224 protein-coding genes, 3 pseudogenes and 1 riboswitch (2 of these 228 only partly in view) are annotated in these 224,431 nt (G+C 67.0%); of the genes and pseudogenes, 128 read left to right on the plus strand and 99 right to left on the minus strand.

Annotation, left to right across the window (positions count from 1 at the left end; translation table 11 throughout):
* The 19 genes from KIH07_RS02320 to KIH07_RS02410 form a co-directional block, all read left to right on the plus strand.
* Nucleotides 1-469, plus strand: the final stretch of a protein-coding gene (locus KIH07_RS02320; RefSeq protein WP_226490426.1) for a mannose-1-phosphate guanylyltransferase/mannose-6-phosphate isomerase. The gene continues 980 nt to the left of window position 1, outside the view; only the last 469 of its 1,449 coding nucleotides appear in the window; its start codon lies beyond the left edge, outside the window; the stop codon is at nt 467-469.
* Nucleotides 470-503: 34 nt separating this feature from the next.
* Nucleotides 504-1,496 carry a GDP-L-fucose synthase gene (gene fcl, locus KIH07_RS02325; protein WP_226490427.1) on the plus strand — a complete coding sequence of 331 codons (993 nt, stop codon included), beginning with the start codon at nt 504-506 and terminating at the stop codon, nt 1,494-1,496.
* Nucleotides 1,493-2,641, plus strand: a complete 1,149-nt coding sequence (gene gmd / locus KIH07_RS02330; protein ID WP_226490428.1) for a GDP-mannose 4,6-dehydratase — start codon at nt 1,493-1,495, stop codon at nt 2,639-2,641. The genes fcl and gmd overlap by 4 nt, the downstream gene beginning before the upstream one ends.
* 20 nt (nt 2,642-2,661) lie before the next feature.
* Complete coding sequence (locus KIH07_RS02335; protein ID WP_226490429.1) at nt 2,662-3,984, plus strand: lipopolysaccharide biosynthesis protein; 1,323 nt, start codon at nt 2,662-2,664, stop codon at nt 3,982-3,984.
* Nucleotides 3,981-5,573, plus strand: coding sequence for a GMC oxidoreductase (locus tag KIH07_RS02340; protein ID WP_226490430.1), 1,593 nt, complete (start codon nt 3,981-3,983; stop codon nt 5,571-5,573). Before KIH07_RS02335 ends, KIH07_RS02340 begins: the two co-directional genes overlap by 4 nt.
* Entirely contained in the window at nt 5,570-6,505 is a 936-nt protein-coding gene (locus KIH07_RS02345) for an aldo/keto reductase (RefSeq protein ID WP_226490431.1), read from the plus strand. Before KIH07_RS02340 ends, KIH07_RS02345 begins: the two co-directional genes overlap by 4 nt.
* Nucleotides 6,502-7,788 carry a hypothetical protein gene (locus tag KIH07_RS02350; protein ID WP_226490432.1) on the plus strand — a complete coding sequence of 429 codons (1,287 nt, stop codon included), beginning with the start codon at nt 6,502-6,504 and terminating at the stop codon, nt 7,786-7,788. Before KIH07_RS02345 ends, KIH07_RS02350 begins: the two co-directional genes overlap by 4 nt.
* Nucleotides 7,785-8,924 carry a glycosyltransferase gene (locus KIH07_RS02355; RefSeq protein WP_226490433.1) on the plus strand — a complete coding sequence of 380 codons (1,140 nt, stop codon included), beginning with the start codon at nt 7,785-7,787 and terminating at the stop codon, nt 8,922-8,924. The genes KIH07_RS02350 and KIH07_RS02355 overlap by 4 nt, the downstream gene beginning before the upstream one ends.
* Nucleotides 8,921-10,030 carry an acyltransferase family protein gene (locus KIH07_RS02360; RefSeq protein ID WP_226490434.1) on the plus strand — a complete coding sequence of 370 codons (1,110 nt, stop codon included), beginning with the start codon at nt 8,921-8,923 and terminating at the stop codon, nt 10,028-10,030. Before KIH07_RS02355 ends, KIH07_RS02360 begins: the two co-directional genes overlap by 4 nt.
* Before the next feature lie 22 nt (nt 10,031-10,052).
* Nucleotides 10,053-11,201: a polysaccharide pyruvyl transferase family protein gene (locus tag KIH07_RS02365; protein ID WP_226490435.1), complete on the plus strand. Its 1,149-nt coding sequence runs from the start codon at nt 10,053-10,055 to the stop codon at nt 11,199-11,201.
* Nucleotides 11,202-11,209: 8 nt separating this feature from the next.
* Nucleotides 11,210-11,782, plus strand: a complete 573-nt coding sequence (locus tag KIH07_RS02370; protein ID WP_226490436.1) for a putative colanic acid biosynthesis acetyltransferase — start codon at nt 11,210-11,212, stop codon at nt 11,780-11,782.
* On the plus strand, nt 11,775-12,731 hold the full coding sequence (locus tag KIH07_RS02375; protein WP_226490437.1) for a nitroreductase family protein: 957 nt from the start codon (nt 11,775-11,777) through the stop codon (nt 12,729-12,731). Before KIH07_RS02370 ends, KIH07_RS02375 begins: the two co-directional genes overlap by 8 nt.
* Before the next feature lie 10 nt (nt 12,732-12,741).
* Nucleotides 12,742-13,713 carry a glycosyltransferase family 2 protein gene (locus tag KIH07_RS02380; protein WP_226490438.1) on the plus strand — a complete coding sequence of 324 codons (972 nt, stop codon included), beginning with the start codon at nt 12,742-12,744 and terminating at the stop codon, nt 13,711-13,713.
* 24 nt (nt 13,714-13,737) lie between these two features.
* A complete protein-coding gene (locus KIH07_RS02385) occupies nt 13,738-14,682 on the plus strand; it encodes a hypothetical protein (protein WP_226490439.1) in 945 nt (314 codons plus the stop codon).
* Nucleotides 14,679-15,956 carry a glycosyltransferase WbuB gene (locus KIH07_RS02390; protein ID WP_226490440.1) on the plus strand — a complete coding sequence of 426 codons (1,278 nt, stop codon included), beginning with the start codon at nt 14,679-14,681 and terminating at the stop codon, nt 15,954-15,956. Before KIH07_RS02385 ends, KIH07_RS02390 begins: the two co-directional genes overlap by 4 nt.
* A 400-nt stretch (nt 15,957-16,356) precedes the next feature.
* Nucleotides 16,357-17,172 (plus strand): polysaccharide biosynthesis/export family protein, encoded by an 816-nt coding sequence (locus KIH07_RS02395; RefSeq protein ID WP_226490441.1) that lies wholly within the window; start codon nt 16,357-16,359, stop codon nt 17,170-17,172.
* 16 nt (nt 17,173-17,188) lie between these two features.
* A complete protein-coding gene (locus KIH07_RS02400) occupies nt 17,189-19,606 on the plus strand; it encodes a GumC family protein (RefSeq protein WP_226490442.1) in 2,418 nt (805 codons plus the stop codon).
* A 131-nt stretch (nt 19,607-19,737) separates the two neighbouring features.
* Nucleotides 19,738-20,481, plus strand: coding sequence for a J domain-containing protein (locus tag KIH07_RS02405; RefSeq protein ID WP_226490443.1), 744 nt, complete (start codon nt 19,738-19,740; stop codon nt 20,479-20,481).
* Nucleotides 20,478-21,287, plus strand: coding sequence for a tyrosine-protein phosphatase (locus KIH07_RS02410; RefSeq protein ID WP_226490444.1), 810 nt, complete (start codon nt 20,478-20,480; stop codon nt 21,285-21,287). Before KIH07_RS02405 ends, KIH07_RS02410 begins: the two co-directional genes overlap by 4 nt.
* 36 nt (nt 21,288-21,323) lie before the next feature.
* On the opposite strand, the gene KIH07_RS02415 is transcribed toward KIH07_RS02410, so the two are convergent.
* Nucleotides 21,324-22,589, minus strand: coding sequence for a murein transglycosylase A (locus KIH07_RS02415; protein ID WP_226490445.1), 1,266 nt, complete (start codon nt 22,587-22,589; stop codon nt 21,324-21,326).
* Between KIH07_RS02415 and KIH07_RS02420 the strand changes: the two genes are divergently transcribed.
* Complete coding sequence (locus tag KIH07_RS02420) at nt 22,522-22,668, plus strand: hypothetical protein (protein ID WP_226490446.1); 147 nt, start codon at nt 22,522-22,524, stop codon at nt 22,666-22,668. The genes KIH07_RS02415 and KIH07_RS02420 overlap by 68 nt on opposite strands.
* A gap of 23 nt (nt 22,669-22,691) precedes the next feature.
* Here KIH07_RS02420 and KIH07_RS02425 read toward each other — a convergent pair whose 3' ends face one another.
* From KIH07_RS02425 to KIH07_RS02440, 4 genes are all read right to left on the minus strand, one after another.
* Nucleotides 22,692-23,321: a response regulator transcription factor gene (locus tag KIH07_RS02425; RefSeq protein WP_226490447.1), complete on the minus strand. Its 630-nt coding sequence runs from the start codon at nt 23,319-23,321 to the stop codon at nt 22,692-22,694.
* A 29-nt stretch (nt 23,322-23,350) separates the two neighbouring features.
* Nucleotides 23,351-25,420 (minus strand): two-component system sensor histidine kinase NtrB, encoded by a 2,070-nt coding sequence (locus KIH07_RS02430; protein ID WP_226490448.1) that lies wholly within the window; start codon nt 25,418-25,420, stop codon nt 23,351-23,353.
* Nucleotides 25,421-25,532: 112 nt separating this feature from the next.
* Nucleotides 25,533-26,339, minus strand: coding sequence for a carbon-nitrogen hydrolase family protein (locus tag KIH07_RS02435; protein WP_226490449.1), 807 nt, complete (start codon nt 26,337-26,339; stop codon nt 25,533-25,535).
* Nucleotides 26,340-26,417: 78 nt separating this feature from the next.
* A complete protein-coding gene (locus KIH07_RS02440; RefSeq protein WP_226490450.1) occupies nt 26,418-30,602 on the minus strand; it encodes a YhdP family protein in 4,185 nt (1,394 codons plus the stop codon).
* 143 nt (nt 30,603-30,745) lie between these two features.
* Between KIH07_RS02440 and glnE the strand changes: the two genes are divergently transcribed.
* Both glnE and KIH07_RS02450 read left to right on the plus strand, forming a co-directional pair.
* Nucleotides 30,746-33,691: a bifunctional [glutamate--ammonia ligase]-adenylyl-L-tyrosine phosphorylase/[glutamate--ammonia-ligase] adenylyltransferase gene (glnE, locus tag KIH07_RS02445; protein ID WP_226490451.1), complete on the plus strand. Its 2,946-nt coding sequence runs from the start codon at nt 30,746-30,748 to the stop codon at nt 33,689-33,691.
* The gene (locus KIH07_RS02450; RefSeq protein ID WP_226490452.1) at nt 33,688-34,308 is read left to right on the plus strand and encodes a rhomboid family intramembrane serine protease; all 621 of its coding nucleotides are present in this window, start codon (nt 33,688-33,690) and stop codon (nt 34,306-34,308) included. The genes glnE and KIH07_RS02450 overlap by 4 nt, the downstream gene beginning before the upstream one ends.
* 108 nt (nt 34,309-34,416) lie before the next feature.
* On the opposite strand, the gene KIH07_RS02455 is transcribed toward KIH07_RS02450, so the two are convergent.
* Entirely contained in the window at nt 34,417-35,238 is an 822-nt protein-coding gene (locus KIH07_RS02455; RefSeq protein ID WP_226490453.1) for a ferritin-like domain-containing protein, read from the minus strand.
* Between the two features lie 503 nt (nt 35,239-35,741).
* Between KIH07_RS02455 and KIH07_RS02460 the strand changes: the two genes are divergently transcribed.
* The 8 genes from KIH07_RS02460 to KIH07_RS02495 are packed head-to-tail and all read left to right on the plus strand — an operon-like array spanning nt 35,742 to nt 43,166.
* Nucleotides 35,742-37,181 (plus strand): NAD(P)/FAD-dependent oxidoreductase, encoded by a 1,440-nt coding sequence (locus KIH07_RS02460; protein WP_226490454.1) that lies wholly within the window; start codon nt 35,742-35,744, stop codon nt 37,179-37,181.
* Nucleotides 37,178-37,987, plus strand: a complete 810-nt coding sequence (locus tag KIH07_RS02465; protein ID WP_226490455.1) for a DUF1365 domain-containing protein — start codon at nt 37,178-37,180, stop codon at nt 37,985-37,987. The genes KIH07_RS02460 and KIH07_RS02465 overlap by 4 nt, the downstream gene beginning before the upstream one ends.
* Nucleotides 37,988-38,021: 34 nt before the next feature.
* Complete coding sequence (locus KIH07_RS02470; protein ID WP_226490456.1) at nt 38,022-39,347, plus strand: SAM-dependent methyltransferase; 1,326 nt, start codon at nt 38,022-38,024, stop codon at nt 39,345-39,347.
* A 3-nt stretch (nt 39,348-39,350) separates the two neighbouring features.
* A complete protein-coding gene (locus tag KIH07_RS02475) occupies nt 39,351-39,914 on the plus strand; it encodes a chalcone isomerase family protein (RefSeq protein ID WP_226490457.1) in 564 nt (187 codons plus the stop codon).
* The gene (locus KIH07_RS02480) at nt 39,911-41,269 is read left to right on the plus strand and encodes an MFS transporter (protein WP_226490458.1); all 1,359 of its coding nucleotides are present in this window, start codon (nt 39,911-39,913) and stop codon (nt 41,267-41,269) included. Before KIH07_RS02475 ends, KIH07_RS02480 begins: the two co-directional genes overlap by 4 nt.
* Nucleotides 41,266-41,805 (plus strand): DUF3833 domain-containing protein, encoded by a 540-nt coding sequence (locus KIH07_RS02485; protein WP_226490459.1) that lies wholly within the window; start codon nt 41,266-41,268, stop codon nt 41,803-41,805. Before KIH07_RS02480 ends, KIH07_RS02485 begins: the two co-directional genes overlap by 4 nt.
* Nucleotides 41,806-41,836: 31 nt before the next feature.
* Nucleotides 41,837-42,709: an SDR family NAD(P)-dependent oxidoreductase gene (locus tag KIH07_RS02490; protein ID WP_226490460.1), complete on the plus strand. Its 873-nt coding sequence runs from the start codon at nt 41,837-41,839 to the stop codon at nt 42,707-42,709.
* A 7-nt stretch (nt 42,710-42,716) separates the two neighbouring features.
* Complete coding sequence (locus KIH07_RS02495) at nt 42,717-43,166, plus strand: nuclear transport factor 2 family protein (protein ID WP_226490461.1); 450 nt, start codon at nt 42,717-42,719, stop codon at nt 43,164-43,166.
* A gap of 112 nt (nt 43,167-43,278) precedes the next feature.
* On the opposite strand, the gene KIH07_RS02500 is transcribed toward KIH07_RS02495, so the two are convergent.
* Entirely contained in the window at nt 43,279-43,893 is a 615-nt protein-coding gene (locus KIH07_RS02500) for a glutathione S-transferase C-terminal domain-containing protein (protein WP_226490462.1), read from the minus strand.
* A gap of 204 nt (nt 43,894-44,097) precedes the next feature.
* On the opposite strand from KIH07_RS02500, the gene purB reads away from it, so the two are divergent.
* Complete coding sequence (purB, locus tag KIH07_RS02505) at nt 44,098-45,486, plus strand: adenylosuccinate lyase (protein WP_226490463.1); 1,389 nt, start codon at nt 44,098-44,100, stop codon at nt 45,484-45,486.
* A gap of 187 nt (nt 45,487-45,673) precedes the next feature.
* Nucleotides 45,674-46,450 carry an MBL fold metallo-hydrolase gene (locus tag KIH07_RS02510; RefSeq protein WP_226490464.1) on the plus strand — a complete coding sequence of 259 codons (777 nt, stop codon included), beginning with the start codon at nt 45,674-45,676 and terminating at the stop codon, nt 46,448-46,450.
* On the opposite strand, the gene KIH07_RS02515 is transcribed toward KIH07_RS02510, so the two are convergent.
* On the minus strand, nt 46,447-46,863 hold the full coding sequence (locus KIH07_RS02515; RefSeq protein ID WP_226490465.1) for a DUF3717 domain-containing protein: 417 nt from the start codon (nt 46,861-46,863) through the stop codon (nt 46,447-46,449). The two genes, KIH07_RS02510 and KIH07_RS02515, sit on opposite strands and share 4 nt — an antisense overlap.
* Before the next feature lie 462 nt (nt 46,864-47,325).
* On the opposite strand from KIH07_RS02515, the gene KIH07_RS02520 reads away from it, so the two are divergent.
* Together KIH07_RS02520 and KIH07_RS02525 are read left to right on the plus strand one after the other, a co-directional pair.
* Nucleotides 47,326-48,048, plus strand: a complete 723-nt coding sequence (locus KIH07_RS02520) for a TerC family protein (protein ID WP_226490466.1) — start codon at nt 47,326-47,328, stop codon at nt 48,046-48,048.
* A gap of 75 nt (nt 48,049-48,123) precedes the next feature.
* Entirely contained in the window at nt 48,124-48,474 is a 351-nt protein-coding gene (locus KIH07_RS02525) for a phage holin family protein (protein ID WP_226490467.1), read from the plus strand.
* Here the strand turns inward: KIH07_RS02525 and KIH07_RS02530 are convergent.
* The gene (locus KIH07_RS02530) at nt 48,457-50,157 is read right to left on the minus strand and encodes a M48 family metalloprotease (RefSeq protein WP_226490468.1); all 1,701 of its coding nucleotides are present in this window, start codon (nt 50,155-50,157) and stop codon (nt 48,457-48,459) included. The two genes, KIH07_RS02525 and KIH07_RS02530, sit on opposite strands and share 18 nt — an antisense overlap.
* A gap of 58 nt (nt 50,158-50,215) precedes the next feature.
* On the opposite strand from KIH07_RS02530, the gene moaC reads away from it, so the two are divergent.
* The gene (gene moaC, locus KIH07_RS02535; RefSeq protein WP_226490469.1) at nt 50,216-50,719 is read left to right on the plus strand and encodes a cyclic pyranopterin monophosphate synthase MoaC; all 504 of its coding nucleotides are present in this window, start codon (nt 50,216-50,218) and stop codon (nt 50,717-50,719) included.
* A gap of 23 nt (nt 50,720-50,742) precedes the next feature.
* Here moaC and KIH07_RS02540 read toward each other — a convergent pair whose 3' ends face one another.
* From KIH07_RS02540 to sucC, 17 genes are all read right to left on the minus strand, one after another.
* Nucleotides 50,743-51,426 (minus strand): NTP transferase domain-containing protein, encoded by a 684-nt coding sequence (locus tag KIH07_RS02540; RefSeq protein WP_226490470.1) that lies wholly within the window; start codon nt 51,424-51,426, stop codon nt 50,743-50,745.
* Nucleotides 51,399-52,001 carry an HAD-IB family phosphatase gene (locus tag KIH07_RS02545; RefSeq protein WP_226490471.1) on the minus strand — a complete coding sequence of 201 codons (603 nt, stop codon included), beginning with the start codon at nt 51,999-52,001 and terminating at the stop codon, nt 51,399-51,401. The genes KIH07_RS02540 and KIH07_RS02545 overlap by 28 nt, the downstream gene beginning before the upstream one ends.
* A complete protein-coding gene (locus KIH07_RS02550) occupies nt 51,998-52,840 on the minus strand; it encodes a class I SAM-dependent methyltransferase (protein ID WP_226490472.1) in 843 nt (280 codons plus the stop codon). Before KIH07_RS02550 ends, KIH07_RS02545 begins: the two co-directional genes overlap by 4 nt.
* Nucleotides 52,841-52,881: 41 nt before the next feature.
* A complete protein-coding gene (locus tag KIH07_RS02555; RefSeq protein ID WP_226490473.1) occupies nt 52,882-54,936 on the minus strand; it encodes a sulfatase-like hydrolase/transferase in 2,055 nt (684 codons plus the stop codon).
* Nucleotides 54,933-55,595 carry a YidC/Oxa1 family membrane protein insertase gene (locus KIH07_RS02560; protein ID WP_226490474.1) on the minus strand — a complete coding sequence of 221 codons (663 nt, stop codon included), beginning with the start codon at nt 55,593-55,595 and terminating at the stop codon, nt 54,933-54,935. The genes KIH07_RS02555 and KIH07_RS02560 overlap by 4 nt, the downstream gene beginning before the upstream one ends.
* A complete protein-coding gene (locus KIH07_RS02565) occupies nt 55,595-56,899 on the minus strand; it encodes a CDP-glycerol glycerophosphotransferase family protein (RefSeq protein ID WP_226490475.1) in 1,305 nt (434 codons plus the stop codon). The genes KIH07_RS02560 and KIH07_RS02565 overlap by 1 nt, the downstream gene beginning before the upstream one ends.
* A gap of 154 nt (nt 56,900-57,053) precedes the next feature.
* The gene (locus tag KIH07_RS02570; protein WP_226490476.1) at nt 57,054-58,445 is read right to left on the minus strand and encodes a sulfatase-like hydrolase/transferase; all 1,392 of its coding nucleotides are present in this window, start codon (nt 58,443-58,445) and stop codon (nt 57,054-57,056) included.
* Nucleotides 58,446-58,456: 11 nt separating this feature from the next.
* Nucleotides 58,457-59,221, minus strand: coding sequence for a TfpX/TfpZ family type IV pilin accessory protein (tfpZ, locus tag KIH07_RS02575; protein WP_226490477.1), 765 nt, complete (start codon nt 59,219-59,221; stop codon nt 58,457-58,459).
* Nucleotides 59,222-59,286: 65 nt separating this feature from the next.
* Nucleotides 59,287-59,847 (minus strand): pilin, encoded by a 561-nt coding sequence (locus tag KIH07_RS25445; RefSeq protein WP_319004773.1) that lies wholly within the window; start codon nt 59,845-59,847, stop codon nt 59,287-59,289.
* A 244-nt stretch (nt 59,848-60,091) separates the two neighbouring features.
* The gene (locus KIH07_RS02585; RefSeq protein ID WP_226490478.1) at nt 60,092-60,667 is read right to left on the minus strand and encodes a pilin; all 576 of its coding nucleotides are present in this window, start codon (nt 60,665-60,667) and stop codon (nt 60,092-60,094) included.
* A 185-nt stretch (nt 60,668-60,852) separates the two neighbouring features.
* A complete protein-coding gene (locus tag KIH07_RS02590; protein ID WP_226490479.1) occupies nt 60,853-61,656 on the minus strand; it encodes a 3',5'-cyclic-nucleotide phosphodiesterase in 804 nt (267 codons plus the stop codon).
* A gap of 40 nt (nt 61,657-61,696) precedes the next feature.
* Nucleotides 61,697-63,946 carry a CHASE2 domain-containing protein gene (locus KIH07_RS02595; protein ID WP_226490480.1) on the minus strand — a complete coding sequence of 750 codons (2,250 nt, stop codon included), beginning with the start codon at nt 63,944-63,946 and terminating at the stop codon, nt 61,697-61,699.
* Between the two features lie 68 nt (nt 63,947-64,014).
* Nucleotides 64,015-64,641 carry an FHA domain-containing protein gene (locus KIH07_RS02600; RefSeq protein ID WP_226490481.1) on the minus strand — a complete coding sequence of 209 codons (627 nt, stop codon included), beginning with the start codon at nt 64,639-64,641 and terminating at the stop codon, nt 64,015-64,017.
* Between the two features lie 45 nt (nt 64,642-64,686).
* Nucleotides 64,687-65,472 carry a Stp1/IreP family PP2C-type Ser/Thr phosphatase gene (locus tag KIH07_RS02605; protein ID WP_226490482.1) on the minus strand — a complete coding sequence of 262 codons (786 nt, stop codon included), beginning with the start codon at nt 65,470-65,472 and terminating at the stop codon, nt 64,687-64,689.
* Between the two features lie 11 nt (nt 65,473-65,483).
* The gene (locus tag KIH07_RS02610) at nt 65,484-68,207 is read right to left on the minus strand and encodes a CHASE2 domain-containing serine/threonine-protein kinase (protein WP_226490483.1); all 2,724 of its coding nucleotides are present in this window, start codon (nt 68,205-68,207) and stop codon (nt 65,484-65,486) included.
* A 217-nt stretch (nt 68,208-68,424) separates the two neighbouring features.
* Nucleotides 68,425-69,318, minus strand: coding sequence for a succinate--CoA ligase subunit alpha (gene sucD / locus KIH07_RS02615; RefSeq protein ID WP_226490484.1), 894 nt, complete (start codon nt 69,316-69,318; stop codon nt 68,425-68,427).
* Between the two features lie 23 nt (nt 69,319-69,341).
* Nucleotides 69,342-70,505 carry an ADP-forming succinate--CoA ligase subunit beta gene (gene sucC / locus KIH07_RS02620; protein ID WP_226490485.1) on the minus strand — a complete coding sequence of 388 codons (1,164 nt, stop codon included), beginning with the start codon at nt 70,503-70,505 and terminating at the stop codon, nt 69,342-69,344.
* Between the two features lie 188 nt (nt 70,506-70,693).
* On the opposite strand from sucC, the gene argC reads away from it, so the two are divergent.
* On the plus strand, nt 70,694-71,617 hold the full coding sequence (gene argC, locus KIH07_RS02625; protein ID WP_226490486.1) for an N-acetyl-gamma-glutamyl-phosphate reductase: 924 nt from the start codon (nt 70,694-70,696) through the stop codon (nt 71,615-71,617).
* Nucleotides 71,618-71,620: 3 nt separating this feature from the next.
* Here the strand turns inward: argC and recX are convergent, their stop codons facing one another.
* Both recX and recA read right to left on the minus strand, forming a co-directional pair.
* On the minus strand, nt 71,621-72,067 hold the full coding sequence (recX, locus tag KIH07_RS02630) for a recombination regulator RecX (protein ID WP_226490487.1): 447 nt from the start codon (nt 72,065-72,067) through the stop codon (nt 71,621-71,623).
* 36 nt (nt 72,068-72,103) lie between these two features.
* Complete coding sequence (recA, locus tag KIH07_RS02635; RefSeq protein ID WP_226490488.1) at nt 72,104-73,219, minus strand: recombinase RecA; 1,116 nt, start codon at nt 73,217-73,219, stop codon at nt 72,104-72,106.
* Between the two features lie 143 nt (nt 73,220-73,362).
* Between recA and KIH07_RS02640 the strand changes: the two genes are divergently transcribed.
* From KIH07_RS02640 to KIH07_RS02650, 3 genes are all read left to right on the plus strand, one after another.
* Nucleotides 73,363-73,875 carry a MarR family winged helix-turn-helix transcriptional regulator gene (locus tag KIH07_RS02640; RefSeq protein ID WP_226490489.1) on the plus strand — a complete coding sequence of 171 codons (513 nt, stop codon included), beginning with the start codon at nt 73,363-73,365 and terminating at the stop codon, nt 73,873-73,875.
* Nucleotides 73,876-74,126: 251 nt separating this feature from the next.
* Nucleotides 74,127-74,795 carry a response regulator transcription factor gene (locus tag KIH07_RS02645; RefSeq protein WP_068176542.1) on the plus strand — a complete coding sequence of 223 codons (669 nt, stop codon included), beginning with the start codon at nt 74,127-74,129 and terminating at the stop codon, nt 74,793-74,795.
* 136 nt (nt 74,796-74,931) lie between these two features.
* Complete coding sequence (locus KIH07_RS02650; protein ID WP_226490490.1) at nt 74,932-76,407, plus strand: sensor histidine kinase; 1,476 nt, start codon at nt 74,932-74,934, stop codon at nt 76,405-76,407.
* Between the two features lie 21 nt (nt 76,408-76,428).
* Here the strand turns inward: KIH07_RS02650 and KIH07_RS02655 are convergent, their stop codons facing one another.
* Complete coding sequence (locus tag KIH07_RS02655; protein ID WP_226490491.1) at nt 76,429-79,404, minus strand: DNA topoisomerase III; 2,976 nt, start codon at nt 79,402-79,404, stop codon at nt 76,429-76,431.
* A 98-nt stretch (nt 79,405-79,502) separates the two neighbouring features.
* Here KIH07_RS02655 and KIH07_RS02660 point away from each other — a divergent pair, with 98 nt between their 5' ends.
* The 3 genes from KIH07_RS02660 (at nt 79,503) to KIH07_RS02670 (ending at nt 81,757) form a co-directional block, all read left to right on the plus strand.
* Nucleotides 79,503-80,048 carry an SET domain-containing protein gene (locus KIH07_RS02660; RefSeq protein ID WP_226490492.1) on the plus strand — a complete coding sequence of 182 codons (546 nt, stop codon included), beginning with the start codon at nt 79,503-79,505 and terminating at the stop codon, nt 80,046-80,048.
* A gap of 102 nt (nt 80,049-80,150) precedes the next feature.
* A complete protein-coding gene (locus KIH07_RS02665; RefSeq protein ID WP_226490493.1) occupies nt 80,151-80,954 on the plus strand; it encodes a biotin--[acetyl-CoA-carboxylase] ligase in 804 nt (267 codons plus the stop codon).
* Nucleotides 80,948-81,757 carry an SPOR domain-containing protein gene (locus tag KIH07_RS02670; protein ID WP_226490494.1) on the plus strand — a complete coding sequence of 270 codons (810 nt, stop codon included), beginning with the start codon at nt 80,948-80,950 and terminating at the stop codon, nt 81,755-81,757. Before KIH07_RS02665 ends, KIH07_RS02670 begins: the two co-directional genes overlap by 7 nt.
* Before the next feature lie 11 nt (nt 81,758-81,768).
* Here KIH07_RS02670 and KIH07_RS02675 read toward each other — a convergent pair whose 3' ends face one another.
* The 4 genes from KIH07_RS02675 to tkt all read right to left on the minus strand — a co-directional run bounded on the left by KIH07_RS02675 (nt 81,769) and on the right by tkt (nt 86,572).
* Nucleotides 81,769-82,689, minus strand: coding sequence for an alpha/beta fold hydrolase (locus tag KIH07_RS02675; RefSeq protein WP_226490495.1), 921 nt, complete (start codon nt 82,687-82,689; stop codon nt 81,769-81,771).
* 4 nt (nt 82,690-82,693) lie between these two features.
* On the minus strand, nt 82,694-83,305 hold the full coding sequence (locus tag KIH07_RS02680) for a TetR/AcrR family transcriptional regulator (protein ID WP_226490496.1): 612 nt from the start codon (nt 83,303-83,305) through the stop codon (nt 82,694-82,696).
* 132 nt (nt 83,306-83,437) lie between these two features.
* Nucleotides 83,438-84,436 carry a type I glyceraldehyde-3-phosphate dehydrogenase gene (gap, locus tag KIH07_RS02685; protein WP_226490497.1) on the minus strand — a complete coding sequence of 333 codons (999 nt, stop codon included), beginning with the start codon at nt 84,434-84,436 and terminating at the stop codon, nt 83,438-83,440.
* Between the two features lie 51 nt (nt 84,437-84,487).
* A complete protein-coding gene (tkt, locus tag KIH07_RS02690) occupies nt 84,488-86,572 on the minus strand; it encodes a transketolase (RefSeq protein WP_226490498.1) in 2,085 nt (694 codons plus the stop codon).
* 182 nt (nt 86,573-86,754) lie between these two features.
* Between tkt and KIH07_RS02695 the strand changes: the two genes are divergently transcribed.
* Nucleotides 86,755-87,453, plus strand: coding sequence for a nucleotidyltransferase family protein (locus KIH07_RS02695; protein WP_319004849.1), 699 nt, complete (start codon nt 86,755-86,757; stop codon nt 87,451-87,453).
* 45 nt (nt 87,454-87,498) lie between these two features.
* Here the strand turns inward: KIH07_RS02695 and KIH07_RS02700 are convergent, their stop codons facing one another.
* Nucleotides 87,499-88,725, minus strand: a complete 1,227-nt coding sequence (locus tag KIH07_RS02700) for an FAD-dependent oxidoreductase (protein WP_226490500.1) — start codon at nt 88,723-88,725, stop codon at nt 87,499-87,501.
* On the minus strand, nt 88,722-89,039 hold the full coding sequence (locus KIH07_RS02705) for a DUF2798 domain-containing protein (RefSeq protein ID WP_226490501.1): 318 nt from the start codon (nt 89,037-89,039) through the stop codon (nt 88,722-88,724). Before KIH07_RS02705 ends, KIH07_RS02700 begins: the two co-directional genes overlap by 4 nt.
* A 420-nt stretch (nt 89,040-89,459) precedes the next feature.
* On the opposite strand from KIH07_RS02705, the gene KIH07_RS02710 reads away from it, so the two are divergent.
* The 8 genes from KIH07_RS02710 to KIH07_RS02745 all read left to right on the plus strand — a co-directional run bounded on the left by KIH07_RS02710 (nt 89,460) and on the right by KIH07_RS02745 (nt 97,929).
* Complete coding sequence (locus KIH07_RS02710) at nt 89,460-90,854, plus strand: aminopeptidase P N-terminal domain-containing protein (protein WP_226490502.1); 1,395 nt, start codon at nt 89,460-89,462, stop codon at nt 90,852-90,854.
* Nucleotides 90,855-90,951: 97 nt separating this feature from the next.
* Nucleotides 90,952-92,055, plus strand: coding sequence for an ABC transporter substrate-binding protein (locus tag KIH07_RS02715; protein WP_226490503.1), 1,104 nt, complete (start codon nt 90,952-90,954; stop codon nt 92,053-92,055).
* The gene (locus KIH07_RS02720; RefSeq protein ID WP_226490504.1) at nt 92,056-93,159 is read left to right on the plus strand and encodes an ABC transporter substrate-binding protein; all 1,104 of its coding nucleotides are present in this window, start codon (nt 92,056-92,058) and stop codon (nt 93,157-93,159) included. It begins immediately after the preceding gene.
* A complete protein-coding gene (locus KIH07_RS02725; RefSeq protein ID WP_226490505.1) occupies nt 93,156-94,223 on the plus strand; it encodes a FecCD family ABC transporter permease in 1,068 nt (355 codons plus the stop codon). Before KIH07_RS02720 ends, KIH07_RS02725 begins: the two co-directional genes overlap by 4 nt.
* Entirely contained in the window at nt 94,216-95,004 is a 789-nt protein-coding gene (locus tag KIH07_RS02730) for an ABC transporter ATP-binding protein (RefSeq protein ID WP_226490506.1), read from the plus strand. Before KIH07_RS02725 ends, KIH07_RS02730 begins: the two co-directional genes overlap by 8 nt.
* A 26-nt stretch (nt 95,005-95,030) precedes the next feature.
* Entirely contained in the window at nt 95,031-95,504 is a 474-nt protein-coding gene (locus tag KIH07_RS02735) for a plastocyanin/azurin family copper-binding protein (protein WP_226490507.1), read from the plus strand.
* A 200-nt stretch (nt 95,505-95,704) separates the two neighbouring features.
* Complete coding sequence (locus KIH07_RS02740) at nt 95,705-96,955, plus strand: MFS transporter (protein WP_226490508.1); 1,251 nt, start codon at nt 95,705-95,707, stop codon at nt 96,953-96,955.
* Between the two features lie 14 nt (nt 96,956-96,969).
* A complete protein-coding gene (locus KIH07_RS02745) occupies nt 96,970-97,929 on the plus strand; it encodes a 1-phosphofructokinase family hexose kinase (protein ID WP_226490509.1) in 960 nt (319 codons plus the stop codon).
* An 8-nt stretch (nt 97,930-97,937) separates the two neighbouring features.
* Here the strand turns inward: KIH07_RS02745 and KIH07_RS25450 are convergent, their stop codons facing one another.
* The 3 genes from KIH07_RS25450 to KIH07_RS02760 form a co-directional block, all read right to left on the minus strand.
* Complete coding sequence (locus KIH07_RS25450; RefSeq protein ID WP_226490510.1) at nt 97,938-99,239, minus strand: DUF2325 domain-containing protein; 1,302 nt, start codon at nt 99,237-99,239, stop codon at nt 97,938-97,940.
* Between the two features lie 8 nt (nt 99,240-99,247).
* Nucleotides 99,248-99,739, minus strand: a complete 492-nt coding sequence (locus KIH07_RS02755) for a hypothetical protein (RefSeq protein WP_226490511.1) — start codon at nt 99,737-99,739, stop codon at nt 99,248-99,250.
* A 90-nt stretch (nt 99,740-99,829) separates the two neighbouring features.
* On the minus strand, nt 99,830-100,093 hold the full coding sequence (locus KIH07_RS02760; protein ID WP_226490512.1) for a hypothetical protein: 264 nt from the start codon (nt 100,091-100,093) through the stop codon (nt 99,830-99,832).
* Here KIH07_RS02760 and KIH07_RS02765 point away from each other — a divergent pair.
* From KIH07_RS02765 to KIH07_RS02790, 6 genes are read left to right on the plus strand one after another with little or no spacing between them, the layout of a single operon-like run.
* A complete protein-coding gene (locus tag KIH07_RS02765) occupies nt 100,092-102,260 on the plus strand; it encodes a TonB-dependent siderophore receptor (RefSeq protein ID WP_226490513.1) in 2,169 nt (722 codons plus the stop codon). The genes KIH07_RS02760 and KIH07_RS02765 overlap by 2 nt on opposite strands.
* 56 nt (nt 102,261-102,316) lie before the next feature.
* Nucleotides 102,317-104,533, plus strand: coding sequence for a TonB-dependent siderophore receptor (locus KIH07_RS02770; RefSeq protein ID WP_226490514.1), 2,217 nt, complete (start codon nt 102,317-102,319; stop codon nt 104,531-104,533).
* A 22-nt stretch (nt 104,534-104,555) separates the two neighbouring features.
* Nucleotides 104,556-104,846 carry an iron uptake protein gene (locus KIH07_RS02775; RefSeq protein WP_226490515.1) on the plus strand — a complete coding sequence of 97 codons (291 nt, stop codon included), beginning with the start codon at nt 104,556-104,558 and terminating at the stop codon, nt 104,844-104,846.
* Between the two features lie 13 nt (nt 104,847-104,859).
* A complete protein-coding gene (locus KIH07_RS02780; RefSeq protein WP_226490516.1) occupies nt 104,860-106,569 on the plus strand; it encodes a PepSY-associated TM helix domain-containing protein in 1,710 nt (569 codons plus the stop codon).
* Entirely contained in the window at nt 106,562-106,882 is a 321-nt protein-coding gene (locus KIH07_RS02785) for a DUF3325 domain-containing protein (protein WP_226490517.1), read from the plus strand. The genes KIH07_RS02780 and KIH07_RS02785 overlap by 8 nt, the downstream gene beginning before the upstream one ends.
* A gap of 22 nt (nt 106,883-106,904) precedes the next feature.
* A complete protein-coding gene (locus KIH07_RS02790) occupies nt 106,905-107,168 on the plus strand; it encodes a transcriptional repressor (RefSeq protein ID WP_226490518.1) in 264 nt (87 codons plus the stop codon).
* A gap of 393 nt (nt 107,169-107,561) precedes the next feature.
* Here KIH07_RS02790 and KIH07_RS02795 read toward each other — a convergent pair whose 3' ends face one another.
* Genes KIH07_RS02795 through KIH07_RS02805 form a run of 3 tightly spaced genes read right to left on the minus strand, consistent with a single transcriptional unit; the run spans nt 107,562 to nt 109,341 of the window.
* A complete protein-coding gene (locus tag KIH07_RS02795; protein ID WP_226490519.1) occupies nt 107,562-107,981 on the minus strand; it encodes a Mor transcription activator family protein in 420 nt (139 codons plus the stop codon).
* Complete coding sequence (locus tag KIH07_RS02800) at nt 107,978-108,817, minus strand: hypothetical protein (RefSeq protein WP_226490520.1); 840 nt, start codon at nt 108,815-108,817, stop codon at nt 107,978-107,980. Before KIH07_RS02800 ends, KIH07_RS02795 begins: the two co-directional genes overlap by 4 nt.
* Nucleotides 108,814-109,341, minus strand: a complete 528-nt coding sequence (locus tag KIH07_RS02805) for a regulatory protein GemA (RefSeq protein ID WP_226490521.1) — start codon at nt 109,339-109,341, stop codon at nt 108,814-108,816. The genes KIH07_RS02800 and KIH07_RS02805 overlap by 4 nt, the downstream gene beginning before the upstream one ends.
* 135 nt (nt 109,342-109,476) lie before the next feature.
* On the opposite strand from KIH07_RS02805, the gene KIH07_RS02810 reads away from it, so the two are divergent.
* The gene (locus KIH07_RS02810; protein WP_226490522.1) at nt 109,477-109,665 is read left to right on the plus strand and encodes a hypothetical protein; all 189 of its coding nucleotides are present in this window, start codon (nt 109,477-109,479) and stop codon (nt 109,663-109,665) included.
* A gap of 10 nt (nt 109,666-109,675) precedes the next feature.
* Here KIH07_RS02810 and KIH07_RS02815 read toward each other — a convergent pair whose 3' ends face one another.
* The 17 genes from KIH07_RS02815 to KIH07_RS02895 form a co-directional block, all read right to left on the minus strand.
* Nucleotides 109,676-109,969, minus strand: coding sequence for a hypothetical protein (locus tag KIH07_RS02815; protein WP_226490523.1), 294 nt, complete (start codon nt 109,967-109,969; stop codon nt 109,676-109,678).
* Nucleotides 109,966-110,247: a hypothetical protein gene (locus tag KIH07_RS02820; protein ID WP_226490524.1), complete on the minus strand. Its 282-nt coding sequence runs from the start codon at nt 110,245-110,247 to the stop codon at nt 109,966-109,968. The genes KIH07_RS02815 and KIH07_RS02820 overlap by 4 nt, the downstream gene beginning before the upstream one ends.
* Nucleotides 110,244-110,945, minus strand: coding sequence for a DUF2786 domain-containing protein (locus KIH07_RS02825; protein WP_226490525.1), 702 nt, complete (start codon nt 110,943-110,945; stop codon nt 110,244-110,246). Before KIH07_RS02825 ends, KIH07_RS02820 begins: the two co-directional genes overlap by 4 nt.
* Nucleotides 110,942-111,568 (minus strand): nicotinamide mononucleotide transporter, encoded by a 627-nt coding sequence (locus KIH07_RS02830; protein ID WP_226490526.1) that lies wholly within the window; start codon nt 111,566-111,568, stop codon nt 110,942-110,944. The genes KIH07_RS02825 and KIH07_RS02830 overlap by 4 nt, the downstream gene beginning before the upstream one ends.
* Nucleotides 111,568-111,738, minus strand: a complete 171-nt coding sequence (locus tag KIH07_RS02835; protein WP_226490527.1) for a hypothetical protein — start codon at nt 111,736-111,738, stop codon at nt 111,568-111,570. Before KIH07_RS02835 ends, KIH07_RS02830 begins: the two co-directional genes overlap by 1 nt.
* Before the next feature lie 412 nt (nt 111,739-112,150).
* Nucleotides 112,151-112,768, minus strand: a complete 618-nt coding sequence (locus tag KIH07_RS02840) for a DUF3164 family protein (RefSeq protein WP_226490528.1) — start codon at nt 112,766-112,768, stop codon at nt 112,151-112,153.
* 17 nt (nt 112,769-112,785) lie between these two features.
* Nucleotides 112,786-113,043, minus strand: a complete 258-nt coding sequence (locus KIH07_RS02845) for a hypothetical protein (protein WP_226490529.1) — start codon at nt 113,041-113,043, stop codon at nt 112,786-112,788.
* A complete protein-coding gene (locus KIH07_RS02850; protein WP_226490530.1) occupies nt 113,040-113,276 on the minus strand; it encodes a hypothetical protein in 237 nt (78 codons plus the stop codon). The genes KIH07_RS02845 and KIH07_RS02850 overlap by 4 nt, the downstream gene beginning before the upstream one ends.
* Nucleotides 113,273-113,701 carry a hypothetical protein gene (locus KIH07_RS02855; protein ID WP_226490531.1) on the minus strand — a complete coding sequence of 143 codons (429 nt, stop codon included), beginning with the start codon at nt 113,699-113,701 and terminating at the stop codon, nt 113,273-113,275. Before KIH07_RS02855 ends, KIH07_RS02850 begins: the two co-directional genes overlap by 4 nt.
* A complete protein-coding gene (locus KIH07_RS02860; protein ID WP_226490532.1) occupies nt 113,694-113,876 on the minus strand; it encodes a hypothetical protein in 183 nt (60 codons plus the stop codon). Before KIH07_RS02860 ends, KIH07_RS02855 begins: the two co-directional genes overlap by 8 nt.
* Complete coding sequence (locus KIH07_RS02865; RefSeq protein WP_226490533.1) at nt 113,876-114,100, minus strand: hypothetical protein; 225 nt, start codon at nt 114,098-114,100, stop codon at nt 113,876-113,878. The genes KIH07_RS02860 and KIH07_RS02865 overlap by 1 nt, the downstream gene beginning before the upstream one ends.
* A complete protein-coding gene (locus tag KIH07_RS02870) occupies nt 114,087-114,548 on the minus strand; it encodes a hypothetical protein (RefSeq protein ID WP_226490534.1) in 462 nt (153 codons plus the stop codon). The genes KIH07_RS02865 and KIH07_RS02870 overlap by 14 nt, the downstream gene beginning before the upstream one ends.
* A complete protein-coding gene (locus KIH07_RS02875) occupies nt 114,545-115,183 on the minus strand; it encodes a hypothetical protein (protein WP_226490535.1) in 639 nt (212 codons plus the stop codon). The genes KIH07_RS02870 and KIH07_RS02875 overlap by 4 nt, the downstream gene beginning before the upstream one ends.
* Nucleotides 115,183-115,944: an AAA family ATPase gene (locus KIH07_RS02880; protein ID WP_226490536.1), complete on the minus strand. Its 762-nt coding sequence runs from the start codon at nt 115,942-115,944 to the stop codon at nt 115,183-115,185. Before KIH07_RS02880 ends, KIH07_RS02875 begins: the two co-directional genes overlap by 1 nt.
* Nucleotides 115,945-116,012: 68 nt before the next feature.
* On the minus strand, nt 116,013-118,226 hold the full coding sequence (locus tag KIH07_RS02885) for a Mu transposase C-terminal domain-containing protein (RefSeq protein WP_226490537.1): 2,214 nt from the start codon (nt 118,224-118,226) through the stop codon (nt 116,013-116,015).
* Nucleotides 118,223-118,480 carry a hypothetical protein gene (locus KIH07_RS02890; protein ID WP_226490538.1) on the minus strand — a complete coding sequence of 86 codons (258 nt, stop codon included), beginning with the start codon at nt 118,478-118,480 and terminating at the stop codon, nt 118,223-118,225. The genes KIH07_RS02885 and KIH07_RS02890 overlap by 4 nt, the downstream gene beginning before the upstream one ends.
* A complete protein-coding gene (locus tag KIH07_RS02895) occupies nt 118,477-118,770 on the minus strand; it encodes a hypothetical protein (protein ID WP_226490539.1) in 294 nt (97 codons plus the stop codon). Before KIH07_RS02895 ends, KIH07_RS02890 begins: the two co-directional genes overlap by 4 nt.
* 29 nt (nt 118,771-118,799) lie before the next feature.
* Here KIH07_RS02895 and KIH07_RS02900 point away from each other — a divergent pair, with 29 nt between their 5' ends.
* The 37 genes from KIH07_RS02900 (at nt 118,800) to KIH07_RS03085 (ending at nt 152,622) form a co-directional block, all read left to right on the plus strand.
* Nucleotides 118,800-119,408 carry a helix-turn-helix domain-containing protein gene (locus KIH07_RS02900; RefSeq protein WP_226490540.1) on the plus strand — a complete coding sequence of 203 codons (609 nt, stop codon included), beginning with the start codon at nt 118,800-118,802 and terminating at the stop codon, nt 119,406-119,408.
* 10 nt (nt 119,409-119,418) lie between these two features.
* Nucleotides 119,419-119,817 (plus strand): hypothetical protein, encoded by a 399-nt coding sequence (locus tag KIH07_RS02905; protein WP_226490541.1) that lies wholly within the window; start codon nt 119,419-119,421, stop codon nt 119,815-119,817.
* Nucleotides 119,805-120,251, plus strand: coding sequence for a thermonuclease family protein (locus KIH07_RS02910; protein ID WP_226490542.1), 447 nt, complete (start codon nt 119,805-119,807; stop codon nt 120,249-120,251). Before KIH07_RS02905 ends, KIH07_RS02910 begins: the two co-directional genes overlap by 13 nt.
* Complete coding sequence (locus tag KIH07_RS02915) at nt 120,248-120,790, plus strand: hypothetical protein (RefSeq protein ID WP_226490543.1); 543 nt, start codon at nt 120,248-120,250, stop codon at nt 120,788-120,790. The genes KIH07_RS02910 and KIH07_RS02915 overlap by 4 nt, the downstream gene beginning before the upstream one ends.
* A gap of 32 nt (nt 120,791-120,822) precedes the next feature.
* Nucleotides 120,823-121,461 (plus strand): hypothetical protein, encoded by a 639-nt coding sequence (locus KIH07_RS02920; RefSeq protein ID WP_226490544.1) that lies wholly within the window; start codon nt 120,823-120,825, stop codon nt 121,459-121,461.
* Nucleotides 121,462-121,578: 117 nt separating this feature from the next.
* Entirely contained in the window at nt 121,579-122,319 is a 741-nt protein-coding gene (locus tag KIH07_RS02925; protein ID WP_226490545.1) for a glycoside hydrolase family protein, read from the plus strand.
* Nucleotides 122,319-122,909, plus strand: coding sequence for a hypothetical protein (locus KIH07_RS02930; protein ID WP_226490546.1), 591 nt, complete (start codon nt 122,319-122,321; stop codon nt 122,907-122,909). The genes KIH07_RS02925 and KIH07_RS02930 overlap by 1 nt, the downstream gene beginning before the upstream one ends.
* 6 nt (nt 122,910-122,915) lie before the next feature.
* Nucleotides 122,916-123,188: a hypothetical protein gene (locus KIH07_RS02935; RefSeq protein WP_226490547.1), complete on the plus strand. Its 273-nt coding sequence runs from the start codon at nt 122,916-122,918 to the stop codon at nt 123,186-123,188.
* On the plus strand, nt 123,188-123,685 hold the full coding sequence (locus KIH07_RS02940) for a DUF1804 family protein (protein WP_226490548.1): 498 nt from the start codon (nt 123,188-123,190) through the stop codon (nt 123,683-123,685). The genes KIH07_RS02935 and KIH07_RS02940 overlap by 1 nt, the downstream gene beginning before the upstream one ends.
* Nucleotides 123,686-123,779: 94 nt before the next feature.
* Entirely contained in the window at nt 123,780-125,447 is a 1,668-nt protein-coding gene (terL, locus tag KIH07_RS02945; protein WP_226490549.1) for a phage terminase large subunit, read from the plus strand.
* A 13-nt stretch (nt 125,448-125,460) separates the two neighbouring features.
* Entirely contained in the window at nt 125,461-125,640 is a 180-nt protein-coding gene (locus KIH07_RS02950) for a hypothetical protein (protein ID WP_226490550.1), read from the plus strand.
* 139 nt (nt 125,641-125,779) lie between these two features.
* Complete coding sequence (locus KIH07_RS02955) at nt 125,780-127,180, plus strand: hypothetical protein (RefSeq protein WP_226490551.1); 1,401 nt, start codon at nt 125,780-125,782, stop codon at nt 127,178-127,180.
* A 59-nt stretch (nt 127,181-127,239) separates the two neighbouring features.
* Nucleotides 127,240-128,112, plus strand: a complete 873-nt coding sequence (locus tag KIH07_RS02960; protein ID WP_226490552.1) for a hypothetical protein — start codon at nt 127,240-127,242, stop codon at nt 128,110-128,112.
* Nucleotides 128,113-128,288: 176 nt separating this feature from the next.
* Complete coding sequence (locus KIH07_RS02965; RefSeq protein ID WP_226490553.1) at nt 128,289-128,594, plus strand: hypothetical protein; 306 nt, start codon at nt 128,289-128,291, stop codon at nt 128,592-128,594.
* 130 nt (nt 128,595-128,724) lie between these two features.
* Nucleotides 128,725-128,967 carry a hypothetical protein gene (locus KIH07_RS02970; protein ID WP_226490554.1) on the plus strand — a complete coding sequence of 81 codons (243 nt, stop codon included), beginning with the start codon at nt 128,725-128,727 and terminating at the stop codon, nt 128,965-128,967.
* Between the two features lie 7 nt (nt 128,968-128,974).
* Nucleotides 128,975-131,347: a hypothetical protein gene (locus KIH07_RS02975; RefSeq protein WP_226490555.1), complete on the plus strand. Its 2,373-nt coding sequence runs from the start codon at nt 128,975-128,977 to the stop codon at nt 131,345-131,347.
* A 157-nt stretch (nt 131,348-131,504) separates the two neighbouring features.
* The gene (locus KIH07_RS02980) at nt 131,505-132,188 is read left to right on the plus strand and encodes a hypothetical protein (RefSeq protein ID WP_226490556.1); all 684 of its coding nucleotides are present in this window, start codon (nt 131,505-131,507) and stop codon (nt 132,186-132,188) included.
* A gap of 2 nt (nt 132,189-132,190) precedes the next feature.
* A complete protein-coding gene (locus KIH07_RS02985) occupies nt 132,191-132,688 on the plus strand; it encodes a hypothetical protein (protein WP_264181786.1) in 498 nt (165 codons plus the stop codon).
* Nucleotides 132,685-133,200 carry a hypothetical protein gene (locus KIH07_RS02990; RefSeq protein ID WP_226490558.1) on the plus strand — a complete coding sequence of 172 codons (516 nt, stop codon included), beginning with the start codon at nt 132,685-132,687 and terminating at the stop codon, nt 133,198-133,200. Before KIH07_RS02985 ends, KIH07_RS02990 begins: the two co-directional genes overlap by 4 nt.
* Nucleotides 133,197-133,400: a hypothetical protein gene (locus KIH07_RS02995; protein ID WP_226490559.1), complete on the plus strand. Its 204-nt coding sequence runs from the start codon at nt 133,197-133,199 to the stop codon at nt 133,398-133,400. Before KIH07_RS02990 ends, KIH07_RS02995 begins: the two co-directional genes overlap by 4 nt.
* A gap of 3 nt (nt 133,401-133,403) precedes the next feature.
* Complete coding sequence (locus tag KIH07_RS03000; protein WP_226490560.1) at nt 133,404-134,408, plus strand: hypothetical protein; 1,005 nt, start codon at nt 133,404-133,406, stop codon at nt 134,406-134,408.
* A 113-nt stretch (nt 134,409-134,521) separates the two neighbouring features.
* A complete protein-coding gene (locus tag KIH07_RS25325) occupies nt 134,522-137,488 on the plus strand; it encodes a tape measure protein (RefSeq protein ID WP_264181787.1) in 2,967 nt (988 codons plus the stop codon).
* Nucleotides 137,489-137,491: 3 nt separating this feature from the next.
* Nucleotides 137,492-137,899: a hypothetical protein gene (locus KIH07_RS03015; RefSeq protein WP_226490561.1), complete on the plus strand. Its 408-nt coding sequence runs from the start codon at nt 137,492-137,494 to the stop codon at nt 137,897-137,899.
* Nucleotides 137,900-137,910: 11 nt separating this feature from the next.
* A complete protein-coding gene (locus KIH07_RS03020; RefSeq protein WP_226490562.1) occupies nt 137,911-138,399 on the plus strand; it encodes a hypothetical protein in 489 nt (162 codons plus the stop codon).
* Complete coding sequence (locus KIH07_RS03025; RefSeq protein WP_226490563.1) at nt 138,396-139,031, plus strand: hypothetical protein; 636 nt, start codon at nt 138,396-138,398, stop codon at nt 139,029-139,031. Before KIH07_RS03020 ends, KIH07_RS03025 begins: the two co-directional genes overlap by 4 nt.
* A gap of 6 nt (nt 139,032-139,037) precedes the next feature.
* A complete protein-coding gene (locus KIH07_RS03030) occupies nt 139,038-140,981 on the plus strand; it encodes a hypothetical protein (RefSeq protein WP_226490564.1) in 1,944 nt (647 codons plus the stop codon).
* Between the two features lie 5 nt (nt 140,982-140,986).
* The gene (locus tag KIH07_RS03035; RefSeq protein ID WP_226490565.1) at nt 140,987-142,513 is read left to right on the plus strand and encodes a hypothetical protein; all 1,527 of its coding nucleotides are present in this window, start codon (nt 140,987-140,989) and stop codon (nt 142,511-142,513) included.
* Nucleotides 142,510-143,646 (plus strand): hypothetical protein, encoded by a 1,137-nt coding sequence (locus KIH07_RS03040; RefSeq protein WP_226490566.1) that lies wholly within the window; start codon nt 142,510-142,512, stop codon nt 143,644-143,646. Before KIH07_RS03035 ends, KIH07_RS03040 begins: the two co-directional genes overlap by 4 nt.
* 68 nt (nt 143,647-143,714) lie before the next feature.
* A complete protein-coding gene (locus KIH07_RS03045; RefSeq protein ID WP_226490567.1) occupies nt 143,715-143,954 on the plus strand; it encodes a hypothetical protein in 240 nt (79 codons plus the stop codon).
* Nucleotides 143,951-144,358, plus strand: a complete 408-nt coding sequence (locus KIH07_RS03050; RefSeq protein ID WP_226490568.1) for a hypothetical protein — start codon at nt 143,951-143,953, stop codon at nt 144,356-144,358. Before KIH07_RS03045 ends, KIH07_RS03050 begins: the two co-directional genes overlap by 4 nt.
* Nucleotides 144,355-146,169: a hypothetical protein gene (locus KIH07_RS03055; RefSeq protein WP_226490569.1), complete on the plus strand. Its 1,815-nt coding sequence runs from the start codon at nt 144,355-144,357 to the stop codon at nt 146,167-146,169. The genes KIH07_RS03050 and KIH07_RS03055 overlap by 4 nt, the downstream gene beginning before the upstream one ends.
* Nucleotides 146,159-146,383 (plus strand): hypothetical protein, encoded by a 225-nt coding sequence (locus tag KIH07_RS03060; protein WP_319004774.1) that lies wholly within the window; start codon nt 146,159-146,161, stop codon nt 146,381-146,383. Before KIH07_RS03055 ends, KIH07_RS03060 begins: the two co-directional genes overlap by 11 nt.
* Before the next feature lie 153 nt (nt 146,384-146,536).
* On the plus strand, nt 146,537-147,310 hold the full coding sequence (locus KIH07_RS03065) for a DNA adenine methylase (RefSeq protein WP_226490570.1): 774 nt from the start codon (nt 146,537-146,539) through the stop codon (nt 147,308-147,310).
* A gap of 193 nt (nt 147,311-147,503) precedes the next feature.
* Nucleotides 147,504-148,694 carry an imelysin family protein gene (locus KIH07_RS03070; RefSeq protein WP_226490571.1) on the plus strand — a complete coding sequence of 397 codons (1,191 nt, stop codon included), beginning with the start codon at nt 147,504-147,506 and terminating at the stop codon, nt 148,692-148,694.
* A gap of 178 nt (nt 148,695-148,872) precedes the next feature.
* Nucleotides 148,873-150,339: a di-heme oxidoredictase family protein gene (locus KIH07_RS03075; RefSeq protein WP_226490572.1), complete on the plus strand. Its 1,467-nt coding sequence runs from the start codon at nt 148,873-148,875 to the stop codon at nt 150,337-150,339.
* On the plus strand, nt 150,339-151,478 hold the full coding sequence (locus tag KIH07_RS03080; RefSeq protein WP_226490573.1) for an imelysin family protein: 1,140 nt from the start codon (nt 150,339-150,341) through the stop codon (nt 151,476-151,478). The genes KIH07_RS03075 and KIH07_RS03080 overlap by 1 nt, the downstream gene beginning before the upstream one ends.
* A gap of 22 nt (nt 151,479-151,500) precedes the next feature.
* The gene (locus KIH07_RS03085) at nt 151,501-152,622 is read left to right on the plus strand and encodes a DUF1513 domain-containing protein (RefSeq protein WP_226490574.1); all 1,122 of its coding nucleotides are present in this window, start codon (nt 151,501-151,503) and stop codon (nt 152,620-152,622) included.
* Between the two features lie 25 nt (nt 152,623-152,647).
* Here the strand turns inward: KIH07_RS03085 and KIH07_RS03090 are convergent.
* A pseudogene (locus KIH07_RS03090) lies at nt 152,648-152,866 on the minus strand (tyrosine-type recombinase/integrase); the annotation flags it as partial.
* Here KIH07_RS03090 and KIH07_RS03095 point away from each other — a divergent pair.
* The 4 genes from KIH07_RS03095 (at nt 152,769) to KIH07_RS03110 (ending at nt 155,014) form a co-directional block, all read left to right on the plus strand.
* Complete coding sequence (locus tag KIH07_RS03095; RefSeq protein WP_226490575.1) at nt 152,769-153,299, plus strand: tyrosine-type recombinase/integrase; 531 nt, start codon at nt 152,769-152,771, stop codon at nt 153,297-153,299. The pseudogene KIH07_RS03090 and the gene KIH07_RS03095 overlap by 98 nt on opposite strands.
* Before the next feature lie 268 nt (nt 153,300-153,567).
* Entirely contained in the window at nt 153,568-153,867 is a 300-nt protein-coding gene (locus KIH07_RS03100; RefSeq protein ID WP_226490576.1) for a hypothetical protein, read from the plus strand.
* A 137-nt stretch (nt 153,868-154,004) separates the two neighbouring features.
* The gene (locus tag KIH07_RS03105; RefSeq protein WP_226490577.1) at nt 154,005-154,400 is read left to right on the plus strand and encodes a hypothetical protein; all 396 of its coding nucleotides are present in this window, start codon (nt 154,005-154,007) and stop codon (nt 154,398-154,400) included.
* A gap of 35 nt (nt 154,401-154,435) precedes the next feature.
* Nucleotides 154,436-155,014: a hypothetical protein gene (locus KIH07_RS03110; RefSeq protein WP_226490578.1), complete on the plus strand. Its 579-nt coding sequence runs from the start codon at nt 154,436-154,438 to the stop codon at nt 155,012-155,014.
* Between the two features lie 497 nt (nt 155,015-155,511).
* On the opposite strand, the gene KIH07_RS03115 is transcribed toward KIH07_RS03110, so the two are convergent.
* Nucleotides 155,512-156,528, minus strand: a complete 1,017-nt coding sequence (locus KIH07_RS03115) for an IS110 family transposase (protein ID WP_226490579.1) — start codon at nt 156,526-156,528, stop codon at nt 155,512-155,514.
* 132 nt (nt 156,529-156,660) lie between these two features.
* On the opposite strand from KIH07_RS03115, the gene KIH07_RS03120 reads away from it, so the two are divergent.
* The 6 genes from KIH07_RS03120 to KIH07_RS03145 all read left to right on the plus strand — a co-directional run bounded on the left by KIH07_RS03120 (nt 156,661) and on the right by KIH07_RS03145 (nt 160,307).
* Entirely contained in the window at nt 156,661-157,086 is a 426-nt protein-coding gene (locus KIH07_RS03120; RefSeq protein WP_226490580.1) for a DUF1851 domain-containing protein, read from the plus strand.
* Nucleotides 157,087-157,179: 93 nt separating this feature from the next.
* Nucleotides 157,180-157,788: a hypothetical protein gene (locus KIH07_RS03125; protein ID WP_226490581.1), complete on the plus strand. Its 609-nt coding sequence runs from the start codon at nt 157,180-157,182 to the stop codon at nt 157,786-157,788.
* A 296-nt stretch (nt 157,789-158,084) separates the two neighbouring features.
* Complete coding sequence (locus KIH07_RS03130) at nt 158,085-158,618, plus strand: hypothetical protein (protein WP_226490582.1); 534 nt, start codon at nt 158,085-158,087, stop codon at nt 158,616-158,618.
* Between the two features lie 116 nt (nt 158,619-158,734).
* The gene (locus tag KIH07_RS03135) at nt 158,735-159,154 is read left to right on the plus strand and encodes a DUF3052 domain-containing protein (protein ID WP_226490583.1); all 420 of its coding nucleotides are present in this window, start codon (nt 158,735-158,737) and stop codon (nt 159,152-159,154) included.
* Nucleotides 159,155-159,187: 33 nt separating this feature from the next.
* Nucleotides 159,188-159,826 carry a DUF2306 domain-containing protein gene (locus tag KIH07_RS03140; RefSeq protein WP_226490584.1) on the plus strand — a complete coding sequence of 213 codons (639 nt, stop codon included), beginning with the start codon at nt 159,188-159,190 and terminating at the stop codon, nt 159,824-159,826.
* A gap of 142 nt (nt 159,827-159,968) precedes the next feature.
* Complete coding sequence (locus tag KIH07_RS03145; protein ID WP_226490585.1) at nt 159,969-160,307, plus strand: hypothetical protein; 339 nt, start codon at nt 159,969-159,971, stop codon at nt 160,305-160,307.
* A gap of 18 nt (nt 160,308-160,325) precedes the next feature.
* Here the strand turns inward: KIH07_RS03145 and KIH07_RS03150 are convergent, their stop codons facing one another.
* Both KIH07_RS03150 and KIH07_RS03155 read right to left on the minus strand, forming a co-directional pair.
* Complete coding sequence (locus tag KIH07_RS03150; protein ID WP_226490586.1) at nt 160,326-160,487, minus strand: hypothetical protein; 162 nt, start codon at nt 160,485-160,487, stop codon at nt 160,326-160,328.
* 191 nt (nt 160,488-160,678) lie between these two features.
* Nucleotides 160,679-161,085 (minus strand): annotated as a pseudogene (locus tag KIH07_RS03155) (IS110 family transposase); the annotation flags it as partial.
* Nucleotides 161,086-161,221: 136 nt separating this feature from the next.
* Here KIH07_RS03155 and KIH07_RS03160 point away from each other — a divergent pair.
* Complete coding sequence (locus KIH07_RS03160; RefSeq protein ID WP_226490587.1) at nt 161,222-161,941, plus strand: endonuclease/exonuclease/phosphatase family protein; 720 nt, start codon at nt 161,222-161,224, stop codon at nt 161,939-161,941.
* Nucleotides 161,942-162,045: 104 nt separating this feature from the next.
* Here KIH07_RS03160 and KIH07_RS03165 read toward each other — a convergent pair whose 3' ends face one another.
* Nucleotides 162,046-162,438 (minus strand): GFA family protein, encoded by a 393-nt coding sequence (locus KIH07_RS03165; protein ID WP_226490588.1) that lies wholly within the window; start codon nt 162,436-162,438, stop codon nt 162,046-162,048.
* 150 nt (nt 162,439-162,588) lie between these two features.
* Between KIH07_RS03165 and KIH07_RS03170 the strand changes: the two genes are divergently transcribed.
* The 7 genes from KIH07_RS03170 (at nt 162,589) to KIH07_RS03200 (ending at nt 165,997) form a co-directional block, all read left to right on the plus strand.
* Nucleotides 162,589-162,981: a hypothetical protein gene (locus KIH07_RS03170; RefSeq protein ID WP_226490589.1), complete on the plus strand. Its 393-nt coding sequence runs from the start codon at nt 162,589-162,591 to the stop codon at nt 162,979-162,981.
* A gap of 29 nt (nt 162,982-163,010) precedes the next feature.
* Nucleotides 163,011-163,535: a DUF1993 family protein gene (locus KIH07_RS03175; RefSeq protein WP_226490590.1), complete on the plus strand. Its 525-nt coding sequence runs from the start codon at nt 163,011-163,013 to the stop codon at nt 163,533-163,535.
* Between the two features lie 76 nt (nt 163,536-163,611).
* Nucleotides 163,612-163,842 carry a hypothetical protein gene (locus KIH07_RS03180; RefSeq protein WP_226490591.1) on the plus strand — a complete coding sequence of 77 codons (231 nt, stop codon included), beginning with the start codon at nt 163,612-163,614 and terminating at the stop codon, nt 163,840-163,842.
* Nucleotides 163,843-163,855: 13 nt separating this feature from the next.
* Complete coding sequence (locus KIH07_RS03185; RefSeq protein WP_226490592.1) at nt 163,856-164,368, plus strand: HXXEE domain-containing protein; 513 nt, start codon at nt 163,856-163,858, stop codon at nt 164,366-164,368.
* Nucleotides 164,369-164,402: 34 nt separating this feature from the next.
* Nucleotides 164,403-164,885 (plus strand): hypothetical protein, encoded by a 483-nt coding sequence (locus KIH07_RS03190; protein WP_226490593.1) that lies wholly within the window; start codon nt 164,403-164,405, stop codon nt 164,883-164,885.
* Between the two features lie 20 nt (nt 164,886-164,905).
* Complete coding sequence (locus KIH07_RS03195) at nt 164,906-165,442, plus strand: GNAT family N-acetyltransferase (RefSeq protein WP_226490594.1); 537 nt, start codon at nt 164,906-164,908, stop codon at nt 165,440-165,442.
* Nucleotides 165,443-165,634: 192 nt separating this feature from the next.
* On the plus strand, nt 165,635-165,997 hold the full coding sequence (locus KIH07_RS03200) for a hypothetical protein (RefSeq protein ID WP_226490595.1): 363 nt from the start codon (nt 165,635-165,637) through the stop codon (nt 165,995-165,997).
* Nucleotides 165,998-166,045: 48 nt separating this feature from the next.
* On the opposite strand, the gene KIH07_RS03205 is transcribed toward KIH07_RS03200, so the two are convergent.
* The 8 genes from KIH07_RS03205 to KIH07_RS03240 all read right to left on the minus strand — a co-directional run bounded on the left by KIH07_RS03205 (nt 166,046) and on the right by KIH07_RS03240 (nt 173,824).
* Nucleotides 166,046-166,516 (minus strand): hypothetical protein, encoded by a 471-nt coding sequence (locus tag KIH07_RS03205; RefSeq protein WP_226490596.1) that lies wholly within the window; start codon nt 166,514-166,516, stop codon nt 166,046-166,048.
* A complete protein-coding gene (locus tag KIH07_RS03210) occupies nt 166,513-167,496 on the minus strand; it encodes a heme ABC transporter ATP-binding protein (RefSeq protein WP_226490597.1) in 984 nt (327 codons plus the stop codon). The genes KIH07_RS03205 and KIH07_RS03210 overlap by 4 nt, the downstream gene beginning before the upstream one ends.
* Nucleotides 167,493-168,599 (minus strand): FecCD family ABC transporter permease, encoded by a 1,107-nt coding sequence (locus tag KIH07_RS03215; RefSeq protein ID WP_413465693.1) that lies wholly within the window; start codon nt 168,597-168,599, stop codon nt 167,493-167,495. The genes KIH07_RS03210 and KIH07_RS03215 overlap by 4 nt, the downstream gene beginning before the upstream one ends.
* The gene (locus KIH07_RS03220) at nt 168,596-169,099 is read right to left on the minus strand and encodes a hypothetical protein (RefSeq protein WP_226490598.1); all 504 of its coding nucleotides are present in this window, start codon (nt 169,097-169,099) and stop codon (nt 168,596-168,598) included. Before KIH07_RS03220 ends, KIH07_RS03215 begins: the two co-directional genes overlap by 4 nt.
* A complete protein-coding gene (locus tag KIH07_RS03225; protein WP_226490599.1) occupies nt 169,096-170,079 on the minus strand; it encodes a heme/hemin ABC transporter substrate-binding protein in 984 nt (327 codons plus the stop codon). The genes KIH07_RS03220 and KIH07_RS03225 overlap by 4 nt, the downstream gene beginning before the upstream one ends.
* Before the next feature lie 15 nt (nt 170,080-170,094).
* Complete coding sequence (locus tag KIH07_RS03230) at nt 170,095-171,177, minus strand: hemin-degrading factor (RefSeq protein WP_226490600.1); 1,083 nt, start codon at nt 171,175-171,177, stop codon at nt 170,095-170,097.
* A 41-nt stretch (nt 171,178-171,218) separates the two neighbouring features.
* Nucleotides 171,219-171,524, minus strand: coding sequence for a hypothetical protein (locus tag KIH07_RS03235; RefSeq protein WP_226490601.1), 306 nt, complete (start codon nt 171,522-171,524; stop codon nt 171,219-171,221).
* Nucleotides 171,525-171,589: 65 nt separating this feature from the next.
* The gene (locus KIH07_RS03240) at nt 171,590-173,824 is read right to left on the minus strand and encodes a TonB-dependent hemoglobin/transferrin/lactoferrin family receptor (RefSeq protein ID WP_226490602.1); all 2,235 of its coding nucleotides are present in this window, start codon (nt 173,822-173,824) and stop codon (nt 171,590-171,592) included.
* A gap of 454 nt (nt 173,825-174,278) precedes the next feature.
* Here KIH07_RS03240 and bfr point away from each other — a divergent pair, with 454 nt between their 5' ends.
* The 5 genes and pseudogenes from bfr to KIH07_RS03265 all read left to right on the plus strand — a co-directional run.
* Nucleotides 174,279-174,755, plus strand: a complete 477-nt coding sequence (gene bfr / locus KIH07_RS03245) for a bacterioferritin (protein WP_226490603.1) — start codon at nt 174,279-174,281, stop codon at nt 174,753-174,755.
* Nucleotides 174,756-174,902: 147 nt separating this feature from the next.
* On the plus strand, nt 174,903-175,142 hold the full coding sequence (locus KIH07_RS03250; protein ID WP_226490604.1) for a bacterioferritin-associated ferredoxin: 240 nt from the start codon (nt 174,903-174,905) through the stop codon (nt 175,140-175,142).
* 294 nt (nt 175,143-175,436) lie between these two features.
* Nucleotides 175,437-177,764, plus strand: a complete 2,328-nt coding sequence (locus tag KIH07_RS03255; RefSeq protein WP_226490605.1) for an NADP-dependent malic enzyme — start codon at nt 175,437-175,439, stop codon at nt 177,762-177,764.
* Between the two features lie 209 nt (nt 177,765-177,973).
* Nucleotides 177,974-178,402, plus strand: a complete 429-nt coding sequence (locus tag KIH07_RS03260; RefSeq protein WP_226490606.1) for a ribonuclease domain-containing protein — start codon at nt 177,974-177,976, stop codon at nt 178,400-178,402.
* Nucleotides 178,403-178,456: 54 nt separating this feature from the next.
* Nucleotides 178,457-178,852: pseudogene (locus KIH07_RS03265) on the plus strand (barstar family protein); the annotation flags it as partial.
* Between the two features lie 270 nt (nt 178,853-179,122).
* Here the strand turns inward: KIH07_RS03265 and rsmA are convergent.
* From rsmA to KIH07_RS03280, 3 genes are read right to left on the minus strand one after another with little or no spacing between them, the layout of a single operon-like run.
* The gene (rsmA, locus tag KIH07_RS03270) at nt 179,123-179,899 is read right to left on the minus strand and encodes a 16S rRNA (adenine(1518)-N(6)/adenine(1519)-N(6))-dimethyltransferase RsmA (protein ID WP_226490607.1); all 777 of its coding nucleotides are present in this window, start codon (nt 179,897-179,899) and stop codon (nt 179,123-179,125) included.
* A gap of 31 nt (nt 179,900-179,930) precedes the next feature.
* Nucleotides 179,931-181,328: a peptidylprolyl isomerase gene (locus tag KIH07_RS03275; protein WP_226490608.1), complete on the minus strand. Its 1,398-nt coding sequence runs from the start codon at nt 181,326-181,328 to the stop codon at nt 179,931-179,933.
* A 3-nt stretch (nt 181,329-181,331) separates the two neighbouring features.
* Nucleotides 181,332-183,704 carry an LPS-assembly protein LptD gene (locus tag KIH07_RS03280; protein ID WP_226490609.1) on the minus strand — a complete coding sequence of 791 codons (2,373 nt, stop codon included), beginning with the start codon at nt 183,702-183,704 and terminating at the stop codon, nt 181,332-181,334.
* 283 nt (nt 183,705-183,987) lie between these two features.
* Here KIH07_RS03280 and KIH07_RS03285 point away from each other — a divergent pair, with 283 nt between their 5' ends.
* Nucleotides 183,988-185,091, plus strand: coding sequence for an aminoglycoside phosphotransferase family protein (locus KIH07_RS03285; RefSeq protein ID WP_226490610.1), 1,104 nt, complete (start codon nt 183,988-183,990; stop codon nt 185,089-185,091).
* An 11-nt stretch (nt 185,092-185,102) separates the two neighbouring features.
* Entirely contained in the window at nt 185,103-185,831 is a 729-nt protein-coding gene (locus KIH07_RS03290; RefSeq protein ID WP_226490611.1) for a 16S rRNA (uracil(1498)-N(3))-methyltransferase, read from the plus strand.
* Here the strand turns inward: KIH07_RS03290 and KIH07_RS03295 are convergent.
* A complete protein-coding gene (locus KIH07_RS03295) occupies nt 185,818-186,831 on the minus strand; it encodes an alpha/beta hydrolase family esterase (protein ID WP_226490612.1) in 1,014 nt (337 codons plus the stop codon). The two genes, KIH07_RS03290 and KIH07_RS03295, sit on opposite strands and share 14 nt — an antisense overlap.
* 122 nt (nt 186,832-186,953) lie before the next feature.
* On the opposite strand from KIH07_RS03295, the gene KIH07_RS03300 reads away from it, so the two are divergent.
* Complete coding sequence (locus tag KIH07_RS03300) at nt 186,954-188,129, plus strand: MFS transporter (RefSeq protein WP_226490613.1); 1,176 nt, start codon at nt 186,954-186,956, stop codon at nt 188,127-188,129.
* Nucleotides 188,130-188,144: 15 nt separating this feature from the next.
* Here the strand turns inward: KIH07_RS03300 and KIH07_RS03305 are convergent, their stop codons facing one another.
* From KIH07_RS03305 to metX, 12 genes are all read right to left on the minus strand, one after another.
* Entirely contained in the window at nt 188,145-189,002 is an 858-nt protein-coding gene (locus KIH07_RS03305; protein ID WP_226490614.1) for an alpha/beta hydrolase, read from the minus strand.
* Between the two features lie 27 nt (nt 189,003-189,029).
* Nucleotides 189,030-190,607 (minus strand): M20/M25/M40 family metallo-hydrolase, encoded by a 1,578-nt coding sequence (locus tag KIH07_RS03310; RefSeq protein ID WP_226490615.1) that lies wholly within the window; start codon nt 190,605-190,607, stop codon nt 189,030-189,032.
* Between the two features lie 254 nt (nt 190,608-190,861).
* Nucleotides 190,862-192,430 carry a methyl-accepting chemotaxis protein gene (locus tag KIH07_RS25455; RefSeq protein ID WP_319004775.1) on the minus strand — a complete coding sequence of 523 codons (1,569 nt, stop codon included), beginning with the start codon at nt 192,428-192,430 and terminating at the stop codon, nt 190,862-190,864.
* Entirely contained in the window at nt 192,427-194,007 is a 1,581-nt protein-coding gene (locus KIH07_RS25460; RefSeq protein ID WP_319004776.1) for a methyl-accepting chemotaxis protein, read from the minus strand. The genes KIH07_RS25455 and KIH07_RS25460 overlap by 4 nt, the downstream gene beginning before the upstream one ends.
* Nucleotides 194,008-194,131: 124 nt before the next feature.
* The gene (locus tag KIH07_RS03335) at nt 194,132-195,724 is read right to left on the minus strand and encodes a methyl-accepting chemotaxis protein (RefSeq protein ID WP_226490616.1); all 1,593 of its coding nucleotides are present in this window, start codon (nt 195,722-195,724) and stop codon (nt 194,132-194,134) included.
* A gap of 33 nt (nt 195,725-195,757) precedes the next feature.
* Nucleotides 195,758-197,308, minus strand: coding sequence for a methyl-accepting chemotaxis protein (locus KIH07_RS25330; RefSeq protein ID WP_264181790.1), 1,551 nt, complete (start codon nt 197,306-197,308; stop codon nt 195,758-195,760).
* 69 nt (nt 197,309-197,377) lie between these two features.
* Entirely contained in the window at nt 197,378-199,522 is a 2,145-nt protein-coding gene (locus KIH07_RS03350) for a methyl-accepting chemotaxis protein (RefSeq protein WP_226490617.1), read from the minus strand.
* A 43-nt stretch (nt 199,523-199,565) separates the two neighbouring features.
* Nucleotides 199,566-200,099: a chemotaxis protein CheW gene (locus tag KIH07_RS03355; RefSeq protein ID WP_226490618.1), complete on the minus strand. Its 534-nt coding sequence runs from the start codon at nt 200,097-200,099 to the stop codon at nt 199,566-199,568.
* A 120-nt stretch (nt 200,100-200,219) separates the two neighbouring features.
* A complete protein-coding gene (locus KIH07_RS03360; RefSeq protein WP_226490618.1) occupies nt 200,220-200,753 on the minus strand; it encodes a chemotaxis protein CheW in 534 nt (177 codons plus the stop codon).
* A gap of 24 nt (nt 200,754-200,777) precedes the next feature.
* The gene (locus KIH07_RS03365) at nt 200,778-202,526 is read right to left on the minus strand and encodes a methyl-accepting chemotaxis protein (protein ID WP_226490619.1); all 1,749 of its coding nucleotides are present in this window, start codon (nt 202,524-202,526) and stop codon (nt 200,778-200,780) included.
* 336 nt (nt 202,527-202,862) lie between these two features.
* Nucleotides 202,863-203,444 (minus strand): methionine biosynthesis protein MetW, encoded by a 582-nt coding sequence (metW, locus tag KIH07_RS03370; protein WP_226490620.1) that lies wholly within the window; start codon nt 203,442-203,444, stop codon nt 202,863-202,865.
* Nucleotides 203,441-204,619 carry a homoserine O-succinyltransferase MetX gene (metX, locus tag KIH07_RS03375; RefSeq protein ID WP_226490621.1) on the minus strand — a complete coding sequence of 393 codons (1,179 nt, stop codon included), beginning with the start codon at nt 204,617-204,619 and terminating at the stop codon, nt 203,441-203,443. The genes metW and metX overlap by 4 nt, the downstream gene beginning before the upstream one ends.
* A gap of 54 nt (nt 204,620-204,673) precedes the next feature.
* Nucleotides 204,674-204,749: riboswitch (SAM riboswitch) on the minus strand.
* A 324-nt stretch (nt 204,750-205,073) separates the two neighbouring features.
* On the opposite strand from metX, the gene KIH07_RS03380 reads away from it, so the two are divergent.
* Nucleotides 205,074-205,481 carry an RNA recognition motif domain-containing protein gene (locus tag KIH07_RS03380; protein ID WP_226490622.1) on the plus strand — a complete coding sequence of 136 codons (408 nt, stop codon included), beginning with the start codon at nt 205,074-205,076 and terminating at the stop codon, nt 205,479-205,481.
* A 72-nt stretch (nt 205,482-205,553) separates the two neighbouring features.
* On the opposite strand, the gene KIH07_RS03385 is transcribed toward KIH07_RS03380, so the two are convergent.
* The 4 genes from KIH07_RS03385 to KIH07_RS03400 all read right to left on the minus strand — a co-directional run bounded on the left by KIH07_RS03385 (nt 205,554) and on the right by KIH07_RS03400 (nt 208,721).
* Nucleotides 205,554-206,387 (minus strand): SDR family oxidoreductase, encoded by an 834-nt coding sequence (locus KIH07_RS03385; RefSeq protein ID WP_226490623.1) that lies wholly within the window; start codon nt 206,385-206,387, stop codon nt 205,554-205,556.
* A 40-nt stretch (nt 206,388-206,427) separates the two neighbouring features.
* Nucleotides 206,428-207,084, minus strand: coding sequence for an LPS export ABC transporter periplasmic protein LptC (gene lptC, locus KIH07_RS03390; protein WP_226490624.1), 657 nt, complete (start codon nt 207,082-207,084; stop codon nt 206,428-206,430).
* Nucleotides 207,081-207,650, minus strand: a complete 570-nt coding sequence (locus tag KIH07_RS03395) for a KdsC family phosphatase (protein ID WP_226490625.1) — start codon at nt 207,648-207,650, stop codon at nt 207,081-207,083. Before KIH07_RS03395 ends, lptC begins: the two co-directional genes overlap by 4 nt.
* A gap of 72 nt (nt 207,651-207,722) precedes the next feature.
* The gene (locus KIH07_RS03400; RefSeq protein ID WP_226490626.1) at nt 207,723-208,721 is read right to left on the minus strand and encodes a KpsF/GutQ family sugar-phosphate isomerase; all 999 of its coding nucleotides are present in this window, start codon (nt 208,719-208,721) and stop codon (nt 207,723-207,725) included.
* 70 nt (nt 208,722-208,791) lie between these two features.
* Here KIH07_RS03400 and KIH07_RS03405 point away from each other — a divergent pair, with 70 nt between their 5' ends.
* Nucleotides 208,792-210,777, plus strand: coding sequence for a cation:proton antiporter (locus KIH07_RS03405; protein ID WP_226490627.1), 1,986 nt, complete (start codon nt 208,792-208,794; stop codon nt 210,775-210,777).
* 70 nt (nt 210,778-210,847) lie between these two features.
* The gene (locus KIH07_RS03410) at nt 210,848-211,393 is read left to right on the plus strand and encodes an adenine phosphoribosyltransferase (protein WP_068170707.1); all 546 of its coding nucleotides are present in this window, start codon (nt 210,848-210,850) and stop codon (nt 211,391-211,393) included.
* 21 nt (nt 211,394-211,414) lie between these two features.
* On the opposite strand, the gene KIH07_RS03415 is transcribed toward KIH07_RS03410, so the two are convergent.
* The 8 genes from KIH07_RS03415 to rpmH all read right to left on the minus strand — a co-directional run bounded on the left by KIH07_RS03415 (nt 211,415) and on the right by rpmH (nt 218,421).
* A complete protein-coding gene (locus KIH07_RS03415; protein WP_226490628.1) occupies nt 211,415-212,086 on the minus strand; it encodes a hypothetical protein in 672 nt (223 codons plus the stop codon).
* A gap of 87 nt (nt 212,087-212,173) precedes the next feature.
* On the minus strand, nt 212,174-212,665 hold the full coding sequence (locus KIH07_RS03420; protein ID WP_226490629.1) for a Crp/Fnr family transcriptional regulator: 492 nt from the start codon (nt 212,663-212,665) through the stop codon (nt 212,174-212,176).
* Between the two features lie 133 nt (nt 212,666-212,798).
* Nucleotides 212,799-214,157, minus strand: a complete 1,359-nt coding sequence (locus KIH07_RS03425) for a YncE family protein (RefSeq protein WP_226490630.1) — start codon at nt 214,155-214,157, stop codon at nt 212,799-212,801.
* 43 nt (nt 214,158-214,200) lie between these two features.
* Nucleotides 214,201-215,622 (minus strand): tRNA uridine-5-carboxymethylaminomethyl(34) synthesis GTPase MnmE, encoded by a 1,422-nt coding sequence (gene mnmE, locus KIH07_RS03430; protein ID WP_226490631.1) that lies wholly within the window; start codon nt 215,620-215,622, stop codon nt 214,201-214,203.
* A gap of 173 nt (nt 215,623-215,795) precedes the next feature.
* Nucleotides 215,796-217,502: a membrane protein insertase YidC gene (yidC, locus tag KIH07_RS03435; RefSeq protein WP_226490632.1), complete on the minus strand. Its 1,707-nt coding sequence runs from the start codon at nt 217,500-217,502 to the stop codon at nt 215,796-215,798.
* Nucleotides 217,499-217,786 carry a membrane protein insertion efficiency factor YidD gene (gene yidD / locus KIH07_RS03440; protein WP_226490633.1) on the minus strand — a complete coding sequence of 96 codons (288 nt, stop codon included), beginning with the start codon at nt 217,784-217,786 and terminating at the stop codon, nt 217,499-217,501. The genes yidC and yidD overlap by 4 nt, the downstream gene beginning before the upstream one ends.
* Complete coding sequence (locus tag KIH07_RS03445; protein WP_413465694.1) at nt 217,776-218,174, minus strand: ribonuclease P protein component; 399 nt, start codon at nt 218,172-218,174, stop codon at nt 217,776-217,778. The genes yidD and KIH07_RS03445 overlap by 11 nt, the downstream gene beginning before the upstream one ends.
* Nucleotides 218,175-218,286: 112 nt before the next feature.
* Nucleotides 218,287-218,421 (minus strand): 50S ribosomal protein L34, encoded by a 135-nt coding sequence (gene rpmH, locus KIH07_RS03450; protein WP_066096666.1) that lies wholly within the window; start codon nt 218,419-218,421, stop codon nt 218,287-218,289.
* Between the two features lie 224 nt (nt 218,422-218,645).
* Here rpmH and dnaA point away from each other — a divergent pair, with 224 nt between their 5' ends.
* The 4 genes from dnaA to KIH07_RS03470 form a co-directional block, all read left to right on the plus strand.
* On the plus strand, nt 218,646-220,052 hold the full coding sequence (gene dnaA, locus KIH07_RS03455; RefSeq protein WP_226490635.1) for a chromosomal replication initiator protein DnaA: 1,407 nt from the start codon (nt 218,646-218,648) through the stop codon (nt 220,050-220,052).
* Nucleotides 220,053-220,244: 192 nt separating this feature from the next.
* The gene (gene dnaN, locus KIH07_RS03460; RefSeq protein ID WP_226490636.1) at nt 220,245-221,351 is read left to right on the plus strand and encodes a DNA polymerase III subunit beta; all 1,107 of its coding nucleotides are present in this window, start codon (nt 220,245-220,247) and stop codon (nt 221,349-221,351) included.
* A gap of 179 nt (nt 221,352-221,530) precedes the next feature.
* Nucleotides 221,531-224,164 (plus strand): DNA topoisomerase (ATP-hydrolyzing) subunit B, encoded by a 2,634-nt coding sequence (gene gyrB / locus KIH07_RS03465; protein WP_226490637.1) that lies wholly within the window; start codon nt 221,531-221,533, stop codon nt 224,162-224,164.
* 24 nt (nt 224,165-224,188) lie between these two features.
* Nucleotides 224,189-224,431 carry the 5' end (the start) of an HNH endonuclease gene (locus tag KIH07_RS03470; RefSeq protein WP_226490638.1) on the plus strand. It continues 735 nt past the right edge of the window, so the window shows 243 of its 978 coding nt (coding positions 1-243); it begins with the start codon at nt 224,189-224,191; the stop codon falls past the right edge of the window.

The following is a 224,431-nucleotide window of genomic DNA, read 5'->3' on the forward strand; positions in this document are numbered from 1 at the left end:
CCTGTTCATCATCGACACGCCCGATGCCCTGCTGGTGGCCCACCGCGACTGCGCCGAACAGGTGAAAGACGTGGTGGCCCAGCTGGAGAGCCTGGAGTGCGCGCAGGCCGTGATCCACCGCAAGGTGGCCCGCCCCTGGGGCTGGTACGACAGCATCGACATCGGCGAGCGCTTCCAGGTCAAGCGCATCGGCGTCAAGCCCGGCGCCGCGCTCAGCCTGCAAAAGCACCACCACCGCGCCGAACACTGGATCGTCGTCAAGGGCACGGCCGAAGTCACCCGCGGCCGCGAGACCTTCCTGCTGTCGGAAAACCAGTCCACCTACATCCCCATCGGCGAGCTGCACCGCCTGCGCAACCCCGGCAAGCTGGAGCTGGAAATGATCGAAGTGCAGTCCGGCAGCTACCTCGGGGAAGACGACATCGTCCGCCTCGAAGACACCTATGGCCGTGTGCCGGCCACCCAGTGACCCCCTCTCTCCCTCCCACTCTGAAAGGTTCGTCATGAGCGCTTATCCCAAAATCTACATTGCCGGGCACCGCGGCCTGGTGGGCTCCGCCATCGTGCGCCAACTCGTGGCCAACGGCCATCCGCTGGACCGCATCGTCGGCCGCACCCGCGACGAGCTCAACCTGACGGACCAGGCGGCCGTGCGCGCCTTCTTTGCCCGCGAGAAGCCCGACCAGGTCTATCTCGCGGCGGCCAAGGTCGGCGGCATCTACGCCAACAACACCTACCCGGCCGAGTTCATCTACGACAACCTCATGGTGCAGGCCAACGTGGTGGACGCCGCGTTCCTCAATGGGGTGCGCAAGCTGCTGTTCCTGGGCTCCAGCTGCATCTACCCCAAGCTCGCGCCGCAGCCCATGGCCGAGGGCGCGCTGATGCAAGGCCCGCTGGAGCCCACCAACGAGCCCTACGCCATGGCCAAGATCGCCGGCATCAAGCTCTGCGAGAGCTACAACCGCCAATACGGCGCCAGTCACGGCGTGGACTACCGCAGCGTGATGCCGACCAACCTGTATGGCCCGGGCGACAACTACCACCCCGAAAACAGCCACGTCATCCCCGCGCTGATCCGCCGCTTCCACGAAGCCAAGGAAGAGGGCGCACCCCAGGTGGTCATCTGGGGCACCGGCACGCCGCGGCGCGAGTTCCTGTACGTGGACGATATGGCCGCCGCCTGCGTGCATGTGATGGAGCTGCCCAAGAGCGCGTACGACGCCTGCACCTCCCCCATGCAAAGCCACATCAACGTCGGCTTCGGTGAGGACGTGACCATCGCCGAGCTGGCCCGCCGCGTGGGCGAAGCCGTGGGCTACGAAGGCGAGATCGTGTTCGACACCAGCAAACCCGACGGCACGCCGCGCAAGCTGCTGGACAGCGACAAGCTGCTCGGCATGGGCTGGACACCGCGCGTGGACCTGCGCAAAGGCCTGGCCCGCGCCTACGCCGACTTCCAGAAACGCCACGTTGCCGTCGCCGTTGCCGCATGACCAAGAACCCAACCCCCCCCCACACGCCCAAAGTCGCCCTCATCACCGGCGTGACCGGGCAGGACGGCTCCTACCTGGCCGAGCTGCTGCTCGAAAAGGGCTACACCGTGCACGGCATCAAGCGCCGCAGCAGCCAGTTCAACACCCAACGCGTGGACCACATCTACCAGGACCCGCACATCGACAACGCGCGCTTCCACCTGCACCACGGCGACCTGAGCGACAGCAGCAACCTGATCCGCATCGTGCAGGAAACCCAGCCCGACGAGATCTACAACCTGGGCGCGCAAAGCCATGTGGCCGTGAGCTTCGACAGCCCCGAATACACCGCCGACGTGGACGCCCTGGGCACGCTGCGCCTGCTCGAAGCCATCCGCATCCTCGGGCTGGAGAAAAAGACCCGCTTCTACCAGGCCAGCACCTCCGAGTTGTATGGCCTGGTGCAGGAGATCCCGCAGACGGAAACCACCCCCTTCTACCCCCGCAGCCCCTACGCCGTGGCCAAGCTCTATGCCTACTGGATCGTGGTGAACTACCGCGAGGCCTACGGCCTGTACGCCTGCAACGGCATCCTGTTCAACCACGAGAGCCCGCGCCGCGGCGAAACCTTCGTCACCCGCAAGATCACGCGCGGCCTGGCCCACATCGCCCAGGGTCTGGAGGACTGCCTGTACATGGGCAACCTCGATTCGCTGCGCGACTGGGGCCACGCCAAAGACTACGTGCGCATGCAATGGATGATGCTGCAGCAGGAGCGGCCGCAGGACTTCGTCATCGCCACCGGTGTGCAGTACAGCGTGCGCCAGTTCATCGACATGGCCGCCCGGGAACTGGGCGTCACCCTGCGCTTTGAGGGCGAAGGCGTGAACGAGCAGGCCATCGTGCAGGCCGTCGAGGGTGACAAGGCCCCGGCGCTCCAACCCGGCGACGTGCTCGTGAAGGTGGACCCGCGCTACTTCCGCCCCACCGAAGTGGAAACCCTGCTGGGTGACCCGTCCAAAGCCAAGACCGAGCTGGGCTGGGTGCCGCAGATCGCACTGCGGGAGATGGTGACGGAGATGGTGGCCGCCGATCTGGCCGACGCCCAGCGCCACGCCCTGCTCAAGACCCATGGCTACGCCACCGCCATGGCCGCCGAACACTGAACCACCGCCCCTCGACCCCGATGTCTGTCCCACACCCCTTGCGCACGCCTGCCGTCGGTCTCTCGTCCATCGCCCGGCGCATCGCCTCGGGCGCGGGCGCGTACGGCTATGCGCAGGCGGTCAGCATCGGCACGCAGCTGGTGTCGCTGCCGCTGTTCCTGCACCACTGGGACATGGCCACCTACGGCGCCTGGCTGGCCCTCACGGCACTGCCCTTCTACCTGTCGCTGGCCGACGCCGGTATCTCCACCGCGTCGAGCAACCAGATGATCGGCCTGATCACACAGGGCCAGAAGGCGCGGGCGGCCGAGGTGTTTCAGAGCGCCGTGGCCTTTCTGACCTCCGTCTCGCTGCTGATCCTGCTGATCGTCGGCGCCACCCTGCTGCTGCTGCCCACCACCGCGCTGGAAGTCCCGCAGTGGAAGGCGGTGCTCATGCTGCTGTCCATCAGCGTGGTGCTCGGCCTGTTCTGCAGCCTGGCCGAAGTGATCTACAAGGCCACCGGCGGTTACGCCGCCGGCACCTACCTGGTCACCACCGGCCGCCTGGTCGAGTGGGCCGGCGGCCTGACCGGTCTGGTGCTCACCCAGAGTTTCATAGGGGTCGCCGCCTCGGCGCTGCTGGCCCGTCTGGGCTACACGCTGCTCTGCCTCTGGCTGAGCCAGCGGCGCACCGACTTTCTGCGCTGGGGCGTGCGGCGCGCCAGCCTGGCCGACATCAAACAGGCCGCGGCGCCAGGCGCGCTGTTCCTCTCGCTCTCGCTGACCAACGCGCTGAGCCTGCAAGGCTTCACCCTGCTGGTGGCGGCCACCCTGGGCCCGGCCGCCACCGCCGTGTTCAACACCTACCGCACCGTCGCGCGGATCGTGGTGCAGGTCACCAACGCCCTGAGCAATCCGCTGTGGCCCGAGCTCACCGCGCTCAAGGGACAGCGGGACGACGGCGCCTTCTGGAAGCTCTACCGCCGGGCCAACCGCCTGGGCCTGGCCATCGCCGCGGCCGGTGCGCTGCTGGTGTACGGGGTCTCGCCCTGGCTGCTGGACCTCTGGACCCATGGCCAGATTCCTTTCACCGCCACCAGCATGGCGCTGTTCCTGGGCTATGCGGCCGTGTGTTCGGCCACCCAGGTCCCGCGCGTCGTGCTCATGTCCATCAACCGCCACGCCGGCCTGGCCGCGCAGAGCCTGCTGGCCGCCGTGGTCTCGCTGGTGGTGGCGTGGCTGGTCTGGGGCAGCGCCGGCATGGCGGGTGTGGTCGGCGCCATGTTGCTGGGCGAAGCCCTGGTCTGGCTCACCGCCATGCGCGCCGTGCGCCGCCTGCGCTCAACGAAAACCGTCTCATGATCGTCGACCTGAACCATGCCTCGCCACCCGACACACCGCACGACGTCGTCATCGTCGGCGGTGGCACGGTGGCCCTGTTGCTGGCCGTGCTGCTGGAGCGCCAGGGCCAGCGCGTGCTGGTGCTGGAGACCGGCGGCGGCGGCTTCGAAGCGCCGGCACAGGCACTCAACGAAGCCTCCGTCACCGGCCGGGCCCACACCGGCATTGCCGTGGCCCGGGGGCGCGCCCTGGGGGGCACCTCCAACCTCTGGGGCGGCCAGCTCACCGGCTTCGTGCCGTCCGACTTCGAGGCCCGCGCGGGCGTGTCCGACGCGCCCTGGCCCATCACCTACCAGGAGCTGCTGCCCTGGTACGAGGCCGTGGCCCAGGAACTGCGGCTGGCCGACGTGCTCGACGAGAGCACGCCCCAGGCGCACAAGCTCTTCGGCGACCGCTACCCCGACATTCCCGGCTTCACCCTGTTCCTGACGCGCTGGCTCAAGGAGCCCGCCATGGCCCGGTACTTCCACGAGCGCCTGCGCAACGCGCCCGGCCTCACCGTCCTGCTGCATGCCCACGCCACCGGGCTGGGCCTGGCGACCGATGGCGAGCGCATCGCCTCGGTCCGCGTGGCGCGGCCCGACGGCACCGCCACCGCGATCCGCGGCCGGCGTTTCGTGCTGGCCAACGGCACCATCGAAATTGCCCGCCTGCTGCTCGCCTGCGCGGCAGAGCAGCCCTTTGCCCCCTGGGCGGGCAACCCGTGGGTGGGCGCGGGCTTTCAGGACCACCTGGAAATGCGCGGTGGCCGGGTGCACCTGCTGGACAAGCCGCGCTTCCTGCGCACCTTTCAGAACATCGTGCTCGGTGGCCACAAATACCAGCCCAAGCTGCGCCTGAACACCGGCATGGGCACCGCCAGCGCCGACCCGGCGCTCAACGTCACGGGCTACTTCGCGTTCGAGTCCAGCATCGCCGAACACCTGCAGCACCTCAAGGTGCTGGTCAGGTCGCTGCTGCGCGGCGGGCTGCCGCAACAGGGGCTGGGTGACATGCTGCGCCATGTCCGGGGCATGGGCAGCGCCTGGGTGCCGATGATCGTGCAGTACCTGCGGCACCACCGCATCTACAACCCGGCCGACCGCGGTGTCTGGCTCGTGATGCACGCCGAACAGCTGCCCCGCGACGACAGCCGCATCACGCTCGACCCCCGGCGCAGGGACCGCTTCGGCATGCCGCTGGCCGCGCTGGACTGGCGCATCGGCGGCCAGCCCGAGGTGCAGGCCATGGCCGCCTTTGTGCGCCGGGCCGGTGAAAGCCTGCAGGCCGCCGGGCTGGCCCGGGTGGAGATCGACGCGCTGCTCGACGCCGAGGACGCCCGCGTGCTGGAGCAGGCCACCGACACCTACCACCAGTGTGGCGGCGCCCGCATGGGCCACCACCCGCGCGACGGCGTGGTCGACAGCGAGCTGCGCGTGTTCGGCACCCCCAACCTGTACGTGGCCGGCGCCGCCGTGTTCCGCACCTCCAGCTACGCCAACCCCACGTTCACCGCCATGGCGCTGACGGCGCGGCTGGCCGACCAGCTCGGCCGGGAGGCCACCCCATGAACCGGCCCGGCACCGATCTGCTGACCCGCCGGCTGGGCCTGGGCTGCGGCCGCCTCAACGGGGGCGGCGACCGGGCCATGTCCGTGCGTCTGATCCACACCGCGCTGGACCTGGGCATCCGCTACTTCGACACCGCGCCGCCGTATGGGCTGGGCGCGTCCGAGTCCGTGCTGGGCGATGCGCTCAAGGGCCGACCGGAAGTGGTGGCCATCGCCACCAAGGCCGGTCTGGCCCGCCCCGCGTCCCCCCGCTTCAAGCAGACGGCCAGGGCGATCGTCAAGCCGCTGGCCCATTGGGTCCCCGGGCTGCGCCATGCCGTTCTCAAGGGCATGGCGCAGCACGCACCCGCCGGCAACTTCGACGTCGGATTCATTGCCCAGTCGTTCGAGACCAGCCTGCGGCAGCTGCGAACCGAACGGGTGGACTGCCTGCTGCTGCACGAAGCACGGCCCCACGACCCGCTGGCGCCCCTGCAGGTCCTGCTCGAGCGGTATGTCGCCCATGGCCTGCTGGGCACCTATGGCAGCTCCACCGGCGAGCCGCTGAGCCAGCTGGTGCGCTTCGGCCCGGTGTCGCAGTACCGCTGCCCGGCGCCGGGTGCCGAAGACGCACCGGTCGGCCCCCGCGACGTCGTGCACGGCGTCATGCGCTTCATCGCGCCGACCCTCGGGCCGGCGATGGCGCGCGACCCTCAGCTCAAGGCCCAGCTGGCCAGCCTGCTGCCCACCGGCACGGACCCGGCCAACGCGACCGGGTCGCTGGCCCTGGCCTATGCCCTGGCCCGGTTCGAGGGCCGGGTGCTCATCTCCACCCACCAGCCGCAACGCCTGACCACCACCCTCGAACAGGTCCGGCACATCACGGCCTCGACCGAGTGGCAACCCGCCATGTCGGCCCTTCACGCCGCGTTCGAGCCGGCGCCCGTGCCATGAACCCGCTCATCCGGCTCGTCTCGCAATGCATGCTCGGCCTGGCCATCTTCATGGGTGGCTGGTACGTGGGGGGCTCGATCTTCCAGGCCGTGCAGCTGGGCGCGGTCGCCCTGTTCATCGCCGCCGGCCTTCTGGCCTTGATGGCGGGCGGCACACGCCGCATTCACCTGTGTGCCGCCGAGACCCTCCTGGGCAGCGCGTTCGTGTTCGCGATGCTGGTGGCCTTCGTGCGCGGGAACGCGCTGTCCACCGAGTTCGGCGCCATGTTCCTGCTGGTGCTGGCCTCGGCCGCCGTTCTGGCGCGACAGCCCTGGGTGGCCAGCATCGACGGGGTGTTCCGCTGCGCCTACATCGCGCTGATCGCCTCCGTGCTGGTGGTCCAGCCCAGCGAGTTCCTGATGTCGGTGGTGGGCACCGTCGAGCGCAGCGTCGGCCTGGTGCGCTTCGCGCCGCTGGGCATGCACCCCAACCTCAGCGGCCTCGTGTATGGCGGTGGCAGCCTGCTGTTCTTTCAGCACTTTCTGGCCACCCCTCGCCTCCATCGGAAGCTGTTCGCGCTCCTGCTGTCCGGGCTGTGCCTGAGCATGGTCCTCGCCGCATCCGCCCGGGCCAGCCTGCTCGCCCTGGGCCTGACGGGGGTGGTCGCCGTGATCCTCATCGCATGGCGCGGCTCGCGCCGGGCCCGGACCGCCTTGACCCTGTCGGCCATCGCGTTGCTGGCCATCGGCGTTTTCAAAGCGGCCGCCATCGCCGACTACCTGACCATCATCCTGGACCTGGACTCGCCCACGCGCGGGGTGGATTCGGGCGCCACGGGCCGGGAAGTCATCTGGCAGGAAGGGGTGGCGTTGGTGTTCTCCGACCCTGTGCTGTTCTTCACCGGCAGGGGCGTTCGCGCCGCCGGCCCCGAGGTGATCGGCTTTCCGGTGGAGAGCTCCTACATCAACCTCGCGCTCGAACATGGCGTGGTGTTCGGCCTGCTGATCGCCTTGACGTTTCTGGTCACCGCATGGCGCACCTTCGGCCGCAGCTTCGAGATGGGGGTGATGAACCCGGCCCTTTTCGTCAGCGGCCTGATGCTGGTGTTCGTCCTGATGCAGTCGATCTTCAACCGCTACCTGATCGCGGTCGGCAACCCCTATTCGCTGTGGATCCTGCTGTTGCTGTTGCGGCTCAACCTGGGCCCTTCCAGGGTCCCTTCGGCCCGGGCTCCCACGTCGCCCGTGCGAGACCGCCCCCCGTTCACCCCCGTCGCCGGCCACAACGCCGCCTCGCAACCATGACCTACGTCTTCTGGCATTCCTATCTGATGTTTCACCAGGCCGCGTACATCCGCGCCCTGGCGGAGCTGCCCGGCAACACCGTGCACTGGTGTGTGGCGCAGGACCTGCCCGCCTACTACCGCGACCGCGGCTACCCGGTGCCCGACACCGGCCAGGTGCTGGTGCACATCGCGCCCACGCCCGCACGGACCGCCGAACTGGCCCGGCTGCCCGGGTCGGTGCAGGTGTTTTTTGGCCTGCGCGGTTTCGCGCTGCCGCTGACCGCCTTCCAGGCCAGCCTGGGCGCCCCGGTGCACCGCTTCCTGATGACGGAAAACCGCTACGAGCCGGGCGCCCGGTTGCTGCCCCGCTGGCTGGTCTACACCTGGGACGCGCTGCGCTACCGGCGCCACCTGAGCGGTGTGTTCTGCATCGGCCATTCGGGCCGTTACGGCGGCGCACGGTTTTTTGCGGCCTGCGGCTACCCCCGGGAGCGCATCGTGCCCTTCGTGCACGTGGTGGGCGGCACGCCGGTGCGGCACGCGCCGCTGCAGCGCGGGCACAAGGAAATCCTCTATGTGGGCCAGCTGATCCCGCGCAAGCGGGTCGATCTGCTGCTGCGGGCCTTCAGCCAGCTCGACCTGCCCACGGCCCGCCTGCGCATCATCGGCAAAGGCGAAGAAGAACCGCACCTGCAGCAGCTCACCCACCGGCTCGGCATCGCCGAGCGGGTGGGCTTCTCACCGGGCATGCCCAACGCCGGGATCGTCGCGGCCATGGCCGCCGCCGACGTGCTGGTGCTGCCCAGCCGCTTTGACGGCTGGGGCGCGGTGGTCAACGAAGCCCTGATGGTGGGCACCCCGGTGATCTGCAGCGACCGCTGCGGCGCCAGCGACGTGATCGAGAACGGGCGCAACGGCCACGTGTTCGAGGCCGGCAACGCCCACGCGCTGCTGGAGTGCCTGCACCGCGTCTGCCACGACTTCCGCGGAGACCGGGCGGCGCTGGCGAGCACGGAGTCCACCCGCCTGGGCGGGCCCGCGGTGGCCGCGCGCTTTCAGCAGAGCGTCCTGCGACTGCTGGCGCCGAGCCCGGCGGCAACGCGGCCCACCGCGCCCATGGACGGCATGCCCCATCGCAGGGAGCAACAGCCATGAACCCCACGGTCTCGGACACCATCCGCCTGGCGCGCATTCTGTGCATCCTGCTGCTGGTGTATGCGCACGCCCAGCCCTACCAGCCCGGGGTGCCCGAGTCCTTGTTCTCACCCATGGGCCTGATCCACACCACACGGCAGCTGCTGGGCCACACCAGCGTGCCCCTGCTGAGTCTGATTTCGGGTTATCTGCTGGCCCGCACGCTGAGTGCCCGGCCCTACGTGGAAGAGCTGGGCAACAAATGCCTTTCCCTGATCGTGCCGCTGGTGCTGTGGAACCTGATCTACATCGCCAAGGAGTACCTGGAGTCGGGCCTCACGACCGCGCCCGCCCTGCACGAATGGCCGAACGCGGTGCTGGCCATCACCGCGCACCCGGCCATGACGCCGCTCTACTTCCTGCGGGACGCCTTTGTCTGCTTCCTGATCTCGCCCGCGCTCATGGTGTTGGCGCGCAAGCTGCCCGGCACCGCGGCGGCCGCCTTGTTGCTCAACGCCTTGCTGAACCTGGACGGTGTGCTGTTCATCAACAGCGCCATTCCGCTCTTCTATTTCGCGGGCTGTGTGTTGTTGGTTCGTAAGGTTCCGATTCCCACCGTTTCGATCCCTCGCGAGCCCGTGTGGGCCGCGGGCCTGGCCCTGGTGTTGCTCTCGGCCGCGCCCTTTTTCCTGCCGCCGGCCTGGGGCGTGTCCGACCCGCAAAGCGTGGCGTACGCCACCGTCGACATTGCCCTTCGTGCGGCCGGCTGTGTGGTCTTCTGGTCCGTCGCTTCGAGGCTGCTGCAAAGCAGGGCAGGCGATGTGCTCCTGAAATTCGAGCCGATGGCGTTCTTCATCTTTTGCGCCCACGGCATGGCGATCGGCCTGTGGTGGATGGCCATCGACCACCTGGGCTACGCCGACCTCACCCCGATCTTTCTGGGCTATTTCGCCCTCTCGCCCTTGCTGGCGCTGGTGGTCTGCGTCGCTGCGGTCTGGGCCATCCGCCGGGTCGCCCCCAGCGGCCTCTCCCTCCTCATGGGCGGGCGCATTCCCAACCACCAACAGATGACATCCATGATCAAACCCCTCGGCCGCAGACCCCTGGCACGGACCACCGGTGCTTGAGCATCTCCAGGAACCCCAAGAGATGAACATCGGCATTCTCACTTTCCATTTCAGCGACAACTACGGTGCCGCGCTGCAGGCCTATGCCTTGCGCCGCTGGTTGACGGAGCAAGGCCACCACGCCCGCTTCATCGACTACCGGCCCGCGCACATCGAACACGGTGGACGGCTCAGCGTGCCCACCTCGCCCGCCAAGCTCAAGGCCAATCTGAAGGTCGTCTACCTGGCGGCGTCTTCGTTCGTCAACCAGCACTTTGGCCACCAGGGCCAGAAGGAGAAGTTCGTCCGTTTCAGGGAGCACTTCCTGGACCTCCCCGGCGGCTCCGCACCGCCCGACAACGACGCATCGCTCGCCGCGGCGCAGTCGTTCGACCTGATCGTGGCGGGCAGCGACCAGATCTGGAGCCCTTCCCAGCATTACGGTTTTGACCCGAACTACTTTCTGGACTTCGCCCAGTCGTTCCCGGCCCGAAAGATCTCGTACGCCGCCAGCTTCGGCCGGGACCGGGTGTCCGCGGCCGAGGCCGCGCAGCTGCCCCGCTTGCTGCGCCACTTCGACGCCATTTCGGTGCGGGAGGCCTCGGGCGTCACGCTGGTGGAGCGGGCCACCGGGCAGAAGCCGGCCAACGTGCCCGACCCGACCTTGCTGCACAGCAACTACGCGGAACTGACCGAGCGCGCGCCGTCCGGGCACGAAGACCCCTACGTCTTCTGCTACGGGCTGCGCTCGCCGGACAACATCCGGCAGACGGCCGATCTGGTCTCGAAGCGGCTGAACTGCCCCATCCTCTCGCCGCACAACCCCCACCGGCGGTGGGTCGAGATCGGCAACACGGTCCATCCCGATCCGGGCGAGTGGGTCTCCCTGGTGAAGAACGCCAGCTTTGTCGTGACCAACTCTTTCCACGGCACCGTCTTCGCCCTGTTGTTCAAGAAGCCCTTCATCGTGGCCGGGCTGACAGGTGACAAAGCCACCGCCAATGCCCGCGCCATCAACCTGTTGCGGGCCGTCGGTCTGGAAAGCCGCTTCACGCCGGGTTTCACGGCGCAGAACGTCCAGACGCTGATGGCCCGCGAGATCGACTGGGCCGAGGTGGACCAGCGGCTGGCGGCGCTGCGACAGGCCGGCAACGACTTTCTGAGCACACAACTGAGGGCGACCGTCCAGTGAGCGATACCTTGAACGAATCCCTGCGCGATTTCCGCGCGCTGCGCTACCGCAACGACTTCACCGCTTCGGCCAAGCTGCGGCGATTCGCGTGGGAGGTGGTCTGGCTGCTGGCCTTCCGGACCACCCCGCGCTGGGCGCTGCATGGGTGGCGGCGCCAATTGCTGCGGTGGTTCGGCGCCCAGGTGGGCGACGGTTGCCGGATCGCGCCTTCGTGCCGCGTCTGGGCGCCCTGGCACCTGGTCATGGGTGCGTTCTCAGCGCTCGGCGATGGCGTGGACTGCTACAGCATGGGCCGCATCACCATCGGCTCGAAAGTCACCGTCAGTCAGCGCAGCTTTCTGTGCGCCGGCTCGCACGACATCGGCTCCTTGTCCAGGCCCCTGGTCACCGGCTCCATCGTGATCCAGGACCACGTGTGGATCGCGGCGGAGAGCTTTGTCCATCCGAACGTGGTGATCCGGGAAGGCGCCGTCATCGGCGCGCGTTCGGTGGTGCTCAAGGACATGCCGGCCTGGTCCATCTGCGCCGGCAATCCCTGTCGAAGGATCAAGGCCCGTGTGCTGAAGGAACACCATGTTTGACAAGCTTGCCAAAGTCGCAGGCATCTTCAGCGAGGCCCTGCGCGACGCCGTGCTGTTCCTGCGGTTCAACTCGTACTCGCCCTTCGTGGACAAGTCCAGGCGCGCGTTCTACAAAATCATCATCGAGGCCCACACGATCGAGAAGGGGCTGTCGCTGCCGAATCCGAAACTGCTGTTCGGCAAGGACAAGATCCGTTTCGTCATGGGCGCGCTGTCGCGCTACGACATCGGACACTCGCCGGTGCCCGCCCACATGTCGCTCGGCGCCCTGGAAGCCTATGTGAACTTCCATGCGAAGGCGGGCGCGTCCGACCCCTTGCTCGACGAGATCGCCGGCTACCTGAAGGCGTGGGAAACCAGGCTGCCCAAGCCCTGGAAGGGCGGCACGCGGGACTACTCGTTCAATGGCCAGCCACCGAGCAACCTGCAGCACCTGATGGCCAGCCGGTCGAGCATCCGCACGCTGCGGCCCACACCGCTCGATCCCGAGCAGATCCTGGAGGCGATCGCGATCGCGCAGCTCGCGCCCTCGCAGTGCAACCGCCAGTCCTCTCGGGTCCATGCCTACCAGGACCCGGCCCGCATCCAGGAACTGCTCGCCTTGCAGGGCGGCTCGCGTGGTTTTGCGGACTCGGTCGGCAACCTGTTCGTGGTGAGCTCGGAGATCTGCGCCTGGGGGGGGCCCGGGCAGCGCAACCAGGCCTATGTGGACGGCGCGCTGTTCGCCATGTGCCTGATGTTTGCCTGCCGCTCAATGGGCTGGGGCGCCTGCCCGCTCAACCTGGCCATCGACCACAAGACCGAGTCCGCGATCCGCCGCGCTGGCGGCATACCAGCGGGCGAACGGCTGATCATGATGATCGCCTTCGGCGAACCCGTCGCCCCGGAAACCCGGGTGGCTTTCTCGCCGCGCAGGCCGGCGGCGGAAATCGCCACCCTGCATGGATGAGGAGATCCCGATGAGCATCACCGCGATCATCCTGACCTACAACGAGTCCCGCCACATCGGGCGGGCCATCCGGTCCATCCAGGCCTTCACCGACCAGATCTGCGTGGTGGACTCCGGCTCCACCGACGGCACCTCCGACATCGCCAAACAGCTGGGAGCCGAGGTCCACACGCACCCCTTCGTCAACCAGGCCAAGCAGTTCCAATGGGCCCTGGACACGCTCGACGTCCGCGGCGCGTGGGTGCTCCGTCTGGACGCCGACGAAATCATCGAACCCGACCTCGCCCGCGAGATCGCCGAGCAGCTGCCCCGGCTGCCGGCCGACGTGGTGGGCGTCAACCTCAAGCGCAAGCACATCTTCATGGACCGCTGGGTGCGCCACGGCGGGCGCTACCCGCTGGTGATGCTGCGGCTCTGGCGCCGTGGGCAGGGCCGCGTCGAAGACCGCTGGATGGACGAACACGTGGTGGTCTGGGGCGGGCGCACGGTCACGTTCAACGGTGGTTTTGCCGACCACAACCTGCACGACCTGGGCTACTTCACCGACAAGCACAACAAGTACGCCACGCGCGAAGCCATCGAGGTGCTGAACCAGCGGCTGGGCCTGTTCGCCCGCGACGAAGCGCTCAACGCCCGCAGCGCCTCGCCCCAGGCCTCGTTCAAGCGCTGGGTCAAGGAGCGCCTCTACAACCGCATTCCCTTCACCGTCAGCGCCCCGCTGTATTTCCTGTGGCGCTACGTCTTCCAGCTCGGTTTCCTGGATGGCCGCAGCGGGCTGGTCTACCACTTCCTGCAGGGCTGCTGGTACCGCTTTCTGGTGGGCGCCAGGCTCATGGAGCTGGAGCGGGCCGTGGCCCATCTCAGCGACAAGGCCGACATCTGCGCCGAGCTGAGCCGGCTGACCGGGCACAAGCTGGTGGCGCAGAGCGAGGTTTTGGCGCCCCCTGAAGTCGACGAAGACCGACTGGCACCCCGGGTTTGATCCCGTTTTTCAAGGAGGACTTTCATGCAAACCCCAATCAACCCCCGAACCAAGGTCCCGAACCATTGGCTGGCCCTGGCGGCCATGTGCCTGGCCGCGCCAGCCTGTGGTGGTGGTGGCAGCAGTGCGCCTCAAGCCAGTGGGCAGTTGATTTGCACCGACGCCACGGTGCCCGCGGGCGCTGCACAGGTGGGCGCGCTTCAGCTCGTCATCCAGGACTGCCCGAAGCTCACCGATGTGGACTTCACGGGAAAGGCCGACGGCCGCAAGTACTACAGCGGGCTCTGGTTCACCAAGCCCCGGCCCAGCAGCCTCTATGAGCAAGCCGGCGATGGCGTGATCCTCAAGAAGGGCGGCGTGCTGGCCACCGTGAAGATGAACTCCTACCCCGGCTATTACCCCTTGCTGAGCGGGTCCCGGCCGTTCTACATCGAAGCCCAGGCCTCGACCTCGTCCAACGACCCCGACAACTTTCCGGCCGTCTGGCTCATGCCGATCGAGCACAACCTCCGGCTGGAGGACGTGTACCCGCCCGACCCCAAAGGATTCGAGCGCTGGCTCGAACTGGACATCGACGAAGGCGGTTTCGGGCCCGGTGGACACAACACCGCCATTTCGTGGTCCGGCATCTGGCCCAACTACCAGAAGCTCCAGAACCCCAATGCGACCTCGAAGGTTCCGCTGGACCGCACCCAGCCCAACGTCTTCGGGGTGTCGTACGACCCCGCCACCCTGACCGTCCGGTGGTGGCTGAACGGGCAGCAGGTGCAGGAAGCGGGCCCCCCTTACGTGCCCGAGATCGCGCGCCGGCAGAACTTCTACCTGATCGTCTCCGCGCAGAGCCATCGCAACATCAGCGACTACCAGATGAAGTTCATGGGCGTTCGCGCCTACGTGGGCGATGCTGCGCAGAAAAGCGCCCGAGCGGCCAGTCCCGCTGGTGCATCCCAAGCCAAAGGTGCACGATGAAGCTGCTCTTCTACGGCATCAACTTCGCCCCCGAGCTCACCGGCATCGGCAAATACACCGGCGAGATGGCGCAATGGCTGGCCCAGGCGGGGCACGAGGTGCGCGTCATCACCGCGCCGCCCTATTACCCGGCCTGGAAGGTGGGGGCCGGCTACAGCGCGCGCCAGTACCGCAGCGAGTCGTGGCAGGGCGTGCGGGTGATGCGCACGCCGCTGTGGGTGCCGCACCAGCCGGGCGGCCTCAAGCGCTTGCTGCACCTGGCGAGCTTCGCACTGGGCAGCCTGCCGGTGCTGTGGGCCCAGTGGCGCTGGAAGCCCGATGTGGTGTGGGTGGTGGAGCCGCCCCTGATGTGCGCGCCCGCGGCGGTGGCGTTTGCCTCCCTGCGGGGTGCCAGGAGCTGGCTGCACATCCAGGACTACGAGGTCGACGCCGCGTTTGACCTGGGCCTGATCAGGGGCCACACGCTGCGCCGCTGGGTCCAGCGGGCCGAGCGCTGGCTGATGCGCCGGTTTGACCGCGTCTCCACCATTTCCGGCCGCATGGTGGACCGTGCCCTGGCCAAGGGCGTGGCCGCCGAGCGGGTGCTGCACTGTCCCAACTGGGTGGACATCGGCGGCATCAGCCCGCTGGCCGCGCCCAGCGCCTACCGGGCCGAGCTGGGCCTGGCGCCGGACGCGGTGGTGGCCCTGTACTCCGGCAACATGGGCAACAAGCAGGGGCTGGAGATCCTCGCGGAAGTGGCCCGCCTGGTGCAGGACGACCCGCGCATCCAGCTCGTGCTGGGCGGCAACGGCTCGGGGCGGGCCGATCTGCAGGCGCGCTGCGCGGGCCTGGGCAACGTGCGCTTTCTGGACCTGCAACCGCTGGAGCGGCTCAACGACTGGCTGGGCCTGGCCGACGTGCACCTGCTGCCCCAGCGGGCCGATGCGGCCGACCTGGTGATGCCCTCCAAACTCACCGGCATGCTGGCCAGCGGCCGCGCGGTGCTGGCCACCGCGATGCCCGACACCGAGCTGTGCCGCGTGGTGACCCAGGACGCCGCCTGCGGCCTGGTGGTGCCGCCGGAGAACCCGGCGGCCATGGCCGACGCGCTGCGGGCGCTGGCGGCGGACCCGGCGCGCCGCGCCGAACTGGGCGCCAACGGCCGCCGCCACGCCGAGGCCGAGCTGAGCCAGGACGTGATCCTGCACCGCTTCGAGGCGCAGTTGCTGGCCCTGGTGCAGGGAGAGCCAGCGTCCGGCGAGCTGCGCAGGGCGGTGGAACAACTGAAGTGAGGCGTTACATGATCGACCTGGCCCAACGTGACCAACGGCCGGTTTTTCATGGAAACTGGACCGCTCGGGCTGGCCGCCGTGGCCACGGCCCCGACCTTGCCGGGTCCCAGGGTCGTGCAACGGCGGTGCGGCGCGCAGCCGCAGGAGCAACGCCGACCGCCAGGCGGCGGCCCGCGGGCCGGGCCGGCTGGCCACGCGGCTGCATGCCGGGTGGCCCCCTTGCTTGGCACACCGGCCCACGCGATGCGGTCCTCGTTGTGGCGAGGTGTTGGGCGGCACGAGCCCACGGCGTCGGAACCCACGAACGGCGCCTGGCGCCGTGGGATCGCCCGTAATCAAAGGTAATTTTTTGGCCCCTTCAGGGCCAGAAAGGGGATGCGTTATGCGTCGGAAGGAATTCATGAAAAGCAGGCCATGGGCCCCTTGGGGCATCGGGGTGGTGGCGGCGGTCGCGGCCTGGCCGCTGCATGCGCAGACGGCCACCCCCGGCACGGCGGGCCAGCCCGCGGGCGCGGCGATGCAGATGGAAGCCGTGCGGTCGACGCCAACGCAGGCCCCGGTGAACGCCACGGCCAACCAGCTCGTGCCGGCCAGCGCTTCGATGGGCTCAGAGGGCGCAGGGGGCACTGTGGCCCCCCTGAACTCGCTGAGCGCGGTGGGCGCGGACTACCGGATTTCGCCCAACGACCTGATGGAGTTCAACGTGTTCGGCGTGCCCGACATGAAGCGCGACGTGCGCGTGAACGCCTCGGGCCAGGTGTCGCTGCCGCTCATTGGCCCGGTGCAGGTGGCGGGGCTCACCTCGCAGGACGCGGAACAACTGATCGCCACCAAGTACCGGGAGAAATACCTGCGCGACCCGCAGGTCTCGCTCTTCATCAAGGAGTTCACCACCCAGCGTGTCGCCATCGAAGGCGCGGTGACCAAGCCGGGCATCTACCCGGTGTCGGGGCAGCTCACGCTGCTGCGGGCCCTGGCCCTGTCGGGCGGCTTCGCGCCCTACGCCAACATCAACCAGATCGTGGTCTACCGCAGCGGCACGGGCGGGGCGCGCGAGCAATTCACCTACGACCTCGACAAGGTGCGCGCCGGTCAGGAGAAGGACCCGGACATTCGCTCGGACGACGTGATCGTGGTCCAGCGCAACGCCAGCCGCGCCGCCCTGAGAGATTCGCTCTTCCGCGACATCCTGGACACGCTCAACCCTTTCCGCTGACGCGGCCTCAATACCCATGGCATCCACCGACCAACACCCATTGCCCGCCGTTCCCGGCCCCTCGGGCTCGCTGGCCCTGCGCCGCGAGAGCGCCCTGTCCGCACAGACGATGGCCCGGGGCGAACCCGGGGCCCTGGCCGAAGACCGCATTGACCTCAAGACCATCTGGCGCACGCTGTTCAAACACAAATGGACCATTGGGAGCATCACCGCCCTGTGCACCCTGGGGGCCATGATGTACACGCTGCGCATCACGCCGCAGTACCAGAGCGTGGCCCTGCTGCAGATCGACCGCGCGGCGCAAAAGGTGGTGGGCTTCAACACCGACGTCGAGGTGGACGAGGGCCCCGCATCCGATCAGCTGCAGCTGCGCACCCAGATCGAGTTGCTCAAGAGCCGCAGCCTGGCCGAGCGGGTGATCGACGAAATGGGGCTGTACAAGCCCGACGCACCCGCCACCCCGCCCAGCGAGGCCGACGCGGACGATGCTGCGGCGCCGACCGGCAGCGAGCCGATCGACCAGGCCCGGAGTCTGGCCGCCAAACTGCTGCGCAACCTGCGCACGCTCTTCACCCCATCGCAGGCGGACCAGCGCGCGCTTAGCCGGACGGGCACCGTGGCGCAGTTCGAAAACGCGATCTCCGTGGAGCCCATCCGCAATTCGCGCCTGGTCGAACTCCGGGTGCTCAACCCCGACCCGGAGCTGGCCGCGCGCATCGCCAACACCATGGCCAAGGCCTTCATCGCCAGCAACATCGAGCGCCGGATGGACTCGTCGATCTACGCGCGGCAGTTCCTGGAGGATCAGATCCGCCAGACCAAGGCCAAGCTGGAAGAGAGCGAGCGCGTCATCAACACCTACGCGAAGAAAAACGAGATCCTGAACCTGGGCGAGAAAGGCAGCGCGGCCACCCAGACCTTCGTGGACTTTTCCGCTGCGCTGGCCAAGGCCGAGCAAGACCGCATCAAGGCCGAGACGCTGTACAACCAGGTGAAGCTCAACCCCGAAAGCGCGCCCCAGGCGGTGACCAACGAGGCCATCCGCGCCTACAAGGAGCAGCGCGCCCGGCTGGAAGCGGAATACGCCAGGGACCTGGCCGTCTACAAACCCGACTACCCCGCCATGGTGCAGGCGCGGGCCCAGATCGCCGAACTGGAAGGGCGCATCAAGACCGAGGTGAACAACATCCTCGCCAGCATCCAGGGCCAGTACATCGCCGCCAGCAGGGCCGAAGAACAGCTCAAGGCCAAGGTGGCCAGCAGCCGCAGCGAGGTGCTCACGGTGCAGGACCGCAGCGTGGACATGAACCTGCTGAGCCGCGAGCTGGACACCAACCGGCAGGTGTATGACAGCCTGCTGCAGCGCCTGAAAGAGGTGAGCGTGACCGCGGGCATCACCACCAACAACGTGAGCATCGTGGACGAGGCCTCGGTGCCGCTGTTCCCGGCCAAGCCCAACCTGAAGGTCAACATCGGCCTGGGCGTGATGCTGGGCCTGTTCCTGGGCATGCTGGCGGCGCTGCTGCGCGAGCAGATGGACGATTCCGTGAAGCACGCCAACGAGATCGAGACCCTGTTCCACCTGCCCCTGTTGGGCCTGATTCCGTTCACCAGGCCCAAATTGGGCCGCAACGAGCCCGTGGCCCTGCTGACCCACCGCGATCCGCGCAGCACCTTTGCCGAGGCCTACCGCTCCATGCGCACGGCGCTGCAGTTCAGCACCGCCGATGGCGCACCCCAGCGCTTCATGGTGACGAGCTGCGGCAAGGGCGAGGGCAAGACCACCACGGCGCTCGCGCTGGCCATCAACTTCGCCCAGCTGGGCCAGAAGGTGTTGCTGATCGATGCCGACATGCGCAAGGGCTGGGTGCACCAGATGCTCAAGGTGTCCAACGAGCGCGGCCTGTCCAACCTGCTGAGCGGGGACCGCGGCAGCGACGGGCTGATGCAGGACACCGCGGTGGCCAACCTGAGCGTGATCACGGCGGGCCCGGTGCCGCCCGACCCGGTGGAACTCCTGATGGGCCCCAAGCTGGGCCAGCTGCTGGAGAAGGCGCAGGCCATGGGCTACCAGCAGATCGTGATCGACGGGCCGCCGCTGCTGGGCATCGCGGATGCGATCGTGCTGGGCAACCAGATCCAGCACATCGTGTTTGCCGTGAAGGCGGGCGGCACGCGCAAGGACAGCATCCGGGACGCCCTGCGCCGCCTGCGCAACGCGGGCCTGGCCCCCATGGGCATGGCGCTCACGCACGCGCGCAACGAGCACACCAGCGACTACGCCTACGCCGCCTACTACGGCTATGGCTACGGCGACGGCTACACCCCACCCAGCGCCGCCCGGCCGAGCCCGGCGCCAAGCCCGAACAAGCCGCCGGTCCCGCTGCCGGCCGGCACCCGCATCGAGCCCACACTGGACCCGTCCGGCGCCTAGGATGAAGCACCCCCCGCGCCGCTTCGCGTCACCCCCGTCACTGGCCGTCCGGCAAAGCCGGCCCGGCGGTGCCTCTGGGTGGTGTTGTTTCATGCGTCGTGGGTCGCGCGCAGCGCGATGGAGCAACAGACATGAAACACGGCCGCAGCCGCCTGCTGCCCGCGCTGCTGGACTTTGAGCGCTCGCCCGGGCGCTACCGGGTGGTGCTGCGCGAGCCGCGCCCGCTGTTTGAGCACATCGGCAGCGTGATGCTGCTCGCCGCCGGACGCCCGGTGCCGGGCCTGCCCGTTGCAGCGGCGAGCACGCCCGAGCTGCGCCGCGCGGCGCGCTTTTTCGTGCGCACGGTGATGCTGCGCCCGGGCTCGGACGCCTTCACCCTGCTGGGCCTGGGCCCGGGCTTCGAGCCGGCGCAATTGCGCGAGCACTACCGGCTGATGATCCGCCTGACGCACCCGGACTTCGCCACCACGGGCGAAGGCTGGCCCGCCGACGCGGCCACGCGGGTCAACCTGGCCCACGACCTGCTCTCGTCGCCCGAGAGACGGGCGGCCCACGCCGCTGCGCGTCACACACCGGCCGCCGGCGCGCCGATGCGCCTGCGGCCCGCACTGCCCAGGCCCACGTTCCCCAAGCCCGCACCGGCCCGCGATGCAACGCGCGCGGGCTGGCTGTCCGCGCGCGCCCGGCTGGTGCTGGCCGGCGCGGGCGCGGTACTCGCGGCGGGCGCGTTCCTGCTCATCGGCCCGGTGGGCCATGAGGGTTCTTTGGCGGTGCGCCGTGCGTTGCCGGCGCAGGCCCCCGTGCCGCTGGAGGGCGGACCGGCGTCGACCCCGGGGGCGCCCGAGCCACCGCAGCGGGAGGCGCCGCGGCCATGATCGATCTGCACAGCCACATCCTGCCGGGCATCGACGACGGGGCAAAGACGCTGGACGATTCGCTGGCGATGGCGCGCATCGCCGTGGCCGACGGCATCCACACCATGGCCTGCACGCCACACATCTACCCCGGCATGTACATGAACGACGGCCCGGGCATCGCACAGGCCTGCCGTCGCCTGCAGACGGAGCTGGACCGCCGTGGCATTGCGCTGAAGCTGGTGGTGGGGGCGGACGTGCACCTGGTGCCCGGCCTGGTCGATGGGCTCAGGAGCGGGCGGGTGCCGACGCTGCACGGCTCGCGCTACTTTTTGCTGGAGCCTTCGCACAGCACGCCGCCGCCACGGCTGGAAGCGTCGGTGTTCCAACTGATCGCGGCGGGCTACACGCCCATCATCACGCACCCGGAGCGGCTGAGCTGGGTGGAGGGCCACCACCCGGTGTTCCTGCGGCTGATCGCGCAAGGCGCCTGGATGCAGGTGACGGCCGGGGCGCTGACGGGCGTCTTCGGCCAGCGCGCCCGGTACTGGGGCGAGCGCTTCGTTGGCGAAGGCCACACCCACCTGCTGGCCACCGACGCGCATTCCACCGGCCGGCGCCTGCCGCGACTGACCGAGGGGCTGGCGGTGGCGCGTCGCCTGGTGGGCGACGGGGAAGCCCGCCGTCTGGTGGTCGAGCGGCCGACGGCGGTGTTGAAAGACCTGCCACCGCAGGGCTTTGGGTTGCCCCACACGCCAGCGGATCCGGAAACGGGTCGGCCTTCGATGATCAGCCGATGGCTGTCAAAGCGGCACCCGACGCCTTGAGGGGCCGAGCCCGCCACGCGGTGGGCCGCGCGCGCGTCAGCGCGGCCACAACACCCACAGCTGCAGCGGCTGCTTGAGCGCGGCGGCCACGGTGTAGGCCGGGTCGGTCCAGCCGCCCCAGCCGGTGAACAGGTCGGCGCGCACCGCGCCCACGATGGCGCCGCCCGTGTCCTGCGCCAGCACCAGTTTCTGCTGGCTGAGCGTGGGGCCTTGCGTGGCCAGCCACACCGGCGTGCCGTAGGGGATGCTCTGCGGGTCGACCGCGATCGAGCGGCCCGGGGTGAGCGGCACCCCCTGCGCACCGCGCGGGCCGAAGCGCGCGTCCAGCTCCGAGAGCTTTTCCTCGCGGAAGAACACGGTGCGCGGGTTGCTCCAGAGCATCTCGCTCTGGCGCTGCGGGTTGCGCGCCGCCCAGGCCTTGATCGCCTCCCACGAGGCCTCGCTGATCGCGCGCTGGTCGAGCAGCCAGCGCCCCACGCTCTGGTAGGGATGGCCGTTGTGCGCGGCAAAGGCCACGCGCACCTGGCGCTGGCTGCCGTCGGGCTCGCTGACGTTGAGCCGGCCGGAGCCCTGGATCTGCAGGATCAGCGCGTCGATCGGGTCGGCCAGCCAGGCGATGGCCTTGCCCTGCAACGCGGCCCGGGCCGCGGGCAGGGTGTCGATGTCCTGCCGGCTGTACCAGGGCTGGCCCGGGCGCAGGCCGTCGGGCGGGCCGTACAGGGGCGTGCGGTGGGTGGCGGTGGGCACGCGGCTGGCGGGCAGGATGGGTTCGTAATAACCGGTGAGCAGGCCCTGGGGCAGGCTGCCGTCGGGCTCGCTCACGCGGTAGGGCTGGAAGCGGCGCACCACCCAGGCCTGCTGTTCGGCCGGCGTGGCGATGGAGAGCTGGCGCACTTCGCCACACAGCGCGGTGTGGCCGCTGACCGGCCGCTCGCAGCCGCGCACCCAGGCGTTCCAGGCCTCGTGCAGGCGGTCCTGGCCCCAGCCGGGCAGTTCGGCCCAGCGCACCGGGGTCCAGCGGCTCTTGCCCCGCTGTTGCGCCGGGGGCAGCGGGTCGTTGTCGGTGACGGACGTGGGCGCGGGTGCACTTGGCGGGGGCGCGGGGTAGGGGTACGGGTCGATGGCGCAGGCACCGAGGCTTCCTACAATCAGGGCCCACGCGCCCACACGCAGCATCTGCAGTGCCCGCTGCGCCGCTGGCGCGCCATCCCTCCACGAACCGTCGATCGCCGTCATGACCTTGTTGTTGCTGGAAGCCCTGGGCGCCCTGGTGTTGCTGGTGTTCATCGTGTGGTGGACCATGTTTTCAGGGCGCGAGAAGGGTGAGCTGCCCGATCGGACCCGCAGCGGGCCAGACGACGACGGCGCGCCCAAATCCTGAGCGCCGGCCCCGCGCGAGGCCGTTCAAACCTGGCGCAGCGCATTGGCCAGTTCCACGGCCGATTTCACGCCCATCTTGTCGAACACGCGCGAGCGGTGCACCTCCACCGTGCGCACGCTGATGTGGAGCTGATCGGCCACCAGCTTGTTGGGCAGGCCCGCGACCACCAGGTGCATCACGTCGCGCTCGCGCTCGGTCAGGCCAGCGAGCCGCTGCTGCAGCTCGCGCCGGGCGCGGCGCTCGGCCAGCACCTGCGCCGAACGGTGCAGCGCCTGCTCGACACGGTCGACCAGGGCGTTGTCGGAGAACGGTTTTTCACAGAAGTCGAAGGCGCCACGCTTGACCGCATCGACCGCGGTGGCCACGTCGGCGTGGCCCGAGAGAAAGATCACCGGCAGCGCGGCCTGCCACGGCAGGGTCAGCAGGTGCTCGAACAGCGCGAGCCCGCTGGTGCCGGGCATGCGCACGTCGAGCAGCACGCAGCTGGGATCGCTCGGCGCGTCGCTCCAGCCACCGATCTCGGCCAGGAAGGCGTCGGCACTGTCGAAGCCCTCGCTGAGCAGCCGCCGCGTCCGCAACAGCCAGGCCAGCGCTTCGCGCACGCCCGCATCGTCATCGACGAGAAAGACCTTGGCGTCGGGGTACTGGGTCATGGGCGGATGATAGTGGAGACGTTGCGCGTTCAGGCCGCTGGCAGCGTGAACCGGAACACCGTGCCCCGCGGCTGGGCCGGCTCGTAAGTCAGCGCGCCGCCGTGCTGCTCGATCACGGTGCGGCACAGGGAGAGGCCCAGGCCCATGCCCTCTGCCTTGGTGGTGAAGAAGGGGGTGAAGAGCTTGTCGCGCACCTCCGCGCTCAGCCCCTGCCCGTGGTCGGTCACGGCGAATTCGACCCAGTCCTTGCGCGGCAGACCACCCTCGCTCTGGCCCGAGTGCAGGCGCAACTGGCTCACCGCCAGGGTTAGCACGCGCAAGCCGGAGCCCGACGCCGGGTCGCCGATGGGCATGGCCTGCACCCCGTTGCGCGCCAGGTTGAGCAGCACCTGTTCGACCATGGTGCGGTCGCACAGCACCGGCGGGCAGCCAGGGGCCACGAGGGTCTGCACGCGGATGCCCTGCTTCTTGGCCTGCAGGCCCAGCAGCGGCAGGATGGCCTCGATCAGGCTGGCCGGCGCCACGGCCTCGCGCACCTGCTCGCGCCGGCGCACGAAGTCGGCCACGCTCTTGATGACGCGCCCGGCGCGCTCGGCCTGCTCGCTGATGCGCCGCATGGCCTGTTTGAGGTCGCCCTGGGGCAGGGGGTGCCCCGGGCTCGCGGGTTCTTCGAGCAGGTTGAGCGTGCCGCTGGCGTAGCTGGCGATGGCCGCCAGCGGCTGGTTGAGCTCGTGGCTCAGCAGCGAGGCCATCTCGCCCACGGTGGCCAGCCGGGCCGTGGCCTGCAGGCGCTCTTGCGAGGCGCGGTTGAGCTCTTCGACGCGGCGCTGTTCGCTCAGGTCGAGGATGGCGCTCATGAAGCCGGTCTGGTGGCCCTGGGCGTCGATCAGCGGCGCTTCGATGATGAGCACCGGGAAGCGGGTGCCGTCGCTGCGCTGGAACACCGACTCGTAGCCTTCGCGCGGCAGGATCTGGCCGGCCAGCCGCACCGCCTGGCGCTGCTGGTATTCGTCCACCAGCTCGGGCGGCCACCAGGGCGCGGGCAGGCCGGAGCCGACGAGCTGTTCGGCGCTGAACCCCACCATCTGGCAGAACGCCGGGTTGACGTAGGTGATGCGGCCGTGCATGTCGCGCGCGCGCAGCCCCGTGACCAGCGAGTTCTCCATCGCCTTGCGAAAGGCCAGGGCCTGCGCCAGCTCGAGCTCGGCGCGCTGGCGGCGCCGGATGTCGCGCCCCAGCAGCGCGAGCACCGCGAGCAGGGCCAGCGAGAGCACGCCCACGACGGCGGTGAGCACGTTGGGGAACAGGCCGAAAGGCCCCTTGCCGCCCAGGCGTGGGCTCTCCAGCCGCAGCATGAGGGTGTGGCCGGGCAGGTCAAGCAGGCTGCTGGCCAGCAAGGTGCGCCGGCTGCCCGAGGCGCTGCTGTGCAGGGCCAGGCGGGTGCCGTCGGCCTCGGTGAAGGCCAGGCCGCGCCCGCGCAGCAGGTCCTTGTTGGTGAGCTCGGCGAGCAGGCCCGGCAGCGAGTAGGTGGCCACCAGGAACCCGGCCGGCACGCCGGTGCGCACCACCGGCAGGCACATCTCCATCAGCTCCTGGCCCTGGCCGCCGCTCATGGGCCAGAAGTAGCTGGGCGAAAACGAGGGCCCCGACACGCGCTGCGCGTTGTCGCAGGCCTGCCGCAGGTCGGGCAGGGCCTGCTCCCGGTGGAGGTAGCCGAACAGGTCCGGCAGGTAGGGGGTGTCGCGTTGGGCGATGAGCCGGTAGGCGCTGTCGCGCCATTCCAGGCGCACGATTTCGCGGTGTTGGCCCAGCAGCTCGGCCGCCGGGCCAACCCAGGAGTCGGGCGTGGGCGCCACGCTGTGCAGCGATTGCAGGGTCTGCACGTTGCGCACCAGGGCGCTGCGCATGTCGCTGGCCACCGCGACGGCGTCGGCCTCCAGCGCGGCCTGGTCGCGCCCCTCTTCGTACTCGGCCGCCAGGAACACCAGCACACCCAGCAACAGCAGCACCAGCAGCAGCAGGGCCCCCCAGAGCCTCCAGCGGCGCGAGGGCAACAGGTGGCGGGTGCGCGGCAGCGGAGAAGAGGCCGTCACGGACATCAGAAACGGTGGAGCGAGCAGCCCAGGCCACCGCGGAACCGGCTCCGCCGGGCCGCAGGTGGCGCCCCCCAGTGGGGGGTGACGCGCCGTTGGGCGCGGCGCGGGGGGCGTCTCATAGTCTGCGGTGCTGCAGCGCGGGCAACTGCTGGCGCACGTTGCGCAGGCGCTCCATGTCCAGCTCGGCGAGCACCACGCCCGGGCCCTCGGCCTGCAGGGCCATGACCTCGCCCCAAGGGTCGATCACCATGCTGTGGCCCCAGGTGCGGCGGCCGTTTTCGTGCAACCCGCCCTGCGCGCTGGCGATCACATAGGCCTGGTTCTCGATCGCGCGGGCGCGCAACAGCACCTCCCAGTGGGCCTGGCCGGTGGTGTGGGTGAAGGCCGCGGGCACCAGCAGCAGGTCGGCCGCGAGCATGCGGTAGAGCTCGCCGAAGCGCAGGTCGTAGCAGACGCTCTGCCCGACGCGCCAGCCCTGGCCGTCGCGCGCTTTGCACTCGAACACGGTGGGCGTGTCGCCCGCGACCAGCACGGTGGCCTCGTCGTAGCTCTCGCGGCCGTTGTCGTAGCGGAACAGGTGGATCTTGTCGTAGCGGCTGACGTTTTCGCCGCGCGGGGTGTAGACCAGCGAGGCGTTGGCGGCGTGCGCGGGGTCGTCGGTGGCCATGGGCAGGGTGCCGCCGACGACCCACATCTTCAGGTCGCGCGCGGCGTCGGACAGGAAGTCCTGCACCGTGCCCAGCCCCGGGGTCTCGGCGATCAGGAGTTTGTCCGCGTCCTGGTGGCCCATGAAGCAGAAGTACTCGGGCAACACGGCCAGCTCGGCCCCGTCGTGCGCGGCCTGGCGCAACAGGCGCAGGGCTTCGCTGAGGTTGGCGTCCAGGCTGATGCCCGAGACCATTTGGATGGCGGCGACTTTCATGACAGCTCCTGTGGGGTGGGCCAGAGGCCGCTCCCGGGGTGGAAACACAGCTTAACGCAGAGCAACAACCGGGACAGCCTATTCGCTTTTGGGCGCCACGGCGGCGACCCCGATTTTTTCGACCTGGGGGTCGGCCCAGCTGCCCGTGATGTGGAACTGCTGGGTGGTGGCGCTCTGCAGCGGCTGGCGCAGCAGGAACTGGGCCAGGAAGGTGCCCAGGCCCACGGCGGGGTTGATGGCGGTGGCGATCAGGGCGGCGGTGCCGGCGTTGATCTCGGGCACCACCACCACCTTGAGGTCCTGCTGTTCGCGCGCGATGTCGGCGCTCCCTTCCATCAGCACGGCGGCGTTGACGCCCTTCATCTGCAGGTTGTTGGTGTGCACCACGCCGTGCTCGATGCGCGCGTCGCCGCGCACGAAATCGAACGCGAACCCGTTGGAGAACACGTCGCGGAAGTCCAGCACCAGGCGCCGCGGCAGGGCCTGCAGGCTGAGCACGCCCAGCAGCTTGGCCGCCCCGGGCTCGACCTTGAGGAACTGACCGCGCTCGATGTCGACCTTGAGCTGACCGGCCAGGCTGGCGTAGTCCATGGCCAGCGGGGAACCCCGCCAGCCGATGCTGCCTTCGATGCGGCCCTTGCCATTGCTCACCACGCCCTCACGGCCGAAGCGGGCCAGCAGCAGGCCGGAGTCGTTGATGTCGAGCGTGAAACTCAGCGCGGTGCGCCGCTGTCCGCCCGGGCTGGCGCCATCGGGCGCCCAGTTGCCGGTGGCGCTCAGGCGCGCCTCGGGCACGTTGAGCTCCAGCCGGTTCAGCCGCCACTCGCTCACGCGGGTGGGGCCGGCGCGGTTGACGGCGTTGATCTCGACCCGGCCCAGGCGCCGGTTGGACAGCACCAGGTCTTCGACCGCGATGTCCAGCGCGGGCACGCTGCTGGGCTGCTGCAGGATCTGCTCCACGTCCTTGGCGGCCGAGGGCGCCAGGTTCAGCCGCGCCAGCCGCGCGTAGATGCTGCCGGCGGCCGGGCCGCTGGGCTGGCCGTATTCGACATAGCCATTGAGTTCCTCGGCGTCGACGTTGGCGCGCCACCGGGTGCCCTCGCGCGAGCCCCCGACCACCACCCGGTTGAAGCTGCGCCCGTCGACGGTGATGCGATCGGCGCGCACCGCCAGGGTGGTGGGCAGGTAGGACAGGCTGGCGTCCGAAGCCGGCGAGGCGGGCGCAGGCGCGGTGGCGGTCCCCGCGCCGGGCACGCTGGCGCGCACCTCCGTGCCGGTGGTGCTGGTGAACACGCGTTCCCAGTCGTCCACGTTGATCTGGCCGACCTGGATGTTGGCCAGCACCCCGTCGGCCGGCAGGGGCGCCGACTCGCCAGCCCCCAGGCCCAGGGCCACGCTGCCGCGCAGCACCCGCGGCTCGGCGCCAACGATGTCGCGCTCGTAGCGCAGCGCGGCCAGCGGGGCCTGCTCGGGGCCGAGCAGGACCGTCAGGCGGTCGCTGCGGGCCACTTCGCCACTGGCGTCGGCCGCCGTCGAGAGCACCGTGTTTTCGTAGCGCAGCGGCAGGCTGTCGGTCGCGGCTTTGCCCAGCGGCGCCGGCAGGTTCAGCGCCAGCCCCTGCAGGCCGCTGGTCACCACCAGCTCGGGCACCCCGGCGCGGAAACCCAGTTGTGCGTTGTAGGCGGCGCTGCCGCTGGCGTTGGCAAAGAGGCGCGAGACGAAGCCCAGATCGGCGTCGCGCAGGCCCTCGGCCCGCGCCGTTCCCTGGCCCCGGAACTGGATACGCGCCACGCCCTGGGCGTCGGGCTGCATGCCGCCGCTGAAACGCAGTTCGCCGCCGTAGAGCTGCGCCTGGGCGTCGGTCACGCCAAAGCCCTTTTCGCTGAAGCTCAGGCTGCCCTTGGTGCTGGCCAGCAGCGGGGCCTCGGGGCTGATGTGCACGTCGTTGCCGTCAAAGCGCACCGTGCCGCCGACGGTGGTGGCGTCCAGCCGCTCGAACGGCAGGCTCAGGCGGAACTGCGCGCTGGCCGGGCCGGTCATGCGGGCCCGCGCCAGGGCTTCGCCGGTCATGTGGTTGAGCGGTGAGCTGCGCACAAAGCCCAGCATCTCGGTCGCGGGTCCACGCGCGTCGGCGCTCACCACCAGGGTGGCGTGGTCCACCAGGTTGGCCACCTCGATCTTCGCCTGGCTCAGGCGCACCTGGGGCGCGCCGTCCAGCCCCGCGTCCAGCCCGCTCAGGCGCAGCGAGGCGCGGTCCAGCAGCAGGGCGCCGTTGAGGCCCTTGAGCATGGGCCAGGGCGCATCGCCCGGTTCCTGCAGAAAGCTGGGCACGTAGGCGAAGTCCACCGCCTGCAGGTGGGCCGCGATGCGGAAGTCGCCGCGGGTGCCGGGCGTGTCGAAGGGCATGTCGTACATGTCGCCCTTGATGCGGAAGTCCACCTTGTCGGAGCGGCCCGAGCGCACCGCCTCGCGCACATAGCGCCGCACCTCGGCCGACACCGTCAGCGGCAGGTAGCGGTGCACCCGGTCGGCGCTGGCGCGGGTCAGGGTGGCGTTCACGTCGAGCACGCCGGGGAAGCGGGAGCCCGAGGCGCTGTGCTGGGGGTCGCTGGTGTTCCAGCGGGCCTGGCCCGTGCCTTCGGCATCGGCATTGGCCAGGCGCACGTTGTCCAGCTGGGCCTCGATGCGCTCGCCGTCCAGGCGCCAGAGCGCGTCGGCCTCGAAGCGCGTGAGCGGCAGCACCGGGTCCTCGAACACGTCGGGCAATTCGAGCGCCCCATTGGCCACCGCCAGGTGGGCGCGCCCGCCGGTCTGGTTGAGGTCGAAGTCCACCGTGGCACCCGCGATGCCGGGCCGCCCGGGCAGGGGGTAGCGGCCCGAGGCCGAGGTCTTGCCGCTGGGCTGGCCGGCCAGCGCCAGGCCCACCACACGGCCCTTGGCCTGGTAGGTATCGACGCTCCAGTCGATGCCTTCGCCGGGTGCCGCGGCGGCGTCCGCCGACCCGGCCCGCGCGCTGGCGGCGGGCGGCGGCAGGCCCTGCCAGCGGGCCGTCAGGCCGTCGACGCGACCGGCCGGTTTCAGGCTGGCCAGCAGGCCGGGCGCACCGCCGGGCAGCGGCAGTCGGCTGGCCAGCGCGGACAGCGGCGCGAGCTCGATGCCGTCGGCGCTGAGTTCGGTGTGGGCCACGCGCTGGCCCTGACGCGCGGTGTGCTCCAGCCGCAGGCGACCGCCGGGCCAGACCTCGCCCGCGCGGGTGCGAAAGCGCAGGTTGTCGGTGGTGAAGGAAAAACCCGCGTCGCTCCATTGCGAAGCCAGGCGCCCGCCGAGCTCGTCCAGCGCCAGCGGGGGCAGCTCCGGGCCCAGGCGCGTTTCCACGCCCCGCAGCGCCAGGTCGGCGGTGACGCCGGTCACGTGCCCCCGTTTCACATCGGCCCAGGCGCGCACCGCGCCCTGGCCCGCGAGCACCTCGACACCCCAGTCGGACAGGTCTGCATAGGCCCGCAGGCGCGACACGTCCATGCGGGTGAAATCGGCGAACAGCTCGCCGTCCCAGCGCTGCCAGCGCGCGGTTCCCGCGGCCCGGCGGCCCAGGTCGAGCAGGGGTTCGCGCAGGTCGGCGCGCAGGCTCAGGCGCTCGCCCCACTCGGGGGGCGGGGTGGCGTCGAGCCGGAACCGGTGGTGGCGCGCCTGGTTGCGCGCCACGAAATCCAGCACGCCCAGTTGCAGCGGCGGCTGGCCGCGCAGGTCGTCGGTCCAGCGCACGGTGCCGTTCTGGATCACGAACTCGGGCTGGGAAAAAAACCAGTCGGAGGCCGCGTGGTCGCCGCTGTCCGGCCCCGTCAGGTCCAGCCCGGCCACCTCGATGTGGCCCTGCGCGGTGCGGCGCACGTCCAGCACCGGCGAGGCGATCACCACCTGCTCGAAGCCCAGCCGCCACAACGAACGGACCGACAGCGCGGTGCGCACGCTCGGCAGGTGCAGGGCCTCGCGCCCGGCGGCGTCGAACAGCCGCACGTCGCTCAGCTCGAAGGTGGGCACCAGGGCGGGCACGAAATCGGGCAGCCAGTCGTGGCCCGCCGATCCGGCCTCGGCCCGGATCGCCCCCACACGCACGGGTACCCCTACCGTGCTGCTGGCCCAGCGTTCCAGGTCGGGGCGCCACTCGCCGATTCGCGGCACAATCCACAAATGCAGCACGCCCAGGGTGAGTGCGAACAGGCCCCAGACGGCCAGCACCAGCCAGAGCAGCAGCCGCGTTGCCACGGAAAGTGTCTTGAGGGATCGCGTGAAGGGTGCACGCACAGGAGATTCGGCGGCATCTGCCGGGCTTTGATGGTTCATGTCCACTGCAAATTATGACGGCCAGCCACACCAAGGGTTCCGCAGTCCAGGAATCCGCTTTGTCAATGAATGTGATACCCCCGTCCCCCCACCACCCCCCTTTGACACCCGCTGACCGGATCGCCGAACACTCGCGTTTCGTGCAGCGCGTGCGCCGCCGCTACACCGACGAACTCGCCTGCCTGCCGCCCGGCGCACCGGTGCACGCCAGCATGCGGGCCTGCCTGGCCGAGCTGCGCACCCGTGGCCTGGCCGTGCCCGCGGCGCTGCGGGTGCTGCGCCAGCTGGTGCTGGAGCGCCTGGTGGTGCTCGACTGCGAACAGGACGCGCCGCTGGCCGTGGTCACGCGCGCGGTCACCGAGCTGGCCGAACTCGCGCTCGACGCGGCCTGCACGCTGGCCTGGAGCGAGCTCGACGAGCTGTTCGGTGCTCCCCAGTATCCCGGCCCCGACGGCCAGCCCCAGCGGGCCCGGATGTGGGTCATCGGCATGGGCAAGCTGGGCGCGCGCGAGCTCAACGTGTCGAGCGACATCGACCTGATCTACGTCTACGACCACGACGGCGAGACCGCCGGCAACGCCCAGGGCCGCAACCGCATCAGCAACCACGAGTACTTCGGCAAGGCGGTCAAGCACATCTACAACACCGTGGGCGAGGCCACCGAACACGGCAGCGTGTTCCGCGTCGACCTGGCGCTGCGGCCCAACGGCAACTCGGGGCCGAGCGCGGTCTCGCTGGGTGCGCTGGAAGAGTATTTCCTGGTGCAGGGCCGCGAGTGGGAACGCTTCGCCTGGCTCAAGAGCCGCGTGATCGCCCCGGCCGCCTGCATCGCCGACAAGAGCGCCAGCGCGCTGCGTGGCGCGGTGCTGCCCTTCGTGTTCCGCAAGTACCTGGACTACAACGTCTTCGACTCGCTGCGCACGCTGCACCGCCAGATCCGCGAGCACGCGGCCAAGCGCGCCGCCGGCAACCCCGGGCGCGCCAACGACGTGAAGCTCTCGCGCGGCGGCATCCGCGAGATCGAGTTCACCGTGCAACTGCTGCAGGTGGTGCGCGGCGGCCAGTTTCCCGAACTGCGCACCCGCCCCACGCTGGACGCGCTGCAGCGCCTGTGCCGCGCCGGCCTCATGCCCCAGGGCAACGCCGACGCGCTGGCGCAGGCCTACACCTTCCTGCGCCGGGTCGAACACCGCATCCAGTACCTGGACGACCAGCAGACCCACGTGATGCCCACGCGCGACGACGACCTGAACTGGCTCGCCGCCACCATGGGCCACGCCAACGTCTGCGACTTCCTGCACACCCTGGACGCGCACCGCGAGCTGGTGGCGCAGGAGTTCGACACCCTGCTCGGCGGCCCCACCAACGGGGGCTGCAATGGCAAGGGCTGCAACGGCAGGAACGGGAAGAATGGCGCGGCTGGCCACGTCGGCGGCACGAGCGACGACCTGCAGTCGGTGCTGGCGCAGCTGCCCGAGGCCTTCGCGGCCAAGGTGGCGCAATGGAACGGCCACCCGCGGGTGCTCGCACTCCGCGAGGATGCGCGCGCGCGCCTGGTGCGGCTGGTGCAACGCACCGGCGCCTGGCTCGAACAAGGGCGGGTGAGCGAAGAGGCCGCCCTGCGCCTGGCCGACTGGATCGAACCCCTGCTGCGCCGCGAGAGCTACCTCGCGCTGCTGCAGGAGCGGCCCTCGGTGCACGAGCGCCTGCTGCGCCTCATGGGGGCGGCCAAATGGCCCGCGCGCTACCTGCTCCAGCACCCGGGCGTGATCGACGAACTGGCCAGCCAGCAGCTGCTGGCCGAGCGCTTCGACGCCGTGCAGTTCGAGGCCGAACTCGAAGCCCGGCGCGCCGCGCTGCACTCCACCGGCGAAGACGACGAAGAGGCCCTGCTCAACCTGCTGCGCCGCGCGCACCACGCCGAGGTGTTCCGCACCCTCGCGCGCGACGTGGAAAAAGTGCTCACCGTGGAGCAGGTGGCCGACGACCTCTCGGCCCTGGCCGACACCATGCTGCGCGTGACGGCGCGCTGGTGCTGGGCGCGGCTGAAGAACCGCCACCGCGAAGAACCCGGTTTCGCCATCATTGGCTACGGCAAACTCGGCGGCAAGGAACTGGGCTACGGCAGCGACCTCGACATCGTGTTCGTCTACGAAGACGAGGACGAGCGCGCCCCCGAGATCTATGGCGCCTTCGTGCGCAAGATGATCAACTGGATGACGGTGAAGACCGGCGAGGGCGACCTGTTCGAGATCGACACCGCGCTGCGGCCCAACGGCAACTCCGGCATGCTGGTGACCAGCTTCAACGCCTACGCCAACTACCAGCAGCAGCGCGGCAGCAACACCGCCTGGACCTGGGAACACCAGGCGATGACGCGGGCCCGGTTTGTCATGTCCGGCAGTGAGACCGGAGCCCCCACGCTCCCCGCTGCGCGTGGTTCGCTGCCCCCCGAGGGGGCGGTCCCCGCCTTGGGGCGGCCCGGCTGCGGGGCCGGAGCCCCCACGCTCTCCGCTGCGCGTGGTTCGCTGCCCCCCGAGGGGGCGGGCCCCGTCCCCTCCCTTCGCGAGCGCTTCGATGCCGTGCGCGAAGCGGTGATCACGTCGGAGCGCGACCCCCAGGCGTTGGCCGCGGAGATCGTGGCCATGCGCGAGAAGGTGCGTGCCGCCCACCCGGTGCGCGGCACGCGGTTCGACGTCAAGCACAGCCCGGGCGGCATGGTGGACGTGGAGTTCGCCGTGCAGTACCTGGTGCTGTCGCAGTCGCGCACCCACCCCGAGCTGCGCGCCAACGCCGGCAACATCGACCTGCTGTTGCGCGCCGAACGCGCCGGCCTGCTGGCGCCCGGCATGGGCGAGGCCGCCTCTCGCGCCTACCGCGAGCTGCGCCAGATCCAGCACCGGGCACGGCTGGACGAAGCGCCGACCCAGGTCGATGCCGAGCTGGTGGAGCCCCAGGCCGCGGCCGTGCGCGCGCTGTGGCAGCACGTGCTGGGCTCGCGCACGGCATGAAGCCCTCGCGCAGCTGGCTGGTGCTCTGTGCGGTGCACGGTGTGGCCAGCATGCTGCTGTGGTGGGCCCGCCCGGGCGCCATCGACACCCTGACCTGGCACGCCCACGACTGGCTGCAGCAGCCCTGGACGCTGTGGACCAGCGCCTGGGTGCACATGAACACCCCACACCTGATCGGCAACCAGCTCGCGCTGGGCGCGCTGGCCGCCTTTGCCTGGGTGATCCGGCCCTCGCTGGCCTGCACCTGGGCCTGGCTGCTGGCCTGGCCGCTGATGCAGGGGTCGCTGCTGCTGTGGCCGCAGATCGGTTACGCGGTGGGCCTGTCGGGCCTGCTGCACGCCGGGGCCATGGTGCTGGCCATGCAGCTGATCCAGAAGCGCATCCCCGTGCCCATGGCACGGCGCTGGGGCGGTCTGCTGGCGCTGGGTCTGCTGGTGAAGCTGGCGCTGGAGCAGGGCTGGTCGAACCCGGTGGTCTGGGACCCGGGCAACGAGATGTCGGTGGTGCAGGCGGCCCACCTGGCGGGCACGCTGTGGGGCCTGGTGCTGGGGCTGATGCTGGGCTGGCTGCCCCGCGACAGGGCAATCGCCCCGGCGCCTTCACTGCCCGCGCACTGAGGCGCCGGCGCGCCAGCCTCAACCCAGAACACCGCGGAACCGGCTTCGCCGGGCCGCAGGTGTTGCCCCCTTGAGGGGGTCGCGCGCAGCACGGCGGGGGTGTTCACCTCAAGCCAACGACTTTCGAAACCGGTTGAGCTCCTGCACCGTCTTGAAGCTCTGCTCCATCAGCAGGCTCATGTTGTGCAGGATGCGCTCGACCACGCGGTTTTCCCACACCGCGTCGAAATCGATCTGCTTGTCCAACCAGTGTTCGAGCCACTCGGGGTTGGGCAGGCGGCTCTGGATGGTGTCCTTGGGGAACAGCGCCTTGTTCACGTGCAGGTTGGTCGGGTGCAGGGCCTGCGCGGTGCGCCGCGCGCTGGCCATGAGCACGCCCACCTTGGCGAACGCAGCGCGCGCCTCGTCGCCGAAGTTGCCGATGGCGCGCTTCATGTAGCGCAGGTAGGCGCCGCCGTGGCGCGCTTCGTCCTGGCTCAGGGTGGCGTAGATTTTCTTGATCACGGGCTCGGTGTGCCACTCGCTGGCGCGGCGGTACCAGTGGTTGAGGCGGATTTCGCCGCAGAAGTGCAGCATCAGCGTCTCCAGCGGCGGGGCCGGATCGAACTCGAAGCGGATGTCGTGCAGTTCCTGCTCGGTGGGCACGAGCTCGGGCCGGAAACGGCGCAGGTATTCCATCAGCACCAGCGCGTGTTTCTGCTCTTCGAAGAACCAGATCGACATGAAGGCCGAGAAGTCGGAGTCGTCGCGGTTGTCGCGCAGGAACATCTCGGTGGCCGGCAGCGCCGCCCATTCGGTGATGGCGTTCATCTTGATGGTCTGGGCCTGCTCGTCGCTGAGCGCGCCGGCCTGGAAGGTTTCCCAGGGAATGTCTTTGCCCATGTCCCAGCGGACGGACTCCAGCTGCTTGAAGAGTTCGGGGTAAAGCATGCGCGTCCTCGGTGGCAAAAAACCAGTTTACGGCCCGCACATGGCCGTTGTTTGACAAAGCAGCGGGCCTTAAATGGGTATCGGCCGCACCCGGGGCGGGGCCCCTGCCCAGGTCGTGTCCACACCGGCCGCCCCCCGCGGCCAGGGGATAACCCTGCGTGGTTCAGGGATACAAAGAAGATTGCATCGACTAAAAAGATACCAATCAGTCACAATAAGACCAAACAGTGTATTTTCAGACCGAAATCTCCACCTCACCACCACCGGACCCGCCCATGCCAACTCAGCCCAGGAACTTTTTCGCATCGGCACCGCTCCATACACACAAGGCGGCGCTGGAACCCGTGCCGCCCACTGTTTTTGCACTGCGAAGCCTTCCTGCCCCTAGCGGTCTGGCTGCAATCCCGGAACGTCTTTCCTCCTCCTCCCTCCCTCCCTCATTCGTTTCGGGGCGCTTCGCAGTCTTTTGTCTACCGGCCCACCGGGCCGTGGGGGTCTGAACCATGCATTCAGACCCCCGCTTTCAGCCCATGGGCGGCACCCGCCCGCCTCGCCGTGTGGCCATCGTCGGCTCCGGCATCTCGGGCCTGGCCGCCGCGCACACCCTGGCCGGTCTGGCCGACATCACCCTCTTTGAAGCCGGCGCCCACTTCGGCGGCCACACCCACACGGTGGATGTGACCCTGCCTGACGCGCAGGGCCATCCGATCCGCTTCGGCGTGGACACCGGTTTCCTGGTGCTCAACGAGCGCACCTACCCCAACCTGCTGGCGCTGCTGGCCGCACTGGAGGTGCCGCTGGCGGACTCCGACATGTCGTTTTCGGTGCAGGCCCCGGGCGCCGGGCCCGACGGCGGTGCGCTGGAGTGGAGCGGCGCCAGCCTGTCCAGCGTGTTTGCCCAGCACCGCAACCTGCTCAACCCGCGCTTCTGGCGCATGCTGGCCGACATCCTGCGATTCAACCGCATCACCACGCGGCTGGCGCAGCAGGGCCAGGACCTGGGCGAGCACAGCCCGCTGCTGCAGCCGCTGGGCGAGTTCCTGCAGGCGCAGGGCTTCTCCCGCGAATTCCGCGACTGGTATTTCCTGCCCATGATGGGCTGCATCTGGAGCTGCCCGACCGACCAGATGCTGGCCTTTCCGGTGGCCACCATGGTGCGCTTCTGCCACAACCACGGCCTGCTCCAGATCACCCACCGGCCGCGGTGGCACACGGTGGCCGGCGGCGCGCGGCGCTATGTGGACAAGATCGTGGCCGCCATCCCCGACCGGCGCCTGCACACGCCGGTGCACCAGGTGCTGCGCGACGCGCAAGGCGTGCGCGTGGTGAGCGAGGGCCGGGTCGAGCGTTTCGACGCCATCGTCATGGCCTGCCACAGCGACCAGGCGCTGGCGATCCTGGGCGCAGCGGCCAGCCCGGACGAGCGCGCCGTGCTCGGCGCGATCCGCTACCAGCCCAACCGCGCGGTGCTGCACACCGACGCCTCGGTGCTGCCCAAGGCCCCTACCGCCTGGGCGGCCTGGAACTATGAGCGCGAAGGCCTGGCCACCCAGGCCGGCGAAAGCCCCGACCCACAGGCGCCGTCGGCCCAGGTCTGCCTGCACTACCTCATCAACCGGCTGCAGCCCCTGCCGGTGGCGCAGCCGGTGCTGGTGTCGCTCAACCCGCGGCGCGCGATCGACCCGGCGCGGGTGATCGGCGAATACGCCTACGAACACCCGGTGTTCGACCTCGCCGCCCTGCGGGCCCAGGCCCGCCTGGGCGAGCTGCAGGGCCGGCAGCACACCTACTACGCTGGCGCCTGGATGGGTTATGGCTTCCACGAAGACGGCCTGAAAGCCGGCCTGCACGCGGCGCGTGCGCTGATCGACGCCCACGGCCTGATGCCCACCACCAGCGGCGCGGCCGCGCGCCACGCGGCCCTGCCCGGGGTGTTCGGATGAGCACGCCGCCGCCGGTGGCGCAGATCGGTTTCGGCCAGGTGCGCCACACGCGCCTGCGCCCGCGCCGCCACGCCTTCGCCTACCCCACCCATTTCCTCATGCTGCCGCTGCGCAGCCTGCGCGCCCACGGCGACGGCGAGCTCGCGCGCAACCGGCGCGCGGCGCTGAGCTTTCACGACGCCGACCACGGCGACGGCGGGCCCGACTGCCTGGCCTGGATCGACGGCCTGCTGCGGCAGCACGGCATCCACGACGCGCTGGGCGAGGTCTGGCTGCACACCCCCCCGCGCGTGCTGGGCCACAGCTTCAAACCGGTGAGCCTGTGGTACTGCCACCGGCCCGACGGCCGCCTGCGCGCGGTGCTGGCCGAGGTGAACAACACCTTTGGCGAGCGCCACTGCTACCTGCTGGACAACCCTCGCTATGGCCAGCCCTGCACGGCGGACAAGGTGTTCCACGTCTCGCCGTTCTGCCCGGTGCGCGGCCAGTACCGCTTCGTCTTCATGCGCAGCCCCGGCCACCCCGGCGCCGGCCCGGCCCGCACCGTGGCGCGCATCGACTACCACGACGACGGGGCCGACGCGCCCGCGCTGATCCAGACCAGCGTGAGCGGCGCGCTGCAGGCGCTCAATGCCCGCAGCGTGCGGCGCGCACTCTGGGCCTACCCCGCCATGACCTTGGGCGTGATCACCCACATCCACTGGCAGGCGCTGCGCCTGTGGCTCAAACGCACGCCCTTCTTCCGCCAACCGGCCGCGCCGGGCACCGCCGTCACCGTGGGCGGGCCCGCCAAGCCGTCCCGCTGACCCCTTCCCTCCCACCCCGCCCTGGCTGCCCCCCATGAACAGCACCACCGCCCCCCGACACCCCGCCGGTTTCGCCCTGCCGCGCAACGCGCCCGCCACCGCCCGCAGCGCGCTGAAACTGCTGCAGCGCCTGCGCCACGGCAGCCTCACGCTGCAGCTGCCCGATGGCTCCATGCAACGCTTCGGCGACGCCACCGGGCCGCACGCCAGCCTGCGCCTGGCCAACTGGAAGGTCTGCGCGGCGGCGCTGAGATCGGGCGACATCGGCTTCGCCGAGAGCTACATCGCGGGCGACTGGCACACACCGAACCTCACCGAGCTGTTGCGCCTGTTCATCGCCAACCGGCGCGAGATCGAGGACATGGTCTACGGCTCGTGGCTCGGCCGGCTGGCCCACTGGGTCCAGCACAAGCTCAACCGCAACTCCCGGGCCAACAGCCGCAAGAACATCCACGCCCACTACGACCTGGGCAATCCGTTCTACGAACTCTGGCTGGACCCGACCATGAACTACTCGTCGGCCCTGTTCGAAACACCAGAGCAATCCCTGGCGGACGCGCAGCACGCCAAGGTGCGGCGCGCGCTGCGCATGGCCGGGGTGCAGGCCGGCGACCGCGTGCTGGAGATCGGCTACGGCTGGGGCGCGCTGGCCGAGATGGCCACCACCGAATTCGGCGCCTCGCTCACCGGCGTGACACTGTCCACCGAGCAGCTGGCGTTCGCGCAACGGCGCATGAAGAAGCTGGGTGTGCCGCTGATGACCGACACGCCCGCCGCCGGGCCGCCCCAAGGCGGGCGAGCCCCCGCGGGGGGCAGCGACCCGCGCCAGCGGCGGAGCGTGGGGGGAGCCCCTTCTGCCGATCTGCGCCTGCAGGACTACCGCGACATCGACGACGGCCCCTACGACGCGATCTGCTCCATCGAAATGGTCGAGGCCGTGGGCCGCGAATACTGGCCGGGCTACTTCGGCGCGCTGCACCGCCTGCTCAAGCCGGGCGCGCGGGCCTGTGTGCAGAGCATCGTGATCCGCGACGACCTGTTCGAGCGCTACATCGCCGGCACCGACTTCATCCAGCAGTACATCTTCCCCGGCGGCTGCCTGCCCAGCCCGCGCGAATTCCGCGCCGCCGCGCAGCGCGCCGGTCTGGAGGTGGTGGACCAGTTCGACTTCGGCCAGGACTACGCGCGCACGCTGCGGCTGTGGCGCGAGCAGTTCCTGCGCGAGCACGAGCGGGTGCAGCGGCTCGGTTTCGACCCGCGTTTCCTGCGCCTCTGGGAGTTCTACCTGGCCTATTGCGAGGCCGCGTTCCTCGAAGGCAACACCAGCGTCGTGCAGTTCAGCTTGCGCCGCCCGGACTGAGCCATGCCATACACCCACCGCCTGCCGCGACACACGCTGGCGCTGATCGCGCTGGGCGCGGCCCTGTGCGCCCCCGCCCAGGCCACCAGCCCCATCGAACCCACGGCCAGCGCCGCGCTGCAAGGCCAACAGGCGGTGGGCCAGGGCCTGCTGCGGGTGTGGGGCTTCGAGGTCTACGGCGCCAGCCTCTGGGCCGCGCCGGGCTTTGATGCGCAACGTTTCGCCGCGCAGCGCTTCGGGCTGGAGCTGCATTACCGGCGCGCCTTCTCCGGGCGCGACATCGCGCAGCGCTCGATCGACGAGATGCGCGGCATCGGCGCACTCACCCCCGAACAGGCCACCCGCTGGCAACAGGCCATGGGCGCGCTGTTCCCCGACGTGGCGCCGGGCGACCGCATCCTGGGCCTGCACGTGCCCGGCAGCGGCGCGCGGTTCTACCTCAACGGCCGGCTGCTCGGCGAGATCGCCGACGAGGGGTTTTCGGCCCGCTTCTTCGGCATCTGGCTCTCGCCCGCCACCTCGCAACCGCGCCTGCGCGAAGCGCTGATCGCGCAGGTGCGGCGATGAGCCCGGCCCGCCCCACCCGCATCCCCACGCCGGCCGAACACTTCGTGGGCACCGGCGCCTGGCGCCACGGCCTGCGCTATGGCCTGCTCGGCCTGCCGCTGGCCTTCGTGGCGCTGCCGCTGTACGTGATCCTGCCCAACCACTACGCGCGCAGCTTTGGCGCGCCGCTGGCCGCGCTGGGCCTGGTGTTGCTGCTAGCGCGCTTGTTCGACGCGCTGCTCGACCCGCTGATCGGCCGCTGGTGCGACCGCCTGTTCACGCGCTCGCACCGCGCCGTGCTGGCCGCAGGCGCCGGCGCGGCCGTGGCACTGGCCCTGGGCCTGTGGGCGCTGCTGTTCCCGCCCGAGGCGGTGCGCACCGACCCGGCCGCGCTGCTGGCCTGGGCCGGTGGCCTGATGGCCCTCACCTGCACCGCCTACAGCGTGGCCAGCGTGGCGCACCAGACCTGGGGCGCGCGCCTGGCGGGCAACGAGGCCCAGCGCAGCCGCATCGTCGCCTGGCGCGAGGGCCTGGCGCTGCTGGGGGTGTTGCTCGCCGCGGTCTTGCCCGGCACGCTGGGACTGGGCGTCACCGTCACCGCGTTTGCCGTGCTGCTGGCACTGGGCTGGTGGGCCTGGAGCGCGGCGGTGGTGCCGCTGCGGGGCGGCCCGCTTCCGCCCGCGCAGGCCGGGGCAGGGGTGCGGCGCTCACCGCTGCGCCAGCCGCGCTTCTTGAAACTGCTGGCGGTGTTCGTGCTCAACGGCACGGCCAGCGCGGTGCCCGCCACCCTGGTGCTGTTCTTCGTGCAGGACCGGCTGCAGGCGCCGCGCGCCATCGAGCCCGCCTTCCTCGCCACCTACTTCCTGTTCGCCGCGCTGTCGCTGCCGCTGTGGGTGCGGCTGGTGGGGCGCCTGGGCCTGGCGCGCAGTTGGCTGGCCGGCATGGCGCTGGCCGTGGCGGCCTTCGTCTGGGCGGCCACGCTGGGCGAGGGCGATGTCTGGCCGTTCCTGCTGGTGTGCGCCCTCTCAGGCATGGCCCTGGGCACCGATCTGGCCCTGCCCGGCGCCTTGCTCACCGGCCTGATGGACGAACTGGGCGAGCGCGGCCACCGCGAAGGCGCCTACCTCGGCTGGTGGAACTTCGCGGCCAAGCTCAACCTGGCGCTGGCCGCCGGCCTGAGCCTGCCGCTGCTCGCCCTGTTCGGCTACAGCCCCGGCACGCGCGACCCCGCCGCGCTGCAGGTGCTCACGCTCGCCTACTGCCTGCTGCCCTGCGCGCTCAAGCTGCTCGCGGGCGCCGCGCTGCACACCCTGGTGATCCGGCCCGAGCGCCTGACCAGACCCACGGCCCTCCCGCCACTGAAAGCCCACCCATGAAACGACGCCTCGTGCTCACCACCGGCATCGCCGCCACGCTCGGCCTGGCGGGCTGCGCCGGACCGAGGCTCAGCGACCACGCGGGCGAGCAGCCCGCGCTGGACCTGCGCGACTATTTCAACGGCACGCTCGACGCCTACGGCGTCTTCACCGACCGTGCCGGCAAGGTGGTCAAACGCTTCACCGTGCTGATGCGCTGCCGCTGGACGGGCGAGGACGGCGTGCTCGACGAAGACTTTGTGTACGCGGACGGCAGCACGCAAAAGCGCATCTGGCGCCTCAAGCACCTGGGCGAAGGCCGCTACAGCGGCAGCGCCGACGACGTGGTGGGCACGGCGCTGGGCCAGACCCGCGGCAACGCGTTCCGCTGGGACTACACGCTGGCCCTGCCGGCGGACGGACAGATCTGGCACGTCGCGTTCGACGACTGGATGTACCTGATGGACGCGCGCGTGATGCTCAACAAGGCCACGATGAGCAAGTTCGGCGTCCGCCTGGGCGAGGTCACGCTGAGCTTCGTCAAACGCCCCGCATGAGCGGCCCGCTCTCCCACATCCCCCTTTCGCCATGACCGCCCCCAGCCACTTCGTCGAACCCAGCGCCCCCCTGCGAGCGGAAAGCCCCGCCCGGCGGCGCGGCTGGCGCCTGCTGCGGCCCTTCAACCCGCCCATCACCGGGTGGCGCGGCCTGCGGGTCTGGGTGATCGGCGCCTCCAGCGGCATCGGCCTGGCCACCGCCGAGGCGCTGGTGGCGCGCGGCGCGCGGGTGCAGGTCTCGGCGCGCGACGCGGCCGCGCTGGAGCGGCTGGTGGCCCGGCATCCGACACTGCCCGGCGCCACGCCGGTTCAGGCCTGGCCGCTGGACGTGACCGACGCCCCGGCGGTGGCGCGGACCGCGCGCGCCATCCTGGCCCAGGGCCCGCTCGATCTGGTGCTGTACTGCGCCGGCCACTACCGCGAGATGCGCGCCACCGCGCTCGATCTGGCCGAACTGCGGCAGCACCTGGCCATCAACTACGTCGGCGCGCTCAACGTGCTCGACGCCGTGCTGCCCGCGCTGATCGCGCGCGGCGCCGGCCACCTCAGCCTGGTCAGCAGCGTGGCCGGGTTTCGCGGCCTGCCCAAGGGCCTGGCCTACGGCCCGACCAAGGCCGCGCTCACCCACCTGGCCGAAACCCTGTACCTCGATCTGGAGCCGCTGGGTCTGGGCGTGAGCGTGGTCCACCCCGGTTTCGTGCAGACGCCGCTGACCGCGCAGAACGACTTCAGCATGCCGGCCCTGATCACGCCCGAGCGCGCCGCGCAGGCCATGCTCGACGGCTGGGCGCAAGGCGCCTTCGACATCCACTACCCCAAACGTTTCACGCGCTGGATGAAGCTGCTGCGCCTGGTGCCCTACCGCGCCTACTTCCCCGCCGTGCGGCGCTTCACCGGGCTATAAACCTCCCATGACGCTGCCCACCGACGACCTCCGCGCCGCGGTCGCCCGCCTCGCCGCCTACTTCGAAACCCTCACGCCCCAGAGCGTGGCGCAGATCGACCGCTTCTACGCGCCGCAGGCGCGCTTCAAGGACCCGTTCAACGAGGTGCAGGGCGTCCCCGCGATCGGCCGCATCTTCGAACACATGTTCCAGGCCCTGCACGAGCCGCGCTTCACCGTGACGCAACAGCTCGTGGACGGCGCGCAGGCGTTTCTGGTCTGGGAATTCCACTTCCGTTTCCAGCGCTTCGACACCACCACCGTGCAACGGATCCGCGGCGGCTCCCACCTGATGCTGGACAACGACGGCCGCATCCGCGAACACCGCGACTACTGGGACGCGGCCGAAGAGCTGTACGAGAAGCTGCCGGGGTTGGGCACACTGATGCGCTGGCTGAAGCGCAGAGCCGCCCGTTAACACGCCGGCGCGCGTGCCCGCTTCCAGGATGCCGCGGAACTGGCTTTGCCAGGCCGCAGGCATCGCCCCCTGGGGGGTGACGCGCCCCTAGGCGCGGCGCGGGTGGAACCTATTAATTCGGCCGTGTGTCCACAAAACTCTGGCGCAGGAAGAGCTTCTCGCTGAGCTTGGCCAGGTTCGGGTAGGACGAACGCCAGTCGATGTCGGGGAAACGGAAGTCCAGGTAGCCCAGCGCACAGCCCACCGCCAGATCGGACAGGCTCAGATGGATGCCCGAGCAGAACGGCTTGTCGCCCAGGCCCTGGCTCATGGACTTGAGCGCCGCGTGCACCTTGCCCATCTGGCGTTCGATCCAGGCGTCGCTGCGCTGCTCGTCGGTGCGGCCGGCCCAGGTCGCTTCCAACCGGGCCAGGATGGCCGCGTCCAGCAGGCCGTCGGCCAGCGCTTCCCAGGTCTTGACTTCGGCGCGTTCGCGGCCCTGGGCCGGGATCAGCTTGCCCACGGGCGAGAGGGTGTCGAGGTATTCAACGATCACCCGCGAATCGAACACCGCTTCACCGCCCTCCATCACCAGGCACGGCACCTTGCCCAGCGGGTTGGAGGTGCCGATCTGGGTGCTCGCCGACCAGACGTCTTCCGGCAGGAACTGGTAGTCGAGCTTTTTCTCGGCCATGACGACACGCACTTTGCGCACGTAGGGGCTGGTGATGGCGCCGATGAGTTTCATGGACGGTGCTTCGTGAGACAGGTTTCCCCGGGTCGGCCATTTTAGCCAGCCGCGGGCCCCACAGGGCTGACAGCACCACGGCGGAACACCCGGCCACCGACACTGGCCAGCGCGCGGCGCCAGACGGCACCGGGCCGCCGGGGCCGTGCCTCCTACAATTGGGGGATGCGCCCGACCACCCCCGCCCCCACCGCTCACCCCCCCATGGCCTCCCAGGCCCTGACCCCCGTTTCCGCCCTGTCCCCGCTGGACGGCCGCTACGCCGGCCGGCTGGCCAGCCTGCGGCCCTTCATGAGCGAACAGGGCTACATGCACCGCCGCGTGCAGGTCGAGATCGCCTGGTTCATCGCCCTGTCCGACGCTGGTTTCGACGAATTCAAGCCGCTCACGCCCGGCGCCCGCACCTACCTCCTGGGCCTGGTGAAGAACTTCAGCGAAGCCGATGCGGTGGCCATCAAGGACATCGAGAAAACCACCAACCACGACGTGAAGGCGGTGGAGTACTGGATCAAATCGAAATTCGACGCCCGCCCCGAGCTGGAAAAGGCCGCCGAGTTCGTGCATTTCGCCTGCACCAGCGAAGACATCAACAACACCAGCCACGCCCTGCAGCTCAAGGGCGGGCGCGACGCGGTGCTGCTGCCCGCGCTGGACGGCGTGATCGCCAAACTGCGCGAGATGGCGCACGCCTTCGCCGCCGTGCCCATGCTCAGCCGCACCCACGGCCAGACCGCCAGCCCCACCACGGTGGGCAAGGAGCTGGCCAACGTGGTGGTGCGCCTGGCCGCCGCGCGCGAGAAGATCGCCAGCGTCAAGCTCATGGGCAAGATGAACGGCGCCGTGGGCAACTACAACGCCCACCTCTCGGCCTGGCCCGATTTCGACTGGGAAGCCTTCAGCCGCAACGTGATCGAGCAGCCCGAACCGCTCGGCCTGGGCCTGACCTTCCAGCCCTACAGCATCCAGATCGAGCCGCACGACTACATGGCCGAGCTGTTCGACGCCATCGCCCGCACCAACACCATCCTGATCGACCTGGCGCGCGACATCTGGGGCTACGTCAGCGTGGGCTACTTCAAGCAGCGCCTCAAGGCCGGCGAGATCGGCTCCAGCACCATGCCGCACAAGGTCAACCCGATCGACTTCGAGAACGCCGAGGGCAACCTGGGTCTGGCCAACGCCCTGCTCAAGCACCTGTCCGAAAAGCTGCCGATTTCCCGCTGGCAGCGCGACCTGACCGACTCCACCGTGCTGCGCAACATGGGCGTGGCGCTGGGCTACGCGGTGCTGGCCTACCACGCGCTGGGCGTGGGCCTGGGCAAGCTCGAACTCAATGAAGAAGCGCTGGCCGACGACCTGGACGGATCGTGGGAAGTGCTGGCCGAGCCGATCCAGACCGTGATGCGCCGTTTCGGCGTGCAAGGCGCCTACGAAAAACTCAAGGAAGTCACGCGCGGCAAGACCGTGACGGCCGAGGCCCTGCACGCGCTGATCCGCAGCCTGGAGATCCCCCAGCCGGAAAAAGACCGCCTGCTGGCCATGACGCCCGGCAGCTACATCGGCAAGGCCGAGGAACTGGCACGCCGGGCCTGATCACGCGCCCCCTCCGGCCCGGGTGTGACCGATGTCTCACCCGGCCGGGAAATGTGGGCAGCCCGTCCGGGCGGAGCGCGGTATTTCCGACAGAGTGCGCCGGACAAACGACAGCCACCCACCATCGGCCCTGCTCGAATACCTAGAATTCGTTGCCCTCAACCCTGCCCGACCACCGAAGGACCCCATGGCCATCGAACTCTTCAACAAAAACGGCCATGTCTGCCTGATGTTCGCCCACCTGAGCGACGAAGACGGCGAACCTGGTCAGGCCGTGCAGGCCAACCAGTTCCTGGTCATCCATGGTGACACCGGCGCCATCATCGATCCGGGTGGCAACATGGCCTACAACGAGCTGCTGCTCACCATCGGCCGCTTTTTCCCGCCCAGCAAGCTGTCCAAGATCCTGGCCTCGCACGCCGACCCGGACATCATCGCCTCGCTGGACCGCTGGATGACCAGCACCCAGGCCACGCTGTACATCTCGCGCCTGTGGGAGCGTTTCGCGCCCCACTTCTGCAAACCCGGCAAGACGGCCGGCCGCATCATCGGCATCCCCGACCCGGGCGTGCGCATTCCCCTGGGCAGCTCCGAGCTGGTGGCGCTGCCCGCGCACTTCATGCACTCGGAGGGCAATTTCCAGTTCTGGGACCCGGTGAGCCGCATCCTCTTCTCGGGCGACCTCGGCGTCTCCATCGGCACCTCGGCCGACGCCGCCAAACCCGTCACCTCGCTGGCGCCCCACATCCCGAAGATGGAAGCTTTTCACCGGCGCTACATGGTGTCGTCCAAGGTGCTGCGGCTGTGGGCCAACATGGCCCGCACCCTGCCCATCGACATGATCGTGCCGCAGCACGGCGCCCCGCTGGCGGGCGCGGCGGTGGGTGAGTTCATCAACTGGATCAGCGACCTGAGCTGCGGCATCGACTACGTGACCCAGGCCAACTACACGGTTCCGGCCTAGGAACCGGTGTCTTCCAGCGCCCGCTCGGCGTAGCGGTTGAAGCGCCAGGCGCTGCCGTCGAGCGTGATGCGCCGCCAGCTGGCGCGCTTCTCGCCTGGGGTCATTTCGGTCCAGTGCTGCACCTCGTCAAAGGTGCGCCCGCACCCCTTGCACACCTCGTCGCCCTGGCTGGTCGAGCAAATGGCGATGCAGGGTGTGTCGGGCGTGCTGTCGAACCAGGCGAGCCAGGCCTCGCGCGCCGGAGTGGGCAGGGAGGTTTCGTCGGCCTCGGTCTCGCGAAAGTACACCATGAGCGCGTACACCTCGGCCAGCGCGCGCGTCTGTGGCGCCAGCGACAGGCCATCGGGCGAGGGTGAGCGCTCACGCCAGTGGTTGATCGCGGCCTCGATGTCGGTGATGTGTATGCCAGCCATGGGGGACGAATCATAGCCAGCACCCCCGTTTCGCGGCCGGTACCGGCGCCGGAACACCGGCTCGCTCTGTGGGAACTGCGTATCCGCAACGGCGGTCATGGGGCGTCCCGGGTCGGTACAATCGCGGGTCTCGAAGGGGAGTAGCTCTCCGCTCCGCCGCTCATGAGCGCCCTGCGCCCCGGGCGGCCGGACATTCGGGCTGTCGTCAATACGAAGCGGTGCCACCCGCTTCCGGCAGCCCGGGCCCGGCGTTCCATCGCCAGGCCGAGCAAGACCTTTGATGGGCTCCCCACGGGCCGATCAAGGCATGTCCGTTCCTCCCTTCGCCAGCGCAGCCGCGCCGTCGCAGGCAGGTGAGACAGTGCCTTCCGATCACCCAGGGTGGCCGAACATGAGAAGGTCGGGCGGACGACGGGCAGGCCCCGCTTCCGACCCTTTTGAACACACCACCACGAGGCATTTATGGATTTCCTGACTTCACCTGCGTTCTGGGTCGCGCTGGGCCAGATCATCATCATCGACATCCTGCTCGGCGGGGACAACGCGGTCGTGATCGCGCTGGCCTGCCGCAAGCTGCCGCCCGCGCAACGCACCAAGGGCATCATCTGGGGCACCGCCGGCGCCATCGTCCTGCGCGTGATCCTGATCGCCTTCGCGATGACACTGCTCAACGTGCCCTTCCTCAAGCTCGCGGGCGCGGTGCTGCTGGTGTGGATCGGTGTCAAGCTGCTGGCGCCGGACGAAGACGGTCACGGCGACATCGCCAGCAGCGACAAGCTGTTCGCGGCCATCAAGACCATCATCGTGGCCGACCTGGTCATGAGCGTGGACAACGTCATCGCCATCGCCGGCGCGGCGCAACACGCGGGTGAACACTCGCTGCTGCTGGTGATCCTGGGCCTCCTGATCTCCATCCCGATCATCGTCTCGGGCAGTCAGCTGGTCATCAAGCTGATGGCGCGCTTCCCCATCATCATCACGGGCGGCGGCATGCTGCTGGGCTGGATCGCCGGGGGCATGCTGGTCACCGACCCGGCCCTCGCCGACCCGGAAAACATGGCCTGGATGCTCAAGCTGCCGCAAACCCCGGTGGTGAAGTACGCGGCCGCCGTGGTGGGCGCGCTGCTGGTGCTCGTGATCGGCAAGGTGATGGCGGCCCGCCATCCGGTGCCGGAAGAGGCGTAACCCGCGCGGCGTTTGCCACCGGGCGGCCTGCGCGAGCAGGCCGCCTTTTTCATGTCCGGTGCTATGCTGCCCCACATGAAACTCATCCTGAAATGGCTGCTCGCGGCCTGCGCCCTGCTGCTCGTGGCCTACCTCTATCCCGGCGTGCAGATCCCCAACTTCACCTCGGCCCTGATCGCCGCGGCGGTGATCGGCCTGCTCAACACGCTGGTGCGCCCGGTGTTGGTGATCCTGACACTGCCAGTGACGGTGGTCACGCTGGGCCTGTTCCTGTTCGTCATCAACGCCCTGATGTTCTGGGCCGCCGCCAGCCTGCTCGACGGCTTCGGCGTCAACGGTTTCGGCGCCGCGCTGCTGGGCTCGCTGATCTATTCGGCGCTGATGCTGGTGGTGGACACGGCCCTGAAATCAGTCCTCTCGCGTTGATTCGCGCAACTGCGCCTCGACCTCGCGGCGGCGCACGTCCACGATCGCCAGCTCCATGCCGTCGGCCGCGCGATCGGCAGCGGGCAGCGCCTGCGCGGCCCTGAAACGCTCGACAGCCCCGGCGAAATCCAGCTGGGCCGCACGGGCCTCGGCCTCGGAGCGCACGGAGCGCAGGCGCTGACCCAGCGCCAGTTGCGCCCGCGCCAACGTCTGCCAGGCCTGCGCGTCGCGCGGATGCGCCGCCACCCACTCCTGCAGCCGAGCCGCGGCCTGCCGTGGCGCACCGGTGGCCAGCGCCGCCTGGGCCCCGAGCAACACCGCCGCGCGCTGGTGGCTGGCGAGCGCCGCGTCGCGCAGTGCCCCCAGCGGCCCCTGCACCGCCGCGCCGGCCGCGCCGCCTGAGGTTGCGCTCGGCAGCATCAGCTCCATCAACAGCGCATCCACCGCCCACCGCGTTTCGGGGGCTGCCGGCACCGCTTCCGTGCGCAGACGCTGCGCCAGGTTCAAGGCCAGATCGCGCTGCCCGAGGCGGTGCGCGGACAGCGCCGCGGCGTAGCGGTCACCGGGCCGGGCATCGGCCGACTGCCCGGAGCGCAACCAGGCGCGCCAGCGGTCCGGCCCGTTTTCGGCCAGCACCCGAGCCCGCGCCGACATCAGCGCGTGCAAGGCCGGTGTGGCCGACGCCGGGGCGCCGGGCAAGCGCGGCATCGCGCCCTCGCGGCCCGGGGTGGACGGCGGCAGCGTCAAGGTCAGACCGCCCTGCGTGGCGGGCACCGGCGCGGCGACCCCGGGGGCGTCGGCACGGGGGCCGGCCCCGGCGCCGCTGGCCAGGGGCAGGCGGGCGCGCATGTCCGCGATGCGCTCGCTGGTCAGCGGGTGGCTGCGCAGGTAGGGGAAAGAGCCGTCGTCGTTGAGCCGCCCGGCCTGTTGCAGCTTGTCGAACATGCTCACAAACCCCCGGCCGTCGAACCCCGCGCCCGTGAGCACGCCAAACCCCACACGGTCGGCCTCGCGCTCCATGTCGCGCGAGAAATTGAGCTGGGTCTGCACCGCCACCGCCTGGCTGCCGACGATGGCCGCGTTGGCCACATCGGCGTTGGCCCGCGCCGCCAGCACCCCCAGCACCATGGCGCCGAGCAGCCAGGGCGCCTGCTTGTCCTGGCGCGAGAGCATGCGCGCGATGTGGCGCTGCGACACGTGGCTCAACTCGTGCGCCAGCACGCTGGCCACCTCCTGCGGTGTTTCGGTCACCGCCAGCAGCCCCAGGTGCACCCCCAGATAGCCGCCGGGCAGGGCGAAGGCATTGACGCGCTTGTCGCGCGAGATCATCAGTTCCCAGGCCAGCCGCTCGGACAGCTCGGCGGGCACGTCCCCGCGCGTGCGCGCCGCGCCCAGCAGCGGCACCCAGAGCGACTGCAGGTAGTCCACCAGCACCGGGTCGTCCAGGTAGTCGGGGTCGCGGTAGAGCTGTTGCGCGATGCTGTCACCCAGCCGCCGCTCGGCCGCGATGGACATGTCGGAACCATCGCCCAGCGTGGGCAGGCCCGAAGTGACCGGTGCATCCACAGCGGCCGTCTGCGCGTTGGAAAGCGCCGCCGGCACAACGGCCAGCGCCGTGAGCAGCAGCGCCGTGGAAACAGGTCGCGCCGGTGGCGAAAAGAGAGGCCTGAAGGAGAAACGCATCCCCGTATGATGCCGCCAAGTCCCCCAGGTTTCTGTAAAGACCGCGCAAAGCACCCCCATGAACACCCCCAAAACCCCCTCCGACAGCAGCCCGCTGACCCACTTCGACGCCCAGGGCCAGGCCCACATGGTCGACGTGGCCGCCAAGGCCCACACCCACCGCGTGGCCGTGGCAGAAGGTCGCATCCACATGGAGCCCGCCACGCTGGCGCTGATCCAGAGCGGCAACGCCAAAAAGGGCGACGTGCTGGGCATCGCACGCATCGCGGGCATCCAGGGCGCCAAAAGAACCAGCGAACTGATCCCCCTGTGCCACCCCATCGCGCTCACGCGCGTGGCGGTGGAGTTCGAGGTGGAGGCGTCATCCAGCAGCGTGCTGTGCCGCGCGACGGCCGAATGCACCGGCCAGACCGGCGTGGAGATGGAAGCCCTCACCGCCACCAGCGTGGCCCTGCTCACGATCTACGACATGTGCAAGGCGGTGGATCGGGGAATGACGGTCAATGGGGTGCGGTTGGTGGAGAAGCGGGGGGGGAAGAGCGGGCATTTTGTCGCTGGGTGACCAGAATCATTACCCTTGTGGCCTTATTTGGATACATCCTGGATCGCCGCCAGTTCTTGGGCAAATCTTTTCGCCTCAACCAGATCAGCCACGGTGTCTACTTCGCGCAAGTTCAATGGGAAGGCAACCGCTGGCAAATGCCGTTCCAACCGATTGAACACGTAGTCCTTCTCTTCATCGAGAAATTGCGCGTTCCCCGAAAAAACATTTGCCCATTCAAGGGAAGATGCATCAGTGCGTGAGAAGCCCGTCACGATCATGCTCCCACCCGGGGCTGACGTCGTGTGAGCATACACTGGGTTTTCGCTGATTGAAGGCGTGACCCCTATTGTCAAATCGCTGTCTGCGGAAAACGAAACGAAGCTCATCAAGGAGCGAGGTTCAATCAGCAGATCTCCGTCCAGAAACAGAATTTTCCCCTTACAGCCCCTGGCACCGAGGGCCATGCTCTGGGCAGTGTTCGTGGTTCGATAGTGAGGATTGCGTACGAGCACAACATTGCGATGCCTGCGTGACACCAAATCGACGATCATCTCCTCGCGATAGCCAACGACCACATGAATGCGTCGAACGACGGGCTCAAGAACATGAATGAGTCTACTCAGTAACGTGACGCCGCCGATTTCCAGCATGCACTTCGGCATACCATGCCCGAGCCGCGAACCGATCCCGGCGGCGGCTATGACAGCGTATTCAACAGGCTGCATAAGGTGTCTCCATCGTGTATCACATAGTCGGCAGCCGCGATGGCAGAAGCGGTTGGGCTATGTGTGCCGCCATAGGCAATCGCCACGTCAGCTTCCCGCAGCATCGGCACATCGTTGGAACCATCCCCTACCGCGATGATGCGGGTATATCCGGACGCCCGCAGATCATTGATGGCATCCCCCTTGTTCAGCACGGTCTCGAGTCGCACTTGATCTTCGACCAACGTCGCCTTGGAAAAGTAGCCCTTGCAGCCCATGTTTGCCACAACCCGCGATGTCCAAATGTCCAAATTTCCCGTGACGATGAAGCACTGATTTGGTTTGCTTCGAATAAACCTTAGAAGTACCTCGTCCATCGGAATGTCGGCAATGATGGAATGAACTCGCTCAATTGGCACGCGTCCCAAAATTGCCACGCGAAGGCTGAGTGATTCCTCGAACGTGATCAAGCCCTCCATCGTGACCCTGGTCAGAGTTGCAACTTCTTGTGAAATCCCTAACTCAGACGCGATACATGGGAGGATCTCCGTCTTGGTCAAGGTGCCGTCAAGATCAAAGCAGAACGCTATTGTCATGCACACCTTTCAACCACCAACCATCGCTGCCGTGTTTCGGCACGGTTGTTCATGGATTCGTCGGCGTAAACATCACCGCTATCCAGCGACCGGCAGCCCGAGCTTGACATGGCCTCAACAATCAAGGATCTGATTTGTTCTTCCGTCCGATAGATGGCGTTGTATGCCTGTTCGAGCTCGTCGGAAAAATGGTCTTTGATTGTCAGCCGCTGGGAAACCGCCATTGGCTCTCGAAACACGGCGCGCGACTTCGGGGCCATGACTCCGGCGATGTTGCGCAGCGCGCTTAAAAGTTCATCGTCATTCAGGTAAATCAGGACGCCTGCGCAAAGTATCCGATCGAAAGGCAACGACTCATGCAAGGAGTTCAAGGTGAAATTGTCCACCGCTGCAACAGTAAATCGGCAGTCAGCAGATTCACCCAGATGAGATTTGGCATATGCAATCAGCTCGCGAGAGAAATCCATGCCGTGGTAGGCAGCACAGTGTCCGAGCAATTCTCTTGCCCATCTGCCGGTGCCACACCCAACGTCGAGCAAACGCTCCACGCCCCCGAGGCGCAGCAGCGGCGTCAGGCACGCCTTTTCTGCAGCATCGCGTCGCTCGGCAAGATCTGCATGTTTGTCTTGGTAAATCACGGCACGGACCGGGCCAATGCGATCTATCCGTCGTGCGCGCTCCGCGAAGAACTCGCCCACCTTAGCCCGATCAATTCTGGGCAGATCGTCATCATCAGGTTTTGACAGTATTCGGCTCATGACCAAGAGAAGTTGGAGGCCTGAAAAGCGCCACAGAGAAACATCGTCAATCTCGTTGCCTCGCTGATGGGAAAAAGACAAATGCTCAACATTCAGTACAAGCTACTGAAACTGGAGAACACTCATGGCTCACGAGTGCTCCAGCCACGTATGTCAAATGGATCTTTGCCCTTCAAAACCAATTGTTTGGTGATAACGAAGGAGTTGGGTTTCTGCATACTGAATTGCCACGGAACGAGGGAAGCGAAGAAGGGATCATCCCGGCCCATCGCTTCAACGGGTTTTTTGTTCAAGTAGGGATTGACACAACCACCGATATCCTTGCACAGCGAACTGGGGACCTCCGCGTTAGGCATAAAGTCCTCCGAAACTTTGAGCGGTCCAGATCCTCCCGCTCTTTTTAGCATCACCAGAGGGCGAAGGCTTACATACGCATTGTCGGTTGCGCCTCCTTCCACAGCCCTTCGTGAAGAATCCTGCACACTGCCCACAATCCCATGGTCTGAAGCAATGACAATGGTCGTGTTGTCATAGACACCCTCGGCTTTCATATAGTCGAAAAACCGGGCGACGGAAAGAAGGGCGCAGCGTGCTGTGTTGGCATGTTGAAGTGAAAAAAGACTGCCATGCCCGTGGCTCTTCAGCTCATCCTTTGACAGCGTGAGCGCCTCCGGTTTTGGCAGGCAATCCAGTCCCATGAAATAGGGTTCGTGCGGCAGGATGTTCGAGATGAAGTTGAAACTGGGCCCGAATTCATCGATTTCAGTCATCTGGTCCATGGCTTCCAGTTCAGCCCACTCCCGTAAGGTGGTACCGGCAGAATGATCCAGGAAAGGCTTCCATGGTCCGTTGACGTAGATCGCTTCCTTCATGGCATAAGGCGCCACTCGCATGGCTCCAAGCAGAACCAATAGATCCGCATAGTTTGCCTCCGCCAGCGCATTGATTGGAAATCCCATGGCCTTTGCCTTCTGATGAGAAATACTGGCCGGAATATGGGTACAGGTAACGCCATCGAATCGTAGAAAATCGCAATCACCTTGCATCGTGAAGCCAAGACCTCGCGGGTTCACAAAATTGACCCGATATCCTTTGTCTGCAAAGTTACGCGGAAGTATCGAGAAAGCTTCCACTGCGAGGTCACGCAAAGGCATCCCTCGCCGGTTCATTTCCACAGGCGTGTAGTCGTACCCTCCGAGCAAGGGGTGCAGTCCCGCGATCGAGTTCTGCCCTGCTGACACAGTACGTGGGTACCAGATGAAACCACTCAAACGTTGTGCCAGATCGGGATGACTCTCCAGGATTGACTCGACATGCGATCCCATGAAACGGTCGAGAAATATAAATAGTGTGTTCGGATGAGACCGGGAAAACTGCAGTGTCTTTTCAGACATTGATGCGGGATCGCCACCGCCGGACATGCCAACTTGATCCCGATTGATACTGATACCAGCTGCAAGAAGGATCGAAGAATTGGCGATCAACATCGCCCCGAGGATCGCTCGTGTACCGAAACGTTTCCAAAATAACCGCAAAGTCAGGCCGATAGAAACGACGACCAGCAGATCAATCAATGTTCTCAGAGACGTTGATGCCAGCGTTCGTTGAAGCTGCTCAAATGCAAGCCCCGTTAGCATGGGAAAGCCAAATGGCAAAACGAATGCATAGATCCAGCTCAGAAAGAAAGCGCCGATCGACAGCAATGTCATGCCGGAGCGAATCTCTGAATAGTAAGCAATCATGTACAGGATGGCTGCCGAATAGACCACCACCATCACATTGCGCATGTTCACCTTCAGCAGTCGGTCAAAATGGATACCAATCTCACCAGGCGACGTCAAGAAGGTTGTGACGGGAATGGCAACAAGCACGAGCAAGGCGATTCCGAACACCGAAAGCAGATATAGGGGTAAACGGTAACACCCCAGCAGATCAGAAGCCTTCTGCAGCACCGATGGTGAGACCCAGCGGTACGCGGCCACCACTGATATGGTCGAAGCAATCAGTGCCCACAGCGAGCACTCTAACCACAGTGCGGCCGCAGGTATCAGAAAAGCCAAGACGAGTTCTAGCCCAAATGCAGCATTGGCTCCGATAATGGACCGTATGGGGCGCAAGAGCAGAAGCCCCCCCACAAGAACCACCGCACCGACTACAAAAATCAACAACACATTCATGAGGCGATTTCGCTCAAATGCCTTCTGGAAAGCATGTTGCGCAACAGCGACCAGAGGTTGTTTATCGTCCAATACAGCACAAGACCCGCTGGGCTCGCATAAAGCAAGGCAAGAAACACCAAGGCCAGCGCCATGGCCTGCAGGCGCTGACCTTTGTCGTTCACGTAATAGAGCACGGATATCGCGTTGATCACGGTCATGAGCAGAGGAAGCAGGTTGATGCCGGCCAACAATTTATCAGGTCGTCCCAAGTCCTCTACCCGACCGAATGTCGCTCCGTCGAGCAGGCCTGGACCTGACAGAAAATGAAACACAGTCGCGAATATGAAGATCTGTAAAAACAGTTCGTTCGAAGTGAACAATGCCTGAATCGGGTGGTAGCGGTACTGTCGGTGCACGGCTCTTATATAAAAATATCGCTCCCGCCCTTTGAAGTTTGCTTTCATGCGGGCCACTTCTCGTGTCATCTGTTCGCGCAGCCTGCGCCCTTGGCGGGAACTTGCCTCCATCTGTCTGTACAAAGGAAAAAGCAGGAAGTTAAGCAGGATACTGAAAACAATAATCTTCTCGCCCGGACCAAGCCACACGGGAAGATCAAACAAAACCTGATAAATCACCATCAGGGGTTGCAGAAGTAGGATTTCAAAAAAATCGGCCATCAAGCATTGACCTCTGCCAAATGGGCCTGCGTTTGACCTTTTTCTTGTTGATATATCTGCTTGATCTGCTGGGCAGCGATGCTGCCTGCGCCGCCGAAGTTATATATCAAGGTATTCCGAATTTCTTCAAGTTTCGACGCAGAGTGATTTTTCAGCACTTTCTCAAGATGTTCTGCAATATTGCCTATTTCGGTTGGGAGCACCGGGACGATAAAGTCGGAACACTGTTGCTTGAGTTCACTGTCACCACCGAGCAACTCTCCTTCAAGCCCTCCCATCTTCATCTTACGATCTATCACGACAACGGGCCGCTCGAAGATGAATGCAAATTCATGGGCAATGCCGGAAATATCACTCAACAATATGTTCGCTCTTGCCATCGCACCCACCGGGGTCCGATCGGTATTGACCTCCACGCCCGGCAATGACAATATCTGTGCGTACAGTTCGGGCTGAGAAACCTTCATTTGAGGGTGAGGGCGGACAATTACGCGAAATCGCTGGGCGATGGAGATTACGAAGTCAGTCCCGAACGCCTCGAACATGCTCAGGGCCCCCCAACTGGGGGCAATAAGAACAACCGGATCTCCGGAAAGAGGTGGGAGCTCACGTGCCGTCTTCAGCATCTCGTCAAAATGCGGCAATCCGGTTTCGTACAGATCTTTCCTTTTGAAGCCTCTGATTTTTTCCATGCGCTGTATATTTGCCTTGACAATAGGGCCGCAGCACAATACAGAATCATAAAAATCATAGGCATATGGCCTTACAAACCGCGACTCGCCCAATGCATGCTGCACGATTGCATAGTGCCGAACATGCGCCGAACGACGAAAAGTCATGACATCCAATTGCGGGGTTGTCGTAATCAGTACAACCGCCTCGACGTTATTGAGATAGGCATAGCCCAACATCCCTTCGGGAACAGATCGATGTATTACATTCTGAGGCAAGGGCTCGAACGATTCATCGCGTGGATACATTGTGAAATAGGCAATGTCGACACCCAGAGCATCAAGTGCTCGAATGATAGGCAAAAAGGTGATCTCATAGCGGGGATCTTCGCAATGGATGGCTATTTCACACTTTTGGTCCCGCCGTCGAACGCTGAACAGCCAGCTGGCGGCTCGGTAGTAAAGACCTCGCAAGGTGAAGTAGATGGAAACCACAATTCCGGTCACCACATAAAACAGCGCGCTGCCTGTGCCAGGGTCAATGTATGCAAAAGCAGAGGCAGGATAGATCAGAAGACCAATAGCGATTAGAACAATCGGCACTTGTGCATGGCCTACATTTGGAGATTGCATTTTTCGCTGTTTAAGCCTGACGGGAAGGTTATACGTCAATCGTTGACACATCAATTTTTCTTATTGCGCCGAATGCAAATCGGCATCGCATGAAATTAAATCCATGCACAAACAAATACCGGTGGCATTACGGAAATCAATCGAAAAGCCGCCTTTATTGCAGCGTGAAATGAAGCATAGACACCTGTTTCCGCTCGAAATGTCCACGCGATGCTTCATCGTTGAAAATGGGTGCGTGGTCGCCCACCACGACCACCTCGACACCCCGCATGGATTCATCTTCGGCGAGTTTGGCCAAATGCTCGAAGAACTGCACATGCAGGTTCTGATAGTTGCACAACTGCTCGTCATATGCCGCTCCAAATGCCCCACGGCACAACTCCTCGCGATAATCGACAACGTCTCGCCGATCGTAGGGCATATGCGAATTCAAGGTTAACCAATAAAGGAACACTTTTTCGGCACTCAAGCGGTTCCGCACGATATCAAAGAGATGGCGATCACAGTATCCTGGAAACGAATGACAAAGCGGCTTGGTTTGAGGCAATGCCTCTTTAAATATGAGCTCTTTCAGACCTATCTCCGGCCACCATAGCAATCGACGATACATGAATCCATGCGCGCCATGAATCCCAATTGTGGAGTAACCCTGTTTGCGAAGCTGTGCTGGCAAACAGTCGCCTACAGCTTCCGCCGTCAGTTTTCGAAAGTTCAAGCGCGTTGGAATCATCCCACACATTTCACGCAGCTCGCCTGCCGCAGTCGCCCCAACTGCATGAACCCTATCTAACGTCAGATCTTTCACATGGGGGCTTTGTCGCAATGCCTGGATTTGCCCTTCCAGAATGGAAAGGTCTTTCGGTTGACCCCATGACTCGGCAATGATGAAAAGAACACGAGGCGGCAACTGCTTTTGACCCCAAACCAACTTTGCAGCGGACGGGTACTGAATCGGTATGTATTCGGCATCATCGGGTCCATTGCCAATAGCCTGCCCTTTATTGATGACCATGACATCACGGGCGAAATGCACAGAGCTTCCAAATAAAAGGTGCATTCTGTCGGCAAACGTCGGGGAAAAGAAGGTTTGCTCCTCCGCCGACAAAACCCATTGATATTGAAACAGACCCAGCGCAACCATTATCTGAAGCAGGAGATGTCGGCTTCGATGCAGTCCTTTAAGGGTACGAATCGACAACAAAAGTCCTGCAGCCATCAGCGCTATCAGCAGGACCAAAGACGCCAGATACGAAGGGCGAGCCTCAAACAGGAACTCTGCCATATCCCATATCTGCCCTAATTCAAACAGATAAAAAATGGAAGACATTCCCAGTGACAACTCGGAGGCCACCGCAAATATGAACGCTACGACTCCAAAAAATCGAAGACCCGCTGCCAACAGAAAAAATGCCAGCAGCATTTCGGCACTAAAGAGATGGCGTTTGTATCCAAAATATAGAGACAGGCCCTGAAAGAGCAGGCCCAACAGGGCATAAATCGCTAGCAGCAACAGGTATCTGTGCCAAGCGACTTTAGATTCAGACATTTGTTCCCTCATCAGAAATAGCCGTCGTATGGCAGGAACCCTACGATCCGTCCATCTGCTTGCACCACGGCCACGGCATCGTTTTTGGCCCGAACGGGCAAAAACTTCATAGCACGAGGGTCCAAATTTTGTTTCTTAAGCAGTTTTTCGGTGTCAAGGCCGGCATCTGGATACTGCTGTATCAACTGCTCTAGCGGCCGTCCTGCCTCTACCGCCAGTACCCGTTCGGACGCACCATAAGGTATCCAGAACTTTGGTCTCTGGCTGGTATCAACGCCGTCGAAGATGGCCGTGGCCAGGGCATTAGATCGCTCATCGCCCGACTCTGGCCGGCGCAGTGCAAGAGTGATCGGTCCAAGCAGCGACAGGTGCCGGAATTCCGGAAGGGCTTCAGACAGCTCGGAAGTGACCACTTCGGCCGATGTAATGACGCGAAAACGGTCGAATTCGAACACCAAGGCAACTGGTCTGGCCATACTGACCGTGTATATGCCGTAAGCAAGCGCCGACAACTGCAAAACGGCAATGGTCACTATGTCACGCCTCAGATGGGCCCAGCCCTTCTGGCGGTTGAACACGGCAAAAGTCAACAACGGCCCTAGCACCACATCAACCGACATGATAAGAACCAGCAGCTCGCTGCCCCCCGCCATGTAACGGTAGTCGTCCGGATACCACAAACCAAAAACCAGCACGGCCACCAGCGATGCCACTGCCGCCGATGCCAGCAGATGCACCCCCCCGGCATGGAAGCGTTCACGCAGATTTTTCACCATTGACCATTGTTTTGATAGGCGGCTGTACTTCGGTCGTCTCTCCACGGGGCCGCCGACACCAACTGTCAGCGGCATTCCGTGGGCGCGTATTTTGCCGGTAAAGTGCCCAAAGAACCGACCATGTTTCGCATCGTTGAAAGCGATCGGGTATCGGACTGACAACTCCAGTCGATCGCGCCGGTGATGCCTGCGCCAAAGGAAGCGCCCAATTGTTCCACATCAGAAGATCCAGAGCCGAATTTGACCCACGGCGACAAAATCAACGAGTCACTAGCACCCTGGGTAATGGGACCAACAGTCTCGGCGTACACAATGGTGATCTCGCCCTGTGTGTTGCCCACCGCCTCTTCCATCGATATCCGCGTCACGTACTTGCTGGTCGCACCGACGCCATTGGCCTGCTGATTCCAAGCGCGCGCAGCGGTGGCAAGGTCCGTTTGCGTCGCCACCCCGACACCAATCTGGGCTTTTGCATCCGCGGCCAGGACCACACCCTCCGTCACCCGGGCCCTGATGGTGTAGTCCTGATAGGCCGGCAATGCAATCGACGCCAAAATACCGATGATGGCGACCACAATCATCAACTCGATTAGCGTAAAACCGCTCTGGGCACTGGTGTTCATCATGACCTCGACGGAACTCATTAATGGCAGATCACCCACTAGCCGCAGGAGTCATGCCAGCGGCAAACCCCACGAATTTCGTGAACAAAGTCACATCATCAGATGACAATGTTGCCCAATGCGACATTTTTCGACCTTTCGAAAGCGACTTTTGTCAGAGACCTTTTTACAGAAAGGCAAATAAAAAAAGGCGCATGAAGCGCCTCTTTTTATATGTCGCGCCTGCGCGCGACCCCAGCAACCGTTATTAGCGGCACTCGTTCGGGGCGAACTTGGCCTTCAAAGTGCCCGCAGTAGCGGCAGCACGGCCACGTGCCGTTGAGGTGGCCTCCGTCACCGACTGACAGCTCCAGTCAATGGCACCGGTTTCCGCCGCAGCATAGGAAGCGCCCAGTTGCACCTGATCGGTGGAAGCAGAACCGTACTTGATCCAGGGCGACAGAACCAGCTGATCGTCAGTGCCGGTGGTGACCGGGCCAACGAGGGTGGAATAGGTGATCGTGATTTCGCCCGTGGTAGCGGCAACCGCTGCGGCATTTGCGGCTTCGGTCATGAGCACGCTGGTCACGTACTTGCTGGTGGCACCGACGCCACCGGACTGGTCGTTCCAGGTTTGGGTCGTCACGGCCAGATCGGCGGCGGTGGCAGAACCCGTGCCGATTTGCGACTTGGCGTCACCCGCAAGGCTCAGGCCTTCCGTCACGCGGGCGCGAACGGTGTAGTCCTGATAAGCCGGCAGGGCCACGGCGGCCAGAATACCAATGATGGCCACCACGATCATCAATTCGATGAGGGTGAAACCTTTTTGCATGGAACGCTTCATGAGTAAAACTCCTATGGGGTTGTGGGAGAACGACGGTACCCGAGCAGCAGAGATCGTGCCAGCCTGAAATGCCCGGCTTTTCGCGGCCTTTTTCACAGCTCGTCGGCAGAAGTGACAATTTGTGCCCGCCGCATCCGGATGTGACTGACATTTTTTGTCACCCCACCCGCAGACGACCGGTTTTGTCACAGCTCGAAGGTCTGTCCGGCGCTGAGCCAGCGGATGTCGTGCCGCACGTCGTCGGGCCGGTTGGGCCTGTCGTCGAAGCGGCGGATCTCTTCCATGATCAGGCCGGTTTCGGCGGGCTTGGTGTGGGTGATGTAGATCGGGTAACGCTGGTTGCGGTCGATCTGGTCGAGCTCTTCGGCCAACGTGCCGGGCGCCAGGTGCAGGCTGCGCCGGGCGAGGTCTTTTTCCCGGTCGCTGAACGCGGTTTCGATGATGAGCAGGGCCATGGGCAGCTGGTTGATGCGCTGCCAGAAGGCGGGGTTGCGCTCGGTGTCGCCGCTGAACACCCAGTGGCCCGAGGCGGTGGCGGCGGCGAAGCCGACCGCGGGCACGGTGTGCACGGCGGGCAACACTTCGATGGCCTTGCCGCCCACCTGCAGCACCTCGCCCACGGTGATGGGCACGAAGCGCATGAGCGGTGTGTCGGCGCTGGGGATGGTGGAGAAGTCGGGCCAGATGAGGTTGTTGAAGATGTGGGCCTTGAGGGCGTCGATGGTGCTCTGCAGGGCGCGCACCTGCAGCGGTTCGGCGCCCGCGGCCAGTCGGCGCGCGGCCACGGCGTCGAGCATGAGCGGCAGACTGGCCACGTGGTCCAGGTGCGAATGGGTGAGCAGGACATGGTTGACGCGGGCCATCTCGTCCAGGCTGAGGTCGCCCACGCCGGTGCCGGCGTCGACCAGGACGTCGTCGTCGAGCAAAAAGGAGGTGGTGCGGCACCCCTGCGCAATGGCGCCGGAGCACCCCAGAACTCGTACCCTCATCTGCAGATTCGCCTGGTTTCGTGGCCGGCTCAAGCGGCCTCTATTTGGTTTCGAACGTGGTGGCCCCGTCCCAGGCCGGGTCGGGCGGCAACCGCCTCATGGAGGCTACCCGCTGGGCATAGAGCCGGTAAAGGACTTTTTCCGCATTCTGGCGCTGCAGTTGGAGCAAACACGCGTCGCACGCGTCCCAGTCCTGCGCCCGCCAGGTTTGAAGGACCCGGTTCCACAGCCGCAGTTCCTCGGCCAGTTTGTCGGAAAGCGTTTCCGGGGTGCCCAGCGGCGTGTAGATGGTCACTGCGGTGGCCCGGCCCTTGACGCGCACGCGGTCCAGCTCCTGCCAGACGAACTGCGGCGCCTGCTCCCGGGTGGCGTCGCTGGCAACGATGTCCACGCCGTAGGTGGGCGACAGACCTTCGAGCCGGGAACCCAGGTTGACCGCGTCGCCCACCACGGTGTAGCTGCGGCGCACGTCCGACCCCATGTCGCCCACGCACATCTGGCCGGTGTTCAGGCCGATGCCCACGCCGATCTGCGGCAGCCCCTGGCGCGCGTGCTCCTGGTTCAGCCGCCGGACGGCCTCGGCCATCTCCAGCGCGGTCTGCACCGCCAGACTGGCATGGTCGGCGGTGTCGACCGGCGCCCCCCAGAACGCCATGACGCAGTCGCCCATGTATTTGTCGATGGTGCCCCGGTGGCTGCGGATGGTGTGGGTGAGGCGGCTGAAGACGGTGTTGAGCAGAGCCTGGAGCCGGGTGGGCTCCAGGGTTTCGGACAGCCGGGTGAAGCCGCGCATGTCGCAGAACATCACGGTGAGCTCGCGCGTGGCGGCGGTCATGCTGTAGCGGCTGGGGTCCCGGACCATCTCGTCGACCAGTTCGGGTGGCACGTAGGTGCCAAAGAGCTGGGCGAGCTTGCGCTTGGCACGGCTCTCCACCAGGTAGCCGTAGCTCATGTTGAGCGCGAAGGCCAGGGCGCTCATGACCAGCACGCTGGCCAGCGGCAGCACCAGGCCATGGCCCAGGTAGAGCCAGCCGTTCAGGCCCACCACCGCAGCCACCACCCCCAGACTCAGGCCCACCGCGCGCGCGGCGCTGAGCAGCGGCAGCGCCAGGGCGAGCACGAGGCCGGACACCACCAACACCACCAGTTCGTAGCCCAGCGCGTAGTCGGGTTTGACGAGCACCTCGCCATCGAGCAGGTGCGAGATCAGGTTGGCATGGGTCTCCACCCCGGGGTAGGCTTCGCCCACGGGGGTGATGCGCTGGTCCTGCAGCCCCGGCGCGGTGGTGCCCACGAGCACGATCTTGTTGCGCAGCCGCCCCGCTGGCACGCGCCCCGCCAGCACGTCGCCGGCGGACACGTAGGCGAACGAACCCCCTTGTGGCCCACCGCGTCCGCGAAAGGGCACCAGTGCGGCCAATCGATCGTCCACCGGGATGGCCAGCGCGGTGTTCTCATGCACCAGACGCACGCTTTCCAGCGCCTGGTAGTCGCGTGGCAGGAATTGCTCGGCCGGGAAGCCCGGCTCCACCCGTGGCGACCCGAGCAACAAGCGAAACATGGCCAGCGACAGCGATTCGTAATAACGCCCGCCGTGTTCGGCCAGCAGAGGCACCGAGCGCACAACGCCGTCGCTGCCGGCCACCGCATTGAAGAAGCCGGCCCGCGGTGCGGCCTGCGCCAGTGGGGCGATGTTGGCGCCGAAGCCGTCCCATCGGGTGGCCAGGATGCTGCGCCCCTGCAGGGCCTCGGGCAGCATCACGGGGGCGGGCAGCGCGCCGCTGGTGCGGCCGTCCCGGTCGCTGGTGAAGTAGTAGCCGAGCACCACCGGCCGGCCCTTGAGCGAGCGGGCGAATCGGGCGTCGTGGTCCAGCTCGGGCCGCAGACGTTCGATCTGCTCGGCCAACCCCGGCTGACCGGCCAGGGCACCGTCGGCGAGCCGCTGGAGCTGGTGCAGACCGGAACTGTCATCGGCCTCGGCAAACACGGTGTCGAACCCCAGCACGGCGATGCCCTGGTCTTCAAACAGCGTGTCCACCAGCCGGGCCAGGTGGTCACGCGACCACGGCCAGCGCCCCACCTCGGCCAGGCTCTTTTCGTCGATGTCGACGATCACCACCCGGTCGTCGAGCGTGCCGGGCATGGTGGCGCGCAGGCGCGCGTCGTAGACGATGTCGTCCAGGCGCTGCAGCACCCCCATGGGCAACACACCCAGCGCGTGCAGGATGGCGAAAATCAGGGGCAGCAGGGTGACCGCGATGCGCGGGCCGTGTCTGCTCAGGGCCGGCATGGGGCGCGGGGAGCGGGCAATGCGGGGTGGCCGCCGTCAGCGAAAGCGGCGCGCGGCACCGGCCAGCGTCACTGCTGGATGAACTGCATCTGCGTGCCGGCCAGTTCGATCAGGTCACCATGGCGCAGGTTGACCGCATCGGAACCGATGGGGTTGCCATTGATGGTGGGCCTGGTGGCGCCTTCCACCAGCGCGACCACGTAACCCTGAGGGCGGCGCGTGATGGCCGCCACCGCCACACCCGGCTTGCCGATGGTGGTGACCACCTTGACCAGCGGCACCTCACGCCCGGCGGCGGCGCCGGACATGACCTTGATCGCGGCGTTGCCCACCGGCGGATGCGCCGTACCCGCGCCCACCACGGCACCGGCCTGGATGACCATGGTTTTTTCGTGGTTGTCGGGCGCGCCTTCGTGCGCGAACTTGATCTTGTACTTGCCGATCTCGATCGTGTCGCCATTCTGAAGCTGGTGCTTCTTGATGGCCTTGCCATTGACGTAGGTGCCGTTGGTGCTGTTGAGGTCTTCCAGGAACACGTCGGCGCCCGACATCTGCATCACGGCGTGTTCCCCGCTGACGGCGAGGTTGTCGATCACGATGTCGTTGTAGGGACGGCGACCGAGCGTGGTGCGATCCTTCGTGAGCTGCACCTCCTTGATGACGACGCCGTCGATGGAAACGATCATTTTCGGCATGGCCGACTCCTGTGGAACCTGATGGACTAATTCTAAAGAACTCAGTTACTGCCCCAGCATGCGCGACAGCAAGCCTTTGCGTAACGGTTTGGACCGAGCATACGCCAATATCACGGAAATATTATCGCGGCCCCCGGCGGCGTTGGCGGCGTCTATCAGGGTGTTGGTTTTTGCCTCCAGCGTGCCGTCGGAGGCGAGTATGGCGGCCAAGCGGCTGTCCGGAATCATGTCGGACAGGCCGTCGGAGCAAAAGAGGTAGAGGTCGCCGTCCTCGGCCCGGTATTCGTTGACTTCCAGCAACACCGTGTCTTCCACCCCCAGGGCCCGGGTGACCAGGTTCTTGTGGGTGGCGAACTGGGCCTGCTCCTGGGAAATCAGGCCGGCGTCGATCTGCTCCTGCAGCAACGAATGGTCGCGTGTGAGCTGCACGAACTCGCCGCCGCGCAGCCGGTAGCAGCGCGAGTCGCCCACATGGCCAATGAACGAGCGCACGCCCTGGAACACCGCCATCACCAGCGTCGTGCCCATGCCCGCGTACTGGGGGTTGGAGTTGGCGGCGTTGAAAATCGAGCGGTTGGCGTTGTCGATGCAGATTTCCATGGCGCGCTTGATCTCACGGCCATTGGCCTCGTATCCGCCCTCGGTCATCCAGCGACCCAGCTCTGTCTTGATGAAGGTGGTGGCCATCGCGCTGGCGACCTCGCCGGCGTTGTAACCGCCCATGCCGTCGGCCAGCACCACGACGTGGTTGTCCACGTCCAGGGCGATGGAATCTTCGTTGTTGTCCCGCACCATGCCGGGATCCGTGAGACTGAAGTACTCGAAAATCATGTTTTTTGGCTCTATGGCCGGATATCGGGCCCGCCCTCGGCGGAACCGCCGCCCTGAACCACCGATTGTGTGACAACTGTGGTGGCGTATCCGTTTTCAATTGCGCGCGCGGTCTGCAACTGGGTTTTCTCGAACCCGCTGCCACCGGACCCCATCGGCAGGGCCCCGCCGGGGACGACCCGGTCTGCCGCCGTTCTGTCAACCCGGCGAAGGTCTTGCGCCATGTCGCGACCGCTCTGGTAGCGGTCTTGTGGCGTCTTGGACAGCGCTTTGCCCAGTATATCGGTGAGCGCCCCGGGCAGATCGGGTCGCAGGCTGCGCACGTCGGGGGCGGGCTGGTTGGCGATCTGGTACATGAGCGCGGCCATCGAATCGCCACGCAGCGGCAACACGCCGGTGAGCAGCTGGAACAGCATGACGCCCAGCGAGTAGAGATCGGAACGGCCGTCGATGTGGTGGCCCGCCAGCTGCTCGGGCGACATGAAACTCGGTGTTCCCAGCACCATGCCGGTCTTGGTCCGACTCGCGTCGGTGATGCGGGCGATGCCAAAGTCGGTCACCTTGACGCTGTCCGAGGCGGGGTCGTACATGATGTTGGCGGGCTTGATGTCGCGGTGCACCACATTCTGCCGGTGCGCGTAGTCCAGCGCCAACGCCACCCGCTCGCCGATGTCCAGCACGGTCGCGACCGGCAGCAGCCGGTCCGCCCGGGTGTGCTCCACCAGGTCGCGGCCTTGCAGGAACTCCATGGCGATGAAGGCCAGGTCGTGCTCCTCACCGGCGTCGAAGATGGTGACGATGTGGGGGTGCTGCAGCCGCCCGGCGGTTTCGGCCTCGCGGAAAAAGCGTTTGCGCGCATCCGCCAGCTCGGCGCCCTCGAACTCGGCGCTCAGCGCCAGCGTCTTGATGGCCACGGTGCGGCCGATCTTGGGGTCGCGCCCCTGGTAGACCACGCCCATGGCGCCTTTGCCCAGCTCCTTCTCGATCTGGTAGCGCCCCAGCATGGGCTGCTCAACCCCAGCACCGTCCAGCAAAAGGCTGCCGCCCGGGTGGGACGAGGCGCCCGCCAGCACCACGGTCTGCGACAGCTTGCGGGCCCGCCGCAGACCGGCGCGGACCTCGGCGTCGTCGCGGTCCAGACTGGCCATGTGCTCGTAGACCGACTGCACCTTGTGGAACTGGCGCTTGCGCTCAAAATCCCGCGCCAGTTGCTGGAGGTTGTCCATCAGCGACCGGCTGTGCGGCACGCGCCGGAACCGGTCGAAGGCCAGGTCGAGCTGGCCCTGCCCCTGCAGCGCCAGCCCCATCATGCGGTTGGTTTCGGCCGACTCTTCGTCGGTCTTCGCCTTGCCAGCTTCGGTGGCCAGGAAGCGCCGCGTGGTCAGCACCAGATGCCCCAGCAGCAGCATCGCGGCGGGAAACACCAGCGGCAGCCAGGTGGCCGCGGCCGAGAGCAGGCCGTACTCCACCCCAAGCAACAGCGCAAACAGGCCCGCAGTGGTCCAGGCGCCGGTGGCGGCCGACAGGCGCGGCAACAGGGCGAGAAGATAGGCCACCACCAGCAGCAACGCCGCCAGCACCACGGCGCCGGTCCAGACCGGCTGCCCGATGAAATGGCCGTTCAGGATGCTCGACGTGGTGTGCGCCAGGATGACCGCGGGCGAAAGCGCGGGCGAGACCGGGGTGTTGAACGGCGTGCCCACACCCGCGGCTGTGGCGCCGATGATGACGATCTTGCCGGCGTATTTGCTGGCCGGAATCTTGCCGGAGGCAACGTCGTAGAACGAGTCCACGGCGAAGGCCGGACGGCCATCGCGATCGGGGTAGAACTGGGGCAGCACGGTGCCCGATGCGTCGGTTTCGATGCGCGTGCGCCCCAGCAGCACCGCCTCTCCGGGCAACAGGCGCAGATCCTGCGGCCCCAGATTCAGGCTGTGCGCCGCCACCATCAAGCCCATGGACGGGATCACATGGCCGTCGAAGTTCACCAGCAAGGGCTCGCGGCGCACCGCGCCGTCGCTGTCCGCGAGCTGGTTGAGATGGGCCACCCCACGGGCGGCCGCCCCGATGGCCGCCAGGGGTTGCTGCGATTGGACCGCGGGCAAGCCGGCGCCGCTGCTCTCGGCCAGTGCGCTTTGGAGCGCGAAGGCCGGCAATGGCTGGTCTGGCCGGCCCTGGAGATCACCCAGACTGTACAGCGAAGGCAGGATCACGTTGCCGGCACGGGCCAGGCTGCTGGCCAGACGCGCGTCCCCATCCAGCTTCTGTTCGGCCGCGCCGATGAAGTCGAGCAGGTGGCTGCGCGCGGTTTCACCCAGATCGGCCAGCGCCGACGCTGGCGGTGGGGCGCCATCGATCTGCTCGCGCAGCTCGCGCAAACTCGCCAGCCCCCGGTCGGTCTGGGGTTCAAAAAAGAAGGCGGTGTGGGCCACCGTTTTGGCCTGGGCCTGGGCGAGCTGGTCGATCAGGCCGGCGTGCACCTCGCGCGGCCAAGGCCAGCGCCCGATGTTGGCGATGCTCTGATCGTCGATGGCAATGACCGCAATGCGCTCGCTGGGCACCCGGCTGCTGCGGGTGCTGGCGAAGTCATAGAAACGGCTCTCCAGGTCGCGGAAAAGATCGCTCGACAGATGCACCCCGAACGCGGCGAGCACCACCAGCAGGCCCACCAGGGCATCGGTGCGCCATGGGCCGCTCCGTCCTGCGGGTTGCTTGCGTCTGCGGCTTGTGGCCAAGGGCCGACCTCCTGGGTTGACTGAACCTGGGCCACCGTGGCCGGCAGCCGGGGCGGGGCCGCGTGCCGCGCCAAAAATGCACGCCGCAGGATTTCGCATTCTGTTGCATGAATCTGGCGAAGATCAAGCCAGTCTGTGGGTTTGCGGCCTCACAACGGGCCGCGCATGAAAAAAGGCAACGCAAGCGTTGCCTTTTTCACGCTGGAGCCCTGGGGCTTCAGAGCATGGCCTTGAGCAGCTTGGCCATCTCGGACGGGTTTCGCGTCACTTTGAAGCCGCACTCTTCCATGATGGCGAGCTTGGCATCGGCCGTGTCGGCGCCACCGGAGATCAGCGCACCGGCGTGGCCCATGCGCTTGCCGGCCGGGGCCGTCACACCGGCGATGAAGCCGACGATGGGCTTCTTCATGTTCGCCTTGCACCACATCGCGGCTTCGGCTTCGTCCGGACCACCGATCTCGCCGATCATGATCACGGCGTCGGTGTCGGGATCGTCGTTGAAGGCCTTCATCACGTCGATGTGCTTGAGGCCATTGATCGGGTCGCCACCGATGCCAACGGCGCTGGACTGGCCCAGGCCGATCTCGGTCAGCTGCGCCACGGCTTCGTAGGTCAGCGTGCCGGAGCGCGAGACCACGCCGATGCGGCCCTTGCGGTGGATGTGGCCGGGCATGATGCCGATCTTGATCTCGTCGGGCGTGATCAGGCCGGGGCAGTTGGGGCCCAGCAGCAGCGTCTTCTTGCCGCCGGCGGCTTCCTTGGCCTTCATGCGGTTGCGCACTTCCAGCATGTCACGAACCGGGATGCCTTCGGTGATGCAGATGGCGAGGTCCAGATCGGCTTCGACGGCTTCCCAGATCGCGGCGGCAGCGCCCGCGGGCGGCACGTAGATCACCGACACGGTGGCACCGGTTTCGGACGCGGCTTCCTTGACGGAGCTGTAGATCGGGATGTTGAAGATCGACTCGCCGGCCTTCTTCGGGTTCACGCCGGCCACGAAGCAGTTCTTGCCGTTTGCGTATTCCTGGCACTTTTCGGTGTGGAACTGACCGGTCTTGCCGGTGATGCCCTGGGTGATGACCTTGGTGTCTTTGTTGATGTAGATCGACATGACTTGTTCTCGCTTTCCTGGGCTTAGGCGTTGACGGCGGCAACCACTTTTTGGGCGGCTTCGGCCATGGTGTCGGCGCTGATGATGGGCAGGCCGGACTCGGCCAGCATCTTCTTGCCCAGCTCTTCGTTGGTGCCCTTCATGCGCACGACCAACGGCACTTGCAGGTTCACGGCCCTGCAGGCGGTGATGACACCGGTGGCGATGGTGTCGCACTTCATGATGCCGCCGAAGATGTTGACCAGGATCGCCTTGACCTTGTCGTTCTTGAGCATGATCTTGAAGGCTTCGGTGACCTTCTCGGGGGTGGCACCGCCGCCCACGTCCAGGAAGTTGGCCGGCTCGGCGCCGAACAGCTTGATGGTGTCCATGGTGGCCATGGCCAGGCCGGCGCCATTGACCAGGCAGCCGATGTTGCCGTCCAGGCTGATGTAGGCCAGATCGAACTTGGAAGCCTCGATTTCGGCCGGATCTTCTTCGTCCAGATCGCGGAAGGCCACGATCTCGGGGTGGCGGAACAGGGCGTTGGCGTCGAAGTTGAACTTCGCGTCCAGGGCCATCAGGTTGCCCTTGGAGTCGCAGTTCAGGGGGTTGATCTCGACCAGGGACGCGTCCGTGTCCATGTAGCACTTGTAGATCTTGGCGAAGATGTCCACGGCCTGGTCCACGGAAGCGCCGGTCAGCCCGATGGCGGCCGCGACCTTGCGGGACTGCGCCTCGGTGATGCCGGTCAGCGGGTCGATCATCTCGGTGATGATCTTCTCGGGCGTGGCGTGGGCGACTTCCTCGATGTCCATGCCGCCTTCGCTCGAAGCGATCAGCGCCACTTTCTGGGTCGCGCGGTCAGTGACCAGCGACACGTACAGTTCGTTCTTGATGTCGGCGCCGTCTTCGATGTAGAGGCGACGCACCTTCTGGCCTTCGGGGCCGGTCTGGTGGGTCTTGAGCTGCATGCCCAGGATTTCGCCGGCCAGGCGCTTGACGTCGTCGATCGACTTGGCCACCTTCACGCCGCCACCCTTGCCACGGCCACCCGCATGGATCTGGGCCTTGACGACCCAGACCGGTCCACCCAGTTTCTGCGCGGCTTCCACCGCTTCCTGCACCGTGAACGCGGCAATGCCACGCGGCACTGGCACACCAAATTGACGCAAGATTTCCTTGCCTTGGTACTCGTGAATCTTCATGAGGTCTCTCTCAGACTGGGGGTTTTCTTTAGCCGACCGAACAGGGAACGGCCGGCGCGCGGGCACTGGACACAGCAACCGGGGAATGTATCATGCTGCGACGCACCAATATGGGTGCGGCCGCGTTCACATAATGCATAATTATATTGACGCATCTCTGAACCAGAACTGACAAGGCACCCAGCGTCATGGCCAAGATTTTCATCGACGGCGAAGCCGGCACCACCGGCCTTCAGATTCGCGAGCGCTTGCAAGGCATGCCTGCTATCGAATTGCTGAGCATCGCGCCCGAACGCCGCAAGGACCCCGAAGCCAAGCGCGAGCTCATGGCGCAGGCCGATCTGGTCATCCTCTGCCTGCACGACGATGCGGCCATCGAGTCCGTCGCCATGATCGACGGCATGAGCGGCCACCAGCCCCGCGTCATCGACGCCTCCACCGCGCACCGCTGCGCCCCCGGCTGGGTGTTCGGCTTTCCGGAACTCTGCGCCGGCCAGCGCGAGGCGGTGGTGAACGCCGCGCGCGTGGCCAACCCGGGCTGCTACGCCACCGGCGCCATCGCGCTGATCCGCCCGCTGGTGGACGCCGGGCTGATCCCCGCCGACCACCCGCTAGCGCTGCCCTCGGTGAGCGGGTATTCGGGTGGGGGCCGGACCATGATCGAGGCGTATGAGAAGGGCGAGGCGCCCTTGTTCGAGACCTACGCGCTGGGCCTGAACCACAAGCACCTGCCCGAGATCATGCGCTACACCGGCCTGTCGCGCCGGCCGGTGTTCGTGCCATCGGTGGGCAATTTCCGCCAGGGCATGCTGGTGCAGCTGCCCTTGCACCTGGACCTGCTGCCCGGTCAACCCACGCTGGCCGACCTGCACGAAGCGCTGGTGGCGCACTACGCGCCCAGCGCCGCAGCGGGCGGATGGGTCAGCGTGCAGCCGGCCACCGACAACGGCAAGCTCGACGCCACCGCGCTCAACGACACCAACCGGCTGGAGTTGCGCGTGTTCGGCAACGAAGCGCACCGCCACGCGGTGCTGATCGCGCGGCTGGACAACCTGGGCAAGGGCGCCAGCGGAGCGGCGGTGCAGAACCTGCAGCTGATGCTCGGCTTGTAACCGTCAGTCTTCGTCGCCGCTGACCACGCGGCGGATCGCATCGGTGCCAAAACCGCGCGATGCCAGAAAGCGCATCTGCCGGCCGCGCTCGGCCGCGTCCGAAGGTGGCGCGCCGAATTTCTTGCGCCAAACCTCGCGCGCGCGCTCCACCTCGGAGCCCTGCAGTTCGGCCACCGCCCGCGCCACCGCCTCTGCACTGAGCCCCTTGGCCTGGAGCTCCTGACGCACCCGCATCGCGCCCATCTTGCCGGCCCGGCGGTGCACCACGGATTCGAGCACGCGCTGTTCGTTGATGAAGCCCTTGGCCTCGAGCTCGTCCAGCGCGCGGGCCAGCTCGCCGGGCTCGGTTTCATGGACCTGCAGTTTGCGCTGCAGCTCGGCGCGCGAATGTTCGCGGCCCGAGAGCAGGCGCAGGGCCCGGCCCTTGAGCGATATCTGGTCAAACCCCATGGTCGAACCCCGCTGGCGGGCAGCGGGTGCGCCCCATCATTCGAGTGCGGCAGCGGCGTCGGCTTTGTCGGCCTTCTCCGCCTTGGCGGCCTTGCCACCCTTGGCGGGCGCGGGCGCCTCCTCCACCGGCAGCAGCGGCACACCCAGCTCGGTGCGGACCTTGTTTTCGATTTCGACGCGCAGTTCGGGGTTCTCGCGCAGGAATTCGCGCGAGTTGTCGCGACCTTGGCCGATCTTTTCGCCGTTGTAGGCGTACCAGGCGCCGGATTTTTCGATCACCTTGTGCAACACGCCCAGATCCAGGATTTCGCCCTCGCGGCTGATGCCCTCGCCGAACAGGATGTCGAACTCGGCGGTCTTGAACGGCGAGGCGACCTTGTTCTTCACCACCTTGACCTTGGTCTCGTTGCCGATCGAGTCCTCACCCTTCTTGATCGTGCCAGTGCGGCGGATGTCCAGCCGGACCGAGGCGTAGAACTTGAGCGCGTTGCCGCCGGTGGTGGTCTCGGGGCTGCCGAACATGACGCCAATCTTCATGCGGATCTGGTTGATGAAGATGACCATGCAGTTGGTCTTCTTGATGTGGGCGGTGAGCTTGCGCAGCGCCTGGCTCATCAGGCGGGCCTGCAGGCCGGGCAGCGAGTCGCCCATTTCGCCTTCGAGTTCGGCCTTGGGCGTGAGCGCGGCCACCGAGTCGACCACGATCAAATCCACCGCGCCGGAGCGCACCAGGCTGTCCACGATTTCCAGGGCCTGTTCGCCGGTGTCGGGCTGGGAGATCAGCAGGTCCTGCAGGTTGACGCCGAGTTTCTGCGCGTACTGGATGTCCAGCGCGTGTTCGGCGTCGACGAAGGCGCACTGGCCGCCGAGCTTCTGCATCTCGGCGATGGCCTGCAGGGTGAGCGTGGTCTTGCCGGAGGATTCCGGGCCGTAGATCTCGATCACGCGGCCGCGCGGCAGGCCGCCGACGCCCAAAGCGATGTCCAGCCCCAGCGAGCCGGTGGACACGACCTGGATGTCCTCGATCACCTCGCCCTCGCCCAGCCGCATGATCGTGCCCTTGCCGAACTGCTTCTCGATCTGAGCCAGCGCGACCTGCAAGGCCTTGGCTTTTTCGCTGTTGAGGGGATTGGGCTTGGTGATGGGGTCCATGGTGACGGCTCCTGAGCGTGTGAGTGGGTGTTCGCTTCCAGAATGTGTTTTTGTGTACAGGCTGGATGCTTGAACAGCAGTTTACAGCGATGTTGAAAAATAAAACATCAAAATATCGTCAGTTTGCCTTACCATTTGCAAACATGACCCCGCCCCCTCTACTGCCCGATGACCGCTGGCGCGCTGGCCACCTGGGTCGCCTGCTGGGCCATGCGTTGCGCCGCTTTGACGAGCGCGTGCTGCACCTGATGGCGCACGACCCCAACGTGCCGCTGGCGTTGTCCCATCTGGCGGCGCGCGCGCAGGTCGGGGCGGCCCACATCCACATCACCCGCCACCTCGGCCTGCAGGGCTCGCGCCTGACCGAGCTGGCGCGGCTGGCCGGCATGAGCAAGCAGGCCATGGGCGACCTGGTGACGCAGTGCGACGCCTGGGGCCTGGTGCGGCGCGAGGCCGACCCGCTGGACGCCCGGGCCCGGCGCATCGTGTTCACCGACACCGGCCTGCTCTGGCTGGAGGGGTTCAGGCGGGCCGTGGCGCAGGCCGAATCGGAATTCCGCGCCCAGGTCGGCGACGAGGTGGCCACCGTGGTGGCGCTCGGCCTGGAGGCCTACGGCTCGGAGGCGGCGGAGCCCGCCCCGCGCCAGCTCCGGTGAAACACCCCCGCGCCGGGCTGCGATCGCCACCCCCTCGAAGGGGGCACCTGCAGCGGCCCGACCAAGGCGGTTCCGCGCCGCCCTCGGCTTGTGCGTCGTTTCATGCGCAGCGGGTGATGCCCTGGCAGCATGGAGAACTAAAATGGACCGATCCCCTTTGGCCGGCATGGGGCACACGCAGCGGAACGCGTCCGAACCGGCCCGTCCGACCCGATAACAAGGCGCTCGCGCCCGCTCCCCAGGAGACATTCATGCGCATCCTGATTGCCGAAGACGACCAGGTCCTGGCCGATGGCCTGCTGCGCAGTCTGCGAGCGGCCGGCGCGGCGGTGGACCATGTGGCCAGTGGCAGCGAGGCCGACGCGGCCCTGATGACGAACAACGAGTTCGACCTGCTGATCCTCGACCTGGGCCTGCCCAAGCTGCATGGGCTGGAGGTGCTCAAGCGCCTGCGCTCGCGCGGTTCGGCGCTGCCGGTGCTGATCCTGACCGCAGCCGACAGCATCGAGGAACGCGTCAAGGGCCTGGACTACGGCGCCGACGACTACATGGCCAAACCGTTTTCGCTGCAGGAGCTCGAAGCGCGGGTGCGCGCGCTCACGCGCCGTGGCATGGGCGGCAGCACCAACACCATCAAGCACGGTCCGCTGGAATACGACCAGGCCGGCCGCGTGGCCACCATCGACGGCAAGATGATCGAGCTCTCGGCGCGTGAGCTCGGCCTGCTCGAAGTGCTGCTGCAGCGCGCCGGGCGGCTGGTGAGCAAGGACCAGCTGGTCGAGCGCCTGTGCGAGTGGGGCGAAGAGGTGAGCAACAACGCCATCGAGGTCTACATCCACCGGCTGCGCAAGAAGATCGAAAAGGGGCCGATCCGCATCGCCACCGTGCGCGGCCTGGGCTATTGCCTTGAGAAGATCTGATCCCCCCTGCGCCGGGCTTGCAGCCCGTCACCCCCCTGGGGGGGCGGCACCTGTGGCCCGGCGAAGCCGGTTCCACGGTGCCCTGGGTTCGGACACTTCGCGCCGCGTCGGTCTGCGTTGAAACATTGCGGCTGACATGTCCGAAGAAAACAAACAGGACAGCGGCCCGGTGTCCTTCGGCTTGTTCCAGCGTGAGCAGCGCAGCCTGTTCGGCGAGATCCTGGACTGGATGCTCACGCCACTGCTGCTGCTGTGGCCGCTGTCGCTGGCGCTGACCTGGTTCGTCGCGCAGGGCATTGCCAGCAAGCCCTTCGACCGCGCCCTCGAATTCAACCTGCAGGCGCTCACGCAGTTCGTGGTCAGCAACGATGGCCGGGTCACGTTCAACCTCACGCCGCAGGCGCGCGACCTGCTGCGCGCGGACGACAGCGATCTGGTCTATTACCAGGTGCTGGACCCGCGCGGCGAGCTCATCAGCGGCGAGAGCGATTTCCCGCTGCCGCGCGACAACGAAACCCCCGAACCCGGGCGGGTGCTGCTGCGCGACGACATCGTGCGCGGTGACGAGGTGCGGGTGGCCTACACCTGGCTCTCGCGCAACAACAGCATGCAGCGGCTGGTGCTGATGCAGGTGGCCGAAACCAAGGGCAAACGCTCCACGCTGGCCACCGAAATCATCAAGGGCGTGATGGTGCCGCAGTTCGTCATCCTGCCGCTGGCGGTGCTGCTGGTCTGGCTGGCGCTGGTGCGCGGCATCCGCCCGCTCAACGAGCTGGAGCAGCGCATCCGCGCGCGCAAGCCCGACGATCTGAGCCCGATCGAAGAGTCGTTCATCCCGCAGGAAGTCGCGCCGCTTGTTTCGTCGATCAACGACCTGCTGACGCGGCTCAAGGCCTCGCTGACGACGCAGAAACGCTTCCTGGCCGACGCGGCGCACCAGCTCAAGACCCCCCTGGCGGGCCTGCGCATGCAGGCCGAGCTGGCCCAGCGCGAGACCGACCCGGTAGAAATCCGCGGCTCGCTGCAGCAGATCGCGCGTGCCAGCTCGCGCGCCACCCACACGGTGAACCAGTTGCTGGCACTGGCGCGCGCCGAAACCACGGGCCGCACCCTGCCCAGCGGCACCGTGGACATGGCGCGGCTGGTCACGGACGTGGTGCGCGAATCGGTGCCACGCGCGCTGGAACACGGCATCGACCTGGGCTACGAAGGCCCCGAGCAGGTGCCCCAGGAATGCCTGATCGAAGGCAACCCGACCCTGCTCGAAGAAATGGTCCGCAACCTGGTGGACAACGCCATCAACTACGCAGGCCGGGGCGGGGTGGTCACGGCACGCATGCTGGTCGATCGCTTCAGCGGCGTGATGATTCTGCAGGTGGAAGACGACGGCCCGGGCATCCCGGAGAACGAGCGCGAGTTCGTGCTGCAGCCGTTCTACCGGGCGCTGGGCACCAACGTGGACGGCTCCGGCCTGGGGCTGGCCATCGTGCACGAAATCGCCCAGCAGCACGGCGCCACCGTGCACATGGACGACGCCCAGCCCGGCCGCCCCAACCCGGGGCTGCGGGCCTCGGTGCGGTTCGCGCCGCGCAGAACCACGCCGCAGGAGTAGGGCCGGTCGCTCAGCGCGGGGTCATTCCAAGTGCTGGCCCACGATGCCGGCGATCTCGAACATCGTGACCTGGTCCTTGCCGAACACCGGGCGCAGCTTGGCGTCGGCGTTCACCCGGCGCTTGTCGGTCGCGTCCTGCAGGCCGTTGGCCTTGATGTAGTCCCACAACTTCTTCACCACCTCGGGGCGCGAAACGGCGCCTTCGCCGATCACGGCCGCCAGCGCGGCGCTGGGCTGTTTGCCGCTGGCCGCGGTGGTCTTGCGTGGTGCCTTGGGGGTTTTCGCCGCCGGCGTCTTCTTGGCCGCGGCCTTCTTGGCCGGCGCCGCCTTCTTCGCGGGCGCGGTCTTGCCCGTGGCCGCGCGCGCGGGTGCGCCGGCCGCCGTCTTGCGCGGCGGGAATTTGCTGGTGCGCGGCTCGAACTCGAAGTTCACCTTGCCCGCTTCCTTGTCCCAGGCCAGGAAGGCCTTGAAGGCGCGGCGTGTGCGCATGGAGACGAACTTGTCGAGCAGGTCGGTCTTGCCCGTGGCGAGCAACTTTTGCATCTGCTCGCGCGCCACCGGCTGCTGCAGGATGATCTTGCCGCTCTTGAAATCGCAGCTTGGCGTGGCCTGCGCCATGGTGGGCACCGACTTTTCGCAGACGTAGTTGGCGCCGTGCTCGTGCACCGCGCCGCCGCATTTGGGGCAGGCGCCCAGCGACTCGCTGCCGCTGAAATCGACCAGTTCGCCGGTCTCTTCGTTCTTCTTGTCGTCGCCGAAGTCGAATTCGAGCTTCCAGTTCTGGTCTTCTTCGCTGAACTTGATCACGATCTCGGCCACGAAAGGCCAGCCCGCCTTGGAGCGGAAACCTTCGAGCGGGCCGATCTTCTTGTCGCGCAGCAGGGTTTCGGCTTCTTCGGGCTCGAAGGTGCGGCCCGCCGGCGACTTGCCGAACGAGAAACCACAGCCTTCGCTGTTGCCGTCGGCCCCGGTGCAGCCGTAGCGGCGGTAGTTTTCCTTCACCACGCCGCCGCAGTTGGGGCAGGGCGTCTGCAGGGTGGCGTAGTTGCCGGGGATGGTGTCGCGGTCGTATTCCTTGGCCTTCTTCACCATGCGTTCGGTCATGGCGGCGATCTCGCCCATGAAGGCGGCACGGCTGAGCTTGCCGTGCTCCATCTGGGCCAGCTTGTACTCCCACTCACCGGTGAGTTCGGGCTTGGACAGTTCTTCCACGCCCAAGCCACGCAGCAGCGTCATGAGCTGGAAGGCCTTGGCGGTGGGGATGATCTCGCGGCCTTCGCGCAGCATGTATTTTTCGGTCAGCAGGCCTTCGATGATGGCCGCGCGCGTGGCCGGGGTACCCAGGCCTTTTTCCTGCATCGCTTCGCGCAGCTCGTCGTCGTCCACCAGCTTGCCCGCGCCTTCCATGGCGCCCAGCAGCGTGGCTTCCGAATAGCGCGCGGGCGGCTTGGTCTTCAGGCCTTTCGTCTCGACGGATTCGGTGCGCACGGTCTCGCCTTCGCGCACCGGCACCAGGTTCTGACCCTTGTCGCCCTCTTTCGCGTCGACCACGTCTTCGGCGGCCTCCTTGCCGTAGACCGCCATCCAGCCCGGCTTGACCAGCACCTTGCCTTCGGTCTTGAAGTGGTGACCCACCGCACTCGTGATGCGCGTGGTCACCATGAACTCGGCGCTGGGGAAGAACACCGCGAGGAAGCGGCGCACCACCAGGTCGTACAGCTTCTGTTCGGCCTCGGACAGGCCGCTCGGTGCCTGCAAGGTCGGGATGATGGCGAAGTGGTCCGACACCTTGCTGTTGTCGAAGATGCGCTTGCTCGGGCGGATGTAGCCGCCATCGAGCGCGGTCCGGGCGTGCGGCGCCAGGTGTTTCATGCCGCTGCCGGCCAGCATCTCGAAGGTCTGCTTCACCGTGGGCAGGTAGTCCTCGGGCAGGGCGCGCGAATCGGTCCGCGGGTAGGTCAGGGCCTTGTGGCGCTCGTACAGGCTTTGCGCGAGCTGCAGCGTGGTCTTGGCCGAGAAACCGAAGCGGCCGTTGGCCTCACGCTGCAGGCTGGTCAGGTCGTACAGCAGGCCGCTGGCCTGGGTGGTGGGTTTGCTTTCTTCCTTGACGCTGGCGGCCTTGCCACGCACCGCGTCGGCAATGGCGAGCGCCTCGCGCTGGCTCCAGACGCGGTCGGCGCGCTGCTCCGGGTCGGCATCCTCGCCGGTGGGCTTCTTGAAGTTGGGATCGAACCACTTGCCCGGGTACTCGCCGGCCTCGGCCAGGAAGGAGCCGTGGATTTCCCAGTAATCGCGGCTGCGGTGGGCGCGGATCTTCTCTTCGCGCTCGACCACGATGGACAGCGTGGGCGTCTGCACCCGGCCCACGGTGGTGAGGAAGAAGCCGCCGTCGCGTGAGTTGAACGCCGTCATGGCGCGCGTGCCGTTGATGCCGACCATCCAGTCGGCCTCGGAGCGGCTGCGCGCCGCGTCGGCCAGGCCCTGCATCTGGGCGTCGCTGCGCAGGTGCTCGAAGCCGTCGCGGATGGCCGCGGGCGTCATGGACTGCAGCCACAGGCGCTGCACCGGCTTGCCCAGCGTCTGGTAGGCCCCGCCCTTGAAGCCGCCGGCGTACTGCTCGATCAGGCGGAAGATCAGTTCGCCCTCGCGGCCCGCGTCACAGGCGTTGATGAGGCGGGCCACGTCCTTGCGCTTGGCCAGGCGGACCACCGCGCTCAACCGCGACTTGGTCTTGTCGATCGGCTTCAATTCAAAGTAGGGCGGCAGCACCGGCAGGTGGGCAAAGCTCCATTTGCCGCGCTTGACGTCGAATTCCTCGGGCGCGGCGATCTCCACCAGGTGGCCCACGGCGGAGGTCACCACATAGGCGTCGTTTTCAAAATGATCGTCGTGCTTGTCGAACTTGCCCGCCACCGGGGTGAGCGCTCGCACGATGTCCTGAGCCACGGAGGGCTTCTCGGCGATGACCAGCGTTTTGGCGAAACCTTCGGTTTTCATCTCTACAATCAACTTTCACGCGCGCATACACGCGCACACATGGGTACGCACACACACGCGCGCACCTGCATGAAACAACCTTACCAAAATTTTTGGACGTGACGAAAACCACTGGTTTCGCTGAAAGCCCGCGCCCGTCGCGCCCCGCGCCCGCCGCGAAGAAGCCCGCTTCGGGCAGCCGCCGCATCCAGACGCGCCGCTCCGGCGTGCACGGCAAGGGCGTCTACGCCGTGGTGGACCTTGCCGAGGGTGAGACCCTGATCGAATACGTGGGCGAGATCATCACCTGGGACGAGGCGCTGCGCCGCCACCCGCACGACCCGAGCGACCCGAACCACACCTTCTATTTCCACATCGACGAAGACCACGTGATCGACGCCAAGGTGGGCGGCAACTCCTCGCGCTGGATCAACCACAGCTGCAACCCCAACTGCGAAGCCGAGGTGGACGACGGCCGGGTGTTCATCCGGGCCCAGCGCAACATCGCCGCGGGCGAAGAGCTGTTCTACGACTACGGCCTGGTGATCGACGAGCCCTACACGCCCAAACTCAAGGCCGAGTACCCCTGCTGGTGCGGCGCGCCCCGCTGCCGCGGCACGCTGCTGGCGCCGAAGCGGGCCGGCAAAGCGTCGAAGCTAGGATGACCCCCCTGCGCCGCTTCGCGTCTTCCCCCCTGAAGGGGGACAACACCTGCGCCCCGGCAAAGCCGGTTGCGCGGTGTTCTGGTCTGAAGGCACTTCGCGCCCATGTCTGACCTGCTCGCTCACGTCGAAGCCGTCTGGCAGGCGGTTGTGCCCGATCTGCCGGGTTTCACCGTCGAGGTGCTGCCCAGCATCGATTCCACCAACACCGAGCTCATGCGCCGCGCGCGCGCCGGGGCCATGGAACCGGTGTTGCTGGCCGCCGAGGAGCAGACCGCCGGGCGCGGGCGCCTGGGCAAGGCCTGGCACAGCCGCGCCGGCCAGTCGCTCACCTTCTCGCTGGCCCTGCCGCTGGCCCCGGCCGACTGGTCCGGGCTGTCGCTGGCCGTGGGCGTGAGCCTGGCGCAGAGCCTGCACCCCGACGTGCAACTGAAATGGCCCAACGACCTCTGGCTGCACGGGCGCAAGCTCGGCGGCATCCTGGTGGAGACCGCCAGCAACGGCACCGAAAGTGCCGGGCCGCGGCGGCTGGTGGTGATCGGGGTGGGCATCAACATCGCCCGGCCCGAGGCCGCTGCCGTGAGCGCCCTGGCCAGCCCCGGCGCGGCACTGCCGCCCGTGCCACCGGCCGGACTGGCCGAGGTGCTGGTCGGGCTCACCGCGGGCGAGGTGCTCGAACGGGTGGCCCCGGCGCTGGTGCGCGACGTGCTGGCCTTTGAATCCCAGGGCTTTGCCGCGTTTGCGCAGCGCTTCGCCCAGCGCGACGCGCTGCACGGCCGCGCGGTGCAGCTCACCGACGGCACCCAGGGGTCGGCCTGCGGCGTCAACGAGCAGGGCGCCCTGCTGGTGCTGACCGACCAGGGCATGCGCACCATCAACAGCTCGGAAGTGAGCGTGCGGCCATGCTGAGGTGGGCGCTCTGGTTGCTGCTGGTGTCCAACGCGGGCTACTTCGCCTGGACCCAGGGCTATCTGGGGGCACTGGGTCTGGCGCCCCAGGAACAGCGTGAACCCGAACGCCTGCAGGGGCAGGTGCAACCCGACATGCTGCGCCTGCTCAACGGGCCGCGCGCGGTGTCGCCGCTGAACCCGGCCGCCACAACAGCGCCCAGCCCGGAGGCCGCGACCCCGGATGCCGGGGCGCCCGCCACACCGTCCGAACCCGTCGCGGCGCCGGCCAACGAGACCGCGCCACCGGCCAGCCCATCCACACCACCGCCCGTTCCCGCGCCGGCCCCCGTGGCCCAGGCACCGGAGGCCACGGCCTGCTGGCAGGCCGGTGGCTTCACCGAGGCCCAGACCGAGGCGCTGCGCGGTTCCCTGGGCCAGCTCGACCTGCCACGCAACGGCTGGCAGTTCAACGAAGCCCGCAGCGGCGGGCGCTGGATCGTCTACATGGGCCGCTACGACAACCAGGAACAGGTGGAACGCAAGAAGGCCGAATTGCGGGAGCTGAAGGTGGCGTTCCGCGAGTTGTCCGCGGCCGGCCTGGGCCCCGGCCTGGCCCTGGGCACCTATTCCAGCGAAGCGGCGGCCGAGAAGGCCCTGGCGGCCGTCGTGCGCACCGGCGTGCGCACGGCCCGGATCGCGCAGGAGCGCGCCGAGTCGGTCAGTTACACACTGCGCCTGCCCCGCATCACCCCCACGCAACGCGACGCCGTGGCCGGGCTGGGCGCCCTGCTGGCGGGCAAACCGCTCAAGCGCTGCAACTGAGACGGCGGCGCTCAGCCAGCCACCGCCACCGGCTGGGCACGCACTCGCTGGGCCTCGAACCAGTCCAGCGCGTCGTTCCACAGGGGCCGGGCTTTCGGACGGAAGTAGCCCATGTGGCCGATGGCCCCCAGACCGGCGCGGCGCGGGTCGATGCTCACGGCGCGCACCGCGGTGTTGCGGTAGCCGGCCATGAAGGCGTCGCGCGAGGCCGGCGGCGCCCAGGCGTCGTCGAGCGCGTTGACCGCCACGATGGGGAAACGCACGTCGGCGAAGCGCTCGGTGACGGCCTGCATGCGCGGGTCGTCGAAGAAATAGCGCGGGTAGTTGCACCACCGGCGCCACTGGCGGTACACGTCCAGCGGCAGGTCCTCGCCCATGCCCAGCCGGCTCCAGGGCAGGTAGCCGGCCGCACGCGTCCACACCGGCCCGAGCACGCGCCACATGAAGAGCACGCGCAGGCGCTCCAGCGGCGGCATCCAGCCGTGCCAGCCGGCGCCGGTGGCGAAGGTGTAGGCGCCGTCCACCGCGGCGGGGTCGGGCAGCAGCCCCAGCGCATGGCCGCCGTAGGAATGGCCGACCAGGTACAGCGGCATGCCGTCCTGGCGCATGGCCTCGACACCGGCGGCCAGATCGAGCCGGCCCCAGTCGAGGTAGTCCATGCGGAAGCCCTTGAGCGTGGCCGGGGCCGACTGGCCGATGCCCCGGTAGTCCAGGGTGAGCACGTCGAAGCCGCGTTGCGCCGCGTGCTCGGCGAAGCGCCGGTAGAAGCCCTGGGGCACGCCGGTGGCACCGCCCACCACCAGGTGCGCGCGCGGCGGCGTGGCGCTTCTGAAACGATGGGCCACCAGCGGGTAGCCATCGGCCGCGCGCAGGCTCAGGCGTTCACCGGTGACGGGTGCCGCCGGGGTATCCAGATCGACAGAGGGGTGCATGGGATCAGACTCCTTGAGGATGGGCGACCGCGCCGGGCGGGCGCGCCGACAGCAGGGCCAGCAGGCTCGTCGTGGCCTGCTGGATCGGTTCGCTGCTCTGCGCCACGCGGGCCTGCAGCAGGCCGCCTTCGTAGGCGGCCACGATGAGGGCCGCCAGACCCTGCGCCTGGGCGCGTGGCTCGCCCGCCAGCTCCAGCGCCTGGGCGATGCGCTCGCGCACCCGGGTGAACGCCCGGGCCAGCGCTTCGCGCAGCGTGGCGTCCTGGGCCGTGCTCTCCAGCGCCACCGTGGCCAGCGGGCAGCCGGACTCGAAGCCACTGTCCTGCAACCGGGCGGTGGCGCCGGCGAGCCAGCGGCGCAGGGCGTCGAGCGGGTCGGGTGTGGCGGCCAGCAGGGCGTCGAGCCCGCGCAGCATGCGGTCCACCACCGCGTCGATCGCCGCGATCGCCAGCTCGGTCTTGCCGCCGGGGAAGTGGTGGTAGAGCACGCCCTTGGGCGCCCCGGCCTGCTGCAACAACTCGGTCAGACCGACGCCGTGCAGGCCACGGCGGCGCAGCGCGTCGGTCATGGCGGCGATGAGGCGTTCGCGGGTGCCTGGGGTGGACATTTCGGACATGGGGCAAATCTATAGACCGGTCGGTCTAGTGTCAAGCACCCGGCTGTCACCTCGGTTCACGAGCCTCGATGCACACGCGTTGCCCAACAAAAAAGCGCCCGAAGGCGCTTCTTTGTGGAGCGGGTGGGTTGATCAACCCGCCACGACGCGCGCCATCTCCAGGCACTTGTTCGAATAGCCCCACTCGTTGTCGTACCAGGCCACGACCTTCACGAAGGTGCTGTCCAGCGCGATGCCGGCGTCGGCGTCGAACACGCTGGTGCAGGTCTCGCCACGGAAGTCGGTCGCCACGACCTTGTCGGTGGTGTAGCCCAGCACGCCCTTGAGCGCGCCTTCGCTCTGGGCCTTCATCTCGGCGCAGATCTCGGCGTAGCTGGCTTCCTTGCTCAGCTCCACCGTCAGGTCGACCACGGACACGTCGGAGGTCGGCACGCGGAAGCTCATGCCGGTGAGCTTCTTGTTCAGCTCGGGGATCACCACGCCCACGGCCTTGGCCGCGCCCGTGCTGCTGGGGATGATGTTTTCCAGGATGCCGCGGCCACCGCGCCAGTCTTTGTTGGACGGGCCGTCCACGGTCTTCTGGGTGGCGGTGGCGGCGTGCACGGTGGTCATCAGGCCGCGCTTGATGCCCCACTTGTCGTTTAGCACCTTGGCCACGGGAGCCAGGCAGTTGGTGGTGCAGCTGGCGTTGGAGATGATGGCCTGGCCAGCGTAGGTGGCGTGGTTCACGCCGTAGACGAACATGGGGGTGTCGTCTTTGGAGGGGGCGGAGAGGATGACCTTCTTGGCGCCGGCGTCCAGGTGTTTCTGGGCCGTGACCTTGTCAAGGAACAGGCCGGTGGATTCGATGACCACGTCGGCGCCAACGTCGGCCCACTTGAGGTTGGCGGGGTCGCGCTCTTGCGTGAGGCGGATGGTCTTGCCGTTGACGACGATGTTGCCGCCCTCGACCTTGACCGTGCCCTTGAAGCGGCCGTGCACGCTGTCGTACTGGAGCATGTAGGCCAGGTAGTCGGGTTCGAGCAGGTCGTTGATGGCAACGATCTCGATGTCCGGGAAGTTCTGGATCGCGCTGCGCAGCACGTTGCGACCGATGCGGCCGAAACCGTTGATACCGACTTTGATAGCCATGTCCTCTGCTCCTGTGGATGGATGAAAAAGAAAAAAGAAACCGAAACTCGCTTACTTGGCCAGCACAGTGCGCACCGTGTCGGCCACGTTGCCGGCGGTGAAGCCGAAGTGCTCGAACAGCACCGGCGCCGGGGCGGACTCGCCGTAGGTGTCGAGGCCGACGACCGCGGCCACGCCGTATTTCCACCAGCCGTCGGTGGAGCCCATTTCCACCGCGATGCGCGGCAGGCCCTTGGGCAATACGCTCGCCTTGTAGGCCGCGTCCTGGCGGTCGAAGGTGGTGGTGCTGGGCATGGAAACCACGCGCACCGCGATCTTGTGTTCCTTGGCCAACAGCTCCTGCGCCTTGAGCGCGAGCTGCACTTCGGAACCGGTGGCGATGATCACCGCCTGGGCCTTTTTCTTCAGACCCACCTCGGTCGGCTCGGCCAGCACGTAGGCGCCGCGGCTGATGTCGCCCAGGTCGTGTTTGGGCGCGTAGGCCAGGTTCTGGCGGCTCAGCAGCAGCGCGGTCGGCTTGTTGCTGTTTTGCAGGGCCACGGCCCAGGCCACGGCGGTTTCGGCCGTGTCGGCCGGGCGCCAGACGTCCAGGTTGGGGATCAGGCGCAGGCTGGCGGCGTGTTCGACCGACTGGTGCGTCGGGCCGTCTTCGCCCAGGCCGATGGAGTCGTGCGTGAACACGTGGATCACGCGCTGCTTCATCAGCGCTGCCATGCGGATAGCGTTGCGGCTGTAGTCGGAGAAGGTCAGGAAGGTGCCGCCGTAGGGGATGAAACCGCCGTGCAGGGCCACGCCGTTCATGATCGCGGCCATGCCGAATTCGCGCACGCCGTAGTTGATGTGGCGGCCGCCCTGGCCGGCCTCGGTCTTCACCACGTTGCCCGCCAGATCAAAGCGCAGGCTGGGCGTGGACTTGGTGTTGGTGAGGTTGGAGCCGGTCAGGTCGGCCGAACCGCCGAGCAGCTCGGGCAGAGCGGCGGTGAAGGTTTCCAGCGCGATCTGGCTGGCCTTGCGGCTGGCCACGGTCTCGGCCTTGGTATGGGCGGCGAGCACGGCGTCCACGGCGACCTGGTGGAACTGCTTGGGCAGCTCGCCCTTCATGCGGCGGGTGAATTCCTTGGCCAGCTCGGGGAAAGCGGCCTTGTAGGTGGCGAACTGCGCGTCCCAGGCGGCCTCGGTGGTCTTGCCGGCGGCCTTGGCGTCCCAGGCGGCGTACACGTCTTTCGGGACCGCGAACGGCGCGTGGCTCCAGCCCAGGGCCTCGCGGGTGAGCTTGATTTCTTCGGCACCCAGCGGCTCGCCGTGGGCCTTGGCGGTGTTGGCGCGGTTCGGGCTGCCCTTGCCGATGCTGGTCTTGCAGCAGATCAGCGTGGGTTTGTCGGCGCAGTTCTTGGCGGCGGCAATGGCGCGGTCCACGGCGTCCACGTCGTGGCCGTCCACGGCGCGGATCACGTTCCAGCCATAGGCCTCAAAGCGCTTGGGTGTGTCGTCGATGAACCAGGGCGCGACCTGGCCGTCGATGGAGATGCCGTTGTCGTCGTAGAGGGCGATCAGCTTGTTGAGCTTCCAGGCGCCGGCGAGCGCACAGGCTTCGTGGCTGATGCCTTCCATCAGACAGCCGTCGCCCAGGAAGGTGAAGGTGTGGTGGTCCACGATGGCGTGGCCTTCGCGGTTGAACTCGGCCGCCAGCAGCTTCTCGGCCAGCGCCATGCCCACCGCGTTGCTGATGCCCTGGCCCAGCGGGCCGGTGGTGGTTTCCACGCCGGGCGTGTGGCCGACTTCGGGGTGGCCCGCGGTCTTGCTGCCGAGCTGGCGGAAGTTCTTCAGTTCACCGATGGGCAGCTTGTAGCCGGTCAGGTGCAGCAGCGCGTAGATCAGCATGGAGCCGTGGCCGTTGGACAGCACGAAGCGGTCGCGGTTGGCCCACTGCGGGTTGCTGGGGTTGTGGCGCAGGTGGCGGCCCCACAGGGCGACCGCCATGTCGGCCATGCCCATGGGGGCGCCGGGGTGGCCGGAGTTGGCGGCCTGCACCGCGTCCATGGCGAGCGCGCGGATGGCGTTGGCCTGGGTCTGGGGCGACACACCGGGGGCGGCGACTGGGGCGGGGCTGGTGGGGGTGTTGGCGGCGTCGAGCATGGGGGGAACCGGAGGGTGGGGGGATGGCGGCGCGAAAGCGCCAAACCCAGGATTTTATCGGGCCGCCCCATGGCCCGGCGCGGTGGGGGTCGGCCACCTGCGGCGCACGCACATAATTCGAGGGCCCAAGCACCCCCACACCCATGCTGCGCACCCACCCCCTTCACCCACCCACCGCCGCCATGCTGCTGGCTGCCGGACGCGGCGTGCGCATGCGCCCGCTGACCGACACCACGCCCAAACCCCTGCTGACGGTGCGCGGCAAACCGCTGATGCAGTGGGCCATGGAGGCGCTGCAAGCGGGTGGCTTCACGCGGCTGGTGGTCAACACCGCCTGGCTGGGCGAACAGATCGAAGAACACTTCGCCGGCTGGCCGCAGGCGCACCCGGGTGCCGAATTGGCGTTTTCCCACGAGGGCCAGGACTTCGGCTACGCGCTGGAGACGGCCGGCGGCATCTCGCGCGCGCTGCCGCTGCTGGGCGACGTGTTCTGGGTGCTGGCGGGCGACGTGTACGCGCCCGACTTCGCCTTCCGCCAGGCCAGCGTGGACCGCTTCGCCGCCAGCGGCATGCTGGCGCACATCTGGCTCGTGCCCAACCCGGCACACAACCTCCGGGGCGATTTCGGCCTGTCGGCCGACGGGCGAGCCCTCAACGCGGCCGACGGCGAGCGATTCACCTACAGCACCATCGGCCTGTACCACCGCGCGCTCTTTGAAGCGCCGTGGTGCGATGTGCTGCCCGGCAACCCCCAGGGCGCGGCCGAGCCGCTGGCGCCACTGCTGCGCCGCGCCATGGACGCCGGACGGGTCAGCGCCGAGCTCTACACCGGCCCCTGGACCGACGTGGGCACGCCCGAGCGGCTCAAGGAACTGGGCTGACTGTCCGGGTGCGCCGTGTGGACTGCGTCCACACCATCGCACGCCTCACCGACCCGTGTCCGGCAAGGGGTTTTGGCCAATCACCATGACGCCCTTGTTCACCGCATTGCGGACGACCTCGAAACCGTATTCGACCATGTCCTTCTCATAGAGGCGCAGCGCCTCGCCAAGAGCGATCTGGCCGTTTGCCACCGCTATGAGTTGGCGTCCGAGATTGGCCGCATCGCGAAGGGCGACATTGGCTCCTCGCCCCAGGCTCGGCGACATCGCATGCGCGGCATCACCGAGGAGGGTGACATTGGGAGAAGAGCCGAGATCGCAGGGAATCGAGCTGTACATTTCCACGTAAAAGAACGAGCCACGCTCGCCGGCTGCGATCAACGTCTTCCCTTGGTCAGGCCAGTCCTTGATGAGCTCAGCGGCGAGTTGCTGAAGTTCGTCGCTGCTCAGCTTGCGCATTTCGGCATCGTCCTTGCCGATGAACTGCGAACGGGCGGCAACGATACAGGCCACATAGTCTTCGCGCGCCGGAAGTTTGGCCTCGGGGACGAGGCATTTCGAGGCAGCCGATGGCTCCATCGGGAAGAGCACGCCTCCCATGCCAAGAAGAACTTTTCTCTCGTCCGAACTGAAGGTGAAGACATCTGCCACGACATGCGCCGGAGCGAGGCGGCGCGCTTCTGAGGCCGGCAAGCGACCGTAGATGCACCGCACACCGGTGTCCATGGTCTGTGCATGCGGCGCGCGCTGCCGCCGGATGGCCGAACGAACACCGTCGGCCCCCACCAGGACGTCCCCGGTGACCTTGGTTCCGTCGGCAAGAACAGCTGCCACGCCATCCTCATGGTTTTCGTACGCGATCACCGGATTGCCATAGTGGCAGACGTCATCCAGACCGGTCAGAAGAATCTGACGCAGGATGGCGCGGTCCACGTTGACGTGTGTCGCAAGCCCTGCCGTCACATGGTGCTCGGTGTGGCTGTAGGTATCGATCGGAATGCGCTTCTTCAACGACAGATCGCCGTTGATCATCGTCGTGTAGGGCAGCGCGCGCATCGCGGTAGCTTCGAACAAGGCAAGGAGGCGGGGGGGCAAGACGGCACTCATGCCGCCAACGCCGTCGGCATCGATGTGCAGGCGATAGCCCTGGGCGCGCTCGAACGGGCTGGCATCGCGCTCGAAGACTTCGACGGCAATGCCGGCGCCCTTGAGCATCTGGGCAAGGGCCAGGCCGCCGAGGCCAGCGCCGGCGATGAGAACTTTGGGGGTCATATCAATTTCCGAAAATTTTGCGATGGGTGAATGGTTGGATTTGTCGCGCTGACAAATGGCCAGAGCCGACCTTGGTCGGGCTTAGCGTGCAGCGCCAGCGACCAACTGGGGGCGAGGACTCTGATGGGATACCCAAGAAGCAGAGCGGCGACAAAGCCGATTGGCCAGGCTCTCAGGAGGTTGTGACCCCAGGCCTTTATCCACGCAGGCGTGAAGCCAAGGTTCAGCCAGGCGAAATAGCCTGAAAAGAGCGATGCCATGGCAAATGACATCAGGATCGCGACGACGGTATGGATTTTTGTTTCAGGACGCATGTGATCTCCGTTGGAACTCTGAATCGGACACAGAGATCGGGAGATCGGTCGAAACGTCACCCACGCGAACACCATGCCCGACCTCAGTCGGGTTGATGCCGTGGGTATCGCCTGGGCGATGCAGACCTGCTGAGCAAGCAGGGGTCGGGATTACCGAGCCGACCAATTCTTTTTCGACGGGCGGCATTCTAAACGACCGACTTTCCATCCGCCGAGGGACAGCCCTGGACCGCCATGGGAACGCCCGAGCCGCTGAAAGGGTTGGGCTGAACAAATCGGCTCCCCCCGCGCCGCCTGCGGCGTCACCCCCCAAGGGGCGATGCGAGTGGCCCGGCAAAGCCGGTTCCACCGCATCCTTGGTTGAACTGCGCGCCGGGCAGTGGCGCTACGGGGTCGTTGCAAAACACGGAGAATGCCCCCATGGACGCTCACACCACCCACTCCCTCTACGCCGAACGCCGCGCCCGCGTGGCCGCCCAGCTGGGCCCCGGCGGCATCGCCATCGTGCCGACCGCGCTGGAACGCCAGCGCAACCGCGACAGCGACTTTCTGTTCCGCCACGACAGCTATTTCTATTACCTGACCGGGTTCTCCGAACCCAACGCCTGGCTGGTGATCACCGCCGAGGGCGAGACCACGCTGTTCTGCCAGCCCAAAGACCTGGAGCGCGAAATCTGGGACGGCATCCGCCTGGGCCCCGAGGCCGCGCCCGAGCACCTGGGCGTGAGCGCGGCCTTTTCCGTGGCCGAGCTCGACCAGCGCCTGCCCCGGCTGCTGGAGAACCGCCACACCGTGTGGTACCCCTTCGCCACGCACAAGGGCCTCGAAGGCCGGATCGACGGCTGGCTGCAGTCGGTGCGCGCGCGGGTGCGTTTTGGCGCACTGTGCCCCGAGTCGCAGCGCGACCTGTGCGGCGTGCTCGACGAGATGCGGCTCTTCAAGGACCCGTTCGAGCGCGACACCATGCGCCGCGCCGCGCAGATCAGCGCCGGCGCCCACATCCGCGCCATGCAGCGCAGCGCCGCCATGCTGCGCGCCGGGCAGGACGTGCGCGAGTACCACCTGGACGCCGAGCTGCTGCACGAATTCCGCCAGCACGGCTCGCAGTACCCGGCCTACGGCAGCATCGTGGCCGCTGGCGCCAACGCCTGCGTGCTGCACTACCGGGCCGACAACGCGCCGATCCGCGACGGCGAGCTGGTGCTGATCGACGCCGGCTGCGAGCTCGACGGTTATGCCTCGGACATCACGCGCACCTTCCCGGCCAACGGCCGTTTCACCGGCCCGCAGCGCGCGCTCTACGAGCTGGTGCTGGCCAGCCAGGAGGCCGCGATCGAGGCCACCCGCCCCGGCGCGCGTTTCGTGGCGCCGCACGAAGCGGCGGTGAAGGTGCTCACCCAGGGCATGCTCGACCTCGGCCTGCTCGACAAGAACCAGGTCGGCACGCTGGAGGACGCGATCCAGCACCGCCACTACTTCGCCCACTACATGCACCGCACCGGCCACTGGCTGGGCATGGACGTGCACGACTGCGGCAGCTACGTGGAGCCGTCCGAGGTGGGCACCGTGAGCGAGCGTCAGGACCCGCTGAGCGGCGAGACCATCAAGGACCGCCCCAGCCGCATCCTGCGCCCCGGCATGGCGCTGACCATCGAACCCGGCCTGTACGTGCGCCCCAGCGACGGCGTGCCGCGCGAGTTCTGGAACATCGGCATCCGCATCGAGGACGACGCCTTCGTCACCGAGACCGGCTGCGAACTCATCTCACGCGGCGTGCCGGTGCGGGCCGACGAGATCGAAGCCCTGATGCGCTGACCAGCCGGAATTTCGACTTCTAAAAATCTTCTTGATAATCATTCGCATATAGAATGCCGACCTTCGCCGGGATCCCCGGCCTTCTGAAGGAGTGTTCATGCGAATTGCCACCACCGTACGCTGGCTGTGCGCCCTGGGCCTGACGGCCGGTCTGATCCAGACCGCCCAGGCGGCCCCCGAAATGATCAAAGACGTGCTCGGCCGATCGGTCCGCGTCGACCTGCCCGCCAAGCGCGTGTTGCTGGGTTTCTACTTCGAGGACTACATGGCCATCGGCGGCGAGAAGGCCTTCGACCAGGTGGTCGGCTTCTCCCGCGAGGCCTGGGAAGGCTGGCGTCCGGCCAACTGGTCGCTGTTCGCGGCGCACCGGCCCTCGCTCAAGGAACTGCCCGACGTGGGCGAGGTCGAGGCGCAGACCTTCTCCGTCGAGAAGGTGCTGGCCCTCAGGCCCGACGTGGTGGTGCTGGCCGAATGGCAGTACAAGGGCCTGGGCCCGGATGTGAAACGGATGGAAGACGCCGGGGTGCCCGTGGTGGTGGTGGACTACAACATGGAGCTGCCGGCCAACCACCACGCCAGCACGCTGTTGCTGGGCCAAATCGCGGGCGATGAGAAGCGTGCGCAGAAGATCGCGGACGAATACAAGACCGCCATCGATCAGGTGCAGTCGCGCATCGCGGCCGCCAAGCAGCCCAAACCGCGCTTCTATGTCGAGTTCGGCAACAAGGGACCGGCCGAATACAGCTTCAGCTACGGCAAGGGCATGTGGGGTCCGCTGGGCGCGCTGGCCGGGGGTGAGAACATCGCCGCCCCCTTCGTCGAATGGTACAGCCCGATGAACCCGGAGAAGGTGCTGGCCGCCCAGCCCGAGGTGGTTTTCATCGCCGGCACGGAGTCGACCAAGAACCCCAGCTCGATGCTGATGGGGCAGGGCGTGGAGTCCGCGCAGGCACAACAGCGGCTGCTGGGCTTTGCCCGGCGCGCCGGCTGGAGCGAACTGCCAGCCGTGAAGAACCAGCGCCTGTATGCGGTCTACCAGGGTGCATCGCGCTCGGTGCTGGACTACACCATGGTGCAGTTCATGGCCAAGGCCCTGTACCCCACGTTGTTCAAGGATGTCGATCCGCAGGCCAACTACCTGGGCTTCTACAAGCGCTACCTGCCGGTGCAGGCCAAGGGCAGCTTCGCGCTGGGGATGTGAATGGCACGCCATCTGTGGAAAAAAATCGCGCTGTCCGCCACGCTCGCGCTGGGCGCGCTCAGCGCCTGGGCGGCGCCCGGCACCGTTGAAGATGTGCTGGGTCGCAAGATCACCCTGGAGTTGCCGGCCAAGCGGGTGCTGCTGGGCTTCTACATCGAGGACTATTTCGCCGTCGGTGGCGACAAGGCCTTCGACCGCCTGGTGGGGATGTCGCGCGGCTGGTTCGTCAAGTCGCGGCCCGCGGTGTGGGAACAGTACGCCGCCGCACGGCCCACCCTGCGCGACGTGCTCGACGTGGGCAACGTGCAGGACCAGAGCTTTTCGCTGGAGAAAGTGCTGGCCACCAAACCCGACGTGGTGATCCTGGCCGACTGGCAGTTCAAGGCCCTGGCCTCGGAGATCCCGCGCCTGGAAGCGGCCGGCATCCCCGTGGTGGTGGTGGACTACAACGCGCAGACGCTGGAGCGCCACCTGGCCAGCACGAAGGTGCTGGGCCAGCTCACCGGTGAAACGGCGCGCGCGCAACGCATCGCCGACGGATACCGCCAAATCGTGGAGACGATCCAGCAGCGCATCGCCCAGGCGAAGCTGCCCCGGCCGCGCGTGTACATCGAACTGGGCGACAAGGGCCCCGCCGAGCACAGCTACACCTACGGCAAAAACATGTGGGGCGCCATGGCCGATCTGGCCGGCGGCGACAACGTGGCCGCGCCGTTCGTGAAGGACTGGGGCCCGATCAACCCCGAGCAATTGCTGGTCGCCAAACCGCAGGTGGTGCTCATCGCGGGCTATGAAAGTGTCAGCCGCCCCGACGCCATGCAGATGGGCTTTGGTGTGCCCGCGGCCGAGGCGCGCCGCCGGCTGGATGGCTTCGCACAGCGCAAGGGCTGGAGCGCCCTGCCGGCGATGCAGGACGGTCGCCTGCACGGCGTCTACCACGGCGCCACGCGCAGCCTGCTGGACGCGGCGCAGCTGCAATACCTGGCCAAGGCGCTGTACCCGTCGCTGTTCGCCGACATCGATCCGGACGCCACCTACCGCGACTTCTACCGCCACTACCTGCCGATCCAGCCCCAGGGCACCTTCGTGCTGAACGGAAAATGACCGACACCACCGCCACGCCCGACCTGGGCACGCAGGTCTTGCAGCGCCAGCGGCGGCGCGAGGCCGGCCGCTGGCGCTGGCTGGCCCTGTTCGTCGGTCTCTGCCTGTGCAGCCTGATGCTGGATGTGGCCACCGGCCCCTCGCTGCTGGCGCTGGGGGACGTGGTGCGCACGCTGGCGGCCCCCGCGGCGGCCGACCCGATGACCCGGGCCATCGTGATGGACATGCGCTTGCCGATCGCGCTCATGGCCCTGGTGGTGGGGGCGGCGCTGGGGTTGGGCGGGGTGCAGATGCAGACCCTGCTGGACAACCCCCTGGCCAGCCCCTACACGCTGGGGCTGGCCGCCGCCGCCGGCTTTGGCGCGGCGCTGGCCCTGGTGACCGGGGGACTGGGATTGCCGTCCCTGGTGGCCATCCCCATCGGCGCCTTTGTCTTCTGCATGTTGGCGGCCAGTCTTCTGTTCGGGCTGGCGCTGATGCGCCACGTCAGCAGCCAGACCATCATCCTGGCCGGCATCGCACTGCTGTTTCTGTTCCAGTCGCTGCTGTCGCTGCTGCAGTTCCTTTCTTCGCCCGAACTGAACCAGCAGATCATCTTCTGGCTGTTCGGCAGCCTCATGCGCACCACCTGGCCCATGCTGGGGATCACCGCGGGCGTGACGCTGGTGTGTGCGCTGCTGCTGCACGGCGACGCCTGGCAGCTGACCTGCCTGCGCCTGGGCGAGGCGCGCGCGCGCAGCCTGGGCGTGAACGTCACGCGGCTGCGCCTGAAGACGCTGGTGCTGGTGGCGCTGATGACGGCCACCGCCATCAGCTTCGTGGGCATCATCGGCTTCATCGGACTGGTGTCGCCCCACATTGCGCGCATGCAGGTCGGCGAAGACCAGCGCTTCCTGATTCCGCAGTCGGCGCTGTGCGGCGCACTGATGCTCTCGGTCGCTTCGGTGCTGTCCAAGTCCATCGTGCCGGGCGCGCTGTTTCCCATCGGCATCGTCACGGCGCTGATCGGGGTCCCGTTCATGGTCTGGCTCATCCTGGGCAACCGAAAGCGCGGCCATGCTTGAGCTTCACGACCTGAACCTGCGCATCGCCGAGCTGACCCTGGTCGACGGGCTGAACCTGCAACTGCGCGCCGGGGAGCTGCACGTCATCATCGGCCCCAACGGCACCGGCAAGACCAGCCTGCTGCGCGCCCTGTTCGGCGAACTGCCGTTGGCGCGTGGGGCCGTGCGCCTGCGCGGAACGCCGATGACGCCGCGCAACCTGCCGACCTGGCGCCAGGGCATTGGCTACATGCCGCAGAACACCCAGCTCGATCTGGACCTGAGCGCGCTCGAAGTGGTGGTGCTGGGGCGCCTGCAACGCCTGTCGATGCGCCTGTCGGACGACGATCTGGGCGCCGCGCTGGAGGCCTTGCAGGCACTCGACATTGCCCACCTGGCCGACCGCCCGGTGCACACCCTCAGCGGCGGGCAGCGCCAGATGGTGCTGTTCGCGCAGGTGCTGCTGCGCCAGCCGCGGCTGATGCTGCTGGACGAACCCGTCAGCGCGCTCGATCTGAAACACCAGATGCAGCTCATGGAGCACCTGAAGGCGCAGACCATTGGACAGGGCTGGATCAGCGTGGCCGTGCTGCACGACCTGAACCTGGCGGCCCAGTTCGCCGACCAGTTGATCGTGCTCGGGGAAGGCCGCCTGCAGGCCTTTGGCCCGCCGACCCAGGTGCTGACCCGCGAGCTCATCCACCGCCTGTACCACGTCCCGGTGGACGTTCACCAGGACCTGGACGGCCTGCCCTATGTGCGCACCTTGCGCGCAGCGCGCCCCATCCTCACCCCCGCCTGACCGCCGGAAAGACCGAGGCCACCGACATGCATGCACACACCGTTCATCCCTCCTGGCGGCACCGGCTCCTGGCGGCTGGCCTGGCCGCGCTCTGCGGCCTCGTGGCGCCCTCCGCCTGGAGCGCCGAGCACGTGGTTCGCATGCGGAACGCCGGTACGGACGGACCGATGGTGTTCGAGCCGGCGGTCGTGCAGGCCCGGGTCGGCGACACGCTGCGCTTCGAGCCCACGAACACGGGCCATTTCGTGCGCAGCCTGGCCGTTCCCGAGGGCGCCACGCCCTGGCTGAGTGGGCTCGATCAGCCGTGGGTGGTGGCGCTGGAGCGTGAAGGCCTGTATTTCTACAACTGTCCACCGCACCTCATGATGGGCATGGTCGGACTGGTCCAGGTCGGCGCAGCGGTCAACCGGTCTTCCGCCACCGCGGTCATGAAATCCACGCAGGGGCGGATCTACAGCCACGGCGCGCGGGTCGACGCCTTGCTGGAAGGGATTCGATGATCGCCCTGCGCTGCATCGCGGCCTCACCGCCACCGAGCCCCCACGCTCCGCCGCTGCGCGGGTCGCTGCCCCCCGAGGGGGCTGATCCGGCTTGGGGCGGCCCGGCTCCGGATCGTTGCCCCCACGCGCCGCCGCTGCGCGGGTCGCTGCCCCCCGAAGGGGCTGGGCCAGCCTTGGGGCGGCCCGGTGGCTGCCCCTGAGTGGCTGAGATCGCCTTGAACCCGGCGGCCAGCGGCTGGCGCTCGCTCAGCCCCGGCGCCCGCGTCCTGGTGGCGAACGGCCTGGCGTTCAACCTGGGGTTTTACATGCTCATGCCCTACCTGGCGCAGCACCTGGGCGCCGGCCTGGGGCTGGCGGGTTGGGTCACGGGACTGGTCATGGGACTGCGCGTGTTCAGCCAGCAAGGGTTGTTCCTGCTCGGCGGCTGGCTGGGGGACCGCCTGGGCTACCGCAGGGCCATCGTCTGGGGCTGCCTGTTGCGCGGCGTCGGCTTTGCCCTGCTCGGCTGGGCCGGGGCGCTGCCGCTGCTCCTGCTGGCCGCCGTCCTCACCGGTTTCGCCGGCGCTCTGTTCACGCCCTGCGCCCAGGCGAGCCTGGCCGCCCAATGCCCCGACGGGGCCCAGCGGCGCCAGGCCTTCGCCTTGCACAACCTGGCCAGCGAAGCCGGCATGCTGGCCGGCCCCCTGCTCGGGATGGCGCTGATGCGCGTGGATTTCGCGCTCACCGGCTGCGTGGCCGGCGCCTTGTTCGTGGTGTTTGCGGGTCTGCAATGGTCGCTGTTGCCCCCCGATCATGGGGCGCGGGCGACCCCGCAGCCGTTGGCGGCCGGCACAGCCCGTGCCTCGGGCAGGCCCTGGCTCGCGCTGTTGGGCCAGCCTGGCCTGCTGCGCTTCGTCGGCTTGTGCGCCACCTACCAGGTGATGTTTCACCAGCTGTACCTGGCCGTGCCCGCCTTCGTCCAGCAGCACCGCCTGGGGGACGGCACGCTCAGTGCGGTGTTCACGCTCAGCGCCGTGGTGGGCATCGCGCTGCAATGGCCCGTCAGCCGCTGGCTCGTGCCGCGCCTGGGCGACGCCGCCGCGATGGGCCTCGGGCTGGCGCTGATGGGGGTGGCGTTCCTTTCGCCGCTGGTGCTGGCAGCCTGGCCGCTGGAGGCGGTGCTGGCCCTGGGGGCCCTGTTGGCGCTGGGCTCGGTGCTGTGTCTTCCGCTGTTCCCCACCGTGCTGCCGCGTTATGCGCGGGACTGCCCGCTGGGCACGGCCTATGGCTTCATGGCCAGCGTCGGCGGGTGCGCCGCGCTCGTGGGGCAGGCCTCGGTGGGTGCCGGCCTGGGCGCGTCCGGCATGGGGCCTGCGCCCGGGGTCTGGGGGGCGCTGGCCGTCTGTGGTCTGCTGGGCGGTGCCGGTCTTTGGCGGGTGACGAGAACGGTGGCGTTGCCCCGCGCCCTTTGAGGTACAACCGGCGCATGAACACGTCCGCTCCTCTGCCCAGCGTCCTCTGCCTCACGATGAACCCCTCGGTCGATCTCGCGACCGAAACCGAATCCGTGGTGCCCACGCACAAGCTGCGCTGCAGCGAAACCCTGCACGACGCCGGCGGCGGCGGCGTCAACGTGGCGCGGGTGCTGACCCGCCTGGGGGGCGAATGCACCGCGCTGTGCCCCACCGGCGGCTCGGCCGGCCAGTGGCTGCAGAAGCGCATGCGCGAAGAGGGCATCTCCAGCGTGTTCCTGCCCATCGCCGACGAGACGCGCGTGAGCTTCACGGTGCACGAACACAGCACCGGCGCCGAGTTCCGTTTCGTCATGCCCGGCCCGCACCTGAGCGGCGGCGAGTGGCAGGCCTGCCTGGACCATCTGCAGGCGCTCGCGCCATTCCCCGATCTGCTGGTGGCCAGCGGCAGCCTGCCGCCGGGCGTGCCGGCGGACTTCTACGCCCGGCTCGCGCGCCTGTGCCGCGCGCGCGGCGCGCGCATGGTGCTGGACACCTCCGGGCCGGCGCTGGAAGCGGCCCTGGCCGAAGGGGTGTACCTGTTCAAACCCAATCTGCGCGAACTCGCAGCACTCAGCGGGCAGGCACTGGACACGCCCGAACAGTGGCTGGCGGCGGCCCGCCAGCTGATCGAGCGTGGCCAGACCGAGGTGGTGGCGCTGACGCTGGGCCACCTGGGCGCCCTGCTGGTGACCCGCGAATCGAGCTGGCGGGCCGATCCGCTGGACATCCCCGCGTCCAGCGCGGTGGGCGCGGGCGACAGTTTCGTCGGCGGCATGGTGGCCGCCCTGCAGCAGCGCCAGCCGCTGCGGGAGGCGTTTGCGCTTGGCGTGGCCGCCGGCTCGGCCACGCTGCTGTCGATCGGCACCGGCCTGTGCCGCCTCGAGGACGTGCAGCGCCTGCTGCCGCAGGTGCGGATCCACCCGGTGAACTGACGGCGCTTTCAGTGCGCCTTCTCCGCCCGCGCGTCGTCCCCCGCGTCGTGTAAGGCGGCCGACGCCGGCTCGCGACCGCTGCCGAGAATGCGCTCCAGCGCGGAGCGGCTGGGCGTTTCCACGAACAGGCAGGGCTTGCCGTGGCGTTTGCAGTGTTCCTTCACGCGCCAGTAGGCGTTGTGGCTGATGCACCCCACCTGGCAGATCACCACGTCGGCCGACTGCAGCAGCGGCCCCAGTTGCCCGGCGTTGTCTTCCTCGCCGCCGTCGTGGTGCAGAAAGCGGGCGCCCTTGTCCTCGATCAGTTCGCGGTAGATCGGGATCACGCGGGTGCGTCCGCCCACGCACAGCACGGCGCGGTCGTGGATGAGCACACCCTCGTCGCGCGGCACCGGCCGGGTGTCGAGGGCCTCCACCGGGCCGGTGGCTCCCGGAGCGCCTGGCGCGGGCCAGGCCTGCAGGGTGGCCTGGGTGGCGAGGTTCAGGGCGCGGCGCAATTGCTGGTTGTGCTCGGCGAGCTGGCGGTTGTCGTCCAGCAGGCGCTGGCGCTGGGGCAGCTCGGGGGTCTGGCGCTTGAGCGCCTCCAGCTCGGCCAACGCCTGCGCCCGGTCGGTCTGTGCGCGGATCAGCTCGGCGCGCAGGCGCATCAGCTCGGCCTGGTGCAGCTCATGGCGCTGCACCTGTTCCTGCGCCACCGTCTGCAGCCGTTGCTGCGCGTGGATCAGCTCGTCGCCCAGCTTGTGGTTCTCTTGCACGAGCGTCTGCAGGCGGGTCTGGTCCACCCGGGCGGCCATGCCCACCTGGTGCTGCAGCATGTGCACCTGGCCCAGCACCGCGAACTCGAGTTCGGGCGTGCAACGGGAGTGCGTCAGCACGGCCCAGAACACCCCCGCCCAGTCCATGCCCATGCAGGACCGGTCCCACCACTTGGCCAGCGCTTCGGTGGTCTTCAGTTTCAGCGACTGGCTGATGAACAGCTCGTAGCGGCTGTCCAGCTCGCGCTGCACCATCTCGGCCAGCGGGCTGCGCCGGCGGCATTCGCTCACCAGGGCGATGTGCATCTCGTATTCCGAGCAGCCGTCCAGCGCCAGCTCGGCCTTGCGGGCCAGCTTCTGCAGCTCGGGCAGGCGCAGGCAGACGCCGGTGACCGGGCAGGCCGCGTGGTTGCCCAGCGACCAGAGCTTGCGGCGCGCCGAACCGCGCACACGATCCGCCCCCGGCTCGGTGGCGGCTGGGCCGTCGACGGGCGCCGCCGCATAGCGCGCGGCCAGATCACCCAGGGCATCGGCCTGGCCGGGTTTCTTGAACACACACATGCTCAGTGCACCGCGCCGCTGGGGGCGCTCATCACCAGGCAACCGGCGCGCAGCGCGTGCTCGATGGCCGGGTCCGCGCCGTGCTCCTGCCAGTGTTCGAGCAGGGCCGCGTGGGTCTCGTGGCTGTGCCAGACCGCCGCCTTGCGCCAGGCGCTGCCACCCGGTTCGCGGTGGATCAGCCCCAGCAAGGCCAGGTGCGCATCGGCCAGCACCCAGGCCGCCAGCGCGCTGCTGCCCTCGTCGGCCTGCAGCGCCGACAGGCAGCGGCTGCTGCGCACCAGCGCCGACACGCAGGCGTCCGCGTCCAATGCCCCTCCCGCGGCCAGGCCCTCGCGCGCCATGCCCAGCGCCAGGCGGTAGAACGCCAGCGCCTGCAGCACCTGGCCCATGCGGTGTGCCCGCGAAGCCTGGTGCATGGCGTCGGTCCAGCTGGGCCATGCGCTCAGCGGAATGAAATGGCCGCCCTGGCCGGTATCGACGTTTGACAGTGACATGAGAACAGCTCCCTGTGGATCGCACACTGGCGGATCGCCAATGCGTTAATGATAACGATTCTTATTTAAAACTCAAGCTTTGGGCGGCGATCACGGCCCGATCCGTTGACCCAGGTCAAGCGTCACCCCACATCCCGGCGAATACCAACCCGCCCCGGCGCGGCCACTGGACCGGGATGCGGCCGGGAAAAAAGTTCCCCAAATTTGTTGATAATGGTTATCATTCATCAGCAGCCCGCCATTGACCGCAACCCGCGCGCCCCGCCTTGCCGGGGCGCGCTGCTGTTTGTCCGCCGTCAAAAGCCAGCCAACTCCTTCACCCGTCTTGAAGACACGTTGCTGTCCTTTTGTCATGCGCACCCTCGATCACCGCCGCCCCGCCGCCCTGTCTCTGTCGCCACTGGCCCGGGCCATCTCCCTGGGCCTGTCCACCACCTTGCTGCTGGCCCCCTGGTCCGGTGCCCAGGCCCAGGCCACCGCTGCCCCCGCGCAGGAAGTCACCCTGGGCACCGTCACCGTGAAAGCCGGCCCGTCGGCCGCGCCCACCGAGGGCAGCCCCGATTTCGCGGCGCGCAGCGCCAGCACCGCGACCCGGCTCGACCTGACGCCGCGTGAGACACCGCAGTCGCTGAGCGTGGTGACGAACGCGCAGATGCAGGCCTTCGGTCTGCGCGACGCGCGCACCCTGCTCTCCAGCGTCACGGGCGTGAACGTGGAGCTGGTCGAGACCGACCGCTCCTACTACTCGGTGCGCGGCTTCGAGGTCTCCAACTTCCAGATCGATGGCATCGGCCTGCCCTTCGCCACCGGCGACCAGCAGGGCGACATCGACACCGCGATCTACGACCGGGTAGAGGTGTTGCGCGGCGCCAACGGCCTGATGTCGTCCACCGGCAACCCCTCGGCCACGATCAACTTCGTGCGCAAGCGCCCCACCGCCCAGCTGCAGGCCTCGGGCGGGCTGACGCTGGGCTCCTGGAACCAGCGCCGCGTGGACGCCGACCTGGCCGGCGCCATGAACGCCAGCGGCAGCGTGCGCGGCCGGCTGATCGTGGCCGCGGAAAACAAGGACTCCTACCTGGACCGCTACTCGCTGGACAAGCGCGTGTTCTCCGGCATCGTCGAAGCCGACCTCACACCCTCCACCCTGCTGAGCGTGGGCCACTCGCAGCAGAACAACCGCCCCAAGGGCGTGCTCTGGGGCGCCCTGCCCATGCGCTACGCCGACGGCACGCAGACCGACTACCCGGTGTCGGCCAGCACCTCGGCCCGCTGGAGCCACTGGAACACCCAGGACGCGCAGACCTTTGCCGAACTGAGCCACCAGCTCGACAGCGGCTGGGCCGTCAAGGGCGTGCTCACGCGCCGCGAACTGAGCTCCGACGCCGAGCTGCTCTACGTGTACGGCGCGCCCGACCGCGCAACCGGCGCCGGCCTGTTCGGCTGGCCCTCCAAGTACGACCACACCGAAGAACAGTGGATCGGCGACCTGCACGCCAGCGGTCCGTTCGAGCTCGGTGGCCGGCGCCACGAGGCGGTGCTGGGCCTGAACAGCTCGCGCAGCGACAGCGTCCTGCACTCCAGCGACGACGACCTGTACCTGCCGATCGCCGAAGCCGACGTGCTGGCCGGCAACTTTGCGCGCCCGGACTTCAACAACGGCCTCACGGGCTACGCCGACCTCGCCGACCGCCGCCACAGCCTCTATGGCGCCACGCGCCTGAGCCTGAGCGACTCGCTGCGGCTGATCACCGGGCTCAACGTGACGCGCGCCACCAGCACCGGCGTGCAGTACGGGCTGGACCACAACTACGCGACCACCAAGACCAAACCCTTCGTCGGCGCCATCTATGACTTCCACCCGCGCTTCTCGGCCTACGCCAGCGCGGCCAGCATCTTCAACCCGCAGCACCAGCTCGACGTGAACAACGCCGTGCTCGCGCCGATCGAAGGGCTCAACGCCGAGCTGGGCATCAAGGGCGAGTCGGCCGATCGCCGCCTCAACGGCGCCTTCGCGCTGTTCCGCACCCAGCAGAAGAACACCGCCGAATACGCCGGCTTCGCCAACGGCCACTCCTACTACCGCGGCATCGACGCCACCTCCACCGGCTTCGAGCTCGACGTGAGCGGCCGCCTGCGGCCCGGCTGGCAGGTAAGCGCGGGCTACACCCGGCTGCGCATCCAGAACCCCGACGGGCAGGACGTGCGCACCTATGTGCCGCGCCAGACGCTGCGCCTGTCCAGCACGGTCGAGGTGGCGGCCGTGCCCGGCCTGGAACTGGGCGCGAGCCTGAAGTGGCAAAGCGCGATCTCGCGCGACGAAGGCGCCAGCGGCGTGACCCGCCAGGACGCCTACGCCCTGGTGGACCTGATGGCGCGCTACGCGCTGTCCCGGCAGCTGTCGCTGAGCGCCAACCTGAACAACCTGACCGACGAGAAGTACCTCGGCAGCCTGCAGTGGTCACAGGGCTACTACGCCGCGCCCCGCGGCGTGAGCGTGAGCCTGAACTGGAAGCTCTGAGCCTGCGCCGCACACCGCCCGTCCCGCCCGCCACACCCCTCTCACCGCCGACCGCCATGACACACCGCCACCTCGCACCCGACCACGGCCCGGCCCGCCGGCTGTCCCTGCCGCGTCCGACGCGGATCCGCGCCGCCGTGCTGGCGGGCTGGGCCGCGGCCGCCTGCCTGCCCACGGCCCAGGCCCAGTCCAGCCCGGACGGCGCCGCGACCACGCTGCCCACGGTGACCGTGAACGCCGAGGCCGAGGCCGAGCGCGCCGACGGCCCGGTGCGCGGTTACGCCGCCCAACGCAGCGCCACCGCCACCAAGACCGACACGCCGCTCAACGAGGTGCCGCAGTCCATCTCGGTGATCACCGCCGACCAGGTGCGCGACCAGGGCTCGCCCAACCTGCAGGAGGCGCTGCGCTACACCGCCGGCATGCGCACCGAGCAGTACGGGGTGGACAACCGCGGCGACTGGTTGGCGCTGCGCGGCGGCAGCGGCGGCACCGTGATCGACGGCCTGCGCCGCCCGCTCACGGGCTGGTGGGGCATCATCCGCAACGACCCCTACGCCTTCGAGCGCATCGAGGTGCTGCGCGGCCCGTCGTCGGTGATGGCGGGCCAGAACGGCCCCGGCGGCGTGGTCAACCTGGTGTCCAAGCGCCCGCAGGCCGAACGCAGCGGCGAGATCGGCGTGCAGCTCGGCAACCATGGCCACCAGCAGGTGCAGTTCGACCTGACCGGCCCGCTCAATGCCGACGGCACGCTGCTGTACCGGCTGGTCGGCCTGGGCAAGCGCAGCGACACCCAGGTGGAGCACGCCTTCGACGACCGCGAACTGCTGGCCCCTTCGATCACCTGGCGCCCCAGCGCGGCCACCTCGCTCCATCTCTACGCCCAGCACCAGCGCGACGAGAGCGGCAACCTCAACGCCTTCTTCCCGGCCGACGGCACGCTGCTGCCCGCGCCCCACGGCCCGATTCCCACCGACACATTCATCAGCGAACCCGCGTTCGACACCTACGGCGGCACACGCTCGCGCGTGGGCTGGGCCTTCGAGCAGCGCCTGAACGAACAATGGACGCTGCGCCAGAACCTGCGCCACGACACCACCGACGGCACCATGCGCAGCATGTACGCCGCCTGGTGGGACGGCTTTGTGGATGCCAACGGCAGCCCGGACGCCAACGGCACCTACCTGAACCGCTATTTCTACGCCGCCGACGACAAGGACCGCACCACCAACGCCGACCTGCTGTTCGAAGGCAAGTTGAAGAGCGGTTCGGTCGCGCACACCGTGCTCGCCGGCGTCGACGGCTTCCAGTCCCGCGCCTCGCAGCGCAACTACGGCGACATCCTGGCCACGCCGCTGGACGTGTACCACCCGGTCTACGGCGGCTACAGCCTGCCGGCGCTGCCCGATGTGCCCGAGACGGTCACCCGCACCCGCATGCTCGGCCTGCTGCTGCAGGACCAGATCAAGTTCAACGACCGCTGGGTGCTGGTGGCCGGCCTGCGCCGCGACCGTTCGCGCAGCTCGGTGGATGGCGGCGCCACACAGACCGACGAGGCCACCAGCAAGAACCTCGGCGCGGTGTGGCTCGCCGACGGTGGCTGGTCGCCCTACACCAGCTATTCGGAATCGTTCGAGCCGATCGCCGGCACCGACGCCGCCGGCCAGCTGTTCAAGCCCAAACGCGGCCAACAGGTGGAGGCCGGCGTGAAATGGCAGCCGCCGGGGTCGCGCCTGAACGCCACGGCATCGGTCTACCAGCTGCGGGAAAAGAACCGCACCGCCTCCGACCCGCTGAACCCCGGTTTCTCGGTGCAGCGCGGCGAGGTCACGGTCAAGGGGCTGGAGTTCGAGCTGACCGGCCAGATCGCCAACTGGGACCTGACCGGGCAATACACCTACACGGACGCGCAGGTCACCAGCACCACCGCCGACGAAGTGCGCTACCTCGGCCAGCAGCTCGAAGCCATCCCCAAGCACAGCGCGGGCGTCTGGGCGGTCTACCGCTTTGCCGGTCTGACCGGCCTGAGCGGTCTGCGCATCGGCGCGGGGCTGCGCCACGTCGGCCGCTCGTCCGACGGCGTGGGCCATCTCAACGTGCCCGCCGTGAACGTGGTCGACGCCATGCTGTCCTACGACACCCACGACTGGCGCTACGCCCTCAACATCAACAACCTGGCCGACAAGCGCTACGTCGCGTCCTGCCTCGAGCGCGGCGACTGCTGGTTCGGCCAGGGCCGCCGCGTGGTGCTCTCGGCCACCTACCGCTACTGAAGCCGCCGCAGGAAAGACCCGCATGCACCGCCACCACCCCACCCAGGTTCCTCTGCGCATGGCCGCCGCCGTGCTGGGCGGCTACGCCTTCACCTGGGGCTTCAGCGCCCTGGGCATCGCCGCCCTGGTCGCCCTCGGAGCGGACTTCGAGGACGCCGAGGCCGGCACGCTGCTGCTGGCGCTGCTGGTATTCCTGGGGGTGTTCCTCTGGGCCTTCGCCGCGCGCCGGATCGCGCTCGTCTGGCTCGTGCTGGCCGGCGGCGGCGCGCTCATGACCGCCGCGGCCTGGGCGCTGCAGCGCCTCATCGTCTGACCGGAGAACCCCCATGCTCCAGAACTTCCGACTCTCCATGACCTGGCTGCACACCTGGTTCGGCCTCGTGCTGGGCTTCGTGCTGATGGTCGTCTTCTTCTTCGGCTCGCTCTCGGTGTTCGACCGCGAGATCGACCGCTGGGCCGTCCCGCAGACCCGCTTCGAGCCGCAGCCCATGCCCTCGTTCGACACCCTGCTGCTGCCCGGCCTGCGCCAGGTGCAGCCCGACCCCGACGAGTTCGCGCGCGAAGCGCCGCGCCTGATCGACACCCGCCAAGCGCCGCTGCCCGCGCGCGAAAGCCTGGAGGCCGACGAGTACTGGGCCTACACCACCCACCGCGACCCGGTGCTGCGCATGGGCGTGGGCTTCAAGGTGCCCAACCCCAAGGACCCGAGCGCGCACAACCACATCCACGGCGAGGTCACCATCGACCCGCGCAGCGGCACACCCCTGCGCGCCGACCAGCTCAAGATCGGCAGCGAGTTCTTCTACCCGCTGCACTACAGCCTGCACCTGAACTGGAACAGCATCGGCATCTACATCGTCGGCTTCGCCGCGCTGGTGATGCTCGCCGCGCTGGTCAGCGGCGTGGTGATACACCGCAAGTTCTTCCGCGAGTTCTTCACCTTCCGGCCGAAGAAGCACACGCAGCGCAGCGCGCTGGACCTGCACAACCTCACCGGCGTGCTGGCCCTGCCGTTCCACTTCTTCTTCGCCTTCACCGGGCTGGCGATCTTCGTCTCGTTCTATTTCCTGCCCGTGGCCCACACCCAGCTCAAGCCGCTGCACGACCGCCACGAGGTGATGGAGGCCGCCGCCACCGGCCTGCCGCACGAGGCCGCGGGCGTGCCCGCCGGCCTGGCCTCGGTGGACGCCATGGTGCAGGAGGCCAAGCGCCGCTGGGCCGCGCGCGACATGGCCGGCGAGGTGGGCTTCCTGGTGGTGAGCCACGTGGGCGACGCCAACAGCTACGTCAGCGTCTACCGCGCCGGCAGCGACCAGGTGGCCCTGGTGGGGCAGGGCGTGCACTTCAAGGCCAGCACCGGCGAGCTGCTGCGCGAAGACCCCCCACGTTCGGCCGTGGGCAGCGTCAACGAGTTCCTGACCGGCCTGCACCTGCAGCACTTTGAACACTGGCTGCTGCGCTGGCTCTACGTGCTCGGCGGCCTCATGGGCTGCGTGTGCATCGCCACCGGCTTCGTCTTCTTCGTGGAAAAGCGCAAGAAGCAGCACGCCCGGGCCGGCAGCGCGGGCAGCCGCGTGGTGGACGCGCTGGCCGTGACCACCGTCACCGGCATGCTCATCGCCACCCTGTCGATGCTGGTGGCCAACCGGCTGCTGCCCGCCGATCTGGCCGGCAAGGGCGACTGGGAGCAACTGGCCTTCTGGGGCAGCTGGCTGCTGGCCATGGCGCACGCCTTCTGGCGCAGCGCCGCGGTGGCCCAGGCCCGCACCAACCCGGCCTGGCGCGAGCAGTGCCGGGCGCTGGCGGCGCTGGCGCTGGCCGCCGTGCTGCTCAACGGCATCACCACCGGCGACCACCTGGTCAAGACGCTCGGCGAAGGCTACTGGCCGGTGGCCGGGCTGGACCTGAGCCTGCTCCTGAGCGCGGCGGTGGCGAGCTTCGCGGCGCGCCGCCTGCGCGCGCGCGAACGCCTGGAAGCCACGCCCGCGCCGGCCCACCGCGCCGCGCCCGGCGCCGGAGACGCCGCCCATGCGTGAAGCCCTGCTGCTGATGGCGGCCTGGGCCGTCTGCACCCTGGCCATGGCCTGGCTGGCGCTGGCCATGGACGCGCACTGGCACCAGGCCCTGGGCCGCGCGCACCCGCTGCCGCCCGCGCGCCGCCGCGCCTTGCGCACCGCCGGCGCGCTGGGCCTGGCGGCGTCGCTCGGCCTGTGCCTGCTGGCCGATCACCCCTCCATGGCGGCGCTGGTCTGGGTGCTGTTGTTGTCGGCCTCGGCCGCGAGCGTCGCCTTCACGCTGAGCTGGCGGCCCCACTGGTTGCGCGCCCTGTCTGGCGTGGTGGGCTATTGAAACCGCGTCACGGACCCCACCCATGCACCACCCCCTGGCCGCGCCCCTTCGGGCCGCGGGCCTGCGCCTGACCTTCAGCCGGCTGGAGGTGTTGACCGAGTTCTGCCTGGCCGCGGGCGCGCCCCGCTCCGGTGTCGAGGTGTACGCCGCGCTGACCCGGCGCGGCGTCTCCATGGCCTACAGCACGGTGTACCGCATGGTGCAGACCCTGTGCTACACGGGCCTGCTGCACCCCGCCGGGCGGCACGGGCGCCACCCGGCCTACCGGCCCAGGATGGGGAGGTGATCGTTTTGGCACTGCCGGGGGCTGTGGATAGATTTGGCGAACCTCAATAGCGGCGCGGGTTTGCGGGCGATTTGGGTTCTTGGAACCTTGACGGGCGCTTTGGCACGAAATGGGCGCTGCGGGGGGCCAGAACGGCCAAAACGGGCGGTTTCTGGGCCGGGGTGGGCGGATGGTGCCACCGAGTGAAATTACAAGCCTGGCGCGGGCTTACGTGCGTTTGACGGGCCTGGAGCGCCACAAAACAAAGTCGGACGTTTTGAAGTCGGACGTCACTCGGGCGTCCGACTTCAAAAATCCTTTGCGCATCAATAGGTTGCGCGAAGGTGAACGGAGGTTGTCCACAACGTCCGACTTTACCGAAGTCGGACGCCTTTAAACACCGCTCGCGCGGGTTTAAAACAGGGTGGACTGGCGCCGATCGGTCGGCGCGGTGATGCCGGCCGCGGCCACGATGCGCTCGATCTGGCGCTCGGTGAGGCGGTGCTCGGCGGCCAGCTCACGGACGGTCTTGTTGTGGCCGTAGGCGTGGGCGATGCGGTTGTTGCGCAGGGCCAGGATGGCCCGTTCGGCCTTCGGCAGAGTGAAGTGGTCCTCGCCGCCGTAGGTCTTGGACAGGGTCATGAGGCGGTCCATACCGATGATCTTGGCGAGTGGGTGATCGGCGTGGACGCGGGCTGGCGTGGGGACGTAGATGCGCAGGCCGCCGTGGACCCGCACCAGGTCCAGGGTGGCCGGGAGGCCGATCAGGCGCTCGAAGTCCTGCAGCAGCGGGGGCAGCAGGTCCGAGTCGATGATGTCGGCCAGGTCGTTCATGCCGTTGCGACCTCCTGGGCTGGCATGCGCGGCAGAACCGAGAGGTCGATCCAACGCGGGTCTTCAAAGGCGGGAAACAACAGGGAAACGGCTTTCCGGCCGTGCGGCTTGTCAGAGGGTGGCCCCTGCCGCTTGAGGCCAGTTCGGTATTCGAGCGCTGCCACCAGGGTCTCGGCATCGCAGGCCCGGTCAGTCCAGGGAACGGCCACCAGGTCGAGATCACGGGTGAAACTGCCATGCAGCGTGATCGCGTACCCGTGCTGCCAGGCAGCGATCCGCGCCTTGGTGAACGCGGCGGCATAGTCCGGATCAATGATGCCGAATACGGGCCCAGACTGCAGCTCATCGACCATGCGCGACAGGTGAAGGTTGGCGGCTTCTAGGCCGGCGTTCTCGGCCTGGAGCATGCCCAGCTCGCAAGGACTGACGGCGTTGATCCGCACCAGGTAGGCGTGCTCCCAGGTGGCAGGATCACCGGCCAGACCGGCGCGAGATGGATGCGGGTCGAACACGATCTGGCCGTTGCACCCGACCACGGCGTGGCCGACGCCATTCCCGCGCGGGCTGGGGCCGCTGATTTCATGAAACACATCGCCGTCGTCGCCGAAGAAGGCCTGGCCCGCGCGAACTGGCACATTGAGATAGACAAAGCCATGCGAACGGACGAAGGCCTGCAGCCTCTCCCAGTAGGTCACCGGTTCGCCTGCCGCTTCCTGGAGGAAGTGCGGAACGGCAGTGATGGGAAGGTCCAGCAGCGAGGCGACTACCGCGCGTTGGCAGTCACCGTACTGGCCGTTGTCCGGGTCGTGAATGAACTCCTGATCGACGGGCGTCATTGGGCTTCCCCTGTTTGCGATTTGGTGCAAGTCGGGGCTTTGGCCTGGATCTGTTCCTGCAGCTTCGCCCGCTCAGCGCGGGTGAGCATGGCCTTGAGGGCTTCGATGACTTTGGAGGCGTCGGCCGTGGGCAGGAACTTGACGTCGGAGACGCCCTTGCCGGTGTGGCGGCCGACGAATGCCAGGAGCGCGGCTTCGCTGGCGTCTCGCAGGCCACCGGCGGCGCCGATCTTTTTCCAGAGCCACTTGATCTTGGCGGCCTGGTCGAAGGGTTTGAAGGTGGAGCCCTTGGGCTTGTAGCCGCCGGTGGCCATGAGGGCGAGCACCTTGGCGCGGCCTGCTGCGTCCAGTTCAGCCGCGCTGGTTTTTCCGGTGAGGTCGAACAGGTGGTAGCGGTAGTCGTCATCGCTCCAGGCCAGGGCAGCCTTGCCCTGGTGGATTTGGCCGAGCTCGCGCTTGCGCTGGGCGTCGGCGTTGGCCTGGTTGGCGTGGGCCGTGAAGTTGCGGCGGGTGGTGGTGGCCATGGCTTTTAAACGATGGAGGTGAAAAGGCTGCGCATCAGTTCAGCGTTGCGCTGGGACAAGTCGATCGCTTGGCAAAAACCGGTCGTGATAAAAGAATCTGCCGCAGGGCACGTCGCCCTATACAAGGATCGAGCGATGGAAACACTGGACCTGGCCACTGTGCTGAAAGCTGAGAGAGATGCACGAGCGATAGGCACTGCACACATGGAAGGGCTACGCGCCGCCGCCTTCCAATGGATTGAGGCAAGCCAATCCGGCTGTCTCAATCTCGGCCCAGGTGTACGTGAAGCGTTGGAACGCATCACAGCAGCACCAATGGGTTGATGTAGAGGGCTCATCGCAGCAACCTCGGGCGCGCAGGCGGCAAGGCGGTCTTCACGGCAGGCGTTGGGAAAGGCTCGCCGTGGGGCATGCTGATCTGGCTTTGGCTCACCAGCAGGAACTCGACGCGCAGGGGTTCTTCCTGAACTTGGTAAAGCTCCCTGTGGCCCTTGAAATCGATCTCGACCTGCACGGCGTGCTGCAGGGCTTCGAGCACCTTCATGGCCTTGTCGGCCGGCAGCAGGATGCGCTGATAGCCGATGTGCAGGCATGCCATCTGCACGGGTTTGGTGGGTGCGCGGCTCATGCGGACACCCAGCCCGTCTCGCGGGTCCAGTGCATCAGCACGTTGCGCGTTGGTATGGTGCTGCCACTGCCCGACGGGATGCAGATCACGATCCGCATCCCGATGTGCGTTCCTGAAAGGCGGCCCAACGAATCGGCTGCCTCTAGGAACTCAGGTGGTGCGTCACCGGCATCGAAGTTCAACGCGCTGCGCCACGCGCCGGATTGGTTGATCTGCAGCTGCGCCGGGCGAGGAAGCCGCTTGTGCTTCGCCGCGGCTGCGGTGTTGTCGGCGCTCATGCAATTGCCCTCCGCTCTTCGGTTCCACCCACACCACGGTGCAGCTCGGCGGCCTTGCCTGCCCGGTAGCCGGCGGCGATGTGGCCGTGATCCACTCGTCGCTTCTTCGTGGTGTCGCGCACCTTGCCGTCGGCCAGGTCCGGGTGCTCGCGCTGCATGTAGGCCAGCAGCAGGGTTTCGTTCTTGCCTGACTGGGCGAACGCTTCGACCTTCGCTTCCACGCCGGCCACCCAGCCCACGGCAAACGCATCGCCGCGTGCGGTCTTGGTGATGGGCTTGCAGTTCTTGGGCTGTTTGGCGATGTGCGCCAGGCGCGCGGTGGCGCACTGGCGGATCAGCACTTCGGCGGCATAGGCTGCCACCTCGGGCGCAGTGTCAATGCCGACGAACACCCAATGCCGCGTGCGGGTGAAGTTGCCAGCGGCGTTGTAGGCGCCTTTCAGGCTTCCGAAGGTCTCGCAGCCGAAGGCATCGGCCACGAGGTGCACCAGCGCGAGCTCCCAGCGGTTGGCGGCGGCTGATCGTGCTTTGACGCGTGCCTCGCTCACGTCGGCCAGGGAGATGTCTTCCTCGGCCAAGCCGAACGCTTGCATGAGCTTCTGGGCATGGCGCAGCGCGGCCGCGGCTTCGTGTTCGTTTGCGCTGCGCGAGAGCGCCAGGCACTTCTTGATTTTCTTGAGGGCGTCGTCGCGGGTCATGACCGAACCTCCAGTGCCGTGTCACCCTGCTCGCACAGTTCCACCAGGCGCTCCACGTCGAAGTGGGGCCCGAAGATGGGTTTCCCTCGGTAGATGAACTGTTCGCGGGCTTCGTGCTCCAGGCTGGTCAGCACGCACTTGAGCGCGGTCTGCACCAGCTCGCTGGGCGTTATGTGCGCGGAGAGCTGCCACTTGCGCGTGGTCTGCCTCACTGGCCTGCCGCCGGACAAGTTGCAGGGCGCGTGGAAGGTCGCCTGCAGGTAGGTGGCACCGATGAAGTTGCCCACCAGGAGAAAGGTGTAGCCGGGGAACCCGATCAGGCGCAGCACCGCCTTGGCGCGGGCCGCATCCATGCGGGGCTCGGCCGGCACCTGGCTGGCTTGGGCTCGGCGCAGCTGCTGTGGCTTGACCAGCCACTGCCAGATGCCGAGCAGCGAGGTGACCGTGAAGCCGGCCTGTTGCGCGATGAAGAACCAATGCTGGTTGTCTGCACCGAACACGATCCAGCCGATGTTGCTGGCGAACCAGGCCACGAAGGCCCAGCCGGCAAAGCGGCTGCGCGTGGCGAGCAGTAGCGCGCCGAGCAGGCCCAAGGCGGCGGAGAGGATTTCAACGAACGGCATCACTCAACCCTCCACACACCACAGCCCTCGGCCATCACACGAACGCTGAGCACACGCCCAGTGGCCTTTTTGAACTTCGTCACGGCGCTGCCGAGCGCGGATCGCGCCTCGGCCGGCAGCATGTACGAGTCGCCCACTTCCAGCTTGCCCAGGAATGCGGGCCAATCCATTGCGGGCTGGCGACCTGCGGGAAGCGGGACACCCTTCTGGATTTCGATGGTCGAAAGATCGAAGGTGAAGGCCTTGGATGCGCGCCTGTGCGACGATCCTTCCTTTGCCGGGGGGGGTTACCAGCATCGCCCTTGGCGGGCCATGAGGCTCGGCCCTCGGTCACGCCATTGCCCTTCTCCAGTTGGGCGGCGAATTGCCGGAGGTTCGGTCCGGCGCTGTAGACCGAACCATCGAGGGTTAGGTAGCCAGCCTCAACGGCCAGCTTCAAGTTGCTTCCCACGTTGCTGACGGCCACGTTGTGGTTGGCCGATATTTCGCGGGACAGCAGCTCTTCGTCGGGCAGGCGAACGAAGTAGCGACAGACCTGGTCAGGGAGGCTGTCAGTACGGGGGATGTACGGCGCGCCCATGCTCACACCCCCGCCACGTCAAGGTTGATCGCCTGGTACGAGCCCGTCTCGTCGCGCTCGTAGAAGCGGATGTAGGTCTTGCTGCTGGAGACACGCATGCTGTCTCCGATCGCGGCCATGGCGCGCGTCCAGGTTGGATCGTCAATGGCGAGGCGGCGCAGGCCGAGCACCCTGCCCGTGTTGACCGTACCGGCCTTGTCCACCTGGAAGGCGTCGTTCACCAACACCTTGATGTTGCTGTTGCTGCCCTTGGCCCAGGTGTGGATGCATTCGTCGATGAGGGCCTTGGCCGCCTGCAGGCGCTCGTCGAAGACGATGGAATCCTGCACCGCACGGGTGATCTTGTAGCGACCGTCAAAGCTCACCAGCGTGACGTTGCCTTTGTCGCCGCCGGTCTTCACGTCGTATTGCTGCAGGCTGCGGTTGATGAAGTCCTGAATCGTGATCATCGCGTTCGTCTTGAAGCCGAAAAGCGATGCGCTCATGTCCTTCGCCGCTTCCGCCAGCTCGACGACTGTGGTGTGGCGGTCTTTGTCGATGTCCTTGATCTTTGCGGTGGGGATGAGCGCGCCGTTGGCGTCTTGCCAGTAGCCGGCGGGGATGGTGTTTTTTTCAGCCATGGGTGGCTCCTTTGGTTTCAGTGAAGGTTGGACGGGTTGGAACGCGGCAATGCGTCCAGGGTGGAGATCAGTAGTCGGCCGCCCACCTGCAGTGCGGCCTCCGCAGCTGTGCGTGTGCAGCAGGGGTGGCAGCTCGCCACGGCCTGGTAGGTGGCCAGCAGCGCGAGCAACATCAGGCGATGGCTGGGCGCGGCTTCGGCCATCTCGGCCAAGCGGTTGGTCAGTACCTTGAGCGCCGCGTCATCGGCGGTCAGTTCGGCAGGAGTGAGGCTCACAGCGCGCTCCCTTGTCGTTTGTTGTGGAAGGCGTCGGTCAGCACGTCGAAGCCGAGCCGGCCGTCCATGTAGTCGTCGAACAGCGCGTCGGAAACGCTCTGCTTGTCGGTGTGGGCCGCTGCCGCCAGCTCGGCGACCGTGCGGGGCTCGCCTTCTTTGGGCAGCAGGGCCAGCAGCACGATGCGCAGCTGCGCCAGGTGAGGCGCGTTGTCTTGCAGTTCCATGAAGGTCATGCCGCTTCTCCCCGGAAAGCGCGACGCTTGCCCATGTGCAGGCTGGGGCATGCCTGGTGGTCCAGGGCGTCGGGCCGGTAGGTGGGCTGCGATGGCTTGTAGACGGTGTGCATCACGTCGTGCTGGGGCGGCGGGACGATGGATGCGTTGTCTTCGGTGTGGCACGCTTCGGCGGTAACCGGGGTCAGCGTTTCGCCGGGCAGTTGGTGGCACCCGATGGTGTAGGCGTACAGGGCGCCATGGCGACGGGATTCGGCCTCCTGCAGGAAGCCGCCGCGCTTGAGCGTGGCGACGTGCTCGGCGACCTCTTCGGCGGCGTACACGCCGTCCCAGTCGCTGGCGATGCGCGCCACGCTCCACCAGCCACCCGCCCGGGCGACGCCGCGCCAGACGTTGGCGCAGGAATGGGTGATTCCTTTAGCCATGGCGGACCCCTTTGGGCATGTGGGAGCGGCGCGGGCTGATGCAGTGCGTTTTCACGCGCTCGGCCTCGGGCCAGTCGGACATGGTCTGCATGACGGCCTCGGACTGGTCGATGAACCAGCCCACGCCGGCCAGGCGCTTGCCGTTGCGCAGCTTGATGGTGACCAGGAACAGCATCACAGCGCCCTCCAGAAGGCCGCCGCGCGCTGGGCGGCGTTGGCTTGGCGCAGCACCAGGCGGTTCAGCTCGGCGCGCAGCTGGGCCGTGTGTTCGAGGTGCAGCTCGCGCTCGCGGTCCATGAGCATGCTGACGTGGCGGATCTGGTTGGCGATCCAGGCTTCGCGCAGCGCGTGCACGATGCCGACCGGGCCGCCCTGGGCGAGTCGTTTAAATATGGTCACGGGGAGCCTCCTGGGGTGAAGGGGTGGACGGGGCGCGCACGGTCTTGCGCGGCACGGGGGTGCGCTCGACGGGTGGTGCGCTGGCTTCGAGATGTGGACACTGGCGACAGGCCTGCCAGTGCTGCATGGCCAGCGGGCTGCCGATGGGTGGCGGCCGGTGCGCATAGACGCGGCACTGGTCGGCGGTGATGACGTGCTCCTGATCGCCGCCGGATTCGGCGGTGAGGTGGGGGCAGGCGTAGCGGCCGAAGGTGTGGACCACACGCTCGGCGATGTGGGCCGTGCTGGCCGTGCCGTTGCCGTAGGGGCCGGTGCCGTTGAGCACCATGGACAGCGCGGTGGAGCTGATGCCGAGCTGCTCGGCGATGCGGGCGCGAACGACGCCGCTGCAGCGCTCGACCAGCAACAAGAACCAGGGCTCTTGCATGTAGGGGCACTGCTGGCTCATGCGCGCGCCTCGTGCTTCACGGACTGGACCAGGGGCGCCGGGTGCGCGGAGGGCGCCGGCATGGGCGGGATGGCGCTGGCTTTGGTGGGCGGCGGTCGGACGCCACCGTCTTTGACCATGACGTAGCGCTTGCAGCCTTCCACGCGCCGGGCGCTGACCTTGACAACGTCGGGCACCAGCTTTTCCCAGGCGCGCAGGTAGCCGCCGATCTGGTACTGCGCTTTGGCAAAGTCGCGGCTTCCCGCGTCGATGAGGGTGCTGGCGGCCTCTTCGGAGGTGAGCGTCTTGCGCGAGCGCAGCAGAGCCCACAGGCGCGTGGACAGCGCGGTGGCATCGGGAAGCGCCGCACCGGGCTGGGCCTGCAAGATGGCGCGGCAGGTGCCCAGCCCCTTGGCCGTGAGCTTCCAGCGCGGCTCCAGCTTTGCCAAGGTGCGGGTGATGGGCAGCTCGCAGGGCTCAACCAACTTGTGGTTTGCCATGCGCTGCAGCGCCAGGCGCGCTTTGCCGGGCTGTCCTTTGAGGGCTTCGTCCCAGTCGGCCACGTCCAGAGCGGTGAAGATTTGCGAGGTTTTCTGCACGTGCTGCGCGATCGCCCGCAGCGTGGCCCCGACAAACCAGGGTTGCACATGCTTCATCACGACTCCCTGCCGCTGGTGGCGGTCTGTGCGGTGAACTCGGTGCACAGCGGCCGGCCCTTGATGTGGGACGCTTCAATACGGGCCCAGCTGTTGGCCCTGGCCCAGCCTTCCAGGTTGGTGATGGCACCCAGCACCCAGCGCATACGGCCCTTGGCCTGGCTGTGGATCGCGGCCACGACCTCGGGGCTCATGGGCACTTCGGCCTTGGCCTTGATCGTGGCCTGCACGTCTTCGATGGAGAGGCGCTCCAGTTGGACGATGTGGGCGACACGGCTGGCGATGTGCTCGAACTGGAGCACCATGGTCGGGAAGCGCTCCATGCCCACCAGGAAGCACATCACGCCGGTGATGTCGGTGATGTCGCGCAGCGCCTCCAGCATGGGCGCCACCCGCTGGCCGCCGCGCATGACCCGCGAGGTGGGGATGAGGTGGTCGGCCTCGTCGATGATCAGCGGCGTCATGCTGACGGCGAGCTGCCCGATGATGCGGTCTTGCACCTGGGAGGCGTTGCCATCCAGGGGCAGGCCCATCTTGGCGGCCAGGTCGCGCAGCATGGACTGTTTCGTCCAGGTCTCTTTGGCGCGCAGGAACACGTGGCCGCTCTCGGCCGCCCAGCGCTCGGTGAGCATGGACTTGCCGATGCCGAACACCCCGCGCACCAGCACCAGACTGGCTTCGATGGCGCCGCGCTGGTCCACGATCTTCTCGGCCTCTTTGAGGCGGCGGAAATTCTCGGTTTGAACAAAGCCTTTTTTCACGCTACATTCCTTCTCGTTTGGGTATCGACACACATCAACTCAGGCACGCTCTGTGACGGTTGCCGCCGTCACAGGGCACTCTTAAAACCCGGCTGTTCATCAGCCGCGCCCCACCCCAGACCACGCCCCTCGTAGTACTCGCGCAGCTGCTCGAAGCTGTCGCTTTCCACGTACTGGGCGAGCCACTCCTGATCCACACCCGTCCACGCATCGCGGTGGCGCATGAGCCATTCGTAGCGCGCGCCGGGGGTGTCAAAGAAAGGCCTGCCCGAGTCCGCTTGCGCGGCCTCGCCCTTGGAGGAATCAGGGAGGGAGGAGGAGGTTTGCGCCCCCAGGGTGGAACCCAACACCTCGGGGGTGGTGAGCTCCGGCAGGAAAACGGTGTTGTCGGCATCGACCGGGCTGTTCAGCTCGCGCAGGGCGGTTTCGATCTGCTGCTGGCGCAGCCTGACCGTGGCGGCCACGCGCTTCTCGCGGGCCATCTGCACCACGGCCTTGGGCATGGCGTCGATGCGGTTCGCGGCGAAGCGCGCATCACAGACGAATTGGCCGTCGAGCGTGTAGATGCGCACCCAGCTCGGGTCGTGGATGTCGTAGCGCACGCTGACCTCGTGGCCTTCGACATCGCGGCGCATCAGCTCGGGGGCCGAATACACCTGGTTGAAGAACGCCACCTCGCCGCGCCGCGCTGTGCGCAGCACCGCGGGCATGAACAGCTCGCGCAGCTCGCCCTGTGTGGGCAGGTGCTGCAGGCTCGGATCGAACTTGGCCGCCCAGGCCTCATCGGGCGTCATGTGCTTGCCGTCGGCGCGCTTGGGCAGCGAGCGGTGGCGGTGGGTGCTGTTGTACTCATGCACCATGCGGTCCACCGCCTCGACGAACTGCGGCCAAGTGGGACACTTGTTGGACAGGCGCACCACCGTGCCCGTTTCTTTGGACCGGCGCACCGCGCGCTGCTCTTTCGCCAACTCGGCGGCCACCTTGCGGAATTCACCGCCGTCCACGTCGCTGCCCTGGTAGCTGCCGAACTGGCGGGCGCAGTTGATGGCGTGGGTCTGCCAGGAACGCTCAATCACGCCGCGGCCCTGCGGCTTGCCAGGGATGCCGGTGCGGTGATCGATGCCCAGGCGGGCGGCGAAGCCGTCGATCGGGCAGTCCATGGGCTTGGCGGTTTCACCCGCACCGTTGTCGGTGTACAGCACGGCGGGGATGCCGTGCTGACCGATGCCGTGGCGCAGCGCATCGCCCACCGCGAACACGTTCTCTGAGAGCGAAGCGGACCAACCCATGATCCTTCGGCACGACCAGTCTTTCGCCAGTGTCAGCTCGGGAGCGAACGGGGCACCGTGGTCTGGGTGGCGCACCTTGGCCTTGAACGTGTGACCGTCCATCACCCACACGTCGAGCGGGGCGAGCATGCTGGCGTCGCGCCGTTTAAACGGAAGCTTCACGTCCCGCTCTGAGCCGGAGTGGCGGGACTTGATGAGCGCCACATTGGCTTCGTGCGACTTCCCGTACTTGTCCAAGGCGCGGCGGGCGCGGGCATAGAGCGCCTCCCAGGTGTCGAAGTCGCGGCCCATCGACCGGGTGACCTCCTTGGCGGCCATGGTGAGCTTGCGAAACATCGGGTTGCGCGAGTGGTACAGGCCGAGGACTGCAGCCACGTCTTGTTCCATGCGCTCGGGCACCGGGGCGACTTCGACGGACACCGGCAGCAAGCCCCACCAGCCGTGCTCGCGGTGCGCGCTGATCCAGCGCTCCAGCGTGCGGGCGCTCACCATGTCGCCCCGGGCCCGCTGATTGGCCGTGCGGGCGATGGACTGCACCTCTGCGCCAGCCTCACCCGTCACGAGCTGGGCGGCGAACAGCGCGCAGGAGCGCTTGAGGCCGTGCAGGGGCACCAGCTCCAGCACCGTGTTGACCAGGTGCACGCGCGCGTCGGCCACCGACTTGTCGGCCTGGCTGGGCGGGCGGCGCGAGGGGGACGGCACAGGCGCCAGCTCGCCGGGCTTGGGCACCGGGAGACCTGGCGGCACAAAGGAGCGGACGGGCGCGGGCTCCACCAGGGAGAGCGCGGTGGTGCCTGCCCGGGTGATCTGGCGCGCGGCGATGGCGGCGCGGGTTTCTTCGGGTAGCGCGCTGCAGTCGTATTCCATGCCGCCGCCCACCTTGCTCCTCTGGCGTTCAGCGGCGCCAAGGGATTGGAGCTTGTCTCGTGTCCGCCGCTCCGAGGCAGGCATGCCCGGCAAGCCTGCGAGTTCGCGTGCTGTGAGCCAGGTCATGCTTGGGCTCCCTTGGAAGCTGCGGCCTTGGCTTGGCTCTCGACCTGTTCGAGGTGCATCAGTTCCAGCATGTATTGCTGGGCGACCAAATCCCGGATGTCATCAGCCAAGCGGCCGGGCTCAATGCGCACGTTGCCGTAGCTGGTTTTGATGGAGAAGCCATCAGCCATGTCAGGCCAGTGGCGGTTGAGGAAGTCGCGCAACTCAAACGCCCTGCCCGCGTCGGCCGCTTGTGGTGCCGGTTGGGTGCTCATGCGACCGCTCCCGCTGCAGCGTTTTTGCGGCGCGGCAGCTTGTGCGGGTCATTGGCGGCAACGGTGCCCGGTGCGGGCTTGAGGCCCAGGACGATGGCCGCCAGGTGTGCCTGGCCGCGCATGCCTTTGAGCTGCCCATTGGGGCGCAGCAGGTCCTGCAGCGCCAGACGCTTCAGACCGTTGACCCGGGCCAACTCGCTGATGCTCAGGCCGTTGCTCACGATGAACGTGCGCGCGCTCTGCACCGTCTGCGGATACGGCAATCGAGTGATGACAGGGTTCGATGTCATGGGGGGGTGTGGTGTGAAGTGGTAAATTGATGTTTCAAAAGCTCAGGCAGAAGCCATCAGAGATGCCGATGCAGCTGTGTTCTTTCTGGTGGTGGATTCAGTTCGTCCTACGTGTGGTGGATGTTCTGCATTCGGTTTTGATTGATAGTTATTGTGGTGCTGTTTTCAGCACACGTCAATATTCAAGGGCTGTTTTGAGCGCAAATATTTTTGAAAGGCTTCGAGCCGAGCGGGAACGACTGGGAAGGACTCAAGAGGAGTTCGCTGCCATCGCGGGCGTCACGAGGAGGCCTTACGTCGAATGGGAAAAGGGCGGAGGGCCTTCACCCAATGCAGTGCAGCTCTCGGCACTCGCCGCCGCAGGCGCCGATGTGCTCTACATCCTCATGGGACAGCGTGCCCAGGGCTTGCCAGAGGCGGACCTGTTGCCGGCCGATGAGCGCGTGCTGATCGACAGCTACCGCCGTTGCAACGCCGAGGCGCGGCGCAACCTCATCCAAACTGCCGCGCTGCTATCCGCAGGCATGCCAGCTGCGCGCACTCAAAAACCCAGCGGCGGCCAGAGCCAGAGCGCCGTGGGCAACAACAACATCCAGATCGGACGCGTGGGCAACAAGGCCCGGATCAAAAACAAGTGAGGTAAATGCGTTGCAAGAGCTACCAAAACAGCTGCTGGCCTGGCTCGGCCGGCTGCTGCCAAAACAAGAAGTCACGGGGGATTCAAATGTTCAGGTTGGCCGGGTTGGCGGCAACATCCGAGTCACACGGAATCACCAGCACGGCGCGGTGCAGGCGGACCGCATCGACGTTACGGTGATCAATCACCACCATCACCACACACAAAACCGGGCGGCGCCGCGCGCGACGCCCGAACAAAAAGCTGTGCTGCAACTCATGGACAACGTGCAGGACCGCATCGCGGTGTTGGACTTCATGGAGCGTGAGTTCAAGACCCGGATGGTGATCGAGCTGGACGGCAAGCAGCTGTATCGGCTGAAGCGGTATGTGGAGGTGGTGATCCAATCCACAGCGCCATGCAAGAAGTAATCTCCGCCGCGCTGATCTGCCTGGTCGTTGGTGTGACCGACGGAGACACGCTGAAAGCCCGTTGCGGCGAGCCTGATGCATACCAGGTGGTGAAGGTGCGCATCGGCGCGATTGATGCGCCTGAGAAAGCCCAGGCCTTTGGCAAGAGGTCGCGCCAGCATCTGCATGAACTTTGCCACCAGGTGCAGGCCACCATCCGGAAAACCGACACGGACCGATACGGCCGCACGGTGGCCGATGTAGAGTGCAATGGCCGAGACGTTGCGACCGAACAGGTCAATGCAGGCATGGCCTGGGTGTTCGACAGGTACGCGACGGGCTACGAGTGGCTGTATCGGCACCAAGATGCCGCAAAGAATGCCGGTCGCGGTTTGTGGACCGATCTGGAACCCGTATCGCCATGGGAGTGGCGTGCATCAAGGAGGAAGTCATGAACGCCAAAGCAACGTTGCTCGCGCTCACCTGCCTGGCGGTGTCACCCGCCTGGGCCATCAACAAATGCACCATCGACGGTCGGGTGGTGTTCCAGGATGCTGCATGCCCTGGAAAGGGTGAGACCCTTTCCGTTCGGCCAGCAAGTGGAGCTGCACCGACAACACAGGCATCCGAGGCGGCTGGTGGAGGCGCAAAGTCCGACGCCTCCGCCAAACCTCAAACAGAGGCGCAGCGGATTGAGCAGCAGATCGCGGCAAGTCAGCAGGAGCGACGAAAGCAGGAGCTGGAAGTCAGACTGGTGCCGGACGCATTTGCAGCGATCCGCCGGCAGCGGGCTGCATGCGATCGCGACATGAAGGCCCTGCAGGCCAAGAAATCCCGTGCGAACAACAACCTCGCTGGCGCCACCTGGGAGAGTGCTATTTCGGGAGAAATGACGGCCCTGGCCACAACGTGCGACACACGCAATCGCGAGCTGCGTGAGGATGCAGCGGCCCTTCGTGCGGAGTGTCAGCAGTTGGGTGGTTGCAAGCGGTAAGGTTGATGCAGTTGCCGAGTGAGTTTTAAATCGTGATGCAGCACTACAGAAGCAACCACCCCAACCATGTTCATCAATTGGTGGCCAGCGTGTCCAAGCACTACTACGCGGGAAAAGATGGGCTGCTCAAATATCAGGACAAGCCCTTTGAGACGTCGTTGGCAAAGCTGGTTGGTGCCAGCCGGAGCCACATGGTCATCTACTCTCTGCGGGATCACTACTCGAAGCTTTTTTATGCCGAGGTTGGCTTTGGTCCCGGCATGCCGTCGATGCGTGCCTTCCTGGCACGTGCATGGCGACCCAAGCCAGATCAGCCCGACCTACCTTTGTGTGGCGTTCCGGAGCTGATGTTGATCCCGAAGACTGCGCAAGCGGCCTTCCCCGACGTGGTGACAGACATCGAGCACATGGGGGTTGGCCTGGTCGACGTCGCCAGTGGGTTCCAGAGTGGAATCCAAGACATCAACACCGTCGAAAACAGCATTGGCCACTACATCGGGAAGCCCATCGATCAAGTCGTTTCCTACCTCCCAACCCTTTCTGGATGGCGTGCGAAATACAAGAAGTCGACCAAAGAAAAGTCCAAGGCTGATGTGTGGCGGGAGCATGTTCCAGCCATTCGTCTGCTGCCGAAAAGCTGGGCCGAAACGCCGGCAGCTGAGCCGGTTTAAATACAGGGCCTTGCGGTTTCGGTGGGCTCCGTGATACCGTAAAAAAGCAATTCCAACCCTCACAGGCCGACCCATGTCGGCCTTAGTTATTTCTGCCCGCCCGATGAAAGTCGGTGCATGGGCATCACACACCTCCCTCTACTTCTCATCCCCTGGGTCGTCCTGAGCATCCTCGTCGGGTTCGTGCTCGGCTTGTTGGTGGCGGCGATCTTTGAAAGGCTTGTCGAGCTGCGGACAGGGGCACCCGCCAGCGTCTTCGGCATGTCTCCGCGTATACGCGGCGCCGTCAGCCCGCGCATGCTCGTCACCGGCCTGTCGTTGTCTTTCGCGGCCTTCGTTGGGATGGCGGTGCATGAGAGCTACACGACCACGGCCGTGATCCCCGCAAAGGGAGACGTCCCCACACTGGGGTTTGGCTCCACGAAGCATGAAGACGGCACGCCGGTGAAGATGGGCGAGAGCACCACGCCCGTGCGTGCCCTCATCAAGGCCCAGGCGCACATCGGCAAGGAAGAAGCGATCTTCCGCGACAGCCTGCCCGGCGTGGCCCTGCACCAGGGCGAGTACGACCTGTACATGGACTGGGTGTACCAGTTCGGCACCCCTGCCTGGCTGCGGTCTGACATGCGCCGCCAGCTGCAGGCGGGCGACTACACGCAGGCCTGCAACGCGCTGCTGAGCTACCGCAAGATGACCAGCGCCCGAAACGAGGGGCCGGGCTGGGTGGTGAACCGGCGCGATGCCCAGGGCCGCCCTACGCGGTGGGAGTTCGACTGCTCCACGCCGGGCAACAAGGTATGCCGCGGCGTCTGGACCCGCCAGGCCGAGCGCCACCAGAAGTGCATGGGGCTGCAGTGATGGCCGCCCAGCTTCTGAGCGCCCTGCTCATCGCCATCGCCCTGCTGGGCGGCGGCTACTGGTGGGGCCACACGGCCACGGACAACGCCTGGCAGGCCAAACAGGCCAAGGAAGACCAGGCCGTTTCCAAGGCGATCGACAAGGAAACCAAGCGCGCAGACCAGGCCGCCGCCAACTACCTCCGTGAACACATTGACCAGGAAGACCGCTATGCCGAACTGGACAGCAAGTATCAAACGCTGCGCAAGCGCGCTCCGCTCGTGGTTGCGGCCCGTGCGCCTCGAACCCCCGAATGTGGACCGGCCCAAGCGCCGGGGCGCGTCGAGCTACCTGCTGCTGCCGATGCTGGCGATGTGCCTCGCCTCACTCTTGCTGCTGTCCGCATGTGGAACGGCGCGCTCACCGGTGTTGATTCGCCAGCCGGTGCCTGCGGCGCTGCTGGTGCCGCCGAAGGCGCCGACGCTGCTTGTGCCGAGAGCGCCGGGCTCTCTCTTGCCGACGCCTGGTTCAACCAGGCCGTCAACGCCAAGTCCTGCGCCGAAGACCGGCAGCGGTACCAACACCTGATTGATTTTTTAAACGGAAAGTGACGCGCCATGGCGATGGAAAAAGACGAACTCATGCTGCTGGGCAAGATGGACGGCAAGCTCGACAGCATCACCGCCCACCTGGTTCGACAGGATCAGCGCATCGACGCGCTCGACCAGCGCATGGAGGAGCGCCACAACTCCATTGACAAGCGCCTGCGCGTCGTTGAGCAGAAGGCCGCGGTGGCGGGCGCCATCAGTGGCTCGGCGGTTTCCATCGGCATCGCTCTGGCGATCGAGGGCGCGAAGCAGTGGCTCAGCCGCGGGGGCTCCGGACAGTAATGGCCCACGCATCCGAGAAACGCACCCAGCTGCGGGGCCTGTACGTCTATCAGCGCCTGGCGATGGAGACCGCCTGCAAGAAGGTGGGCATTCCCCGCAGCACGGCCAACCGCTGGAAGCAGGAAGCCGCCGACAAGGGCGACGACTGGGACACCGTGCGGGCCGCCGTGGCCCTGGGCGACGACAACTTCAGCACGCTGAGCAAGAAGCTGCTGGAGGACTACCTGGTGCAGCACCAGGCCACCATGGACCAACTGCGCGATTCCAAGGACATGAGCGCGCGCGATCGGGCCGACACGCTGGCCTCCATGAGCGACAGCTTCAACAAGACGATGGCGAGCTTTAAACGCCTCTCGCCGGAGCTGAACAAGCAGGCGATCCAGCTCGACGTGTTGCAGCGCCTGGTGACTTTCGCCCAGGGTCGGTACCCGCAACACCTCACGGCCATGGTGGAGCTGCTGGAGCCGTTTGGCGAAGAACTCGCCAAGGTGAAGTGATGGAGCCGATGGTGTTGCTCGTGGCCATGTGGCTTGTGACAGACGACGAATGGCTCATGGCGGCGTTGCTGGTCATCGCCCTGCTGATCTGACCATGGCAAAGACCAGCAAAGAATTTCTCGATGGCCTGGCGGCCCTGGCCGACGGGCTGCGGCGCCAGATTGATGCCAACCTGGACGGCTGGGACGTGTCGCCCGAGGCGATCGCCGAGCGCCGCCGCAAGGTGTTTGACCCGGTGAGCGGGTACGAGTACTGGGACCGGAACTACTTCCCGCACTACGGCAAGGCCGAGCCCAGCGCGCTGCACCTGTACCTGTACAAGCGCCTCCCGGAAATCATCAATTCGCCCACCGGCCAGCGCGATGCTCTTGCTGCGGCTCGGGGCGAGGCCAAGTCCACCAAGATCAGCATGAGCTTCGTGGCCTGGTGTGTGGTCACCGAGCAGGTCTGGTACCCGATCATCGTGATGGACGTCTTCGAACAGGCGGCCGAGATGTTGGAGGCCATCAAGGCCGAGCTGGAGGCCAACCCGCGCATTGGCGGCGACTTTCCCGAGGTGTATGGCCAGGGCAAGGTGTGGCGCGCAGGCGTGATCGTGACGCGCAACGGCCGCAAGATCGAAGCGTTCGGATCTGCCAAGAAGCTTCGCGGCCGCCGCCACGGCGCGCACCGGCCCGACCTGGCGATCATGGACGACATCGAGAACGATGAGAACGTCGCCACCCCTGCCCAGCGAGACAAGCTGCAGAAGTTCGTCACCGCCAGCGTGCTGAACCTCGGGCCGCCCGATGACAGCATGCACGCGATCCTGGTGGGCACGGTGATGCACTACGACTCGGTGCTGGCCCGCTTCCTGAAAAACCCGCTGTGGAACCGCAAGGTGCTCAAGGCCATCATCCAGTGGCCCGAGCGGATGGACCTGTGGGAACAGTTCGAAGAGCTGCTACTCAACGCCGACACGCCCCAGGAGGGCGAGGCCGCAGCCATGGCCCTGTACCGTGAGCAGCAGGCGGATATGGACCGCGGCGCGGTGGTGAGCTGGCCCGCGCTGCGGCCGATCCACAAGCTGATGATCCGCCGGGCCCGAGAGGGCCACGCGGCCTTCGACAGCGAGCAGCAGAACGACCCGGTGGCGGGCGAGGACGCCCCGTTCAACGCCAGCATCCGCTTCTGGGTGAACCGGCTGGCCGAGTGGGTGTTCTACGGCGCGGCTGACCCCAGCTTGGGCAAGGCGGGCAACAGCCGCGACCCCAGCGCGCTTGGTGTTGGGGGCTACAACCGCGAGACCGGCATCCTGGACGTGGTGGAAGCCAAGATCAAGAAGCGCACGCCCGACCGGATCATCAGCGACATCATCGAGCTGCAGCGGGAGTACTGCTGCATCGTCTGGGGCGTCGAATCGGTCCAGTTCCAGGAGTTCCTGCGCACCGAGCTGGTCAAGCGCAGCGCGCAGCTGGGCGTGCCAGTACCGGCGCGGGCGCTGCTGCCGATCAGCGACAAGCTGCTGCGCATCGAAAGCCTGCAGCCGCACATGCACAACGGCCTGATCCGGCTGCACAGCAGCCAGACCACCCTGATCGACCAGTTCCGCCACTTCCCCAAAGCCGACCACGACGACGGCCCCGACATGATCGTGATGCTGTGGATGCTGGCCGTGACGGGCGGCGTGGCGGCAGCGGCCCAGGGTGGCAATACCAGTTCGCAACAGTCCGCCCGGGCGCGCTACGGCCACACGGCCCAGCGCATGTTCCGGCGCGGGTAACCGGAGACCAGCCATGACCGACGAAAAAATAACCCTCTTGATCATCCGAGGCGAACTCGCGAGCCTGCCAGAAGCCGACCGCAAGGGTATTGAGCTGGCGGCGCAGAAGCTGCGCGAGGTGGTCGCCACCCACAACGACCATGGCTGCATGGCGCTCGCCCTGGTGGCGGCCGAACTGGCCGCAGAGGACTGACACCATGGGATTTTTTGACCGAATGCTTGAAGCGGTGGGCCTCTTGCCCGCAGCCGCCCCAACACCGACACCCATGCGTGAGGCCGCCTCGGCCCAAGGCTCGGATGAACCAGGATGGCGCCGCTTGAGTGGCGATGGCTTGAGCAGCCAGAATGAGCGCGACCTGTCGCCCATGGCCCAGGACCGCATGCAGAAGGTGGCGGAATATCTCTGGCAGAGCAACCTGCTCGCCAACCGCCTAGTGGAGCTGCCCCTGGCCTACCTGCTGGCGGAGGGCGTGACACTGCAGTGCAAGGATGAAGATCATCAAAAGCTGATCAACGCTTTCTGGTCGGACCCCATCAACAACTGGCCTTTAAAACTCACCCCCAGGGTGCGTGCCCTGGGCCTGCTGGGCGAGCAGTGCTACATCGCCAACGTGCGAGATGGCGATGGCTTCGTGCGCCTGGGCTACCTGGACCCGCGCCAGATCGCCACGGTGGTGACCGACCCGGACAACCCCGAGCAGCCCATTGGCGTGGTGACCAAGCGCGACAACCGGGGCAAGCAGCACAAGTACCGCGTGGTGGTGCTGGGCGAAGACGGCGACCTGTTCAGCGCCAACACCGCCCGCATCCGCGCGGAGGACTTCGCGGACGGTGAGTGCCTGCTGTACCAGCTCAACAAGTTTCCGAACGGTAGCCGCGGCCGCAGCGACCTGCTGGGGCAGATCGACTGGCTGGACGCCTATGACGAGTTCTTGTTCAACGAACTGGACCGCATTGGCTACCTGCGCTCATTCGTGTGGGACGTGACGCTGACCGGTGCCGACCCTGAGGCGGTCAAGAAATACGAAAAAGAGTTCACCCCACCAGCGCCCAACAGCACCTTCGTGCACAACGACTCGGTGAAGTTGGAGCCCATGGCCCCCACCCTGCAGGCGGCCGACACCAGCGAGAGCGCCAGGCTGCTGCGCAACCACGTGCTGGGGGGCAGCACCACGCCCGAGCATTGGTTCGGCGGGGGCGGCGACGTGAACCGCGCCGCCGCATCGGAAATGGGCGAGCCCACCTTCAAAATCTACACCGGGCGGCAGAACTTCCTCAAGCTGGCGCTGGAGGAGATCGGGCGCTTTGTGCTGTGGAAGGCCGCCCAGGCCAGCGGAGAGAAGCCCGACTGGGCGGATGACAGGTGGCAGGTGACGGCGGTGTTCCCCGAGCTGGTGAACCGCGATGTGACCAAGTTTGCAGCGGCCATGGTCTCGGTGGTCACGGCCGTGGTCCAGATGATCGACGCCGGGCTGCTGACCGAAGAGACGGCCTTGAAGCTGGTGGCCGACGTGGCGCAGCGCTTCGGCCAGGACTTCGACGCCAAGACGGAGCTGGAGGCGGCGCGCAAGGAGCACGCCGATCGCAAGGCCAAGCGCCAGGCCGATGACAACTTCAACTTCTCGGCGGACGAACGTGAAGCTTTGCGGGCGGGCCGGGCTGGAACCCTTCCTGGAACATCTGGCACCCAAAATGTTCCAGCAGGGGGTGATGCCTCCGCAGAAGCACAGTGACGGCGGAACAGAAGTCCTTCGAGGCCGCGATCAAGGAGCGCCTGACCGAGCGCGCCAGGTTGCTGCTGGGCACCGACCAGCGCACGCTGGCGCTGCTACGCGAAGCCCTTGCGCAGATCCTCCAACAGCTGATGGCCCAGCCGGCTGACTGGAAGTTGTGGCAGCTCACCCGGCTGCGTGGGCAGCTGGAGACGGTGCTCACGGCCACAGGCAACCAGGTGGGCGCCGCTGCAAGTCTGGCGCTGCGCGACGCCTGGCAGCTGGGCGAGGACTTCGTGGACAAGCCATTGGCTGTGGCCGGCTTCAATGTCGAGATGCGCCTGCAGGCTCTGGATGCCCGTGTGCTGGCGGCCATGCGAACCTTCTCTGTGGATCGTATGAAGGACGTGACAGAAGTGGCGGCGGGCAAGATCGCGCAGCAACTGGGCCTGGTGACCATCGGTGGCAAAACGCCCTTTGAAGCGATCAAGTCGGTTGAGGCCATCCTGGGGGAGGAGTCTGCCAAGCGCGCCACCACCATCGTGCACACCGAAGTGAGCCGGGCCTTTGCGGTGGCCGGCAATGAGCGCCTGGCGCAGGCTGCGCCTCTGGTGCCCGGCCTTGGCAAGCAGTGGCGGCGCAGCGGCAAGATCCACAGCAGGTGGAACCATGACTTGATGGATGGCCAGGTAGTGGACGCCGGCAAGGCCTTCAAGGTGCCGAATCCTGGCGGCGGCTTTGACATGATGCAGTGCCCCCACGACCCGGCCGCGCCGGTGGGCCAGGTGATCAACTGCGGGTGCATTTCGATTCCGTGGATGGCCGGCTGGAAGGTATCGACCCCGGGGGCCAAGCCGTTCACCGAACGCGAGCTGAAGCTGGACGGCCGCAAAGCGGCTCTCGACCAGGCGGCAAAACAGGCCGGCAGGCGGCGCGAAGGACCAGCCCGCTAGGAGCGTTTAAAACCCTTCGATGCGGTAACCCCTTGGAAATTTCCGCCGCATGGCCTTGGCGGGCGATTTAAAAGGGGTTTAAACGTACTGACAACATTGAGGAGGTCTTGGGTTTGGGCTTGCAATGCAATGCCTGGCCAAGAACAATGGCGCTCACCATCAACTTGAGGCCGTCAATGAAAACCCAAACCGTCGACAAACTGCGCGACATCATCCACACGGAAGTGCCATCGCCGCACCTTCAAATGCTCCACAAAGATGCCTTTGCCCTCGGCTGCTACCTGCACCTGCAGGGGCAGAAGGTGGCAGGTCGCAAGATGTGTAGCGAAGTTCTGGCGGCACTGGGCTATGACAGGCGGAAAGCCTATTTCATGGATCTGCTTGACGGCCTGCAGGGCAACGAGGTTGCTTATGCTGATGGCATTTGGGCGCACAGCGAGATCAACGAGTTGTTCAACCCACACGTCCACCGAGCTGCGTGATAGCCTAGAAGCCGCTTTTCTGCATCACCCGGGCCGACTCATGTCGGCCTTAGTTTTTTGTGCCACCAACGGCACAGTCCGCTCCATCGCAACCGCTGCGACCCGCAGCTCATCCACGATGGAGTGATTGATGTCCGACGACAAAACCAAGACCGAAGGCAAGCAGCTCACCGCCGCCGAAGCCGCCAAGCGCGTGAAGCGCACCGTCATCGAAATGGTGGACGGCAAAAACGAGGCCGGCAAGGCCGTCAAGGTGCCTCGCGCCAAAAAGGTGGCTGTCGAGGCTTCCGAGGTGTTGTCCTTCAAGGACCACGGCACCCACGTGGTCGTCGTGACCAAGGACGGCCAGAAGCTCACCGACGCGGACGAGTAAGCCCACCATGAATTGGGCTCAACTCATTGCGACGCTGGCGGCCTGTGGTGGCTTGCGCACACCAGGCGCCGTGGAGACGGCTTTGCGTGAAGCGGCCGCCGCGCCCGAGCGGGACTTCCGCCAACTGATCGACATGGTTCGTGGCGCCATTGGCGCTGCAGTCTACCCGTCCAAGCCGGTCGGCGAGCGCTGGATCTCGCTGGAGGCGATCTACTCGGACCGCGCCATCGTCGAGCTGGGTGGGCGCAAGTACCAGTACGGCTACACCGTGACGGCCACGCCTTCGGGCGACCAGGTCACCCTGGCGGCGCCGGTCGAGGTCATCGAGACCTACGTGCCGACCGTGCCGGCCGACAAGACGGTGGTGCGCGAGGCCCTGGACGCTTCATTCCGCGAAGCGCAGGACGGCTCCATTGAAGTGACGCTGATTCGCGCCGGCCGCAGCGGCAACCGCAACTACTACCCCGACGCCACGCTGCGCGAGGCGGCACCCATGTTCGAGGGCGTGCGCGTGTTCGCCAAGTCCGACAGCGAGCACATCGCGGGCAAGGGCAAGGATGTGCGCAACCTGATCGGTGGCATCTACAGCGTGCGCTTTGTCGAAGGCAAGACGCCCGACACCGGCACCCTGGTGGGCACGTTCAAGGCTCTGGACCCGACCGACACGGCGGTTACCAAGATGACCGAGGCGGTCAAGCGGGGCATGCAGAGCCTGCTGGGCCTGTCCATCGACGCCGATGCCCGCACCAAGCAACGCAAGGCCGGGGCCGAAACCCTGCGCGAAGCCGTGAAGTTCACGAAGGTGCACTCCGTTGACCTGATTGTCGAACCGGGCGCTGGCGGCGGCCTGGATCGCCTGACCGAAGCCGCCGCCGACAAAACCACCACAACCGAAGGAACCGAAATGCCTCTCTGGAAGCAACGCATGTTGGAGGCCATAAAGGCCAAGGACCCCGCCAAACACGCCACCATCGACGCCGAGAAGATCGGGGACGATGAACTGGTGAACCTGCACGAAGCCGTGTGCGGCTCGCTGGTGCCCCCGGCAGGCCAGCAGCGCATGACCGAAGCCCAGGGCGACGATGCCCCCGTGACCCGCGCCGACCTGCAGGTGTTCACCCTGCGCGGTGCCGCCCGCGAGCGCATCGCCAGTGCCAAGCTGCCCCAGGCGGCCAAGGAGCGCCTGCAGGCGCAGATCGCCGCGGCCGGCGCCGACCGTCTGACCGAGGCGGCCGTGGGCGACCTGATCAAGGCCGAGGGCGACTACATCGCCCGCATGACCGAGAGCGGTTCCGTGCGTGTGCCGGTGTTCGGCGATGGCGCGATCACCGTGGGCGACCGCAGCCTGACCATGCGCGACATGCTGGACGCCTTCTGGGACCCGAAGCACAAGGACCATGGTCGGGTGCAGTCGTTCAAGGAGTGCTACATCGAGATGACCGGTGACCGCCTGGTGACCGGCCGCTTGCGCGAGTGCGACCAGTCTCGCATGGTCGAATCGCTGGGCAGCTCATCCCTGGCCGAAGTGCTGGGCGACAGCGTGACCCGGCGCATGCTGGCCGAGTACCGCGCAGCCGTGGACTTCGACGGCTGGCGCCAGCTGGTCAACGTGGTGCCGGTGAACGACTTCCGCATGCAGCACCGCACGCGCTGGGGTGGCTATGGCGACTTGCCCACCGTGGCCGAGGGTGCCGACTACCTGCCGCTCACCAGCCCTGGTGATGAAGAGGCAACCTACAAGGCGGGCAAGAAGGGCGGCACGGAAGACATCACGCTGGAGATGGTCAAGAACGACGACGTGGGCGTGATCCGTCGCATCCCAACGAAGCTGTCGCGCGCTGCCAAGCGCACGCTGGCGAAGTTCGTGTTCGACTTCCTGCGCGCCAACCCGGTGATCTACGACACGAAGGCGCTGTTCCATGTGGACCACGCCAACCTGTTCACGGCAGCTCTGTCCAAGGCCGAGCTGGCAGTCCACCGCCTGGCGATGCTCAAGCAGACCGAGCTGACCAGCGACGACCGCATCGGTATCGCGCCGTCCCGCCTTGTGGTGCCTGCCGACCAGCAGGAAGCTGCGGTCGACCTGTTCAAGCTGTCCACCAACAACGAGAAGACGTTCATCCAGTCGCTGACCATGAACATCATCCCGGTGTGGTACTGGACCGATGCCAATGACTGGTGCACGGCCGCCGACCCGGCCGACATCCCCGGCATCGAGATGGGCTTCATGGACGGCAAGGAAGAGCCGGAGCTGTTCGTGCAGGACACGCCCAACGTGGGCTCGATGTTCGCAGCCGACAAGCTGACTTACAAGATTCGCCACATCTACGGCGGCGCGGTGACCGACTACCGCGCCTTCACCAAGGCCGTGGTGGCCTGATTCGGATACCACCCCAGCGAGGCCGCTGATCCACGCCGGTTGTTGGCCACTGGCGTGGGGAGGTTCGAGACCAACTTTGCCCCCCAACCTTCTCCGGCTTGAATAAGGGGTGAGCGGTGTAGGTAGAAGCCGGAACTAATTTTTTAAGCAACCACCCATGGCCCTGGCCGACTTCCAAGCTCTCATAGGTGACCTCGCCCGCGACCAGGGTGAGGTGCTCAGTGCAGATACGCGTGCCCGCGCGCTGGAAGCGGCTCGCCTGCAGTACAGCGCGGACCGCCCTCGCTTGATGGTGGACGACGTAACCTGGCAGGCCGATGCGCTGGCGCCCGTGCCAACCGGCTGGACAGAGAGCGCCTGGATCAAGGCGGCTGAGTACCCCATTGGCAGCGACCCGCTGTCTCTGATCGACGTCACGGCCCATCTGTCTCCAGGCGGCTGGCAGCTCATGGCAGCGCAATACGTGCCCGTGGGCGCCCAGGTGCGCGTGACGTTCATGGCCGAGCACGAGCTGTCGGCCACGGCAGACACGGTGCCGGTGATGCACCGCCTGGCGGTGGCGCAGTATGCGGCGCACCTGCTGTGCCACCAGCTGGCCACCTACTACAGCGCGCAGCGCGAGACCATGCTGGGCTCAGACGCCAGCATGACCGAGACGCGTGCGCGCGAGTTCGCAGCACGTTCCAAGGAGCTGCGCTCGGCCTATTACGTGGGCATTGGCCTGACAGACCCCTTCAAGGCCACGGGCAGCGCCAGCGCGCCAGGCTCTGCGGCCGCAGGCGTGGTGAGCTGGCCCAGCCGCAACCCGCGCCACCGCCTGGTGCAGCGAGGTGGGCTGTGAGCTTGACCATCAGCATCTCCGGGTTGCAGGCGATCGCGTGGGGCCTGGCCCAGGCGCCGGCGTACACCCGCCAGGTGCTCCTGGAAGCCATGACCGAGGCCACGCTGCTGGCACAGCGGGAGTGGCAAGAGAACCTGCCTCGCGTCTCGGGCCTGACGGCCGCGAGCATCACGAGCGACACGTTCAGCACGCCCGTCGGGGTGCTGGGTGTTGTGGCCAGCAGCCAGCCCAGCGCCCTCTTCCTGGAGCTTGGCACCAAGCCGCACATGCCGCCCGTGGAGGCGATGGTGCCCTGGGTGAAGGCGGTGCTGGGCATCTCCGATCCCAAAGAGGTCAAGCGCGTGGCCTGGCTGGTGGCGCGCAAGATCGCCAAGAAGGGCACCCCAGCCCAGCGGCCCATGGGCCGGGCGGTGGAGTCCACCACGGGCCAGATCGTGGCGATGTTTGAACGGGCTGCCGGGCGCATTGCCGAGTTCCTGGTTGGAGGTGGTGCAGCATGAGCACGCCATCCACCCTGGCCGACACGCGCACCGCGCTGCTGGCTCTGCTGCGCGCGGTGCCCGCCGTTGGCGTTGTGCACCCGTGCGAGCGCTATGCCAGCAGTGAGCAGGGATTTAAACAGGCCTACCTCTACACGCACACCGATCCGGCCGCTGATGCATTTGGCACGGACAGCCACGTGCGCGGCTGGTACATCCGCCGGGCAGGCACCTTGGAAAGCACCGCCAACGGTCGGATCATGAATGAGAACACCTGGCTGGTGCGCGGCTACCTGTCGTTTAAAGATTCCATCGAGAGCGAGCTGATCTTTGATGAGCTGGTCGAGCGCATGCGTGATGCCGTGCGCGTGGACGGCTCGCTGGGCCTGCCCGGTCTGATCGGCTCCGGGCCGTTCCAAGAGCGCGGTGTCCAGGTGTCGGGCGCTGGCCCAGTGATCTTCGCCGGGGTGCTGTGCCACAGCGCCGCACTGGAGTTCAAGACCCGCAACTGGGTCGAATGGAGAAAGCCATGAGCACACAACCCACGGACAAGAAGCCGACACACCGGCGCAGCAAAGCGCTTGCCATGGAACGAGTGACGCTCACCCACGAGCACACGCACCTGGGCAAGAAGCACCCGCCTGGAGCCGAGCTATCGGTGCACCCAGCAACCGCTCGCTGGCTGCGCGATGCCGGCGTCGTATCTCCCACCACCACAACCAACAAGGATTGACCCATGTCTTCGGAAAACATCATCAAGCGCGTTTTTGAGCCGACCGCCTTGGTCGGCAAGGTTTCGGCCCGCAAATACGGTACGACGGGGAGCTTTTTCCCGATTGGCAACACACTGAAGCTGACGCTGACGCATGCCGAAAGCGAAGAGACGCAGCCGAACATGTCTCGACTCGGCGGTGGCGTCTACGCTTCCCTGCGCCGCATCACGTCTGCGGGGATCGAGATGGAGCTGGCTGATATGAGCGTGACCAACATTGCTCGCGCCAGCCAGGCCACCGTGCATGGCGTGGAAACCGGTTCGGTGACTGCGGAGCAGCACGCCGTGCAACTGGGTGGCAAGCTGCGCACCGCTCACATGGATATCACGAACGTCCGGGTGTACAAGGGCGCTGCGCCTGGCACCGCCACCGTGACCGACGAGGAGCACCTGGCCGTGGACAAGGGCGACCTGATCACGCTGGCCAACAGCGACGTCACGAACGTCGTCGTTAAAACGGGTGCCACCTTGGGCGCTGCCACCGAGCTTGCGGCGGCCGGCAACTACACCGTGGTCAACGGCAACCAGATCCAGGTGGCGGCCAACGCACCGGGCGTAACCGATGGCCAGAGCTTCTGGGTCAGCTACCAGCACCCCACCGGTGTCCTGGTACCGGCTGCAGGCAACTACGAAGTGGACACGGCCAGTGTTTATGTGTACCCCGAGGCCTCGAACCTCATTGAAGGAGACACGGTTTTCTTGGCCTATGACTACGGGAGCTACGCGGTGTTGGAAGCGATGACCGCCGAGCCCGTGGAACTGGAGCTGCTGTTTGAAGGCCTGAACGAAACGGGGACGAAAAAGCCCTCCGTCGTGGACATCTGGCGCGTGAGCCAGGGCGTGGCATCAAGCATCGCGCTGCTGGCCGAGAAGGGCTTTTCCACGTTGCCGATCAAGGGCACCCTGGTGGAAGACCCCACGAAGACGGGTGAAGGCATCAGCAAGTTCTACCGGGTGCGCAAGGCCTGACCCTTTCCCCTTCCGAAGCAGCTAAGGCCGACTTATGTCGGCCTTAGCTTTTGGCGCTGCGTGCGAGAAAGTCGGGTCATGGGTGCACGAGCACCTGCCACGCACGCTTGCTCATGACCACCCAAAAAGTTGACATCCTCATCACGGCGAATGACCAGGCCACGCCTTCCGTGCGAGACTTGGCGGATGGTTCTGCTGATGCCGAGAAGAATGTCAGCGACCTGGGCGCGAGCGCGGAACAGGCCGGCCAGAAAGTTGATGGGTTTGGCGCTGGTGCGGCGCAGGCTGATGTCAAGGTCGATGGGCTGAGCGACGCCGCTGCCGGGGCGGGCGAGCAAGCGCAGGCACTTGGCAAGGGCTACGAACAAGCGGCTGATGGCATGAGTGCTGCCGCCAAGGCCGCGACGGAGAAGACGGCGGCGATCAAGAGCGCGCTCGATGTTGAGCGCTCCGAGATTGAGCTGGCGAAGCGCACGCTGGACTTGCAGGCGGCGCAGCAGCGGGGATTGCTGCAGCTCGCCCAAGCCAAGGGCGACGAGACTGCGGCAACGAAAGCCATGAACGGGCTGCAGCAGATCGAAGTCGATCAGTTGGCCCTGGTAGCCCGAGCGAAGCGCGCAGAGGCAGCTGCGGTACAGGCAGCCACCAGCGCCCGGCGCGATGCGCTGTCGGCCGTTGGGCCACTCACGCAGGCCCAGCAGCGCGAGCTGCAAGCGGCGGACAACACGGCCAAGGCGCTGCGCACGGAAGCCGCAGCAGCCGACGAAGCGGCACGCCAGGTGCGCGGACTGGGCAACAACCTGCAGGAGACAGCCGACAAAGGGCCGGCGCTGAATACGGCGCTTTCGGCGGTGGGTAAGGCTGTTGCGGGCCTCTTCGCTCTGAACAAGGCGAAGGACTTCGCGCTCGACACCATCGCCCTGGCCGACGCCTACGGCCAGATGGCCGAGCGCATTGCCATGGCCACGCCGATCGCCGACGAATACGACCTGGTGCAGCGGCGCATCCTTGAATCGGCAAACTTGACCTATCGGCGCCTGGACGAGCAGCAGGAGCTGTACATCCGCACCGCCGACGCGCTGCGGGGCATGGGCTTCGCGACCAGCGATGTGCTGGACATCACCGATTCGTTCAGCTACCTGCTGACCACCAACGCGGCCACGGTGGAGCGCGGGCAGAACGCGATCGACGCGTACACGAAGAGCATCCAGTCCGGTCGCATCGAAGTGGACGCCTGGCAGTCCATCATGGCCGCCACGCCGACCATTGTGAATGCGGTGGCGCAGGCTACGGGCAAGACGGCGGACGAGGTGCGCCGCCTGGGCATCACCGGCAAACTGTCGATCAACGACCTGAACGAGGGCCTGCGGCAGACCGTTGAACTGAACAAGGAAGCCGCTGCCGGCATGAGCGCCACGGTGGCCGACGCGGTGACCCGCTTGACCAACACCTGGACCCAATACATCGGCGAGGCGAACCGGGCGAACCAAAGCACCGAGAAGATCGTCAACACGATCAACCTGCTCACCGAGAACCTGGACACGGTGGTGCGGGTGGCGACTGCGGCGGGCGAGGTGATGGCGGTGGTGTGGGGTGTGAAGGCGCTGGGCGCGCTCCGTTTGTACATGGCGGAGGTGGCTGCGGCCGCCACAGCAACGTCGGCCGCAATGGCTGGCATCACATCCGCGGGCGAAAAGGCAGCGCTGGGCCTCAAGGCGGCGGGAATGCTGGCGGCTTCAGGTTGGGCGGGATGGGAGATTGGAACCTTCCTCAAGGACGAGTTTGAGGTGGTCGAGCAAGCCGGCATCGCGACGGCCGCTGGCCTTAGCCGCGCTGCGGCGCAGTACCAGACCGCGTGGGAGATGGCCAAAGCGGTGTTTACAGACGACACCATTGAGGCGGCCAACCAGCGCCTGGCGGAGCGCATCGCACAGATCGACGACGTGTATGCCGACATGTTCGCCAACGTCGGTAAGGGGATGCCCAAGGTCGCGAACGACACCAAGAAGGCGGGCGATGCGGCTGCTGATGCGGCGAAACAGATCCGCGATTTTGAGGCTGCCCAGGTGGAGGCCTGGGAAGCCGCTCGCGTGTCCAAGGTGGGAGACACCCAGGCCGCCGAAGCCAACCTGCAGGTGCAGCTCAAGCTGGCGCAGCAGAGCGAGCAGATGGCCCTTTTCATGGGCGATGAGTACGAAGCGCGCAAGGCCAAGATTCTGCAGATGGAGATCGAGATCCAGCTCGTGAATGCCAAGGTGGCTGTGCAGCGGGCGGAGGCCGAAGGTTCGATTGCCGTGGCCCAGGCCAAGCTGGCGGAGATGGCAGCGAACAAAGAGGTCAACCTTGTCAAGCAAGCCGAGCTGGAGAGCGCCATCAAGCTGGCCCAGGCCAAGCTGGCCGAGGCCGATGCCACCGGCAAGAGCACCGAGCTGCTCCAGAAACAACTGAACCTGTTCCGCAATGGCGGTAACGCGGCCGACGGCTACCGAGGGTCGATTGACGGCGTCTCCGGGGCCCAGGCCCGGCTGGCCCAGACTACCGATGCAGCCACGGCCGCGATGCAGCGCCAACGAGATCTGTACGCCAGCCCGTTGGGCGCGGGAAAGTACGGCCGGCCCGAGGGCGGGAGCGTCACAGGCAATACACGCGAGGAGCGACTCGCCGGCCAGAACGCGGTGGACAACAGGCTGATGTTCGAGTTGCGCGCCAAGCTCGATGCGGGGTTGCTCACTGCTGCCGACAGAGCGGACATCGATGCGGTGATCGCGGCGCTGGATCAGAACGAGGCCGTGAACCGAGATATTGACCGGTTGAACCCGGGTGCATTCAGCAGCGCGGGCGCAGCCGATCGGAACGAGTGGCGCCAGGTGCGCACCCGGCTGGCGCAAGCGCTGGGCAATACGACGCTGGGCGGTCAAACCGGTGGCGGCGGACAACGTGGCGAGCAGTTCTCGACGCCATCGAAAACCGTCAACGTGAAGATCGACGGCGGCCGTGGTCGGCGCGAGACCGTCAACACGGACGATGCCGGCGCCGCGGCGCTGGTGCGATCCCTTGAGCACGCCGCGCGGCGCAGTTGAGCCATGGCCATCACGCTCACCTACAACGGCACCGTCGCAAACCTGGGCGACCGGCTCATCTGGACGGACGAATTCGGCCAGTCTCCCGTCAAGCAAGTCAAGGGCTCGAGCACCACCGGCGCCTTGCTTGTGCACGTCGGGGTGCTCCAGGCGGGCCGCCAGATCACGCTCGACGGCGTGGATTCCAAGGCCTGGATACCGCGATCGCTGTGTGAGTCGCTGGAGCTGTGGGCGGCGCTGCCGGACATCACGCTGACGCTGGTGCTGCGTGGCGTGGCGCGCCAGGTCATGTTCGATCACGAACGGGGAGCCTTCGAGGCCACGCCCATCTGGCTTCTGGCGGACGGCGAGCAAACACCCGATGAGGTATTCCTCCCCATCCTCCGGCTTTTCACCACCAATGCTTTTTAAAAGGAGATGTCATGAGCGATCAATCTGATCAGGCCGCGAACTTGTCCGCCATCCTTCGCGCCCGGGCCGCGCTGGTGGCGGTCTGGGCGTGGCTCAAGGGCAAGCCGGTTGCAACCTCATTGAGCCTGGTGGCCGCGCTGGTGCTCTCGATGGTTGTAGGCCAGCCGATCGGCTGGCCATTCGATCCCACCACCGAGCAGCTCGCACCGCAGCCTGCGGTCACCAAGGCCGACCAAGTCGCAGACAACCCGATCACCACCTTGTCGGCGCGCGTTGACGTGCTGGAAGACCAGGTGGCCGAGCTGCGGGACCAGATGGCCACGTTGCAAGAGCCGCAACCAACGGCCGCGCCGCAGCCTGGCGCGCGCCGCGCATCCGGTATCAGCCAAGCCCACCAACCCAGCCCGGCCCCAGGGAGCAAGCGCTGGGGCACCACCGACCTTGATCGCGAGATCGAGGAGTTCTCTCAATCCATCAGCAGCCTGGAGTCCGCCAAATGAAACGCACCATCATCACCATCGCACTCACGGCACTGGCCGCCATCGGCCTGAGCGCCTGCCAGACCAACCCGGCCAAGCCCGAGCCCACCGCCGCCGCTCCTGCCGGGAAGAAGACCCTCGTGGAGATGGAATACGAGCTGCGCAAGCTGGAGATCGAAGGCCAGAACGCCCGCGAGGAGCGCTCGCAAAAGGCGCTGATCAAGTTCGGCGCCGAGGCCGACAACGACTTCGCGAAGGGTGTGGTCGCTGGCCTGTTGGGTGGGGGCCAAAAGCAAGCCTCGGCGCCTGAGCCCTCGCGCCGCAGCTTGCTGGATTCGGTGACGCAGGCGGAGTCGATCGAGCTGCGCAAGCTGGAGCTGCAAGACAAGAACAGCTGGTGGAACCGGGGCCTGCAGGTATTCGATCGCGCACTGGGCTACCGCCAGTACAGCAAGGGCCTGAGCCTGCAGCGCTTCGGCATGCAGCTCAATGCCGACCAGGACCGATACCGCCTGGATGCGATCCGAGGCGCTCAGCAGGATGCATATGAGTTCAGCTCTGGCGCTTTCGAATCGGGCAGCACAGCCACGCTCAACGGCGTAGCCGCTGGCCGCACGCCATCCACCGAAACCACCACGCCAGCCGCCGAGTAAGCCGCCATGCCCATCCAGTCAGACGATCTGAAAATCCTCAAGTCGGCCGTCATGGCCGACGTGCCCGAGGGCGGCGGCGGCATGACGGGCGCGCCCATTGTTGACGGGCTGAGCAACGACGTCTTCAACGACATTTCCGCCGACGACAGAGCGCACGGAGACTGGTCGTGCATCAAGGGCTTTGGCATTGCGCACACCGACGACACCGACACCCTGCTTGGCACGGGCTGGGTGGTGCTCAAGCCGCCGGAAGACCCCAACGTGAGCGTGATGGTTTTCGAGACCGATGGGTGGTTCGATGAGCGCACCGACGCGGTTGCCCTGGTCGAGAGCGCGCTCGTGAAGGCGCCGCGCCTGCTGTGCCGCGTGCAAGACACCCACTACACCGGCGTGAGCCTGCTGCAGCTCTACAACCCGGCACCGGGCGAGAGCTTCCCGAAAGATGGCGATTCCATCATCATCCGCAACCCTGACGGCGGCGAGCAGCGAGTGCGTGCGCTGCGCGTCACGATCACGCGCGGGGTGAGCGTGTTCGACGATTCGGGTGAATACAAGGTCAACCTCGCCACCTGTGAGCTCTCGCGCCCGCTGTCGATGGACGTGCTGGGAAAACCGCCGCAACGCAGCACCCCACCGAGCAGCACCACGGCCACGGTGTTCAGCACCGCCCCCGCTGCGGGTGCCCGGTTCCATGGCGTGAAGCCCCTGGCCGAGGCCGTCGTTCTGGGTGCGCAGCCCATCCGATCGGTCAAGCTGGCCGGCGGCATTTTTCAGCAACTTGTGCCGAGCACCACGGTGCCCACTCCGGTGACCGACGTCTACCCGTTGGTGCAGCGCCCCACGCTGAGCCGCACCGCCACGGCCCCGCTGCAGGTCACGGCCGCGGCGGTGGCGCTGACCGCCGGCACCGTGCTGCAACTGCCAACGGCCGCCGAGCCAGGGCAACTGAGCATGACGCACGGTGCGACGGCCTTCACGACCAACCTCGCTGGCGACCTGCTGCAGGGCACCACCAAGGTGGGCGAGGTGAGCTGGAGTGGTCGCACGATCACCATGGGCTCCAGCGCGCCGAACTACGGCAGCGCCACCAACACCATCACCTATCGTCCTGCGACCGTCACGGGCGCCACCGCGCACAGCATGGCGATCGAAGTGACCGAGGCCAACCGCTCGACGGCCATCGTCCGCGTGCTGGAGCCGACGCCGGCTCCGGGCACGCTCACCGTGTCTTACATGGTGCAGGGACAGTGGTATTCGATCTCCGACGACGGCACCGGCAAGCTGGCCGGCGCCGACAGCTCGTATGGCTCGGGCTCCCTGACCTACGTGACCGGCTCCATGCTGGCCACCATCCCTCTGCCCGACATTGGCAGCGTGATCATCATCACGTGGGGCGAGGCGGACAGCGCCCGCACCGCCACCGGCTTGCCCGCCCGGGCAAAGGCCCGGATTGCGCTGGCCAAGCTGCCCCAGGCCGGCACGCTGGCCATCAGCTACCCCGTGGGCGCTGCCACGCGCAATGTGACAGTGGCCGCCAACGGCACCGTGACCGGCCCCGCGCAGGTGGGCACGGTGACGCGCAACGATGACACCAGTCTCTATGAGTTCGATTTCTCGCCCGACGAGATCCCCACCGGCCCGGTCACATGCAACTACACCGCCGCGGCCGAGGAACTGGGCTTCACGAACAACGGCGGCGGCGTGTACACGCTGACCCAGCCGCCCCTGGAGAGCTCGGTGCGCTTCACGGTTGTCGGCACCAGCGCCAGCGGAGCCAAGGCCTACAAGGCACACACCAGCGGTACCGACGTGTGGATCGGCTCCACGTTGATCGGCCAGATCAACAACGCCACGGGCGTGATGACGCTCAACGGCGCCAGCGCCATCGGTGTCACCACCCACGTCAAAACCAAGCACCCAGCCGCACTTCCAGTCGTCAGCATGGGCTAAACCACATGCCTTATCCAACACTCAACCGCTACTACTATAAGACCACGTCCACCACGGTCAACTACTCCCTTGACCTGGGCGGCGTGATCCAGATCGCTTACCAGCCCGCCAGCGGCGGCGGCGCCGAAAGCGAGGCGTTCAGCCCGGACTGGTATATCGATGCGCCGCCGCCCGATGGCTTGTCCCTCGTGTCCAACGGCTTGGCGTTCTCGCTGGGCGGGGTGCCGCACTTCAGCCGCGACGGCGCGCTCTTCGCAGGCTGGAATGCCGTGACGGGCGCCGCCGCGGCGGCCGGCAGCGTGAGCAGCGAAGGCCGGGTTTTGCTCACCGCCATCGTCCCGGGCGTGGCCAACACGATCACATGGTCCAACGCGGCGCACGATGCGCGCGGCTCGTTGGACCTGCTGGGCGGCGTGTTTCGCGTCGCGAGCGCCCCGATCCAGGCCGGGCAGTTCCAGCTGCAGGCCGGCACCGAGGTGGGAACCGCCGACAGCGGCGGCGTGCTCTCGGGCGACTTCGAGGGCCTTGTTGACAGCGTGCGCGGCGTGGCCGCGTGGGCCGTGGCAGGGGTCGGACCGGGCGAGCTTGAGGGCACCCCGGTGCGCGCCGACGAGGTGACCTATAACGCGGTGTTTCTGCAATACATTCCCATCGACCCGGTGCTGCTGGGTGTGGACCCCTCGGGCCTGCCCATCGACGGCCTCGTGCCCATGGTGCACGTGGGCGGCGGTGCCCTGGTGCACCACACCGACGTGTTCGTGCTGCCGGACCCTGTGGTCAAGGGCACGCCCTACCACGTGGGGCGCGAGCGCATCTCCAGCGCGGTGCTGCGCGATGCGGTGGGCACACGCCTGCCCGGTACGCTCTACGAGGTGGACCGCAACGCCGGCAACGTCACGGTGCTGGTGGGTGCCGACATCAGCACTTACGCTCTGCCCCTGTCGGCCACGCACCGCATCCAGGACGAGCTGCAGGTGACCAAGGCCGACATTGACGGAACGGTGCTCTTCAGCGGTGCGCTGACCCACAACTTCCCCGTGCCCGGCAGCTACCTGAGCAGCAAGCTGCGCCAGGGCGATAAGTTTGCCCGCGTGCACGGCTACGCCGACCGCGCAACGTGGGCCGGCAGCTGGGACGCAACCAAGGCGGGCGCCGGGATCGCTGCCGCGTACAACGAGGTGGACTTCCCGATCACGACCACAAATCGCGGCGCGATCAAAGAGCGTTGGTACGCGATCATGCAGACCAACAACACCCAGGTGAACGTCTACGGCGAAAACGTTGGCCTTGTGCTATCCAACGTCCCCATCGCCAACGTGATCGAGGCGATCAACCCGCAGACCGGCGTGCCCTACTGGTCGATCCCCCCCGGTGGCTGGGGTGGTGGGCGCAGCGCCGGCAACGTGCTCCTCTGGGAAACCGAAGCTGCGGGCGGCCCCGCCTGGTTCACCCGATCGGTGCTGCCGGGCGCTGCTGCCGTGCTGGACGACTCCGCAACCCTGGCCTACATCGCCGACGTGGACACACCATGAGCCTGCCCAACCGATTCGACAACACCGAGACGGGCGCGCCCGTTTTGAACAACGTCAACGGCGGTGGAATCGCTGTGATGTTGGCCTGCCTGCGCGACGGCTTCAATGTCAAGGCCGTCACGTCCATCACCGTGGCGGCCGGCGTGGCCACGGTTCAATGCCCTGCGCACGGGTTCGCTTGCGGCCAGGCTCAGCTCATCAAAATCACCGGCGCCAGCGTCCCCGCCCTGAATGCCGACCACCAGCCAACGCTGGTGGACGCCAACAACTTCAGCGTGCCCGCCGTGGGCGTGGCCGATGGAAGCTATACCGCCACCGACGCGCGCCGCGCCCCCTTGGGTTGGACAGAGGAATTCAACAACGGCCTTGGCACCAAGTCGATTTTCAGGCGGTCTGCGCCAGATGCGCTGGCCGCCATGCTGCGGGTCGACGACTCGGTGGGTGCTTCCATGATGCGAGTGCGCGCCGTTGACGCCGCCACTGGCATCGACGCGCTCACCGGCCTCACCCCCACAGATGCACAGGTGAACGGCGGGGCTTATTGGCAAAAAGGGGCGGATTCGGCGACCGCGAAGAAGTGGTTCATCGTTGGTGACAGCCGGGGGTTTTTCTTCGGCACACAGCTCGGAACGAATGATCGGTTCGTGGTCTATTTTTTCGGCGATGGAGTGCCGTACTACCCGGGAGACGGCGGGTTCACCTTGCTTGCTGCGCAGACAAACACTTCATACACCGCGACGCCAGCCTGGGGCCTTGCCGCAGGCACCAGCCAGGTCGGCAGCCCGGGGGTTGGCAATGCCATCTACGCACCGAGTGGTGTGCTTCCGGGGGAGGCGGGCTCTCAGTATCAGGCTGCAGTGAACCCATCCGGAGGCGTCAATGTCTCCGGTTACAACTTGTTCCAGAACCCTGTCACCTACCCCAACCCTGTCATCCATCCGGTGATTCATGTGTTGAGCACCGGCCCGTGTATCAGGGGGCAGTGGCCGGGCCTCGCCTACGTGTTTGCGAATTCGCCGTTTGCAAACCTGCAGGTCGTGGATGCGGGTGCCGATAGATACCTTGCGGTGTCCATCGGCGTCAGTGGGCAAAACGGCCAGTTCGCAATCAAGCTCAGTGGTGGGTGGTACTGATGGCCGCCGTTGCGTCATCAATCACGCGGAGCAGCGTCCACGAAATCGGGGTTTCCGGCCCGTACAGCATGCCCGCCGGCACAACGAAAAACTTCGGGACTCCCAACACGCCCGTGCGCCGCCGCGTGCGCCTGCACGACCAGCCCACCGGCCGCCTGCTGCGCGAAACATGGAGCGATGCTGTCACCGGGGCCTATCAGTTCACAGCCCTGCGTGCCGGCACGTTCTACGTCGCCGGTTTCGACCACACCGGCTTGTATGGCGGCGTGATCGAAACCGACATCGTCCTGCCCACTCCTGCACCATGAGCCTGACGCTTGCCGTTCGCCGCGCCAAGCTGCTGGCCATTCGCGGCCACATCGATGCCGAGGGCGGCGGGGCGGTGCACATCTTCGGGAGCAACCGACCCGCAACTGGTGAGCCCAGCGCGGAACCGCCGCTGCTGATTGGCGCGTTCGGCCCGGTGTCGTTCGCCTTGCACGCCACCGACGCGATCCTGACGTGCACGCTGGAGGCCAATGTCGCAGTGTCGGGCCTGCCGGTGTGGGCGAGGTTCGTTGACGGGGCGGGCGTGGCCGTCATGGACCTGTCCGCCGGCTTGCCTGGAAGCGGCGCTCAGGTGATCGTCAGCGACGGCCAGCCCGTGCCCAGCATGCAGATGTATGTGGGCGGCCTCGTCACGATCAACTGCTCGCTCATGGAGCCGGAATGAGCGCGCTCGATATGGTCTTCAGCCGTCCGGTCTACGCTGGCGGGTCGATCGACCTGGTATTCGGCGACGACGGTGGGTCCGCGCCCATCCTGCCGCTCACTGCCGATATCACCGTGATGTTCGGCAGCACGGTGGTGCAGGCCACGGCGGCTTACGACAACCGCCTCCCTCTCACCGTGAGCGCCGCGCGCGGCCTGCGCCACCAGGTGGCGGTACCCGCCGAAGCGCAAGCCATCGCTGCCTGGGTGCCGCCCACGCATATCGACCACCAGCACGCTGCCCAGTGGCAGGCCGCAACCTCAAGCGCGGGCGCCCCCGCCACCGGCTGGAACACCACCGCCCCGGTGCAGCACGAGGCCCGCGTGCGCGGGCAGTCGGGCACCACGGTGAGCGCGGCGGTCCGGCTGGTCCATCAGGTGTGCACCCCGGTCGAAGTACTCAAAGCCATCGGCTGGCAAGGCGCCACTCCCTTGGCTGTGTCGCTTTTAGCGCCCCACCAGGTGGCCCACGGCCTGCAGGTGGCGCCCTTGCTACGCCTGCAGCAAGGGCAGACCCTGGCGCTCGCGCTGCTCGCCCCGCACCAGGTCGCCACGCCTGCACAGCGCGCCCTTGTGGCTCGCTGGCAGCGGGCCCAAGCCATTCCCACCGGTCGAACCATCTACGTGCCACCAGGTGGCGAAGAAGGTGAAGGTCGCGAGATCTCGCTCGACCTGGTGTTCGCCTGCCCGGCCTACGAGGGCGGACCGGTGGATCTGGTTTTCGGGCATGTGTGCATGCCTCCGGTTACCGCCGGCATCGTTATCCCTGTCAGGAGTTGCTACGTGGTTCACAACAGCGTCACCCTCTACCGCCTTCCGGCGGGCACAGAGTTCAAGGCGGAGAGCTTCACCCTGGACATTGACAAGGATTCCTGGACCTTCGGGTGGTCGGCGTCGCTGCACAGCAGCGCCCGGGCGCACCTGCTGCGGTCGGCGCCAGATGAGCGCGTGGAGGTTGAATGCGTCGTCAACGGCGTGTCGTATCGGCTGGCGATCGACAGCATGGGGCGTGATAAATCGTTCCCGGAATCGCGCATTGCGGTGCGGGGCCTGGGCCGGGCGGCCGAGCTGGACGACTTGGATCTGTCGTTCGGGAACACGGCGCCACGCACGGCACAGCAGCTCATGGACGACGTGCTCACGGTCAACGGGGTGAGCCTCGGCTGGACCCTCGACTGGCAGATCCAGGATTGGTTGGTGGCGGCCGACGCGTTTCTGTTCCGAGGTTCGTACATCGGTGCGCTGCGGTACATCGCAGAGGCGGCCAGGGCCTACATCCAGCCGCACCCGACAGACAAGGTGCTGCGCGTGCTGCCGCTGTACCCACAGGCGCCGTGGGACTGGGCGACCCTGCTGACGCCCGACATTGAGCTGCCGGCAGCCGTGGCGGCGGTCGTGAACGTCGACGAGGTGATGCGGCCTCGGTACAACCGGGTGTTCGTGGGTGGTGTGGGTAAGGGTGTCTTTGGCCCAGTCGACAGGACTGGGACGGCAAGCGACAAGGTCGCGCCGCAGGTGCTCCACCCGCTGATCACCGCCGCCGAGGCCCACATTCAGTGCGGGCGGGGGGTGCTGTCTGACACCGGCCTGCAGGAGCACTTTTCAGTGCAGACCATGGTGCTTCCGGAGACGGGGATCATCTTGCCGGGCAAGGTGCTGCGCTTCGTCGACGAGGACGGGCCGCACCTTGGCATCGTGCGCAATACGGCGGTGAAGATGCCGGAGTTTCCGATGCTCAGCCAAACCCTGGTGGTCGAGACCCATGTTGAGTAACCCCTACGCCCGATTCCTGGCACTGCTGCCGCCCCGGCCGCTGCTGGTGGGCACTGTGATTGCCGTCGACGGCGAGGTGGCCACCGTGGAGCTGCCCGAAGGTGGCCAGTTGCATGCCCGTGGCGCTGCGGCGGTGAATGGCCGAGTTTTCGTCCGCGATGGAGTGATCGAGGGCGAGGCACCGAACCTGACCTACATCTCGGCCGAGGTGTAGCGGGGGCGGGAAAAAGACGGGCGACCTGGTTCGGTGTTGGAGCACCTTGCCAAGCCCCCAACCTGCAGGATGAGCTGCAAGCCAGGCGAAGACCCGCCACTCTCGCGAGAGTAGGTCGAGCCTATCAGTTTTTAAATGCTCAAAAGGCTTGCAATGACGGAATTTAAAGCGGCACCCTTGGTGCCATGGATCGGCGGAAAACGCCGCCTCGTGAAACACATCCTGCCTATGTTCCCGGAGCACACCTGCTACGTGGAGCCGTTCTGTGGGGCTGCGGCGCTCTACTTCTCCAAGGCTCCGGCCAAGGCGGAGGTGCTGAACGATGTGAACGGCGACGTGGTGAACCTGTACCGGGTGGTGCGCCACCACCTCGAAGAGTTCACCCGGCAGTTCAAGTGGGCCTTGACGAGCCGGCAGATGTTCAAGTGGCTGCAGGTGACCCCGGGAGAGACTCTGACGGACATCCAGCGTGCGGCCAAATTTTTCTACCTGCAGAAACAGGCATTCGGTGGAAAAGTGACTGGGCAAACGTTCGGGACGGCAGCCACGGCACCACCGCGTTTGAACCTGCTGCGCCTTGAGGAGGATCTGTCGGCTGCTCACCTGCGCCTGGCAAACACCTACATCGAGCACCTGGACTGGTCAGTCTGCGTGGCCAAGTACGACCGGGCAGGGACGCTGTTCTACTGCGACCCTCCCTATTGGGGTACGGAGGGCTATGGGGTTGGGTTCGGCCTGGAACAGTACGACCGTCTGGCTGAGCTGGCCAGGACGATCAAGGGCCGAATGGTCATCTCGGTGAACGACATCCCGGAGATGCGGAAGGCATTCAAGGGTTTGGCCATGGACCGCTTGGACATTGCCTACTCTGTGAGCAGGGCCGAGACCCGGAAGACGACCGGCGAGCTGGTGATCCGTAGCTGGTGACCGCGAGACGCTCGCTCAGACGTTTAAACCAGCGCCAAAGGCAGCGTCAAAAAGTGCCAAAGGCAGCGTCATTTAGTGCCAAAGCGCGCGGCGCGCCATCCCAGCGCCGCGATCCTGGACGCCTGGCTGGAACAGAGCGTCCAAAACAATCTAAAATAGAATCGTTCTCATTTACTTTAACCAAGGAGCCTTCATGCAACTGCGCGCTTTGACCCTGGCCATCGCCACCCTCGCCGCCAGCGCCACCCTCACTGGCCTGCCGGCCCACGCCGCCACGCCCGCCGCCGCTGCCGCCACCGCGAGCGCGGTGGACGCCAAGGCCGTGGCCGCGCACTACGCCACCCTGGTGCACGCCAGCTACAGCGACACCCTGGCCGCCGCCAAGGACATGCAGGCCGCCATCGCCGCCTTCGTCGCCGCCCCCTCGGCCGAAGGCCTGGACAAGGCGCGCAAGGCCTGGCTGGCGGGCCGCGAGTTCTACGGCCAGACCGAAGCCTTCCGCTTCTACAGCGGCCCGATCGACGACGACAAGGGCCCCGAGGGCCAGATCAACGCCTGGCCACTGGACGAGGCCTATGTGGACTACGTGACCGGCAAGCCCAAGGCCGGCCTGGTGAACACGCCGAAGTTCAAGATCACCAAGGCCGCGCTGGCCAAGGCCAACGAACGCGGCGGCGAAGAGAACATCAGCGCTGGCTGGCACGCCGTCGAGTTCCTGCTCTGGGGCCAGGACCAGAGCGAAACCGGCCCGGGCAACCGCTCGTTTGAAGACTATGTGAAGGGCAAAGGCGAGAACGCCGAGCGCCGCGCGATGTACCTGACCGTGGCCACCGAGCTGCTGGTGGACGACCTCTCGGCCATGGCCGCGGCCTGGGCCCCCGGCGCGAAGAACTACCGCGCCAAGTTTGAAAAAGGCGGCAAGGAGTCGGTGCGCAAGATCATCGTCGGCCTGGGCTCGCTCTCGCGCGGTGAACTCGCGGGCGAGCGCATGGAAGTGGCGCTGAACTCGCAGGACCAGGAAGACGAACACTCCTGCTTCTCCGACAACACGCACCGCGACGTGGTGAACAACGCCAAAGGCATCCAGAACGTGTGGCTGGGCCAGTACACCCGGCGCGACGGCAGCAAGCTCGAAGGCCCGGGCGTGCGCGATCTGGTGGCCGCCAAGAACCCGGCCCTGGCCGAGAAGACCAGCGCGCAGCTGGCCTTGTCCGTGAGTTCGGCCGAAGCCATCCCGGCGCCGTTCGACCGCGCCATCGCCAAGGGCGCGGCCGGCCGGCCCGCCATCGAGAAGACCATCGAGAGCCTGGTCGCGCAGTCCAAGCTGCTGGTGGAATCGGCATCGGCCGTGGGCATTGCGAAGCTCACGCTGGTGGAACCATGACCCCCCTGCGCCGCGCCTAAGGGCGCGTCACCCCCCAGGGGGCGATGCCTGTGGCCTGGCAAAGCCAGTTCCACGGCATCCTTGAACAAGCCCCCTGCTTCCCCGCAGCGTTGCTGCATTCCCCGCGCCTTGATTCATCATGTTTTCTTTTCCCAAAGCCACGCGGATCGCGCTAGCCATGGGGGCTGTCGCCGCCGGGTTGGCGATGCTGGCCCTGCATGGGCGGGCCACCGCTGACACCGACCCCGATCCGCTGGGCGTGCTGACCGGTGGCGCGGCCACGGTGCACGCCACCGGCAGGCAGGCGTTTTCGTTTCCCTTTGCCAACCTCGGCGACGCCGAACAGACACGGTTCGCCATCGGCAACTCCTTCTTCAAGCGCAACTGGGTCGAGGCCCCCGCCTCCACCACGGCGCGCGACGGCCTGGGGCCGCATTTCATCGCGCGCTCCTGCGCCGGCTGCCACGTGATGGACGGCCGCGGCGCGCCGCCCGACTGGAAAAAGACCCTCGGCCCGGCGCCCGACAACACCGTGGCGCTGCTGATGCGCCTGTCGGTGCCGGGCACGCCCGCGCCGCACGCCGGCGTGGTGCCCGATCCGACCTACGGCGATCAGTTCAACAACGCCGCCATCCAGGGCGTGCGGCCCGAAGGCCGGGTGGAGATCCGCAGCCGGCCCGTCCACGGCCGCTTTGCCGACGGCACGCGCTACACGCTGCGCCAGCCGCTCTACACCCTGGCCGGCCTGGGCTACGGCCCGATGGCCAAAGACGTGCTGGTGAGCCCGCGCATCGCGCCGCAGATCGCCGGCATCGGCCTGCTCGAAGCCATTCCCGAGGCCGAGATCCTGCGCAACGCGCGCGATCAGGCGGCCGCGCCCGGCCCCATCAAGGGCCAGCCCAACCGCGTCTGGGACGCCTTCGCCCGCGCCGAGCGCGTCGGCCGTTTCGGCTGGAAGGCCAACGTGGCGACCATCGCGCACCAGACGGCCGGCGCCTTCAACGGCGACATCGGCATCACCAGCAGCGTCTTCGCGCAGGAAGGTTGCACCCCGGCGCAGAAAGACTGCCTGGGCGCGCCGCACGGCGGCGGCAAACGCAGCGGCCACGACGGCCTGATGCCCGCGGCCCAGGCCAGCGCGGCGGTGCCCGAGATCGACGACGAGACCCTGGGCCATGTGATCTTCTACCAGGCCACGCTGGCGCCGGCCGCGCGCCGCAAGGCCGACGACCCGCAGGTGCTGCGCGGCCAGGCGCTGTTTGCCCAGGCGCAGTGCGCGGCCTGCCACCGGCCCAGCTACGTCACCGCCGAAGGCCCGTTCCCCGCGCTCACCAGCGCGCGCGTGGCGGGCCAGCGCATCTGGCCCTACACCGACCTGCTGCTGCACGACATGGGCGCCGCGCTGGCCGATGGCCGGCCCGACTTCCAGGCCAGCGGCACGCAGTGGAAAACGCCGCCGCTCTGGGGCGTGGGCCTGATCCAGGACGTCAACGGCCACCAGCGCCTGCTGCACGACGGACGCGCCAACGGCGTGCTCGAAGCCGTGCTCTGGCACGGTGGCGAAGCCCAGGCCGCCAAGGAACAGGTGCTGAAGATGAACCGCCGCGACCGCGAAGCGCTGGTGAAGTTCGTGGAGTCGCTGTGATGCGGCGGCCACCACCGCTGAGCGCACTGGCGCTGCTGTTGTGCGCGCTGGGCCTGGCCCCGGCCATGGCGCTGGCGCAGTCGGCCCCCGCCGCCGAAGCCGCGCCCGGCACGGCGGCCCCGGTCAACGCGCCCGCGAACGCCTTCCCCTACTACTCGGCGGAGCAGGCCATGCAAGGCCTGTACGGCCACCACCTGCCGCCGCTGGCGGCGGCCTTCGAGGCCCAGGCCCAGGCCCTGGCGGGCAGCGCCGCGCGCCATTGCCAGGGCCAGGCCCCGCTGGCCGAGCTGCGCGCGCAATGGCGCCAGACCCTGCTGGCCTGGCAGAGCTTGTCCACGCCCGCCGTGGGCCCGGTGGTGCAGCGCCGCTCGCAACGCCAGATCGACTTCTGGCCCACCCGCCCCGAGCTGCTGCGCAAGGCGCTGGAGAAAGCGCCGCAGACCCTGCCCGACATGGACCGCGTGGGCACGCCCGCCAAGGGCTTTCCGGCCCTGGAGCGGCTGCTTTTTGCAACCTCTGCGGCCCCCGCCGCCACCCGCCTGGACGCCCCGACCTGCACCTACGTGCTCCTGTCAGCCCGGGCCATCGTGGTCGAGGCGCAGGCGCTCAAAACCGCGCTGGACACCCTGGCCGCGCAGGACTGGGCCGCATCGCCCGAAGCCACCGGAACCGCCATGGCCGAGTGGGTCAACCAGTGGCTCGCCGGCCTGGAGCGGCTGCGCTGGGCGCACATCGGCAAACCCATCCAGTCCCACCAGACCTCGGGCAAGGGTGGCGCCATCGCATTCCCGCGCCAGACGCCCGAACACAACCTGGCCGACTGGCGCGCGCAGTGGCAGAGCCTGCGCGCCCAGGCCCGGCTCAGTCCGACGCAGCGCCAGACCCCGCCCGAGCCCGGGCAGGCCCTGGTGCCGCTGGAAGCCCTGCTGATCGGCAAGGGGCAACTGGCGCTGGCGCAGCGCTGGGCCCAGGCGCTGGACCGGGCGGACGCCGGCCTGGCCCAGCTGCAGCCCCAGAGCGGGCCGCGCGAGCTGCAGGCGCTCACGGCGACGCTGCAGGCGGTGACGGTGCTGTTTCAGAACGAAGTGGCCGCCGCGCTCGACATCCCGCTCGGGTTTTCCGATGCCGACGGTGACTAGAGGACGCCCCCCTGCGCCGCCAGTGGCGTGGCCGCTGGAAGGAGGCATTTCGCGCCGAGGCGTGTTGCTGGCGGGTGCTGGTGCGTGCTGTCTGCCGTCTGCGTGGGCCGCGCGTGCGGATCGCGCCACCCTTCTGGCCGCCTGGCAGAGCAACGCGGAGCAACACATCGGCCTGCTGTCGGTCGGTGACACGTCCTGGTCTGTGCAGCGCTCGTTCGTGGTGCCGACGCGGGCGCACGGCCTGTGGGCCGAAGCGGGCGGCAGCGTGCTGGCCGTGGCGCGCCGCCCCGGCGACTGGCTGCTGCGCTGGCAACCCGAGAGCGGCCAGACGCAATGGCACTGGATCGGGGACGACCGCCGCTTCAACGGCCACGTCATCACCAGCGCCGACGGCGCCACGCTCTGGACCACCGAAACCGACCTGGACACCGCGCAAGGGCGGCTCGGCGTGCGCCACGCGAAGAGCCTGGACAAGCAGGCCGAATGGCCCACCCACGGCATGGACCCGCACGAACTGCTGGCCCTGCCCGAACGCCTGGGCGAACTGCCCGCCGGCAGTCTGATCGTGGCCAACGGCGGCATCCCCACCCTGCCCGAAACCGGCCGCGCCAAACGCGCGCTGGACCGCATGGACGCCTCGCTCGTGGCGCTGGACCCACGCAGCGGCGCGCTGCTGGCCCAGTGGCGCCTGGCCGACCCCATGCTCAGCATCCGCCACCTGGCCTGGGACCCGGTCTCGCGCCGCGTGGGCGTGGCGCTGCAGGCCGAACACCCCGACCTGCCCACGCGCCAGCGCGCGCCCGTGCTCGCGGTGTGCGACGGCAGCGGCCTGCGCGCCGCGACCGAGCAACCCACGCTCATGGGCTACGGCGGCTCTATCTGCGCCCGCCCCGGCGGCGGTTTCGTGGTGAGCTGCCCCCGCGCCAACCGCCTGGCCCTGTTCGACGCCGACGCCCGCTGGCACCACGACCAGCCCCACCAGGAAGCCTACGCCCTGGCCGAACGCGCCGGCCACTGGTGGGCCAGCGGAAGCGAAGGCGTGCTGCAGATGGGCGGCACACCCGACCCGGTGGTGGCCAGCGCGGCCGCATCGGTGCGCGAACCGGTGCGGTTCGACAACCATTGGTTGGGGTGGCCGGGTTGAGCCGCGCGGCAAGGCCTGCCCCGTTTTAGATGGCGCTCAAGGCGTCCAGCGGGCTGACCGAGCCACCCGCCGCCACCTTCAGTACATGTGTATAGATCATGGTGGTGGACACATCGGAATGACCCAGCAGTTCCTGCACGGTGCGGATGTCGGTGCCCGCTTGCAACAGGTGCGTGGCGAATGAATGGCGCCTATGTAGAGCTGGCAATAGGCGCCACTGCTGGGCCACACACCTGCTTGAAGCCGGGGTGGACCTGCACAGTCTCTCGCAGTGGCTGGGCCACAGCCAGGTGAGCACCACCATGCGCGACCTGCACCGGGCCCGCCCGGATGTGCCCGATGGCGCACGGCGACCAAGACCAGCCGCATGGCACTGGCGCGAACACTGCTGGAGATGCCCCAGCCGCAGCCCCAGGCCACCGAGGACGCCCGGGCCTTCATGCGTCACGTGGCGGCGCTGGAGATCGACACCTGTCCCCACTGCCGAATGGGACGGCTGCGGCTGGTGCAGCTGCTGGCGCCCCAGCGCACAAGAGCGCCTGACCCAACCCGAGGAGGTGCGGCCTGCCGGAGGCCACCATGAATGCTGCTGGGCATGCTTTGAAGAATCACCGCCAGCCACGCCGGCGTGGCTGTGGGCCACCGTGCGCACCCAGGGGTGTGAGCGCCTGTGGTGACACGGGCAGAGCCTGCAAGCAGACGCGGTCGTGCGCTGTTCAAGGCGAAACCGACCGATCCAACGTGGTCGGCACCACACAATGGGCGCTCCCAGTGGCGTTTAGGATTGCCCGAATCGGCGGTTGAAACTTACACTGCCCATTCAGAAGAAAACACGCCGCCACCTCGCGCGGTTCAGTCCAACAAGGTTTATCAGCCGCAAGGGAGGCTCATGATGAATTCACACGTTGCTTCGCGGCTGATAAACGCTGTTCGTTGGGCGTCTCGATGAAAACTGTCTATCTTTACGGCGGCACGGGTAAGTACTCGGGAACAGCAGCGTTCGAGTGGAACTGCCCCGAGGTCGGGAACACGCATAGGTTCATTCTCTTTGTCGCTCAAGAGAACAATGATGCGCAGCAGCAGGTCGCAATCAATGAGCTGGAACAGTTCGGCTTCACTGAACTACAAGTAGGCGAAGGGAAGCCTATAGCAGTCGAGGTGCTGAACGAACCACAAATGAAGGCCTTTCAAAAGCACTATGAGGGCGCGCTGGCTGAAGGTTCCTCAATCGTCTGGTACCCATGAGCCACTCGACCGCGAAGCCGCCCAACCCATCATTCCAGCGGACCGCCTTCGGCGGCCGTTGAATTCAAACGTTAGGCCCCACAAATGACCTCTTCCGCAACTCGGCCGCTTAACCCTGAAGCTTCTCGCTACACCCCGTGATTGAACAGACTCAAGTTCTCGACATGTTGGTTCAGGCATGTCCAACGTTTGCAGCCGCGCGGGACGAACATGTCGCGGAGTACGGAAATGATGTGTTGTATGTGGCTGCTGGGGAGTTTGCGCACCATCTACTCATCCTTCAATTGGACGGCGCAACTTCCTGCTTTGCTGAGGTGGGCGCGACCATCGAACGAATGCACACCGAAGGCACACACGAGGTCAAGGAACTGGCGACTATCGGAGTACTTGAAGGAATCCAAAATGTCTGGGGGCACAGCAGCGCCGACCCCGGGTTGTTCCTTGAGTACCTGGGTCCAGAGAGCCGGTCGTGGTGGCAAGGTCTGAACAACTTCTGGTCAGGCAAGGCGCCTATTGTGCGCAGTGGGGCCTAACACCTCGCTCAAGAGAACCACCAACGGCAGGCCGCATGAGAGACCATCACGCTTCTGAAACGTTGCACTCCTCGTACTACGAGGCGCTGGGTCGTCTTCTCGTCGCGTTCCAAGCGTTGGAGGAGGCCGTGACATATGGTCTCATCCAACTCACGCGACCTAACCTAGTCGACGACACCGATCTTCATTACTTCTATACGGTCAACGAGCTTCCGTTCAAAGCGCGCGTCAAACTGATGCGGAACTTTCTTGAGACAACGAAGCCGTCTCACTTTCTGTGGACCGGCAGCCCCGCCGAAGAGAAGCGGGAGGCGTTCATAAAGGACCTCCTGCGCCAAATGCTGCAGTTCGCCAAGGACTGCCAAGTACATGAGGACCAACGCAACCAGTTCGTGCACTCTGTGTGGGATCCAGCCGAAGAGAAGGCGCCGCACGATGCAAGGCGCCTAAAGGTTCGTCTACAGGAAAAGAAGACACTTATCGTCCATCAACGCGTCAGCGTCAGCGAGATTCTTGACCTCGTGGAGCGCATGCAGCAAACGCGGAACGGAATCTCCAATGGCGGCTGGCTCCTCGCTTCTATCCTGGCAGAGAAGCGAGCGAATGCGGCCTAACCCTTCGCTCGAGCGAACCTCCACCGGCAAGCCACTTGGGCCGCGAGGCGCATGATAGGCCTGAGCGCCTCGCGGCCCAAGTGGCTTGCCGGCGGCGTCCGCCCAACTCAAACTACAAGGGCTTCCCCCCAAAAGTCAAACACCGATCCAGCCGTGATGCATCGCGAAGCGATGCATCACGGAACAGACGTTGAATTGACGGCTTTCCACCTTCTGCGCCAAGTCTGCGTTGCTCACCGAGCAAGGGATGCGGACAGCGAAACTACAAACGGTCATGGATGCTGCTTCAAAAGGCAGCGGACCCTGATGAAAGACGCGCGCGGGGGACCCATTCGTTAGCCGAGGATGGCCGGCGTTGCCACCGGCCCTGGACTCCTTGAGTTAAACGGTCACGCCCCGCGCAGGTCCAACCCATGACTCATCAACGCTGGCTGCACGCAGTGGTGGAAATCGAACAAGGCTCCTTTGAGTGATACGAGCTGGTGATCGGCCGGTGCTCAGACGGGCAACCTGAAATCTTCACCCCGACTGAGCACGGCCCAGCACATTCGGGCGTTCTTGGCCGCGATGGCCACCACCGCTTTCCAGTAGCCTCGGCGCTGCGCCAGCGCCACAGCCCAGCGGCTGATCGGATCGCTCTTGTTCTTGGCGGCGGCCAGTACCGCTCGCGCACCCAGCACCAGCAGGCTGCGCAGGTACGGGTCACCGGCCTTGGTGATGCGCCCCAGGCGCCGCCTACCGCCCGAGCTGTACTGCCCGGGCACCAGCCCGAGCCAGGCGCACAGCTGGCGCCCGCACTTGAAGTCACGCCCATTGCCGATGGTGCTCAGCAGCGCCGTGGCGGTGGTCTCACCAATGCCCGAGAGCTGCATCAGCCGCTGGGCTTCGGTGCTCTGGCGCGCCATCGCGCGGATGTGGAGGTCGTACTGCGCGATGCGCCCATCAAGCCTGGCGACCTCACTGAGCAAATCACCGATCACGGTGTTGGCCCAGCCTGGAAGATCTTCCAGGCAAATCATGGCCTCGCGGCGCACGACGGCGGCCTTGAGTGGCAGCACGATGCCCAGCTCAGAGAGCAGGCCCCGGATGCGGTTGAGCGTGGCGGTGCGTTGTTCGACAAAGCCCTGGCGGGCACGATGCACAAGCAACTGGCCTTGCTGCTCAATGCTCTTGACTGGCACTAAGCGCATGTTGGGGCGGGTGACGGCTTCACAGATGGCGGCGGCATCGGCCGCATCGTTCTTGCCGCGCTTGCCCGAGAGGCGGTAGGGGATGACGAACTTGGGCGCCATCAGGCGCACGGTGTGACCGAACTTCTGGAATTCACGAGCCCAGTGATGGGCACCAGAGCAGGCCTCCATGCCGATCAGGCACGGAGGCAGCGAGGCGATGAGTTCCATCAGTTTGGCGCGAGGCACACTGGGGCGCACCAGTGTGGGTTTGCCTGACTCATCCACACCGTGGACGGCAAAAACGTTCTTTGCCAGATCGATGCCAACGGATACGATTGCCATGGACTTCCCCCTCCAACAAACGAGTGAGTTGATGAGAGTTCGCACTTCCCATCGTGGCACTTTGATGCCGTACCCCGCAACTGCGCGGATCACTCGGGACGGGGAAGTCCCTTTCATTCGTTAGGCGGCCAAATGTCGTACTTCCTACTTCAACCTCCGCGCCCGACTTCAGCGCTTGGCTGCTGGGAGTCACAGCTACCAGCATTCACCCACGTCATCGGCTATTCGGGCCTTGGCCATTTCTTCCTCTTCGATCAAAGGAAGAACGAGTACGCCGTTCTCTATCCCTTCCGTCAGGCGTACAAGAGCTATGGCTCGTTTGTGTCACTCGAAGCATTTGAATCCGAAGTTCTCGAAGACGTCGGTTTCTCAGAGTACGTATTGAAGCCTGGGCATCAAGCCGCCATTCAAGAACGGCTTGGCCCTCTGGGAGCGGAAGAGGTATACATACCCGAGCCGTACCCATTCCTAGGCGGAACTGAAGAGCCAGACACCTACAGCAAAGGCAACTTCTGGGTGTTTGCAGAGTTGGTAGGCATGAGTCATGGGTTCGCGTGAGCCGCCTAATCCTTCAATCGAGAGGACTTGCCCCGGCAAGCCGGGTCAAGCCTCTCATCTCAAACGTTAGGCGTCGAAAGGAACGAACCGCCTATGGGCTTTGACATTCACGGTGTATTTCAGAAGAAGGAAGGCGACCGCTGGATAGACATATCAAGTGAGTACAACGAGGATCGTGATCTGTACCTCTACTGCTGGCTGAGCTCCACCCGAACTGCAGGCATGAAGCCACTGAGTCAGCCTCGCGGCTTCCCAGACGACTTCGAAGTTGATGAATACAACTTCCACCCGATCAGTAGCCATGACATCCTTTCACCTATCAAGCGGGAGCACACAAGTTCATACGCTGATCGCAACAAGCTCGAAATGGGGGAATGGGGGTTCTCATGGCTGCTTGGATCGGAAATCATTGCTGCGCCACCACCGATCCAGCCGATGACCATATGGGTGCCGATTGACACATACAACGCTTGGGACAAAGTCTCAAACCCAGCGCTATGGCATGAACTGCACACCGATTGGCAACAGCATGAGGATGCCGAACTCTATGCGACGCCCGAGAACATAACTAAGGAGACACTGCGTGTCATCGTTGAGTGGACTTACGACTTCACCGCGGATTTCAAGTACTTTGTCAACGAAGTTCGTCGCCTAATGACGTTGCACACGGAAGTGCGCTTCGTCTTTGGGTTCAACGCATAGTGCTAGGTCGTTTGAGCACGACGCCTAACCCTTCAATCGAGAGGACTTGCCCCGGCAAGCCGGGTCAAGCCTCTCATCTCAAACGTTAGAGCGCACGTGGTCCATCGGGCACGGCGCGCGGAAAACAGGTGTAAGGAGCTCGAATGAAGTTCGCTTGGAAACCCGAGATTCTGGTGGTCCTAGTCTTAACAACGACCGGCTGTGTGATGTCGCCGGGAAACCGAGAGGACGCGTATGACTCGACGCGCGCATCGGACACGATGGCTCCCGACAACGTAAACCGCGGAACTAGGACGATGACTGTGACCACGCGCACCCCTCCTGAACTCGACGTGCGTCTGGTGACTTTTTACACACAATTCCGTGCGCAGCCGCCGAATCCAGGGGGGCGGGTGCTTCCTCGCTCCGGTAAGCCGATCGACGGCTGCTGGTGGTCCAGAACCTCCTTGCTGCAGGAAGAGCGCTTCTACTACTCGCGCGTGTTTTACTACCCCGTGAGCCATGGCACCCACACCCAGAAACTCGCGCTCGACGAGATCGTGCCGGGCACGTGTCCGATTGAATTGACGGGAGTGGGCTACGAAGTAACGCTCAGGGCACCCAAAGGGCAGCCCTTGACCCGTTACCGTCGGGGAATAGACGTCGCGGTTGAAGATGGCGGGTTGAATTCGGCAAATGCGATCGTTCTTTGCAGAATGACTCCTTCCCAAAAGGGTGAGCTGGTGCTCGGCTGCAAACGAGAAGGTCAAGGGCAACAGGCAACCTTCTACTTGGGGCCGCTATCTACCTCGGGCGCAGCGCTAACACTCGACTTCCGTTGGGAAGAGTGAAGAAGGAATGTCGGAATTGAAGCGCTCGTTCAAAAAGATCTCGAAAGGAAGAGCATGCGGCGGTCCAGCGGTTCCGATGCGCTCTAACAGGTCGTTCGACTCGGACGTTAGGCCGCATGGGAACCTCTAGCGCCGCTGGGTACTCTGGAACGCCGCTTTCCAAGAAGCTCGGCATCAAAGAGGCGCATCGAGTGCTGCTCCTTGAAGCACCGAAGGGGTACGAAAGTCTGTTGGCCCCACTTCCTCCTGCCGTGCAGTTTGTGAGCCAACCCGATTCAAAGGTAGATATCGCGCACGTCTATGTCACGCAGCGAGAAGAACTGGCAAAGACTCTGAGTGTCTTGCGCAAGAAGCTGAAACCTGACGCAGCGCTGTGGGTCTCCTGGCCGAAGAAGTCAGCCAAAGTTCCGACCACCATCACAGAAGACACTATCCGCGAGTTGGCGTTGCCACTTGGCTTCGTAGATATCAAGGTCTGCGCCGTCACGGAAGTCTGGTCGGGGCTCAAGTTGGTGGTTCGCAAGGAGCTTCGCTGAGAATGCGGCCCAACCTTCCATTGAGAGGACGCTATGCGTCGCACTAGCTTCACCGCGGTCCTCCTCCTCAGTTTCGCCGTGGCCGCATATGCCGTCGCGACGTACAGCCTAGGTCCAGGCGCGGAGCGCCTTCACCCGCAGATGCGCGCCGCGTTCGAGAGCCATCCGATCGGCATCAAGACCCACATCTTCGCGTCAGCCTTGGCCCTGCTTCTTGGGCCGCTTCAGTTCTCGACTCGCCTGCGCTTGAAACAACCGAAGCTACATCGGTGGTTGGGTCGGGTCTACCTGGGCGTCGCGGTTGCCGTCGGAGGCGCGGCCGGCCTGTACATGAGCCAATATGCCTTCGGTGGGCTGCTCGCCAAGTTTGGGTTCGCCGGTCTCGCCGTCGCTTGGCTCTTCACCGGAGCAAGGGCGTTCATGGCAGCGCGCAATCGAGACTTTGCCTCCCACAGGCGATGGATGATCCGAAATTTCGCGCTCACCTTTGCCGCAGTCACGCTTCGCTTGTACTTGCCGCCCGTCTTCATCTTTGGTCTGCCGTTCGCAACGTCGTACGCATTCATCGCGTGGCTCTGCTGGGTGCCCAACCTGCTAGTCGCCGAGTGGCTCGCGATCACGACGCATAACCCTTCGCTCGAGCGGATCTCCACCGCTCACCTCAAACGTTGAGGCCTCACGCAACATGTCCACGACTATCTCCCTCCTCGAGCTGGGCTTCGGTTCTGGCTTGCTAAATCACCTGCTGAACTACAACCAGGATTCACCGCTAGGCTTTCGATGCAGACCCCCGGACTACTGGCGGTCTTCGAACATGGCCCTGCGCAAAATAACCCCGCTATGGGAGTGCGGCGTCACGTTCACGTATTTCAATGGGGAAACGTCTAGATTCGAGGTGTGTTCGCTTGAGAATACAGCAGCAGCATGGGGCAACTACAAATCCTCCCAAGCACTTCTGGCCGGTCTAATGATCGAACTCTACGAAGACGAACTCACTTCCGTACAGTTGCAGGAAGCAGCAAGGCTGGCAGGATTCACCCAGATGGATAGGCTTCTTCAAGAAGTCGAATCCCTCAGCCCAGACCAATACAAGGCATGGTCAGCTGCGTTTCCCAGCACCTGTGAGGCCCCTCAAGAAACACCAGATAACTGATTGATTTCGCAGGTGTTTTCACGCGGTGTTGTCGGAGGGAACGAGCTGCATGCCCATGGCTTTGGCCTTCTGGGCGAGGTTGTGCAAGACGCGTCGGCGGTAGCGCTCCTCGAAGCAGTCCTGCCCCCGGTCGGTGTATTCCTGCCCATGGGTGAGCATGGCGTAGATCAGTCGGGCCAACTTGTGGGCAGCGGCTGTGACGGCGCAAGGGCCAAGTCCATGCGCGCGCGCAGGCGCCGGTAGTACGCGCCCAGCGCCGACTCGCTCGAACGCAAGGCCGCTGCCGCCAGACGCAGCGCCTGGGCCGTGCGGTTGGCACAGCGCTTGGTCTTCTTGCCACTCATGACCTTGCCACCTGTGATCTTGGTGCCCCGCTGTTCGACGAAACCCTGGCGGGCACGGTGCACCAGCAGCTGACCCTGTTGCTCGATGTTCTTGACCGGTACGAAGCGCATATTGGGTCGGCTGACGGCTTCGCAGATCGCTGCGGTGTCGGCCGCATCGTTCTTGCCGCGCTTGCCCCAGAGGCGGTAGGGGATGACGAACTCGGGCGCCATCAGGCGCACGGTGTGACCGAACTTCTGGAACTCACGCGCCCAGTGGTGGGCGCCGGAGCAGGCCTCCATGCCGATCAGGCATGGGGGCAGCGAGGCGATGAGTTCGAGCAGCCGGGCGCACGGGACGGCGGGCGCACCAGAGCCGGCTTGCCTGACTCATAGACGCCGTGAACGGCGAAGACGTTTTTTGCCAGATCGATGCCAACGGATACGATTGCCATGGACGTCCCCTTCCAACAAACGAGTGAGTTGATGAGAGTTCGTACTTCCCATCGTGGCACTTCGATGCCGTACCCCGCAATTGCGCGGATCACCCGGGACGGGGAAGTCCCTTTCATTCGTTAGGGCTCACCAAACATGCGCGTACTTTCGTGGAATCTGGGACACCAAACTCGAGAAGCGCTAATTCGCGTCGGCTTCACACCCGCGTTGAGAGCGCTCGCACCCGATGTTCTCGTCTTGAACGAATTCGTTGATGGTCCGACTCGTGGTGACCTTCGCGCCCTGCTGCGCTCACTGGGGCTGACGCATGTTCATTGCTCTACTCGGATGGGGCGGCATAACCAGGTACTCATTGCCGCTCGCGAGGAGTGCGCGCTTGGTGAATTGCGCGGGCCCCGGCTCGAGGGTGGCGCAGGCGAATCGAATCTTCTGCATGTTCACTTTTCCTCCGGCGTTGAACTGGTCGGATTGCGCGCGCCAACGTATGAGCGCCAAGCACGTTCCGAGTACTGGGACAACTTGAGCGCTCTCATACGCTCAACGTCCCTAAGGCCTATTGCTTGGGTTGGCGACCTGAACGCCGATCCTGATAATCACCGCTCGTTCGGCGGAAAGTACCTTTCCAATTTGGAGCGCGAAGGGTGGCTAATTCCTCGAGCAAAGGGAGAGTGGAGCTTTTATCGCGGCTCTCGCATCGACCACGTCCTCGTATCGCAGGCGCTTGCTTGCACATCTGCTGAGTATGTTCACACTCTTGACGGCGTTTCGGTCGCCGGGCCATCGGTCGAAGATCACGTATCGGACCATGCGGCTCTGCTCGCCACCATTTCATTGAAGGCGCGCAGTGAACCCTAACAAGTCGATCGACACGGACGTCCTATCGGCGGTCTTCGCCCGCCTACTATCCGCCGGTCATCTCCGACGTTGGACCTCACACCACAGGCCGCCAATGGCGCGATCTACTCCTCCGTGCGACCCGCGTTTTCCCGATCGTGTTCGTACCGCTTCGCAAGCGGAAATGGCGGCAGCCAGGATTCGCGACGGACGGTCCAGAGTTCGTAGGTCGGCGTGAATTGGTCTGGGGCATCCAGGGAGCCCAGGTTCAATTCGATTTCGTCTGCGCTGCGCCCGAAGACGGACGAGCCGCAGCGGGGGCAGAAGAACCGCCCCTGGTATTCGCGGGGTTCGCCTTCGATCGTCACCGCCTCCTGAGGGAATACCGCAGAGCCGTGGAACAGGGCCCCGTGGTGTTTGCGGCAGTCGAGGCAGTGGCACAGGCCAACGCGGTAGGGGCGCCCCGACGCCACAAACCTCACGTCGCCACAAAGGCAACCACCGGTGAATCGGTCCATGCGGGTCTCCTTGAAGATGCGCCGTGGAGGAATGGCGTCGAACGCATGGTGCATCATGGCAACCGGGCTTGCGCGGTCGGCCTTCCCGGGGCTGGGAAGGCCGGATGTTAGGCCTCATGCGAGAGACCACAACCGGGGGAGTTGCATTCGATGACCGACTCACAGACGATACGCAAGGTCTTGTGGATGGGAGCCGCATTCAACCTGCTCATAGCCCTGATGCTGTTGTTCCCATCGACGCTGGGCGCATTTGCGGCGCTGCCCCCTGTGGGTTCGGTCTTCTATCTCTGGATGCTCATATTCTTCGTTGTTCTGTTTAGTGGCACGTATGTGTGGCTGGCCCTGCAACCCAGCATCTCCCGGCCCGTCGTTGCGCTGGCGGCCATCGGCAAAAGCGGTGTATTCCTTGTTGCCCTCGCATGCCTGGTAGGTGGAGACATCCAGCTCAGGACATTTCTCATCACCCTCGGGGACCTTGCTTTTGCCCTCTATTCCTTTCGGTGGTTGCAGTCCACAAAGGCCACGGTGGTAAACACGGTATGAGCAGTTTGTGTCGCTGCGAAAGTCCCCAAATGCACCTCTCGCTGTACGAAGCATCTGTTCCCGTGTTCCTGCACTACCTCAGCCGCTTGACGGGCTTCGTCGAGGTGGCCGAGCGCTTCGCACGGGAGAACGAACTCAGCATCTCGGAACTGCTGTCGGCCAAGATGGCGCCGGACATGCTGCCCTTTGAGCGGCAGGTTGTCACTGCAACGAACTTCACCTTGCGCGCAACCTTCCCGCTCGCCGGTGAAGCCATCCCGCCATACGGCGACTTTCCCGAAACGGCGGCCGGCCTGCGCGACAGAGCGGAACACGCTGCGTCACTCTTGCGCTCGTTGCAGTCGCCGCAGTTTGCCGGCGCCGAGACACGCATGCTGGAAAGCCAGGCCGGTGAAGCACTCGTTCGCTTACCGGCCACCGAGTTCCTGTTCCAGTACGCCCTGCCCAACTTCTTCTTTCACGTGACCGCCGCCTATGCGATCCTTCGCAGCCGAGGTGTGCCGCTGGGGAAAGAAGACTTTGACGGTTATCACTCGTACCCGAGGGAGCCCTGACCCGCTCGGCCCAGCCTCGTCAGAAAGAGCACAACCCATGCGGTGGATCGCGGTTTTCGTTCTCGTCCTGCTCCATGTGGCACTGATTGCGGCTGGCGACGCACTGCCCGCGGCGCTGGCTCCGGCCATCGCCGGCACGCTCTACCTGCCGCTCTGGCCGCTCTCTGCCCTGGGCATCCCCGTTTTCTCCCCCGCTGAGTCGGGCGGCTGGGCCAGTCCGAGCCTGCTGGGCTGGCTCTGCTTCGTGGCCCTATGGTCGCTGCTGTGGTGGCTGGTCGTCGCGCTCGTCATGCGGGCCCGCTCGTAAGTGGCCCGATGACATGTCGCTCGACGTACTGGCTTGGCTCTTCACCCTGGGTGTCATTGCGCACAACACCGAGGAAGCCTTGTACCTGCCGGCTTGGTCAGCATCGGCAGGCCGCTGGCACGCACCCGTCAGCACCCGCGAGTTCGTCTTCGCCGTTACCGTGCTGTCTCTGGTGTTGGTCGCACTCGCAGCCGCGGCGCTATCGGCTGGGTCACAAAGCATCTGGGCCCATCTATTCACGGGTTATGTCTTCGCCATGGTCGCAAACGTCTTTGTTCCCCATGCGCTTGGCACCGTCGCGCTGAGGCGCTATGTACCTGGGACCGGAACCGCACTTCTTTTCAATCTGCCGCTCGGTGGCCTGTTTCTTCAGCAAGCCTTGGCTCAAGACTTCGTCACCTGGGGCACCATGGTGTGGGTGGCGCCTGTGACCGCGCTGCTCATGGTGGCATTCATTCCTGTTTTGTTCGCCGCCGGCCGTTGGTTGCTGTCCAGCAGGCGGCCCGATGCCCGGAGTGCACCCTGACGAGAGGACCTCGTGTCCTCTATGCAATATGACCTTGATTGGCAAGAAGAGCCGCTTCGCCGCAGAGGTGGGCGAGTGCAGCGAAGGTTGCCCGCAGCTTAGGCGAGTTGACCTTTGGGCCGGAGATCGGTGGCTGACCTGTGACGACAACATTGCGTTCACTCCGCAATTCCGAGCCGATGTGCGGCGCACGCTCAACTGGCTCCTGTCAGAACCAAACCTTTCAACGCCATTCACGGGGATGGCCTTGGACGAAACGCACAGAAGGCTTGCCGCCTCTGGAGAGGGCTGGGCGGATTTTGCGTTTCCGAACTGGGGGCCAACCACTGACAACGTCCTCGGGTATCTATTCCGGGAAGGCGAAAATTTCACGATGACGTTCGAGTACGAGCCGCAGCGGGGGCAGAAGAACCGCCCCTGGTATTCGCGGGGTTCGCCTTCTATGAGGGGGATCACGACAGTGGAATTACATTCGATCACCGCCTCGCAAACGATGCGCGAGGCCTCGTGGATCTGACCCGAAAACAAGCTTCTCCCATGTCATCAAACGTCCAACTGCATTCCTGGTGGTCACTGAGCGACGCGCTGCGGCGTCAGGTGCTTGGCCTGCAGATCGATCCCGTCCAGACCGAGTACGCGGGCACCATTGAGCGGGCCATTTCGAGCCTCGGCGAGACCGAGGACGAAAACATGGCCGGTCTGGCGATATTGCGGTCCGGCGAAGGGGTCGGCTTCGTCGTTCTCAAGCGCGGGGACAAGGCGCCCGCGTGGGCGGCGCCCGGGTGGGCCGTGGTGAGCGCCATGCGGGTGGACCGGCGCCAGCAAGGCGGCGGCGTGGGGAGCCAGGCGCTCGTTGCCTTGTCGCCGTGGTTGCGGCAGCACTGGCCCGCGTGCCACACGCTGGCGCTGGCGGTCGACGAAGAAAACGCGCGTGGCATCAAGGCGTACACCCGAGCGGGGTTTGCCGACGCGGGCCAACGGGAGCAAGGCCGCATCGGGTGGGTGCGCTACATGCACAAGCCAGTGGGCGCGCAGGGGTCGCACGAGGTTTCTCAAGTAACACCTCGTTGCTGACACCGCATTGTCAGCAACTCCACGGCAAGATGGCGTGCCGTTGTTCACCCAGGAGTCCCCACCCATGCTCAAGACCTACACAGACAGCTGCCCCTGTGGCGAGGCCCCGGTGAAATACGCCGACGGGCGCAACAACAGTTGGTGGAACGCGCCGGCGGAAACGCGGCATCTGTGATCAAGGTGCCCAGCGCCATGCGATCCAGCCTCATTGCAGCCGCTTTCGTCCTGGGGGCGTTCGGCAGCGCGTTCGCCACCAGCGCCGTTTCGTTCGAAGCGCAAGGCTACCTGCTGGATTTCACCGTTGGGGACGACAGCCAGCCAACCGTGGCCGGTCTGAGCTTTGCCGCGCCCGGCGGTGATCGGGCCGTGGAGATCCCCATGCGCCATCTCCGGATCGAGACCTTCGACACCGGGCAAAAGGTCCTGTTGCTCCGCTTCACGAATCCAGGGGATCCGAAGCTGCCCAAGGACTTTTCTCTCGCCGTCAGAAACGATGCCGGGGTTCTGCACATCGACGGGAAGTCCATCGCCGGTCGTTTCGCCTGGGGCCTGTAGCTCGCCGTTGTTGTTGGCGACCGCGCTGGCCCGCCCGCGCAGATGGCCTCAGCGGCCCGGCTCTTCGGGCGATTCGCTGCGCAGTTCGCAGGCCTGGCCGGTGCGGCGGCACTGGCCGTCCAGCTCCAGCCAGGGGTGGGCGTGGCCCACGCAGCCGGTCTGGCAGATCACGGCGTTGGCTTCGCGCAGCGCGGGGTCTGGCGCCAGCGCCGGCGCGGCGGCGCCGGCGGGCGGCCGCGTGGTGGCGGCGGGCCGCAGGGTGAGTGTGCCGGCCAGGCGCCGCCCGCGCGGCAGCCCCCACAGCAGACCGGTGCGCGCCACCACCAGTTGCCCACGCAGCCGCAGGATCTCGCCTTCGAGCGCCCGCACCTGCAAGGCGTGCGAGCGCAGCAGATCGCCCATGCGGCGCTGCAGGCCGCCGAGCAGCCGGGTGAGGGCGCCGTGTTCGCTCACCAGCTCGCGCGCGGCGGCGCTGTCGAGCCGGGCCGGGTGCTCGGCCACGGGGGTGAAATGGGTCATGGAGGCTCCTTCCTGGGTTGGCGGGCATGTTCTTCTGGTGGCGGGCCGCTGGCCGCGGCGATGAGCAGTTGGTCCACGCCGTCGCGGCCCTGCACGGTGTCCGCCCGCACCCGCCAGACGCGCTGCACCCGTTCGGGCGACAGCACCCGGGCCGGCGGGCCGGCCGCGCGCAGGCGGCCCGCGTCCAGCACCCAGGCCTGGTCGGCGTAGCGCAAGGCGAGGTTCAGGTCGTGCAGCACGGCGAGCACGCCCACGCCTTGCTCCCGCGCCCAGCGCCGCACGGTGCCCAGGGTGTCGTGCTGGTGGCGCAGGTCCAGCGCGGCGGTGGGTTCATCGAGCAGCAGCCAGCGCGCGAGCCCGTCGGGGCTGGGTTCCCAGATCTGCGCCATCACGCGCGCGAGCTGCACGCGGGCGCGCTCGCCGCCGCTCAGGCTGCCGATGCAGCGCTCGGCCAGGGCCTCCACGCCGGTGCTGCGCAGGGCCGCCTGCACGATGCCGGCTTCGTGGCGCGAGGGCGCGAAGCGGTGCGGGTAGCGCCCCAGCGCCACCACCTCGCGCACGCGGAAGTCGAAGGCCACCGCGGTTTCCTGTGGCAGCACCGCGCGCTGCCGGGCCAGGCCAGCCACCCGGGCGGGCGTGAGCGCGCTGCCGTTGAGCCAGACTTCGCCCGCGTCGGGCGCGCGCAGCCCGGCCAGCACCGACAGCAGGGTCGATTTGCCGGCCCCGTTGGGCCCGAGGATGGCGCCCACTTCGCCGGCCGCGAGGTGCAGGTCCACCCCGTCGAGCAGCAGGCTGGCGCCCGCGCGCACGCTCAGGCCGCGCGCGTTCAGGCCCGGCCCGTGCGGCGCCCGCGCCTCGGGGCGGCAGGCGGTGGTGGTGGTGGTCTCCAGTTCGTCGTCGTCCAGCCAGTGGGGCTGTTCGCCGCCGGGCAGGCCGCCCCAGGCGCTGCGCCATTCGGGGTCGCACAGCCGGGCGTTCACAGGCGCCTCCCGGCGGCGCCGCGCAGCAACAGCAGGAAAAACGGCACCCCCACCAGCGCCGTGAGCACGCCCAGCGGCAGCTCGGCCGGCGCGACCACAGTGCGCGCCACGGCGTCGGCCAGCAGCACCAGCACGGCGCCCAGCAGGGCCGAGCCGGGCAGCACCCAGCGGTGGTCGGGCCCGGCCAGCAGGCGCACCATGTGGGGCGCCACCAGGCCGATGAATCCGATGATGCCGGTGGTGGCCGTGACGGCGCCCACGGCCAGCGCGGCCACGGCGATGGCGGTCCGCTGGACCCGCTGCACCGACACGCCCAGCAGCACCGCCTGCGCCTCGCCCAGCGCCAGCGCGTTGAGCGGGCGCGCCAGCCCCAGGCCCACCGCGCCGGCCACCAGCGTGAGCCCCGCCACCAGCGCCACCGCGCTCCAGCGCGCGCCGCCCAGGCTGCCCAGCAGCCAGAACTGCAGGCTGCGCAGCTGCTCGTCGGTGGCCAGGAAGCTCAGCAGGCCCAGGCCGGCGCCGGCCAGCGCGTTGACGGCGATGCCGGCCAGCAGCATCAGGCCCACACGCGTGCCGCCCTCGCCGCGCGCGAGCAGGTAGATCAGCCCCGTGACGCCCAGGCCACCGCCGAAGGCCATGAGCACCAGCGTCCAGCTGCCCAGCGCGCGCGGCAACTCGGGCAACCACACGCTGCCGAGCACGATGCTGACGCCCGCGGCCAGCGCAGCGCCGCTGCTCACGCCGATCAGGCCGGGGTCGGCCAGGGGGTTGCGAAACAGGCCCTGCATGAGGGCGCCGGCCAGGCCCAGCCCGGCGCCGGCGGCCAGCCCCAGCACCAGGCGCGGCAGGCGGATGTGAAAGAACACCATCTGGGCGCCGCTGGGCCCGTCGGCCGGGGCCGACCACGCGCCGGCCAGCAGCGCCGGCAACTCTTGCAGCGGCAGGCTGTAGGCGCCCTGGCCGGCGGCGAACAGCAGGGTGGCCAGCAGCAACAGGGCCAGCGCGGCCAGCAGCACCGGGCCGGGCAGGCGCGCGGGCACTCGCCAGGCCCGCCAGGCCGGCGCTGGCGGCGCGCCGGGCCGCTGCGCCACGGCCGGGTTCACGTGCCGCCCTCCGCGGCTTTGGGGGTCGTGGCCGCAGCCGGGGCCGCGGCGCCCGGCCGCCAGACCGACCAGTCGATCAGGTGCAGCACGTTGCCGTCGACGTCGGTCAGCTCGAATTCCCAGGCGCCCCAGGGCTGCAGCTGCGGCCCGGCGGCGGGGAGCCGCCCCGCGTGCGGCGCTTCACAGCCGGCGATGCCGCTGCGGCAGGGCCGCTGCACCGCGCGGCGCAGGTGGGCGTGCAGGGCGTGGATGTGCTCCACCGTGAGCCGGTGGCGCGCGGGCAGAAAACCGCGCTCGCCGGGCGTGGCCCGCTCCCAGCGGCCGGGCCGCGCGCCGCAGGCCCACAGCTGCAGCCGCAGCGGCCCCAGCTCCAGCAGGGCCCACACGCCCGGGATCTGCTGCGGGCAGGCAAAGCCCAGCACCTGCGTGTAGTCGGCCACGGCGCGCGCCAGGTCGGGCGTGCGCACGCGGGTGGGTGGGGCGTGGGGTGTGGCGTTCATGCCAGCACCACCTGCTGGTGCAGGCGCTCCACCACATCGGGCAGGCGCGGACCGAAGCCGAGCAGTTCCAGCGCGTCCAGGTGGAGCAGCGCGCGGCGCCGGTGGGCGGGGGTGAGCGCCAGCTCGGGCCGCTGCCAGAACGCGGCCTCGCCGCCGATGGCTTCGATCCCCTGCGTGGTCATCAGGATCACGTCGGGCGCGGCCTGGGCCATGGCCTCGGCCGTCATGGGCCGGTAGCCCTTGAAGCCGCCGAGCGCGTTGCGCGCGCCCATGAAGCGGATCAGCGCGTCGGCGGCGGTCTGTTCCCCCGAGACCATGGGGCTGCCGGTGTGCGAGAGCACGAACAGCACCTTGGGTTGCGGGGAGCGGGCGGTCTGGCGCACGCGGGCGGTGACGGCGGCCCAGCGCGCGTCGAGCCGCTGCTGCAGCGCGCGCGCATCGGCTTCACGCCCGGTGGCGCGGCCCACGGCGGCGACCTTGCGGCCGACCTCGCCCCAGCTGTGGTCGGCGGCGATCAGTTCCACCGTCACGCCGGCGCCGCGCAGCTGCTCCAGCACCACCGGCGGGCCGGCGTCGGTGCCGGCGATCAGGGCGTCGGGCCGCAGCGCGAGCAGGCCTTCGGCCGAGAGCTGGCGCATGTAGCCCACCTTGGGCGTGGTCTGCGCTGCGGGCGGGTACAGGCTGGTCGAGTCGGTGCCCACCAGCAGGTCCTGCGCGCCCAGCGCGTACACCACCTCGGTGATGCCGCCACCCACGGTGACGAGCCGCACGCCCGGCGCGCGCGCCGGCTCAGCGCCGGGGCTGGCGCTGCCCGGGCCGGGGGTCTGCGGCTGGGGTGCAGCCGCAGGCGCAGCCCTCAGCGGCCAGGGCCACCCAGCGGTTGCCACTGCCGAGCCAGCCAGTGCGGCGCCCGAGAGCTTTTGCAGCGCGCTTCTGCGCGAGGTGTTGCCGAAGGGCGGTGTGGACAGCGGGGATTTCATGGGGTGTGGTGGGGTTCATGCGGTAACGGTCTCGTGCGGCGGCTCGACCCACTGCAGGTGCGAGAGGATCTGGCGCCAGGCCGCCAGCTCGGGCTGGCCGGGCTTGCGCGCGCCAAAGAACATGGCCATCAGCTCGCCCTGCGCGTCGAACACTTCGAGCGAGGTCACTGCGCCATCGTCGGTGGGCTTCTCCACCACCCAGGCGCTGTCGATCAGGTCTTCGCGCAGGTGCAGGTTGAAGCCGGGGTCGAGCACGTTGAGCCAGGTCTTGCCGTGCACCTCCAGGGGCTCGACGCGGCGCACCGGCCCGGTGTGGATCTGGATGCAGCCCGGGCTGGAGACGAACACCATGATGGGCGTGGCCTCGAACGCGGCCTCCATCAGCATCTCGCGCACGGCCGGTGTTTCCACCCGGTGCGTGTAGCGCCCCTCCACCAGCCGCAGGCCGTGCAGGCGCTCCAGGCCGAACTGGCGCAGCAGGGGGAAGAACTGGTGGGTGTCGGTCATGGCGCCCCAGGCGCTGGCGAAGGCCTGCGCGTCCACGGCCGGCTGCATGGGCCGGGCGCGCAGCGGCGCCGGGGCTTCGAAGCGGGGGCTCTGGCCGGGCTCGATGGCGCGGTGGATGGCCTGCGCCCAGGCCTCGCGGTCGGTCTGTTCGCGCACGAAGACCTTGTGCACCGCCGTGCCGTGGCGGTCGTAGAACTGCAGGCTGCTGCTGTCGGGCCCGCTGCCGGTGGCCGCTTCGGCGACCACGAAGCCGGCGTGCCACTGGTGGAAGAAGAGCCGCAGGTCGATCTGTTCACCCAGCGCCAGCCCCACCGGGCCCGAGGCCGAGAGCTTCTGGTAGACGCCGGTTTTTTCGTGCACCACGCTCTCGTTGCGGGTCAGCGCCATGAGCGGCCCGCAGGGCTCCAGCGACTGCAGCAGGGCCAGCCAGTCGGGACGCAGGGGCACCACCTGCAGCGGGTGGCCGTGGCCGCCCACGTGCGCGGCCAGCGCCGCGCCTTCGCTCAGGCCCAACGATTCGGCGGCCTCACGGGCGCGCAGCCCGCGCGCACGCGCCTGCTCGAAGCGGGTGCGGATGTCTTCGGCGTTCATGTGCGGCTCCTGGGCGGGGGTGGCGGGGGCGAGCCGCGGCATCACTGCACGCTCGCCGCGGCGGGGTGCCACAGGGCGCCGGGCTGTGGCGTGGGCACCTGTTCGATGTCGAGCTGCCAGCGGGTGCGCAGGTTGGCCAGCATGGTGCGCATGGCGGGCGAGAGCTGGGGGTGTTCCGAGAGGAAGAACAGGTTGGACACCAGCTTGCGCGCCATCAGCGAGCGGTGCGGGCAGTCCGGCGCGCTCTGCGCGTAGCCGGTGAGCAGCGCCAGCGTGCCGGCCATCAGGGCTTCGACCGAAGGCAGGGTGTATTCCTCGTCGCAGGTTTCACAGGTGCAGGTGTCCATCACTCATTCCCATCGTTGGTAGGTAGGGGGCCCGCCGGTGCGCCGTGCCGGGCCGCGGGTTGGTCTCAGAAGTCCGTCACCATCGCCACGGAGAGGGCGCGGCCCGGCGCGGTGTAGGCGTCGAGCACGGGGGAGTTGGCGGCGATGCCGCGCACGTTCGTCCACTCCCAGTACTTGCGGTTGGTCAGGTTGTGCAGGGCGACGCTCAGCCGGGTGCCCGGGCGCAGCGGCCAGCTCGCGCTCAGGTCCAGCGTGGTGTAGGACGGCGTGGCGAATGGCTGCTGCCCGCCGCTGAGCGTCTGGGCGATGTCGCCGGCCGATTTCTTCGCCACGTGGATCAGCGTGGCGCCGAGCTTCCAGTCGCCCAGGCGCTGCTGCAGGCCGAGCACCAGCTTGGCCGGGTTGACCGAGTTCAGCGGCCGGTCCAGCGCGGTGTCTTTGCCGCGGGTCTGGCCGTAGGCGAGCCGCAGATCGGTGGCGGGGCCCAGCGCCAGCGTGCCCTTGAGCTCGAAGCCGCTCAGGCGGACCTGGCCGCGGTTGACCGCCTGGAACTGCAGCGGGTCGCCCGGCGCGCCGCTGCCCGCCACCAGCACCAGGTCTTCGATGAAGTCCTTGTAGCGCCCGGTGAAGACGGCGGCCTCCCAGTCCAGCGCGCCGGTGGTGGCGCGGGTGCCCAGCTCCAGGGTGCGGCTGGTTTCGGGCTTCAGCTCGGGGTTGGGCAGGGTCTTGTAGTTGCCCAGCGGGTTCTCGAAATAGTTGTTGAGCTGCAGCGGGCTGGGCGCCTTGAAGCCGGCGGCCAGGTTGGCGAACACGCTCCAGCCCGGGGCCGGGCGCAGGATCGCGCCCAGCTTGGGCGACAGCGCCGAACCGGACAGCGAGGCCGCGGGCAGGGGGTAGAGCGGGCTGCTCTGGGGGTCGAGCGCGAAGTGGTCGTAGCGCAGCGCGGGGATCAGGCTCCAGCGCTCGCTGGCGAACTCGTCCTGCACAAACAGCGCGGCGGTGGTTTCGCGTGTGGTGGGGAAGCGCTGCAGCGGGTAGCTTTCATAGACCGGGGGCGCGGTGCCGGTGACGAGGTTGCCGAGCGTGGCCACCGACACGTCGGCGCCGTAGACCAGCTTGTGGCTCCAGTCGGGGCCCAGCGGGCGCGTCTTTTCCGCCTGCAGCACGCCTTGCCAGAGCCGCTCGGTGTAGCTGACGTCACGCGAGCGGGTGTTGGGGGTCGCGGTTCTGAGCTCGGTCGCGACCTCCTGCGACTCGGACCGCTGGTGGCCCACGGTGGCGCGCAGTTCGTCGGCCCAGGCGCCGTCGACGCGATAACGCCCGTCCCAGCTCAGGCGGGTGCGCCGCATGTCGGTGCGCGCGTCCAGGTCCAGCGTGCCGGTGTCGCTGGTGGTGCGCGCGCTGTAGCCCTCCAGCGCGCTGGATTTGTCCACCTGCTCCAGCGCCAGGGTGTGGCGCTGCCCACCGCCCGGCGTGACCACCAGCTTGCCGAGCAAGGCGTGGTTCCGGTCGTCCTGCGGGTTGGGCGCGGTGCGGCTGCTGTTGAGGGCCTGGTTCTCGCCCTGGTTGTCCAGCGCCTCGCTGCGCCCGGCCTGCACACTGCCGAGCCACTGCACGGTCTCGCTGGCCCGGCCGGCCAGCGTCAGCCCCAGGCCCCGGCGGTGGTCGGCGCTGTCGAGCTGGACACCGGCACGGCCGGCGAGCTTCTGGCCGTCCTTGAGCAGGTCCTTCGGCTCGGTGGTGAACATGGCCACCATGCCGGCCAGGCCGTCCGAGCCGTACAGCGCCGAGCTCGCACCGCGCAGGATCTCCACGCGCGAGATCAAGCCCAGGTCGTAATGATCGCGGCCGAACGCGGCCGAGCCGAACACGCCGCTGTTGAGCTCGCGCGGCACCCGGATGCCATCGACCGTGAGCAGCACGCGGTTGCCCTCGAGCCCGCGGATGTTGAAGCCCGCGTTGCCCTCGCGCCCGGTGCCGCCCGGCGCCACTGCGCCAAAACGCTGCGCCGAGCGCTGAACGCTGACGTTGGGCAGCTCACGCGCCAGGTCGCGGATGTCCTGCACCCGGGCCGGGTCCAGCGCCTCGCCACTGAGCACGTCGATGGTGGCGGGCACTTCTTCGATCGCCCGCTCGCTGCGCGAACCGCTGACCACCACCTCGGGCAACAGCGCCGCGGGCTGCGCCTGCGGCGGGGCATCGGCGCTGGCCGCGGCCGCGCCTTGGGCCCAGGCCGTCGGCCCGGCCAGCAGCGCGCAGCAGGCCAGGAACACCGGCGTGAACGCCCGGGCCGAGCGCACCGACGCGGGGCCTGGGGACGCGCACCCCGAGCCAGGGCGAAGCGGGGAAGAGAGCCGCCGGCGGGCGGCGGGGAAGCGGGAGGGTTCGGTCACGAAAATGCCTGGGCCAATGGGTTGAGGACAACGCTGGCGGGGCATGGACCGGGGCGCTGTGGCGCCGGATGCTGGCTGGCTGAGGAAGCGAAACACCCCCGCGTCGCCTTTGGCGCCACTCCCTGAAGGGGGCGACTCCTGGGCCCGGTGAAGCCGGCTCCTGGGTGTCTCTGGGTCTGCACCGCTTCTTGCGTCGCGGGACAGCGGGTACGGAATCGTGGGCGGATGGGTGGGAAGTTCAGGCCATTATATGAGAATGATTCGCATTTGACAAGCGACATTCAACACCCCCACACATGCGCGCTGGAACGCAGACAATCGTCTGTCCATCACCCCACCAACCACAAGAAAGGACCCCGCCATGAAAGGTGATCCCCAGGCCATTGGCCATCTGCAGGCCCAGCTCAAGAACGAGCTGACCGCCATCAACCAGTACTTCGTGCACTACCGCATGCTCAAGCACTGGGGCTTCGACAAGCTGGCGAAGAAGGAGTATTCGGAGTCCATCGGCGAGATGAAGCACGCCGACTGGCTGATGGACCGCATCTTCATGCTCGACGGCCTGCCCAACCTGCAGGACCTGGGCAAGCTCAACATCGCGGAGAACGTGCCCGAGATGCTGGCGAGCGACTTGGCGCTGGAGCGCGGCGCCCAGACCACCATCAAGGACGGCATGGCCCACTGCGAGAGCGTGCGCGACTACGTCTCGCGCGACCTGCTGCAGAAGATCCTGGACGACACCGAGGAGCACATCGACTTCCTCGAAACCCAGCTCGACCTCATCGACAAGGTGGGGCTGCCCAACTACCTGCAGAGCCAGATGGGCGAGGCCGACTGAGTCGGCTTGCCGGAACCCCGGCGGCGCCGGGGTGGGCCCGTCCCGGCCCTCTGCGGACCATACCCCTGCGCCGATCAGTGGTACTTGTTTTAATGAATACGATCAATTATCATTTGCAGGCAAGTTTCAACCTGGAAACCACCTGCCATGATCGTTTGCGTTTGCCACCGCGTCAGTGACCAGACCATCGCCCACGCGGCGCGGTCCGGCATGGCCTTTGACGACATCCAGCTCGAACTGGGTGTGGCCACGCAGTGCGGTAAATGTGAAAGCTGCGCGCGCTCGGTCTGGTCCCAGTGCCGCCCGGGCCACCCGGCGGCCCACCTGCAAATGAACGAGTCCCGCCAACAGGCCAGCGCCGTGGCGGTGCAGCTCTTGCCGGCCTGAGCACCGTTCGCGCAGGCCCGCTCGGCGGGCTCACCAGCGCCCAGGTGCTGATCAGCGCGGTTCCAACACCGTCGCCCCCCCTCCTCTCCCAGACACACCCCCCGCCGGGCAAGACCCCGGCCAACGGCGCTCGCGCGCGCAACAAATCCCGCCGTGCCGCCGATTCCGGCCGAAAATGTCACGGCAGCCGCGACCCTTACGCACAATTACGGACTGGGGTTTTCCCGCACTCGGATTTAGAATGCGCAATTCGCTTCCACATTGCAAGATAACAACCCGCCAGGAGACAAATCCATGAGCACCGACAACTCCCAGGACAACAAACGCGCCGAGCTGCGCCGCGCCGCTCTCGAGTACCACGAGTTCCCGACACCCGGCAAGATCGCGATCGCCGCCACCAAGCAGCTCACCAACCAGCGCGACCTGGCCCTGGCCTACTCCCCTGGCGTGGCCGCGCCCTGCGAAGAAATCGTGGCCGACCCGGTCAACGCCTTCAAGTACACCAGCCGCGGCAACCTGGTGGCCGTCATCACCAACGGCACGGCGGTGCTGGGCCTGGGCGACATCGGCCCGCTGGCGGCCAAGCCGGTGATGGAAGGCAAGGGCGTGTTGTTCAAGAAGTTCTCGGGCATCGACGTGTTCGACATCGAGATCAACGAGAAAGACCCGGACAAGCTGGTCGAGATCATCGCCTCGCTGGAACCGACGTTTGGCGGCATCAACCTGGAAGACATCAAGGCGCCGGACTGCTTCTATGTGGAGCGCAAGCTGCGCGAGCGCATGAAGATCCCGGTTTTCCACGACGACCAGCACGGCACCGCCATCGTGGTCGGCGCGGCCATGTTGAACGGCCTGAAGGTCGTCGGCAAGGACCCGAAAAAGATCAAGCTCGTGACCTCCGGCGCGGGTGCCGCGGCCCTGGCCTGCCTGGGCCTGCTGGTCAAGCTGGGCATTCCGCGTGAAAACATCTGGGTCACCGACCTGGCCGGCGTGGTCTACGAAGGCCGCACCGAGCTGATGGACGCGGACAAGATCCAGTTCGCGCAGAAGACCAGCCAGCGCACGCTCTCCGAAGCCATCGAAGGCGCCGACGTGTTCCTCGGCCTGTCGGCCGGCGGTGTGCTGAAGAAAGACATGGTCGCCAAGATGGCGGCCAACCCGCTGATCTTCGCCCTGGCCAACCCCAACCCCGAGATCCAGCCCGAAGACGTGAAAGCGGTGCGCGACGACGCCATCATGGCCACCGGTCGTTCCGACTATCCGAACCAGGTCAACAACGTCCTGTGTTTCCCCTACATCTTCCGCGGCGCCCTCGACGCCGGCGCCTCCACCATCACCGATGAGATGGAGATCGCCGCGGTGCACGCGATCGCCGAGCTGGCCCAGGCCGAGCAGAGCGAGGTGGTGGCCGCCGCCTACGCGGGCGAAAAGCTGGCGTTCGGCCCCGAGTACCTGATCCCCAAGCCGTTCGACCCGCGCCTGATGATGAAGATCGCGCCGGCCGTGGCCCAGGCCGCCGCCGACAGCGGCGTGGCCCTGCGCCCGGTCACCGACATGGACGCCTACCGCCAGCGCCTGCAGAGCTTCGTGCTGGCCTCGGGCACGATCATGAAACCGATCTATGCCGCGGCCAAGACGGCGCTGAAAAAGCGCGTGGCCTACGCCGAGGGCGAAGAAGAGCGCGTGCTGCGCGCCTGCCAGATCGTGGTGGACGAAGGCCTGGCCCGGCCCACGCTGATCGGCCGCCCGGCCATCATCGCGCAGCGCATCGAGAAGTTCGGCCTGCGCCTGAAGGAAGACCTGGACTACGACGTCGTCAACGTCGAGCAGGACAGCCGCTACCGCGACTTCTGGCAGACCTACCACCGCATGACCGAGCGCAAGGGCGTCACGGCCCAGCTCGCCAAGATCGAGATGCGCCGCCGCCTCACGCTGATCGGCTCCATGCTGCTGCACAAGGGCGAGGTCGATGGCATGATCTGCGGCACTTGGGGCTCCACCCACAACCATCTGGAGTACATCGACCAGGTGATCGGCAAGCGCGAGGGCGGCAGCCCCAGCACCGCCCAGGACGTGCGCATCTACGCCTGCATGAACGGGCTGATGCTGCCGGGCCGCCAGGTGTTCCTGGTCGACACCCACGTCAACTACGATCCGACGCCCGAACAGCTGTGCGAGATCACCGTGATGGCGGCCGAGGAGATGTTGCGCTTTGGCCTGCAGCCCAAGGCCGCTTTGTTGTCACACTCCAACTTCGGCTCCAGCAACCAGCCCACCGCGATCAAGATGCGCCGCACCCTGGAACTGCTGCGCGAGCAGGCACCCTGGCTGGAGGTGGACGGCGAAATGCACGGCGACGTGGCACTGGACGCCACCGCCCGGCTGACCATGATGCCGGACTCCACCCTGAGGGGCGACGCCAACCTGTTGGTGCTGCCCAACATCGACGCCGCCAACATCGCCTACAACCTGCTGAAGACCGCGGCCGGCGGCAACATCGCCATCGGCCCGGTGCTGCTGGGCGCGGCCAAACCCGTGCACGTGCTCACGGCCAGCGCCACGGTGCGCCGCATCGTGAACATGACGGCACTCACCGTTGCCGAGGCCAACGTTTCGCACTGATGCTTTAGAGAAAAGCAAGCACTAACTCTTCAACACATTTTTGACCGAAGCCCTTGCCTGTTTATTCAGCAATCGCTTGCATTTCCAGGCCGCCTGAGGCACACTAACGTCCTTGATTCACAGGGTTAACCCGCCCCACAGCACTTGGCAAAGCAGCCTGTTTGCCCGGTGCCGGAGGCGGGTTGATTGCATCAGGAGCAGGGAAATTCATGGATCTGAAACAGATCCGGACGGGTCGATGGGGCGCCGGCCGCCTGGGTTCGGTGGTGCTGGCAGGGGTTTTGGTGGCAGCGGCAAGCACCTTTGTGGTGCAAGCGCGAACACCCCAGGACCTGCCGGGTTCGGTGGTCGCTTCTGTGGCCTACAGCGGCCTGCCGGTACAAGGCCGGGAGCTGATGGCGCAGATTCAACGGGGCGGCCCTTTCCGTTACGAGAAAGACGGCACCGTGTTTGGCAACCGCGAACGGTTGTTACCAGCGCAGCAGCGTGGCTATTACCGAGAGTACACCGTGCCCACCCCCGGTCTGAGCCACAGAGGCGCCCGGCGAATCGTGTGTGGTGGACAGCGGCCCAGGGCGCCCGATGCGTGTTATTACACCGAGGATCACTACAGCAGCTTCAGGCTGATCGTGCAGTGACCCGGCGATGAAGAGTTTGGATTATCAACTTTGACCATAGAAAGAGACGCGGAGATGGACACGCCACTTCGTAACGTACGACCCAATATCGTTCAGTCGATTCGCGCCTACGGCGTGAAAGACCTGCAGGCCGCGGCCGAGCATTTGGGGCACCACTTCCTGTACGCCAACCTGGCCAAAGCCCAGAGCAAGCAGGATGTGCTGGAATTGATCGCGGCGCAATACACCTTGCCCTCGCATTTCGGCAAGAACTTCGACGCGCTCTACGACTGCATGACCGACATGGTCCACAAGTCCGGACCGCAGACGGGTTTCATCGTGGTGCTGGAACACATCCCGGCGCACGCGAAGTTCGACAAGGAAGCGCGCGAGCAACTGCTCGACATCTTCCGTGACGCGGCCGACTACTGGAGCGATCGCAAGATCCCGTTCCGCTGCTTCTACTCCTTCTCGGTGGCCCGCACCCCAAAAGGTGAAGAGCCGATCGAAGTGGAGACCGATGAGCCCATGCCCACCGACAAGCTGCTGGACGTGAGCCCGATGGCGCTGCGCATGAGCAGCCCGTTCAACGCCGGGTACTGGTTGGCCGCAGCTTGACTGGACGCCCCCCGCGCCGCGCCTAAGGGGGCGGCACCTGCGGCCCGGCAAAGCCGGTTCCGCGGTGCCCTTGAATAAAAAAGCCGCTGCATCCGCAGCGGCTTTTTCATGCGTGTGTGTTTTCTACTGCACGGCTTGGGCCAGTGCGACGTATTCGGCCACCGGCACTTCTTCGGCGCGGCGCTGCAGGTCGAACTGGCCGGCGAAGTTGCGGGCTTCCAGCCACTTGCCGAGCGTGTTGCGCAGGATCTTGCGGCGCTGGCTGAACGCCGTCTGCACCAGGTCACCGTAGAGTTTGAGGTCGATGGCTGGCGGCTCGGCCAGCGGAACCATGCGCACGATGGCGCTGTCCACACGCGGGGGCGGATCGAAGCTCGCGGGGGGCACGAACAGCACGTTGTCCATGGTGTACCGCCACTGCAGCATGACCGACAGGCGGCTGTAGTCGGACGTGGCCGGTCGCGCCACCATGCGGTCGATGACTTCCTTCTGCAACATGAAATGCTGGTCCTGCACCACACCGACATGGTCCAGCAGGTGGAATAGGATGGGCGTGGAGATGTTGTAGGGCAGGTTGCCGACCACCCGGAGCCGACGCGCCATGCCCGGGGCCTCGGCGGGTGCATGCGCCAGCGCCGTGAAATCCACCTTCAACACGTCCGACTCGATCACGTCGAGTTGGCCGTGGTCACGCAGGCGCGCGGCCAGATCACGGTCGAGTTCGATCACGGTCAGGTGGCCCAGGCGCTCCACCAGCGGTTGCGTCAACGCCGCCAGCCCCGGTCCGATCTCGACCATGGCATCGCCCCGCTGGGGCGCGATCGCCTCGACGATGGCTTCGATGATGGCGCGGTCGGTCAGGAAATGCTGACCGAACCGCTTGCGAGCGATGTGCTTCATGCCCTTGGCCCAGCCGTCGCGGCAGACCGGCTCAAAGCCGGGGCGCTTCGCGGTATTCGACGAAGGCCTGTCCGCGCACGTCCTGGATCCAGCTTTGCAAGGCCTCGCGGGCCTTTTTCTCGCGCACGAGGCCGCGCGCCATCTCGCGCTGGTCGCGTTGGCTCAAGGCGGCTTCGCGGCGTTCTTCCACGCGGATCAGGTGCACGCCGAACCGCGACACCAGCGGCTGCGACATCTCTCCCGGGCGCAGGCCGTTCATGGCCTGCTCGAATTCCGGCACGAATTGGCCCGGGCTCACCCAGCCCAGGTCACCCCCCGACCGCGCCGAGCCATCCTGGCTGTGCTCCTTCGCCAGGTCCTCGAACGTGGCTTTACCGCTGGCAATCTGCTCGCGGTACTGGTTGAGCCGCGCCACGGCATCGGCCTGGCTGAGCTGGGCGCTGGGGCGCAGCAGAATGTGGCGCGAGCGGGTCTGGATCAGGCTCACATCGGACGGTCCGGCCTGGCGCTTTTCAAGCACCTTGAGCACGTGGAAACCGGCGGCACTGCGCAAGGGGCCCGCGATACCGCCCGCGGGCAGGGCCCGCGTGGCATCGACAAACAGCGAGGGCAGGCGATCGGCCGTGCGCCAACCGAATTCCCCACCGTTGACGCGTTCGGCCGCGCCGGAAAACTCCCGCGCCAGGGCCGCGAAATCGCCGCCGGCGCGGGCGCGGTCGGCCACCATCTGTGCGCGCGCCTGCAGCTCGTTCACCCGGGCGGGGCTGGTGCCCTCAGGGACCAGGATCAACACATGGGCGAGGTTCAACTCCAGCTTGCCGAGGTCGCCGCTGTTCTGTTCGCGCAGGAAGTCGTCGATGTCGGCCTCGGTCACCGTCACGCGGGCTTCGACTTCGCGCTCCTGCAGCCGCTGCAGCAGAAGCTGGCTGCGCAGCTCGTTGCGAAAGCGGTTGATGTCCATGCCATCGGCAGCAACGCGGCGGCGGAACTCCTCCAGCTCCAGCTGGTTCTGCGCCGCGATGGTCATCTCGGCCTGCGCCAGGGCGGCCTCGTCCACACGGATGCCGAGTTCGGCGGCCCGCTGCAGCTGAGCGCGCTCGGTCACGAGCTGCTCCAGCACCTGGCGTGCGAGCGTTTCGCGCGGCGGCAAGGCACCCCCCCGCTGGGCGTACTGCTGCTCCACACGCAGCAGACGCTGGCGCACCTCGTTGTTGGTCACCGGCTCGGAATTGACCAGGGCGACGATGAAGTCGGCCGTCAAGGTCACACCCGACCGGACAACCCCCAGCGATGGTTTGACCTGGTTGGACAGGCGCAGCGACTGGGCCTGAAGCGACGGCGGCAACAGCAGCGCCAGGCCCAGAGAAACCCCCGCCAGCGCGCGCAAAGCCACCACGGGAGCCGGATACAAGGTGTCGCGATCGGTCATAGATCAGTCATAGTTCTGGAAACGGCTGGGAGGACTGATCTCTTCGCGCAGGTATTGGTACTTCGGCACGTTCGCCTGCAGGGTCTGCAGGGAACTGGCCCCGACCTTCGAGAAGCCGGAGAACTCCAGCTGGAACAGGATACTCTGGTTGGCCTTGGTCGTGGTCTGCTGCAGGCGCGTGAGCACGATGCGCCCCAGCCAGCAGCCCGCGTCGTATTCGAACCCCGCGATCAGATCGACGATCTTGCGGTCGGGCATGCTGTAGTTCATGCGGCCCACGCTGTACCACTGACCCGGCCCAAGGGCATGGCCGGGCACCCGCGCGGGCGCGTCACCCCAGAGCGCGGAAAGCGGCCATTGCCATCCGAGGTCGATCTGCTCGCTGACGCCGCGCTGGATGCGGTAGGCCGCGCTCAGCACCCGGTAGGGGCCCGGCGTGTAGCGCCCGCCCACGGTGGTGCGAACCGACTCCCGGCTCTTGGGGTTGTACTGCAGGGTCGAGTCGAAGGACCACAGGGGGTCCCACTGCACCCGGCCCGACAGCAGGATGTTGCTCAGGCGCTCGGTGACGGGTTTCCCGCCCGGCAGGGTCACGTTCTGGTCTTCCAGCAGATAACGCTGGGCCACGCCCAGGCGCACCACCTCGGCACCGTTGTCGGGGTTGATCAGGCGCGAGCTGACCCCCAGCGTGACCGCACGGGTGTCGCTGATGCGGTCGTTGCCGCTGAACACGTTCTCGGTGTACATGGACGCCAGACTGAAGTCGCGGCTGGCCGAATCGAAGTTGGGCAGACCGCTCTGGTCGCGAAAGGGTGTCCAGGTGAAGAACGCGCGGGGCTCCAGGGTCTGGACGTACTCCCGCCCCCAGAAACTGGAGGGCTTCTCGAACACCAGGCCGCTGTCCAGGCTGGCCGTGGGCACAGCCCGCGACAGGGTGTTGCCGACGCCGTTCGAGCCGTCAAACTGGTACTGGGCCGTGTTCAGGCGGGCCCGCGGCTGCACGAACCAGCCGGGTGCTTCCCAACGGTGCGTGAGTTCGGTGATGGCCAGCGCACGATCGCCACCCGCCTTCACCGTGCCACTGGCCACGGCCACCGAGCGCTGGAAGCGGGTGAAGTTGGTTTGCACGGTGAAATCCCAGCCATCGGAACCGAGCAGGCTCTGGTTGATCTTGCTGTAATTCACCCCCACCGCCGGCAAGCGGTCGTAAGGCGGTGTGATGGGCGAACCGGCATTCTGCAGGGTCTGCCATTTGTAGGCGCCCACACTCGCCGACCACGGACCGTGTCCCCATCCCAGCACGGCGTCGCTGTGCAGCAAACGGCTGGTGGTCAACCGGATCGTGCTCGAACGCGGGAAATCGCTCCAGTAGTTGTCGTCGCTGACCCGGTTGAGGTTCAGGCGCAGGCCGATCGGACCCCAGGCGCCCAGGGAATCGCCCAGGCGCTGGGAGTGCGCCAGCGAGTAGGCCCACCGGTCCTGGTCGCGCAGCTTGTCCGAGGGCATGTAGGCAGCGCGCAGCCGGCTGTTGAAGGTCGGGGCGAGATAGCGGGCCTCGCCCGCCAGATCGACGCCCCGCTTGCTCATGACCGAGGGATACAGCGTGACGTCGTAGTTCGGTGCCAGGTTCAGGTAGTACGGCACCATGAGCTCGATGCCGCTCTGGCTGTCGAAATTGATCGACGGTGGCAACACGCCTGTCTTGCGCTTGTCCGACAGCGGAAAACTGAAGTAGGGCGCGGCCATGATGGGCACGCCCTTGAATTCGAGCACGCCACCGCTGGCATAGCCCACCTCTTCCACGTTGTCGAGTTCGATGCGCGTGGCGCGGACCAGCCAGTCGGGCATCCAGCGCTCGCCCGGCGTCCGCGGGCAGGTGGAATAGCGCGCGTTGTGCGCCACCGTGGTGTCCTTGGACACGAAGTCGATCCGGTTCGCGTCGCCCAGCCCCTCGTTGCGCAACAGGGTGAACTCGGGCTCGGTGAAATAGCCCTTGTCGGTGTTCACGTTGAGCTGCACGTCGGGCCCGACGAAACGGTCGCCGTGCCGGTTGATGAGCACATTGCCGGTCCCGCGCGCGTCGCCGCTGCGCTGGTCGTACTCCAGCCGGTCGGCCTTGATCACCGTGTCGTGCCGCCGCAGCACGGCCGAGCCTTCGATCACGGTCACGGCGTCGGTCTGGCTCTCGATCTGGTCGCCCGAGACGAAAGTGGGCAGCTGGCGGCGCGCGTCCTCGGGCAGGACTTCGCGCAGCCGAGTGCCCTGTTTCAGACGCAACTCGGTGTTTTCCGTGGGAGTTCCGGCGTCGACCTGCGCCAGCGCCTGCGCAGGCAGATACCCGGCACCCAGCGCCAGCACGGCCAGCACCCCGTGCACGGCCTGCGCCAGCGGAGTGGGAACAGGGCCCGCACCGATCGAAGGTCGAATCGTCCGGGGGCGAGACTGAGGGTGTGGAGTGTCTGGTTTCAAGGCGGTTTCAGGCAAAGGCGGCCGACTCTGAAGACCATGCGTGCGCATGGCCCTGCGCATGGTATCAGGCGACACCGGCTGCACGCAGCGCTGGTGCCCACCGGCGGTGGATTTGTAGAATCAACGGCGATTATCCTATGCCCACCCCCTGGGTAAACCCGGCGCCAGCGCCCCGAACCGGCCCATCTCCATGCCCCCGAAACCCGACGCCGTCCTGTGGGCCGATCCCCAGCGTGAGACCGCTTTCAGCCACTGGCTGCAAACCCTGGTGACCGCACAAGGGCTTCGGCCCGACACCCTGCGCCCGGCCTCGGCCGATGCGAGCTTTCGCCGCTACCTGCGCATCGACACCGTGGCCGGCGACAGCCGCATCGTCATGGACGCGCCGCCCGAGCGCGAGAACTGCCGCCCCTTCGTGCAGGTGGCCCAGCTCATGCACGAGGCCGGCCTGCTGGTGCCCGACATTCTGGCCTGGGACGAGCCCCAGGGCTTCATGCTGCTGTCCGATCTGGGGCAACAGACCATGATGGAGCAGATCGAGCCGCAGAACCCCGCCGCCAACCACGCGCGCTACCTGCAGGCGCTCGACACCTTGCTGGCCTGGCAGCTCGCCTCGCGCCCCGGCGTGCTGCCCCCCTACGACGAGGCCCTGCTCAAGCGCGAACTGCAGCTGTTCCCCGACTGGTACCTCCAGCAGCACAAAGGCATCACGCCCGAAGGCGCGATGGCGCAAACGCTGCAGAAGACCTTCGACAGCATCGTGGCGCACAACCTGGCCGCCCCCCAGGTCTATGTGCACCGCGACTTCATGCCACGCAATCTGATGATCCCCGGGGTGGGTGGTCCGGCGGCAAACCGGTCTACCGCGCAGCAACTGGGCGTGCTCGACTTCCAGGACGCGGTGTACGGTCCCGTCACCTACGACATCGCCAGCCTGATGCGCGACGCCTTCCTGAGCTGGGAGGAAGACTTCGTGATCGACATCACCGTGCGTTACTGGGAAAAAGCGCGCAAGGCCGGCCTGCTCGACTTCGAAGACTGGCACAGCGACTTCGGCGCCTTCTACCGGGCGGTGGAGTGGATGGGCCTGCAGCGCCACCTGAAAGTCGCCGGCATCTTCGCGCGCCTCACGCTGCGCGACGGCAAGCCCAAATACCTGGCCGACGCGCCGCGCTTCATCGGCTACATCCGTGCCACCGCACACCGCTACCGCGAGCTGGGGCCGTTCCTGAGACTGATCGACGAGGTCGAAGGCCTGCAAGCCGCCTCGGGCTACGCTTTCGGGCGGGTCTGAGCACCGCCCCGATGCCGCGCTTTCACTGCCCCCTGCCGCTGCGCCCCGGCGCCGAGCTGGAGCTGCCCGCCACCGCCGCGCGCCATGTGCAGGTGCTGCGCCTGCAGCCGGGCGGCGAGATCACCCTGTTCAACGGCGAAGGCGGTGAGTACACCGCGACCATCACCCGCATGGGCCGCAGTGACGTGGCCGTGCGCATCGACAGCCAGCAGGCCACCGAACGCGAGCCCGCGCGGCCGGTGCAGCTGGCGCTGGGCATGCCCGCCAACGACCGCATGGACTGGCTGGTGGAAAAAGCCGCCGAGCTGGGCGTGCACAGCGTGCAGCCCCTGCACACCGCGCACAGCGTGCTGCGCCTGGCCGGCGAGCGCGCCACCAAAAAACAGGCGCACTGGCAGTCGGTGGCGGTCGCGGCCTGCGAGCAGTGCGGCGGCAACCGCGTGCCCGCCGTGCTGCCGGTGGCCGATCTGTCGACCTGGCTGCCGGCCTCGGCCGGCGGGGCCGCGCTGCGCTGCGTGCTCTCGCTCGCGCCCGGCACCCGCCCCCTGACCGAGGTGCTGGGCGATGCCCCCGCCGGCGCCGGGGTGTTGTTCCTCAGCGGCCCCGAAGGCGGTCTGTCGGCCAGCGAAGACGCGCAGGCGCGCGCGGCCGGTTTCGTGCCGGTCACCCTCGGGCCGCGCGTGCTGCGCGCCGAAACCGCGGCGCTGGCGGCGCTGGTGCTGGCGCTCAACGCCGGCTGAAGAAGTCCCAGATCAGCGCATTGGCCGAAATCGCGCTGGTGCCCGGCTGCTCGCCGCGCACCTTGCGCCCGCCGGGCCAGGCATGGCCGCCGGTCTCGGTCACGCACAGCTTCACCTCGGCGCCGCCCCGGCAGGGCGAGCGGGTTTCGCACCACGCGCCCGGCACCTCCAGCACACGCCGTGGCGCGGCCTCGCAGCCGTTGAGCCGGGCCCATTTCGCCACCGTGTCGGGCACCGACACGAAGTCCGCGTGGGTGTCCGAGGCGCTGCCCGAACCGCCGTTGAAGAGCACGCGGTCGTCGTCCAGCGCGTGGATGTGCAACACCGACACGGGCACCGAGGGCGCACAGGCCGGCGTGCCATCGGTGCCGGCCACGGAGGCGATGGCCTTGAAGGTGCCGGCCATCTCGCAGGCCAGCCGGTACGAGAGCATGCCGCCGTTGGACATGCCCTGGGCAAAGATGCGCCCCGGGTCGATGTTCAGGCGCTGGCGCAGATCGGCCACCACGGCGCGCACGAAACCCACGTCATCGATCTGCCGGTCGCGCGCCTGGCCGCAGCACAGGCCGGCGTTCCAGGTGGCGAGCTTGCCCGAGCGCAGGCGGCTGGTGCCGTTGGGAAACACCACCACGTAACCGGCCTGCTCGGCGTGCGAGACCAGCCCGTAATAACGGTCGTCGGCCTGGATGTCCATGTTGCCGCCGCCCCCATGGAAGGACAGCACCATCGGTATCGGCGTGGCCGGGTCGTAGCGCACCGGCACGTGCACGCGGTACTCGCGCGTCAGGCCACCGTGGCGCAGGCTGAAGCGGTGTTCACCGGGCCGGGTGATCGGCACCGGCGCGGCCGGCTGCGGCGCCCGGTCCTGGCGCTGCTGCAGCCAGTCGCGCAGGGGCGTCGTGCGCTCGGGGCGCTCCTGCGCGCTGGCCGGCGGTGGCACCAGCCCGGCCCCCAGGATTAGCAGCGAAAGGGCCAGTGCCCAGGTTTTTGTGGATGTCATGCGCGCTCCCGACGAACGGTGGTGGCGCGATCTTGCCGCAGGAATCGCCCGGCGGCCAGCGCCGCGCGCGGCAGAAACCCCAGGCGGCAAGGGCCATGGCGCCACTGTATAAACGACGCCTTATGAATAAAAACCTCTGGCTGCTGGCCGCCGCGCAAGGCCTGTTCCTGACCAACAACGTGGTTTTCATCGCGATCAACGGGCTGGTCGGTCTGTCGCTGGCGCCCTTGGGCTGGATGGCCACGCTGCCGGTGATGGGCTATGTGGTGGGTGGCGCGCTGTCCACGCCGCTGGTGGCGCGCACACAAAGCGCCTTCGGCCGCCGGGCCTCGTTCCAGATCGGGCTGCTGGTGGCGCTGGGCTCGGCCCTGCTGTGCTACTGGGCGGCGGCGGACCAGAACTTCTGGCTGCTGGTGGCGGCCACCGTGATCGCGGGTTACTACAGCGCCAACGGCCAGCTCTACCGTTTTGCCGCGGCCGAGCTCAGCGCGCCGGCGTTCCGCGAGAAAGCGGTGTCGCTGGTCCTGGCCGGGGGGTTGGCCGGCGCGGTGCTGGGGCCCAACCTGGCGGTGCGCACCAAGGACTGGCTGGCCGTGCCGTTTGCCGGCGCCTACCTGGCGCTGGCGGTGGTGGCCCTGCTCTCCATGGTGGTGATGGCGTTCATGCGCTTCCCGCCAGTGCCGCCCCGGGCCGCGAACGCCGATCGGGGCCGCCCGCTGTCGGTGATCATGCGCCAGCCGGTGTTCATCGTGGCGGCGGCCGGCGCGGCGCTGGGCTATGGCGTGATGAACCTGCTGATGGCGGCCACGCCGCTGGCCATGCAGGTCTGCGGCTTTCCGTTCGACGACGCCGCGCTGGTGCTCGAATGGCACGTGATCGGCATGTTCGCGCCCGGGTTTTTCACCGGCCACCTGATCAAGCGCTTTGGCACGCTCACCATCATGGGCGTGGGCGTGGTGCTCAACTTCGCCTGCATCCTGGTGGCGCTCTCGGGCGTGGAGTTGCACCAGTTCCTGATCGCGCTGTTCCTGCTCGGCGTGGGCTGGAACTTCCTCTTCACCGGCAGCACCACACTGTCGCTGCAGGCCTACAGGCCCGAGGAAAAGGACCGCGCGCAAGCGGCCATCAACTTCTTTGTTTTCGCCACCATGGCCTTCACCTCGTTCGCCTCCGGCGCCCTGGTCACCACCCAGGGCTGGCAGTGGCTGAACGTGGGTTCGCTGGTGCCCGTGGCGCTCACGGGGCTGGCACTGGTCTGGCTGGCGTGGGCCCGGCGCGAAGTCCCCCGTCCGGCCTGATCCGCGGCCGGGGGATCAACCGGCGGCCGGAAAGCGCCGGTCCAGCCAGGCCTTGAGCGCGCCGTACACGGGGGCGGGGTCTTCCTCGTTGAAGATCTCGTGGTACAGGCCCTCGAAACACTGGCTGCTCACCAGCTCGCGCGGTGCCGCGGCGGCGAACGCCCGGCTGCCAGCGGGGCTCACGAGCTTGTCTTCGCCGGCGAACATCAGCAGCGTGGGCACCGTCCAGCGCGGCGCCGCCGACACCACGCGGGGCCCGTTGCTGTCGATGAAGTGCGCGAGACGGGCGGTGATCCGGTCGTGCACCAGCCGGTCTTTCTGGTAGGCCGCCACCGTGGCCGCGCTGTGCGAGATCCGGGTGGCGTCCAGCCGGTTGCCCAGGGCCAGGTTGGGCGCGAAGCGGTAGAGCAGGCCCATGAGCGTCCTCATGAGCGCGCCGATGCCGGTGTCGAGCGCGGGCGAGGACAGCACCAGCGCGTCAACCGGCGCCATGGTCCGCCGCACAAAGGTCGAGGCCACCAGCCCGCCCATGCTGTGGCCCAGCAGGATCAGCGGGCAGGACCAGGGTTCGGCGATGTGGCGCCGCGTGTCGTCCAGCACCTCGGCCAGGTCCTCCAGCAGGGCGTCGTCATCGGGCAGCACGCCCCGGGCCCCGCCAGACTCGCCGTGGCCCCGCTGGTCGTAGGCGCGCACGCAGAAGCCCCATCCGTTCAGGCGCTGGGCCAGCGGGTCGTGGCGCCAGGCGTGTTCGCCCAGGCCGTGCACGATGAGCACCACGCCGCGTGGCCGCGAGCGCCTGGGCAGCGGCCAGTCGTAGATGGCCACGTTCAGGCCGTCGCGCAGGGTGAAGGGAGCCTGGGTGGTGTCGGACATGGTCGGGGCGCCGGGGTGGAGAGGGGGTCAGGGCATGCGCGCGATCACCTGGGCCACGCTGGCGGTGAGCCGGCGCGCGTAGTCCAGGTGCAGGAACTCGTTGGGGCCGTGGGCGTTGCTCTTGGGCCCGAGCACGCCGCAGACCATCATCTGCGCGCTGGGGAAGCCCTGGCTGAGCAGGTTCATGAGCGGAATGGTGCCGCCCTGGCCGATGGTGCCACAGCCGGCCCCGAAGTGCGCCTGCGACGCGTCCTGCAGCGCCTGCTCGAACCACGGCGTGGTGCTGGGGGCGTTCCAGCCGCTGGCCGAGCCTTCGCCCTCGAACGTGACCCGGGCCTGGTAGGGCGCGTTGTCTTCGAGCAGGGCCTTGAGCTGCTGTGTCGCCGCGGCGGCGTCCACCAGCGGCGGCAGGCGCAGGCTGAGCTTGAAGGCGGTGTAGGGCCGCAGCACGTTGCCCGCGTTCTGCAGCGTGGGGAAGCCTTCGGCGCCGGTGACCGAGAGCGTAGGGCGCCAGGTGCGGTTGAGCAGGGCCTCCACCGGGTCGGTGGTGGTGGGCAGGGCGAACACGGTGGAGCCGCCGCAGTCGTGGTGGGCCCAGGGGAAGCGCTGGTGGATCTCGTCGCCCAGGATGGCTGCGGTGGCCCGGGCCTGCGCGATGCGTTCGGCCGGCACCTCGCAATGGAAACTGGCCGGCAGCAGGCGGCCGGTGGCGCTGTCTTCCAGCCGGTCCAGCACGTGGCGCATGATGCGAAAGCTCGACGGCACCAGGCCCGAGGCGTCGCCCGAATGGATGCCCTCGGTGAGGATCTCGACCTTGAGCACGCCGCTGGCCATGCCGCGCAGGCTGGTGGTGAGCCAGAGCTGGTCGTAGTTGCCGGCGCCGCTGTCCAGGCAGATCACCAGGCCCACGTCGCCCAGGCGCGCGCGCAAGGCGTCCACATAGGGCAGCAGGTCGGGCGAGCCGCTTTCTTCGCCGGTCTCGATCAGGCCCACGATGCGCGGGTGCGCCGCGCCCTGGGCCTTGAGCGCCTGGATGGCGGCGATGCTGGCGTAGACCGCGTAGCCGTCGTCGGCGCCGCCGCGACCGTACAGCTTGCCCTCCACGATCTTGGGCGTCCAGGGACCGAGGTCGCTGCGCCAGCCGGTGAACTCGGGCTGCTTGTCGAGGTGGCCGTACATCAGCACGGTCTGGCCCGAAGAACCGACGCCCCCACGCTCCACCGCTTCGCGGGTCGCTGCCCCCTGAGGGGGCTGATTCGCCTTGGGGCTGCCCGGCGGCGAATCGGATGTGCCCACGCCTTCGCTGGCCGGCACTTCAAAGAACAGCACCGGCGTGCGCGGCAGGCCGTGGGCGTCGTTCAGCCGCACGATCTCCAGCGTGAGGCCTTCGACCTGCTGCGCGCGCACCCAGTCGGCGGCGTTGTGCAGCACGCGGTCGAGCAGGCCGTGCGCGGCCCAGTCGGCATCGAAGGCGGGCGACTTGGCCGGCACCTCGATGTAGCGCACCAGCTCGGGCACGATGCTGCGCGACCAGGCCGCATCCACATGCGCCTGCAAGGCGGCCGGGTCCAGCAAGGGCAGGGGATGGGGCAGACGGGCGTTCATGTCATCGGTCTCCAGGTGCGGGCTGCCTGGCCACCGCCAGCGCAGCGGCGGCACAGCAGGAATGGCGGGGGGATGCCGACGCGGGTCGGGACCCTGTTCAGGAAGTATAGGCAGGCCCGGCCATCGGCGTCGACCACCTTGCACACAGCCCTCAAACACCCAGGCGGACCACCGTCACCGGTCGTCCGCCTGGCGAGACTGTTCGGCGGCCCGTGCCACCCGGAGGTGCCACCGGACCCCGTCTGCGGGCCGCACTACGCCAGCCGGAACACCTGCACCACCTGCGACAGGCGCGAGGCCTGGTCCTTCAGGCTCTCGGCGGCTGCCGCGCTCTGCTCAACCAAGGCGGCGTTCTGCTGCGTCATCTGGTCGAGCTGGTTCACCGCGGTGTTGACCTGCCCGATGCCGTCGCTCTGTTCGCCCGCCGCCGCCGTGATCTCGCCGATGATGTCCGTCACCCGCTGCACGCTGGCAACGATCTCGCTCATGGTCTGCCCCGCGTCGGCCACCAGCCGGCTGCCGGCGTCGACCCGGTCCACGCTGGCGCCGATCAGGCCTTTGATCTCTTTGGCCGCTTCGGCGCTGCGCTGGGCGAGGTTGCGCACCTCGCCGGCCACCACGGCGAAGCCCCGGCCCTGTTCACCGGCGCGTGCGGCTTCCACCGCCGCATTGAGCGCCAGGATGTTGGTCTGGAAGGCGATGCCGTCGATCACGCCGATGATGTCGTTGATCTTTTTGCTGCTGTGGTTGATCTCGTCCATGGTGGCCACCACCTGGTTGACCACCTGACCGCCGCGCGCGGCGATCTCGGCCGCGCTGGAGGCGAGCTGGTTGGCCTGGCGCGCGGCGTCCGCGCTCTGGCGCACCGTGCTGGTGAGCTCTTCCATGCTGGCCGCGGTCTGCTGCAGGTTGCTCGCGGCCTGTTCGGTGCGTGCGCTCAGGTCCTGGTTGCCCGAGGCAATCTCGGCCGAGGCCGTGTTGATGCTGTCCGTGGCGCTGCGCACCTGGCCCACGGTCTGTTGCAGCGAGGTCTGCATCGAACGCAGGGCCTCCATCATCGACGCGGTCTCGTCGCGCCCTTCGCCCTCGTCGACGCGGTGCGTCAGGTCGCCCGCGGCGATGGCCGTGGCCAGTTCGCGCGCCCGGTCCAGCGGTTTGCAGATGCTGCGCATGTTGAGCCAGGTGAACGGCACCAGCAGCAGGCCCACCCCGGCGAGCACGCCCAGGTTGAGCAAAGTGGCCTGGGCCGCGCCGTCCTCGCGCGCGGTGCGCGCCTCGGCGGCGTCCGCGTCAAGCACCTCGGCGGTCTTGAGCAAGGTGGCGTCCAGCGCGCGCATGTGCTCCTTGGCGTTGCCCAGCATCTTGTCGGCCGTGTGGCTGTTGTCGTACGCGCCGTCCTCCACCTGCAGCACGATCTGCTGGGTCGCCTTCGCGTAGGCCGTCAAGCGCGCCAGCGCCTCGTCGAGCAGCGGCGCTTCCCGGTCGTTCGCGTCGGCCCGCATCGCCTCCAGCTGCTTCTGCGCCGCCGCCACCGCCGCGGTCCAGCGGTCCCGGTGCTGGTTGAGGGTGATGCGGTCGTCGTAGTAAATGATCATGTCCTTTTCCGCCCGGTTGACGTCCCCGACCTGGCGGTTGACGTCGCTCAGCGCATGCGCGCGCTGCAGCGAGCGGGTGATGAACCGGTCGGTGCGCTGGCTCTGCTGCCACATCGACAGCACGCCGGTCGCGGCCACGAGGCACACCATGGCCAGCATGAGCACGAGCATGCCGATCAGGCGGGTGCGGATGCGGAAACGGCGCATGGCGTTGATGAGCGTGTTCATACAGAGTCCCTCTCGGTGTCCAGCCGGAACGTGGCGACCACGCTGGCGAGCTTGGTGGCCTGGTCCTTCAGGCTCTCGGCCGCCGCCGCGCTCTGTTCGACCAGCGCGGCGTTCTGCTGCGTCATCTGGTCGAGCTGGCCGACCGCCGTGTTGACCTGACCGATGCCCTGCGCCTGCTCGTTCGCGGCGGTGGTGATGTCGTTGATGAAGGCCGAGACCTTCTCGGCGTTGGCCACGATCTCGCCAATGGTGCTGCCGGCCTCGGCCACCAGCCGGCTGCCGGCGTCGACCCGGTCCACGCTGGCGCCGATCAGCGCCTTGATTTCCTTGGCCGCTTCGGCGCTGCGCTGGGCCAGGTTGCGCACCTCGCCGGCCACCACGGCGAAGCCCCGGCCCTGTTCGCCGGCGCGTGCGGCTTCCACCGCGGCGTTGAGCGCCAGGATGTTGGTCTGGAAGGCGATGCCGTCGATCACGCCGATGATGTCGTTGATCTTCTTGCTGCTGTGGTTGATCTCGTCCATGGTGGCCACCACCTGGCCGACCACGCGGCCACCGCGTTCGGCCACCTCGGCGTTGGCCACCGCCATCTGGCTGGCCTGGCGCGCGGCCTCGGCGCTCTGGCGCACCGTGCCGTTGATCTGCTCGATGCTGCTGGCGGTCTGCTGCAGGCTGCTGGCGGCCTGCTCGGTGCGGGTGGACAGGTCCAGGTTGCCCGAGGCGATTTCGGCGCTGGCGGTGCCGATGCTGTCGGTGGAACTGCGCACCTCGCCCACGATGCGCACCAGCGACGCCTGCATGCCCCCCAGCGCCCGCATGAGCGCGGAAACCTCGTCCTTGCCGGTGCCGGTGATGTTCTGCGTCAGGTCCCCACGGGCGATGGCCTCGGCCACGCGCTGGGCCTGGTCCAGCGGTTTGCAGATGCTCTGCATGTTGGCCAGCGTGGTGGGCACCACCACCAGCGCGGCCAGCGCCACGGCCACGCCAAACAGGGCCATGGTCTGGTCGCTGGCGCTCTGCTCCTCGGCCTTCAGGCGGTCCGCTTCGGCCATGATGCTTTTTTCGATCGTCTGCAGGTCGCCGAGCAACACCTTGTACTGGTCATGCGCCTTGGCCAGCATGCGGTTGGCCACGGTGGCACTGTCGTAGCTACCGTCCCTGATCTGCGCCACCACAGGCTCGACCGATGTCACGTACTCGCCCAGGCGCTTGTCCATGTCGCGCAGCGCCTGGTTGTCGGTGTCTTCCTCGCCCTCGAGCATCTGCGCGATGTCCTTGCGCAGCTGATCGCGGGCCTTTTCCCAGCGCATGTTGGCCAGCGAGAGCTGCTCGGGCGATTCGTATTGGATCACCATGTCTTTCTCGTAACGGCTCAGGTCGCCCATCGCCACCTTCAGGCGCGACAGCGCGAGCGTCTCCTCGAAGGCATTTCCCACGAACGTGTGGTTGATCGTGATCAGGCGCGTCATGCCCCACAGGCCCGCCCCGCCCACGATGCCCAGCAGACAGAGCACCACACCGATGGCCGCCAGCATGCGCAGGCGGATCGAAAACAAGCGCATCAAAGATTGAAGTCCCATGACAAAAGCTCCGGATCGTCAATGAAAAAAAAGTAGCGAGTGCCGCGCGCCCGGTGCCGCGGTGTTCGACAGGCCGCCGCGGCCCGGACCACCCCCAGAGCCAGGGGCCCAGCCGCGTGGGCATTCATCGGGCGGCTCCCGAGGACGGGTGGGCGGCACCATCGATGCGGAACACCTGCACCACCTGGGACAGGCGCGAGGCCTGGTCCTTCAGGCTCTCGGCGGCCGCCGCGCTCTGCTCAACCAAGGCGGCGTTCTGCTGCGTCATCTGGTCGAGCTGGTTCACCGCGGTGTTGACCTGCCCGATGCCGTCGCTCTGTTCGCCCGCCGCCGCCGTGATCTCGCCGATGATGTCCGTCACCCGCTGCACGCTGGCAACGATCTCGCTCATGGTCTGCCCCGCGTCGGCCACCAGCCGGCTGCCGGCGTCGACCCGGTCCACGCTGGCGCCGATCAGGCCTTTGATCTCTTTGGCCGCTTCGGCGCTGCGCTGGGCGAGGTTGCGCACCTCGCCGGCCACCACGGCGAAGCCCCGGCCCTGTTCACCGGCGCGTGCGGCTTCCACCGCCGCATTGAGCGCCAGGATGTTGGTCTGGAAGGCGATGCCGTCGATCACGCCGATGATGTCGTTGATCTTTTTGCTGCTGTGGTTGATCTCGTCCATGGTGGCCACCACCTGGTTGACCACCTGACCGCCGCGCGCGGCGATCTCGGCCGCGCTGGAGGCGAGCTGGTTGGCCTGGCGCGCGGCGTCCGCGCTCTGGCGCACCGTGCTGGTGAGCTCTTCCATGCTGGCCGCGGTTTGCTGCAGGTTGGAGGCCGTCTGTTCGGTGCGGGTGGACAGGTCCTGGTTGCCGGTGGCAATTTCCTGGGAGGCCGTGCCGATGCTGTCGCTGGCCTGCCGCACCTGGGTCACGGTCTGGCGCAGCGAAGCGACCATCTCGCCCACCGCCGCCAGGAGACTGCCGGGCACCACCTTGGGCAGTTCGACCGCCAGGTTGCCCGCCGCCACGGACCGCATGACGGCCACGGCCTGGGCCGGTTCACCACCGATCTGACGCATCACGCTGCGCAGCGTGGCCCACCCAATGGCGCCGATCACGAGCAGCACCACCAGACCCACCGCGAGGTTGCCCAGGGTGGCGGCCATGAGCTGGGCGTCCAGGTCGTCGGTGTACAGACCCGACCCCACCATCCAGTTCCAGCCATCGACCTGCATGACGTACTGCAGCTTGGGCACGGGCACCGTGCTGCCGGGGCGGGGAAAGTTGGTGTGCACGAAGGCGCGGCCGTTGCTGCCGTTCTTCATGCCGCTCACCAGGGCGCCGATGACGTCCGCCCCCTCACCGTCCTTCACCTTGCCGACCATGTTCTGGCCGGCCCACTCCGGCTTGATGGGGTGCATCACCCCCACGCCCTCGGTGGACCAGATGTAGAAATACTCCTTGCCCTCTTTGCCGTAACGCGCCAGACGGATCGCTTCCTTGGCCGCCTCCTGGGCCGCCGCCTCGCTCAGCTTGCCGGCCGTGGCCTGCGCGCGAAACCCTTGGGCAATCGCGTGGGCGGACTCCACCGCCGCCACCAGCTGGTCGCGACGGCCTTCGCCCATCTGTTGGCGCAACTGGTAGACCGACAACAGGCCGATCAGGGCAATGCCCACGACCGCCGCCAGGATCTGCAGGGCGATTTTTCCGCGAAAGCTCAGTGAATCCAGCATCGTGTTTCTCCGGGTATCCAATCCATACTCATCTCAGGCAGCGGCCAGCCGGAACGTCGCCACCGTGTGGGTCAGTTGCCGGGCTTGCTCCTTCAGGCTCTCGGCCGCGGCCGCGCTCTGTTCGACCAAGGCAGCGTTCTGCTGTGTCATCTGGTCGAGCTGGTTCACCGCGGTGTTGACCTGCCCGATGCCGTCGCTTTGTTCACCCGCCGCCGCCGTGATCTCGCCGATGATGTCCGTCACCCGCTGCACGCTGGCAACGATCTCGCTCATGGTCTGTCCCGCGTCGGCCACCAGCCGGCTGCCGGCGTCGACCCGGTCCACGCTGGCGCCGATCAGGCCTTTGATCTCTTTGGCCGCTTCGGCGCTGCGTTGGGCGAGGTTGCGCACCTCGCCGGCCACCACGGCGAAGCCCCGGCCCTGTTCACCGGCGCGTGCGGCTTCCACCGCCGCATTGAGCGCCAGGATGTTGGTCTGGAAGGCGATGCCGTCGATCACGCCGATGATGTCGTTGATCTTCTTGCTGCTGTGGTTGATCTCGTCCATGGTGGCCACCACCTGGTTGACCACCTGACCGCCGCGCGCGGCGATCTCGGCCGCGCTGGAGGCGAGCTGGTTGGCCTGGCGCGCGGCGTCCGCGCTCTGGCGCACCGTGCTGGTGAGCTCTTCCATGCTGGCCGCGGTCTGCTGCAGGTTGCTCGCGGCCTGTTCGGTGCGTGCGCTCAGGTCCTGGTTGCCCGAAGCGATCTCGGCCGAGGCCGTGTTGATGCTGTCCGTGGCGCTGCGCACCTGGCCCACGGTCTGTTGCAGCGAGGTCTTCATGGCCTCCAGGGCGTTGAGCAGGTCGCCGAGCTCGTCCTTGCGGTGGGACTGCACACGCTGCGTGAGGTCGCCCTGCGCCACGGCGGTGGCCATCGCCACCGCTTCCTTCAACGGCCCGGTGATCGAGCGGGTGATGCGCCAGGCCACCAGCACGGCCAGCAGCAGGGCCACCGTGGCCAGGGCCAGGATGGAGATCTCTTCCCGCACGACCGTGGCCGCCGCCGCGGCGCTGGCGGCCGTCACCAGTTCACGTTCGTGCTGCTGCAGCACGGACATGCTCGCGATGTACCGCTCGACCGCGGGCACCAATTCGGCGTCCAGCATGCGGTCCGCCTCGAAGCTGTCACCACCGAGCAAGGTGGTGAAAAAGGTTTCGCGGATGCCGATGTATTCCTTGCGCCGCTTCCCGATGTCGCCCAGCAGGGCCTTGCCCTGCTCGCTGGTGATCTGCGCTTCCAGCGTCTTCTGCAGTTCGTTGATGCGCGCGGTGGTCTGCGAGATCAGCGGTTTGAAATAGCTGTCCACGTCGGTGTGGTTGTTCGACTTCGCCAGCGCGATCACCCGGTTGGCGTTCAGGCGGGTGCTGGCGAGCCACTCATCGGTCACGGCCAGGCGGTGCTCCATCTCCATCAGCCGGGTGGTGGCCGCCGTGGACGCCTGCAGGCTGTACCAGGCCAGCCCCGCCACGCCCACGAGCAGCGCCACCACACTGCCGAAACCCCATGAAAGCCGGTGACCGATCTTGAGTTGATGGAATGACATGGCCGGTACCTGCGGACTCTGTGGGGCGGTGGGGGAAGCAATCGGCTCGTGGGGCGCGTTTGCCGGGATTCAGAAGCTCTCCCACTCCCCCGCGTCGTTGGCAGGCGCGGTGGCCTTGGCGACGGGGGCAGCGGTCGTGGTGGCCAGGGGTGGGCGCCGGGGCGCCTCCAACTGGGTCTGGGGTTTTGGCGCGGGCGCGGTCTCGCGGGGAGCGGGCGCTGCGGCTTTGGGGCTGGGCGCGACCTTGGCGGGCGCGCTCCGCACCGGGGCGGGCGCGGCGGTACCGGCGGCGTCGATGCGGAACACCTGCACCACCTGGGACAGGCGCGAGGCCTGGTCCTTCAGGCTCTCGGCGGCTGCCGCGCTCTGCTCAACCAAGGCGGCGTTCTGCTGCGTCATCTGGTCGAGCTGGTTCACCGCGGTGTTGACCTGCCCGATGCCGTCGCTCTGTTCGCCCGCCGCCGCCGTGATCTCGCCGATGATGTCCGTCACCCGCTGCACGCTGGCAACGATCTCGCTCATGGTCTGCCCCGCGTCGGCCACCAGCCGGCTGCCGGCGTCGACCCGGTCCACGCTGGCGCCGATCAGGCCTTTGATCTCTTTGGCCGCTTCGGCGCTGCGCTGGGCGAGGTTGCGCACCTCGCCGGCCACCACGGCGAAGCCCCGGCCCTGTTCACCGGCGCGTGCGGCTTCCACCGCCGCATTGAGCGCCAGGATGTTGGTCTGGAAGGCGATGCCGTCGATCACGCCGATGATGTCGTTGATCTTTTTGCTGCTGTGGTTGATCTCGTCCATGGTGGCCACCACCTGGTTGACCACCTGACCGCCGCGCGCGGCGATCTCGGCCGCGCTGGAGGCGAGCTGGTTGGCCTGGCGCGCGGCGTCCGCGCTCTGGCGCACCGTGCTGGTGAGCTCTTCCATGCTGGCCGCGGTCTGCTGCAGGTTGCTCGCGGCCTGTTCGGTGCGTGCGCTCAGGTCCTGGTTGCCCGAGGCAATCTCGGCCGAGGCCGTGTTGATGCTGTCGGCCGCCGTGCGCAGCTCGTGCATCATGCCCAGGAAACGCCCGCGCATGCCTTCGACCTCCTGCACCAGGCGGCCGATTTCGTCGCGCCGGGTGCTGTGGAATTCGCGCGTCAGGTCGCCCTGGGCCACGCTGGTCACGGCCTGGGTAAGGTCGGCCAGCGGGCGGCTCACGTTGCGGCGCACCAGCCAGAACAGGCCCAGGCCCAGCAGGGCCGTGGTCGCGGCCAGCAGGGCCCCAAAGGCGTACATGGTGGACCAATGGGCGGCCATGGCTTCGGTGTCGGACACCTCCACCACCACCCACCAGCCGGACTGGGCCTCGCGCTTGACCGCCCAGGGGTGGGACATGCCGGCGTCGAACAGGGGCGCCATGTCGGACGCGAAGGCCTGTGGCGTGGCGCGCAGCGCGGTCAGCAGGGCGTCGGCCTCGGGGAACACTTCCAGCACCTTCTTGCCGCTGGCCGTGGGGTGCATCACGAACACAGCCTCGGCGTTGCTCTTGCGCGGATCGATCAGGTAGGTGCCGCCGGTGTTGAAGAAGCGGGCCTCGTCCACCAGTTTTTTCAGGCTGGCCTGGAAATCGGTGATGTCAAACCCGATGAAAAGCAGGCCCACGACCTGACCGGCGTCGTTCTTCACCGGTTCGTAGTGGGTCATGTAGGGCTTGCCGAACAGCACCGCGCGCCCGGTGTAGGTCTGGCCCTTCAACATCAACGGGTAGGCCGGGTGTTCGCGCGCCAACAGCGTGCCCATCGCGCGCTCGCCGTTTTCCTTCTTGAGCGAGGTGGCCACGCGCTCGAAGTCGTCGCCCTTGCGCATGAAGATCGTGGCCACGCCCCCGTTGTGCTGGTTGAAGGCGTCCACTTCGGAGAAATCGTCGTTGAGCAGCATGCCCCAGCTCTTGAGATGGCCGGAGGCCGCGTCGAGCTCGAAGGTATCGGCGAACTTCTTGCGAAACGGCCGGTAGGCCCGGTCGGTCATGAGGCGGGCCGTGGCGTCGAAGGCGTCCACCGAGTCGGCCACGGAGCGGGCCTTGTCGTCCACCCACTGCACGAGGCCCTCGCGCGAGCGTTGCTCCGCCACGATGGCCATCGCCACGCTGACGATGAGCAGCACGCCGGCCAGCAGGGCCACCGCCAGCAGGGCCACGCGGCGCGCGACGGATTGGTTGTGAATGGCGGGTGTTTTCATGGGCGCGTCTCCTTTGATGTTGTGTCTGTCCAGGGCCTGCGGCTTACTGCAGGCTGCGGGCGCTGTCCATGAGGCCCATGTCGGCGCTGGACATGAGGGCTTCGATGTCCATCAGGATCAGCATGCGTTCGCCCACGCTGGCGATGCCGGTGATGAAGCTGGTGTCCACCGTGGTGTTCATCTCGGGCGCGGGCTTGATCAGGTCGCTGCTGAGTTCGAGCACGTCGGACACCGAGTCCACCACCGCACCCACCACCCGGCCCCGCACGTTGAGCACGATCACCACCGTGAAACCGTTGTATTCCACCTTCTCGCAGCCCAGCTTGATGCGCAGGTCCACCACCGGCACGATCACCCCGCGCAGGTTGACCACGCCCTTGATGAAGCTCGGTGCGTTGGCGATGCGCGTGGGCTCTTCGAACGAGCGGATCTCCTGCACCCGCAGGATGTCGATGCCGTATTCCTCTGCGCCCAGGCGAAAGGTCAGGAATTCGGCCTTCTTCGCCGCCGCCGCGCTGCCGCCGCTGCGCGCGCTGTCCTGGCGCGCCAGGTGGCTGCCTTCGTTGTGCATGTCCATGGGTTCTTCCTCGAAAAGCGGATGGGTTCATGAACTATCGGCCAGTCAGCCGCTGGCTGAAGGCAAAAAAAAACCGACAAAGCCCGGACAAACCCGGGCTTTGTCGGCCGAGCCTGCGGCTTACTGCAGGCTGCGGGCGCTGTCCATGAGGCCCATGTCGGCGCTGGACATGAGGGCTTCGATGTCCATCAGGATCAGCATGCGTTCGCCCACGCTGGCGATGCCGGTGATGAAGCTGGTGTCCACCGTGGTGTTCATCTCGGGCGCGGGCTTGATCAGGTCGCTGCTGAGTTCGAGCACGTCGGACACCGAGTCCACCACCGCACCCACCACCCGGCCCCGCACGTTGAGCACGATCACCACCGTGAAACCGTTGTATTCCACCTTCTCGCAGCCCAGCTTGATGCGCAGGTCCACCACCGGCACGATCACCCCGCGCAGGTTGACCACGCCCTTGATGAAGCTCGGTGCGTTGGCGATGCGCGTGGGCTCTTCGAACGAGCGGATCTCCTGCACCCGCAGGATGTCGATGCCGTATTCCTCCGCGCCCAGGCGAAAGGTCAGGAATTCGGCCTTCTTCGCCGCCGCCGCGCTACCGCCGCTGCGCGCGCTGTCCTGGCGCGCCAGGTGGCTGCCTTCGTTGTGCATGTCCATGGGTTCTTCCTCGAATGCGGTGGGTCAGAAACTTTCCCAGTCGTCCGTGCCGGTGCGGCTGGGCGTCGGGTTCGCGGCCACGGGGCGCGGGGCCTTCGGGGCCGAGCTGGATGCCTGGGCCTTGGCGGGCGCGGCCGGTTTGAACGGGGTCACGTTGGACACCGGTTTGACCGCTGCGGCCGGCTTGGGCGCAGGTGCACTGAAATGCGCATGGGCGCCGGTACCGGCATTGAGCTTGAACACGCTCACCGCCTGCACCAGCTGCTGGGCCTGCTGCTGCAGGCTGGACGCGGCGGCCGCACTCTGTTCCACCAGGGCGGCGTTCTGCTGCGTGGTCTGGTCCATCTGGGTCACCGCTTCGCTGACCTGGCCCACGCCCGCGCTCTGTTCGTTGCTCGCGCTGCTGATCTCGCCCACGATGTCGGTCACGCGCCGGATCGAGGTCACCACCTCCTGCATGGTGGTGCCGGCGCGGTCCACCAGGGCCGTGCCCTGCTCCACACGCTCCACGCTGGCCATGATCAGGCCCTTGATCTCCTTGGCCGCTTCGGCACTGCGCTGGGCGAGGTTGCGCACCTCACCGGCCACCACCGCAAAACCCCGGCCCTGTTCGCCGGCGCGTGCGGCTTCCACCGCCGCGTTGAGCGCCAGGATGTTGGTCTGGAAGGCGATGCCGTCGATCACGCCGATGATGTCGGCGATCTTGCGGCTGCTGTCGTTGATGTCCTTCATGGTGTGCACCACCTGGCCCACGACCTCTCCGCCCTGCACGGCCACACTGCTGGCGCTGGCCGCGAGCTGGTTGGCCTGGCGGGCGTTGTCCGCGTTCTGGCGGGCGGTGGAACCCAACTGTTCCATGGAGGCCGAGGTCTCTTCCAGCGCCGAAGCCTGCTGCTCGGTGCGGCTGGACAGGTCCGAGTTGCCCTGCGCGATTTCCGCGCTGGCCGTGGCCACGCTGTCCGCGCTGTGCCGCACGTCGGACACCACCCTGGTCAAGGACGATTGCATGTCGTTGAGGGCATTGATCAGCGGCGTGAACTCATCCTTGCTGTTGTTTTCCGCGACGCTGGTCAGGTCGCCGTCACGCACCCGTTCGGCCACCGCCTGCGACACCGCCACGCGCCGGCGCAGCAGGCTCGCCACGTACCAGGAAAACGCCAACAGGCTCAACGCGATCACCAGCGCCAGGATGGCGACCAGGTTCGAGGTCGCCAGCACCCCGCTTTCGATACGAGCGATGTCCTCGGTCAGGCCCTTGGCCTGGATCTGCCGCCCGCGATCCAGCTCGGCCAGCAACAGATTGCGCGCGGGGATCGTCACGTCCACCAGGTAGGCAAAGGCTTCTTCCTTCTTGCCTTCGCGGATCAGGGCAATGTTGGCTTCCCCGACCTTCCAGAACGTGGCCATCAGGGGCGGGAGTTTCGTGAAATGCTCCTTGCCTTCTTTCGAAAACAGGCGCTTTTCAAAGGTCGCCAGGGTGTCGTCCATGCTGGTGCGCTTGGCGCCGATGTAGCTCAGCGTTTCCTCCAGCTCCTGCGGGGTGCGCGAGAGGATGGAATGCCGGATCTGCAGCGAGACCTGGGTCACGTTGAGTTCCAGCTTGGCCATGGCTTCCAGCTGGGGCACCCGGCTTTCCCCCGTGTTGTCGGCCAGATCGGCCGCGTCGTTCAAATTGATGTAGGCGAAGGCGGCGAGTGCCGCGAGCGCCAGCGAAATGGTGATGCTGACCGCGTACAACCGCTTCGCAATCCCAAACGTAAATCCGGAGTTCATGTCGTTGTCCTGAGTGGTAGGGCGCCGGGTTGTTGCGTGCCCTGCAAATCGGCGCCACGACTTGCAGGTTGGTTGGATGGGTTCCCGTTTCCGCCAGGCAGAACGGGACCCATCGTTGTTTGAACTATCGACCGACTTGACCCCGGCTAAAGCCCGGATGAGGAGCACCGCACCGGTACAAATGTGCGATTTCTGGCAACCAGGGGCGATTCAGACGTGCCCGGACACGGGACGAAGGCCGGCGTGGCGCTGGCCGCGATGTGCCCGGTACCCGCCAGCACCGCAGCAGCGCCCGGCGACTTCACGGCAGGAGCCGCACGCGAGGTGGGCAGCGCCTCAGCTGGAGAAGCGGAACACCGCCGTGCTGGCCAGCAGGTTGGGCAGGGTGCGGACCTCTTGGCCTTCGTGCAGGCCGAAGCTGTCTTCGATGGTGAGGCCGTTGCGGCGCGCGAGCACCTCGAAGTCGCGGTAGGTGCCGACACGGATGTTGGGCGTGTCGTACCACTGGTAGGGCAGGCGCTTGGTCACCGGCATGCGGCCCTGCAACACCGCCAGCCGGTTGGGCCAATGGGCGAAGTTGGGGAAAGCCACGATGCCCAGGCGCCCCACGCGCGCGGTCTCCAGCAGCATGGTCTGCGCGTTGCGCAGGTGCTGCAGGGTGTCGATCTGCAGCACCACGTCAAAGGCGTCGTCGCCGAACATGGTCAGGCCACCTTCGAGGTTGAGCTGCAGCACGTTGACGCCGCGTTTGACGCAGGCCAGCACCTTGGCGTCGTCGATCTCCACGCCGTAGCCGCTGCAGCCGCGCGTGGCCTGCAGGTGGGCCAGCAGGGCGCCGTCGCCGCAGCCCAGATCGAGCACGCGCGAGCCCGGCGGCACCAGGCGGGCAATCGATTCCAGAATGGCCTTTTCGCTCATGCCTGACCTCCCGAAGCCTGGCCCACCGTGTGCTCGAAATAGGCCCGCACCGCCTGGTGGTAACGCGGGTCGTCGAGCAGGAAGGCGTCGTGGCCGTGCGGCGCGTCGATTTCGGCGTAGCTCACGTCGCGCCCGTTTTCCATCAGGGCCTTGACCATCTCGCGGCTGCGCGCCGGCGAGAAGCGCCAGTCGGTGGTGAAGCTCACCAGCAGGAACCGGGCCTTCGCACGCGCCAGCGCGGCACTCAGGCTGCCACCGTGTTCGCGCGCAGGGTCGAAATAATCGAGCGCGCGGGTGATCAGCAGGTAGGTGTTGGCGTCGAAGTACTCGCTGAACTTGTCGCCCTGGTAGCGCAGGTAGCTCTCGATCTGGAACTCCACGTCCTGCGTGGTGTAGCGGTACGCCAGCTCGGCGGTGTCGGCCGGATCGTCCCCGTTGGTGGTGCGCAGCGAACGGCCGAACTTCTCGTTCATCACGTCGTCGCTCAGGTACGTGATGTGGCCGATCATGCGGGCGATGCGCAGACCGCGCCGGGGCAGGGTGCCCTCGCGCAGGTAGTGGCCACCGTGGAAGTCGGGGTCGGTCACGATGGCGCGGCGCGCCACCTCGTTGAAGGCGATGTTCTCGGCCGTGAGGTTGGGTGCGCTGGCCACCACGATGGCGTGGCGCACGCGCTCGGGGTACTGCAGCGTCCAGCTCAGGGTCTGCATGCCGCCCAGGCTGCCGCCCATCACGGCGGCCAGCGTCTGGATGCCCATGGCGTCGAGCAGGCGTGCCTGCGCGTTGACCCAGTCTTCCACCGTGACCACGGGGAAGTCCGCGCCCCAGGGTTGGCCGGTGGCGGGGTTGGTGTGCGTGGGTCCGGTGGAGCCGAAACAGGATCCCAGGTTGTTGACACCGATCACGAACCACTTGTCCGTGTCCACCGCCTTGCCCGGACCGATCATGCTGTGCCACCAGCCCTCGCTGCGGGGCAGCGGATGGCCGTTGGCGTCCGCGTGCCAGCCGGCGACGTGGTGCGAGGCATTGAGGGCATGGCACACCAGCACCGCGTTGGAGCGGTCGGCGTTGAGCGTGCCGTAGGTTTCCACCACCAGCTCGTAAGCAGGCAGTGTCGCGCCGCTTTTCAGCGGCAGCGGCGTATCGAATCGGAACGTTTGGGGCGTGACGATCACTGGTGCTTCCCTGCGCGACAGGGTCCAAAAACAAAAAACCCGGTGCCGCCAAAAGCGAGACCGGGAATCTCCCCTTTAGCGGCATTTCTAAAGCGCCCGCAATCTGGATCAAATCGGCGCTGGTGGCGAGTATAAATTGAAGCGCTGTGCCCGTGCAGCCCCCACCACGTCCGGAAGCACCATGTCAGCACGCTTCGGCCCCGACGCCACGTGGGTTTTGCGGCAGCGCCGTGGCCCCTGGAATGCGGGTGTTGTTATTCCGCATCGCGAGATGAACGGCTTGACGGGCCGGGAAAAAATGTCACTGCGGATGGGGCATTGGGCGCATAATGCCCACGCGAGTGTCTGAAAACCTCGCTTGAACAAGTGATCGGTTGGTTTCGCGTGCTACAGGTTTTTGTGTGCTAACGGGGCTCCATCGCTATTTTTCTCAGTGTTATTAGGAGTCCCAACCATGGGCAACAAACTGTACGTGGGCAACCTGCCTTACACCGTGCGCGACGAAGACCTGCAACAAGCTTTCAGCGCCTACGGCTCTGTGAACAGCGCCAAGGTCATGATGGAACGCGACACCGGTCGCTCCAAAGGCTTCGGCTTTGTGGAAATGGGCAGCGATGCCGAGGCACTGGCCGCCGTTGAAGGCATGAATGGTCAGTCCCTGGGTGGCCGTAGCCTCGTCGTGAACGAAGCCCGTCCGATGGAAGCCCGTCCCCCCCGCAGCGGTGGTGGTGGCTTCGGCGGTGGCCGCAGCGGTGGCGGCGGCTTTGGTGGCGGTGGCGGCAGCGACGGTGGTTTCCGCAGCCCCTACGGCGGCGGTGGCCGTCGTGAAGGCGGTGGCGGTGGTGGCCGCGGCGGTTACTGATCGCCCTCACCAGACCGCTTCAGCGATCTGAACATCCCAAAAGCCCCCAGGCTCCGCGCCTCGGGGCTTTTTTCATGCCCCCGGCTCTGGCGGTTCAGGGCGGGTGTGCGGCTGAGGCTCCCGGTGCTTGCGTGGCCGCCCGGCCAGCAGGCGGTCGTACAGCGGGTTGGGCAACAGGCGCAGCAGCTTGGCCACCACGCCCATCTGCCAGGGAATGACGCGGTAGCTGGTCTGCGCACCGATGGCTTCGAAGGCGCGGTCGGCGAAGGTCTCGGCGCTCAGCAGGAAAGGCATGGTGTAGCGGTTTTTCTGCGTCAGGGGCGTGTCCACGTAACCTGGCAGCAGGGTCACCACCGCCACGCCGCTGCCACGCAGTTCGCCACGCAGGCTTTCGCAGTAAGCCACCACGCCGGCCTTGCTCGCACAATAGGCGCCGTGCCCGGGCAGACCACGAATCGCCGCCACGCTGGCGATGCCCACCAGACTCCCGCTGCCGCGCGCCACCATGGCGCTCAGGAAGGGATGGAAGGTGGCGGCCAGACCGGTGTTGTTGGTGGCGAAGGTGCGGGCCATCACGTCGATGTCCCCCCGTTCGGCGGTGTCCATGCCGATGCTGATGCCGGCATTGGCGATCACCACATCGGGCACCCCCTGTGCGGCCAGGCACGCCAGACCCGCGGCCACGATGCTGTCGGTGTCGGCCACATCGGCGCTGTAGACGCGGCAGCGCTCGGGTCCGTGGCCCTGCGCATCGGACCAGGCCTGCAGTTCGGCGCTGCGCCGGGCCACCAGCGCCAGCCGGTACCCGGCGCGCGCGAACCGGCTGGCCAGCGCCTGGCCGATGCCACTGGAGGCACCGGTGATGAAGACCAGCGGGGTGGCGGAAGGTGGATGAAGCGCTGTCATGGACTCAGGAATCGGGTCTGCCAGCCTCGGGACGCAATGGTCAGCGCGGAGCGAGCTGGGCGCGCACGCGCCCGCTGAGCACCGCCACACGGCTGTCCCCGCGGTAGTCCAGCACATCGGCGGTGATCTGGTCCCGGCCGCGAATCAGCAAAACGGGCCGGTCCGACTCGATGTGCTCGGGCTTCAGCGTGATCCGCAGGTATTCGCCATGGAACTCCATGCGGGGCTGCATCTCGCCGGCGGCGTTGGGCCCCGCCTGTCGGACCACCGACGCGTTGCCCTCCAGGATGAACACTGTGCTGTCCCCGTTGCTGGTCACTTTTTCGGCGGTGGCAACGGTCAGCAGACGCTGGGGGTTGTACGAGCGGATGCGGGCCTCGTCGATTTCGATCGTGTCGGTGTCCGGATGGTGTCGTGCCTCGACCCCATAGACCTCGGTGGTGAGCGCGCCAACCGGATCGAACACCTTGACCGAGAACCGGCGCATGAAATAGTCGGGCTCGTGGGTCGGCGGGCGGGCCGCCGCCGGCAGTTCCAGCTCCGGCGTGGAGGCCAGCAGCCAGTAGGACGCCAGGGCCAGCAGGCCCATGATCAACACCGGCAGGTAGATGGAGATCTGGTCCCAGAACCGGCTCGGGCTGAATCCCGATCGACGAAGCACACGGAGTTCAGGCACGCTGGGGGCGGTGGTGCTCATCGGGCGGCCATTTCCAGTTCCCGCGCATAGCGGCCACCGGCCACCAGCAGCAGGTCGCACAGCTCACGCACGGCGCCCGCGCCGGGCTGTCGCTGCGTCACATGGTGGGCCAGCGCCAGCACCTCGGGGTGGGCGGTGGGCGGCGCGCAGGCGAACGCGGCACGGCGCAGCAGGGGCAGGTCGGGCCAGTCATCGCCCATGGCCGCGGCCTCGGCCCAGTCCAGCCCCAGCTCGGCCAGGATGGCCTCGGCCGCCGGGCCCTTGTCTTCGGTGCCGAACCGGGCGTGTGTCACGCCCAGGGCGTCCAGGCGTTTGCGCAGGGCGGCCGAATCGCGTCCGGTCACCACCGCAGGCGTGATACCCGCGCGCTGCAGCAATTTGATGCCGTGACCGTCGAGGGTGTGAAAACGCTTGATCGTTTCCCCGCTTTCCGTGAAATACAGCCCGCCGTCGGTCAGCACCCCGTCCACGTCAAAAAACACCACGCGCACGGACTGCGCGCGCAGCAGCAGCTCGGGCGCAAAGTTCAGTGTGGGACGCAGCGGTGGCAATTCGGACAGGGACATGGGGCAATGCTAACTGGAGAGGATGCGTTCGAGTGGAGGGCCTTCGCGCCAGGGTGCCGCGGAACCGGGGGGTCAAATCACTTTCGCTCGCATCAGGTCGTTGCTGTTGAGCGCGCCCGACAGGCGGCCCTGCTCGTCCACCACCAGCACGCTGGTGATGCGACTGGCTTCCATCAGACCCGCGGCCTCCACCGCCAGCGCGTCGGCGTGCACGGTGCGGGGGTTGGGGTGCATCACATCGCGCGCCGACAAGGTGCGCAGATCCGCGCTGCTGCCGGTCTTCTCGATCAGGCGGCGCAGGTCGCCGTCGGTGAAGATGCCCAGCACCCGGTTGTCCGCGTCCACGATGGCGCTCATGCCCAGTCCCTTGGCGCTGATCTCGCGCATCAGGTCCATCAGGCCGGCCTCCCGCGAGACGCGGGGCACGGCATCGCCGCTGCGCATCACGTCGCTCACATGGGTCAGCAGCTTGCGCCCCAGCGAGCCACCGGGGTGGGAGCGGGCGAAGTCGTCGGCCTTGAAGCCACGCGCGTCGAGCAAGGCCACCGCGAGCGCGTCGCCCATCGCCAGCTGCGCGGTGGTGCTGGCCGTGGGCGCCAGGTTGTGGGGGCAGGCTTCTTTTTCCACCGAGGCGTCCAGCACCACGTCGGCGTGGCGCCCCAGGGTGGAGTCGCCACGCCCGGTGATGGCCAGCAGGGGAACGCCCATGCGCTTGATGAGCGGCAGGAGGGCGGTGAGCTCTTCGCTCTCGCCGCTGTTGCTGATGCCCAGCACCACGTCGTCCGCGGTGATCATGCCCAGGTCCCCATGGCTGGCCTCGGCCGGGTGCACGAACATCGCCGGCGTGCCGGTCGAGGCCAGTGTGGCGGCGATCTTGCGGCCAATGTGACCGCTCTTGCCCATGCCCATCACGACCACCCGGCCCCGGCTCTTGAGCACCAGCTCCAGGGCGGTCACAAAGCGCCGGTCCAGGCGCAGGGCCATCGCGGCGACCGCCTGGGCTTCGATGTCGAGGGTCTCGCGCGCCAGGGACAGGGCCCGGGAGGGATCGAATGTGGGAGGCAGACTCATCCTTGGATTATCACAGCAGGACCCCGCCAGACCACCGTCCGGCGCCATCGGCGCCCGTTAACATCTGGTGATGAATTCGCTGGACATTGCCCTGCTGTACCTGCTTGCCGCCGTGTTGGGCGTGGTGGGGTGTCGCATGCTCAAGCTGCCACCCATGCTGGGGTATCTGGTGGTGGGCGTGCTGATCGGGCCCAACGCCTTGGCGCTGGCGCAGGATTCCGGCGGCATCCGGTACCTGGCGGAGTTCGGCGTGGTGTTCCTGATGTTCGTGATCGGACTCGAATTCAGCCTGCCCAAACTGCACGCGATGAAGCGCCACGTGTTCGGCCTGGGCCTGTCGCAGGTGGCGCTGACCGTGCTGCTGACCACCGCCGCTTCGCTGCTGCTGGCACTGGTGCTGCCGGCGTGGTGGCACGTGTCGTGGCAGATGGCGGTGGCGCTCGGGGGCGTCATGGCCATGAGCAGCACGGCCATCGTCATCAAGCTGATGGCCGAGCGCCTGGAGCTGGAGTCCGAGCACGGCAAGCGTGTGCTGGGCATCCTGCTGTTCCAGGATCTGGCCGTGGTGCCGTTGCTGGTGTTGATCCCGGCCCTGGGCGCGGCCCCGGAGAACCTGCTGCCCGCGCTGGGGTGGGCCCTGTTCAAGGCGGTGATCCTGCTCGGCCTGCTGCTCACCGGCGGCCAGCGGGTGATGCGCTGGTGGCTCACACTGGTGGCGCGGCGCAAGAGCGACGAGCTTTTCATGCTCAACCTGCTGCTGATCGCGCTGGGACTGGCCTGGCTCACCGAGCACGCCGGCCTGTCGCTGGCCCTGGGGGCCTTCGTGGCCGGCATGCTGATTTCCGAGACCGAGTACAAGCACCAGGTGGAGACCGACATCCGGCCGTTCCACGACGTGCTGCTGGGCCTGTTCTTCATCACCATCGGCATGACGCTGGACTGGCGCCTGGTGCTGGACCGCTGGCCGCTGGTGCTGCTGCTGTTCTCGCTGTCGGTGGCCTTCAAGCTGGCGCTGATCACCGGCCTCACCCGCGCGTTCGGCGCGTCCATGGGCGTGGCGCTGCGCACCGGTCTGTATCTGGCGCAGGCGGGGGAATTCGGTCTGGTGCTGCTGACACTGGCGGGGCAGTACAACCTGGTGCCGCCGCAGCTGTTCAACCCCATCCTGGCCTCCATGGTGCTGTCCATGCTGGCCACGCCGTTCGTGATCCTGTACACCAACGACATCGTCACCCGCGTGGTCGGCAGCGACTGGCTGATGCAGTCGGTGCAGATGACCAGCATCGCGCGCAAAGCGATCAACACCGACAAGCACGTCATCATCTGCGGCTACGGCCGCTGCGGGCAGAACCTGGCACGCCTGCTCGAAGCCGAACACATTCCCTACATGGCGCTGGACCTCGACCCGGACCGCGTGCGCCAGGCCGCCGCGGCCGGCCATTCGGTGGTCTACGGTGATGCGGCGCGCCTGCAGGCGCTCATGGCCGCCGGCCTGCACCGCGCCAGCGCGGTGGTGGTGACCTACCTCGACACCGCCAGCGCGCTCAAGGTCCTGCACCACACCCACGAGCAGGCGGTGAACGTGCCGGTGGTGGTGCGCACCGTGGACGATGGCGATCTGGAAAAGCTGCGCCAGGCCGGCGCCACCGAGGTGGTCCCTGAAGCCATCGAAGCCAGCCTGATGCTCGCCAGCCACGCGCTGGCGCTGGTGGGTGTGCCGATGCGGCGCGTGATCCGCGTGGTGCAGGACCAACGCGATGCCCGCTACAGCCTGCTCAAGGGCTACTTCCACGGCGCCGACGACGATGGCGCCGACGAAATCGAGCACGAACGGCTCAACACCGTGACACTGCCCACGGCCGGACGCAACGTGGGCAAGACCCTGGGCAGCCTGGCGCTGGAAGCCATCGGCGTGCGTGTCGCCAGTTTGCGCCGCGCCAGCGGGCAGCCCGCCCGCTTCGACGACGACACCGTGCTCGAAGGGGGCGACACCCTGGTGCTCAGCGGCAAGGCCCCGGCCCTGGCCCTGGCCGAAGACAAGCTGCTGACAGGCTGACGCCAGCATCACGTCCTTTCTGGCGCAGAATGACCGCTGCCCAACCCGCGCCCCCATCTTTCCGCACACCATGGACACGTCCGCCTACCTCCGGTCCCACATCCGCACCGTCCCCGACTGGCCCGCGCCGGGCGTGATGTTCCGCGACATCACGCCGCTGCTGCAGGACCCCAAGGTCTTTCGGGTGCTGATCGATGCGTTCGTGCACCGCTACATGGACGCGGCGCTGCGCCCCACCGTCGTGGCGGGCCTGGACGCTCGTGGCTTCATCATCGGGTCCGTACTGGCCTACGAGCTGGGGGTGGGTTTCGTGCCGATCCGCAAGAAGGGCAAACTGCCGTTCACCACCGTGCAGGAAACCTACGAACTGGAATACGGCAGCGCCACGGTGGAGCTGCACACCGACGCGGTCAAGGCGGGTGACCGCGTGGTGCTGATCGACGACCTGATCGCCACCGGCGGCACCATGATGGCCGGGCGCCGTCTGCTTGAGAAACTCGGGGCCGAGGTGATGGAAGGCGCCGCCATCGTGGACCTGCCCGAACTGGGCGGCTCCGACAAGCTGCGGGCTTCGGGCCTGAAGCTGTTCACGCTGGTCGATTTCGCCGGGCACTGAGTGCCCGGCACGCCGGCGGCCTCAGAGTTTGCCGTACTGCGTTTCGCTCAGCGCCGAAAAGTCGCTGTGCGATTCGGGCACCGGCAGGTGCAGGTCCGACTCGGACTGCTCACGGGCGGGCGCTTCGGCGCTCTGCAGCGCGCGGCGGAAGGCCTCGACCTCGTCCCGGGCCACCGTCTGCACGCGCTCGGGCATGGTCGGGCGCGGCGGCACCGGAATCGAGGTGGCACTGATCAGTTCGGTTTCACGGCGGGTCTGCGCCGACACGGCCGCCCTGAGTGCGATGCCATGCTGGTCGTGTCCGGGCTTGCGCCGCCAGTAGACCGAGCCCACCGTCATCTCGTGGCGGGCGCTCGCGCTCGCCTGGATCCAGCGCTCGATCTCCAACAGGTACTCATCGGGCATGGCCTCGGCAGGCAGCGCCAGATCAACAAGAACCAGGAACTTGTCGCCGTTGCTGTCCAGCGTGAGCACCTTGAACTCGTAGCTGGTGGAGAGCACGCCCCCCCGGATCAGCGACTCGCGCACCACCGAAAACAGCTGCTCGCGGCGCAGGATGCGCCGCCCGCGCCGGGGTGAGATCAGCGGCAGCGTGGTCTGGCCAAACGACTTGCGCTGGCGCCCCCGGGAACCTTTGGGGGCCTTGGAGGAGTGGGGGGTGTTTTTGGCGCGCAACCAGCTGAATAGGGACATGATGGAAGTGTGTGCAGGACAGCTGCAACCAGTATAGAGAAAAAGTGTCCATCGGTCGGTGCATTTCACACCCCCCGTGTTGGCCATTCACGTCACAGCCACACGCTTGGGCTTGTTGTACATGCGGCGCGCCAACACGGCCGACATCGCCACCGTCAGGTCCAGGGCGATCTCCGGGTAACGCGTGGAAAGCTCACGAAAGCGCAAGGGTGTCAGACACCAGAGCCGGCAGGCGCTGCCGGCATGCACCGTGGCACTGCGCGGCAGGTGGCTGAAGAACGCCCCTTCACCGAGCAGCGATCCCGCCCCTACCACCGCGATGCGCACGCGCTCACGGCTGTCTTCGTAATGCACCGTCAGGCTGCCGCTCTCGACAAAGTACACGGTGCGGTCCTTGACCCCCTGCTCGATCAGCGCCTGCCCCTGCTGCAGGTTCACCGGCTGCAGGTAGTTGGCCAGCGTCTGCCACTTGGCGTCGTCCAGATTCAGCGGCACCGCATCCAGCGCATTGCTGTGCGCCATCGCGTGGGCAAGGCCCATGACATCGGCGCGCTCGGTATTGGGCAGGGACGCATTCATCCCAGCACCATACCCGGGCGCGCTCGCTCGATGCAAGCGCGGACTTACCCCTGCTTACAGTTGGGTTCCGGGCGGTGGGCTTTTGGCGCCAGACGGCGACCGCGGCGGGACAGCTGTCGCAGCCACGCGAAACTCAGGCCCCGGGCCGATCGCCCCGCCATCGGCGCAGGCCGCCGGCCAAGGCCCGCAGCGGCGCGGTGATGCGCCAGGAATGGCTTTGCGCCACGGCGTCCATGTGCCGCTGCTGTCGCTGCAGGGCCTGCTGCAATGCCTCGATGTCGGCCAGGCGGTCCTGGGCCAGGCACCGTTGTTGTTCGAGCGCCTGCTGGAGACCCGACATCTCTTGCTCGATGCCCGCGATCTCAGCCTGGTGCCGCGCCACCAATTGCGCCCTCGAACGGTTCAGTCCCAGGAGATGGCGCGCCCAACCGACCGGTTCGGCTTCGGTCCGGCCAGACGGCAACGGCGCCCGGGAGGCGGCCTGTGCCCAGGGCCGCAGCACGGCGGGCAGGTCGAAAAAGGCCAGCGGCTGTTCGTGGCAGGTGGTGGCGAAGACCTGGTTGCTGCGGTCGATCGCGATGCCTTTGGGGCCCCCTTCCTGGGGGTTGTGGCGGCCGCGCAGGAAGCGGGCCTGGTCCACGGTGCGCAGGGTTTGCAGCGGCTGGAATTCACCACGCCAGCCGGCCTGGCCGTGGCCATAAAGATGGACGAAAGGTTCGCCCGCGTCGGCCACCAGGATGAAACGATCGTCGCTCGTGAAGCGCAGCCCGTGGGGGTAGCTGACCCCACGCAACACGCCTGCGGGTCGGCTGTGGGGATGGAGCGTGGCGGCGTTGGAATACACGAAAACGCAGTGGTGGTTGTGGTTGCTCACGGCGATCCAGCGGCCATCGTGGCTGAGGGCGATGCCGTCGGGAATGTCCAGTCCATCGGCCAGCAGCACCGAGGCCATGTCCGGCGTGGCCGGCTGATCCAGGTTCAGCAGGTGCTGGGACACCGTGTGTGCGTAGTTGTTGCACAACAGCACCTCGATCCAGCCATCGCCCAGGGGAGCGACGGCCACCGAGCCGGGGGTGTGCGCGGCACCCAGCGGCCCGGTGCCGAGCATGCGCAACGGCTCGACGTGCAGCGACCTGGTGGGCGGCGCCACCCGGGGAATGTGCAGCACCGGCGCTTCGCCCTGGCGGTTGGCGACGATCAGGGTCTGATCGTCCGTCCAGAACACGCCATGGGGATAGACCAGCGCGTCCGAGCGGACCTCCAGGCAGTCGATCAGGCGAATGGTCCCGCCCTGCGCGAGCGGCGGCACGTCGACGTCCAGCACCAGCAACTGGTTTTTCAGATGCCCCACCACGGCCAGCCGTTGGTTGTTCGGTGAAAAGTGCAGATCCTCCGTGCGCCCGATCCGGGCGAGCGCGGACCAGACCCGCGCATCGGCCGTGCAGGGCAGGGGGCTCATGTCGCGCGCGTTCACGTCAGTGGCCAGGGGCATGGAAGCATCCGGAGGCGACGACGAGAACGTCGGATGAAACATGCTATTTCCCGATGCAGAAACGCGAAAAGATCTCGCCCAGCAGATCGTCGGCGCTGAATTCCCCGGTGATTTCACCCAGGGCGTGCTGTGCCAGGCGCAGCTCTTCGGCCAGCAGATCCAGGTGCTCGGCCTGCGCGGACAACCACATGGCCGCGCCGTCGAGGTGAGCGCCCACGCGCTGCAGCGCCTGCAGGTGGCGCTCACGCGCCATGAACAGCCCGTCGCCCGCGTGCTGCCAGCCCGCCAGCGTCAGCAGCCGCTGGCGCAAGGCCTCCAGCCCGTCGCCCTGTTTGGCCGACAGCACCAGCTCCCCGTGCTGCAGGCGCGGCCCCAGCGCGGCACGGGCGTCGTCGTCGATCTGGTCCACCTTGTTCCACACCTGCAGCACGGTGACGTCCGCGGGCAGGGCCGCGGCGATGGCGGCGTCGGCCGCCTGGTACGTCTGCCCATGGCTGCGCGTGAGGTCGTGCAGAAACAGCACGGCGTCGGCCGCCTGGATCTGGTCCCAGGCGCGCGCAATGCCGATTTGTTCCACCTCGTTCACATCCGGGCTGTCGCGCAGGCCCGCGGTGTCGATCACGTGCAGCGGCACCCCCTCGATCTGGATCGTCTGCTGCACCACGTCGCGCGTGGTGCCGGCGATCGGCGTGACGATGGCAAGTTCGGCGCCGGCCAGCGCGTTGAGCAGCGAACTCTTGCCCGCGTTGGGCTGACCGGCGATCACCACCTTCAAGCCATCGCGCAGCAGCGCGCCCTGGCGCGCCTGGGCCTGCACGCCAGCCAGCGCGTCACGCAAGCGCCGCAGTTGGCCGGCGGCGTCGGCCTGTTTCAGGAAGTCGATCTCTTCCTCGGGGAAATCCAGTGTCGCCTCCACCAGCATGCGCAGGTGGATCAAGGCATCGCGCAAGGCGTGGATGCGCTCGGAAAACACGCCGGCCAACGAACGGCTGGCGCTGCGCGCGGCGGCCTCGGTGCTGGCATCGATCAGGTCGGCCACGGCCTCGGCCTGGGCCAGGTCGAGCTTGTCGTTGAGAAAGGCCCGCTCGGTGAACTCACCGGGCCGGGCCGGGCGCAGGCCGGGCAACTGCGGCTGCCCCTCGGCGGTGGCCGACTGCGCCACGGCGAGGCAGCGCGCCAGCAGCAGCTGCAGCACCACCGGGCCGCCGTGGCCCTGCAGCTCCAGCACGTCTTCGCCGGTGTAGGAATGGGGCCCGGGAAACCATAGGGCCAGACCGTGGTCGATCGGCTGGCCCTGCCCGTCCGGGAAGGGCAGGTAGGTCGCCTCACGCGGTCGGAGATCGCGCCCGAGCAGGGCCTGCACGAACGGCCCCAGCCCACGCCCCGACACCCGCACGATGCCCACCGCCCCACGGCCCGGCGCGGTGGCGATGGCAACGATGGGGTCGCGGGAAGTTGCAAGCATAGGTAACAAGCATAAAGGGCAACGCCCGGAAACCAACAAAAAGGGCCTGCAAAGCAGGCCCGGGAAAGAGGGGAAGGAAATGCCCCATCCAGGGACACCCAGGGTCCGGCTCCGCCGGCCCAAGGTGTCGTCCCCCCTCCCAGGGGGGAAGCCGCGTCAGCGGCGCAGGGGGGTCATTTGAATTTCGGCAGGTTGAACTTCAGCGGCACGCCCAGGCGTTTGTTGATGAAGGACTGCTGTGCGATGGTCAGCACGTTGTTGGTGATCCAGTACAGCACCAGGCCGGCCGGGAAGAAGAAGAACATGACCGAGAACATCAGCGGCATCATCCACATCAGCTTGGCCTGCAACGGGTCGGGCGGCAGCGGGTTGAGCGCTGTCTGGATCATGGTGGTGACGGCCATCACCAGCGGCAGGATGTAGAACGGATCGGGCGACGAGAGGTCGGTGATCCAGGCCATCCAGGGCGCGTTGCGCATTTCCACGCTGGAGAGCAACACCCAGTAGAGCGCGATGAACACCGGGATCTGGATCAGGATCGGGAAACAGCCGCCCAGCGGGTTGACCTTCTCTTCCCGGTACATCTTCATCATCTCCTGCTGCATCTGCTGCGGATTGCCCTTGAGGCGCTCGCGCATTTCCATGATGCGGGGATTGATCTTCTTCATCTTGGCCATGCTGCGGTAGGCGCTGGCGTTGAGCCAGTAGAACGCCGCCTTGATCAGCACCACCAGCAACACGATGGACCAGCCCCAGTTGGCCACGAAACCGTGGATCTTCTCCAGCAGCCAGTACAGCGGCTTGGCCAGGATGGTGAGCCAGCCATAGTCCTTCACCAGCTCCAGACCGGGGGTGATGAGCTCCAGCACTTTTTCTTCCTGCGGGCCGATGAACAGGCGCGACTGCACGCTCTGGCTCTGGCCGGGTGCGACCGCGGGCAGGGTGGTGATCGCGCCCACGGCGTACAGGTTGTTGTCGATGCGGCGGGCAAAGTTGTCGCGCGCCACACCGTCGGCCAGCAACCAGGCCGACGCAAAGTAGTGCTGCACCATGGCCACGTAGCCGTTGGTCGCGGTCTTCTCGAAGCTCGCCTTGTTCTTCTCGATATCGGCGAACTCGATCTTCTGGTACTTCTGCGCCTCGGTGTAGACGGCCGGGCCGGTGAAGGTGGAGTAGAACGGCGTCTCGCTGCTGAGCTTGTTGCCGTCGCGCACCAGCTGCAGGTAGAGCTGCGGGTTCACGGGCTGGCCGCTGTTGTTGACCACCTCGTGCTGCACACCGATGTCGTAGCGGCCACGGGTCAGGGTGTAGGTCTTGACCAGCTTCACGCCACCGACCTCGGCCGATTCAAAGCGCACCTGGAGTTCGTTCTGGCCCTCGGCCAGCGTGGTGTTGCCCGGCACCAGCGTCATGGCGGTCTTGTGGGTCGGGAAGGTCCCGCCGATCAGGCCGGTCTGGGCCACATAGGTGCGGTTGGCGTCCTGGGTCAGCAGGGTGAACGGTTGTTTCTGCTGGTCCTTGCTGGAGCCCGTGGCCTCGGCGTGCTTGAACAGCTGCGCGCCGATCACCGAGCCCCCCTCGGTGTTGAACACCAGCTTGAGCACATCGGTGCTGACCTCGACGCGCTGCGCCACCGCGCTGGGTGCACCCGCCGGCGTTTCGCCACTCGCCGTCACACCCGGTTGGCCCGCCGCCGCCGGCAGGCTCGCGTCTGCGGCCGCGGCGGGCGCCTTGCCGGCCGGCGTGGCCGGGCTGGTCACCGTGGCCGAACCCGGGAAAAAGGTGGGTTTGTGCCCGTTGTGGATTTGCCACTTGTCCCAGATCAGGACCATCGAAAGACCAAAAACCACCCACAGGATGGACCGACGGATGTCATTCATGACGGGTTCTTCTTTTCTGAGGAAGGTGAAATCAGACCGGAAAACAGGGCCGGGGCGACCTCCGGGACCGGGTCGCAACCGCCTGCGCACCACGGCTGGCAGCGGCCCAGCCGCTTGAGCGTCAGGTAGCTGCCCGCCAGCGCTCCGTGGCGCTCCAGTGCGCCGATGGCGTATACCGAACAGGTGGGCTCAAAACGGCAACCGCTGCCCAGCCAGGGACTGAGCAGCAGCCGGTAGCCCTTGACCACGCCGAGCAGACCCAGACGCGGCCAGTCAGACAGCACGGGAATCTCCTGAGGCCACGGTGGCGCGACCCGGCACCTCGACGGCTCCCCGGGGCGCCACACGCTCCAGCAACTGGACGAGTTCGGCCCGCACCGCGCGCTTGAGGGCGTCGGAGGTGGCGCTCACGAACTGCTGGCGACTGAACTCGCTGCGCAGACGCACCACCAACGCCGCCTGGGGCAGACTGGTCGCCTTCTCGCGGGCCAGCTCGTAGATCTGGCGGCGGATGGCATTGCGCGTCACCGCGCGCTTGGCCCAGCGTTTGGGCAGGAGAACACCCAGCCAGGCATCGGCCACGGGAAACAGCGCCCGACCTTCGTGGGCGCTGCTCAGCGCCGCACGGTGCAGGGCAAAGTGGGGGGTTTTGGCCACAGGGGAACCCGCCATGACGGCCTGGAACTGCTGCCGTGACCTGAGCCGCTGGACCACTGCTGAACCACCGGGTCCGGTCAGTGGATGGGTCGGCCAGGCCGACACCGGCGGCACAGCATGCGCGGGCTCAGACAGCCAGACGCTTGCGGCCCTTGGCGCGACGGGCGTTGATCACAGCACGGCCACCACGGGTCTTCATGCGAACGAGAAAGCCGTGGGTGCGGGCGCGTTTGATTTTGGAAGGCTGGTAGGTGCGTTTCATGATGGCTCGGTAAAAATCGGGGAAACCCGCAATTATCGCAAAGAAACCCGATGTGCGGCAAGCACTTGGCGGCATTTCTCGCCGCGCCACCTCAGCATCGGGCAATTCCGGGAACCCCGACCGGGGGTCCGGCGCGCCTTGTGGATAAGTCGCCGGCCGCACTACAATGCCCGGTCCGCCCCGAGTCATTTGTCCACAACAACAGCGCAACCGCCATCTCCAGCATGATCGAGGGCACACCCCCAGCCACCCTGTCCACCGACGTCCAGTCCCTCTGGCAGACCTGCGTGGACCGGCTGGCCCGGGAAATCCCCGAACAGCAGTTCAACACCTGGATCCGCCCGCTCTCGGGCATGGTGTCCGAAGACGGAGCCAAGGTGGTGGTGGCGGTGGGCAACCGCTTCAAACTCGACTGGATCCGGGCCCAGTACGCGGCCCGCATCACCGCGCTGCTGGAGGCCGTTCAAGGCTCTCCTGTGACGCTGGAGTTGGCGCTTGCTCCGCGCGAAGGCCCCAGCCGCACGTCGCCGGCGCCGCGGACGGTGCAGGAACAGGTGCTGGCCGAGCTGCCCGATCTGGCGCCCACCGAGGCCGTGAGCCCCAACGCCCCCAAGACCCGGCTCAACCCGGCGCTGACGTTCGGCACCCTGGTCGAAGGTTCGGCCAACCGCATGGCGCGCGCCGCCGCCATGCACGTGGCCGGCAGCCTGGGCCAGCTCTACAACCCGCTGTTCATCTACGGCGGCGTCGGCCTGGGCAAGACCCACCTGGTGCACGCCATCGGCAACCATTTGCTGGCCGACCGTCCACAGGCCAAAGTTCTCTACATCCACGCCGAGCAGTTTGTGTCGGATGTGGTCAAGGCTTATCAGCGCAAGACCTTCGACGAGTTCAAGGAGCGTTACCACTCGCTGGACCTGCTGCTGATCGACGACGTGCAGTTCTTCGCCAACAAGGAGCGCACGCAGGAAGAGTTCTTCAATGCCTTCGAGGCCTTGCTGGCGCGCAAGTCGCACATCGTCCTGACCAGCGACACCTACCCCAAGGGCCTGGCCGACATCCACGAGCGCCTGGTTTCGCGCTTCGATTCGGGCCTCACGGTCGCCATCGAGCCGCCCGAGCTGGAAATGCGGGTGGCGATCCTGATCAACAAGGCCGCGGTGGAAAACGCCGTGATGCCCGAGGAAGTGGCGTTTTTCGTGGCCAAGAACGTGCGCTCCAACGTGCGCGAGCTCGAAGGCGCGCTGCGCAAGATCCTGGCCTACAGCCGCTTCAACCAGAAGGAAATCTCGATCCAGCTCGCGCGCGACGCGCTCAAGGACCTGCTGTCGATCCAGAACCGGCAGATCAGCGTGGAGAACATCCAGAAGACCGTGGCCGACTATTACAAGATCAAGGTCGCGGACATGTATTCCAAGAAGCGGCCGGCCAGCATCGCCCGCCCGCGCCAGATCGCCATGTTCCTGGCCAAGGAGCTGACCCAGAAAAGCCTGCCCGAAATCGGCGAGCTGTTTGGCGGGCGCGACCACACCACGGTGCTGCACGCGGTGCGCAAGATCGGCGCCGAACGGCAGCAGAACACCGAGCTCAACCAGCAATTGCACGTGCTGGAACAGACCCTCAAGGGATGAGCCCCGTGATGCCCGGCCCGGTCCAACGCACCCCCTGCCACAGGGCGCCGCGCATGCGCGGAACGTTTTGCCGTCTGCGTTTGCAAAACGGTGAAAATAGAACGGTTTGGCCCCCGGCCGGCTTTCACGGGACGCCACCAGAGAGCGCCAACGGCGAGCGCACCCAGCCAACCAGAGACGAAAGAGTCTGACATGATCGTTTTGAAATCGACCCAGGACAAAGTATTGGCTGCACTGCAGTCGGTCGCGGGCATCGTGGAACGCCGCCACACCCTGCCGATCCTGGCCAACGTGCTGCTGCGCAAGACCGGCTCGGCCGTGCAGCTGACCACCAGCGACCTGGAAATCCAGATCCGCACCACGGCGCAGCTCGACGGCGACGACGGCAATTTCGCGACCACCCTGGGCGCGCGCAAGCTAATCGACATCCTGCGCACCATGCCGGCCGATCAGTCGGTCAGCCTGGAGTCCAGCGCCGGCAAGCTGGTCCTGAAAGGCGGCAAGAGCCGCTTCACGCTGCAAAGCATGCCGGCCGAGGATTTCCCGCTGGTGCAGGAATCTGCCAGTTTCGGCCCGGTGTTCAGCGTGCCGCAGAAGACGCTGAAGAGCCTGCTGGGCCAGGTGTCGTTCGCCATGGCGGTGCACGACATCCGTTATTACCTCAACGGCATTCTGTTCGTGGCCGAGGGCCAGCAGCTCAGCCTGGTGGCGACCGACGGCCACCGCCTGGCGTTCGCCAGCGCCACGCTGGACGTGGAGGTGCCGAAACAGGAAGTGATCCTGCCGCGCAAGACGGTGCTGGAGCTGCAGCGCCTGCTCTCCGACAAGGAAGGCGCGATCGAGATGCAGTTCGCGGCCAACCAGGCCAGGTTCAGCTTTGACGGCATGGAGTTCGTCACCAAACTGGTCGAGGGCAAGTTCCCCGACTACAACCGCGTGATCCCGAAGAACCACAAGAACATCGTCACCCTGGGCCGCGCGCCGCTGCTGGCCTCGCTGCAGCGCACCGCGATCATGACGAGCGAGAAGTTCAAGGGTGTGCGCCTGAACATCGAGCCCGGCGTGCTGCGTGTGGCGTCGAGCAACGCCGAGCAGGAAGAGGCCGTGGACGAACTCGACATCGACTACGGCGGCGACACGATCGAGATCGGTTTCAACGTGACCTACCTGATCGACGCGCTGCAGAACATGAGCCAGGAAATGGTTCGCATCGAACTGTCCGACGGCAACAGCTCGGCTCTGATCACCAACCCCGATGACAACGCCTTCAAATACGTTGTCATGCCGATGAGGATTTGACCCCTCGGAACATGGACGCCCCCTGCAGCGCCTGCGGCGCTACCCCCCACTGGGGGGCGCCAGCAGCGGACCGGCAAAGCCGGATCCACGCTGGCCTGGACGGGAGCCCGTCATGCCGCCACCTTTGTCCGACCCGCACTTTGCGGGTTTGGCGTTTCTAGAAGTCAGAGAGATTCACCATGTCCGAAGCCAACCAGCCCGCAGAACCCGGAACCGATGCCGTCCACACCGGTGAGGCAGGGTCCGCCAGCTCCAACTTCCAGCCCACCATCGACGCCCACCAGGCCGGTGCGAGCGAAGGCTATGGCGAAGGCGCGATCCAGATCCTCGAAGGCCTGGAAGCGGTGCGCAAACGCCCTGGCATGTACATCGGCGACACTTCCGACGGCACCGGCCTGCACCACCTGGTGTTCGAGGTGGTCGACAACTCGATCGACGAGGCCCTGGCCGGCCACTGCGACGACATCGTGGTCACCATCCACAGCGACAACTCGATCTCCGTGGTGGACAACGGCCGCGGCATCCCCACCGGCGTGAAGATGGACGACAAGCACGAGCCCAAGCGCTCGGCCGCCGAGATCGCGCTGACCGAGCTGCATGCCGGCGGCAAGTTCAACCAGAACTCGTACAAGGTCTCGGGCGGCCTGCACGGCGTGGGCGTGTCCTGCGTGAACGCCCTGAGCCAGTGGCTGCGCCTGACCGTGCGCCGCGAAGGCAAGGTGCACCAGATCGAGTTCGCGCGCGGCTTCGTGCAGAACCGCATCGTCGAGCAGAACGCCGACGGCGTCGAGATCTCGCCGATGAAGGTGAGCGGCGACACCGAGAAGCGCGGCACCGAGGTGCACTTCCTGCCCGACTACGAGATCTTCCGCGAGAACGCCGACTTCCACTACGAAATCCTCAGCAAGCGCCTGCGCGAACTGAGCTTCCTGAACAACGGCGTGCGCATCCGCCTGAAAGACGAGCGCAGCGGCAAGGAAGACGACTTCTCCGGCGCCGGTGGCGTCAAGGGCTTCGTCGACTTCATCAACAAGGGCAAGACGGTCCTGCACCCCAACGTGTTCCACGCGCTGGGCGACCGCGCGAGCGACCAGGGCACCAACATCGGCGTCGAGGTGGCCATGCAGTGGAACAGCGGCTACAACGAGCAGGTGCTGTGCTTCACCAACAACATCCCGCAGCGCGACGGCGGCACCCACCTGACCGGCCTGCGCGCGGCGATGACGCGCGTGATCAACAAGTACATCGAAGAAAACGAGTTCGCCAAGAAGGCCAAGGTGGAAGTCACCGGCGACGACATGCGCGAAGGCCTGTGCTGCGTGCTCAGCGTGAAGGTGCCCGAGCCCAAGTTCAGCAGCCAGACCAAGGACAAGCTGGTGTCCAGCGAGGTGCGCGGCCCGGTGGAAGACATCGTCAGCCGCCTGCTCAGCGACTACCTGCAGGAGCGCCCGAACGACGCCAAGATCATCTGCGGGAAGATCGTCGAGGCCGCCCGCGCCCGCGAGGCCGCGCGCAAGGCGCGCGAGATGACGCGCCGCAAAGGCGTGCTCGACGGCATGGGCCTGCCCGGCAAGCTGGCCGACTGCCAGGAGAAGGACCCGGCACTCTGCGAGATCTACATCGTCGAGGGCGACTCCGCCGGTGGCTCCGCCAAGCAGGGCCGAGACCGGAAGTTCCAGGCCATCCTGCCGCTGCGCGGCAAGATCCTGAACGTGGAAAAGGCGCGCTACGAAAAGCTGCTCACCTCCAACGAAATCCTCACCCTCATCACCGCCCTGGGCACCGGCATCGGCAAGGCCGGCGTTGAAGGCGGCAACGGTGGCACCGGCGCGGACGACTTCAACGTCGCCAAGCTGCGCTACCACCGCATCATCATCATGACCGACGCCGACGTGGACGGCGCGCACATCCGCACCCTGCTGCTGACCTTCTTCTACCGCCAGATGCCCGAGCTGGTGGAGCGCGGCCACATCTACATCGCGCAGCCGCCGCTCTACAAGGTGAAGGCCGGCAAGGAAGAGCTGTACCTGAAAGACGCCCCGGCGCTCGACGGCTTCCTGCTGCGCATCGCCCTGAAGGACGCGAAAGTGGCCACCGGCGGCGCCACCAACACGGTGCTCGAAGGCGACACCCTGGGCGAACTCGCGCGCAAGCACCAGGTGGCCGAGAGCGTGATCGCCCGCCTGTCCAACTTCATGGATGCCGAGGCCCTGCGCGCCATCGCCGACGGCGTGAGCATCAACCTCGACAGCGTGGAACAGGCCGAAGCCAGCGCCGTCGCGCTGCAGGACAAGCTGCGCGAACTCACCACCACCGGCGTGCCCGCCGAAGTGACGGCCGAGTTCGACGCGCGCAGCGACAAACCGGTGCTGCGCATCAGCCGCCGCCACCACGGCAACATCAAGAGCAGCGTGCTCACGCAGGACTTCGTGCACGGCGCCGACTACGCCGCCCTGGCCATCGCGGCCGAGACCTTCCGCGGCCTGCTCGGCGACGGCGCCAAGGTCATGCGCGGCGAAGGCGACAAACAGAAGGAAGAGAAAGTGGCGGACTTCCGCGTCGCCATGCGCTGGCTCATCAGCGAAGCCGAGCGCACCACCAGCCGCCAGCGCTACAAAGGCCTGGGCGAGATGAACCCCGCCCAGCTCTGGGAAACCACCATGGACCCAACCGTGCGCCGCCTGCTGCGCGTGCAGATCGACGACGCGATCGAAGCCGACCGCGTGTTCACCATGCTGATGGGCGACGAGGTGGAACCACGGCGCGATTTCATCGAGACCAACGCCTTGCGGGCGGGGAATATCGACGTGTGATTTCGAAAATTCGACACTTCAGGTATGCGTTACTGGTGGGTTAACCAGAACCAGACATACCGACACGAGGTGCCGGGAGGTTACCTGTGGTCCCCAAAGGCGAAAACGAACGGACAGGTCAACCCGTTCTATGAGTTCATGCGTGAGGTCTCGCCTGGGGACGTGATTTTTTCCTTTTGCGATACGAACATTCAAGCGATTGGTATCGCCAAATCGAACGCCTACGAGGCACCAAAACCGCTTGAGTTTGGAAGCGTTGGCGCCTAC

The sequence above is a fragment of the Hydrogenophaga taeniospiralis genome (genome assembly GCF_020510445.1).
Classification (GTDB): domain Bacteria; phylum Pseudomonadota; class Gammaproteobacteria; order Burkholderiales; family Burkholderiaceae_C; genus Hydrogenophaga.

Coding starts and splice junctions, on each gene's coding strand:
- KIH07_RS02900 (WP_226490540.1), top strand. CDS start 118,800: ATGTTTCAAAAGCTCAGGCAGAAGCCATCAGAGATGCCGATGCAGCTG.
- KIH07_RS02335 (WP_226490429.1), top strand. CDS start 2,662: ATGTCTGTCCCACACCCCTTGCGCACGCCTGCCGTCGGTCTCTCGTCC.
- KIH07_RS02650 (WP_226490490.1), top strand. CDS start 74,932: ATGTCCGAAGAAAACAAACAGGACAGCGGCCCGGTGTCCTTCGGCTTG.
- purB (WP_226490463.1), top strand. CDS start 44,098: ATGGCCTCCCAGGCCCTGACCCCCGTTTCCGCCCTGTCCCCGCTGGAC.
- KIH07_RS02875 (WP_226490535.1), bottom strand. CDS start 115,183: ATGAAGCATGTGCAACCCTGGTTTGTCGGGGCCACGCTGCGGGCGATC.
- terL (WP_226490549.1), top strand. CDS start 123,780: ATGGCAAAGACCAGCAAAGAATTTCTCGATGGCCTGGCGGCCCTGGCC.
- KIH07_RS02995 (WP_226490559.1), top strand. CDS start 133,197: ATGAGCACACAACCCACGGACAAGAAGCCGACACACCGGCGCAGCAAA.
- KIH07_RS02525 (WP_226490467.1), top strand. CDS start 48,124: ATGAAACTCATCCTGAAATGGCTGCTCGCGGCCTGCGCCCTGCTGCTC.
- KIH07_RS03205 (WP_226490596.1), bottom strand. CDS start 166,516: ATGACCCATTTCACCCCCGTGGCCGAGCACCCGGCCCGGCTCGACAGC.
- moaC (WP_226490469.1), top strand. CDS start 50,216: ATGAACACCCCCAAAACCCCCTCCGACAGCAGCCCGCTGACCCACTTC.
- KIH07_RS03405 (WP_226490627.1), top strand. CDS start 208,792: ATGAATTCGCTGGACATTGCCCTGCTGTACCTGCTTGCCGCCGTGTTG.
- KIH07_RS03410 (WP_068170707.1), top strand. CDS start 210,848: ATGGACACGTCCGCCTACCTCCGGTCCCACATCCGCACCGTCCCCGAC.
- KIH07_RS25330 (WP_264181790.1), bottom strand. CDS start 197,308: ATGTCATTCCATCAACTCAAGATCGGTCACCGGCTTTCATGGGGTTTC.
- KIH07_RS03065 (WP_226490570.1), top strand. CDS start 146,537: ATGACGGAATTTAAAGCGGCACCCTTGGTGCCATGGATCGGCGGAAAA.
- KIH07_RS02565 (WP_226490475.1), bottom strand. CDS start 56,899: ATGCAATCTCCAAATGTAGGCCATGCACAAGTGCCGATTGTTCTAATC.
- KIH07_RS02830 (WP_226490526.1), bottom strand. CDS start 111,568: ATGCCGTTCGTTGAAATCCTCTCCGCCGCCTTGGGCCTGCTCGGCGCG.
- fcl (WP_226490427.1), top strand. CDS start 504: ATGAGCGCTTATCCCAAAATCTACATTGCCGGGCACCGCGGCCTGGTG.
- KIH07_RS03310 (WP_226490615.1), bottom strand. CDS start 190,607: ATGAACGCCCGTCTGCCCCATCCCCTGCCCTTGCTGGACCCGGCCGCC.
- KIH07_RS02745 (WP_226490509.1), top strand. CDS start 96,970: ATGAACACGTCCGCTCCTCTGCCCAGCGTCCTCTGCCTCACGATGAAC.
- KIH07_RS03300 (WP_226490613.1), top strand. CDS start 186,954: ATGAATAAAAACCTCTGGCTGCTGGCCGCCGCGCAAGGCCTGTTCCTG.
- KIH07_RS02460 (WP_226490454.1), top strand. CDS start 35,742: ATGCATTCAGACCCCCGCTTTCAGCCCATGGGCGGCACCCGCCCGCCT.
- KIH07_RS03425 (WP_226490630.1), bottom strand. CDS start 214,157: ATGCCCCTGGCCACTGACGTGAACGCGCGCGACATGAGCCCCCTGCCC.
- KIH07_RS02500 (WP_226490462.1), bottom strand. CDS start 43,893: ATGAAACTCATCGGCGCCATCACCAGCCCCTACGTGCGCAAAGTGCGT.
- KIH07_RS03030 (WP_226490564.1), top strand. CDS start 139,038: ATGCCCATCCAGTCAGACGATCTGAAAATCCTCAAGTCGGCCGTCATG.
- KIH07_RS02510 (WP_226490464.1), top strand. CDS start 45,674: ATGGCCATCGAACTCTTCAACAAAAACGGCCATGTCTGCCTGATGTTC.
- KIH07_RS02720 (WP_226490504.1), top strand. CDS start 92,056: ATGGCACGCCATCTGTGGAAAAAAATCGCGCTGTCCGCCACGCTCGCG.
- KIH07_RS02805 (WP_226490521.1), bottom strand. CDS start 109,341: ATGGCCACCACCACCCGCCGCAACTTCACGGCCCACGCCAACCAGGCC.
- KIH07_RS03355 (WP_226490618.1), bottom strand. CDS start 200,099: ATGGACATGCACAACGAAGGCAGCCACCTGGCGCGCCAGGACAGCGCG.
- KIH07_RS02705 (WP_226490501.1), bottom strand. CDS start 89,039: ATGCGTCCTGAAACAAAAATCCATACCGTCGTCGCGATCCTGATGTCA.
- KIH07_RS02770 (WP_226490514.1), top strand. CDS start 102,317: ATGACACACCGCCACCTCGCACCCGACCACGGCCCGGCCCGCCGGCTG.
- KIH07_RS03035 (WP_226490565.1), top strand. CDS start 140,987: ATGCCTTATCCAACACTCAACCGCTACTACTATAAGACCACGTCCACC.
- KIH07_RS02470 (WP_226490456.1), top strand. CDS start 38,022: ATGAACAGCACCACCGCCCCCCGACACCCCGCCGGTTTCGCCCTGCCG.
- KIH07_RS02640 (WP_226490489.1), top strand. CDS start 73,363: ATGACCCCGCCCCCTCTACTGCCCGATGACCGCTGGCGCGCTGGCCAC.
- KIH07_RS03125 (WP_226490581.1), top strand. CDS start 157,180: ATGGGCTTTGACATTCACGGTGTATTTCAGAAGAAGGAAGGCGACCGC.
- KIH07_RS02405 (WP_226490443.1), top strand. CDS start 19,738: ATGAAACACGGCCGCAGCCGCCTGCTGCCCGCGCTGCTGGACTTTGAG.
- KIH07_RS02520 (WP_226490466.1), top strand. CDS start 47,326: ATGGATTTCCTGACTTCACCTGCGTTCTGGGTCGCGCTGGGCCAGATC.
- KIH07_RS02970 (WP_226490554.1), top strand. CDS start 128,725: ATGTCCGACGACAAAACCAAGACCGAAGGCAAGCAGCTCACCGCCGCC.
- KIH07_RS03225 (WP_226490599.1), bottom strand. CDS start 170,079: ATGAAATCCCCGCTGTCCACACCGCCCTTCGGCAACACCTCGCGCAGA.
- KIH07_RS02425 (WP_226490447.1), bottom strand. CDS start 23,321: ATGACCCAGTACCCCGACGCCAAGGTCTTTCTCGTCGATGACGATGCG.
- KIH07_RS02540 (WP_226490470.1), bottom strand. CDS start 51,426: ATGCAGCCTGTTGAATACGCTGTCATAGCCGCCGCCGGGATCGGTTCG.
- KIH07_RS02590 (WP_226490479.1), bottom strand. CDS start 61,656: ATGAGGGTACGAGTTCTGGGGTGCTCCGGCGCCATTGCGCAGGGGTGC.
- sucD (WP_226490484.1), bottom strand. CDS start 69,318: ATGTCGATCTACATCAACAAAGACACCAAGGTCATCACCCAGGGCATC.
- bfr (WP_226490603.1), top strand. CDS start 174,279: ATGAAAGGTGATCCCCAGGCCATTGGCCATCTGCAGGCCCAGCTCAAG.
- tfpZ (WP_226490477.1), bottom strand. CDS start 59,221: ATGGTGAAAAATCTGCGTGAACGCTTCCATGCCGGGGGGGTGCATCTG.
- KIH07_RS02815 (WP_226490523.1), bottom strand. CDS start 109,969: ATGAGCCGCGCACCCACCAAACCCGTGCAGATGGCATGCCTGCACATC.
- KIH07_RS02430 (WP_226490448.1), bottom strand. CDS start 25,420: ATGTCCGTGACGGCCTCTTCTCCGCTGCCGCGCACCCGCCACCTGTTG.
- KIH07_RS02475 (WP_226490457.1), top strand. CDS start 39,351: ATGCCATACACCCACCGCCTGCCGCGACACACGCTGGCGCTGATCGCG.
- KIH07_RS02910 (WP_226490542.1), top strand. CDS start 119,805: ATGCAAGAAGTAATCTCCGCCGCGCTGATCTGCCTGGTCGTTGGTGTG.
- KIH07_RS02975 (WP_226490555.1), top strand. CDS start 128,975: ATGAATTGGGCTCAACTCATTGCGACGCTGGCGGCCTGTGGTGGCTTG.
- KIH07_RS03285 (WP_226490610.1), top strand. CDS start 183,988: ATGCCCCCGAAACCCGACGCCGTCCTGTGGGCCGATCCCCAGCGTGAG.
- KIH07_RS02480 (WP_226490458.1), top strand. CDS start 39,911: ATGAGCCCGGCCCGCCCCACCCGCATCCCCACGCCGGCCGAACACTTC.
- KIH07_RS02415 (WP_226490445.1), bottom strand. CDS start 22,589: ATGGTCCACCACACGATGAACACCAGCAACACCAGGGCGCCCAGGGCT.
- KIH07_RS03260 (WP_226490606.1), top strand. CDS start 177,974: ATGGATCTGAAACAGATCCGGACGGGTCGATGGGGCGCCGGCCGCCTG.
- KIH07_RS02735 (WP_226490507.1), top strand. CDS start 95,031: ATGCATGCACACACCGTTCATCCCTCCTGGCGGCACCGGCTCCTGGCG.
- dnaA (WP_226490635.1), top strand. CDS start 218,646: ATGATCGAGGGCACACCCCCAGCCACCCTGTCCACCGACGTCCAGTCC.
- gap (WP_226490497.1), bottom strand. CDS start 84,436: ATGGCTATCAAAGTCGGTATCAACGGTTTCGGCCGCATCGGTCGCAAC.
- KIH07_RS02755 (WP_226490511.1), bottom strand. CDS start 99,739: ATGTCACTGTCAAACGTCGATACCGGCCAGGGCGGCCATTTCATTCCG.
- KIH07_RS02585 (WP_226490478.1), bottom strand. CDS start 60,667: ATGAAGCGTTCCATGCAAAAAGGTTTCACCCTCATCGAATTGATGATC.
- KIH07_RS25460 (WP_319004776.1), bottom strand. CDS start 194,007: ATGGGACTTCAATCTTTGATGCGCTTGTTTTCGATCCGCCTGCGCATG.
- KIH07_RS02710 (WP_226490502.1), top strand. CDS start 89,460: ATGGACGCTCACACCACCCACTCCCTCTACGCCGAACGCCGCGCCCGC.
- KIH07_RS03275 (WP_226490608.1), bottom strand. CDS start 181,328: ATGACCGATCGCGACACCTTGTATCCGGCTCCCGTGGTGGCTTTGCGC.
- KIH07_RS02665 (WP_226490493.1), top strand. CDS start 80,151: ATGTCTGACCTGCTCGCTCACGTCGAAGCCGTCTGGCAGGCGGTTGTG.
- KIH07_RS02380 (WP_226490438.1), top strand. CDS start 12,742: ATGAGCATCACCGCGATCATCCTGACCTACAACGAGTCCCGCCACATC.
- recA (WP_226490488.1), bottom strand. CDS start 73,219: ATGGACCCCATCACCAAGCCCAATCCCCTCAACAGCGAAAAAGCCAAG.
- argC (WP_226490486.1), top strand. CDS start 70,694: ATGGCCAAGATTTTCATCGACGGCGAAGCCGGCACCACCGGCCTTCAG.
- KIH07_RS25325 (WP_264181787.1), top strand. CDS start 134,522: ATGACCACCCAAAAAGTTGACATCCTCATCACGGCGAATGACCAGGCC.
- KIH07_RS02940 (WP_226490548.1), top strand. CDS start 123,188: ATGGCCCACGCATCCGAGAAACGCACCCAGCTGCGGGGCCTGTACGTC.
- KIH07_RS02600 (WP_226490481.1), bottom strand. CDS start 64,641: ATGCCGAAAATGATCGTTTCCATCGACGGCGTCGTCATCAAGGAGGTG.
- KIH07_RS02820 (WP_226490524.1), bottom strand. CDS start 110,247: ATGAGCGCCGACAACACCGCAGCCGCGGCGAAGCACAAGCGGCTTCCT.
- KIH07_RS03360 (WP_226490618.1), bottom strand. CDS start 200,753: ATGGACATGCACAACGAAGGCAGCCACCTGGCGCGCCAGGACAGCGCG.
- KIH07_RS02360 (WP_226490434.1), top strand. CDS start 8,921: ATGAACCCCACGGTCTCGGACACCATCCGCCTGGCGCGCATTCTGTGC.
- KIH07_RS02680 (WP_226490496.1), bottom strand. CDS start 83,305: ATGTCCGAAATGTCCACCCCAGGCACCCGCGAACGCCTCATCGCCGCC.
- KIH07_RS03145 (WP_226490585.1), top strand. CDS start 159,969: ATGGCCCTGCGCAAAATAACCCCGCTATGGGAGTGCGGCGTCACGTTC.
- KIH07_RS02655 (WP_226490491.1), bottom strand. CDS start 79,404: ATGAAAACCGAAGGTTTCGCCAAAACGCTGGTCATCGCCGAGAAGCCC.
- KIH07_RS02350 (WP_226490432.1), top strand. CDS start 6,502: ATGAACCCGCTCATCCGGCTCGTCTCGCAATGCATGCTCGGCCTGGCC.
- KIH07_RS02465 (WP_226490455.1), top strand. CDS start 37,178: ATGAGCACGCCGCCGCCGGTGGCGCAGATCGGTTTCGGCCAGGTGCGC.
- KIH07_RS02485 (WP_226490459.1), top strand. CDS start 41,266: ATGAAACGACGCCTCGTGCTCACCACCGGCATCGCCGCCACGCTCGGC.
- KIH07_RS02385 (WP_226490439.1), top strand. CDS start 13,738: ATGCAAACCCCAATCAACCCCCGAACCAAGGTCCCGAACCATTGGCTG.
- KIH07_RS02870 (WP_226490534.1), bottom strand. CDS start 114,548: ATGAGCCAGCAGTGCCCCTACATGCAAGAGCCCTGGTTCTTGTTGCTG.
- KIH07_RS02515 (WP_226490465.1), bottom strand. CDS start 46,863: ATGGCTGGCATACACATCACCGACATCGAGGCCGCGATCAACCACTGG.
- KIH07_RS02725 (WP_226490505.1), top strand. CDS start 93,156: ATGACCGACACCACCGCCACGCCCGACCTGGGCACGCAGGTCTTGCAG.
- KIH07_RS02390 (WP_226490440.1), top strand. CDS start 14,679: ATGAAGCTGCTCTTCTACGGCATCAACTTCGCCCCCGAGCTCACCGGC.
- KIH07_RS03045 (WP_226490567.1), top strand. CDS start 143,715: ATGCCCGCCGGCACAACGAAAAACTTCGGGACTCCCAACACGCCCGTG.
- KIH07_RS03290 (WP_226490611.1), top strand. CDS start 185,103: ATGCCGCGCTTTCACTGCCCCCTGCCGCTGCGCCCCGGCGCCGAGCTG.
- KIH07_RS02420 (WP_226490446.1), top strand. CDS start 22,522: ATGACCTTGTTGTTGCTGGAAGCCCTGGGCGCCCTGGTGTTGCTGGTG.
- KIH07_RS02375 (WP_226490437.1), top strand. CDS start 11,775: ATGTTTGACAAGCTTGCCAAAGTCGCAGGCATCTTCAGCGAGGCCCTG.
- KIH07_RS03195 (WP_226490594.1), top strand. CDS start 164,906: ATGTCATCAAACGTCCAACTGCATTCCTGGTGGTCACTGAGCGACGCG.
- KIH07_RS02410 (WP_226490444.1), top strand. CDS start 20,478: ATGATCGATCTGCACAGCCACATCCTGCCGGGCATCGACGACGGGGCA.
- KIH07_RS02695 (WP_319004849.1), top strand. CDS start 86,755: ATGCTGCTGGCTGCCGGACGCGGCGTGCGCATGCGCCCGCTGACCGAC.
- KIH07_RS03160 (WP_226490587.1), top strand. CDS start 161,222: ATGCGCGTACTTTCGTGGAATCTGGGACACCAAACTCGAGAAGCGCTA.
- KIH07_RS03140 (WP_226490584.1), top strand. CDS start 159,188: ATGCGTCGCACTAGCTTCACCGCGGTCCTCCTCCTCAGTTTCGCCGTG.
- KIH07_RS03220 (WP_226490598.1), bottom strand. CDS start 169,099: ATGAACGCCACACCCCACGCCCCACCCACCCGCGTGCGCACGCCCGAC.
- KIH07_RS02455 (WP_226490453.1), bottom strand. CDS start 35,238: ATGCTTTACCCCGAACTCTTCAAGCAGCTGGAGTCCGTCCGCTGGGAC.
- dnaN (WP_226490636.1), top strand. CDS start 220,245: ATGATCGTTTTGAAATCGACCCAGGACAAAGTATTGGCTGCACTGCAG.
- KIH07_RS02935 (WP_226490547.1), top strand. CDS start 122,916: ATGGCGATGGAAAAAGACGAACTCATGCTGCTGGGCAAGATGGACGGC.
- KIH07_RS03395 (WP_226490625.1), bottom strand. CDS start 207,650: ATGTCCCTGTCCGAATTGCCACCGCTGCGTCCCACACTGAACTTTGCG.
- KIH07_RS03235 (WP_226490601.1), bottom strand. CDS start 171,524: ATGGACACCTGCACCTGTGAAACCTGCGACGAGGAATACACCCTGCCT.
- KIH07_RS03350 (WP_226490617.1), bottom strand. CDS start 199,522: ATGAAAACACCCGCCATTCACAACCAATCCGTCGCGCGCCGCGTGGCC.
- KIH07_RS02400 (WP_226490442.1), top strand. CDS start 17,189: ATGGCATCCACCGACCAACACCCATTGCCCGCCGTTCCCGGCCCCTCG.
- KIH07_RS02545 (WP_226490471.1), bottom strand. CDS start 52,001: ATGACAATAGCGTTCTGCTTTGATCTTGACGGCACCTTGACCAAGACG.
- KIH07_RS02795 (WP_226490519.1), bottom strand. CDS start 107,981: ATGAACGACCTGGCCGACATCATCGACTCGGACCTGCTGCCCCCGCTG.
- KIH07_RS03000 (WP_226490560.1), top strand. CDS start 133,404: ATGTCTTCGGAAAACATCATCAAGCGCGTTTTTGAGCCGACCGCCTTG.
- KIH07_RS03185 (WP_226490592.1), top strand. CDS start 163,856: ATGTCGCTCGACGTACTGGCTTGGCTCTTCACCCTGGGTGTCATTGCG.
- KIH07_RS03095 (WP_226490575.1), top strand. CDS start 152,769: ATGTCGGTGCCCGCTTGCAACAGGTGCGTGGCGAATGAATGGCGCCTA.
- KIH07_RS02990 (WP_226490558.1), top strand. CDS start 132,685: ATGAGCACGCCATCCACCCTGGCCGACACGCGCACCGCGCTGCTGGCT.
- KIH07_RS02930 (WP_226490546.1), top strand. CDS start 122,319: ATGGCCGCCCAGCTTCTGAGCGCCCTGCTCATCGCCATCGCCCTGCTG.
- KIH07_RS02365 (WP_226490435.1), top strand. CDS start 10,053: ATGAACATCGGCATTCTCACTTTCCATTTCAGCGACAACTACGGTGCC.
- KIH07_RS03080 (WP_226490573.1), top strand. CDS start 150,339: ATGCGGCGGCCACCACCGCTGAGCGCACTGGCGCTGCTGTTGTGCGCG.
- KIH07_RS03385 (WP_226490623.1), bottom strand. CDS start 206,387: ATGACAGCGCTTCATCCACCTTCCGCCACCCCGCTGGTCTTCATCACC.
- KIH07_RS02645 (WP_068176542.1), top strand. CDS start 74,127: ATGCGCATCCTGATTGCCGAAGACGACCAGGTCCTGGCCGATGGCCTG.
- KIH07_RS02675 (WP_226490495.1), bottom strand. CDS start 82,689: ATGCACCCCTCTGTCGATCTGGATACCCCGGCGGCACCCGTCACCGGT.
- KIH07_RS02780 (WP_226490516.1), top strand. CDS start 104,860: ATGCTCCAGAACTTCCGACTCTCCATGACCTGGCTGCACACCTGGTTC.
- KIH07_RS03445 (WP_413465694.1), bottom strand. CDS start 218,174: ATGGCGGGTTCCCCTGTGGCCAAAACCCCCCACTTTGCCCTGCACCGT.
- KIH07_RS02765 (WP_226490513.1), top strand. CDS start 100,092: ATGCGCACCCTCGATCACCGCCGCCCCGCCGCCCTGTCTCTGTCGCCA.
- KIH07_RS02840 (WP_226490528.1), bottom strand. CDS start 112,768: ATGGCTGAAAAAAACACCATCCCCGCCGGCTACTGGCAAGACGCCAAC.
- KIH07_RS02345 (WP_226490431.1), top strand. CDS start 5,570: ATGAACCGGCCCGGCACCGATCTGCTGACCCGCCGGCTGGGCCTGGGC.
- lptC (WP_226490624.1), bottom strand. CDS start 207,084: ATGAGCACCACCGCCCCCAGCGTGCCTGAACTCCGTGTGCTTCGTCGA.
- KIH07_RS02835 (WP_226490527.1), bottom strand. CDS start 111,738: ATGGATTGGCCCGCATTCCTGGGCAAGCTGGAAGTGGGCGACTCGTAC.
- KIH07_RS03060 (WP_319004774.1), top strand. CDS start 146,159: ATGTTGAGTAACCCCTACGCCCGATTCCTGGCACTGCTGCCGCCCCGG.
- KIH07_RS02570 (WP_226490476.1), bottom strand. CDS start 58,445: ATGTCTGAATCTAAAGTCGCTTGGCACAGATACCTGTTGCTGCTAGCG.
- KIH07_RS03120 (WP_226490580.1), top strand. CDS start 156,661: ATGTCGTACTTCCTACTTCAACCTCCGCGCCCGACTTCAGCGCTTGGC.
- KIH07_RS02605 (WP_226490482.1), bottom strand. CDS start 65,472: ATGATTTTCGAGTACTTCAGTCTCACGGATCCCGGCATGGTGCGGGAC.
- KIH07_RS03115 (WP_226490579.1), bottom strand. CDS start 156,528: ATGGCAATCGTATCCGTTGGCATCGATCTGGCAAAGAACGTTTTTGCC.
- KIH07_RS03025 (WP_226490563.1), top strand. CDS start 138,396: ATGAAACGCACCATCATCACCATCGCACTCACGGCACTGGCCGCCATC.
- rpmH (WP_066096666.1), bottom strand. CDS start 218,421: ATGAAACGCACCTACCAGCCTTCCAAAATCAAACGCGCCCGCACCCAC.
- KIH07_RS25445 (WP_319004773.1), bottom strand. CDS start 59,847: ATGATGAACACCAGTGCCCAGAGCGGTTTTACGCTAATCGAGTTGATG.
- KIH07_RS03135 (WP_226490583.1), top strand. CDS start 158,735: ATGGGAACCTCTAGCGCCGCTGGGTACTCTGGAACGCCGCTTTCCAAG.
- KIH07_RS03040 (WP_226490566.1), top strand. CDS start 142,510: ATGAGCCTGCCCAACCGATTCGACAACACCGAGACGGGCGCGCCCGTT.
- KIH07_RS03420 (WP_226490629.1), bottom strand. CDS start 212,665: ATGAATGCGTCCCTGCCCAATACCGAGCGCGCCGATGTCATGGGCCTT.
- KIH07_RS03015 (WP_226490561.1), top strand. CDS start 137,492: ATGGCCATCACGCTCACCTACAACGGCACCGTCGCAAACCTGGGCGAC.
- KIH07_RS03055 (WP_226490569.1), top strand. CDS start 144,355: ATGAGCGCGCTCGATATGGTCTTCAGCCGTCCGGTCTACGCTGGCGGG.
- KIH07_RS03165 (WP_226490588.1), bottom strand. CDS start 162,438: ATGGACCGATTCACCGGTGGTTGCCTTTGTGGCGACGTGAGGTTTGTG.
- KIH07_RS02760 (WP_226490512.1), bottom strand. CDS start 100,093: ATGACAAAAGGACAGCAACGTGTCTTCAAGACGGGTGAAGGAGTTGGC.
- mnmE (WP_226490631.1), bottom strand. CDS start 215,622: ATGCTTGCAACTTCCCGCGACCCCATCGTTGCCATCGCCACCGCGCCG.
- KIH07_RS02855 (WP_226490531.1), bottom strand. CDS start 113,701: ATGGCTAAAGGAATCACCCATTCCTGCGCCAACGTCTGGCGCGGCGTC.
- KIH07_RS02950 (WP_226490550.1), top strand. CDS start 125,461: ATGACCGACGAAAAAATAACCCTCTTGATCATCCGAGGCGAACTCGCG.
- KIH07_RS02530 (WP_226490468.1), bottom strand. CDS start 50,157: ATGCGTTTCTCCTTCAGGCCTCTCTTTTCGCCACCGGCGCGACCTGTT.
- KIH07_RS03305 (WP_226490614.1), bottom strand. CDS start 189,002: ATGTCCGACACCACCCAGGCTCCCTTCACCCTGCGCGACGGCCTGAAC.
- KIH07_RS03335 (WP_226490616.1), bottom strand. CDS start 195,724: ATGCTGGATTCACTGAGCTTTCGCGGAAAAATCGCCCTGCAGATCCTG.
- KIH07_RS02895 (WP_226490539.1), bottom strand. CDS start 118,770: ATGACATCGAACCCTGTCATCACTCGATTGCCGTATCCGCAGACGGTG.
- KIH07_RS02800 (WP_226490520.1), bottom strand. CDS start 108,817: ATGACGCCCGTCGATCAGGAGTTCATTCACGACCCGGACAACGGCCAG.
- KIH07_RS02450 (WP_226490452.1), top strand. CDS start 33,688: ATGAAGCCCTCGCGCAGCTGGCTGGTGCTCTGTGCGGTGCACGGTGTG.
- KIH07_RS03365 (WP_226490619.1), bottom strand. CDS start 202,526: ATGAACTCCGGATTTACGTTTGGGATTGCGAAGCGGTTGTACGCGGTC.
- KIH07_RS02810 (WP_226490522.1), top strand. CDS start 109,477: ATGGAAACACTGGACCTGGCCACTGTGCTGAAAGCTGAGAGAGATGCA.
- KIH07_RS03130 (WP_226490582.1), top strand. CDS start 158,085: ATGACTGTGACCACGCGCACCCCTCCTGAACTCGACGTGCGTCTGGTG.
- KIH07_RS03075 (WP_226490572.1), top strand. CDS start 148,873: ATGGGGGCTGTCGCCGCCGGGTTGGCGATGCTGGCCCTGCATGGGCGG.
- KIH07_RS02340 (WP_226490430.1), top strand. CDS start 3,981: ATGATCGTCGACCTGAACCATGCCTCGCCACCCGACACACCGCACGAC.
- KIH07_RS02860 (WP_226490532.1), bottom strand. CDS start 113,876: ATGCTGTTCCTGGTCACCATCAAGCTGCGCAACGGCAAGCGCCTGGCC.
- KIH07_RS02490 (WP_226490460.1), top strand. CDS start 41,837: ATGACCGCCCCCAGCCACTTCGTCGAACCCAGCGCCCCCCTGCGAGCG.
- KIH07_RS02700 (WP_226490500.1), bottom strand. CDS start 88,725: ATGACCCCCAAAGTTCTCATCGCCGGCGCTGGCCTCGGCGGCCTGGCC.
- KIH07_RS02980 (WP_226490556.1), top strand. CDS start 131,505: ATGGCCCTGGCCGACTTCCAAGCTCTCATAGGTGACCTCGCCCGCGAC.
- KIH07_RS02785 (WP_226490517.1), top strand. CDS start 106,562: ATGCGTGAAGCCCTGCTGCTGATGGCGGCCTGGGCCGTCTGCACCCTG.
- KIH07_RS02395 (WP_226490441.1), top strand. CDS start 16,357: ATGAAAAGCAGGCCATGGGCCCCTTGGGGCATCGGGGTGGTGGCGGCG.
- KIH07_RS02925 (WP_226490545.1), top strand. CDS start 121,579: ATGGGCATCACACACCTCCCTCTACTTCTCATCCCCTGGGTCGTCCTG.
- KIH07_RS03170 (WP_226490589.1), top strand. CDS start 162,589: ATGACCGACTCACAGACGATACGCAAGGTCTTGTGGATGGGAGCCGCA.
- gyrB (WP_226490637.1), top strand. CDS start 221,531: ATGTCCGAAGCCAACCAGCCCGCAGAACCCGGAACCGATGCCGTCCAC.
- KIH07_RS25455 (WP_319004775.1), bottom strand. CDS start 192,430: ATGAACACGCTCATCAACGCCATGCGCCGTTTCCGCATCCGCACCCGC.
- KIH07_RS02850 (WP_226490530.1), bottom strand. CDS start 113,276: ATGACCTTCATGGAACTGCAAGACAACGCGCCTCACCTGGCGCAGCTG.
- KIH07_RS03380 (WP_226490622.1), top strand. CDS start 205,074: ATGGGCAACAAACTGTACGTGGGCAACCTGCCTTACACCGTGCGCGAC.
- KIH07_RS02915 (WP_226490543.1), top strand. CDS start 120,248: ATGAACGCCAAAGCAACGTTGCTCGCGCTCACCTGCCTGGCGGTGTCA.
- KIH07_RS03200 (WP_226490595.1), top strand. CDS start 165,635: ATGCGATCCAGCCTCATTGCAGCCGCTTTCGTCCTGGGGGCGTTCGGC.
- KIH07_RS02555 (WP_226490473.1), bottom strand. CDS start 54,936: ATGAATGTGTTGTTGATTTTTGTAGTCGGTGCGGTGGTTCTTGTGGGG.
- recX (WP_226490487.1), bottom strand. CDS start 72,067: ATGGGGTTTGACCAGATATCGCTCAAGGGCCGGGCCCTGCGCCTGCTC.
- KIH07_RS02775 (WP_226490515.1), top strand. CDS start 104,556: ATGCACCGCCACCACCCCACCCAGGTTCCTCTGCGCATGGCCGCCGCC.
- KIH07_RS02560 (WP_226490474.1), bottom strand. CDS start 55,595: ATGGCCGATTTTTTTGAAATCCTACTTCTGCAACCCCTGATGGTGATT.
- yidC (WP_226490632.1), bottom strand. CDS start 217,502: ATGAATGACATCCGTCGGTCCATCCTGTGGGTGGTTTTTGGTCTTTCG.
- metW (WP_226490620.1), bottom strand. CDS start 203,444: ATGAGCGAAAAGGCCATTCTGGAATCGATTGCCCGCCTGGTGCCGCCG.
- KIH07_RS03230 (WP_226490600.1), bottom strand. CDS start 171,177: ATGAACGCCGAAGACATCCGCACCCGCTTCGAGCAGGCGCGTGCGCGC.
- KIH07_RS02790 (WP_226490518.1), top strand. CDS start 106,905: ATGCACCACCCCCTGGCCGCGCCCCTTCGGGCCGCGGGCCTGCGCCTG.
- KIH07_RS03400 (WP_226490626.1), bottom strand. CDS start 208,721: ATGAGTCTGCCTCCCACATTCGATCCCTCCCGGGCCCTGTCCCTGGCG.
- KIH07_RS03020 (WP_226490562.1), top strand. CDS start 137,911: ATGAGCGATCAATCTGATCAGGCCGCGAACTTGTCCGCCATCCTTCGC.
- KIH07_RS03255 (WP_226490605.1), top strand. CDS start 175,437: ATGAGCACCGACAACTCCCAGGACAACAAACGCGCCGAGCTGCGCCGC.
- sucC (WP_226490485.1), bottom strand. CDS start 70,505: ATGAAGATTCACGAGTACCAAGGCAAGGAAATCTTGCGTCAATTTGGT.
- KIH07_RS02965 (WP_226490553.1), top strand. CDS start 128,289: ATGAAAACCCAAACCGTCGACAAACTGCGCGACATCATCCACACGGAA.
- KIH07_RS02885 (WP_226490537.1), bottom strand. CDS start 118,226: ATGACCTGGCTCACAGCACGCGAACTCGCAGGCTTGCCGGGCATGCCT.
- KIH07_RS03250 (WP_226490604.1), top strand. CDS start 174,903: ATGATCGTTTGCGTTTGCCACCGCGTCAGTGACCAGACCATCGCCCAC.
- KIH07_RS02435 (WP_226490449.1), bottom strand. CDS start 26,339: ATGAAAGTCGCCGCCATCCAAATGGTCTCGGGCATCAGCCTGGACGCC.
- KIH07_RS03070 (WP_226490571.1), top strand. CDS start 147,504: ATGCAACTGCGCGCTTTGACCCTGGCCATCGCCACCCTCGCCGCCAGC.
- KIH07_RS02355 (WP_226490433.1), top strand. CDS start 7,785: ATGACCTACGTCTTCTGGCATTCCTATCTGATGTTTCACCAGGCCGCG.
- KIH07_RS03175 (WP_226490590.1), top strand. CDS start 163,011: ATGCACCTCTCGCTGTACGAAGCATCTGTTCCCGTGTTCCTGCACTAC.
- KIH07_RS02890 (WP_226490538.1), bottom strand. CDS start 118,480: ATGAGCACCCAACCGGCACCACAAGCGGCCGACGCGGGCAGGGCGTTT.
- rsmA (WP_226490607.1), bottom strand. CDS start 179,899: ATGAAGCACATCGCTCGCAAGCGGTTCGGTCAGCATTTCCTGACCGAC.
- KIH07_RS02670 (WP_226490494.1), top strand. CDS start 80,948: ATGCTGAGGTGGGCGCTCTGGTTGCTGCTGGTGTCCAACGCGGGCTAC.
- KIH07_RS03050 (WP_226490568.1), top strand. CDS start 143,951: ATGAGCCTGACGCTTGCCGTTCGCCGCGCCAAGCTGCTGGCCATTCGC.
- KIH07_RS03100 (WP_226490576.1), top strand. CDS start 153,568: ATGAAAACTGTCTATCTTTACGGCGGCACGGGTAAGTACTCGGGAACA.
- KIH07_RS03110 (WP_226490578.1), top strand. CDS start 154,436: ATGAGAGACCATCACGCTTCTGAAACGTTGCACTCCTCGTACTACGAG.
- KIH07_RS03295 (WP_226490612.1), bottom strand. CDS start 186,831: ATGACATCCACAAAAACCTGGGCACTGGCCCTTTCGCTGCTAATCCTG.
- KIH07_RS02595 (WP_226490480.1), bottom strand. CDS start 63,946: ATGCCGGCCCTGAGCAGACACGGCCCGCGCATCGCGGTCACCCTGCTG.
- KIH07_RS02715 (WP_226490503.1), top strand. CDS start 90,952: ATGCGAATTGCCACCACCGTACGCTGGCTGTGCGCCCTGGGCCTGACG.
- gmd (WP_226490428.1), top strand. CDS start 1,493: ATGACCAAGAACCCAACCCCCCCCCACACGCCCAAAGTCGCCCTCATC.
- glnE (WP_226490451.1), top strand. CDS start 30,746: ATGAATGTGATACCCCCGTCCCCCCACCACCCCCCTTTGACACCCGCT.
- KIH07_RS02730 (WP_226490506.1), top strand. CDS start 94,216: ATGCTTGAGCTTCACGACCTGAACCTGCGCATCGCCGAGCTGACCCTG.
- KIH07_RS02495 (WP_226490461.1), top strand. CDS start 42,717: ATGACGCTGCCCACCGACGACCTCCGCGCCGCGGTCGCCCGCCTCGCC.
- tkt (WP_226490498.1), bottom strand. CDS start 86,572: ATGCTCGACGCCGCCAACACCCCCACCAGCCCCGCCCCAGTCGCCGCC.
- KIH07_RS03415 (WP_226490628.1), bottom strand. CDS start 212,086: ATGTCCCTATTCAGCTGGTTGCGCGCCAAAAACACCCCCCACTCCTCC.
- KIH07_RS02825 (WP_226490525.1), bottom strand. CDS start 110,945: ATGACCCGCGACGACGCCCTCAAGAAAATCAAGAAGTGCCTGGCGCTC.